Annotated in this window: 213 protein-coding genes, 5 tRNA genes, 5 pseudogenes and 1 riboswitch (1 of these 224 running past the window's edge); of the genes and pseudogenes, 104 read left to right on the top strand and 119 right to left on the bottom strand. The window is 61.7% G+C overall.

All coding sequences use genetic code 11. The features are described from left to right. Window positions 1–2,021: pseudogene (gene ligD, locus J2J98_RS03060) on the top strand (DNA ligase D); it begins 443 nt to the left of the window's first position. A 16-nt stretch (window positions 2,022–2,037) separates the two neighbouring features. On the opposite strand, the gene ku reads toward ligD, so the two are convergent. Both ku and J2J98_RS03050 read right to left on the bottom strand, forming a co-directional pair. Beyond that, window positions 2,038–2,841: a non-homologous end joining protein Ku gene (ku, locus tag J2J98_RS03055; RefSeq protein ID WP_207602313.1), complete on the bottom strand. Its 804-nt coding sequence runs from the start codon at window positions 2,839–2,841 to the stop codon at window positions 2,038–2,040. Between the two features lie 93 nt (window positions 2,842–2,934). Then, window positions 2,935–4,080: a right-handed parallel beta-helix repeat-containing protein gene (locus J2J98_RS03050; RefSeq protein WP_207602312.1), complete on the bottom strand. Its 1,146-nt coding sequence runs from the start codon at window positions 4,078–4,080 to the stop codon at window positions 2,935–2,937. Between the two features lie 390 nt (window positions 4,081–4,470). Here J2J98_RS03050 and J2J98_RS03045 point away from each other — a divergent pair, with 390 nt between their 5' ends. The 8 genes from J2J98_RS03045 to J2J98_RS03010 all read left to right on the top strand — a co-directional run bounded on the left by J2J98_RS03045 (window position 4,471) and on the right by J2J98_RS03010 (window position 12,560). Beyond that, window positions 4,471–5,202, top strand: coding sequence for a FadR/GntR family transcriptional regulator (locus tag J2J98_RS03045; protein WP_138395495.1), 732 nt, complete (start codon window positions 4,471–4,473; stop codon window positions 5,200–5,202). After that, window positions 5,199–6,785: an ABC transporter substrate-binding protein gene (locus tag J2J98_RS03040; RefSeq protein ID WP_207602311.1), complete on the top strand. Its 1,587-nt coding sequence runs from the start codon at window positions 5,199–5,201 to the stop codon at window positions 6,783–6,785. Before J2J98_RS03045 ends, J2J98_RS03040 begins: the two co-directional genes overlap by 4 nt. A 73-nt stretch (window positions 6,786–6,858) precedes the next feature. Beyond that, entirely contained in the window at window positions 6,859–7,818 is a 960-nt protein-coding gene (locus tag J2J98_RS03035; protein ID WP_207602310.1) for an ABC transporter permease, read from the top strand. A gap of 3 nt (window positions 7,819–7,821) precedes the next feature. After that, window positions 7,822–8,697, top strand: coding sequence for an ABC transporter permease (locus J2J98_RS03030; protein ID WP_207602309.1), 876 nt, complete (start codon window positions 7,822–7,824; stop codon window positions 8,695–8,697). Window positions 8,698–8,715: 18 nt separating this feature from the next. Then, entirely contained in the window at window positions 8,716–9,633 is a 918-nt protein-coding gene (locus tag J2J98_RS03025; RefSeq protein WP_207602308.1) for a dihydrodipicolinate synthase family protein, read from the top strand. Window positions 9,634–9,641: 8 nt separating this feature from the next. Next, complete coding sequence (locus tag J2J98_RS03020; RefSeq protein WP_207602307.1) at window positions 9,642–10,661, top strand: ABC transporter ATP-binding protein; 1,020 nt, start codon at window positions 9,642–9,644, stop codon at window positions 10,659–10,661. After that, window positions 10,658–11,611: an ABC transporter ATP-binding protein gene (locus J2J98_RS03015; RefSeq protein WP_207602306.1), complete on the top strand. Its 954-nt coding sequence runs from the start codon at window positions 10,658–10,660 to the stop codon at window positions 11,609–11,611. Before J2J98_RS03020 ends, J2J98_RS03015 begins: the two co-directional genes overlap by 4 nt. Before the next feature lie 10 nt (window positions 11,612–11,621). Further along, window positions 11,622–12,560, top strand: coding sequence for a dihydrodipicolinate synthase family protein (locus tag J2J98_RS03010; protein ID WP_207602305.1), 939 nt, complete (start codon window positions 11,622–11,624; stop codon window positions 12,558–12,560). Window positions 12,561–12,588: 28 nt separating this feature from the next. On the opposite strand, the gene J2J98_RS03005 is transcribed toward J2J98_RS03010, so the two are convergent. Then, window positions 12,589–12,987 (bottom strand): RidA family protein, encoded by a 399-nt coding sequence (locus tag J2J98_RS03005; RefSeq protein WP_207603071.1) that lies wholly within the window; start codon window positions 12,985–12,987, stop codon window positions 12,589–12,591. A gap of 159 nt (window positions 12,988–13,146) precedes the next feature. Here J2J98_RS03005 and J2J98_RS03000 point away from each other — a divergent pair, with 159 nt between their 5' ends. Next, complete coding sequence (locus tag J2J98_RS03000) at window positions 13,147–13,740, top strand: TetR/AcrR family transcriptional regulator (RefSeq protein WP_207602304.1); 594 nt, start codon at window positions 13,147–13,149, stop codon at window positions 13,738–13,740. 76 nt (window positions 13,741–13,816) lie between these two features. Here J2J98_RS03000 and J2J98_RS30235 read toward each other — a convergent pair whose 3' ends face one another. Next, window positions 13,817–14,044 (bottom strand): hypothetical protein, encoded by a 228-nt coding sequence (locus J2J98_RS30235; RefSeq protein ID WP_064709816.1) that lies wholly within the window; start codon window positions 14,042–14,044, stop codon window positions 13,817–13,819. Between the two features lie 141 nt (window positions 14,045–14,185). Between J2J98_RS30235 and J2J98_RS02995 the strand changes: the two genes are divergently transcribed. Then, the gene (locus J2J98_RS02995; protein ID WP_207602303.1) at window positions 14,186–14,563 is read left to right on the top strand and encodes a hypothetical protein; all 378 of its coding nucleotides are present in this window, start codon (window positions 14,186–14,188) and stop codon (window positions 14,561–14,563) included. 62 nt (window positions 14,564–14,625) lie between these two features. Here the strand turns inward: J2J98_RS02995 and J2J98_RS02990 are convergent, their stop codons facing one another. Further along, the gene (locus tag J2J98_RS02990; protein ID WP_246569387.1) at window positions 14,626–15,150 is read right to left on the bottom strand and encodes a hypothetical protein; all 525 of its coding nucleotides are present in this window, start codon (window positions 15,148–15,150) and stop codon (window positions 14,626–14,628) included. Next, the gene (locus J2J98_RS02985) at window positions 15,125–16,573 is read right to left on the bottom strand and encodes a S41 family peptidase (RefSeq protein ID WP_207602302.1); all 1,449 of its coding nucleotides are present in this window, start codon (window positions 16,571–16,573) and stop codon (window positions 15,125–15,127) included. The genes J2J98_RS02990 and J2J98_RS02985 overlap by 26 nt, the downstream gene beginning before the upstream one ends. A gap of 634 nt (window positions 16,574–17,207) precedes the next feature. On the opposite strand from J2J98_RS02985, the gene J2J98_RS02980 reads away from it, so the two are divergent. Further along, complete coding sequence (locus J2J98_RS02980; RefSeq protein ID WP_375337104.1) at window positions 17,208–18,278, top strand: efflux RND transporter periplasmic adaptor subunit; 1,071 nt, start codon at window positions 17,208–17,210, stop codon at window positions 18,276–18,278. Further along, window positions 18,275–21,412, top strand: coding sequence for an efflux RND transporter permease subunit (locus J2J98_RS02975; RefSeq protein ID WP_207602301.1), 3,138 nt, complete (start codon window positions 18,275–18,277; stop codon window positions 21,410–21,412). Before J2J98_RS02980 ends, J2J98_RS02975 begins: the two co-directional genes overlap by 4 nt. Before the next feature lie 343 nt (window positions 21,413–21,755). On the opposite strand, the gene J2J98_RS02970 is transcribed toward J2J98_RS02975, so the two are convergent. From J2J98_RS02970 to J2J98_RS02955, 5 genes are all read right to left on the bottom strand, one after another. Continuing rightward, complete coding sequence (locus tag J2J98_RS02970; protein WP_207602300.1) at window positions 21,756–22,637, bottom strand: DUF3313 domain-containing protein; 882 nt, start codon at window positions 22,635–22,637, stop codon at window positions 21,756–21,758. Window positions 22,638–22,675: 38 nt separating this feature from the next. Next, on the bottom strand, window positions 22,676–23,062 hold the full coding sequence (locus J2J98_RS30755) for a hypothetical protein (protein ID WP_311044212.1): 387 nt from the start codon (window positions 23,060–23,062) through the stop codon (window positions 22,676–22,678). A gap of 17 nt (window positions 23,063–23,079) precedes the next feature. After that, complete coding sequence (locus J2J98_RS02965; RefSeq protein ID WP_311044213.1) at window positions 23,080–23,832, bottom strand: patatin-like phospholipase family protein; 753 nt, start codon at window positions 23,830–23,832, stop codon at window positions 23,080–23,082. Window positions 23,833–24,320: 488 nt separating this feature from the next. Beyond that, the gene (locus J2J98_RS02960; protein ID WP_207602299.1) at window positions 24,321–25,067 is read right to left on the bottom strand and encodes a response regulator; all 747 of its coding nucleotides are present in this window, start codon (window positions 25,065–25,067) and stop codon (window positions 24,321–24,323) included. A gap of 219 nt (window positions 25,068–25,286) precedes the next feature. After that, window positions 25,287–26,120, bottom strand: coding sequence for a MipA/OmpV family protein (locus tag J2J98_RS02955; RefSeq protein WP_207602298.1), 834 nt, complete (start codon window positions 26,118–26,120; stop codon window positions 25,287–25,289). Between the two features lie 328 nt (window positions 26,121–26,448). On the opposite strand from J2J98_RS02955, the gene J2J98_RS02950 reads away from it, so the two are divergent. The 8 genes from J2J98_RS02950 (at window position 26,449) to J2J98_RS02915 (ending at window position 34,811) form a co-directional block, all read left to right on the top strand. Further along, window positions 26,449–26,784, top strand: a complete 336-nt coding sequence (locus tag J2J98_RS02950; RefSeq protein ID WP_064710746.1) for a hypothetical protein — start codon at window positions 26,449–26,451, stop codon at window positions 26,782–26,784. A gap of 167 nt (window positions 26,785–26,951) precedes the next feature. Then, the gene (locus tag J2J98_RS02945) at window positions 26,952–28,337 is read left to right on the top strand and encodes an ATP-binding protein (RefSeq protein ID WP_064710745.1); all 1,386 of its coding nucleotides are present in this window, start codon (window positions 26,952–26,954) and stop codon (window positions 28,335–28,337) included. Window positions 28,338–28,587: 250 nt separating this feature from the next. Next, window positions 28,588–29,844 carry an arsenic transporter gene (locus J2J98_RS02940; protein WP_207602297.1) on the top strand — a complete coding sequence of 419 codons (1,257 nt, stop codon included), beginning with the start codon at window positions 28,588–28,590 and terminating at the stop codon, window positions 29,842–29,844. A gap of 322 nt (window positions 29,845–30,166) precedes the next feature. Further along, window positions 30,167–30,343, top strand: coding sequence for a hypothetical protein (locus J2J98_RS02935; protein WP_171049272.1), 177 nt, complete (start codon window positions 30,167–30,169; stop codon window positions 30,341–30,343). A gap of 53 nt (window positions 30,344–30,396) precedes the next feature. After that, window positions 30,397–30,798, top strand: a complete 402-nt coding sequence (locus tag J2J98_RS02930) for a hypothetical protein (RefSeq protein ID WP_207602296.1) — start codon at window positions 30,397–30,399, stop codon at window positions 30,796–30,798. After that, on the top strand, window positions 30,773–31,093 hold the full coding sequence (locus tag J2J98_RS02925) for an ATPase inhibitor subunit zeta (RefSeq protein ID WP_138395474.1): 321 nt from the start codon (window positions 30,773–30,775) through the stop codon (window positions 31,091–31,093). Before J2J98_RS02930 ends, J2J98_RS02925 begins: the two co-directional genes overlap by 26 nt. Before the next feature lie 50 nt (window positions 31,094–31,143). Further along, the gene (locus J2J98_RS02920) at window positions 31,144–33,834 is read left to right on the top strand and encodes a cation-translocating P-type ATPase (protein ID WP_207602295.1); all 2,691 of its coding nucleotides are present in this window, start codon (window positions 31,144–31,146) and stop codon (window positions 33,832–33,834) included. 269 nt (window positions 33,835–34,103) lie between these two features. Beyond that, window positions 34,104–34,811 (top strand): CBS domain-containing protein, encoded by a 708-nt coding sequence (locus tag J2J98_RS02915; protein ID WP_207602294.1) that lies wholly within the window; start codon window positions 34,104–34,106, stop codon window positions 34,809–34,811. 146 nt (window positions 34,812–34,957) lie between these two features. Here the strand turns inward: J2J98_RS02915 and J2J98_RS02910 are convergent, their stop codons facing one another. The 3 genes from J2J98_RS02910 to J2J98_RS02900 form a co-directional block, all read right to left on the bottom strand. After that, the gene (locus J2J98_RS02910) at window positions 34,958–35,257 is read right to left on the bottom strand and encodes a hypothetical protein (RefSeq protein ID WP_138395471.1); all 300 of its coding nucleotides are present in this window, start codon (window positions 35,255–35,257) and stop codon (window positions 34,958–34,960) included. A gap of 370 nt (window positions 35,258–35,627) precedes the next feature. Then, the gene (locus J2J98_RS30230) at window positions 35,628–36,359 is read right to left on the bottom strand and encodes a hemerythrin domain-containing protein (RefSeq protein ID WP_246569415.1); all 732 of its coding nucleotides are present in this window, start codon (window positions 36,357–36,359) and stop codon (window positions 35,628–35,630) included. A gap of 83 nt (window positions 36,360–36,442) precedes the next feature. Beyond that, window positions 36,443–37,426, bottom strand: a complete 984-nt coding sequence (locus J2J98_RS02900) for a zinc-dependent alcohol dehydrogenase family protein (protein WP_207602293.1) — start codon at window positions 37,424–37,426, stop codon at window positions 36,443–36,445. Window positions 37,427–37,646: 220 nt separating this feature from the next. Here J2J98_RS02900 and adhP point away from each other — a divergent pair, with 220 nt between their 5' ends. Together adhP and J2J98_RS02890 are read left to right on the top strand one after the other, a co-directional pair. After that, window positions 37,647–38,720, top strand: coding sequence for an alcohol dehydrogenase AdhP (gene adhP, locus J2J98_RS02895; RefSeq protein ID WP_171049271.1), 1,074 nt, complete (start codon window positions 37,647–37,649; stop codon window positions 38,718–38,720). Between the two features lie 211 nt (window positions 38,721–38,931). After that, entirely contained in the window at window positions 38,932–39,654 is a 723-nt protein-coding gene (locus J2J98_RS02890) for a CBS domain-containing protein (RefSeq protein WP_064713812.1), read from the top strand. Window positions 39,655–39,769: 115 nt separating this feature from the next. On the opposite strand, the gene scpC is transcribed toward J2J98_RS02890, so the two are convergent. The 5 genes from scpC to J2J98_RS02865 all read right to left on the bottom strand — a co-directional run bounded on the left by scpC (window position 39,770) and on the right by J2J98_RS02865 (window position 44,263). Next, the gene (scpC, locus tag J2J98_RS02885; protein ID WP_207603068.1) at window positions 39,770–41,260 is read right to left on the bottom strand and encodes a succinyl-CoA:acetate CoA-transferase ScpC; all 1,491 of its coding nucleotides are present in this window, start codon (window positions 41,258–41,260) and stop codon (window positions 39,770–39,772) included. A gap of 491 nt (window positions 41,261–41,751) precedes the next feature. Then, window positions 41,752–42,249: a DoxX family protein gene (locus tag J2J98_RS02880; protein WP_064709804.1), complete on the bottom strand. Its 498-nt coding sequence runs from the start codon at window positions 42,247–42,249 to the stop codon at window positions 41,752–41,754. Next, complete coding sequence (locus J2J98_RS02875) at window positions 42,246–43,022, bottom strand: HvfC/BufC N-terminal domain-containing protein (protein WP_207602292.1); 777 nt, start codon at window positions 43,020–43,022, stop codon at window positions 42,246–42,248. Before J2J98_RS02875 ends, J2J98_RS02880 begins: the two co-directional genes overlap by 4 nt. Before the next feature lie 2 nt (window positions 43,023–43,024). After that, a complete protein-coding gene (bufB, locus tag J2J98_RS02870; protein WP_207602291.1) occupies window positions 43,025–43,912 on the bottom strand; it encodes an MNIO family bufferin maturase in 888 nt (295 codons plus the stop codon). A gap of 63 nt (window positions 43,913–43,975) precedes the next feature. Continuing rightward, window positions 43,976–44,263, bottom strand: a complete 288-nt coding sequence (locus J2J98_RS02865; RefSeq protein ID WP_064693769.1) for a BufA1 family periplasmic bufferin-type metallophore — start codon at window positions 44,261–44,263, stop codon at window positions 43,976–43,978. 330 nt (window positions 44,264–44,593) lie between these two features. Between J2J98_RS02865 and nhaA the strand changes: the two genes are divergently transcribed. Both nhaA and J2J98_RS02855 read left to right on the top strand, forming a co-directional pair. Beyond that, the gene (nhaA, locus tag J2J98_RS02860; RefSeq protein ID WP_138395461.1) at window positions 44,594–45,775 is read left to right on the top strand and encodes a Na+/H+ antiporter NhaA; all 1,182 of its coding nucleotides are present in this window, start codon (window positions 44,594–44,596) and stop codon (window positions 45,773–45,775) included. Between the two features lie 391 nt (window positions 45,776–46,166). Beyond that, the gene (locus J2J98_RS02855; protein ID WP_207602290.1) at window positions 46,167–46,988 is read left to right on the top strand and encodes a hypothetical protein; all 822 of its coding nucleotides are present in this window, start codon (window positions 46,167–46,169) and stop codon (window positions 46,986–46,988) included. A gap of 122 nt (window positions 46,989–47,110) precedes the next feature. Here the strand turns inward: J2J98_RS02855 and J2J98_RS02850 are convergent. The 10 genes from J2J98_RS02850 to J2J98_RS02805 form a co-directional block, all read right to left on the bottom strand. Further along, a tRNA-Phe gene (locus J2J98_RS02850) sits at window positions 47,111–47,186 on the bottom strand. 213 nt (window positions 47,187–47,399) lie between these two features. Further along, window positions 47,400–47,612 (bottom strand): DNA gyrase inhibitor YacG, encoded by a 213-nt coding sequence (gene yacG, locus J2J98_RS02845; RefSeq protein ID WP_064709799.1) that lies wholly within the window; start codon window positions 47,610–47,612, stop codon window positions 47,400–47,402. Between the two features lie 31 nt (window positions 47,613–47,643). After that, window positions 47,644–48,264, bottom strand: coding sequence for a Maf-like protein (locus J2J98_RS02840; protein WP_064709798.1), 621 nt, complete (start codon window positions 48,262–48,264; stop codon window positions 47,644–47,646). Between the two features lie 36 nt (window positions 48,265–48,300). Further along, window positions 48,301–48,519 (bottom strand): translation initiation factor IF-1, encoded by a 219-nt coding sequence (gene infA, locus J2J98_RS02835; RefSeq protein WP_003545338.1) that lies wholly within the window; start codon window positions 48,517–48,519, stop codon window positions 48,301–48,303. A 123-nt stretch (window positions 48,520–48,642) separates the two neighbouring features. After that, window positions 48,643–49,128 carry an arsenate-mycothiol transferase ArsC gene (locus J2J98_RS02830; RefSeq protein WP_138395459.1) on the bottom strand — a complete coding sequence of 162 codons (486 nt, stop codon included), beginning with the start codon at window positions 49,126–49,128 and terminating at the stop codon, window positions 48,643–48,645. Beyond that, window positions 49,125–49,598, bottom strand: coding sequence for a UPF0262 family protein (locus J2J98_RS02825; RefSeq protein ID WP_064709796.1), 474 nt, complete (start codon window positions 49,596–49,598; stop codon window positions 49,125–49,127). Before J2J98_RS02825 ends, J2J98_RS02830 begins: the two co-directional genes overlap by 4 nt. Window positions 49,599–49,606: 8 nt before the next feature. Then, complete coding sequence (gene hisD / locus J2J98_RS02820; RefSeq protein WP_207602289.1) at window positions 49,607–50,902, bottom strand: histidinol dehydrogenase; 1,296 nt, start codon at window positions 50,900–50,902, stop codon at window positions 49,607–49,609. Window positions 50,903–50,959: 57 nt separating this feature from the next. Continuing rightward, entirely contained in the window at window positions 50,960–51,391 is a 432-nt protein-coding gene (locus J2J98_RS02815) for a DUF2948 family protein (protein WP_064709794.1), read from the bottom strand. A gap of 153 nt (window positions 51,392–51,544) precedes the next feature. Then, complete coding sequence (murA, locus tag J2J98_RS02810; protein WP_138395457.1) at window positions 51,545–52,837, bottom strand: UDP-N-acetylglucosamine 1-carboxyvinyltransferase; 1,293 nt, start codon at window positions 52,835–52,837, stop codon at window positions 51,545–51,547. Between the two features lie 93 nt (window positions 52,838–52,930). Continuing rightward, the gene (locus J2J98_RS02805) at window positions 52,931–53,125 is read right to left on the bottom strand and encodes a hypothetical protein (protein WP_011423945.1); all 195 of its coding nucleotides are present in this window, start codon (window positions 53,123–53,125) and stop codon (window positions 52,931–52,933) included. Between the two features lie 156 nt (window positions 53,126–53,281). Here J2J98_RS02805 and J2J98_RS02800 point away from each other — a divergent pair. After that, window positions 53,282–53,356, top strand: a tRNA-Thr gene (locus tag J2J98_RS02800). 46 nt (window positions 53,357–53,402) lie between these two features. On the opposite strand, the gene J2J98_RS02795 is transcribed toward J2J98_RS02800, so the two are convergent. Then, complete coding sequence (locus J2J98_RS02795; protein WP_207602288.1) at window positions 53,403–53,795, bottom strand: hypothetical protein; 393 nt, start codon at window positions 53,793–53,795, stop codon at window positions 53,403–53,405. 254 nt (window positions 53,796–54,049) lie between these two features. Here J2J98_RS02795 and J2J98_RS02790 point away from each other — a divergent pair, with 254 nt between their 5' ends. Next, window positions 54,050–54,292 (top strand): DUF982 domain-containing protein, encoded by a 243-nt coding sequence (locus J2J98_RS02790; RefSeq protein WP_207602287.1) that lies wholly within the window; start codon window positions 54,050–54,052, stop codon window positions 54,290–54,292. Between the two features lie 221 nt (window positions 54,293–54,513). Here J2J98_RS02790 and J2J98_RS02785 read toward each other — a convergent pair whose 3' ends face one another. Further along, window positions 54,514–54,777 carry a hypothetical protein gene (locus J2J98_RS02785; RefSeq protein ID WP_064709791.1) on the bottom strand — a complete coding sequence of 88 codons (264 nt, stop codon included), beginning with the start codon at window positions 54,775–54,777 and terminating at the stop codon, window positions 54,514–54,516. A 242-nt stretch (window positions 54,778–55,019) separates the two neighbouring features. Here J2J98_RS02785 and J2J98_RS02780 point away from each other — a divergent pair, with 242 nt between their 5' ends. Both J2J98_RS02780 and J2J98_RS02775 read left to right on the top strand, forming a co-directional pair. Beyond that, on the top strand, window positions 55,020–55,286 hold the full coding sequence (locus tag J2J98_RS02780; RefSeq protein ID WP_064709933.1) for a hypothetical protein: 267 nt from the start codon (window positions 55,020–55,022) through the stop codon (window positions 55,284–55,286). Window positions 55,287–55,388: 102 nt separating this feature from the next. Then, window positions 55,389–57,449, top strand: coding sequence for an ATP-dependent helicase (locus J2J98_RS02775; protein ID WP_064709790.1), 2,061 nt, complete (start codon window positions 55,389–55,391; stop codon window positions 57,447–57,449). A gap of 41 nt (window positions 57,450–57,490) precedes the next feature. Here the strand turns inward: J2J98_RS02775 and J2J98_RS02770 are convergent, their stop codons facing one another. From J2J98_RS02770 to mscL, 5 genes are all read right to left on the bottom strand, one after another. Then, the gene (locus J2J98_RS02770) at window positions 57,491–58,429 is read right to left on the bottom strand and encodes an MBL fold metallo-hydrolase (protein WP_064709789.1); all 939 of its coding nucleotides are present in this window, start codon (window positions 58,427–58,429) and stop codon (window positions 57,491–57,493) included. A 237-nt stretch (window positions 58,430–58,666) separates the two neighbouring features. Further along, entirely contained in the window at window positions 58,667–59,719 is a 1,053-nt protein-coding gene (locus tag J2J98_RS02765; protein ID WP_207602286.1) for an enoyl-CoA hydratase/isomerase family protein, read from the bottom strand. 139 nt (window positions 59,720–59,858) lie between these two features. Beyond that, a complete protein-coding gene (galE, locus tag J2J98_RS02760; protein WP_207602285.1) occupies window positions 59,859–60,893 on the bottom strand; it encodes a UDP-glucose 4-epimerase GalE in 1,035 nt (344 codons plus the stop codon). A gap of 202 nt (window positions 60,894–61,095) precedes the next feature. Beyond that, window positions 61,096–62,262: a pyridoxal phosphate-dependent aminotransferase gene (locus J2J98_RS02755; RefSeq protein WP_207602284.1), complete on the bottom strand. Its 1,167-nt coding sequence runs from the start codon at window positions 62,260–62,262 to the stop codon at window positions 61,096–61,098. Window positions 62,263–62,384: 122 nt separating this feature from the next. Next, a complete protein-coding gene (gene mscL / locus J2J98_RS02750; RefSeq protein WP_207602283.1) occupies window positions 62,385–62,822 on the bottom strand; it encodes a large conductance mechanosensitive channel protein MscL in 438 nt (145 codons plus the stop codon). Window positions 62,823–63,043: 221 nt separating this feature from the next. Here mscL and J2J98_RS02745 point away from each other — a divergent pair, with 221 nt between their 5' ends. After that, a complete protein-coding gene (locus J2J98_RS02745; RefSeq protein ID WP_207602282.1) occupies window positions 63,044–66,547 on the top strand; it encodes a PAS domain-containing hybrid sensor histidine kinase/response regulator in 3,504 nt (1,167 codons plus the stop codon). 8 nt (window positions 66,548–66,555) lie between these two features. On the opposite strand, the gene J2J98_RS02740 is transcribed toward J2J98_RS02745, so the two are convergent. Further along, complete coding sequence (locus J2J98_RS02740; protein ID WP_207602281.1) at window positions 66,556–67,113, bottom strand: TetR/AcrR family transcriptional regulator; 558 nt, start codon at window positions 67,111–67,113, stop codon at window positions 66,556–66,558. Window positions 67,114–67,306: 193 nt separating this feature from the next. On the opposite strand from J2J98_RS02740, the gene J2J98_RS02735 reads away from it, so the two are divergent. Continuing rightward, window positions 67,307–68,509, top strand: a complete 1,203-nt coding sequence (locus J2J98_RS02735; RefSeq protein ID WP_207602280.1) for an MFS transporter — start codon at window positions 67,307–67,309, stop codon at window positions 68,507–68,509. Here the strand turns inward: J2J98_RS02735 and J2J98_RS02730 are convergent. Then, on the bottom strand, window positions 68,506–68,910 hold the full coding sequence (locus J2J98_RS02730; protein WP_207602279.1) for a GFA family protein: 405 nt from the start codon (window positions 68,908–68,910) through the stop codon (window positions 68,506–68,508). The genes J2J98_RS02735 and J2J98_RS02730 overlap by 4 nt on opposite strands. 57 nt (window positions 68,911–68,967) lie before the next feature. Here J2J98_RS02730 and J2J98_RS02725 point away from each other — a divergent pair, with 57 nt between their 5' ends. Then, window positions 68,968–69,468, top strand: coding sequence for a MarR family winged helix-turn-helix transcriptional regulator (locus J2J98_RS02725; RefSeq protein WP_207602278.1), 501 nt, complete (start codon window positions 68,968–68,970; stop codon window positions 69,466–69,468). A gap of 140 nt (window positions 69,469–69,608) precedes the next feature. Here the strand turns inward: J2J98_RS02725 and J2J98_RS02720 are convergent, their stop codons facing one another. The 4 genes from J2J98_RS02720 to J2J98_RS02705 form a co-directional block, all read right to left on the bottom strand. Next, entirely contained in the window at window positions 69,609–69,818 is a 210-nt protein-coding gene (locus J2J98_RS02720) for a cold-shock protein (RefSeq protein ID WP_011423929.1), read from the bottom strand. A gap of 293 nt (window positions 69,819–70,111) precedes the next feature. Then, a complete protein-coding gene (locus tag J2J98_RS02715; RefSeq protein WP_207602277.1) occupies window positions 70,112–72,328 on the bottom strand; it encodes a 3-hydroxyacyl-CoA dehydrogenase NAD-binding domain-containing protein in 2,217 nt (738 codons plus the stop codon). Window positions 72,329–72,394: 66 nt separating this feature from the next. After that, a complete protein-coding gene (locus J2J98_RS02710) occupies window positions 72,395–73,603 on the bottom strand; it encodes an acetyl-CoA C-acetyltransferase (RefSeq protein ID WP_064709778.1) in 1,209 nt (402 codons plus the stop codon). A 172-nt stretch (window positions 73,604–73,775) separates the two neighbouring features. After that, window positions 73,776–75,572, bottom strand: coding sequence for an acyl-CoA dehydrogenase C-terminal domain-containing protein (locus J2J98_RS02705; protein ID WP_207602276.1), 1,797 nt, complete (start codon window positions 75,570–75,572; stop codon window positions 73,776–73,778). Window positions 75,573–75,809: 237 nt separating this feature from the next. On the opposite strand from J2J98_RS02705, the gene J2J98_RS02700 reads away from it, so the two are divergent. The 6 genes and pseudogenes from J2J98_RS02700 (at window position 75,810) to J2J98_RS02675 (ending at window position 83,850) form a co-directional block, all read left to right on the top strand. Beyond that, the gene (locus J2J98_RS02700; protein WP_207602275.1) at window positions 75,810–76,493 is read left to right on the top strand and encodes a DNA-3-methyladenine glycosylase I; all 684 of its coding nucleotides are present in this window, start codon (window positions 75,810–75,812) and stop codon (window positions 76,491–76,493) included. 77 nt (window positions 76,494–76,570) lie between these two features. Then, complete coding sequence (locus tag J2J98_RS02695; RefSeq protein ID WP_207602274.1) at window positions 76,571–77,272, top strand: SDR family NAD(P)-dependent oxidoreductase; 702 nt, start codon at window positions 76,571–76,573, stop codon at window positions 77,270–77,272. A gap of 46 nt (window positions 77,273–77,318) precedes the next feature. Next, window positions 77,319–77,557, top strand: a pseudogene (locus tag J2J98_RS02690) (VOC family protein); the annotation flags it as partial. Between the two features lie 329 nt (window positions 77,558–77,886). After that, the gene (locus tag J2J98_RS02685; protein ID WP_207602273.1) at window positions 77,887–81,654 is read left to right on the top strand and encodes a peptidoglycan-binding protein; all 3,768 of its coding nucleotides are present in this window, start codon (window positions 77,887–77,889) and stop codon (window positions 81,652–81,654) included. 472 nt (window positions 81,655–82,126) lie between these two features. Then, window positions 82,127–83,050 carry a sulfite exporter TauE/SafE family protein gene (locus tag J2J98_RS02680; RefSeq protein WP_064709774.1) on the top strand — a complete coding sequence of 308 codons (924 nt, stop codon included), beginning with the start codon at window positions 82,127–82,129 and terminating at the stop codon, window positions 83,048–83,050. Next, window positions 83,050–83,850: a TIGR02186 family protein gene (locus J2J98_RS02675; protein ID WP_064709773.1), complete on the top strand. Its 801-nt coding sequence runs from the start codon at window positions 83,050–83,052 to the stop codon at window positions 83,848–83,850. Before J2J98_RS02680 ends, J2J98_RS02675 begins: the two co-directional genes overlap by 1 nt. 36 nt (window positions 83,851–83,886) lie before the next feature. Here J2J98_RS02675 and J2J98_RS02670 read toward each other — a convergent pair whose 3' ends face one another. Both J2J98_RS02670 and J2J98_RS02665 read right to left on the bottom strand, forming a co-directional pair. Continuing rightward, window positions 83,887–84,174, bottom strand: a complete 288-nt coding sequence (locus J2J98_RS02670) for a YciI family protein (protein ID WP_138395437.1) — start codon at window positions 84,172–84,174, stop codon at window positions 83,887–83,889. Between the two features lie 12 nt (window positions 84,175–84,186). Beyond that, window positions 84,187–84,795, bottom strand: a complete 609-nt coding sequence (locus J2J98_RS02665; protein WP_138395436.1) for a TetR/AcrR family transcriptional regulator — start codon at window positions 84,793–84,795, stop codon at window positions 84,187–84,189. 211 nt (window positions 84,796–85,006) lie between these two features. On the opposite strand from J2J98_RS02665, the gene J2J98_RS02660 reads away from it, so the two are divergent. Next, window positions 85,007–85,564, top strand: coding sequence for a dihydrofolate reductase family protein (locus J2J98_RS02660; protein ID WP_138395435.1), 558 nt, complete (start codon window positions 85,007–85,009; stop codon window positions 85,562–85,564). A 91-nt stretch (window positions 85,565–85,655) separates the two neighbouring features. Then, on the top strand, window positions 85,656–86,237 hold the full coding sequence (locus J2J98_RS02655) for a transglycosylase SLT domain-containing protein (RefSeq protein WP_138395434.1): 582 nt from the start codon (window positions 85,656–85,658) through the stop codon (window positions 86,235–86,237). Between the two features lie 42 nt (window positions 86,238–86,279). Here J2J98_RS02655 and pdeM read toward each other — a convergent pair whose 3' ends face one another. From pdeM to J2J98_RS02640, 3 genes are read right to left on the bottom strand one after another with little or no spacing between them, the layout of a single operon-like run. Continuing rightward, window positions 86,280–87,005 carry a ligase-associated DNA damage response endonuclease PdeM gene (gene pdeM / locus J2J98_RS02650; RefSeq protein ID WP_207603067.1) on the bottom strand — a complete coding sequence of 242 codons (726 nt, stop codon included), beginning with the start codon at window positions 87,003–87,005 and terminating at the stop codon, window positions 86,280–86,282. Window positions 87,006–87,047: 42 nt separating this feature from the next. Further along, window positions 87,048–89,552 (bottom strand): ligase-associated DNA damage response DEXH box helicase, encoded by a 2,505-nt coding sequence (locus J2J98_RS02645; protein WP_207602272.1) that lies wholly within the window; start codon window positions 89,550–89,552, stop codon window positions 87,048–87,050. 49 nt (window positions 89,553–89,601) lie between these two features. Next, window positions 89,602–90,234, bottom strand: coding sequence for a YitT family protein (locus tag J2J98_RS02640; RefSeq protein ID WP_207602271.1), 633 nt, complete (start codon window positions 90,232–90,234; stop codon window positions 89,602–89,604). A 130-nt stretch (window positions 90,235–90,364) separates the two neighbouring features. On the opposite strand from J2J98_RS02640, the gene J2J98_RS02635 reads away from it, so the two are divergent. Together J2J98_RS02635 and J2J98_RS02630 are read left to right on the top strand one after the other, a co-directional pair. Beyond that, window positions 90,365–90,865 (top strand): RrF2 family transcriptional regulator, encoded by a 501-nt coding sequence (locus J2J98_RS02635; protein ID WP_207602270.1) that lies wholly within the window; start codon window positions 90,365–90,367, stop codon window positions 90,863–90,865. Window positions 90,866–90,886: 21 nt separating this feature from the next. Beyond that, window positions 90,887–91,348, top strand: a complete 462-nt coding sequence (locus J2J98_RS02630; protein ID WP_207602269.1) for a carboxymuconolactone decarboxylase family protein — start codon at window positions 90,887–90,889, stop codon at window positions 91,346–91,348. A 51-nt stretch (window positions 91,349–91,399) separates the two neighbouring features. Here J2J98_RS02630 and J2J98_RS02625 read toward each other — a convergent pair whose 3' ends face one another. The 3 genes from J2J98_RS02625 to J2J98_RS02615 form a co-directional block, all read right to left on the bottom strand. Then, on the bottom strand, window positions 91,400–91,567 hold the full coding sequence (locus J2J98_RS02625) for a hypothetical protein (RefSeq protein ID WP_156665765.1): 168 nt from the start codon (window positions 91,565–91,567) through the stop codon (window positions 91,400–91,402). Window positions 91,568–91,772: 205 nt separating this feature from the next. After that, on the bottom strand, window positions 91,773–92,408 hold the full coding sequence (locus J2J98_RS02620) for a YitT family protein (protein WP_064709763.1): 636 nt from the start codon (window positions 92,406–92,408) through the stop codon (window positions 91,773–91,775). 209 nt (window positions 92,409–92,617) lie between these two features. Further along, window positions 92,618–93,550, bottom strand: coding sequence for a class I SAM-dependent DNA methyltransferase (locus J2J98_RS02615; protein ID WP_207602268.1), 933 nt, complete (start codon window positions 93,548–93,550; stop codon window positions 92,618–92,620). A gap of 141 nt (window positions 93,551–93,691) precedes the next feature. Between J2J98_RS02615 and J2J98_RS02610 the strand changes: the two genes are divergently transcribed. The 3 genes from J2J98_RS02610 to J2J98_RS02600 are packed head-to-tail and all read left to right on the top strand — an operon-like array spanning window position 93,692 to window position 95,832. Continuing rightward, window positions 93,692–93,958, top strand: coding sequence for a DUF6460 domain-containing protein (locus J2J98_RS02610; protein ID WP_064709762.1), 267 nt, complete (start codon window positions 93,692–93,694; stop codon window positions 93,956–93,958). A 1-nt stretch (window position 93,959) separates the two neighbouring features. Next, window positions 93,960–94,478, top strand: a complete 519-nt coding sequence (locus J2J98_RS02605; RefSeq protein WP_064709761.1) for a CAP domain-containing protein — start codon at window positions 93,960–93,962, stop codon at window positions 94,476–94,478. 7 nt (window positions 94,479–94,485) lie between these two features. Next, on the top strand, window positions 94,486–95,832 hold the full coding sequence (locus tag J2J98_RS02600) for an MATE family efflux transporter (protein ID WP_207602267.1): 1,347 nt from the start codon (window positions 94,486–94,488) through the stop codon (window positions 95,830–95,832). Here the strand turns inward: J2J98_RS02600 and J2J98_RS02595 are convergent. After that, the gene (locus J2J98_RS02595; protein ID WP_207602266.1) at window positions 95,808–96,896 is read right to left on the bottom strand and encodes a quinone-dependent dihydroorotate dehydrogenase; all 1,089 of its coding nucleotides are present in this window, start codon (window positions 96,894–96,896) and stop codon (window positions 95,808–95,810) included. The genes J2J98_RS02600 and J2J98_RS02595 overlap by 25 nt on opposite strands. Continuing rightward, window positions 96,893–97,246, bottom strand: a complete 354-nt coding sequence (locus J2J98_RS02590; protein ID WP_064709930.1) for a DUF952 domain-containing protein — start codon at window positions 97,244–97,246, stop codon at window positions 96,893–96,895. Before J2J98_RS02590 ends, J2J98_RS02595 begins: the two co-directional genes overlap by 4 nt. 121 nt (window positions 97,247–97,367) lie before the next feature. Here J2J98_RS02590 and J2J98_RS02585 point away from each other — a divergent pair, with 121 nt between their 5' ends. From J2J98_RS02585 to J2J98_RS02565, 5 genes are all read left to right on the top strand, one after another. Then, complete coding sequence (locus J2J98_RS02585) at window positions 97,368–97,766, top strand: hypothetical protein (RefSeq protein WP_064709929.1); 399 nt, start codon at window positions 97,368–97,370, stop codon at window positions 97,764–97,766. An 89-nt stretch (window positions 97,767–97,855) separates the two neighbouring features. Further along, window positions 97,856–98,503 carry a response regulator gene (locus tag J2J98_RS02580; protein ID WP_064709758.1) on the top strand — a complete coding sequence of 216 codons (648 nt, stop codon included), beginning with the start codon at window positions 97,856–97,858 and terminating at the stop codon, window positions 98,501–98,503. Window positions 98,504–98,628: 125 nt separating this feature from the next. Next, window positions 98,629–99,300 (top strand): S24 family peptidase, encoded by a 672-nt coding sequence (locus J2J98_RS02575; RefSeq protein ID WP_064711708.1) that lies wholly within the window; start codon window positions 98,629–98,631, stop codon window positions 99,298–99,300. 11 nt (window positions 99,301–99,311) lie between these two features. Beyond that, window positions 99,312–99,998 carry a thermonuclease family protein gene (locus J2J98_RS02570; protein ID WP_138395426.1) on the top strand — a complete coding sequence of 229 codons (687 nt, stop codon included), beginning with the start codon at window positions 99,312–99,314 and terminating at the stop codon, window positions 99,996–99,998. An 89-nt stretch (window positions 99,999–100,087) separates the two neighbouring features. Further along, window positions 100,088–100,501, top strand: coding sequence for a tellurite resistance TerB family protein (locus tag J2J98_RS02565; protein ID WP_064709755.1), 414 nt, complete (start codon window positions 100,088–100,090; stop codon window positions 100,499–100,501). A 231-nt stretch (window positions 100,502–100,732) separates the two neighbouring features. On the opposite strand, the gene J2J98_RS02560 is transcribed toward J2J98_RS02565, so the two are convergent. Next, complete coding sequence (locus tag J2J98_RS02560; protein ID WP_138395425.1) at window positions 100,733–101,608, bottom strand: transporter substrate-binding domain-containing protein; 876 nt, start codon at window positions 101,606–101,608, stop codon at window positions 100,733–100,735. Between the two features lie 478 nt (window positions 101,609–102,086). On the opposite strand from J2J98_RS02560, the gene J2J98_RS02555 reads away from it, so the two are divergent. Both J2J98_RS02555 and J2J98_RS02550 read left to right on the top strand, forming a co-directional pair. Then, window positions 102,087–104,096 (top strand): methyl-accepting chemotaxis protein, encoded by a 2,010-nt coding sequence (locus tag J2J98_RS02555; RefSeq protein ID WP_138395424.1) that lies wholly within the window; start codon window positions 102,087–102,089, stop codon window positions 104,094–104,096. A 134-nt stretch (window positions 104,097–104,230) separates the two neighbouring features. Then, on the top strand, window positions 104,231–104,509 hold the full coding sequence (locus J2J98_RS02550) for a hypothetical protein (protein WP_064711712.1): 279 nt from the start codon (window positions 104,231–104,233) through the stop codon (window positions 104,507–104,509). A 24-nt stretch (window positions 104,510–104,533) separates the two neighbouring features. Here J2J98_RS02550 and J2J98_RS02545 read toward each other — a convergent pair. Both J2J98_RS02545 and J2J98_RS02540 read right to left on the bottom strand, forming a co-directional pair. Beyond that, window positions 104,534–104,607, bottom strand: a tRNA-Gly gene (locus J2J98_RS02545). Window positions 104,608–104,667: 60 nt separating this feature from the next. Continuing rightward, the gene (locus tag J2J98_RS02540) at window positions 104,668–105,762 is read right to left on the bottom strand and encodes a 2'-deoxycytidine 5'-triphosphate deaminase (protein WP_064709752.1); all 1,095 of its coding nucleotides are present in this window, start codon (window positions 105,760–105,762) and stop codon (window positions 104,668–104,670) included. A 72-nt stretch (window positions 105,763–105,834) separates the two neighbouring features. Beyond that, window positions 105,835–105,913, top strand: a riboswitch (SAM riboswitch). Window positions 105,914–105,957: 44 nt separating this feature from the next. On the opposite strand from J2J98_RS02540, the gene J2J98_RS02535 reads away from it, so the two are divergent. Both J2J98_RS02535 and apaG read left to right on the top strand, forming a co-directional pair. Further along, window positions 105,958–107,142 (top strand): O-succinylhomoserine sulfhydrylase, encoded by a 1,185-nt coding sequence (locus J2J98_RS02535; RefSeq protein WP_138395423.1) that lies wholly within the window; start codon window positions 105,958–105,960, stop codon window positions 107,140–107,142. Between the two features lie 223 nt (window positions 107,143–107,365). Continuing rightward, the gene (gene apaG / locus J2J98_RS02530) at window positions 107,366–107,758 is read left to right on the top strand and encodes a Co2+/Mg2+ efflux protein ApaG (protein WP_011423893.1); all 393 of its coding nucleotides are present in this window, start codon (window positions 107,366–107,368) and stop codon (window positions 107,756–107,758) included. 182 nt (window positions 107,759–107,940) lie between these two features. On the opposite strand, the gene J2J98_RS02525 is transcribed toward apaG, so the two are convergent. The 4 genes from J2J98_RS02525 to J2J98_RS02510 all read right to left on the bottom strand — a co-directional run bounded on the left by J2J98_RS02525 (window position 107,941) and on the right by J2J98_RS02510 (window position 111,870). Continuing rightward, window positions 107,941–108,525 (bottom strand): hypothetical protein, encoded by a 585-nt coding sequence (locus J2J98_RS02525; RefSeq protein ID WP_138395422.1) that lies wholly within the window; start codon window positions 108,523–108,525, stop codon window positions 107,941–107,943. A 110-nt stretch (window positions 108,526–108,635) separates the two neighbouring features. Further along, window positions 108,636–109,628, bottom strand: a complete 993-nt coding sequence (locus J2J98_RS02520) for an Hsp33 family molecular chaperone (RefSeq protein ID WP_138395421.1) — start codon at window positions 109,626–109,628, stop codon at window positions 108,636–108,638. A 90-nt stretch (window positions 109,629–109,718) separates the two neighbouring features. Next, window positions 109,719–110,633 carry an ornithine carbamoyltransferase gene (gene argF, locus J2J98_RS02515; protein ID WP_064709749.1) on the bottom strand — a complete coding sequence of 305 codons (915 nt, stop codon included), beginning with the start codon at window positions 110,631–110,633 and terminating at the stop codon, window positions 109,719–109,721. A 37-nt stretch (window positions 110,634–110,670) separates the two neighbouring features. Next, window positions 110,671–111,870, bottom strand: a complete 1,200-nt coding sequence (locus tag J2J98_RS02510; protein ID WP_138395420.1) for an aspartate aminotransferase family protein — start codon at window positions 111,868–111,870, stop codon at window positions 110,671–110,673. A 420-nt stretch (window positions 111,871–112,290) separates the two neighbouring features. Here J2J98_RS02510 and J2J98_RS02505 point away from each other — a divergent pair, with 420 nt between their 5' ends. Then, window positions 112,291–112,824, top strand: coding sequence for a GcrA family cell cycle regulator (locus J2J98_RS02505; protein ID WP_064711717.1), 534 nt, complete (start codon window positions 112,291–112,293; stop codon window positions 112,822–112,824). A gap of 645 nt (window positions 112,825–113,469) precedes the next feature. On the opposite strand, the gene phoB is transcribed toward J2J98_RS02505, so the two are convergent. The 7 genes from phoB to phoR form a co-directional block, all read right to left on the bottom strand. Further along, the gene (gene phoB / locus J2J98_RS02500; protein WP_004672768.1) at window positions 113,470–114,153 is read right to left on the bottom strand and encodes a phosphate regulon transcriptional regulator PhoB; all 684 of its coding nucleotides are present in this window, start codon (window positions 114,151–114,153) and stop codon (window positions 113,470–113,472) included. 159 nt (window positions 114,154–114,312) lie between these two features. Next, a complete protein-coding gene (phoU, locus tag J2J98_RS02495) occupies window positions 114,313–115,026 on the bottom strand; it encodes a phosphate signaling complex protein PhoU (RefSeq protein ID WP_004672769.1) in 714 nt (237 codons plus the stop codon). Window positions 115,027–115,070: 44 nt separating this feature from the next. Beyond that, window positions 115,071–115,886 carry a phosphate ABC transporter ATP-binding protein PstB gene (gene pstB, locus J2J98_RS02490; RefSeq protein WP_064709746.1) on the bottom strand — a complete coding sequence of 272 codons (816 nt, stop codon included), beginning with the start codon at window positions 115,884–115,886 and terminating at the stop codon, window positions 115,071–115,073. A gap of 15 nt (window positions 115,887–115,901) precedes the next feature. Further along, complete coding sequence (gene pstA, locus J2J98_RS02485) at window positions 115,902–117,221, bottom strand: phosphate ABC transporter permease PstA (protein WP_064709745.1); 1,320 nt, start codon at window positions 117,219–117,221, stop codon at window positions 115,902–115,904. Beyond that, the gene (gene pstC / locus J2J98_RS02480; protein WP_207602265.1) at window positions 117,218–118,699 is read right to left on the bottom strand and encodes a phosphate ABC transporter permease subunit PstC; all 1,482 of its coding nucleotides are present in this window, start codon (window positions 118,697–118,699) and stop codon (window positions 117,218–117,220) included. Before pstC ends, pstA begins: the two co-directional genes overlap by 4 nt. A gap of 163 nt (window positions 118,700–118,862) precedes the next feature. Next, window positions 118,863–119,897, bottom strand: a complete 1,035-nt coding sequence (locus J2J98_RS02475) for a substrate-binding domain-containing protein (protein ID WP_138395419.1) — start codon at window positions 119,895–119,897, stop codon at window positions 118,863–118,865. Window positions 119,898–120,401: 504 nt separating this feature from the next. After that, the gene (gene phoR, locus J2J98_RS02470) at window positions 120,402–121,622 is read right to left on the bottom strand and encodes a phosphate regulon sensor histidine kinase PhoR (protein WP_207603066.1); all 1,221 of its coding nucleotides are present in this window, start codon (window positions 121,620–121,622) and stop codon (window positions 120,402–120,404) included. A 243-nt stretch (window positions 121,623–121,865) separates the two neighbouring features. Between phoR and ppk2 the strand changes: the two genes are divergently transcribed. Next, window positions 121,866–122,747 carry a polyphosphate kinase 2 gene (ppk2, locus tag J2J98_RS02465; protein WP_064709742.1) on the top strand — a complete coding sequence of 294 codons (882 nt, stop codon included), beginning with the start codon at window positions 121,866–121,868 and terminating at the stop codon, window positions 122,745–122,747. Window positions 122,748–122,771: 24 nt separating this feature from the next. Here the strand turns inward: ppk2 and J2J98_RS02460 are convergent, their stop codons facing one another. Further along, complete coding sequence (locus J2J98_RS02460; protein WP_138395418.1) at window positions 122,772–123,971, bottom strand: regulator; 1,200 nt, start codon at window positions 123,969–123,971, stop codon at window positions 122,772–122,774. A gap of 287 nt (window positions 123,972–124,258) precedes the next feature. Here J2J98_RS02460 and J2J98_RS02455 point away from each other — a divergent pair, with 287 nt between their 5' ends. The 4 genes from J2J98_RS02455 to J2J98_RS02440 all read left to right on the top strand — a co-directional run bounded on the left by J2J98_RS02455 (window position 124,259) and on the right by J2J98_RS02440 (window position 127,131). Then, on the top strand, window positions 124,259–125,218 hold the full coding sequence (locus J2J98_RS02455; protein WP_064709740.1) for an NAD(P)H-dependent flavin oxidoreductase: 960 nt from the start codon (window positions 124,259–124,261) through the stop codon (window positions 125,216–125,218). 118 nt (window positions 125,219–125,336) lie between these two features. Continuing rightward, a tRNA-Thr gene (locus J2J98_RS02450) sits at window positions 125,337–125,412 on the top strand. Between the two features lie 428 nt (window positions 125,413–125,840). Then, the gene (locus J2J98_RS02445; RefSeq protein ID WP_207602264.1) at window positions 125,841–126,362 is read left to right on the top strand and encodes an HNH endonuclease; all 522 of its coding nucleotides are present in this window, start codon (window positions 125,841–125,843) and stop codon (window positions 126,360–126,362) included. Between the two features lie 574 nt (window positions 126,363–126,936). Continuing rightward, a complete protein-coding gene (locus tag J2J98_RS02440) occupies window positions 126,937–127,131 on the top strand; it encodes a hypothetical protein (RefSeq protein WP_207602263.1) in 195 nt (64 codons plus the stop codon). Between the two features lie 102 nt (window positions 127,132–127,233). On the opposite strand, the gene J2J98_RS02435 is transcribed toward J2J98_RS02440, so the two are convergent. Next, entirely contained in the window at window positions 127,234–128,370 is a 1,137-nt protein-coding gene (locus J2J98_RS02435; protein WP_207602262.1) for an acyltransferase family protein, read from the bottom strand. Window positions 128,371–128,598: 228 nt separating this feature from the next. Between J2J98_RS02435 and J2J98_RS02430 the strand changes: the two genes are divergently transcribed. Both J2J98_RS02430 and J2J98_RS02425 read left to right on the top strand, forming a co-directional pair. Then, window positions 128,599–128,955: a hypothetical protein gene (locus J2J98_RS02430; protein WP_064707856.1), complete on the top strand. Its 357-nt coding sequence runs from the start codon at window positions 128,599–128,601 to the stop codon at window positions 128,953–128,955. A 239-nt stretch (window positions 128,956–129,194) separates the two neighbouring features. Then, a complete protein-coding gene (locus J2J98_RS02425) occupies window positions 129,195–130,685 on the top strand; it encodes an MDR family MFS transporter (protein WP_207602261.1) in 1,491 nt (496 codons plus the stop codon). A 36-nt stretch (window positions 130,686–130,721) separates the two neighbouring features. Here the strand turns inward: J2J98_RS02425 and J2J98_RS02420 are convergent, their stop codons facing one another. Beyond that, complete coding sequence (locus tag J2J98_RS02420) at window positions 130,722–132,671, bottom strand: ABC transporter ATP-binding protein/permease (protein ID WP_064711726.1); 1,950 nt, start codon at window positions 132,669–132,671, stop codon at window positions 130,722–130,724. Between the two features lie 179 nt (window positions 132,672–132,850). Beyond that, on the bottom strand, window positions 132,851–133,747 hold the full coding sequence (locus J2J98_RS02415) for a GntR family transcriptional regulator (protein ID WP_064707853.1): 897 nt from the start codon (window positions 133,745–133,747) through the stop codon (window positions 132,851–132,853). Between the two features lie 238 nt (window positions 133,748–133,985). Between J2J98_RS02415 and J2J98_RS02410 the strand changes: the two genes are divergently transcribed. From J2J98_RS02410 to J2J98_RS02380, 7 genes are all read left to right on the top strand, one after another. Beyond that, window positions 133,986–135,488: a UxaA family hydrolase gene (locus J2J98_RS02410; protein ID WP_207602260.1), complete on the top strand. Its 1,503-nt coding sequence runs from the start codon at window positions 133,986–133,988 to the stop codon at window positions 135,486–135,488. A 49-nt stretch (window positions 135,489–135,537) separates the two neighbouring features. After that, window positions 135,538–136,557: an aldo/keto reductase gene (locus tag J2J98_RS02405; protein WP_064707851.1), complete on the top strand. Its 1,020-nt coding sequence runs from the start codon at window positions 135,538–135,540 to the stop codon at window positions 136,555–136,557. A 9-nt stretch (window positions 136,558–136,566) separates the two neighbouring features. Next, a complete protein-coding gene (locus J2J98_RS02400; RefSeq protein WP_207602259.1) occupies window positions 136,567–137,016 on the top strand; it encodes an RbsD/FucU family protein in 450 nt (149 codons plus the stop codon). A gap of 206 nt (window positions 137,017–137,222) precedes the next feature. Further along, window positions 137,223–138,212 carry an ABC transporter substrate-binding protein gene (locus J2J98_RS02395; protein WP_064711730.1) on the top strand — a complete coding sequence of 330 codons (990 nt, stop codon included), beginning with the start codon at window positions 137,223–137,225 and terminating at the stop codon, window positions 138,210–138,212. A 103-nt stretch (window positions 138,213–138,315) separates the two neighbouring features. Beyond that, entirely contained in the window at window positions 138,316–139,869 is a 1,554-nt protein-coding gene (locus tag J2J98_RS02390; protein WP_064707848.1) for a sugar ABC transporter ATP-binding protein, read from the top strand. Window positions 139,870–139,896: 27 nt separating this feature from the next. Continuing rightward, complete coding sequence (locus J2J98_RS02385; protein WP_064707847.1) at window positions 139,897–140,871, top strand: ABC transporter permease; 975 nt, start codon at window positions 139,897–139,899, stop codon at window positions 140,869–140,871. 67 nt (window positions 140,872–140,938) lie between these two features. Beyond that, window positions 140,939–141,958 carry a zinc-binding alcohol dehydrogenase family protein gene (locus J2J98_RS02380; RefSeq protein WP_207602258.1) on the top strand — a complete coding sequence of 340 codons (1,020 nt, stop codon included), beginning with the start codon at window positions 140,939–140,941 and terminating at the stop codon, window positions 141,956–141,958. A gap of 295 nt (window positions 141,959–142,253) precedes the next feature. On the opposite strand, the gene J2J98_RS02375 is transcribed toward J2J98_RS02380, so the two are convergent. Together J2J98_RS02375 and J2J98_RS02370 are read right to left on the bottom strand one after the other, a co-directional pair. Then, a complete protein-coding gene (locus J2J98_RS02375; protein ID WP_207602257.1) occupies window positions 142,254–142,979 on the bottom strand; it encodes a copper homeostasis protein CutC in 726 nt (241 codons plus the stop codon). Then, a complete protein-coding gene (locus J2J98_RS02370) occupies window positions 142,976–144,223 on the bottom strand; it encodes a LysR family transcriptional regulator (RefSeq protein ID WP_207602256.1) in 1,248 nt (415 codons plus the stop codon). Before J2J98_RS02370 ends, J2J98_RS02375 begins: the two co-directional genes overlap by 4 nt. Window positions 144,224–144,637: 414 nt before the next feature. On the opposite strand from J2J98_RS02370, the gene osmF reads away from it, so the two are divergent. From osmF to J2J98_RS02340, 6 genes are all read left to right on the top strand, one after another. Beyond that, complete coding sequence (gene osmF / locus J2J98_RS02365) at window positions 144,638–145,546, top strand: glycine betaine ABC transporter substrate-binding protein OsmF (RefSeq protein WP_064707843.1); 909 nt, start codon at window positions 144,638–144,640, stop codon at window positions 145,544–145,546. Window positions 145,547–145,616: 70 nt separating this feature from the next. After that, window positions 145,617–146,783 carry an ABC transporter permease gene (locus J2J98_RS02360; protein ID WP_207602255.1) on the top strand — a complete coding sequence of 389 codons (1,167 nt, stop codon included), beginning with the start codon at window positions 145,617–145,619 and terminating at the stop codon, window positions 146,781–146,783. After that, window positions 146,780–147,724, top strand: coding sequence for an ABC transporter ATP-binding protein (locus J2J98_RS02355; RefSeq protein WP_138395403.1), 945 nt, complete (start codon window positions 146,780–146,782; stop codon window positions 147,722–147,724). The genes J2J98_RS02360 and J2J98_RS02355 overlap by 4 nt, the downstream gene beginning before the upstream one ends. Beyond that, the gene (locus tag J2J98_RS02350; protein ID WP_064707840.1) at window positions 147,721–148,470 is read left to right on the top strand and encodes an ABC transporter permease; all 750 of its coding nucleotides are present in this window, start codon (window positions 147,721–147,723) and stop codon (window positions 148,468–148,470) included. The genes J2J98_RS02355 and J2J98_RS02350 overlap by 4 nt, the downstream gene beginning before the upstream one ends. Window positions 148,471–148,517: 47 nt before the next feature. Then, the gene (locus tag J2J98_RS02345; protein ID WP_207602254.1) at window positions 148,518–148,913 is read left to right on the top strand and encodes a VOC family protein; all 396 of its coding nucleotides are present in this window, start codon (window positions 148,518–148,520) and stop codon (window positions 148,911–148,913) included. A gap of 9 nt (window positions 148,914–148,922) precedes the next feature. Beyond that, a complete protein-coding gene (locus tag J2J98_RS02340) occupies window positions 148,923–151,376 on the top strand; it encodes a glycoside hydrolase family 2 protein (RefSeq protein WP_207602253.1) in 2,454 nt (817 codons plus the stop codon). A 187-nt stretch (window positions 151,377–151,563) separates the two neighbouring features. On the opposite strand, the gene J2J98_RS02335 is transcribed toward J2J98_RS02340, so the two are convergent. Next, window positions 151,564–151,956, bottom strand: a complete 393-nt coding sequence (locus J2J98_RS02335) for a PRC-barrel domain-containing protein (RefSeq protein ID WP_064693645.1) — start codon at window positions 151,954–151,956, stop codon at window positions 151,564–151,566. Between the two features lie 261 nt (window positions 151,957–152,217). On the opposite strand from J2J98_RS02335, the gene J2J98_RS02330 reads away from it, so the two are divergent. The 3 genes from J2J98_RS02330 to otsA all read left to right on the top strand — a co-directional run bounded on the left by J2J98_RS02330 (window position 152,218) and on the right by otsA (window position 157,695). Next, window positions 152,218–153,918, top strand: coding sequence for a long-chain fatty acid--CoA ligase (locus J2J98_RS02330; RefSeq protein ID WP_207602252.1), 1,701 nt, complete (start codon window positions 152,218–152,220; stop codon window positions 153,916–153,918). Between the two features lie 136 nt (window positions 153,919–154,054). Next, entirely contained in the window at window positions 154,055–155,680 is a 1,626-nt protein-coding gene (pgi, locus tag J2J98_RS02325) for a glucose-6-phosphate isomerase (RefSeq protein ID WP_207602251.1), read from the top strand. Window positions 155,681–156,294: 614 nt separating this feature from the next. Next, window positions 156,295–157,695 (top strand): alpha,alpha-trehalose-phosphate synthase (UDP-forming), encoded by a 1,401-nt coding sequence (gene otsA / locus J2J98_RS02320; protein WP_207602250.1) that lies wholly within the window; start codon window positions 156,295–156,297, stop codon window positions 157,693–157,695. Between the two features lie 34 nt (window positions 157,696–157,729). Here otsA and J2J98_RS02315 read toward each other — a convergent pair whose 3' ends face one another. From J2J98_RS02315 to J2J98_RS02305, 3 genes are all read right to left on the bottom strand, one after another. Further along, window positions 157,730–158,662 carry a carbohydrate kinase family protein gene (locus J2J98_RS02315; protein WP_138395399.1) on the bottom strand — a complete coding sequence of 311 codons (933 nt, stop codon included), beginning with the start codon at window positions 158,660–158,662 and terminating at the stop codon, window positions 157,730–157,732. Window positions 158,663–158,724: 62 nt separating this feature from the next. Further along, complete coding sequence (locus tag J2J98_RS02310; RefSeq protein WP_207602249.1) at window positions 158,725–159,414, bottom strand: orotate phosphoribosyltransferase; 690 nt, start codon at window positions 159,412–159,414, stop codon at window positions 158,725–158,727. Window positions 159,415–159,490: 76 nt separating this feature from the next. After that, window positions 159,491–160,144 carry a TetR/AcrR family transcriptional regulator gene (locus J2J98_RS02305; protein ID WP_064711734.1) on the bottom strand — a complete coding sequence of 218 codons (654 nt, stop codon included), beginning with the start codon at window positions 160,142–160,144 and terminating at the stop codon, window positions 159,491–159,493. Between the two features lie 100 nt (window positions 160,145–160,244). On the opposite strand from J2J98_RS02305, the gene J2J98_RS02300 reads away from it, so the two are divergent. Together J2J98_RS02300 and J2J98_RS02295 are read left to right on the top strand one after the other, a co-directional pair. Further along, the gene (locus J2J98_RS02300; RefSeq protein WP_207602248.1) at window positions 160,245–161,069 is read left to right on the top strand and encodes an NmrA family NAD(P)-binding protein; all 825 of its coding nucleotides are present in this window, start codon (window positions 160,245–160,247) and stop codon (window positions 161,067–161,069) included. Beyond that, entirely contained in the window at window positions 161,057–161,554 is a 498-nt protein-coding gene (locus J2J98_RS02295) for an anthrone oxygenase family protein (RefSeq protein ID WP_207602247.1), read from the top strand. Before J2J98_RS02300 ends, J2J98_RS02295 begins: the two co-directional genes overlap by 13 nt. Before the next feature lie 433 nt (window positions 161,555–161,987). Here the strand turns inward: J2J98_RS02295 and J2J98_RS02290 are convergent, their stop codons facing one another. From J2J98_RS02290 to J2J98_RS02260, 7 genes are all read right to left on the bottom strand, one after another. Beyond that, window positions 161,988–162,524 carry a glyoxalase superfamily protein gene (locus J2J98_RS02290; protein ID WP_064707829.1) on the bottom strand — a complete coding sequence of 179 codons (537 nt, stop codon included), beginning with the start codon at window positions 162,522–162,524 and terminating at the stop codon, window positions 161,988–161,990. A 187-nt stretch (window positions 162,525–162,711) separates the two neighbouring features. Further along, a complete protein-coding gene (locus tag J2J98_RS02285) occupies window positions 162,712–163,890 on the bottom strand; it encodes a GGDEF domain-containing protein (RefSeq protein WP_207602246.1) in 1,179 nt (392 codons plus the stop codon). Window positions 163,891–164,077: 187 nt separating this feature from the next. After that, window positions 164,078–165,118, bottom strand: coding sequence for a dihydroorotase (gene pyrC, locus J2J98_RS02280; protein WP_207602245.1), 1,041 nt, complete (start codon window positions 165,116–165,118; stop codon window positions 164,078–164,080). 71 nt (window positions 165,119–165,189) lie between these two features. Then, complete coding sequence (locus J2J98_RS02275) at window positions 165,190–165,822, bottom strand: nucleoside triphosphate hydrolase (protein ID WP_064707826.1); 633 nt, start codon at window positions 165,820–165,822, stop codon at window positions 165,190–165,192. Continuing rightward, the gene (locus J2J98_RS02270; protein WP_064707825.1) at window positions 165,819–166,601 is read right to left on the bottom strand and encodes an ATP-binding cassette domain-containing protein; all 783 of its coding nucleotides are present in this window, start codon (window positions 166,599–166,601) and stop codon (window positions 165,819–165,821) included. Before J2J98_RS02270 ends, J2J98_RS02275 begins: the two co-directional genes overlap by 4 nt. A 2-nt stretch (window positions 166,602–166,603) precedes the next feature. After that, on the bottom strand, window positions 166,604–167,668 hold the full coding sequence (locus J2J98_RS02265; RefSeq protein WP_064707824.1) for an ABC transporter permease: 1,065 nt from the start codon (window positions 167,666–167,668) through the stop codon (window positions 166,604–166,606). Window positions 167,669–167,820: 152 nt separating this feature from the next. Further along, window positions 167,821–168,840 carry a sugar ABC transporter substrate-binding protein gene (locus J2J98_RS02260; protein ID WP_064707889.1) on the bottom strand — a complete coding sequence of 340 codons (1,020 nt, stop codon included), beginning with the start codon at window positions 168,838–168,840 and terminating at the stop codon, window positions 167,821–167,823. A gap of 314 nt (window positions 168,841–169,154) precedes the next feature. Here J2J98_RS02260 and J2J98_RS02255 point away from each other — a divergent pair, with 314 nt between their 5' ends. Further along, the gene (locus J2J98_RS02255) at window positions 169,155–170,402 is read left to right on the top strand and encodes an ROK family transcriptional regulator (RefSeq protein ID WP_138395394.1); all 1,248 of its coding nucleotides are present in this window, start codon (window positions 169,155–169,157) and stop codon (window positions 170,400–170,402) included. Further along, the gene (locus J2J98_RS02250; RefSeq protein ID WP_207602244.1) at window positions 170,386–170,856 is read left to right on the top strand and encodes an RbsD/FucU family protein; all 471 of its coding nucleotides are present in this window, start codon (window positions 170,386–170,388) and stop codon (window positions 170,854–170,856) included. Before J2J98_RS02255 ends, J2J98_RS02250 begins: the two co-directional genes overlap by 17 nt. Window positions 170,857–170,960: 104 nt before the next feature. Here the strand turns inward: J2J98_RS02250 and J2J98_RS02245 are convergent, their stop codons facing one another. Together J2J98_RS02245 and J2J98_RS02240 are read right to left on the bottom strand one after the other, a co-directional pair. Beyond that, window positions 170,961–171,443: a RidA family protein gene (locus J2J98_RS02245; RefSeq protein ID WP_207602243.1), complete on the bottom strand. Its 483-nt coding sequence runs from the start codon at window positions 171,441–171,443 to the stop codon at window positions 170,961–170,963. A gap of 99 nt (window positions 171,444–171,542) precedes the next feature. Then, window positions 171,543–171,977 carry a cupin domain-containing protein gene (locus J2J98_RS02240; RefSeq protein WP_207602242.1) on the bottom strand — a complete coding sequence of 145 codons (435 nt, stop codon included), beginning with the start codon at window positions 171,975–171,977 and terminating at the stop codon, window positions 171,543–171,545. Between the two features lie 118 nt (window positions 171,978–172,095). Here J2J98_RS02240 and J2J98_RS02235 point away from each other — a divergent pair, with 118 nt between their 5' ends. Then, on the top strand, window positions 172,096–173,646 hold the full coding sequence (locus J2J98_RS02235; RefSeq protein WP_207602241.1) for a winged helix-turn-helix domain-containing tetratricopeptide repeat protein: 1,551 nt from the start codon (window positions 172,096–172,098) through the stop codon (window positions 173,644–173,646). Window positions 173,647–174,023: 377 nt separating this feature from the next. Here J2J98_RS02235 and J2J98_RS02230 read toward each other — a convergent pair whose 3' ends face one another. From J2J98_RS02230 to J2J98_RS30655, 10 genes and pseudogenes are all read right to left on the bottom strand, one after another. Next, on the bottom strand, window positions 174,024–175,061 hold the full coding sequence (locus tag J2J98_RS02230) for a proline racemase family protein (protein WP_207602240.1): 1,038 nt from the start codon (window positions 175,059–175,061) through the stop codon (window positions 174,024–174,026). 52 nt (window positions 175,062–175,113) lie between these two features. Continuing rightward, entirely contained in the window at window positions 175,114–176,364 is a 1,251-nt protein-coding gene (locus tag J2J98_RS02225) for an NAD(P)/FAD-dependent oxidoreductase (protein ID WP_207602239.1), read from the bottom strand. A gap of 195 nt (window positions 176,365–176,559) precedes the next feature. Continuing rightward, window positions 176,560–177,837, bottom strand: a complete 1,278-nt coding sequence (locus J2J98_RS02220) for an alpha/beta hydrolase (protein ID WP_207602238.1) — start codon at window positions 177,835–177,837, stop codon at window positions 176,560–176,562. Window positions 177,838–178,468: 631 nt separating this feature from the next. After that, on the bottom strand, window positions 178,469–179,350 hold the full coding sequence (locus J2J98_RS02215; RefSeq protein ID WP_064707815.1) for an aldo/keto reductase: 882 nt from the start codon (window positions 179,348–179,350) through the stop codon (window positions 178,469–178,471). 329 nt (window positions 179,351–179,679) lie between these two features. Next, entirely contained in the window at window positions 179,680–180,342 is a 663-nt protein-coding gene (locus tag J2J98_RS02210) for a class I SAM-dependent methyltransferase (RefSeq protein WP_064707814.1), read from the bottom strand. Window positions 180,343–180,573: 231 nt separating this feature from the next. After that, a complete protein-coding gene (locus J2J98_RS02205; RefSeq protein ID WP_064707813.1) occupies window positions 180,574–180,873 on the bottom strand; it encodes a hypothetical protein in 300 nt (99 codons plus the stop codon). A 156-nt stretch (window positions 180,874–181,029) separates the two neighbouring features. Continuing rightward, window positions 181,030–181,385, bottom strand: a pseudogene (locus tag J2J98_RS30225) (cell surface protein). After that, window positions 181,381–181,701 (bottom strand): hypothetical protein, encoded by a 321-nt coding sequence (locus J2J98_RS02200; protein ID WP_064707812.1) that lies wholly within the window; start codon window positions 181,699–181,701, stop codon window positions 181,381–181,383. Before J2J98_RS02200 ends, J2J98_RS30225 begins: the two are co-directional and overlap by 5 nt. Before the next feature lie 218 nt (window positions 181,702–181,919). Next, on the bottom strand, window positions 181,920–182,507 hold the full coding sequence (locus tag J2J98_RS02195) for a hypothetical protein (RefSeq protein ID WP_207602237.1): 588 nt from the start codon (window positions 182,505–182,507) through the stop codon (window positions 181,920–181,922). Then, window positions 182,507–182,635, bottom strand: a complete 129-nt coding sequence (locus tag J2J98_RS30655) for a hypothetical protein (RefSeq protein WP_259664169.1) — start codon at window positions 182,633–182,635, stop codon at window positions 182,507–182,509. Before J2J98_RS30655 ends, J2J98_RS02195 begins: the two co-directional genes overlap by 1 nt. A 130-nt stretch (window positions 182,636–182,765) precedes the next feature. Between J2J98_RS30655 and J2J98_RS02190 the strand changes: the two genes are divergently transcribed. After that, window positions 182,766–183,191 carry a hypothetical protein gene (locus J2J98_RS02190; protein ID WP_064711736.1) on the top strand — a complete coding sequence of 142 codons (426 nt, stop codon included), beginning with the start codon at window positions 182,766–182,768 and terminating at the stop codon, window positions 183,189–183,191. Window positions 183,192–183,391: 200 nt separating this feature from the next. Further along, window positions 183,392–183,637: a DUF982 domain-containing protein gene (locus J2J98_RS02185; RefSeq protein ID WP_064707810.1), complete on the top strand. Its 246-nt coding sequence runs from the start codon at window positions 183,392–183,394 to the stop codon at window positions 183,635–183,637. A gap of 118 nt (window positions 183,638–183,755) precedes the next feature. Here the strand turns inward: J2J98_RS02185 and J2J98_RS02180 are convergent. The 3 genes from J2J98_RS02180 to J2J98_RS02170 all read right to left on the bottom strand — a co-directional run bounded on the left by J2J98_RS02180 (window position 183,756) and on the right by J2J98_RS02170 (window position 187,705). Next, a tRNA-Arg gene (locus J2J98_RS02180) sits at window positions 183,756–183,832 on the bottom strand. A 123-nt stretch (window positions 183,833–183,955) separates the two neighbouring features. Further along, a complete protein-coding gene (locus tag J2J98_RS02175; protein ID WP_064707809.1) occupies window positions 183,956–185,473 on the bottom strand; it encodes an ATP-binding protein in 1,518 nt (505 codons plus the stop codon). Between the two features lie 234 nt (window positions 185,474–185,707). Next, window positions 185,708–187,705 carry a methyl-accepting chemotaxis protein gene (locus J2J98_RS02170; RefSeq protein WP_207602236.1) on the bottom strand — a complete coding sequence of 666 codons (1,998 nt, stop codon included), beginning with the start codon at window positions 187,703–187,705 and terminating at the stop codon, window positions 185,708–185,710. 429 nt (window positions 187,706–188,134) lie between these two features. Between J2J98_RS02170 and rpmH the strand changes: the two genes are divergently transcribed. The 5 genes from rpmH (at window position 188,135) to J2J98_RS02145 (ending at window position 192,690) form a co-directional block, all read left to right on the top strand. Beyond that, complete coding sequence (gene rpmH / locus J2J98_RS02165) at window positions 188,135–188,269, top strand: 50S ribosomal protein L34 (RefSeq protein ID WP_008524438.1); 135 nt, start codon at window positions 188,135–188,137, stop codon at window positions 188,267–188,269. 21 nt (window positions 188,270–188,290) lie between these two features. Next, the gene (gene rnpA, locus J2J98_RS02160; protein WP_064707807.1) at window positions 188,291–188,692 is read left to right on the top strand and encodes a ribonuclease P protein component; all 402 of its coding nucleotides are present in this window, start codon (window positions 188,291–188,293) and stop codon (window positions 188,690–188,692) included. Then, window positions 188,692–190,485, top strand: a complete 1,794-nt coding sequence (yidC, locus tag J2J98_RS02155) for a membrane protein insertase YidC (protein WP_207603064.1) — start codon at window positions 188,692–188,694, stop codon at window positions 190,483–190,485. Before rnpA ends, yidC begins: the two co-directional genes overlap by 1 nt. A 154-nt stretch (window positions 190,486–190,639) precedes the next feature. Continuing rightward, window positions 190,640–191,293: a ribosome biogenesis GTP-binding protein YihA/YsxC gene (gene yihA, locus J2J98_RS02150; protein ID WP_138394256.1), complete on the top strand. Its 654-nt coding sequence runs from the start codon at window positions 190,640–190,642 to the stop codon at window positions 191,291–191,293. Between the two features lie 323 nt (window positions 191,294–191,616). Further along, the gene (locus J2J98_RS02145) at window positions 191,617–192,690 is read left to right on the top strand and encodes a sensor histidine kinase (RefSeq protein WP_207602235.1); all 1,074 of its coding nucleotides are present in this window, start codon (window positions 191,617–191,619) and stop codon (window positions 192,688–192,690) included. Window positions 192,691–192,816: 126 nt separating this feature from the next. Here J2J98_RS02145 and J2J98_RS02140 read toward each other — a convergent pair whose 3' ends face one another. The 3 genes from J2J98_RS02140 to J2J98_RS02130 all read right to left on the bottom strand — a co-directional run bounded on the left by J2J98_RS02140 (window position 192,817) and on the right by J2J98_RS02130 (window position 194,753). Then, window positions 192,817–193,371: a fasciclin domain-containing protein gene (locus J2J98_RS02140; protein WP_064707803.1), complete on the bottom strand. Its 555-nt coding sequence runs from the start codon at window positions 193,369–193,371 to the stop codon at window positions 192,817–192,819. Window positions 193,372–193,497: 126 nt separating this feature from the next. Beyond that, entirely contained in the window at window positions 193,498–194,217 is a 720-nt protein-coding gene (locus J2J98_RS02135; protein ID WP_207602234.1) for an anti-sigma factor, read from the bottom strand. After that, window positions 194,214–194,753 carry a sigma-70 family RNA polymerase sigma factor gene (locus tag J2J98_RS02130; protein ID WP_138394258.1) on the bottom strand — a complete coding sequence of 180 codons (540 nt, stop codon included), beginning with the start codon at window positions 194,751–194,753 and terminating at the stop codon, window positions 194,214–194,216. The genes J2J98_RS02135 and J2J98_RS02130 overlap by 4 nt, the downstream gene beginning before the upstream one ends. A gap of 145 nt (window positions 194,754–194,898) precedes the next feature. On the opposite strand from J2J98_RS02130, the gene argB reads away from it, so the two are divergent. Then, window positions 194,899–195,786, top strand: a complete 888-nt coding sequence (gene argB, locus J2J98_RS02125; protein WP_064707801.1) for an acetylglutamate kinase — start codon at window positions 194,899–194,901, stop codon at window positions 195,784–195,786. Window positions 195,787–195,919: 133 nt separating this feature from the next. On the opposite strand, the gene J2J98_RS02120 is transcribed toward argB, so the two are convergent. Beyond that, on the bottom strand, window positions 195,920–196,279 hold the full coding sequence (locus J2J98_RS02120; protein ID WP_138394259.1) for a metalloregulator ArsR/SmtB family transcription factor: 360 nt from the start codon (window positions 196,277–196,279) through the stop codon (window positions 195,920–195,922). Window positions 196,280–196,438: 159 nt separating this feature from the next. On the opposite strand from J2J98_RS02120, the pseudogene J2J98_RS02115 reads away from it, so the two are divergent. From J2J98_RS02115 to J2J98_RS02105, 3 genes and pseudogenes are all read left to right on the top strand, one after another. Next, a pseudogene (locus J2J98_RS02115) lies at window positions 196,439–197,376 on the top strand (acyl-CoA desaturase). A gap of 238 nt (window positions 197,377–197,614) precedes the next feature. Further along, window positions 197,615–198,619, top strand: coding sequence for a carbon-nitrogen hydrolase family protein (locus tag J2J98_RS02110; protein ID WP_207602233.1), 1,005 nt, complete (start codon window positions 197,615–197,617; stop codon window positions 198,617–198,619). Window positions 198,620–198,990: 371 nt separating this feature from the next. Then, window positions 198,991–200,139 carry an alpha-hydroxy acid oxidase gene (locus J2J98_RS02105; RefSeq protein ID WP_138394262.1) on the top strand — a complete coding sequence of 383 codons (1,149 nt, stop codon included), beginning with the start codon at window positions 198,991–198,993 and terminating at the stop codon, window positions 200,137–200,139. Window positions 200,140–200,201: 62 nt separating this feature from the next. On the opposite strand, the gene J2J98_RS02100 is transcribed toward J2J98_RS02105, so the two are convergent. The 3 genes from J2J98_RS02100 to bchE are packed head-to-tail and all read right to left on the bottom strand — an operon-like array spanning window position 200,202 to window position 203,626. Beyond that, window positions 200,202–200,972, bottom strand: coding sequence for an isocitrate lyase/PEP mutase family protein (locus J2J98_RS02100; protein WP_207602232.1), 771 nt, complete (start codon window positions 200,970–200,972; stop codon window positions 200,202–200,204). After that, window positions 200,969–202,042 carry a bifunctional transcriptional activator/DNA repair enzyme AdaA gene (locus J2J98_RS02095; RefSeq protein ID WP_207602231.1) on the bottom strand — a complete coding sequence of 358 codons (1,074 nt, stop codon included), beginning with the start codon at window positions 202,040–202,042 and terminating at the stop codon, window positions 200,969–200,971. Before J2J98_RS02095 ends, J2J98_RS02100 begins: the two co-directional genes overlap by 4 nt. A 54-nt stretch (window positions 202,043–202,096) precedes the next feature. Next, complete coding sequence (gene bchE / locus J2J98_RS02090; RefSeq protein WP_207602230.1) at window positions 202,097–203,626, bottom strand: magnesium-protoporphyrin IX monomethyl ester anaerobic oxidative cyclase; 1,530 nt, start codon at window positions 203,624–203,626, stop codon at window positions 202,097–202,099. Between the two features lie 188 nt (window positions 203,627–203,814). On the opposite strand from bchE, the gene J2J98_RS02085 reads away from it, so the two are divergent. Continuing rightward, window positions 203,815–204,531 carry a pyrimidine 5'-nucleotidase gene (locus J2J98_RS02085; RefSeq protein ID WP_064707887.1) on the top strand — a complete coding sequence of 239 codons (717 nt, stop codon included), beginning with the start codon at window positions 203,815–203,817 and terminating at the stop codon, window positions 204,529–204,531. A gap of 107 nt (window positions 204,532–204,638) precedes the next feature. Next, window positions 204,639–205,265 carry an EF-hand domain-containing protein gene (locus J2J98_RS02080; RefSeq protein ID WP_207602229.1) on the top strand — a complete coding sequence of 209 codons (627 nt, stop codon included), beginning with the start codon at window positions 204,639–204,641 and terminating at the stop codon, window positions 205,263–205,265. 79 nt (window positions 205,266–205,344) lie between these two features. Here the strand turns inward: J2J98_RS02080 and J2J98_RS02075 are convergent, their stop codons facing one another. Continuing rightward, window positions 205,345–206,211 (bottom strand): LOG family protein, encoded by an 867-nt coding sequence (locus J2J98_RS02075; RefSeq protein ID WP_064707795.1) that lies wholly within the window; start codon window positions 206,209–206,211, stop codon window positions 205,345–205,347. A 193-nt stretch (window positions 206,212–206,404) separates the two neighbouring features. Between J2J98_RS02075 and dapD the strand changes: the two genes are divergently transcribed. The 3 genes from dapD to J2J98_RS02060 all read left to right on the top strand — a co-directional run bounded on the left by dapD (window position 206,405) and on the right by J2J98_RS02060 (window position 209,143). Then, window positions 206,405–207,265, top strand: coding sequence for a 2,3,4,5-tetrahydropyridine-2,6-dicarboxylate N-succinyltransferase (gene dapD, locus J2J98_RS02070; protein ID WP_207602228.1), 861 nt, complete (start codon window positions 206,405–206,407; stop codon window positions 207,263–207,265). A 101-nt stretch (window positions 207,266–207,366) separates the two neighbouring features. Then, window positions 207,367–208,560, top strand: a complete 1,194-nt coding sequence (gene dapE / locus J2J98_RS02065; RefSeq protein WP_207602227.1) for a succinyl-diaminopimelate desuccinylase — start codon at window positions 207,367–207,369, stop codon at window positions 208,558–208,560. Then, window positions 208,547–209,143 carry a hypothetical protein gene (locus tag J2J98_RS02060; RefSeq protein WP_064707792.1) on the top strand — a complete coding sequence of 199 codons (597 nt, stop codon included), beginning with the start codon at window positions 208,547–208,549 and terminating at the stop codon, window positions 209,141–209,143. Before dapE ends, J2J98_RS02060 begins: the two co-directional genes overlap by 14 nt. Before the next feature lie 31 nt (window positions 209,144–209,174). Here J2J98_RS02060 and truA read toward each other — a convergent pair whose 3' ends face one another. The 6 genes from truA to J2J98_RS02030 form a co-directional block, all read right to left on the bottom strand. Continuing rightward, window positions 209,175–209,975 (bottom strand): tRNA pseudouridine(38-40) synthase TruA, encoded by an 801-nt coding sequence (gene truA, locus J2J98_RS02055; RefSeq protein WP_207602226.1) that lies wholly within the window; start codon window positions 209,973–209,975, stop codon window positions 209,175–209,177. Then, the gene (gene fmt / locus J2J98_RS02050) at window positions 209,975–210,910 is read right to left on the bottom strand and encodes a methionyl-tRNA formyltransferase (RefSeq protein ID WP_207602225.1); all 936 of its coding nucleotides are present in this window, start codon (window positions 210,908–210,910) and stop codon (window positions 209,975–209,977) included. The genes truA and fmt overlap by 1 nt, the downstream gene beginning before the upstream one ends. Before the next feature lie 20 nt (window positions 210,911–210,930). Further along, entirely contained in the window at window positions 210,931–211,350 is a 420-nt protein-coding gene (locus tag J2J98_RS02045; protein WP_207602224.1) for a type II toxin-antitoxin system VapC family toxin, read from the bottom strand. After that, entirely contained in the window at window positions 211,347–211,607 is a 261-nt protein-coding gene (locus tag J2J98_RS02040) for a FitA-like ribbon-helix-helix domain-containing protein (protein ID WP_064707788.1), read from the bottom strand. The genes J2J98_RS02045 and J2J98_RS02040 overlap by 4 nt, the downstream gene beginning before the upstream one ends. Window positions 211,608–211,670: 63 nt before the next feature. After that, window positions 211,671–212,186 (bottom strand): peptide deformylase, encoded by a 516-nt coding sequence (gene def, locus J2J98_RS02035; protein ID WP_138394272.1) that lies wholly within the window; start codon window positions 212,184–212,186, stop codon window positions 211,671–211,673. A gap of 97 nt (window positions 212,187–212,283) precedes the next feature. After that, window positions 212,284–213,777, bottom strand: coding sequence for a globin-coupled sensor protein (locus J2J98_RS02030; protein WP_207602223.1), 1,494 nt, complete (start codon window positions 213,775–213,777; stop codon window positions 212,284–212,286). Between the two features lie 199 nt (window positions 213,778–213,976). Between J2J98_RS02030 and J2J98_RS02025 the strand changes: the two genes are divergently transcribed. The 3 genes from J2J98_RS02025 to J2J98_RS02015 all read left to right on the top strand — a co-directional run bounded on the left by J2J98_RS02025 (window position 213,977) and on the right by J2J98_RS02015 (window position 218,784). After that, complete coding sequence (locus tag J2J98_RS02025) at window positions 213,977–215,200, top strand: DNA recombination protein RmuC (RefSeq protein WP_207602222.1); 1,224 nt, start codon at window positions 213,977–213,979, stop codon at window positions 215,198–215,200. 84 nt (window positions 215,201–215,284) lie between these two features. Continuing rightward, window positions 215,285–216,184 (top strand): ribokinase, encoded by a 900-nt coding sequence (locus tag J2J98_RS02020; protein ID WP_207602221.1) that lies wholly within the window; start codon window positions 215,285–215,287, stop codon window positions 216,182–216,184. Window positions 216,185–216,423: 239 nt separating this feature from the next. Further along, window positions 216,424–218,784, top strand: a complete 2,361-nt coding sequence (locus tag J2J98_RS02015; protein ID WP_207602220.1) for a methyl-accepting chemotaxis protein — start codon at window positions 216,424–216,426, stop codon at window positions 218,782–218,784. A 173-nt stretch (window positions 218,785–218,957) separates the two neighbouring features. On the opposite strand, the gene ptsN is transcribed toward J2J98_RS02015, so the two are convergent. The 7 genes and pseudogenes from ptsN to lptC all read right to left on the bottom strand — a co-directional run bounded on the left by ptsN (window position 218,958) and on the right by lptC (window position 225,190). Further along, window positions 218,958–219,422, bottom strand: coding sequence for a PTS IIA-like nitrogen regulatory protein PtsN (ptsN, locus tag J2J98_RS02010; protein ID WP_064707784.1), 465 nt, complete (start codon window positions 219,420–219,422; stop codon window positions 218,958–218,960). 73 nt (window positions 219,423–219,495) lie between these two features. Beyond that, window positions 219,496–220,071, bottom strand: a complete 576-nt coding sequence (gene hpf, locus J2J98_RS02005; protein ID WP_003570772.1) for a ribosome hibernation-promoting factor, HPF/YfiA family — start codon at window positions 220,069–220,071, stop codon at window positions 219,496–219,498. 293 nt (window positions 220,072–220,364) lie between these two features. Then, complete coding sequence (locus tag J2J98_RS02000; RefSeq protein ID WP_207602219.1) at window positions 220,365–221,270, bottom strand: DMT family transporter; 906 nt, start codon at window positions 221,268–221,270, stop codon at window positions 220,365–220,367. 88 nt (window positions 221,271–221,358) lie between these two features. Beyond that, a complete protein-coding gene (rpoN, locus tag J2J98_RS01995) occupies window positions 221,359–222,918 on the bottom strand; it encodes an RNA polymerase factor sigma-54 (protein ID WP_064707782.1) in 1,560 nt (519 codons plus the stop codon). Between the two features lie 144 nt (window positions 222,919–223,062). Then, window positions 223,063–223,800 (bottom strand): annotated as a pseudogene (lptB, locus tag J2J98_RS01990) (LPS export ABC transporter ATP-binding protein); the annotation flags it as partial. 76 nt (window positions 223,801–223,876) lie between these two features. Next, window positions 223,877–224,509, bottom strand: coding sequence for an LptA/OstA family protein (locus J2J98_RS01985; protein WP_064707780.1), 633 nt, complete (start codon window positions 224,507–224,509; stop codon window positions 223,877–223,879). Between the two features lie 15 nt (window positions 224,510–224,524). Then, the gene (gene lptC, locus J2J98_RS01980; RefSeq protein ID WP_064707779.1) at window positions 224,525–225,190 is read right to left on the bottom strand and encodes an LPS export ABC transporter periplasmic protein LptC; all 666 of its coding nucleotides are present in this window, start codon (window positions 225,188–225,190) and stop codon (window positions 224,525–224,527) included. Between the two features lie 224 nt (window positions 225,191–225,414). Here lptC and sppA point away from each other — a divergent pair, with 224 nt between their 5' ends. Both sppA and J2J98_RS01970 read left to right on the top strand, forming a co-directional pair. Next, window positions 225,415–226,365, top strand: a complete 951-nt coding sequence (gene sppA, locus J2J98_RS01975; RefSeq protein ID WP_064707778.1) for a signal peptide peptidase SppA — start codon at window positions 225,415–225,417, stop codon at window positions 226,363–226,365. A 29-nt stretch (window positions 226,366–226,394) separates the two neighbouring features. After that, window positions 226,395–226,694 (top strand): integration host factor subunit beta, encoded by a 300-nt coding sequence (locus tag J2J98_RS01970; RefSeq protein ID WP_003544934.1) that lies wholly within the window; start codon window positions 226,395–226,397, stop codon window positions 226,692–226,694. Window positions 226,695–226,807 lie beyond the last annotated feature (113 nt).

Here is a 226,807-nt window from a genome sequence, read left to right as displayed (position 1 = left end):
AGACATTCTCAAGGAGCGGCCAGAATCGGCAAAGACCGGCCGCCAGCTCGAAGATGTGTCGGAAAATCCGGATCCGACCTGGAAGTCCAAGTCGAAAGACGGCAAACCTACTGCCGCCAGAAAACCGAAGTCAACGACCAAATCTCCGGCGCCACAAGAACGCGACTGGCCGAAAGGTGCCCGCAAGGGCGCAATGCCCGACTTCATCGAGCCGGCGCTTGCCAGGTTGAAGCCGAAACCGCCGGCTGGTGATCGCTGGATCCACGAAATCAAGTTCGACGGCTACCGGCTGCAGGTCAGGATCGAGAACGGCGAGGTCAGGATGTTGACCCGCAGCGGACTCGACTGGACGGAGAAATTCGGCAGCGACGTACTCGAGGCCTTTGCCGCCCTGCCGGTACAATCGGCGGTGATCGACGGCGAAATCGTCGTCGAGCGCGATAGCGGCGCCTCAGACTTCTCGGCACTGCAGCACGATCTGAGTGAAGGCCGCGATGATCGCTTCGTCTTCTATGCCTTCGATCTTCTTCACCTCGACGGCTATAATCTGGTGAATGCGGCGCTCCTCGATCGCAAGCAACTGCTCGAAAGCCTGCTGCCCGGCGATAATGACAAGCTGCGCTACAGCGGGCATTTCAACGAAAGCGGCGGCCTGGTGCTCGACCATGCCTGCCGGCTCAGCCTCGAAGGGGTGATTTCCAAACTCCGCGACAGCAAATACACGTCGGGACGCAAAGGCGACTGGATCAAATCGAAATGCTCGCACCGGCAGGAATTCGTCATCGGCGGCTACGTGCCGTCGACATCGATGAAGAATGCGATCGGCTCGCTGGCGATGGGCTATTACCAGGGCGGCGAACTCAAAGCATGTCGGGCGCGTCGGGACCGGATATACGGCAGCAACCGCGCAAATGCTCTATGAGAAACTGTAGCGTCTGACGCAGAACGAGAATTCATTCGACGACAAGCTGACATCAGAGGAGCGGCGCGGATTGATTTATGTGAAGCCGCAGCTGGTCGGCGAGGTCGAGTTCCGCGCCTGGTCGGCCGACGGCAATCTGCGCCACGCGGCTTTCCGCGGCCTGCGAGAAGACAAGCCTGCGAAAGACGTGACGCGCGAGACGGAAAAGACCATGGCCCCTCCCCTGCCGAAATCAGCGGTGACGCTCACCCACCCCGACCGCATCTACTGGCCGGACGACGGCGTCACCAAGGAGGGGCTGGCAAATTATTATGCACAGGTCTGGCGCTTCATGGCGCCCTATGTCGTCAACCGGCCGCTGGCGCTCTTGCGCCTGCCTGACGGAATCAGCGGTCGGCAGCGGTTTTTCCAGAAACATGCCTGGAAGGGCATGAATCCGCATATTGAGGAGATCACCGATCCCAAGGACAAGCAGGGAGAGAAGCTGCTGCGCATTACCGATTTCGACGGCATCGTTGCGCTGGTGCAATCGGCAGCGCTGGAAATCCACCCCTGGGGTACGACGACCAACAATTGGGAAAGGCCAGATATGATCACGATGGACCTCGATCCCGATGACGAGGTGGAGTGGAAGGATGTGATCGCCGCTGCTTACCAATTGAAGGAGCGGTTCGAGGCCGAGGGCCTTGCCGCCTTCGTCAAGACCTCAGGCGGCAAGGGGCTGCATGTGGTGACGCCGCTCACGCCGAAGGCCGGCTGGGTCGAGGTGAAGGCTTTTGCCAAATGGCTCGCCGACAGCATGTCCGCCGACCATCCCGACCGCTACCTGGCGACGGCAACGAAGGCCAAGCGCAAGGGGAGGATCTTCATCGACTATCTCCGCAACGGCCGCGGCAATACGGCGGTCGCGCCTTATTCAACACGAGCACGGCCGGGCGCCGCGGTTTCGATGCCGTTGGAATGGAGCGAACTGACCCCCGACGTCGGACCGGCCTACTTCACCGTGGACAACACGCCGACCCGGCTCGACGCGCTGCCGCGAGATCCTTGGGACGGGTTTTTCGCCGCGGCTAAACCGTTGGAAAAGAAGAAGCGGTAGGCGAAACCTTCCAGCGCTAACGCGACTTCCGCCCGCCTTCCGCCGTCAGGCTCTTCTTCAGCGCATCCATGATGTTGATGACGTTGCCGGTCGATTTCACAGGCGCGGGTTTTTTGGCCGGCGCCGCCTTCTTAAGGCTCTTCTGTTTGCCTCGAATCATCAATTTCAGCTGCTTCTGGATCGGGTCCTGCACCATGGTCGGACTCCAATCCCTGGTCTCTTCCTTCACCAGCCGCTTCATCAGCGTCAGGAGCTTGCTGTCTATCTTTGCCTTGTCGTCGATTTCTGCCGAGGGTTCGCGCACCTCGTCGCCATAGCGCAGGGTCCAAAGCACGATTCCCTTGCCTAACGGCTCCAAGAGCACGGCACGCTCGCGGCGATAAAGTACAAGGCGGGCAATGCCGACGACGTCGTTGGCCTTCATCGCCTCGCGGATGACGCAGAAGGCTTCCACTCCGACCTTATCCTCCGGCGCCAGGAAATGCGGCTTGTCGTACCAGATCCAATCGATCGAGCCGCGTGGGACGAAGCTGTCGATATCGATGGTGCGGGTGCTTTCGAGCCCGACTTCCTCGATCTCGTCGTCTTCGAGAATGACATAGTCGTCCTCGCCGCGCGGATAGCCCTTAACCTGGTCCCGGTCAGCCACCGGTTTATGGGTAACGCTGTCGACATAGCGGCTTTCGACGCGGTTTTTCGTCTGGCGATTGAGGACGTGGAAACGCAACTTGTTGCTCTCGGTCGTCGCCGGCGTCAGCGAGACGGAGGCGGTGACGAGAGAGAGCTTGAGATAGCCTTTCCAGAATGTCTGGCGTGCCATGACTGTCCTGCCCTCCCGGACCGATGAAACATTGGCAATCAACGGGAAAACCCGCCTTCGGTTCCAGGCCGGGCATGACCGGCGGCACCCGACTCAAATCGACAGATACCGCTTCTGCCACGGCAGCTTCTTTTCCTGCCATGCGCGCGGCGTGAACTCGTCGTAGGCGGTTTCGGCGATCGCGAGCATCCAGTTGCGGCCCTTGCGGGCCAACAGCACGCAAGACAATTCCATGCCGGGCGCGAGGGCAATGGATGGCCGGTTGGCGCCGGGAATATCCACTCCCTTGTCACGCCACTGGATGACGATCTCGTCGGGCTCGGATGTCCATTCCCCCGAAGCAACAGATGCCTTGCCGCCGGGATTGAAACGGAGCGGCGGCGCCGCGACGTTCAAGAAGCTGCCGTCGTTGCGATAATTGCCGGTGATCCGACCGGCGGTGGCTTTGCCCTTTCCCGACAGAACCATGTCCTGCCCGCATCGCATGAATATGTTGCGCCGGAAGCTCCCCGACCATTGGCGATTGGCGAAGAAGGCAATGTCGCATCCGCTGATGACGTTGTCGTGGATGTCGATATCCTTGCGAAAGGCGAGTTCCTGGTCGGAAAAGCCGCTCAGACTGATGCCGCGATTATTGTTCTCGATCCAATTGTCGTAGACATGATGGCCGGCATGGTCTGCCTTGTCGCCGATGCCGTAGCCGAAGGAATAGTCGTTCATCCTGCCGTCGCGCATGACGTTGCTGCGCACCACGGCATCGTCGCCGATCGATGAAAACGAAAAGTTCTTGCCGCCGATAAAGTTGTATTCGACGAGATATTTCCGCGTTCTGTCGCAGACCAGCGCACCCTTGTTCGAGGCGCTCGTCGGCGACTGCAGGAACAGGTTGCCGCGGATCACCACGTCCGAGCTGATATTGTCGTCACTGTTCTGATAGGCGAACTGGCAGCAGTCCGCGCCTTCGCCCGGCGCCGCCCCCATGCGGTTATTTTCCAGAAGAACGTTTTTCGTCTTCGTCAGATAGATGCCGTCGCCCCTGACATTCTCCGTTTCGCAGCGCCTGACGACGAGGTTGCTGCCATTGTGAAACTTGAATCCGCGAGGCGAGTTCTTGACGATGACGTCTTCGACCACCGTATCGGAGAACACCTGATAGGCGACGCCGATATCCTCTGCGCCGTCGATAACCTCGCCCCGCGTGGACACGCCGTGAGCTTTTTTTCGCATAATTGCGGGCATCGGATCTCCATCGACGCGGTTGCTGCAGCGCCGGCGCATCTTACGAGACGCGCAAAGGCTGCGGCAATGCTTTGAGCTGCTGCATGTTTATCTAAATCGATTCCGATTTAAGAAATACGCAGTCGTCCAAATTAATGCAGGGCATGTGGCAGGAGTTTGACCGCCTGCCTTAACTTCGTACACCGCCACGAGACCTCCGATCGGTCAAACGCGCTTCCGGTCCGCATCACCATTCCGCTGACGCTGGCTGTTCCGAGCGGTTTCAACCCGCACACGATGTCGGCGACCGAACTCCCGTCCAGTCCGCGCGGCAGATGATTTCGTTTGACGGATATCCTACAAGTGGATATGTCTCTTGCATCTTCTCTTTGCAGACGGAAATGAGAACGCATGTCGCTGAAATCCATGAAGCCCCTCGCCCGTGCGCCTCTCCTTCACGTGTCCGTGCAGGAAAGTCTGCGGGCCTACATCAGCGACAACGGATTGAAGCCGGGCACATTGCTTCCGGCTGAATCCGAGCTGGCGAACCAGCTCGGCGTCAGCCGCAATTCCCTGCGTGAAGGCATCAAGGCGCTGGAATCGCTGGGCGTGCTGGAATCGCGCCGAGGCGTCGGCATCTTCGTAAAGGCATTCTCATTCGAGCCGCTGCTCGACAATCTCGCTTATGGGCTCGGCGGCGCGCTGCGCCAGATCGAAGAAGTGATCGAGATCCGCCGGACGCTCGAAGTCGGCCTGATCGGCAAGACGCTTGAAATGATCGGCGACGACGACATTGCAGAGCTACGCGCGACAGTCGACCGCATGCGGGTCCATGCCGAGCGGGGTCAATCCTTTGCCGACGAAGATCAGCTCTTTCATACCCTGCTCTTTCGCTGCCAGCACAACGAGACCCTTGCCCGACTGATCGATGTGTTCTGGCTTGCCTTCTACAAGGCGTCGGATTTCGTCAACCTCGACAATGTCGACCCCGTCGCCACCTGGAGGGATCACGCGGCGATCGTCGATGCCATCGAGGCGAAGGACGTCGCGGAAGCGCAGAAGCGCCTGGATCGCCATTATGACGGCATTTCCCGGGTGATCGCAGCCAACAAGAAAAGTGCAAATGTGGGAGGAGCACAATGAAACGACTGCAGAGACTATCATCCGCCATCGCGCTCAGTGCGATGATGGCGACGACCGTCGTCCCGGCCTTTGCCGGCCCCGTTCAGGCAGCAACGCTGTCGGGCGGGTTCGACGTCGGGCCCGGCGGTTTCCAGGGCAATTTCAATCCGCTCGCCGCGACAGGCGGCTTCACATGGCTCAGCGTCTATTTCGAGCCGCTGCTGACCTATGACGAGAAGCTCGAGAAGGTCGTCGGCCAGCTCGCCTCGTCCTACCAGGTCAGTTCCGACCAATTGGCCTACACCTTCACGCTCGCCGATGCGAAGTGGCATGACGGCAAGCCCTTCACGGCGAAGGATGCCAAGTTCACCATTGAGCTGGCCAAGAACGCCAAGACCGGCTCCGTTCTGGCGGCACGACTGAATGCCGTTTCCTCGGTCGAGGCCAAGGACGACAAGACCCTTGTCATCAAACTCTCGGCCCCATCCGCAAGCCTGATGGACACGCTGACGAAGGTGATGATGCTGCCGGAGCACGCGCTTTCGCAGATCCCTGCCGATCAGCTTGCGAAGAACACATGGTGGTCCACCGCGCCGATCGGCACCGGGCCATTCAAGTTCAGCAAATATGTGACCGATCAATATGTTGAACTTGTCGCCAACACCGACTACCGAGGCGGCAAGCCGGCGCTCGAGAAGATCATCAACCGCTATTTCGCCAATCCGGCTGCTGCGATTGCCGCGCTGCGCGCCGGCGAAATCCAGTTTACCTACGTCGATTCCAACGATCTGAAAGCCCTCAATGACAACAAGGATTTCCGCGTCATCGAAGGCAACTCTTTCGTCGTCAACTATCTCGGCTTCAACCACGACTCGCCGATCTGGAAGGATGTTCGGGTCCGTCAGGCGGTGATGTACGCAATCAATCGCGACGCGATCATCCAGAGCCTCTACGGCGGCGCTGCGAAACCTGCAAACTGCGCATATGTCGCCGATCAGGTGGTGCCGAAGGACATTGAGGCCTACGCCTATGATCCCGAAAAGGCCAAGCAACTGCTGAAGGAGGCCGGCTGGGACCAGATCAACGGTAACAAGCCGATAACCCTTCTGACCTATTACACGACGCCACTTGCCGCCAATGTCATGGCGGCGGTCCAGGCGATGCTCGCTCAGGTGGGCATCAACGTAACGCCGCGCGCCGTCGATACCCCGACCTATAACAGCATCGTGCTCAACCCGACGCCTGACGTCGCACAGTTTCAGATGGTCTATGCCGGCCTTCAGAACGGCCCGGATCCGGGCAGCATCAATGTCGGCCTCAACGAAAAGCAGATCCCGCCGGCCGGCCCGAACGTTGCGCGTGTGCGCATGCCGATGCTGACGGCCGCTCTCGACGCGGCGCTTGGCGAAACGGATGCCGCGAAGCGCGACGACCGCTATCAGGAGGTCTGCAAGGTGATGAACAAGGAACTGCCGTGGGGTCCGCTATGGGTGGCCAAACGCTATGGCGTCGCCTCCGCCAAGCTGAAGGACTTCATCTGGACGCCTGCCCCAGGGGGCGGCCCTTACCAAGCGCATCCTGAGAAATGGGCTATCGCCGAATAGGGCGAGGACATCCTGAGTAGCAAAGGGTGGCTAGGTTGGCGAACCTAGCCGCCCGCACAGGAACGGATTTTCCATGCTGAGATACAGTCTCCGGCGCCTGCTGATCGGAGTGGCCATGCTGCTTGCCTTGAGCGTGCTGATCTTCGCGATGCTGCGCCTCACACCCGGCGATCCGATCGACGCCTACATCGACCCCAATATTCCGATGTCATCGTCGGATCTTGCAGAGCTGCGCACCACGCTCGGGCTCGATCAGCCGCTGCCGATGCAGTATGTCGCCTGGCTGCGACAGGCGCTGACGGGTAATCTGGGCTATTCGATCAAGCGGCCGGACCAGCCCGTACTCGGCCTCGTGCTCTCGCGCGTCGGCCCGACAGTCCTGCTGATGGGATCGGCGATCGCGATCGCGATCGTTGCAGGCATCGCCACCGGCATCGTCGGTGCGGTCCGGCGCAATTCCATCGCCGATCTGTCATTATCGGTCTTCGCAGTCGCCGGTATTTCCAGCCCGCCGTTCCTCAGCGCTCTTGTCGGTCTCTACTTCTTTTCGGTGTATTTCAACTGGATGCCCTCCGGCGGCATGCTGACACCGGGCCAGGAATTTTCCGTCGCCGACCTTCTCCATCACCTCATTCTGCCCGCCACATTGCTGGCCGTTGCGCAAACGGCGCTGATCATGCGCTACATGCGCGCTTCCATGCTGGAGGTCCTGAACCAGGACTATGTGCGCACCGCGCGCGCCAAAGGCGTCTTCGAATTCTGGGTCATCACCAAGCACGCCCTGCGCAATGCGCTGCTTCCCGTCGTCACGCTGATCGGCTCGACCATCGGCCTTGCGATCGGTGGCGCGATCTTTATCGAAAGCGTGTTCAACTGGCCCGGCATGGGCCTGCTTATGGTCGATGCGGTGGAGGGCCGCGACTATCCTGTTATCATGGGCTCGACGCTCGTGATCGGCGCCTGCGTCATTCTCGTCAATCTTCTGACCGACCTTGCCTATGCGGTGGTCGATCCGCGGATCAAGGTGGGCTGAGCGATGCTGGCACGAAGCCCTGCCCGCAGCCCGGGCCCGATCATCCGCTCCCTGCATCGCTTCCTGCTCAACCGAACCGCCTTGTTCGGCCTGGGCATGATCGCGCTGATGATCATGGCGATCCTTTCCTATCCGCTGTGGTGGAGCTTCAAACCCAACGACATCGATCTGCTGGCAATGAATGCTGAGCCGGGGCCGGCACACTGGTTCGGCACCGATGGGGTCGGCCGCGACATTCTTGCCCGGGTCATGGACGGCGGCCGCATTTCGCTGCTTGTGGCCCTCACCTCGACCGTCATTTCCGCCATCATTGGCTTCCTGGTCGGCGCCGTCTCGGCGCTTGCAGGTCGCTTTGCCGATGCGGTGACGATGCGTTTGGTCGATCTTGTCATGACGCTGCCGCCGGTCATCTTCCTGCTGGTGCTCGCCTCAATCGCCGGCACCGGCATCTGGCCGACTGTCTTCGTCATCTCGCTGCTCTCCTGGCCTCTGCTGGCGCGAATGGTGCGCTCGCGGCTGCTCGAACTTCGCGAACGTGACTTCGTGATGGCGGCAAGAGGCATGGGAGCGGGTCTGCCGCACCTCCTCATCCGTCACGGCCTGCCGAACTCGATCGACATCCTGGTCGTCTTCGCGACGCTGCAGATTGCCAATGCCATCCTGCTCGAGGCCGGCCTTTCCTTCCTTGGGCTCGGCATTGCGCCGCCGGCGGCAAGCTGGGGCAACATGCTGAATGCCGCCCGCTCCACCGCAGTGCTCGAACAATACCCCTGGCAGTGGCTGTTTCCCGGCGGGTTCCTGGTGCTTACCGTCCTTGCAATCAATTTCATTGGCGATGGTCTTCGCGATGCCTTCGACCCTCGCACCGAATTAAACTGACGATCGAAAGAAGCGAAAATGAGCAAATTCAAGGGTGTCGTTCCTCCCGTCATAACCCCGCTGAACAAGGATTACACCGTCGATTACCCGTCCTACACGCGGGTGCTGGAAAACTTGATCGAGGCCGGATGCCACGGCCTCTTCGTACTCGGCTCGACCAGCGAGGTGATCTTCCACGACCAAAGGACCCGGCATCAAATCATCGAGCATTCGGCCAAGGTCATCAACGGTCGCGCACCACTGATCGTCGGCGTCATCGATCCCACCACCGACCGGGTCATCAACCACGCCAGGATCGCGAAATCGGCCGGCGCCGACGCGGTTGTCGTGACGGCGCCGTTCTACACGGTCACCAGCCAGGCGGAAATCATCGACCACTTCCGCTATGTCCGCGATGCCGTCGACATCCCGCTGATCGCCTATGACATTCCCGTCTGCGTGCATGTGAAACTGCAGCGCCAGACCAGCGTGACGCTTGCGCAGGAGGGAACGATCGTCGGCATCAAGGATTCGAGCGGCGACGACGGCAATTTCCGATATGTGCTGCTCGATCTCGCCGACAACAAGGACGTCTTCCTGATGACCGGCTCCGAAATCGTCGTCGACACGGCGCTGCAGATGGGCGCCCATGGCGTCGTGCCCGGCATCGCGAACGTCGATCCGCACGGTTACGTCAGGCTGTGGAATGCCGCCCAACGCGGCGACTGGGCCGCGGCCCGCAAAGAACAGGAGCGGCTCTGCCGGCTCTTCGAGATCGTCTGGGTCGGTACGGGCCGTGTCAGCGGCGGCGCCGCCGGCATCGGAGCCTTCAAGGCGGCGATGAAGAGCCTCGGCATCATCGACACAGCGCTGATGCCGCGTCCGCGGGCAGCCCTCAACGAGGCTGAGACGGCAAGGATCGACGACATCCTCCGCGCGACCGGCCTGCTTTCCTGATGGATGCCATGCAACAGACCGCCGACACCATTCTCGACGTCAAGGGGCTGCGGACCGTCTTCCGTATCCGCTCGGGCGAGGTGACGGCGGTCAACGGCATCGATCTGAGGGTGGCTGCCGGCGAGACGCTTGCTCTCGTCGGCGAGTCCGGTTCTGGCAAATCGGTTACCAGCCTTTCGGTCATGCGGCTTCTGACCCGCAATATCGGTGCGATCGCCGCCGGCAGCATCCATTTGAAGCGCAAGAACGGCAAGGTCAGCAATCTTGTCTCGCTCGCCGAACCGGACATGCGCGCCGTCCGCGGCAATGATATCGGCATGGTCTTTCAGGAGCCGATGTCGAGCCTCAACCCCGTCTACACGATCGGCGACCAGATTTCGGAGCCGATCCGCATTCATCGCGGGGCCGACCGGAAGGCCGCGATGGCTGCGGCCGTCTCGCTGCTCGACAGCGTCGGCATTCCCGATGCCAGGCGCCGCGCCGGTCAATATCCGCACGAGCTCTCCGGCGGCATGCGCCAGCGCGCCACGATAGCCATGGCCCTTGCCTGCGACCCGACGCTGCTGATCGCCGACGAGCCGACGACGGCGCTCGACGTCACCATCCAGGCGCAGATCCTGGCTCTCCTGCAGAAGCTGCAGCGCGAACGCGGCATGGCCATGCTCTTCGTTACCCATAATCTCGGCGTCGTCGCCGAAATCGCGCATCGGGTGGCGGTGATGTATGCCGGCCGGATCGTCGAGACCGGGCCTGTGGCCGAGGTCTTCCGCAATCCGAGACATCCCTATACGATCGGCCTGCTGGCCTCGATGCCGAAGCTCGGAGATGCCAGCCGGATGAAACAGGCGGGTGAGAGGCTCGCGGCCATTCCCGGCGTCGTGCCGGGCCTGTTGAACATGCCGGCAGGCTGCGCCTTCCAGCCGCGCTGCAAATTTGCCATCGACGCCTGCCGCGTGGCTGTGCCGCCGCTTGCCGACGTCAATCCGCGTCACAAGAGCCGCTGCATTCGCTGGCAGGAGATCAGATGAGCGAACTCCTTCTCTCCGTCCGCGGCCTGGGGAAGAATTATAAGTCCCGCGGGACCAGGCTGACCATCCTGCAGGACATATCCTTCGATATCGGCAAGGGCGAGGTGGTCGGGCTGGTCGGCGAATCAGGCAGCGGCAAGACCACGATCGGCCGATCGGTCCTGCGCCTGGTCGAGCCCTCCGCCGGCAGCGTCCGCTTCGACGGCACCGAACTCACCACGTTGTCCTCATCGACAATGCGGCGCGTGCGGCCGCGGATGCAATATATTTTTCAAGATCCGTTCGCGAGCCTATCGCCGCGCATGACGATCGGCGAAATCCTGACCGAGGGATTGAAGATCCAGGGACTGGGTACGGCAAGAGAAAGATTGGACCGTGCCCGTGAGGCTCTCGAACAGGTCGATCTTCCGCCGGAAGCAGTCAACCGGTACGCGCATGAGTTCTCGGGCGGCCAGCGGCAGCGGATCGGCATCGCCCGCGCGCTGACGCTCGCGCCGGAATTCATCGTCGCCGACGAGCCGGTCTCGGCGCTCGATGTCTCGATCCAAGCGCAGGTGATCAATCTTCTGCGCGACCTGCAGCAGCGTCTTGGCCTGACCATGCTGTTCATCAGTCACGACCTTGCCGTGGTCGAATATATATGCGACCGGGTGATCGTGCTCTATCTCGGCCGGATCATGGAAATCGCGCCAAGTGCCGCGCTTTATGCCAGGCCGCTGCATCCCTATACGCGGGCCCTTCTTTCTGCGATTCCCTCGCCCGATCCCGATGCGCCGCGCGACCGCCAGATCTTGAGGGGCGATATTCCCAGCCCCGCCAATCCGCCGAGCGGTTGCGTCTTCCGCACGCGCTGTCCGAATGCCCTGCCCGCCTGCGGCGAGACCGTACCGGAGCTGCGTGAAATGCAGCCCGGGCATTTCAAGGCCTGCATCCGGGATGACCTGAACTGAAGGACGTGCGATGACCACCACAACCCGGCGCCACCCGATCGCGGGCAACTGGGCAAGCCTGCTCCTACCGATCGCCGAAGACGACAGCATCGATTTCGTAAAGCTCGCCGAGGAAATCGACATACTGATCGCCGCCGGGGTCGACGGCATTTATTCAAACGGCACGGCCGGAGAATTCCACAATCAGAGCGAAGCTGAGTACGAGCGAATTCAGGACGTGCTGGCGTCGCGATGCCGCGCGGCCGGAATGCCGTTCGTCATCGGCGCCTGCCAGTCCGATCCGATCATCATGCTCGATCGGCTGCGCCGTGCAACGGTGCATAGGCCATTGGCGATTCAGGTGATCTTTCCCGACTGGTGGCCGCTCACCAATCTCGAAGCCATCGATTTTCTGAACCGCGCGTCGGAGACGGCCGAAGGGATCCCGCTTATCCTTTACAATCCGCCGCATGCGAAGCGTGTTTTGTCGCCAGCCGAGCTCAGTGACGTGTGCGGCGCCTGCCCATCGGTGGTCGGGATGAAGATCGCCGATGGAGACGATGCATGGTACGCGCAGGCGCGAACGCATCTTGCCGAATTTTCGTTGTTCATTCCCGGCCACCATCTCGCAACCGGCATGAAGCAGGGCGTTGCTGCGGGGGCTTTTTCGAATGTTGCCTGTCTTAATCCGCGCGGCGCCCAGGCCTGGACAGAGCTGATTCACAGGGATCTCGACGCCGCGCTGGATATCGAAAGCCGCATCTGCGCCTTCATGGACGATCACATCGTCCCGTTTCGCCGTGACCGCGGCTATTCAAATGCCGCGCTCGACAAACTGCTCGCTGCGATCGGCAACTGGGGTCCGGTCAGCACCAGGCTGAGATGGCCTTATCGCTTTATCGACGAGCAAGAAGCGGCAAGTCTGCGCGATCGTGCGCGCACCATCATCCCGGAGCTCTTCGCTCAGTAAGTGACACGACGCAGACCGACTTGTGGAATCAGGCCTTAGAAGGGATCCGGGCGATGACCTTGATCTCGAAATCGAAGCCTGCCAGCCAGTTCACGCCGACCGCGGTCCAGTTCGGATAGGGCGGCTCGGAGAAAATCTCCTGCTTGACGGCCATGATCGTTTCGAATTGATTCTGGGGATCGGTATGGAACGTCGTCACATCCACTATGTCGTCAAAGGTGCAGCCTGCAGCATTGAGCGTTGCCTTGAGGTTTTCGAAGGCCAGCCGAACCTGGCGTTCGAAGTCCGGTTCAGGTGTTCCATCGGAACGGCTGCCGACCTGGCCGGAGACGAAGAGAAGGTCGCCGGTTCGGATTGCGGCTGAATAACCATGGTCCTCGTAAAGGGCATGTCTGTTCGCCGGAAAGATTGCTTCGCGTCGGTTCATTGTCATCTCGCTTCCTATTGTTGATTGGATGAGCAGCAGGCGATGAAGGAGCTTCACAGGTCGCCATGCCATCTGATATACGGAGCGTATATGAAATACGCCGCATACGGGTCGTATGTCAAGCTTCATATACGATTCGTATGTGAAATTGGAGGTTAGATGGCAAAAAAACGCAGCCAGACGATGGAGGAAAATCGTGTGAAGCTGATCGCGGCCGCCCGAAAGGCCTTTGCCGAGAAGGGGTACGCGGCCGCCTCGATGGACGAGCTGACCGCCGAGGCAGGCCTGACGCGAGGAGCGCTTTATCACAACTTCGGAGACAAGCGCGGGCTGCTTGCGGCAGTTGTCGAGCAGATCGACACGGAAATGGCGTCGCGCGCCCAGGCGATTGGCGCCCGCGCGGGAGACGATTGGCAGGGCCTGCTCGTCGAGGGCGCGGCTTATATCGAAATGGCGCTTGATCCGGAGGTCCAGCGCATCGTTCTGCTCGACGGGCCTGCCGTATTGGGTGATCCTTCACAATGGCCGAGCCAGAGCAGCTGCCTTCAGGCAACCAGGCAGACAATCGAGCGCCTTATCGCGCAGGGCGCCCTCAAGGCGGTCGACGCGGAAGCAGCCGCCCGGCTGCTCAATGGTGCTGCGCTCAATGCCGCCCTCTGGATCGCTGCAAGTGACGAGCCGCAGCATGTGCTGCCGAAAGCTGTCGAGGCCTTCGGCGCTTTGGCTGCAGGCCTTCTCAAGTCCTCCGCGTAAGCTTGCGATATACTAGCGGCAAATGGGGAATCTTGATGGGAGAGATGTGGCGCTGATTGGTCAACACTATCGTCTGTCACCAGTAGCTGCCGAAAACCAAAAAAACCGCACCGACCGCGATGACAACCAGCGCCGGCCAGTTCCGCGCCAAGCTGAGAAACCTCAGGCCTTGACGCCGCGGTTCGAGCGTGGCGCCGCCTTGCGGCATCAGGTGCGGATCACTCGGCTTTCGACGAAGCGTCGGCCGGAAGAGAAAAACAAGGCCACCAATTATGAGAGCGGCACCAATCAGAACTGCCCACATCGTCGCCTCCGCCGAGGACACGGATTAGGATTAAACAAGACCCGATCGGGATTGTTCCGTTGTGCGCGCGATATCTCTTAACATTAATTGATCCATCTTTGCGATGGTTTGTGTCTAAGTCGCATCCGCTCAACAGGATGCATGATGATGACCCGGAGATTGCCTCGCGATATTCCGCCCGTGCGCCACAGGGTCAAGGTGCGCCAAACACCGGTAGTCCGGCCCTATTGGCTGATCGTTGCGACAGCGATCATCAATTTCGGCCTCTGCGCCCTTGCGCTGGTTCTCGTCGGCGGGACGCCAACACAATACGTCATTCTTTCCGCACTCGCTCTTTCGGCGTGTGCCGTCATGGCAGCGCGCCGGCGAAGAGCGCGCGAGAAGAGTCGCTACGCCGCCGACTATCTGCTGTCTAGCACAGCTACAGCACTGACAATGCTGCAGTGGTGCTATACTGCCATCGTCACCCTCGGCAGCCTTTCCGGCTCGCAGTCGATTATCCTGCGGAGCATCGATTAGGCGTAACGCCTGTTGCGAGCGCGAATGCTCAGCATCGCGAGGGTTTTAGCCTGGCGCCACCATCATCGCTTCAGCACCCAAACCGTCCTGCCATTCTGCGAGGCCGCTATACCATCTTTCGTCCGGGCCAAGTCCAGGCACCTCTCAGCATCGCCAGGCTTCGGCCTGACACAAATCCCACCCAGGACAGCCCTCCAGGTCGGATGGATGCTCGCCAAGCCATCGCTGATCGCGCCGCCGCCATCTGGCCGGAATACGAGAATATTGGAAGCGCGCCGTTTCACGACGAACATTTCCCAGGGCTTGCCGTCAGCGATGACCTTGGCCAGCGGCTCGTCGGCTCCGGCGGGTTCGGCGGACAGAGCGGCCAGCATGGCGAACGGGATAAGCGGCGCTCGAATGAAACAAGTTCGTAGCAGGCGCGCGACGGACATGGAGATTTCCTTTCCCTTGATGGGTTTGTTCCAGGCATGCCGGATAGGTTGTTTTCGTGACGTCGTCCTGCTGACCATTCGCCGGAGGCGTTTACCAGCTGGGAAATCCGGCATATCAGCGAAGCCGCTATTCCGGGTGTCGAGCCTGACCATTTCCGGGATCGGCCGGGTAGGCCGCGTGGTGAACCTGCCCCAATACGAGCTTTACCGCATATTGAAGCTGTTCATCATCAGCGCGAACGGAAGGGACATAGATCGAGGAGGTGAAGGTCGCCTCCCCCTGCTCACCCGGTAAATGCCGCGCAAGTCCAGCTTCACCGGCAATGGTGTGGCTTCCGGCAAAGTCCTGGGGAACCGTCTGCATCACCTCGATATCGGGCGCGATCCCCAATGCCTGGATAGACCGGTTGGACGGCGTATAGACGCGGGCCGTGGTGATGCTTATTCCGGCATGCTGGCCGAGCGGAACGACCGTCTGAACGACGCCCTTGCCGAATGTCCGGGTGCCGACGAGAGTTGCCCGACGGTGATCCTGAAGGGCGCCTGCAACGATCTCTGCGGCAGAGGCCGTGCCGCCATTGACGAGGACGATCACAGGCACCGCGGCAATGAGCGCGTCGACCGCATCGGGACGTGCGGCATAGCGGCTGATCCGTCGATCTCGTCCGCAGGAATAGAAGATAGCTCCTCGGGCGAGAAATGCGTCGGCAACCCGCCGAGCCTGATCGAGGGGACCGCCGCCATTGTTGCGCAAGTCGAGGATGATGCCTGCAGGCGGCCGCCCGGCGGTCGAAACGGCCGCGCGGATCACTCGCTCCATACCGTCAGAGGTTTGTTCGGAAAAGGACGCCAGCCTGATGACAGCGACGGCCTGCTCGTAACTCAGGCGTGGCGTCCCCAGAGTTATGATCGCGCGCGTGAGCGTCAATCTGATCGGGCTGGCGACGCCTTCGCGAAGGATCGCCAACTCGATGACGCTGCCCACCTCGCCGACAAACAACGCCGCCATCTGTTCCAGAGTCTTTCCTGATGTCGGCTGACCGTCAACCTCAACTATCCGGTCGTTCGCCCGGATCCCTGCTCGCTCGGCCGGGCTGTCTTCGATCAGCGCGGTCACCTCGACCACGCCGTCTTCTACCGCCGCTTCGATCCCCAGACCGCCAAAACTGCCACCATCCTGCCGACGCATCTCGTCGAAACGTTCCGGTGGGAGGTACGAGGAATGCGCGTCAAGCGCCGTGAACATGCCGTCAATGGCGGCGCGAATGAGTTGCGGATCCTTGGGCGCGTCGACATGCCAGTTTCGCACCTGCTCGAGGACTTCTCCGAAGAGTGCGAGCTCGCGGTAGGTCGCCCCTCCTTCGGCCGATCCGGCGCGGTGACGTTCGTCTGGCGCGCCGCTCTCGAGGGGCAGGAACGCGAGAGCGGCGACTGCAGAGCTTGCGACAATGCTCATCGCAACGGCCAATCGCGCGACAGCATTGTTGTACAGTGACGCAACACCGCTCTCCCATGACCGATTGTCCCGCGGCGGGGTCGGCGCCGGACGCTGGCCGGCAATGGGCTTGATTTTCATCGACGCGCTTCCCGGATATTGCGTTCGTCGAGCAAGCGAAAGAACCATGTGTCTATCCGTGATCTTTACGGCCGGCGCACCGGCGGCTGATGTCGCATGCGGGCAGGCTTCGGCTTGCCGCAAAGCAACGGCACGCCTTTGCCCGCGAGCGGCAGCTCATAGGCCCACATCAAAGGTGCATTTGATCGTCCTAATCGCCCGCTTTGTTACAAAGCCGGCTATGCTGACCGGCATGCGCGGAGTCGATGCCCGCTTTTGGGTATTGCGCTGTGACTTCCATCTGACGTCGTTCACCTCGAAACTGTGGATCGCAAACCAAGGCGATGTGGCCGGATCATCTTCAATGCAGCCTGTCTTGTCATCACGAGTTATGTTTTGATTTGTTAAGGCCGGGCGGCATGACGGGCGTCTCATCGCGCTGCGCGGCATACAGAAGTCAGCCGGCCGGCTTAATCTAACTTAACCGAACTTTGCCGATCTTTGACCGCACAGAGCGGTCGATCCGCTACATCCGGGCTGACAAAGGCGGCACCAACAGCCGTGCGACCGGCGACGACAACTCGTCGCGCCCGCCATCGGCCTTGCGGGCACAATTTTCGTATCCGCTGCGACCACAGCATGAAAGGAGTCCGTGTTGACGCAACGTCTTCCCTTGGCCATTGGCCTTGTTCTCTACGGGTTGTTTGCCGGCCAGGGAGCCACATTGGCGCAAGAGCGCGGCGCGGCACTTACCGTTGCCGTAGAAGCGCTCGCGGAACGAGACTGGCCAGAAACGGTTCTCGCCGGCGGCTGGCTGAAGCCCTGGCACGAGGCGATCAGCGCCGCCGAAATCAGCGGCGTGCGCATCACCGATGTATTCGTCGATGTCGGGTCTGTCGTGACGAAGGGACAGGCGCTCGCTCAGCTGGCCGACGATACCGTGCGCGCCGATCTGCGAAAGGAGGAAGCCCTTTTGGCGACTGCCAAAGCCGATCTTGCGAAAGCCGAGGCCAACGCCAAGCGCGCCCGGAAAATGATAGGCAGCGGCGTTCTCTCCGATGAGAAGATCATCGAATATCTCAGCGCCGAGCAAACGGCGATGGCGAGTGTCCAATCCGCGCAGGCTCTGGTTGACAGCCAGAAGATCAAGCTTTCGCAAACAACCATCGTGGCGGTCGACGATGGCCTCATCACCTCTCGTACCGCCCAGCTCGGCGCCGTCGTCACGTCAGGCATGGAGCTGTTTCGCCTCGTGCGCCAACAGCGCATCGAGTGGCAGGCCGAGGTGTCGGCGCGGTACGGCCCTCTTATCAAGGAAGGCATGACGGCAACTATCGAGGGGCCCCGCGGCCAGCAGCTGAAGGGAACGGTTCGCCTCGTCGCGCCGACCGTCAGCACCGATACAGGCAGAACGCTCGTCTATGTCTCGCTATCGGCGGACTCTCGTGCTCCGATCGGCTTCTATGCGACCGGGCGGATTAAGCTCAGGCTCGTACTCGCCCTGGCCGTGCCGGAGACAGCACTGGTTACTCGCGACGGCATCGATTACGTCTTTACCATAGACTCCGAAGAGCGCGCCAGGCGCATCCGCGTCAAAACTGGCCGCCGCAACGACGGCGAAGTGGAGATAATCTCCGGCCTCACGCGCTCGGCAATGGTCGTGAAGACCGGGGGCGCCTTCCTTTCCGACGGCGCCCTCGTGCACGTGGAAGGAGAAGCGCGTTGAATATCTCCGCGTGGTCCATTCGAAACCCTGTTCCGGCCGTCCTCCTATTCATCCTGCTGACTGGGGGCGGGCTTATCGCCTTCGAGCGGCTCTCGGTTCAAAACTTTCCGGATATGGATCTTCCGACGGTTCAGATCCACGCCACACTTGAGGGTGCTGCACCGGCCCAACTGGAAACGGAAGTCGCCCGCAAGATCGAGGACAAGCTCGCCTCGCTCAGCCTCCTCGACCACATTACGACAAGGATCACAGGGGGAACGGTCGTCATTAGCGTGTCCTTCCAGATCGGCAAGGACGGCGAGCAAGCACTGAACGAGGTGCGTAACGCCGTCGACAGTGCCAGCAGCGACCTTCCACCCGCGATGCAGTCTCCGAGCGTGACGAGAACGCTGATTCAGGGATCGGCGCTGATCGCATTTGCCGTGCGCTCCACGCGGCTCGACCAGACCGAGCTTTCCTGGTTCGTGGACAATGACATGACGAAAGCCCTGCTTGCCGTGCCAGGCGTCGGGCAAGTCAGCCGCGTCGGCGGCGTGGATCGCGAAGTTCATATCGATCTCGACCCGCATCTGATGAGTTCGCTCAATGTCGGCGCGGCGACCATTTCCTCGACCCTGCGATCCATGCAAATCGACACGTCGGGTGGACGAGGCGATGTCGGAGGAACCAAGCAGACGATCCGAACAACCGGGGCGGTTTCCTCAATCGATGAGCTGAAGGCACTCGCAATCCCGCTCCCGAGCGGAGCACTGGTGCGGCTCGATGAAATCGGCACGGTAACGGACAGCTTTGCCGACCGCTCGTCGATCGCCTATCTCGACGGAAAACCGGTGATCGCCGTTGAGATCAAGCGCTCGAACGGGTTTTCCGACACGGCTGTCGCCGCAGCAATCGAAACCGCGGTAAAGGAGTTCGCCAGGGCCAATCCGGATGTCGAGATCGTCACGGCCTACAGTACGGTCGGCCCGATCATCGAGAATTATGACGGCTCCAAGCAGATGCTCTATGAAGGGGCTATCCTGGCCGTGGTCGTGGTCTGGCTCTTCCTGCGGGACTGGCGCGCAACATTCCTGTCAGCGATTGCGCTGCCGCTATCCGTCATTCCGACCTTCGTCGTCATGTATCTTGCCGATTTCAGCCTCAATACAGTGACGCTGCTGGCGCTATCGCTGGTGGTCGGTATCCTCGTCGACGACGCGATCGTCGAAATCGAAAACATCGCGCGTCACCTGCAGACGGGAAAGTCGCCGAAGAGCTCGGCGCTTGAGGCCGCTGACGAAATCGGTCTTGCTGTCATTGCCACCACATTGACGCTCGTGGCGGTCTTCCTGCCGACGGCCTTCATGAGCGGCATTCCGGGCCTCATCTTCCGGCAGTTCGGCGTGACGGCGTCGGTGGCGGTTCTTGCCTCCCTGCTGGTTGCACGGCTTTTGACGCCGATGATGGCCGCATACATGATGAAAGTTCATCCCGTGGAGGCGAAGGATGGGCGGATCATGCGGGGCTACATCGCGCTCGTGAAAGCCTGCCTGCAGCATCGCCTCCTGACGGCATTCTGCGTGCTTGTTTTCCTCGGTCTGTCGCTGGCGGCGATCCCACTCCTCAGTTCGGGTTTCCTGCCGGCGTCGGACGATGCACAGACGCAGGTTACCATTACGCTGCAACCCGGAACACCGATCGAAGAAACGGATGAGACCAGCCGCAGGGCCGCCAAACTCATCTCCGATCTGCCAGAGGTAACACATGTCTTCTCGACCGTCGGGACGATTTCATCAGGTGATCTCCTGGATTCCACGACGACAGCCGATACGGCGAGCGCATCTCTGATCGTGGACTTGAAAAAGGTCGGCCTACGAAAACGTTCCCAGCTCGACATAGAGAGCGATATCCGGCGGGCGCTCGCGCTTCTTCCGGGGGCCCGCATTCAGGTAGGTTCGGGCGGCAATGGCACCAGACTGGATATTACCCTTGCGAGCGACGACGCCGGCGCGCTCGACAAGGCGGCCGGTGCACTCGAAGAACAGCTTCGGACGCTGCGGGGCATCGGGGCGGTGACCTCAAGCGCTTCGCTTCAGGCCCCCGAAATCCAGATCATTCCAGATCTCGATCGGGCCGCCGCTCTCGGTGTCACTGCTGAATCGATCTCCGAGGCTGTTCGCGTCGCAACCGGCGGCGATCATTCCTCCGCGCTGGCGAAACTCAATCTGCCACAGCGCCAGCTCGATATTCGCGCGCGCTTCGATCCGAGCAACCGCAGGACGCTCGAAGACATCTCTAACCTGCGAGTTCCCGGCAGCAGAGGCAGCGTCGACTTGGGCTCGGTCGCGGCCATCACTATGGGCAGCAGTCCGTCAGAGATCAGCCGGATTGACCGGTCGCGCAACGTGACGATCTCAGTCGAGCTCAATGGTCGCGTCCTCGGCGATGTATACCGCGAGGCCCAGGCCCTGCCTGCACTCCGAAGCCTTCCCCAAGGCGTGAGGCTTGTCGAACAGGGCGAACTCGAGCGCCGATCAGACCTCTTCGACAGCTTCGGCCTCGCCATGGCGGTCGGCGTCTTCTGCATCTACGCCGTGTTGGTCCTGCTCTTTCACGACTTCCTCCAGCCGCTGACGATTCTCATGGCGCTTCCCCTCTCGCTCGGCGGCGCCCTTCTGCCCCTGGTGCTGACAGGAACAAGTTTCTCCATGCCTGTCGTCATCGGTCTGCTGATGCTGATGGGAGTGGTGTCGAAGAACTCCATCCTGCTGGTCGAATATGCGATCATGGCGCGACGCACGGGCGTCTCGCGCTTCGACGCGCTGGTGGACGCCTGCCACAAGCGAGCCCGTCCCATCGTCATGACGACGATGGCGATGGGAGGCGGCATGCTCCCTGTTGCCCTCAGTCTCAGCGGTGGCGATGCGAGCTTCCGGCAGCCGATGGCAATCGTCGTGATCGGCGGCCTGATGACCTCGACCGTACTTAGCCTCCTTGTCATCCCTGTCATCTTCACCTTGGTCGACGATTTCCTCCTGTTCCTCAGGCGAATTATCAATGGAAAGCTCGCCGAGCACCGGCCAGGAGCTGACAAAGAAGACCGCATCTCGCACGACCAGAGGCCCCGCAGTGGAAAAATCAGCCTAGCAAAATGAAGCAGAGCCCCCCAATTGCTCGAATCCACGAGCCTTCGCGGCAGCCAGGGCTTTTCGGTCACTCCTGGCGCGGGGAGCCTGACGAGGCTTCCAACCGGAGCCGCTACCAGAGCACCATTCCGCATGCGGCGAGTCCCGTTGAAGCCCTTCTTCCGGGTCGTGAGAGGACGCACCCGCGCAGAAGGCGACGGCGTTTCGAGCGCCCGCCAGCTGAGTAGCCCAAAAACGCATCCGCCGACATCCAGGATGTCGGCGGTGCAGGCTCACAAGGGTGTAGATGTCGCTCGTTCCACATATCGAGCGGTGGACGAGGCTGGCTCTGCAAAGGTCACTCGTCGACCTCTCACGGTGACCACTGGCCGAGGACTGCGGGCTGCTTGTCTGTCCAAGATGGTGGCAGGCCAATTTGCGAAGCAGCGAAATCCTTGACGCCAGGCGACCGGCCGAAGCGCTCGCAGGCGGGGTATTTCGGTCTTCCGCCGAGGCTCGACTTGATCTTCTGAGCGGACGGGAATTTGGGCAGCCCCTTGTACGGAGTCTTGCCAGTGACAAGCATCTTTGAGAAATCGCTGCCGAAGCCCGAGGCGAGCGAATAGGCATCCCCGACCTGCGAGACGCGTGCGCTCGTGGTGATGGCGTTGGCGCCTTTTGCCCAGACCATCGCGGCCACCTGCCTACCGTCTCTCGCCGTCGCCTCGGCCTCGACCGCAAGGCCTCCGAGACCCAACGGCAGCCTAGGCACGGGAACCGGAACAACCAACGAGGCACCGAGCGAAGTCGCGGTCGACACGCCAGCCATCCCGGCGTTTGTGGGCACAATGCGGGTGATGGTGGCATGAACGACGACGTCGGCGTTCTCTCTGCGGTCGACGACCTGAAATCGATCGCTGACGCCGACGCAAAGAGCCCGACTGATCACATTGGCGACAAGGGCGGATTCTGAAGGCTTCTTGATAGAAGATCCCGCCTTTGGCGAAACCGCTGTCGGCTGGATGTAGATGGTCTTGGCCGCCGCAAGGTCCTTCTGATCGACTTTGAGCTTCGCCTTGGTGATCTTGCCGTTGTTGGACGTCAGCCCGTCATAGGATACCAACGTATGCGCCTCTTCCAGCGGCACCGCGGCGCAGCCTGCGGCAGCCGAGGCGATTAGGCAGGACAGGAGTGCCGAGGTTGCGGGACTACAAAGCCGTCGGCCGGAGGCATGGGCAGGATGCGGAAGTGACATTTGTTCTCCTTTGGTTGAAAATTTCTGAGGTCGGGCGGCTATTGCGAGGATTGAGGCGGATCCGCCGCGGCCAGATCGGCAAAGACCGGCTGGTCTTTCCACAGGCGGCCGCTTGCCATTTCGGCGTAGCCGAGGTGGTAGACGGCGCGCATATAGTTGGTGTTGAAGGGATCGGTGATTTTGTAGGGGATTTGTCTATCGATCGAGGCGACCCGAAAGCGGATGCCGTTCTTCTGGGCATAGACGTAAGTTGCGACCAAAGCGCTACGCGTCTGGGACTTGATGAGGGCAGCGCTCGCTCTGGCCATGACAGCCAGCGTATTGTTGGTCGTCGTCGAGAACTCCGGCACAAGCGCGTTGTTGACGATGACATACATGTTCAGTTTCAGGCCCTTCGGCCACCGCACCTGGCGCGGGCTCGCCATCCAACCTTCGGGGATTGTCAGGATCTGGGATGATGAACCGCCGTCGGAGTGCATCTCCTCGAACTCCTCGCCGTTTGCCTTGACCCTGATGAGCACGGCCGGAACACCCCAGGGATGCTCGCCGAGGCGATGATGACGTCCCGAAAAAGCTTCAGTGCATCAGGCCGACCGCTGTCGGCGATGGCGCTCATGTTCCATACTACCGGTCTCTGTGAATCGAGATTGGAGGTCAGGACGAGCAGGCGCCTTCCTTTGCGGTGCTCGGCGGCGATTTTTTCCAGGATCTCCTGTGTAAGATGGCGTTCGACCATCCGGCGCAGCGGTGCCTGCTTCAGCAGGCTTGGACCAAGCAAGGCCTTTGGCAGAAAATCTGCGTCCATCAACTCCTTTGCGGCGCCACTCGTATAGAGATCGACGAGCGTGTCGTCATAGGCCGGACCGAGGAAAGCCAAAGGTGCAATGAGGGCGCCAGTGCTGACGCCGCTGACGATGTCGAACTCTGGCCGCTCTTTGCTGTCCGACCAAGCCTTGAGCACTCCGACGCTGAAGGCACCCCCGGCCCCGCCTCCGGACAGGACGAGATAATTGACATCCTTATGTCTCGGCATCGCCAGCCATGATGGCGCATCGGGCAGCTGCCGGCCGGTGTCCGCATAGGTGCGGATATCGCCAAATCCTTCAACATTGGCGTTGGCCGCCGCTGTCGGGCTGTAGCTAACCCGGTCCGGCGCCATGCAGCCAGCCAGAAACGCGAGAGTCAGGATGGCCATTAGTCGAATCAAGTTGTCGCCCTGTCTTCGGCCACGGTTACGAGCGGCAAGATCACCGCCGGCCGTGGGGCCTTGCTCCGTGCACTTCCTTTCGGATGGCGCCTGATCGCATTAACGCGGATTCGCGATTGCCTTGGATTTTGAATTGTTAAGATTCGTTATCGCCGCCGCTGCGGCAGGGGCAGCTCGTAGGTGAGTTTTGAACCGCCTTGGAAACGTTTCTTTACCAGGCGCCTCGGTTTGGTCACGCTTCTGACATCGCCCGGCTTCCCACGTCGATTAATCAAGTCGGAGAGAAAGGGAGATAACAATGCGCCATCAGGAGATGACGGCCGCCGAGGTCTTGCGAGATCCGTTGATCAGACAGGTGATGCGGGCCGACGTGGTCCGTGTGGAACAGCTGGAAGAGCTGCTTTTGGACGCCGCGAGGAGACTATCTCATCTAAAGCCTTGGCGGCAGCGTTGCCGACAAGCTCCGATTCGGCTGATCAGTCCCGCGCCAGCGAAACTTCAGGGGTGAAAATATAACCGCCCAGCCGTACCGTCTTGATGAACGTCGGCTCCTTGTAATCGGGCTCGATCTTTTGCCGGACACGACTGACATGGACGTCGATACTGCGCTCGACTGGGCCGGCCGAGCCTGCATGCGTGCGGGCAAGGATTTCCTGGCGATTCATGACCTGCCGCGGGTTTTGGCAGAATACCAGCAGGACATCGAATTCTGCCGTTGTCAGCGACACATGAACGCCTTCGCTATCGGTCAGCTCGCGCGTGACGGGGTCGATTCGCCAGCCGGCGAAGGTCATCGCCTCCTGAACGGGCCTGACTTGCATGGAGTAGGACGAGCGCCGCAGCAAGGCCCTGATCCTTGCCAGCAGCTCCCTGGAATTGAAGGGTTTCGTGACGTAGTCGTCGGCACCAAGCTCCAGGCCGATCACTCGGTCGACCTCCTTCGTCAGCGCCGTCAGCATGAGGATAGGAACCGTGTTGGTCGATCGGATCCGGCGGCAAATGCTGAAGCCGTCCTCGCCTGGAAGCATGCCGTCGAGAACGATGAGCTGGAACTCCTTCTTCTTCAGAAGGCGGTCCATTTCCATGGCGGAGCCGACCGCTTCGGCGGCGTAGCCGGCATCCTTCATCAGGTCGATCAACATGCTGGCAATATCGCGGTCGTCCTCGACGATCAGGATGCGCACGGAAGTCTGCATGGGTGAATTGAATGCGATATTGCTCATATCCGGCGCCTGAATCTGAAAAAGCATCCGCTTCGGTTCCTGTTTAACAGAAAAATGTTTGCGCATCGTCTTATTGTCTTACCGTGACTGGCGACCGGCAACTTCGCAGGAGGTGTGCAGCCACGCCGATCTGCACGAGGTGCAGCCCACCGGAAACCATGACGTGACATCCAGGAGGCAGCCGGCGGTTCAGCTCGGAATTCGAACGAGCTAATGAGGTCAGAACTTGTAGCCGACGAACATCATGACGGAAGGCTGGGTGTCCTTCTGAACCACCGGGCTATTGCGCGCGTCGCCGGTCAGGATCCCCAGTTCGGCCTGACCGCGCACGAACCAGTGCTCGGATGCCAGATAAGTCACGGATGCGGTGAGATCGATGCGTTTGAAGCCCGCGCCTGCATCGTAGACGTCAAGGCCAGACCTTGCCGACTGCAAGGGAGTGACGCCGAAATAGGACTTCATGTAATTCTTGTCCGCCCAGGTAGCCGATGCCCCGGCGGAGAAGATGAACTGGCCGACCAGGTGGGAATATTCAGCACCGAATGTCCCGGTGACACCGTCGCTGCCGCCGATGATCTTGTCGACACCTGCACTAAGCTCGATGGGTCCAAGCTCGTAGGATATCACGCCGCCGACCTTTGCACCGGAATCGATATCCCCTAATCCCTCCAGATGATCGGCGTCGTCTTCGTCGCGACCGAATTCCATGCCGCCCCTGGCGCTGATCTTGAAATTCTCGACCTTGTAGATATCGATCAGCAAGCCAGTCGGTCCGACATGTACGCGATCGTTGAAGAAGCTTGCGGAAACAAAAGGAACCGGCATGACCTCGAAATCCTTCGACCCCTCGAATTTCGGGCCATACACGGCACCAGCTCCCACAACGACATTCCAGTCGTGAAGCTTGCCGCGGAAACCAGTGGGACGTTCGCCGGATGGCGCAGGCGGTTCACCGGCGCCAAGTTCGCCGGGATCCGCCGCCCATGCCCTATTGCCTGCTGAAAGGGGCATGACCAGCGCCGGCAAAATCATCAAACCAATATTCTTCTTCATAAAAGACAAAGTTCGCTCCTGGGTGTTTTCCGAGGCTTACTGCCCTCGACCGGCGGCACCCTGCAGGCAAACCGTTTTGGGATGGATTTTGTCTTGTTAAGAAATGTTTCCGAGCGTCATTGCCGAGCCCCGAGTTGACGCCCCTGAACAGGCGGGCGCGCAGATGACGCGAGGCAGATAAAAATAATCGCCTGGTGACTTCCCGCCGGCACGAGCGTCGGGATGGACATATCGGCACGCGAAGACACAACACTTAACGTAATGAAACACATCTTTGAAACGAAATTCCTACTTTGCCAGGTGCGGCCGAAGAAAGAGGAATTGAATAATGATCGGCGAGAACCCCGCACCTCCTGTTCTTGTCTACATCCCCGACCAGCGCGGATTACACCTTGCCGGCGAAGTCCTGCGGAGCCGGGGCTTCGACGTGAGGAGCGCAAGCACCATACCGGAACTTCAGCTCGTGCTGGAGCTCCTCCTCTGCAAAGTGATCGTCACCATCACTTCGAAGATCCGCGAGGTGCGATTTTTCTCCAATCTCCCCGTGGTGAACATCCAGGCCTTTGTGCTGCCCAACATCGACGCGGCGTCATCCGAACAGCCTGTGCTTTTCGACAGGGCCGCCTTTCTTGAGCGCGTTCGAACACTCGCGGACCCACGTTAGCGGTTCCTTGCCACAGCGGGTTAACAAATTAAAACACCATTGCCGCTGGCATATTGATAACATCTCATCGGCACACGCTTTGTGCTATTCCGACAGTCGAAAAGCGGCCTGCGGCGAAATGAGGCCGGCAGCATCCGGCTGTTGCGTGCCGATTTGGAGGGCTGACGATGCTGGTGCGATTTCTTGCAGGTTCCATCCACCGGCAGATCGCCCTGCTTGCCGTCGCGCCCGTCGTCCTCTTTGCAATCCTCGGCATCATCAGCGAAAACCTGACAATCAAGGAGCCTGAAAGCGTCTCTCAGGCGCGCGCGGTTGCCATGCGCATCGAGTTCGTTACCGAGATGATCCGCTCTGCCGAGACCGCTGATCAGGAGACCGCCATTCTTGACGCTGCGAGAAGGACAGGACTTCAAGTCGCCGAGGTCTCAGCGGCAGAACTGCAAGGCCCCGAGCTGGAGGTGGAGGAAGGTGACTTTCGTTCCGAAATCCAGAAAAATCTTTCGCCGGATGTCGACGCCAAGCTACGGGCGGCGACCGAGACAGGCCACCTTAAGCCGTCGCTGGTCGTTAGCATCGATCAGCGCCGCGCCCTTGCTTTCTTACCGCCGCCTGCCGTGCCCGACTCCCGCATCACAGATCGCGAAATCAGCGACTTCCTCGCGACCATGGCAATGTTCGTGCCCGTCGTCCTGCTGTCCCTCTACGGCAGCCGCATGATCGCTTCGCCGCTTCAACGCTTTTCTCAGGCCGCACGCGATCTCGATCCGGATAAGGGCCCGGAGCGCCCCTTCGACGAAATCGGGCCACCTGAAGTCCGTACACTTGCGAAGTCGCTAAACGACATGCGGAGCCGCGTCCGGGGGATGATCGAGGCGCGCACGCGCATGTTGCGCGCCATCAGCCATGATCTGAGAACGCCGCTGACGCGTTTGCGCCTCAGGGCGGAGCGTTCAACCGAACCGTCCCTGCGCGCCGCATTGCTGGCGGACATCGACGCCTTGGCGCTGATGGTCGATGAGACCTTGGTCTACCTCAGGAAGGACGCTTCGAAGGAAACCCAGCTGAGAGCCGACCTGCCGAGCCTTATAAACACCGTCTGCAACGATTTTGCCGATATGGGCTATTCGGTTTCCTATGACGGGCCTGATCGCTTCGCCTATCCGTGCCGACCTCACGCGCTCAAACGCGCTATCGCCAATCTCATCGACAACGGCACCAAATTTGCCCGGCACGTGAATGTCGAGCTTCATGTCAAGCCAGATCGGGCAATCAGCATCAGCGTCACCGACGACGGCCCCGGCATTCCTCTGGAATTCCACGCCCATGTCCTGGAGCCGTTCTATAAACTGGATTCTGCGCGTAACGATCGCGGATTCGGTTTGGGGCTTTCCATCGTGAGGGATATCGTCGAAAGCCATTTTGGAACGCTGAGGTTAGAAAATGCCACGCCGCGTGGCTTGATCGCCGAACTCAATCTGCCATCGCCCGATTCGATCAATACGCAGGCAAATACGACTGCGGCCGAATCCACAGTGACGATGACGCCACCATAGTGGGCAGTATAGCTCTGCGGAGGCGGAGCCCGCGAGGACGCAATTGCGCGGACATCAGTTCTGCCAGTATGAAGCTCGTTTGGCTGTAATCTGCTATGCACGACCTTTTGAGCGAATGTTCTTTCGGCATTGCACTTAGCGAAACATAAACAGATTTGTCACTGCCCGAGCAAACATGTATTCGATCGCAGAAAAACTCTTACCAACCTAGGCGGCTGATCCGCCGCGAGCCAACCGAACGCGATTCCGAATGACCGAACATGCCATGACCTGGGGTATCGCCGGCCTCACTGCGATGGGCGTCGTCGTCCGTCCCTTTCGATGGCCGGAGGCGATCTGGGCCGTATTCGGCGCCCTGCTCCTGCTCGCCTTCCGCCTGGTCGGACCCGAAGATGCCCTGGCCGGCGTCGCCAAGGGCGGCGACGTGTATCTGTTTCTGATCGGCATGATGCTGCTGTCCGAGCTTGCCCGGCGCGAAGGCCTGTTCGACTGGATCGCCGCCATTGCCACAGCCTGTGCCAAAGGTTCACCTCGACGTCTTTTCGTGCTGGTCTATCTTGTTGGCGTGGTTGTCACCGTCTTTCTTTCCAACGATGCGACGGCCGTGGTGCTGACGCCGGCCGTCTATGCCGCCTGCCGGACGGCGCGGGTGAAGGACCCGATGCCTTATCTCCTGATCTGCGCCTTCATCGCCAATGCCGCAAGCTTCGTTCTGCCGATTTCCAATCCGGCCAATCTGGTGATCTTTGCCGGCGGCGACATGCCGTCGCTGTCCCGCTGGCTGTCAACATTCATGCTGCCGTCGATCATTTCGATCCTCGCCACGTTCATCTGCCTCTATTGGACGCAGCGCCGCGCCCTTGCAGACGATACGCTTGCCGCGGATACGCAACGACGGCCCCTCTCGGGCAGCGCCCGCCTGGCCGGATGGGGAATCCTGCTGACAGCGATCGTTCTGATCGCGGCGTCGGCCATGCATGTCGATCTCGGGGTGCCGACCTTTGCTGCAGGCACGATCACCACCGCGATTGTTCTGCTGCTGACGCGGCAAAGCCCGGCCGAGACGCTGAAAGGCATAAGCTGGAGCGTTCTGCCGCTGGTCGCGGGCCTGTTCGTAATCGTGGAATCTCTCGACCACACCGGCTTGACGAAGCTTCTCTCCGATCAATTGGCTTCACTAGCCTCGGCTTCGCAATCGCAGGCGATCGCCGTTGCGGGCCTGCTCGTCGGTGTGATCTGCAACCTCGTGAACAATCTTCCGGCGGGCCTGCTTGCCGGAAGCGTAGTGCAGGCAGCCGGTGTCTCCGACAAGATCGCGGGGGCCGTACTGATCGGCGTCGATCTCGGACCCAACCTGTCGGTGACGGGGTCGCTGGCGACGATCCTGTGGCTGTCTGCGCTCCGGCGCGAAGGCCTGCATATCGGCGCCTGGACGTTTCTAAAGCTCGGAACCGTCGTCATGTTCCCCGCGCTCATTCTGTCTCTGGGGTCGCTCCTCCTGTTTTGAGGTGCTGCCGGCGCTACGACCGCTCAATCACCGGATCCGGATAGAGCCGCAGCAGCAAGTTCGCCGCTATCAGCGCCGATCTAGGTGTCCCATTCGTCTGCTTCCCAGAAGAAAGACATCTTTCAGCTAATCTTGGAACGCCGACATGCGGCGGTCGCCGATTATGTCCACGAGACGGTGTCGGATCCGTCAAATATCCTGCAATGCTGCCGCCTTGTTCGACAATAAATTACTTCGTTTCGAGAGCTCATTGATCGAGCGCAATGCGCCGGGGGCAAGATCGCTCGAAGATGGCCATCTCACGGAGCGAAAGGAATGCGCTATGCCGAAGATAGTGACCGTAACAGCCGTGATCCTACTTGCCGTCCTGGCCGGCTACGGCAGTGCGGCGTGGTGGCCGCAGCCGGATCAGTCGGATGATGCGCCGCAGACGAAGACGGCACCCAAGGAAGGCTATCCGGATCCATTCATCCCGCCGACCAAGGGTAACGGATTTTGATCGTGCCGAGGTCGGCGGAATCGGCGCCTGCGACTGTGAGGGTTCTTAGCCGCATGCAGCAGACCTGGCGTGACTTCTTGAAATTGGTCCACCTTGCCGCGAGCAGAGAAACGATGATCTTTAAGCAAAGGACGAATGCGGACTGCGATGAGCCGGTCTATGTTCAAGGTGGCAATGCGGGCGCCGGATACGATCCGCAGTACAGGCGAGGCTCGAATTCCTTGCCACGAATGGAAAGGTTCGAAGAAGCAGTGCAGATTTGCGAAAGAAATCTGTTCTGCGCATTGCGCGGACAATTGTCTGATCAAACGCAGGCGGTTTCCGAAGCAAGAATGATTACGTGCCGCCGTATGCACCGCTCCGAGCTGATCCCGGCGACACGTCGACGAGCAGCCATCAAGCGGCTGATGACTATTCGCTGGAGGACCGATGATGGGCATCATCGACGAGCGTGAAGAAGCACTCGAGAAAGAGTACATCATGAAGCTCGAGCGTACGTTCCATATCCGGGCGAGGCGCGACCGGATGCTGGCACGCTGGGCGGCCGAGCTCATCGGACGAAATGACTTTGACGTCTATTTCGACGAAGTCATTTCCGCCGGGTTGCTGGAGTCAGGAGACGAGAAAGTCTTCAAAAAGGTCCTGAGCGACCTGCAATATGCGGATCTCGCGATCAACGCTCAGACGGTTCGCGAGAAAATGGAGCAGCTTCTGCTTGAAGCGGCAAGGTCTCTCGACGAGGCCGGGTAGATCCGGGTGATGTGGCCAGGCTGCCGGCAATTTCGTGCAGGAGAAATCTCGTGACCATTCCCATTCCCCACCCATTCGCCGCCGGTCTCGGCAGTCGTAGCGGCCTCGTCACTGAAGAGGCCGAGAGCCGGCTGGTGCGTTACGGTCCAAATATTCTGCCCGAGCCTGAGACCCCCTCTTTCGCGTTTGTCTTCTTGCGGCAGTTCCGCAGCCCCCTGATTTATATCCTGGTTCTGGCAGCCGCCATCTCCCTGGTGGTCAGTGATACCAAGGATGCAGTCTTTATCGGCGTCGTCTTGCTGCTGAACGGCTTGATCGGCAGTCTGCAGGAATATTCGGCAGGCCGAGCTGCGCTGGCGCTTCGAAAGCTCGAACAACCGCGTGCCGCCGTCATTCGCGACGGAGAGGTGCGGGAGATTGAAGCACGCCTGCTGGTGCCGGGAGATCTCGTGCTTCTGGAAGCCGGCGGAAGAGTTCCGGCTGACCTCGCACTGGTCGAGGCGACCGACCTTCTGTGCGACGAATCCCTCCTTACCGGAGAATCGCTGGCGACGCGCAAAGCGGCACGGCCCGCTGGCGTGCCGGTTGAGGAGGGCAAGACGGCAACCGCATTCGCCGGCACGCTGGTCACGCGTGGACGGGGCACGGGCGTCGTGACAGGGACAGGACTTAGAACCGAGATCGGCAAGATTGCCGCCGAAATCGGCAGGGCATCCGCATCGCAACCGCCACTGATGATCCGGCTTGCTCGTTTCTCCAATGCGATCGCCTGGGCGGTGGGAGTGACGTCGCTGGTCTTGATCGGCATCGGCCTGATGCGAGGGCTCGCGTGGAGCGATCTTTTCCTCATGTCGGTCGGTCTTGCCGTGAGCGCAATTCCAGAAGGCCTGCCCATCGCAATCTCGATTGCGCTCGCGATCAGCATGCGTCGCATGGCGAAGCGCGACGTCATTGTGCGGCGAATGCCGGCGGTCGAATCGCTGGGCTCCTGCACCATGATCGCCACCGACAAGACAGGGACTCTGACGCTCAACGAGCTCACGGTTACCGATATCCGGCTCCCGGACGGCACCGATCTTGCCCTTGATGCGGGTACTGACCTGGACACCTGCGAGATCAAGGCGGCCAATATGAGCGTGGCGGAGGCACGCGTGCGCGCCGGCCGACTGCTCAGAGCGGCCGCGCTTCCCAACGAGGGTTCGCTCATGCAGGACGAGAACGGCTGGAAAGGCGTCGGCGACACGGTCGACGTCGCCCTATTGGCCGCCGCGCGTAAGGCGGGATTGGCGCAAGAGAAGATGGCAGCGGATTATCCCTTGCTCGCCCGCATCCCTTATGAGCCCGATCTGAAATATGCTGCCTCCTTCCATCGCGGGAGCGAACGCGTGCGCATCTTCGCGAAGGGCTCGACTGAGACACTGCTCAGCATGGCCGACCGGATGGATATCGGCGACCGGGTGGTGGAAATCGACAGAGACAGGCTTCTCGCCCAGAAGGAGGAGATGGCGGCCCGCGGGCTTCGGGTTCTCGCTTTCGCAGAGGGCGAAATCCGCAGTGATGCCGACGCCACCTTCGGCCACCATCATCTTATCGACCTCGTATTCCTTGGTATTGCGGGCATGCAGGATCCGATCCGCCAGGAAGTTCCGCAGGCGATCCGAGAATGCCGCGCCGCCGGCGTCGAGGTAGCGATGGTGACGGGCGACGACCCCAAAACAGCAGCGGCCATCGCCGCTCAGGCGGGTTTGCACTTCGGCCCGAGCCAAATCACCACCGGCGACGCGGTGCGCGAGGCCGAAGCCGCAGGCCCGGAGCGGCTGGATGAGCTTACGAAAAGCGCGCGCATCTATGCCCGCGTCGTTCCCAATCAGAAGCTTGCGATTGTGCTCTCCATGGCGCGCAACGGCCATTTCGTGGCGGTGACCGGAGACGGCGTCAATGACGCTCCAGCCCTGAAACACGCTCATGTCGGTGTCGCCATGGGCGTGAAGGGTACGGAGGTCGCCAAGGAGAGCGCGGACATCGTCGTTGCCGACGACAATTTCGCCTCCATCGTCAGCGGCATTCGCGAGGGTAGAACCGCCTATTCCAACATTCGCAAAGTCATCCTCATGTTGACGGCGACAGGAGCTGCGGAAATGCTGCTGTTCCTGCTGGCGATTCCGCTCGGTCTTCCAATGCCACTGCTTCCCGTGCAGCTTCTCTGGCTGAATCTCGTCACGAATGGCATTCAGGACGTGACGCTCGCGGGAGAGCGACCTGAGGGCGACGAACTGGCCAGGCCACCTCGCCTCCCCAAGGAGCCGATCTTCGACGGGCTAATGGTTCGCCGGATCGTCCAATCCGCGCTCGTCATAGGCGGCGGTGGCTTTGCAGTCTTCTATTGGCTGCTGTCACAGGGCTACCAGGTCTCCGAGGCGCGCAATCTACTGCTTCTGCTTTTCGTCATGTTTGAGAATGTACAAACTCTCAGCTGCCGTTCCGAGCGTCGCTCGCTCTTCTCGCGATCCTTTTTCCAAAACCCGCTGCTGCTCGCCAGTATCGTAGCGGCCCAAGCCATCCATATCGGCGCCATGCATGTCCCGTGGTTCCGTGAGGTGCTTGGCCTGGCGCCGATCTCGCTGGCGGAATGGGCGCTGACGCTTCTGGCCGCCGCCTCGCTTCTGCTTGTAATAGAGATGGACAAATTGCGTGGACGTACCTCTTCAAACACGCACCTGCACGAGATCGAGGCTGAATGAACTCTCGGCAGAGGCAGCGTTGCTCGCGGCACCAACACGCATTTCATTACGATGGCACAAGCGGTAATCTATCGCGGCGCCGGCTTTTCATCGTCTGGCAATTCCGTTCGCTTGCAGTGACTGCCGCGGTCCTGTTCGCTTTTGCACTACGCGGATTCGCAGGTCGCTGAAGTGACCCCGGAAGTGCTGCTCTCGACGTCCATTGACGGCGATCATGGAAATGACGTTGCAGAGGCTTTATCCTGCCTTCAGTTTCAGGAGCTTGGAAGATGCTACAAATTCGATCAATCATGACTCCCAACCCGACGACGATCGGGCCGAACGTGAAGATATGGGAGGCTGCCAATGCTATGGTCGATCGCCACATCAGCGGGTTACCGGTCGTCGATCAATCCGGCGACCTGCTTGGCATCATCAGCGAAAGCGACTTCCTGCGGCGCGGCGAAATCCACACGCAAGCTCCCCACAGCCTCTGGCGTGATTTCTTCGCTTCCCGCGGCGGGTTGGCCGAAGAGTACGCGAAAAGCTTCGGAAACGACGTTGGAGAAGTAATGTCTTCCCCGGCAGTGACCGTGCAGCCGGATGCATCCATCGAAACCGCCGCCAAGCTGATGGCGGAAAAGAACGTGAAGCGTCTTCCGGTGGTCGAAGGCAACCAGCTCATCGGTATCGTCACCCGCTTCGACGTCATGGCCGCACTCGTCCGCGAGCTTACCAGGCATTGCGCCGCACGAACGGACAGCGATATCCAAAGTGCGCTGGAGGCGGAACTCGCTCGGCAAAAATGGGGAGATTCCGTGACTCTGCACGTCGCCGATGGCGTGGTCACGCTGGAAGGCCGAGTGCTGGACTCGCGGGAAAAGACGGCCCTGCACGTGGCTGCAGAAAACACCATCGGCGTAAAGCGGGTGGATGATCGAGTCCAGGTCGTGGCGCCTCCGGACATGCCGGTGCCGCCACCCGGCTTCTATCTTTGAGCCTCTGAACTGTCTCCTCTTCCCAGAGGCCGTAGTGGCCAGGAAACGCCGCGGCATGGCGGGAGGAAAGATGCCAGTTCATTTCGATGACAAGGGGACCACTTTACCGGGGCTAGGCCGTCGATGCGCATCTGCAGGTCCGCACGCTAGAAGACGTCCTTGCCGTTTCGTCCAACGAACTCAGTCCGGAAACCTTTTTCATGCGCTTCCTTCACAAAGGAATTCGCGCTGAGTGCATCTGCGTGTATGACGTCGTTGAAGCATTGTGCAAAGGGACAGCAGAGTTCATCACGCACCCAGGCGCGCGCCTGGGGCGACACCGCCGAAATCTGCCAATCATGATTGCTCATTCGCTCGAGACGAAAATCGATGCTGCAGGACGGTTGGTCGGAGCTGCCTGCACCAATCAGCGCCGCCTCAGCGGGCCGAGAGAGAATGTGGTTCATATCGTCTCCTTTCCTTCAAAGGCAACCACCTCATGATGACACCGGCGCACCACCTGTTATCAATGTTACACCCGGAAGCTGTTTCTGCCGCCCGGGCAAAACGCGAACGTCGGAGACGCCGTAGCAAAATCCAATCCGGTAAATCTCAATAAGACAACCTTCGGCGTCTTCCGCCATTGATGCCGGTCAAATGTGAGTGGAAATCACCTTAGCTCGCTGCAGCTGGCCGATGCGCGCTAATCAACACTGATGGTAGCGCTGGTGACGCCGCTCCTTCGTTCCCGATATCGTGTGATGACTTTGACCAGCGTCAAAAGCAGCCGCCAGCAGATCGCGCGGCGGCAATTTGATCCTCCGCAATGCCTGTTCATCAACGCGCTTCAGACTGCGGTTCCCTGATAGATCGGAGAAGTGCCATGAAGACCATGGTTGCCATTGACTCGCCGCGTGCGATCGGAGGAATGCCGTGAATCATTTCCCCGTTGGACGATGGCTGCGATGGCTTATCATCGATCACCTTCTGTTGATCGTACTCATTCTCATGCTGGCCACTGTCTTCAGCGTCCCGCTGATCAAATCGGTGATCCAGCACGATCAGAGAAACGCACCATTGCTGCGCTCGACACCCCAGTAGCAGATGCGGGCAAGGGAGGAGACACTCATTCGATCTCCAGCGAACGGTAAATCTCTTCCTCCTGGCAAAATGAAGGCGCGTAATCGCCTCCAGGCCGTGGAGCAGTCGCTGGACCTCATAAAGCTGCGCCTGTGTCGGTGTGCCGCTTTCGAACGTCTTGCGCATGACGGTGAGATTGTGAATTTGCCGTTGCATTTCCATGTGCGTCCGGCTCATTCCGGCCAGTATATCCGGCGCTGCATATTTTCGGCGAAGGCGCTCGTAAACTTGTTCGTCTCTCCTCTCGTGGGGAAGGAGCCGGTCACGCAGGCAACAATCCAGCCTTTCCAGCTCGTCTTTTGCCCTTTCCCAAGGCAAGCGTGCAATCCGATCGGCCATCGTGCCGATGTCATCCACCACGTCAGCCAACGCCCTATGCTCAGCCTCCAGTGCCAGCAGCTCCTCGTTGCTCAGCCGAGGCGAGGCCATGCCGAACACGATCGGCGCCCCAAGGCACGCAGGACGTTGACGGCACAGCCTCGATTCTCAGGCCGAGGCAGTCAACACGCTGCCTACGGCGTCAGCACGGCTGCGCCGCTCAAGCGGCCGGCCCTGAGATCGTCGAGCGCCCTATTCGCGTCCATCAATGGATAGGTGGTCGTGTGGGTCCTGACTCCTGCCTGACGAGCGACGGGAAAGAACTCTTCGGCATCCCGCCGGGTGAGATTTGCAACAGATACAAGACTTCGTTCGCCCCAGATGAGCGCATAGGCCATTGCCGGAAGATCGCTCATATGGATGCCACCGCAGACCACCCTACCTCCTTTCCGCACTGCCTGCAAAGCCGCAGGCACGAGTTGGCCAACCGGAGCGAAGATGATCGCCGCGTCTAGCATGACGGGCGGGCGTTGATCCGAACCTCCCGCCCACGCGGCGCCGAGGTCAAGCGCGAAACGCTGTGCCGCATCGTCGCCTGGGCGTGAAAAAGCATAGACTTCGCGGCCCTGCCAACGGCAGACCTGCGCGATGATATGGGCGGCCGCACCGAAGCCGTATAACCCGATCCTGGCGCCGCCGCCGGCCTGCTTCAATGAACGCCACCCTATGAGACCAGCACACAGCAACGGCGCAAGCGCTACCGGATCGGCCTGCTCATCCAGCACAAAGGCGTAATCAGCATCGGCAACGACATGAGTGGCAAAACCGCCATCACGCGTATAGCCGGTGAACTGCGGCTGATCGCAAAGGTTTTCCTCATTGTTCAAGCAGAAAGAACAGCAGCCACAGGTGTGGCCAAGCCAGGGAACGCCGACCCTCTGTCCGACCCGCTGTGAAGGCACACCCTCTCCCACCGCCTCGACGCGGCCGACGATCTCATGGCCGGGAATGAGCGGAAGCTTCGGCGCGGAAAGATCGCCGTCACAAACGTGAAGATCGGTCCTGCAAACGGCGCAAGCTTCCACTCTCAACATCAGTTGCCCGCTTTGCGGGACGGGATCGGGCCACTCGACCGGACGCAGAGGGGATCCGACCGCTTCGAGAACCATTGCTTTCATCAGGCCTGCCTCCGAACGCCTCCCGCAGATGCGGCAGGGTACCCTCTTCTTCCGACGGGATGAAGCCAAGACTGCACCTGCATGGGCATCGTGCGTCGATGGCCGTAAAATCCAAGCTCGATCCGGTCAACGGAACTGCTCTTTGCGATGGGTCAATGTGCGGAGTGTGCGATGCCAGCACTATCCGCGCCGGACAATCATCGTGAAGGGGATGAAGATCATGACGAGCAAGATGATGAAGGCGGCGGTGGTTCGGGAGTTCGGCAAGCCTCTCGCAATCGAATGCGTGCCGGTGCCTGTTCCGGGTCCAGGTGAAATCCTGGTGAAGGTCGTTGCCTGCGGAGTATGCCACACTGATCTGCATGCCGCTGAGGGCGATTGGCCCGTCAAGCCGTTGCTGCCCTTCATTCCCGGCCACGAGGCGGCCGGGGTCGTCGCGGCTCTCGGTCCAGGCGTCACCGAATTCAAGGAAGGCGATGCCGTCGGCGTCGCCTGGCTGCACGACGCCTGCTTGCGCTGCGAATATTGCGAAACAGGTTGGGAAACCCTCTGTGAACACCAGCACAATACCGGCTACAGCTGCAATGGCGGCTTTGCCGAATATGTCATTGCCTCGGCCGCTTTCGCCGCCCGCCTTCCTGCCGGTGTCGATTTCGCGGAGATCGCGCCAATCCTCTGCGCCGGTGTCACGACCTATAAGGGACTGAAGGAAACCGAAGCTCGGCCCGGCGAATGGGTGGCGATATCGGGCGTCGGCGGCCTCGGCCATGTTGCGATCCAATATGCCAAAGCGATGGGTTTCAAGGTGATCGCTCTCGACGTCGCTGCCGCCAAACTTGACCTTGCCCGCCACGTCGGCGCCGATCTAGCGCTCAACGCGCGCTCCGAAGACACCGTCGAAAAGGTGCTGAAGGCGACGGGCGGCGGAGCGCATGGCGTTCTCGTCACCGCCGTCTCGCCGCCTGCCTTCTCGCAGGCACTTGGCATGGTGCGTCGCAAAGGCACCGTTAGCCTCGTCGGCCTGCCTCCGGGCAACTTCCCGATGCCGATTTTCGACGTCGTGCTGAAGCGCATCACCGTGCGCGGCTCGATCGTCGGTACGCGCCGCGATCTCGACGAAGCGCTCTCTTTCGCTTGCGAGGGCCGAGTCCGAGCTGAGATCGCCAAGGCGCCGCTCGATGACGTCAATGATATTTTCGCCGGCCTCAAGGCGGGAACCATCGAGGGCCGCACGGTGCTCGATATTGCAGGAGAGGCGAGCATCTTCGCAGCGCAGGATCAGTCCGCAGCATAGCTGACAGCGTTGCGCGTCTCCGCCGCCCGGGGAAGCGGCGGAGACACCTTTACTTCTACAAACAGAGCGCCTGGGCCCGCCGAACGGGTAATCAGACAAGGCGCCAACTGGTCGACTGAGATCGAGACGCCGGGTCCCCGGCGGATGCTGCCTACTGGAAGACTCCCGCGCACCATCCTGGCCGACGGGATCCCAAACATCAGGAGTCGAAATGCTCGTTCAAGACATCATGACATCGCCGGCGATCACTGCGACGACATCCTGTTCCGTCGCCGAAGCCGCCAAGCTGATGCTCGACAACAGGATCAGCGGTCTACCGGTCGTCGATGCCAACGGAGCGCTCGTCGGCATCGTCAGCGAAGGGGACTTCCTGCGCCGCAGCGAATTGAACACCGAACGCAAGCGGCCGTGGCTGCTCGAATGGCTGACGAGCTCCGGAAAGATCGCCGCAGAATATGTCCGAACCCATGGGCGGCGGATCCAGGAGGTGATGACCGCGCAGGTCAGCACGATCGCGCCGACCGCTGCCATTTCGGACGCCGTCAGATTGATGGAACGTCAGGATATCAAGCGTCTGCCCGTGGTGGAGAACGGCAGGCTCGTCGGCATCGTTGCGCGCTCAGACCTCTTGCGAGCCCTGTCTCGGGCGCTCCCGGCGGCACCGCTTTCGCCCGAGGACGCTCAGATCCAGGCGGCAATCGAAGCAGAACTTGCAAAGCAGAGCTGGAGCCGCAACGGCTTCATCCATTGCCACGTCGCCAGTGGTGTCGCCGAGCTGACGGGAACGATTTTCGACGAACGCGAGCGTTTGGCCGCAAAAGTCGCGGCCGAGAACATTGCAGGCGTGACGTCGGTCAGGGACCTGCTCGTCTGGGTCGACCCCTATTACGGCATCGCCCTGCCGCCGCCGGATGCTGAGGTGAGGCAGGCTTGAAGCTCCAAGGATCGGTCAGGTCCGTCGGTGCTGCTGAGCAGAGGCGCGGCGGAAATATCTTAGCTCCTGACCGGCCTCGCGCCGTTGATGTGATCGGGGATCAACAGGGCCGGTTCTACGGTAGCATCTTTCCCGTCCGGCGTAGGGCGTCATGCCAACCGAGCGCCTCCTCGAGGAGATGAGGCGTGTGACCGCCGCGCAGCAGCGCGCGCCGATAATAATCTGCCAGCGCCTGACGATAGGTCGGATGCACGCAGTTGGCGATGATGACCTCCGCCCGCTCCCTAGGGGCCAGGCCGCGAAGATCCGCAAGGCCGATTTCCGTCACGACAATATCGACGTCATGCTCGCAATGGTCGACATGGCTGACCATCGGTACGACGCGCGAGATCGTTCCCTTCTTGGCAAGCGACTTGGTCACGAAGATCGACATGTGGGCATTGCGAGCGAACTCGCCGGAGCCGCCAATGCCGTTCATGATTTGGGTGCCGCCGACATGGGTCGAGTTGACGTTGCCGTAAATGTCGAATTCCAGCGCCGTGTTGATGGCGATGATGCCGAGCCGCCGAATGACTTCGGGATGATTGCTGATTTCCTGTGGGCGCAGGATGAGCCGCCGTCTGTAGCGTTCGATCTCCGAAAGCACACGCCGGTGTTTCTGCGTTGAAAGCGTCATGGACGACGCTGATGCGAATCCGAGCTTGCCGGCGTCGATGAGATCGAAGGCCGAATCCTGCAGCACCTCCGAATACATGGTCAGATCGTGGAACGGTGTTTCCGCGAACCTCTGGAGCACCGCGTTGGCGATCGTTCCGATGCCCGCCTGGAGCGGCAGCAATCTCTCCGTCAGGCGACCGCGCCGCACCTCACGCAGCAGGAACTCAGTAAGATGACAGGCGATCGCATCGGTTTCGACATCCGGCGCCTCCACCGCTGAATCGCTGTCGCTGCTCTGGGTGACGACAATCGCGGCGATCTTTTCCATCGGGATCGGAATGAAGGGTAGGCCGATGCGGCTTTCGGGCACAACGATGGGGATCGCCTGCCGGCTCGGCCGCGCCGCCGGGACATAGATATCATGTAGACCTTCCAATGCTTCCGGCTGCGACAGGTTGATCTCGACGATCACCTTCGGTGCGAGAAGGGCGAAACTTGCCGAATTGCCGACGGAGGTTGTGGGCACAATGCCGCCATCCTCGGTAATCGCGGTCGCCTCGACGACGGCCACATCCACCGGCGCAAGCTGGCCGCTTCGCAGGAATTCCGCCGTCTCCGACAGGTGCTGGTCGATGAACATCACTTCGCCGGCATTGATCGCCCGGCGTAAGACGGGATCGGATTGGAACGGCATGCGGCGCGCGATGACGTGGGCCTCGGTGAGCGTGCTGTCGAGATTGTGGCCGAGCGAGGCGCCGGTCATCAGCGTGATCTTCAGCGGATCGCGTCTTGCCCGCTCCGCCAGCGCCAGCGGCACGGCCTTAGCCTCACCGGCTCTGGTGAACCCACTCATGCCGACGGTCATGCCATCGGTGATCAGCCGCGCGGCCTCTGCGGCATCGACGATACGATCCCACAGCCGAGTGCTCCGAAACCGGTCCTTGAACATCTCAGGCAAGCCTCGATGCGACAGCAGTACCGGCCGCAGCACGAATTCGGGGAGGTGAGGATGGCCGCCGCCGATGACGATAAGATCCGCCCGCACTTCCACCTCGGCGTCGCGCGCCCATCTCCGCCGCATCCATGATCAGCGACGACAGGGCAGTAGGGACTTCGGCAGTGGTCATCTCCACCGCACAGATGGCAAGCGTCGCCTGCAGGTGGTGCGCGCGTGCGACGCCATTGGCGATCACAGTTTTGGAAGTGGCGTCCGGATAGGTAACGGGCGGAAAGGAGATATGCGGTTTCATGATTTGCTCCGAACGCGCGGGGACCTGACCCCGCCATTCTGACGCACGCGCCGAACTGCGCTTTGACATGCCTCAACCAAACCAGCCGAGGTGACCAGCGGAAGCCGCGGGATGTTGGCAACCGTCACTTCACCGGGCTACGCTGAAACGCAATGGATGTATGGCGCCCCGACAAGTTGCTATCCTAGCGTCATTTGCGGCGCGGCATCACAAACGGATCAACCGCGATCCTGCCCCCACCGAACACGACCAATGCCAGCGCTATTGCCGCCCAGGGCAAGTGAAAATTCGCCCAGCCCTCCGGGATGGTGAGCTGGATAATCGCCGTCATCAATAGCAGGCCGAGAGCGGCGAAGCGTGTGGCCAAGCCGAGGATCAACAGAATTGGCAGGATCAATTCTCCGATTCCGGCTGCGACCGCCATCGTCAGAGGAAACGGATAGGCAATTGCGCTGCCGAAGATATGAAGCTTGAACTCCTGCTCGAAAAGATATTTTGCGCCTGACGAAAGCGTCAGGAACCCGTCCCATTTTGTCAGCCCCGATCTAAAGAAGGGAACAGCAAGAGCAAAACGCAGCCCCAGCAGCGGCAGCGACTGGGGAACAGAGGCGAGCAGGCTTTCGGCGCGGGTGATGAGGGAGGCAGCGGCGGCACCAAAGCCGTGCGAAGGGGCCACTTCGGTTTTCATTTGGAGTTTCCTTTACAGTGTTGAAGGGTGCTGAACGCCCCGAGACCGGCAAGACCGACCAGCGCCGTTCCGAAATCGAATCCCTTGGCAGCTGTAAATGCCGCCTCTGCCGCCTCGCCAAGGGTGGCGGCATTGAACAACGAGGCCGCAAAGACGGCGTCCTGAGGCGGCAGGACATGAACTTTGACCGATATCTCCGGTCGTACGACCAGGACAGCTTGCCCGCCCCAGTCGGAGACCGGCGAAACCATCTCCTCTTGATGTGCGCTCCAGATCGAACCAACCGGAAATCTCGACTGGATCAGGTGCGCCGAGGGGTGTGGGACGAGCCGCAGGTTGGAAAGCATCTCGGGCGCCACGGCTTTGAGCGCCGCAAGATCGAGAGGGGCGCTGTCTGCAGCGTGGTAAGCGTCCGTCCAAGCCGCCTCGAGCCGGGCGACATCGGGCAGATAGGCAAGCGACCTAGCAGGCTCAAAGCCTGTTATGAAGTCGGGGAAATCGTCGCCATATTCCATGATCAGCGGTGAGGACGGCTTGTGATCCTGGGCGTAGGCCCGCGCCATGGCCACGAAGAATTCCGCGCCAACGAGCCGCTCGGTCACCGGAAAACGTTGCGCCAACGCCTTTGTCAGCCCGACGAACACATTGTTGCGGTATACGGCAAAGCGCGCAGCGTCGGGTTTGCCGCGTGCGTTGATGATGCCTCCCGGCACCGGCCGGTCAGCATGCAGCAAGGCATCGGCAAAGGCGGTTTGGCTGGTTGCGAAATCCATCGTCACGCCGCCCGGATCCCGCGCCCGCCGCGGCGAAACCTTTCGGAAGCGAGCATCGCATCCACACTTTTCGCCTCTGAATACAGCGTAGCGAAATCCGGAATATTGTTGTCCCATTCGATCAGCGTCGGGAGCGCCCCGGTGCGCGCGAGGGTATGTTTGTAGAGGGCCAAGACGTCGCTCTTCACCGCCGTCGCGTGCGCGTCAATCAGCAGCCGATCGCCGGCAGGGTCGATGGTTTCGTCGTAACCGGCGAGGTGAATCTCGCCGACGAGTTCGACCGGAAAACGATCTATGTAGGTGGCGGCATCGAGCCGATGGTTCACCGCCGAGACCATCACATTGTTGACGTCGAGCAGAAGGCCACAGCCCGTGCGCTCAGCGATCGTCGCCAGAAAATCCACTTCATCGATCGTACTGTCGGCGAACAGTATATAGGTAGAAGGGTTTTCCAGCAGCAATTGCCGCCCTAGCGCCTGTTGCGTTTCATCGACATGGTCGATGACGCGCAGCAGCGTTTCCTCCGTATAGGGCAGCGGCAACAAGTCGTTGAGAAATCCCGTGTCATGCGTCGACCAGGCCAGATGTTCGGAAAAACTCTGCGGGCGGTAGCGGTCGAGCAAGCTGCGAAGCCGCTTCAGATGTGCCTTGTCGAGCCCACGCGCCGCGCCGATCGACAAGCCGACGCCGTGCAGCGAAAGCGGATAGTGTTCCGTGATGGCTTGGAGATAGCGATGCGGCGGCCCACCTGCGCCCATGTAGTTCTCGGCGTGCACCTCAAAGAAGCCGACATCCGGCAGATCGGCCAGAATAGTCCCGTAATGCTCGGGTTTAAGGCCGAGGCCGGCCCGCGGCGGCAGGAGGACGGGCTGGTTTGCTGAAGCGGTCATCGCAGTTCTCCCGGTTTAGCCAGAAAGAACGGAGGCCCGGGCACCGGGCCTCCGCTTTCGTGGTCAGCCTTTGGTCGGCTCGAGCTTACCCATGTGCCCGTTGACGTTCATGCTGGTGCAAGTGCCGGCCGGGACAGCCTTCCAGGCGTTGCCCTGATAATCCATCGTCGATGTGCCCGCGCAGGTCGTGCCGGCACCGGCGGCGCAATCATTTTGACCCTTGAGCGCGATGCCATAGCATTTCTCGTTGCCCACCATTTTCTCCGCCGGCAGCGGCGCGGCGAAGGCAGCGGATGAAAGCGCGGTGGCGAGCGAGCCTGCGAGGGCAAGGGTCAGAGTGGAACGGTTCATGAATGGTCTCCTCTTGAAAGGTCCGCGTACCGGTCATCGGCCGCGTAGTCCTTCCTTCGAGCTAGCAATCCCGTTTGTTACAGACCCCGCGAACACGAATTGGTGATCGGCGTTCGGTGGCGCCTGCGGCGTCATTGCCCTCACGCCATCTGCTAGCAGGCCGGAAGAAATTGTTGATATCCCCCTCCGGGGGGTAGGTCGATTTCGCTGGAAATGGCGATGCGACCCCTTTATCTTGTGCGCGATGGCGTGTGCTGCGTGCGCCGCGGGCTTTCCCGAAATCGACGGAGACTGAAGATCAACCTTCCAAAACACAGGGAGCGCTGACCGGTGTCGTCGCCCATCTCTCCAGGCCTCATCCGATCCACGCTTCGCCAATTCCTCGACAGCGAAGCTTCAGGCGGTCTCGTCCTGATGGCGGTGGCCTTCGCTGCCATCGTGACGGCGAACTCACCGCTTGCAGAAGGCTACTTCCACGCCCTTCACGTCTATCTGGGGCCGCTCAGCCTGCTGCACTGGATCAATGACGCGCTGATGGCGCTGTTCTTTCTCCTCGTTGGGCTCGAGATCAAACGCGAAATGCTGGACGGCCAGCTCTCCAGCTGGAGCCGCCGTATTCTTCCGGGCGCGGCGGCACTGGGAGGCATGGTCTTCCCTGCCCTCTTCTACATCTTGTTCAACTGGGAAAACCCGGCCGCGCTGCGTGGCTGGGCGATTCCGACCGCGACGGACATCGCGTTCGCCCTGGGCGTCATCTCGCTGTTCGGTCCGCGCGTGCCTGCGTCGTTGAAGATCTTCCTGGCGGCACTGGCGATCATCGATGACCTGGGGGCCGTCGTGGTGATTGCGCTGTTCTACACGAATGATCTCAACCTCCTGGCGCTTGCAGGGGCCGCGGCGGTGCTCGCGGCGCTCTATGGCATGAATCGCAATAAGATTTTGAAGCTCTGGCCATATCTGATGCTCGGCGCCGTTCTCTGGGTGCTCGTCTTCGCATCCGGTATCCACGCGACGCTGGCCGGCGTTCTTCTTGCTCTTACCATTCCGCTGAAGGTGACGCCGGGAACACGCGAGGCAAGCCACGACCAGTCGCCGTTGCACCATCTCGAGCACATCCTGCACAAGCCCGTCGCATTCGTCGTCGTTCCGGTCTTCGGCTTCGCCAATGCCGGCGTCTCCTTCTCCGGCGTCTCCGCCGCGACGCTGACGGAACCACTGACACTCGGCGTGGCGGCAGGTCTGCTGCTTGGAAAACTGGTCGGCGTCCTCGGCACGGTCTTCCTGCTCGTCAAACTCGGCCTCGCCGACCTCCCCGCAAAGGCGAACTGGGGGCAGATGACCGGTGTTGCCGTCCTCTGCGGCATAGGCTTCACCATGAGCCTTTTCATCGGGTTGCTTGCATTTGACGATCCCACCATCCAAGACCATGTGAAGATGGGCATCCTGCTGGGGTCTCTGCTGTCCGGCATGGTCGGCGCGGCGCTCCTCGCAACGTTCAAGCGGCGATTGTGAGGCAGCGGGGGCTGAAGGCGCCCATCCCTTGCAACAGAGAGCGACACCGGCAGGTTCCGTCGACGGTCCCGCGCCCAGCGACGAGCCAAGTCATCTGCAAGGCTCGGCTGCCCTGAAGAACCCGGCCGATAGCGCTTGTTTGAGAAGAACAGGATGCTCGATCAAAGCCTGGCAGCAACCATCTGACGATAACAAATAAAAGTCTGTTCGAATTCTGCGCAAGTTTGGGTAAAATCGACCGATCACTGGCTCCTGCAGTGACTTTTCGTCCATTCGCTGTTTCTTCATTATCCCGAGTTAACATCGCTTACACTTCGGTTTCAGAATGTCGATACCTTTACGTTCAGTCTCATTGCAGAACAGCTGCCGTAGCTACCGTGTTGAAGATCTCATGGCGGACGCTTCTTTTGCCGCAGCTCTGCGCGATTCCGCGCTCGAGTTGCTGGCAATCCATCGCAGAGCGCCGAGAATAGTGCGTTATGTTGCTGATCTGCAGAAGTGGCTGCTTAGCCAAGCGGCATTGGCATTGCATTTTGAGCGGAAGCTTGATCCATCCCGCCCTCCCTTGACCGCTTCCAACCTCGCGAAGTTTCTGGTTGAGAACCGCATCGCCAGCCAAAACACCGCAGTCTCACATCTGAAGGAGATGGCGCACTACAAACTACTAGAGCCGGTGGAGACGACGGATCGGCGTACAAACCCGTTACAAGCAAGCGGCTATGCTGAAACGCTAATTCGGCAATGGTTCGAAGGGCACCTTCGTTCGCTGGACGGTATGGACGCGGGAGACCGGTATCGACGGTCGCAAGCGGATGAGACAATTCTGTATCGCGCTCAGCCGCGCATCGCCCGGCGGCTGTTTAATGACCCTGATTGGTATAACCCGCCCGAAAGCATTGCACTGTTCGCGAGGTCCGAATCTGGGAGCAATATATTGCATGACCTTATGTCGCGTGTGCCACTGGCACCGGTGCTCGGTGAGCGAACCTGGATCGGCGATGTCTCTGCAAGGCTTACGGCGGCCGAATATGTCATTTCCCGCAGTCATGCCGGCAGATTGCTTGCGGCCGCGCAAAATCAAGGCTTGCTGGGATGGGAGACTTCCCAAAAAAGCGGCGATTGTTGGATTTCCGTGAAACTCGTACTCGACTACGGACGGTGGCAGGCCTCGAAATTCTCCGTTATCTCTGAGGCTGTGGCTGAGATCGAGTAGATGCCTGGCTGGCTTTCTCGGGGAAGCCGACCGATGCTAATTCGACAAACGCACTCATGGGCCAAGCCTCGAAGTAACTAAGACAATTTCGCGAAGTGCACCTGAGACTGGTTTTGGGAGTGTGGTGCCCAGGGGCGGAATCGAACCACCGACACGCGGATTTTCAATCCGCTGCTCTACCAACTGAGCTACCTGGGCCAACCTGCTTCGCGATGGTGCTCTTGACGAAAAGAACCGTGGGCCTTGGTTCGCCCCGGAAGCGAGCGGGGTTATAGCATCTTGTTCGCCCATGGCAAGCGTCAAATGACTCTTTTTTGACGGTCTCGTGGATTTTGCCGATTCATGAGGAAATATAATAGCTTCGCCGGCTGGGTTTTCCTGTTCCCCAGCCGGGAAACCGGAACATAGGGATCAATTTTCCTCGTCGGAATAATCCGCCTTCGTCTCGTCGTCGGCCACCGGAATGGCATAGGAGCCGGTCAGCCAGCGAGAGAGATCGACCTCACGGCAGCGGTTGGAGCAGAAGGGATAATGTTCGCGGTTCGATGGTTTGCCGCATTCCGGGCAAGGGTGCGTCTTGCGCAGCGGTTCGACCTTGGCGGCGGTCTTCTTGTCTTCGGGCATTGCTCGGTCCGTCCTATGGCATGGCCGTCGGTCAGGCCTCGGGCCACCGGCTATGCACATCGAAGCCCTCGCCGGTCAGAAGCAGAATGGTTTCATAAAGCGGCAGGCCGACGACATTGGTGTAGGAGCCCACCATCTTCTGCACGAAGGTGCCGGCAAGGCCCTGGATGCCGTAAGCGCCCGCCTTGCCGCGCCACTGGCCGGAGGCCAGGTAGTTCTCGATCTCGAAACCGGACAGCCGCTTGAAGCGCACCTTGGTCTCGACGATCTTCTGGCGGATCTTGCGATCCGGCGTCACCAGGCAAACGCCGGTATAGACGAGATGGTTGCGTCCCGACAGGAGATGCAGCGCGCTCAACGCCTCATCGGCGAACTCGGCCTTGCCGAGAATGCGCCGGCCGACGGCGACCACGGTATCGGCAGACAGGATATAGCTGCCCTTCCAGGTGATATCGCCCTTGATCGCTGCAAGTGCTGCCTCGGCCTTCTCGGCCGAAAGCCTTCGGGCGAGCGAACGCGGATGCTCCGATTTCTTCGGCGTCTCGTCGATATCCATCGGCATCAGGCGCGAAGGCTCGATGCCGGCCTGGTTGAGCAGGTCGACGCGGCGGGGCGAGCCCGAGGCCAGAATGAGCTTGTATTTCAGCGCCATGAAACCTCGACCATCGGCGGACGGGAGCGGGCAGACTTACTTGAAACGATAGGTGATGCGGCCCTTGGTCAGATCGTAGGGCGTCATTTCCACCAGCACCTTGTCGCCGGCGAGAACGCGGATGCGGTTCTTGCGCATGCGGCCGGCGGTGTGGGCGATGATCTCGTGTTCGTTTTCAAGCTTCACGCGAAACGTCGCATTCGGCAGAAGTTCGGTGACGATTCCCGGGAATTCGAGGACTTCTTCTTTCGGCATATAGTGGTTTTCTTCCTGTGGGTTGAAGAGGCAGCGCAACGCGCGCCTTTAAAATTTGGGCGGAAACTACACAATCAAGGCGGGTTTGTGAACCTTGTTGATCGGGCTTTCCTTTATTTGTTTTCACGCCGATTGCGCGGCGATGCCATTTCGTTTGAGCAGCCGGCTTTCGATGAGGCCGGCGAGGTGATCGCGAACCTCGCGATAGCTTTCCAGTATCTGCTCGCGCGTTCCGCTGACGACCGTCGGATCCATGGTCGGCCAGTAGACGACGTCGATCGCATTCGACCGCGTCAGTTCCAGTGCCGCGTGATGGGCCTGCGGCGACAGGGTGATGATCAGATCGAAATAATCGTCCTCGAGCTCTTCCAGCGTCTGCGGCTGGCGGCGCCCGAGGGAAAGCCCGATTTCCTCGAGCACGACATCGACGAAGGGATCGCGCTCGCCGGCGCGAACGCCGGCGGACCTTATATAGGTATTGCCAGGCAGAATACTACGGGCGATCGCTTCGGCCATCGGGGAGCGGATGGCGTTCAGCCCGCACATGAAGAGGATGGCGCCTGGCCTTTTTGCGTCCTCGACATCGGCGGCAAGCTCCATCGCCGTCATCCGCGCCAGTAGAGCACGCAGACCAGCGTAAAAAGACGCCGGGCGGTGTCGAAATCGACCTCTATCTTGCCGGCCAGCCTGTCTTTCAGCGTCTGCGAGCCTTCGTTGTGGATGCCGCGCCGGCCCATGTCGATCGCCTCGATGCGGCTTGGCGTCGCCGATCGGATCGCTTCGTAATAGCTTTCGCAGATCATGAAGTAATCCTTGACGATCCGCCGGAAAGGGGTGAGCGACAGGATATGGGTGGCGACATCGCCCCCTTCTTCCGTCTTGATGGCGAAGACCAGCTTCGAATCGACCAGCGAGATGTTCAACCGGTAGGGACCGCCGGAATGGCCGAGCGGCTCGAACCTGTTCTCCTCGATCAGATCGAAGATGGCGACGGCGCGTTCATGCTCGACATCGGGCGTCGAGCGGCCGATCGTGTCGTCGAGGACGACGTCACAAAGCCGGAAATCGCCCGCCGCCATCCCCTCACCTAATCAAGGTTGAGGCGGATCGCGACCGACCGCGCATGGGCATCGAGGCCTTCGGAGACCGCAAGCGCGATCGCCGCCGGGCCGAGGCTGCGCAACTGCTGCGGCCCAAGGCGCAGGATCGAGGTACGCTTGACGAAATCGAGCACCGAAAGGCCGGAGGAGAAGCGCGCCGAACGCGCCGTCGGCAGCACGTGGTTAGAACCGCCGACGTAATCGCCGATGACCTCGGGCGTATGAGCGCCGATGAAGATCGCGCCGGCGTTGCGGATGCCATTGAGCAGCCGATCGGGATCGGCGACGGCGAGCTCGAGGTGCTCGGCTGCGATGCGGTTGGCGAGCGGGATGGCCCGTGCCAGATCGGCAACGAGGATGACGGCGCCGAAATCGCGCCAGCTTGCCGCTGCAGTCTCGGCGCGGTTCAGCGTCCTCAGCTGGCGCTCGACCGCCTGCTCCACGGCCTTGCCGAATTCGGCATCATCGGTGATGAGGATCGCCTGGGCGCTGGCATCGTGCTCGGCCTGCGCCAAAAGGTCAGCGGCGATCCAATCCGGGTTGTTATCCCTGTCGGCGATCACCAGCACCTCGGAGGGGCCGGCGATCATATCGATGCCCACAGTGCCGAAGACGTGGCGCTTGGCGGCGGCGACATAGGCATTGCCGGGGCCGGTGATCTTGGCGACCGGTGCAATGGTCTCGGTTCCATAGGCGAGAGCGGCGATCGCCTGAGCGCCCCCGACACGGTAGATCTCTGTGACACCGGCAAGCCGGGCGGCGGCGAGCACCGCCGGATTGACGGCGCCGCCGGTGGCGGGAACGACGATGACGACGCGCTCGACGCCGGCGACCTTGGCCGGCACCGCATTCATCAGCACCGAGCTCGGATAGCTCGCGGTGCCGCCTGGAACATAAAGCCCGACCGCGTCGATCGCCGTCCAGCGCGAGCCGAGACCGACGCCCATGTCGTCCTCATAGATATCGTCCTTCGGCAGCTGACGGCGATGGTGGCTCTCGATGCGCAATGCCGCGAGCTTCAGGGCGCCCAGCACTTCGGCAGGCACCGCCTCGATCGCGGCGTCGATCTCATCCGCCGTCACGCGCATCGGCACGGCGGCGAAATCGATGCCGTCGAACTTCAACGAATATTCAGCCAGCGCCACATCGCCCCGCGCCCTGACATCATCGATGATGGCGCGTGCGACTGAATTCACATCCTCGGAAACTTCGCGCTTCGTCGTCAGAAAGGCGGCAAAATGCTGCTCGAAACCTTCCGATGCCTGATCCAGCCAGATTGCCAAGACCGATATTCCTTTTCCACTCGAACCGCGATGTTCAAACTTCAGGCGTCAAGCCATTCAGGGATGGCGAGGTTTGGCAGCCGCCTGCCATGCGCCGCCAATATCGGCCATCTGGACCTCGATGCATTCGACGTCGAGCGCAATCGAGGCCGTGCCCGACAGCGCCAGTTCGATCGTGCCATCCGGTCCCTCGCCCTTCTTCTCGAAACGCAGCGCCAGCAGCGACAGCACCTCATCGCGATTGCCGCGATCGATGCCGAGCGAGCGAACGGCAAGCACGCGCTTGAAGACCAGAGCAGCGCGGCGGCGCTCGAACCCTCTGCGCTTGCGCGCCGCACTTTCCCAGACGAAGCGATTGGCGGCAAGCGCGAACTGGGCGCCGCGCGGCGACCAGTCGATATCACCGACCTTGAAGACGCTATCCTGCATATGCGCGGATATGATCGCGAGATCCTCGTCATCAAGCGCAACAAGCTTCAGATCGGTCATTCAGGCTCAATCCCCAAAGCAGGATGCCGAAAAGTGTGAGCGGTTTTCGACATCATGCTCTTGCTATCAAACAGGCATCGCCGGAATGGCGATGCGTCAGACAAGGGAAATAAGATGCTGCGACCGATTACGCAACCGGAATGAAGCTCTGAATTACTCGCTGATGCGCTCGACGACGGCGCCGCATCGGGTCAGCTTCTCTTCGAGCCGCTCGAAACCGCGGTCGAGGTGGTAGACGCGGGAGACCGTGGTTTCGCCCTCGGCGGCAAGCCCGGCGATGACGAGCGAGACGGAGGCGCGCAGATCGGTCGCCATGACGGGCGCGCCGCGCAGGCGCTCGACACCCTCGATCTTCGCCGTCTGGCCGGAGAGCGAGATCCTGGCGCCAAGCCGGGCAAGCTCCTGCACGTGCATGAAGCGGTTTTCGAAGATGGTCTCGGTGACATGCGAGATGCCGGAGGAGCGGGTCATCAGCGCCATGAACTGCGCCTGCAGATCCGTGGGGAAGCCCGGGAAAGGATCGGTGACGATATCGACCGGCTTGATGCCGGCGCCATTGCGCCTGACGCGCATGCCGTTATTGGTCGCGGAGATATCAGCGCCAGCACGGCGGAGCGTTTCCAGTGCGGTTTCGAGCAGCGCGACATCGGTATTTTCGAGCACGACATCGCCGCCGGCCATGGCGACGGCCATGGCATAGGTGCCGGTCTCGATGCGGTCCGGCAGCACGCGATGACGGGCGCCGGAGAGCGAGGTGACGCCTTCGACGGTGATGGTCGAGGTGCCGGCGCCGGAGATCTTGGCGCCCATGGCGTTCAGGCAGTTGGCGAGATCGACGACTTCGGGTTCGCGGGCGGCGTTACCGATGACAGTCGTGCCGCGGGCAAGCGTTGCCGCCATCATCATCACATGGGTGGCGCCGACGGAGACCTTCGGGAAAGTGTAGCGCGCGCCGATCAGGCCGCCATCCGGCGCCCTGGCATTGATATAGCCAGCATCGATCTCCATGGTCGCGCCAAGCGCCGTCAGGCCGTCGATGAAGAGATCGACGGGGCGCGTGCCAATGGCGCAACCGCCCGGCAGCGACACGCGGCAATGGCCCTCGCGCGCCAAGAGCGGTCCGATGACCCAGAAGGAGGCGCGCATCTTCGAGACCAGTTCGTAAGAAGCGGTGGTATCGACAATGGTGCGGCAGGTGAAATGGATCGTGCGGGCGTAGGAGTCCTCCTGGCGCTCGCGGCGGCCGTTAACGGCGACGTCGACGCCGTGATTGCCGAGGATGCGCATCAGAAGTTCGACATCGGCCAGATGCGGCACGTTTTCCAGCGTCAGCGTGTCACTGGTCAGAAGCGAGGCGATCATCAGCGGCAGTGCGGCATTCTTGGCGCCGGAAATCGGAATGATGCCATTCAGCTCATTACCGCCGACAATTCTGATACGATCCATGTGCGCTTACTTCCTGAAAGTTCTGCCTTGAAAGAAGGGAGTGAGGTGTTTAGGGGATTTATGAAGAGGCTTCAATTCGTCCGGGACGGAACATTACGATTCGTCCATTTTTGCGGCGGGCAACCCATTTGTTTCGTCGGCCTGGCCGGAACGGCGGGCGCGCACCTGTTGCTTGCGTCTCGAGAGATTTTCCCTGAGCTTTTCGGCGGCGCGCTCGCGGCGCAGTTTCGCCTGTGCCTCGATCGCCTCTTTACGGCTCTTCTGGCCGGTTTCGGTCTTGTCGTTCATGTCAACAGAATTAGCCGAATTCGCGCTGATCCAAAAGTCCCTTGCACCTCTATCCACGCGAAGTTGGATTTTGCGGCTTGCGCTTGTCGTCAAGCTGTGGCAATAGCCGCCCCGTTCCCGCAATTGAGCCGCCCGGCTCGCACGGGTCCTGGTCCTGCTGCCGTAGCTCAGTGGTAGAGCACACCCTTGGTAAGGGTGAGGTCGGTGGTTCAATCCCACTCGGCAGCACCAGTTTTCTTCCAGCGATCGACTTTATTTCGTCTGCGCCCGGGAAACCCTAACGGCAAGTGGGAAGCAGTACCCTGCCATGAACGCAATCGGGAATGTCAGTCGCTTCGAGATAGTAGGGCAGGGATGGCGACTCCGCCCAACGCTCAAGCTGCTCAGCGGTTAACTTCGTTGGTACCGCGTTATATATACCCTCGATATACCATTGTTCTAATGTCTGCTCTCTCATCACGCGTGCGCGCAATGCGGCGATATCGATTGCGTGCACAAACTTGCCGACGGCAGTCTGCATATATTCCCGCTGCATTTCAGGGATGACCTCAGTAGAGACGTGCGAGAGCAGCGCCTCGTCAGCAGCCCCCTCTGCGCTGTGGGCGAAAACCGGCATTGCAAGCGCCGCACAGAGAAAAACAGCCTGGATCAATTTTCGATCTAAACCCATCTGACCCCCCTCGGCGTTCCCGGCATGGTAGCGGCAGTAGCGCCCAGCGCCATACAGCTTCTCTGCGACTGCTCAAAATCCCCTGGCGTGCCCCGGACGATCCGCCTCACTCAAGCTGGCATTTCGCCTCATCAACAGCAAACGATTCACCATTGTTGGCGCGAAAAATCGCGCTAGAATGCCTATCATGGCGGCGTCTGTCTAACCGAAGGCGTCGCACCCGTGTTTCTGTCGACAATCGTGGAGGAGTATCGATGGCAACGGAAAAATGGAACGACCCAGTCAAGGTCGGCTTCGAAGGCACCGACCTCAGAACCGTCAATGGGCCGTTCGATGCGTTGAAATGTCTGGCAGATTTCTGGCCGAGTTCGCGCGGGCTTCATTATATCAAAGCCCGTAGCACCTGCCGGGCGGCGCTGGACGGCCGCAAAAGCATGGACGAGGCAAGAGCCGAGTTTCTGGCGGCGGCCGAAGAGGCGAAGCTGAAGCTGCATTGATGCAGCAGGGACGCCTGCGGTTTACAGTTGGTCAGCGAACTGTGCCGCGACGATACATTGTTTAATTTTCGCTTAACCTTGCATCGAGCAGGTGCCGGGTTTTGGAGCAAAGGGCGTTGCGCCTGAGCCAGCTGTTTCGATAGAAAACACGCAGCCATCATGATGATGGTCAGAGGCTCGTCACCGGAAACGCAGGCGAGCCTCGTTCGAGCTGATCGGTTTCAGCAATCCGCGCCGGTCTCATTCTCCATCTCGATATATCCCACACCGATGATCGTGCCGTCGGCCGCGCGGATGAAGGACGGGAGATAGTGCGGCTCCGCCGGCTCGCAGGCGGTCGTCTCGGTATATTCGTTAAGGGCGATCTGATCCTTCGGCAAAGCGGAATAATCCATGCCGGTCTCAAGTGAAGCATTGGCTGAGCCGGCAAAGACGCCGCAGCCGATGATCAGGGTGGACGCCCAGAGGCGAGAAAGCGTCTGCATGATGGTCTCCAGCGTTTCAGATCCGGCATTTCAACCCGTGGGAGGACACTTGGTTCCCTCAGCGCCGCAGCAGGCGACTGCGCACATAGCCTCGGCCGACGATGCGCGCCACTATCTCGGTCGCCCGGTCGACACCGCCGCGCCGGCGCACGAAACCTTCGAGAAGGTGACTGGCAAGCAGCCCTTGGCGAAAGAGGCTGCCCGTTCCATATCTGATGGCAGTCTGAGAAGGGATGACGATGATGAAAGCGTTTCTGCCCGCCTTGTTTGCAGCGGCATTGCTGGCCGGCTGCTCCTCGGCCGATACGGCCGCGCTCGAACCCATTCCCGGCAGCATCACCTATGGCGGCCAACCGCGAACCAAGCTCAGCAAATCGCCGGTCGGCAGCGTCGTCTACAACCAGTTCTACAATGAGACGGGCCAGCGTGTGGAGGAAACCTATATTCTCCAGCCCGACCGCAGCCTGAAGCTAGTGCGGCGCGAGGTGGGACCGGATTTCCCCGATTGAGGATCGCCGCGCTGCAGACTTGACAGCGGCTGAAATCGCGAACATTCAAGGAACATCTAATCTTCTCGCACTGATTCTGCGGGAGCCCGACCGGACGGCTGGATGTATCTCGAAAAGCTCAATCCGCAGCAGCGCATGGCCGTGGAGCATGGCACGCTCACCGACGGCAGCCATATTGCCGGACCGCTGCTGGTCATTGCCGGCGCCGGCTCCGGCAAGACGAACACGCTGGCGCATCGGGTCGCCCACCTGATCGTCAAGGGCGCCGACCCCCGCCGCATCCTGCTGATGACCTTCTCGCGGAGGGCTGCCGCCGAGATGGCGCGGCGCGTCGAGCGCATCTGCCGCGACGTGTTGGGTTCGAATGCCGGCGTTATGGCCGATGCGCTGTCCTGGTCCGGCACCTTCCACGGCATCGGCGCGCGGCTGCTGCGCGATTATGCGCAGCAGATCGGCCTCGATGCTGATTTCACCATTCACGACCGGGAAGACAGCGCCGATCTGATGAACCTCATCCGGCACGATCTCGGCTTCTCGAAGACGGAAAGCCGCTTTCCCGCCAAGGGCACATGCCTTGCCATCTATTCCCGGGCGGTGAATTCGGAGACCGCGCTCGACCAGGTGCTGCGCGACGCCTTTCCCTGGTGCGCGGCGTGGGAGAAACAGCTGCGCGAGCTTTTCGCCTGTTATGTCGAGGCGAAGCAGGCTCAGAACGTGCTCGATTACGACGACCTGCTGCTCTACTGGGCGCAGATGGTGGGCGAGAGCGTGATCGCCGAGGATATCGGCAGCCGCTTCGACCATGTGCTCGTCGACGAATATCAGGACACGAACCGGCTGCAGGCCTCGATCCTCCTGGCGCTGAAGCCCCAGGGACAGGGGCTGACCGTCGTCGGCGACGATGCGCAGTCGATCTATTCCTTCCGGGCGGCGACGGTGCGCAATATCCTTGATTTTCCCGCCGCCTTCAGCCCGGCCGCCAATATCGTCACCCTCGATCGCAACTACCGCTCGACGCAGCCGATCCTGGCGGCGGCCAATGCGGTGATTGATCTCGCCTCGGAGCGCTTCACCAAGAATCTCTGGACGGAGCGGCAGTCGGCGGAGCGGCCGCGCCTCGTTTCGGTGCGCGACGAGGCCGAGCAGGCTCGTTATGTCGCCGACAAGGTGCTCGACAATCGCGAGGAAGGCCTCAAGCTCAAGCAGCAGGCTGTGCTCTTCCGCACCGCCCATCACAGCGGGCCGCTGGAGGTGGAACTGACCCGGCGCAACATTCCCTTCGTCAAGTTCGGCGGCTTGAAGTTTCTCGACAGCGCTCATGTGAAGGACATGCTGGCCGCCCTGCGCTTTGCGCAGAATCCGCGCGACCGGGTGGCGGGCTTCCGGCTGATGCAGATCCTGCCGGGCGTCGGCCCGTCGACGGCGCAGAAGGCGCTCGATCTGATGGCGGAGGTTGCGAGCCCGTTGTCTGCTCTGGCATCTATGCCGGCGCCGCCGCGCTCCGGCGAGGACTGGACGGCCTTCGTTTCGATGCTGCAGGAGCTGAAATCCGGCAAGGCCGGTTGGCCGGCGGAAATCGGGCTGGCGCGGCAATGGTATGCGCCGCATCTGGAACGGCTGCATGAAGATGCGGCCACGCGGCAGGCCGATCTGCTGCAGCTCGAACAGATCGCCGGGGGTTATGCCTCACGCGAGCGTTTCCTCACCGAGCTCACCCTCGATCCGCCGGATGCGACCAGCGACCAGGCGGGCGTACCGCTTCTTGACGAGGACTATCTCATTCTGTCGACCATTCATTCCGCCAAGGGCCAGGAATGGACACGGGTCTTCATGCTGAACGTCGTCGACGGCTGCATTCCAAACGATCTCGCCGTCGGCACCACCGCCGAGATCGAGGAGGAGCGTCGCCTGCTCTATGTGGCGATGACGCGCGCCCGCGACGGTCTCGATCTCATCGTGCCGCAACGCTTCTTCACTTACGGACAGAATGCGCAGGGCGACCGGCACGTCTATGCCGCGCGCAGCCGTTTCATTCCGGCGACGCTGCTGCAGTTCTTCGAGGCCTGCAGCTGGCCGCAGGTGAAATCGGAAGCCGCCGCTCAAGCGCAAGCGCGCCAGGTGCGCATCGACGTCGGCGCCCGCATGCGCGGCATGTGGCGATAGAGCGTTGCATAGAGCCGATCTACGCAACGCGCTTTCGGCGCTCAATAGTCCCAGAAGACCGGCACCCAGCGGAAGACTTCGCCGTCCACCGCCACCCGGCCGACGGACGGGAACGGCAGGTGGGTGGCCACCAGCTGTTCGCCGGTCGCCGCCAGCTCCCGCAAAAGATCGAGGCGGACACGAGCCGCTTCCTCGGGATAGTGCTCGAAGCCATTGTACCAGTCGGGGTGCTCGAACCCGACCGCAAAGATGGCGTCGCCGGCGAATGTCAACCTGTCGCCGCCGGAAGCCAGTCGAACGACGCTATGCCCCGGAGTATGGCCGCCGGTACGTTGGGCGACCACCCCTGGCGCCACCTCGGACTGCTCGTCGAACAGCCTGAGGTAGTTGCCGTACTCGCTCAGGAACCGCTTTGCAGTTGCCCGCAGCGCGTCCGGGAAGCCCGGCGGCATCGACACATGGCTGAAATCGGGCGCTTCCCAGAACTTCGCCTCGGCGGCCGCCACATGGATCCTGAGGTCCGGACGCAGCCGGTCCTTTACCCCATCGATCAACAGCCCGCCGATATGATCCATGTGCAAGTGGGTCAGCACCACGTCGGTCACAGCAGCAAGATCGATACCAGCAGCCTCCAGCCGCCTGATCAGCTGCCCGGCCCGCGGCAAGTTCAGGTCCGGGTCCAATCCCAGCCCGGCGTCGATAAGGATGGTCTGCCCGCCGCTGCGGACCAGGACGACGTTCAGCGCCCAGTCGAAAGCGTCCATCGGCAGGAACATATCGCCCAGCCACGCTGCCCGGTCAGCCGTACCGACATTATGCCCCAGCATCGCGGTGGGGAGCGGCAGCACCCCGTCGCTGATGATCAGAACCTCGATATCGCCGATCCGCACGGCGTAGCGCGACGGAACCAATTCTTCATGCTTCGGCCTGCCAGGCTCCTGCTGACCGGTCGTACGGGTTCTTGCTTCTGCCTGCGACATGATGCACTCCTGTTTTGATCGAGAGGTCGGTTATGGGTCACATCGCGGACACTATGCCGAAGCATATCTGGCGGTCGATCAGGTCAAGGGAGAGGGAAAGCTAGGCTTTAGAACAGGGCGGCCTATAGTTTCGGCGCATCGCGCCGGAGATTTGGTGTCGAAAAGGCTGGCATCAGGAAGCAAGGGCTCTTGCCCGCCGCAGGGTGCCGCGCATTCAGCATTCAGAGGATGACAGCGTCAGAGTGAAAGCGGCGGTTCGGCCGGTTTCAAGAAACGCTCGACAGTTGCCGGCTCCACGCCCTCGACTGATGCCGGCGACCACTTGGGGTTGCGGTCCTTGTCGATGACGGCGGCGCGGATGCCTTCGAAGAAATCCGGATTATCCAGCATCTGCAGGCAGGCGCCAAGTTCGCGGCCAAGGCATTCGGCGAGGGAGGCGCTGCGGCGGCCTGATCTCAGCAGCCGCAGAGCGAGTTTCAGGCTGGTCGGCGAACGGGTCAACAGCACCCGGCGGGTCTCGGCGGCGAACTCACCCTCTTGCTCGGCGAGAGCCGCGAGGATTTGCTCGACGCTGTCGAAGGAAAATGCGCGATCGATGATCGCTGCGTTCTGCTGCAACCGGCTTTCTCCCCGAGGCTCGCAAAATGCCTGCAACACGGCATTGACGTCGCTCGATGAACTCCCGCGCGGCAGGTCCGAAAGAGCATCGATCACCGCGTCGAGCCGCGACGAAGCGACCTGAAGATCGGCCAGACTGGCATAGATCGCGTCCGCAGCACCAATATCGAGCCCGGTCAGGCCGAGCCATGTTCCGGCTTCGCCGGGTGCCTTCGGCAGCAGCCATGTGGCGCCGACATCAGGGACATAACCGATGCCGGTTTCCGGCATGGCAAGGCGTGTGCGCTCGGTGACGACGCGGTGGCGGCCGTGCGACGACAGGCCGACGCCGCCTCCCATGGTGATGCCGTCCATCAACGCGACATAAGGTTTGGGATAGAAGGCGATCATATGGTTGAGGCGGAATTCCTCGCGCCAGAAGGTTCCGGCGAGACCGTCGCCGGCGCGGGCGCTTTCGTGCAGGGCACGGATATCACCCCCGGCACAGAAGCCGCGCTCACCCTCGCCCGTTATCACAAGGCTGCTCACGTCAGATTCGGATGCAAAACCATGAAGTGCTTCGGCAAGCGTGCGGATCATCGGCAGCGTCAAACTGTTCAGCGCCCGCGGTCGGTTGAGCCGGATGATGCCGGCAGTGCCCCGCCGTTCGATGATCACTTCGCCCTGCTGCATGGTTCACCTCGTCTGTTGAACCATGCATAGACGAGGATGCGGAATCGCTCCAGAGTATTTCCGGCCAGCATCCACCGATTGCTCAGGCTGACAGCCGCGGGTGCGGGAGACGTCAACGGCAGTTGCCGCTGAGCACCGCTCAGAAGGATGCGGCGGCGAGTGCCCGGTGGATGCTGTGCAGGTCGTCGACGTTTCTGTCCGAGAGGAAGAGCTCCCAATCGAGCGAGCTCTGGACGATCGTCTCAAGCGAATCGTATCGCGGCTTCCAATCGAGCACCTGCCGCGCGAGCGAAGCGTCGGCGACAACGCTTGCCGAATCGCCGGCGCGCCGCGGCGCCATGTGGATCTTGAAGGAATGCCCGTGCAGGCGGGTGACCATGTTCAGGACGTCGAGCACGGAATAGCCGCTGCCATAACCGCAATTGGCAACGAGCGACCCCTTATCCCTGCGCAGGTGCTGCAGCGCTTTCAGATGCGCATCGGCGAGGTCAGTGACATGGATGTAGTCGCGCACGCCGGTGCCGTCATGCGTGGGATAGTCGATGCCGTAGACATGGACGCTGTCGCGCTTGCCTAGTGCTGCCTCGCAGGCGACCTTGATGAGATGCGTGGCGCCCGAAGTCGACTGGCCGGTGCGGTGGTGCGGGTCGGCGCCGGCGACGTTGAAGTAACGAAGTGCGACATAGCTGAAATCATAGGCGGCGGCCGCGTCGCGCAGCATCAGCTCTGTCATCAGCTTCGACTGGCCGTAAGGATTTTCCGGATTGAGGGGAGCAGTCTCCTTCACCGGCAGGTCCGCCTGTTGCTGGCCGTAGACGGCGGCCGTCGAGGAAAAGACGAAGTGGCGGATGCCGGCATCGATCGAGGCCGACAGAAGCGCCCGGGTCTTGCCGGAATTGTTGTCGTAATAAGAGAGCGGATCGGAAACCGAAACCGGCACGACGGCGGAGCCCGCAAAATGGATGATCGCCTCGATGTCGTTTTCGATGAAGATCTTCTTCAGGATATCGGCATCGGCGATGTCGCCGAGGTAAAAACGCGCCGCCGGCGCCACCGCCCAGCGGAAGCCGGTGGAAAGGCGGTCGAGCACGACCACATCCTCGCCGGCATCGATGAGCGCCCAAACCATGTGGCTGCCGATATACCCGGCGCCGCCCGTCACCAAAACCGCCATGCCCCATACCCCGCTTCAACTAATAAGCAGGGGCATCAGGCGCCGGTTTTCTTTCCAATTTTCTTATCAAAGCGCCGCTGGAAGGCTTTTGAACGGGTATGTTTGGAGTCGTGGTTAGAGGCCGATTTCGGTCTTTGCTACAGTTTTATCGATCGGGCAATTCCGACACGAAATCGCCCGAGGCAAACGTGCCCGCGCCCTCTCAAAGGCTGAGGATATAGTCGCAGAGACGATCGGCCGCGATCGCCACCTGGGCGGGGTCGCGCAGGAAACAGGCGCGCAGGAAGAGCTCGCCGCCGGCGCCGAAGGCAGCCCCCGGGGCAAGGCCGACGCCTGTCTTGTCGACGATATCTATGGCGGCGCTCCGGCTGTCGGTGACGCCGTCGATCTTCAGGAAAGCATAGAGTGCGCCGTCCGGCTTGAGAGTCTCGACGCGGTTGGTGGCGATCAGCGCATCGCAGAGGATATCGCGGGCGCGGGCGGCCTTTGCGATGTTGGCGGCGACGAAATCATCGCCGAGATCAAGGGCGGCGACGGCGCCCTTCTGCATGAACTGCGCCACACCCGATGTTGAATATTGGATGAGGTTTTCCAGCACCTGCCCCATATCGGGCGGCGCAACGATCCAGCCGACGCGCCAGCCCGTCATGGACCAGTTCTTCGAGAAGGAATTGACGAAGACGATCTTGTCGTCCGGCTCCATTACGTCGAGGAAAGAGGCGGCTCGGCCGCCGGCGAAGTAATATCGCGCATAGATCTCATCGGCCATGATCCAGACATCATGTTTGCGGGCGAGCGCCAGGATATCGCCGAGATCCTTTTGCGTCGCCGTCCAACCCGTGGGGTTCGACGGCGTGTTGATGAAGATACCTCTGGTCTTCGGCGTAATGGCGGATTCGACACGATCGAGATCGACAGTCCATCTACCGCCCTCGAACTGCAGCTCGACGCCGACGGAGCGCGCACCCGCTATTTCGAGGGCCGCGGCGATATTGGGCCAAGCCGGGGTGAGGTAAACGAACTCGTCACCCGGCGAGGTCAGCGCGTGAATGCAGATCTGGATCGCCTGCATGCCGGAGCCGGTAACATAGAATTGCTCGACCGGGAGCCGGGCGGAAAAATGCCTGGCATAATAATCCGACAGCGCCCGGCGAAGCTCGGGAATGCCGCGCTGCCATGTGTAGAAGGTTTCGCCGGCGGCCAGCGCCTCCATCGCCGCCCTGCTGATGAAATCGGGCGTCGGCAGATCGCCTTCACCCACCCAGAGCGGCAGCAGGCCTTCGCGGCCGCGGGCATAGTTGACGACTTCGACGATCCCGCTTTCGGGCGCCGCCATGGCGCGCGGGCTGAGGCTCTTCATGATCGACATGCGTATCTCCGGTTTTCACCTTCATAGAAGATTTGTGTCGGCAAATCCCATGATAACAAGTGATGGCATATCGATTTTCGTGATGAGTGACGTCCTTGCCCAATGGCAAGGCCAAAAGCCCGTCAGACGCCCGAGCGGGTTGCCAGCAGGTCGCGGATCTCCGTCAGCAGCTGAACATCAGCCGGCGGTGCGGGCAGTTCTTCCGGTGCGGTCTTTTCCTGGCGCTCGACCTGCAGACGCAGATAGTTCACTGCCTTGACCATCAGGAAGATGATCCAGGCGAGGATCAAGAAATTGATAAGAACGGTCAGGAAGCTGCCATAGGCGAAAACCGCTCCCTGCGCGCGGGCGGCGGCAAGCGTCGGCGCGTTGACGGCCGACGAAAGCGGGAGGAAGTAATTGGAAAAATCAAAGCCGCCGAAGACGGCGCCAACAACAGGCATGATGATATCGTCGACCAGCGATTTGACGATGCCGCCGAAGGCGCCGCCGATGATGACGCCGACTGCAAGATCCATGACATTGCCGCGGGCGATAAAGGCCTTGAACTCGTTGAGCATCGGATCCGTCTCCCTTTGATCCCATTTCGGAGATATGCAGTTGTTTCGATTAGCTACATCTTCATTGCAATTAATCAATCGGCAATCGCAATTATCTGGCGAACTCGCCATATGGTCTTTGACTTAAGGCGTAGACGGGCGGGAATTTTCAAGGCAGCTGAAATGACTTAAGCTGACGTCATTGCGGGAGGTGCCGGCGGCTTTTCGCCGGCGGAGGGTCAATGCTTCCAGGCTGGGTCATATTCGCGTCTGCCTTAGGCTATCTGCTCCTGCTTTTCGCCGTGGCAAGCTACGGCGACCGCAAGAACCGCGGCCCGGGGGCACTCGAAGGCGGATGGCCCGTCGTGTATGCGCTGAGCCTTGCGATCTATTGCACCTCCTGGACCTATTTCGGCAGTGTCGGGCTTGCCGCGCAACGCGGCCTGGAATTTGCCGGCATCTATATCGGCCCCATCCTCGTCTTCACGCTCGGCATGCCGCTGCTCCGCCGCATCATCGAGCTCGCCAAGACAGAGAAGCTCACCTCGGTCGCCGATTTCGTCGCCGCGCGCTATGGCAAGAATCCCACGGTCGCAACGATCGTGGCGCTGATCTCGCTGATCGGCACCGTTCCCTATATCGCTCTGCAGCTGAAGGCGATCTCGAGCACCGTCGGCGCCATGGTCAACCCGTCCGATTACGGCATCGGCAGCGGCAATCTGTATTTCCTCGACCTGCCGCTCATAGCGACCCTGGTGCTTGCCTGCTTCGCCATCATGTTCGGCACCCGGCATACGGATGCGACGGAACATCAGGACGGCCTGATCCTCGCCGTTTCGATGGAATCGGTGGTCAAGCTGGTCGCCTTCCTGACGGCCGGCGTCTGCGTCATCTGGTTTCTTTTCGACGGTCCGACCGATCTCTGGCATAAGACTGTCAACAACAAGCTGGTCATGTCGGCGCTGAACTACCATACGCCGATCAGCCGCTGGATCACCCTGATCCTGTTGTCGGCCTTCGCAATCATCATGCTGCCGCGGCAATTCCACGTGACGGTCGTCGAAAACCGGACGGCGAAGCAGCTGAAACTCGCAGGCTTCCTGTTCCCCGGTTACCTCATCGCCATCAATCTCTTTGTGCTGCCGGTGGCGATCGGCGGACTGCTGACCTTCGGCGGCGGCGGTAACGCCGACTTCTACATGCTGTCGCTGCCGCTTGCCGGTGAGATGCCGGTGGTGACACTGATCACCTTCATCGGCGGCTTCTCCGCCGCAACCGCGATGGTCATCGTCGATTCCGTGGCGCTGTCGATCATGGTGTCGAACGACATAATCATGCCGATCTTCCTCCGGCGCAAACTTGCCGGCCGCGCCGGCCAGCGCGACGATTTCGCCAAGACGCTGCTCAACATCCGCCGCAGCGCCATCTTCGCCGTGCTGCTGTTCGGTTATGCCTATTACCGCTCGACCGACAGCACCGCCGGGCTCGCCTCGATCGGACTTCTTTCCTTTGCGGCGATCGCGCAGATCGCCCCAGCACTCTTCGGTGGGCTGATCTGGCGGCGGGCGAACGCGCGCGGCGCCATCCTCGGGCTGACCTCCGGCTTCGTCATCTGGGTTTATCTGCTGTTCCTGCCCTCGCTCGGCGGGCCTGATTATTCCTATGTGGCGAGCGCCGTGCTCGGCTTCATCTTTCCCGGCGCAACCTTGTTTACCGCGCCCGACGCCGATCCGCTGGTTAATGCCACGGCGATGAGCCTGCTCGTCAACACTGCCTTCTTCATCGTCGGCTCGCTCACCCGCAATGCCAGGCCGCTGGAACGCATCCAGGCCGGCATCTTCGTCAAACGGCATTCGCGCTCGCAATTTGCCACACGCGGCTGGAAGACGCGCGTCAGCGTCGGCGACCTCAAGGCGGCGATCTCGCGCTATCTCGGCGAAGAGCGGATGCAGCGCTCCTTTACCACCTACGAACAGAGCTCCGGCCGAAAGCTGGAGGACGAGCAGCAGGCCGACATGGCGCTCATCCATTTCAGCGAACAGCTGCTTGGCAGCGCCATCGGCTCGTCCTCGGCCAGGCTGGTGCTGTCATTGATCCTGCAAAAGACCGAGGATGCCTCTTCCGACACCGCCTGGCTGCTCGATCAGGCGAGCGAGGCGCTGCAATATAACCAGGACATGCTGCAGACTGCCCTGTCGCAGATGGATCAGGGCATTGCCGTCTTCGACAGTTCCAACCGGCTGACGATCTGGAACCGGCGTTTCCGGCAATTGCTGGATCTGCCCGAGAATGCCGGCCAGGTCGGCTTTCCCCTCTCCGAGATCGTCACCATCCTCAGCCAGCGTGGCGACATAGCCCCCGGCGATCTGCAGCAGACGGTGCGGCATTTCCTGACGCTCGACAAGCCCTTCTCGCTGGTGCTCGGCGGCGGCGAGCGGATCATCGAGGTGCGCTCCAACGCCATGCCCGACAAGGGCATCGTCGCCACCTTCACCGATATCACCCAGCGCGTCAACGCCGACCAGGCTCTGAAACAGGCGAACGAGACGCTGGAGCAGCGCGTCGCCGAGCGCACTGCCGAGCTTACCCGCGTCAACCGGGAACTTGCCGAAGCGCGGGCCGCCGCCGACGAGGCGAATATCGGCAAGACTCGCTTCTTCGCGGCCGCCGGCCACGACATCCTGCAGCCGCTCAACGCCGCCAGGCTCTATTCCTCGGCGCTGGTCGAGCGCATGGCCCAATCCGACAACAGCCCGATCGTGCGCAACATCGATTCAGCGCTGGAATCGGTGGAGACCATTCTGGGTGCGGTGCTCGACATCTCGCGGCTCGATACCGGCGCCATGCGGCCGCGGCTTGCCTCCGTCGCGCTTTCCGACCTGTTGGAGCGGATCGAGACCGACTTTGCGCCGATCGCCCGCGAAAAACAGCTGAAGCTGGTGGTCATGCCGACATCGCTGCGCGTTCGCTCCGACCCCAATCTTCTGCGCCGACTGGTGCAGAACCTCGTTTCCAACGCCATCAAATACACGATCACTGGCAAGGTGCTGGTCGGCGCCCGGCGGCGCGGCAACGAGGTGATCATCCAGGTGATCGATTCCGGCATCGGCATTCCGCCATCGAAATTCCGCACGGTTTTCAAGGAATTCGCGCGGCTGGACGAAGGGGCAAAGACCGCCGCGGGCCTTGGGCTCGGCCTTTCGATCGTTGATCGCATCGCCCACGTGCTCAACCATCCGGTCGAACTGTACTCGACGCATGGCAAGGGCACAGAATTCCGGATCGCCATGCCACTCGACGTCTCGCGGCCGGCGGAGGCCGCAACGGCAATCACCCCGCCAGAGCGTTCCGGGCAGCCGCTCAAGGGGTTGAACATCCTCTGTATCGACAATGAGCCGAAGATCCACGAAGGCATGCGGCTCTTGATCAGCGGCTGGGGCTGCGAGGTCGAGGCGCTGGCCTGCCTTGCCGAGGTGATCGCTCTCGATGGCCGCCACGGTCCGCCCGACATCATTATCGCCGACTATCATCTCGGCGACGGCACCGGCATTGCCGCAATCCTGCATCTGCGCCGGCAGTTCGGCGCGGGTATTCCCGCCTTGCTGATCACCGCCGACCGCACGCCCGAAGTGCGCAGCGAGGCCGAGCGGCACAATATCGCCGTTCAGCACAAACCGGTGCGGCCGGCGGCGCTACGCGCCTATATCACCCAGATCTCCGGCCTCAAACGTGCGGCTGCGGAGTAGAAGGCAGCTCAGTCGGTCGCACTCACGGCGCGCTCGACGAGAGCGCGCACGCGCTCGATATCCGGCATGTCGCCGAACAGGATGCGGTACATGATCGGCGCCACGACCTGATCCATGACGAAGTCGACATCCGGGAAGGTTTCGCCGCGCGACTTTGCCCTTTCGGCGATGACGACGATCTGCTGGCGGGTATATTCGCAGCATTTGCAGGCATTGGCGCCGGTCTGCGCCGCCAGCACGTCGCGGATCATCTCGCGGCCCGGCCCCGAGGACATTTCCTCGGCATATTGCTCGGCCCATGCCTGGAGATCGGCCTCGCCGCTGCCAGCATCGATCGGCTGCATATCCGGGCGTAACCGCTCGACGGCGACATCGGCAAGCAACTCCTGCAGCTCGCCCCAGCGGCGATAGATGGTCGAGGGCGTCACCCCCGCCTTGGCTGCAATCAGTGGGATCGTTACCTCGGTTCGGCCCGTCTCGGCCAATAATTCGCGAACCGCCTTATGCACCGAGGCCTGAACCCTGGCGCTTCGGCCGCCCGGACGAAGATTCTCTTTTACTGCCATGCCTGCAACCCGAATTTCGCTCCCAGTGCTCTTTGCATACCCTCGTCCCAACACCGCTGCACATGGGTAACATGGATGAGAACTCATGGTTCAAAATCTTTGACAGAACAATAAACGCAAAGAATTTGCCTTTGCGACCCATCCGCCCTACATGTCGCTAACGCAACGACTTAGCTTTAAGAGGGCTTAATATATGTTCGCCGCAGTCAAATCTACAGAGAATGCGCCGCGCCCCTCGATCGGCTTTCACGCGCTGACGCTTGCCACCTTCTTCGGCGCCTCCTCGGTGCCGACACCGCTCTACCGGATCTATCAGGAGAACTTCTCCATCTCGCCGGTGCTGATCACCGTCATCTTCGCCGTCTACGCCTTTGCGCTCTTGGCGGCGCTGCTGATTGCCGGTTCGATCTCCGATCATCTCGGCCGCAGGCCGGTGATCTTTTCCGCCCTGCTGCTCGAAATCATCGCCATGGGGTTCTTCGTCGTCGCCAGCGGTCCCGGCTGGCTGATCGCGGCGCGGATCGTCCAGGGCATTGCCACCGGCATCGCCGGCGCCTCGCTCGGAGCAGCCCTTGTCGATGTCGACCGGGCGAAGGGACAGATCGTCAATTCGATTGCGCCGCTTTGCGGCATGGCGCTCGGCGCGGTCGGCACCAGCGCCTTGATCCAGTATGGCCCCTTCCCGATGCATCTGGTCTACGCGCTGCTGCTCATCGTCTTCACGCTGCAGGCAGCGGCCGTCTGGCTGGTGCGCGAGACCGGCAGCACGCGGCCGGGCGCGCTCGGCTCGCTGGTTCCGCGGGTTTCCGTTCCGCCACAGGCAAAGGGACCGCTCTCCCTGGTGACGCCGATCAATATCGCCAATTGGACGCTCGGCGGATTCTACCTATCGCTGGTCCCCTCATTGGTCGCCAGCACGACGGGCAGCACCGAGCCGCTGACAGGCGGGGCAGTCGTCGCTGCCTTGACCGCGAGCGGTGCGATCGCCGTCTATCTCAGGCGCGGCAGGACGGCCGCGGCCAATCTCTTCTTCGGCGTGTCTGCCAAGGCGCTCGGCATACTGACGGTCGTTGCCGGCGTGCATCTCGCCAATGTTCCGCTGCTGCTGATCGGAACGGTCCTCACCGGCGCCGGTTTCGGCACCAATTTCCTCGGTTCGATCGGCACCATCATGCCGCTCGCCAAGGCGGATGAGCGGGCGGGGCTGCTGTCGGCCTTCTACGTCCAGAGCTACCTTGCCTTCAGCCTGCCTGCAATCCTTGCCGGGTTCCTGGCGAAATCCGCCGGCTACCAGGTGACGACGGATATTTATGCGAGCGTCATCCTGTTGTTGCTGGCCGTCGGGATCGTCGCCCTTCGCACCCGCCGGTGGAGAGCCACGGAAGGCGCGGCTTAGAGATAACTCGTCACTTCAGGCTCGTTCCACCAGGCATCGTGCCTGCCGTCATAATAATGGACCGGCAGTGCCGCTAGTTCCTTCGGTGCGATATCGTCCAGGCAGGCGATGTTGATCGAGACATAGGCGCCGCCGATCGCTTCGATATAACCGTCGCCGAAGGCCGGCACGCCGCAGGTGCGGCAGAAGCGGTGATGGCCGCTCATCGTGTTGAACTGGTAATCCGATGTCTCCGCCTCGCCGCATATCAGCCGGAAATCCTCCGGCTTAACGTTGGCGCCCCAATAGCGGCGCTTGGCGCAGATCGAGCAATTGCAGCGGCCGGTCCCGGCCTCAAGGTCCATATCCACCTCGTAGCGCACTTTACCGCAATGGCAGCTTCCCCTGTAAGTTTTCTTCATGGCAGTCTCCTCCTTCGCGTTGCCTTCGGGGTCGTCATGTGACAATATGTTGTCATTATGAATGAGATACAAAATAGACAACATGTTGTCAAACGGAATCGACCGGAGCGGACGATGGAGGGGGACGCCTTTTCATTTTTCGCGATCACGGCGCTGCGGCTCGCCGGCCACCTGACAGCCGCCGGAGACCGGCTGGCAAAGCCTTCCGGGCAGACCAGCGCCCGCTGGCAGGTGCTGGCGGCGGCAAGGCACGGCGACCTTTCGGTGGCGCAGATTGCCCGCGCACTCGGCCTCACACGCCAAGGCGTGCAGCGGCTTGCCGATGTGCTGGAGGGTGAAGGGCTGATCGCCTATGCCGGCAACCCACAGCACCAGCGCGCCAAGCTGGTGCTGCTGACGACTGAAGGGGCGGCGCGGTTAGGAGCGATCGAGATCGCGCAGGCCCGGTGGGCAAACGAGTTGGGTGCGGCGCTCAAGCCGGCCGAACTCGATGCCGCGCGTGCTGTCATGGGTACGGTCATGCAGATGTTGGAGGCCGACGAAGCCTCTCAAGGCTGAGATGGCACTGGCGGGAAAACGAAAAAAGGCCGGGCGAACCCGACCTTCCCTGCCATCTCGACGAACCGTGCCAGTACATCCGTGGTCACGATCCGGAGATGATATTCAAAACTCCACGCGTCCAACCGGACGCGCTAAGTTCAGGCCGCCTGAAGGCGGTCTGCCGACATCTTGCCGGACTTGTTGTCGCGGACGAGATCGTAGGAGAGCTTCTGGCCATCCTTGAGGTCACGCATGCCGGCGCGCTCGACGGCGGAGATGTGGACGAAAACGTCGGCAGCGCCGTCATCCGGCTGAATGAAGCCAAAACCCTTGGTTGCGTTGAACCACTTAACGGTACCTGTGTTCATGACGATATCCTTTCGAATCGCTCATAGAAGATTGCAGCCCGGAGAAATGCCGAGCGGCGATGAAAACCGATTTTGGAGGAAGTTCGCCAGGAACGACGCACACGCCGTTTCAAAGTTCATCTAGCAAGATCGATGTAGGGAGGTGTAATTGGAAATTGTGTCCGGGGCAAGGCGTCGGCGAGGAAAAGTTGGATTAGCCGGCTTGGACCAAACGCAAGATCCTTTTGCGCCCGTGCCGTGGCGCGCCACGGCACGGTGTCAAGATAGTCTCCTCAAAACCAACCCACAAAAGCTTAGGCCGCCGCTTTCGCCCCCGCATAGGGATCGAACCGCCCATAAAACGTCTCGCCCTTGTCAGCCAGATCCTTCAGCAACGGCGTCGGCCTGAAATGCTCTCCGTAAGCTTGCGCTAACCTTTCCGCCAGTTCCACGAAGGCCTTGGCGCCCATTCCGTCGATATAGGAGAGTGCGCCGCCGGTATAGGGGGCGAAGCCGAAGCCGAGGATCGAGCCGACATCGGCTTCGCGCGGATCGGTAACGATGCCTTCTTCCACGGTGCGGGCGGCTTCGAGCGCGATGGTGACGAGGAAGCGTTGTTTGAGCACGGTGATATCTACCTCGCCGGCCTTCTTCTGCGGATAGAAGGTCTTGAGATCCGGCCAGAGCGACTTCTTCGCCGGTTTCGGCGGGTAATCGTAGAAGCCCTTGGAATTCTTGCGGCCGAAGCGGCCCTCCTTTTCGACCATACGAGAGATGAGCTCCATGTGCCTGGGGTCGATCGCTTTTTCGCCGAGATCGGCAACGGTCGCCTTGAGGATCTTCAGCGAAAGGTCGATCGCCACCTCGTCATTCAAAGCCAGCGGTCCCACAGGCATGCCGGCCATCTTGGCGGCATTCTCGATCATGGCGGGCGGCACACCTTCGATCAGCATGTCATAGCTTTCCGACATGTATCGCAGCACGCAGCGATTGACGAAAAAGCCGCGGGTGTCGTTGACGACGATCGGCGTCTTCTTGATCGCCGCGACATAATCGAGAGCGACGGCGAGCGCCTTGTCGCCGGTTTCGCCTCCGAGGATCACCTCGGTCAGCATCATCTTTTCGACAGGCGAGAAGAAGTGGATGCCGATGAAATCGGCGGGACGTTTGGAATTCTTCGCAAGGCCCGTGATCGGCAGGGTCGAGGTGTTGGAGGCGAAGATCGCGCCCTCGGGCAGCACCGCTTCGACCGCCTCGATAACAGCCTTCTTCACTTCGCGATCCTCGAACACGGCCTCGATAACGAGGTCGGCATTGGCGAGATCGGCATAATCGGCCGAAGGCGTGATGCGGGAGAGCAGGGCCGCCGCCTCAACCTGCGTAAATCGTCCCTTACCAACGGAATCCTTGACCAGGCCTTCGGAGACGGCCTTTCCCTTGGCAGCCGCTTCCATATCGCGGTCGATCAGGGTCACCGGAATGCCAGCAGCGGCAGTGACATAGGCGATCGAGGCGCCCATGAAGCCGGCGCCGACGACGCCGACATGCTTGAGCTCCGTCTTCGGAATGCCGGCGGGGCGGCGGGCGCCCTTACCGAGCTCCTGCATGGAGATGAACAGCGAACGGATCATCGAGAAGGCTTCGCGGGTCTGCAAAACCTCGGTGAAATAACGCTGCTCGATCTTGAGAGCCGTGTCGAACGGAACCTGCAGGCCTTCATAAACACATTTCAAGATGGCGAGTGCTGCTGGATAATTGCCCGACGTCTCGCGACGCAGGATCGCCGGCGCGGCCGGCCAGAGTTGGGCTGACGCCGGCGTCCAGATGCCGCCGCCTGGCAGCTTGAAGCCTTTCTCGTCCCAGGGGGCGACCGGCTTCAGGCCGTCCTTGATCATCTGCTTGGCGGCGGGCATCAGCTGGTCCGGCTCGACCACCTGATGCACGAGGTTCATCGCCTTGGCGCGCGAGCCGCTCAGCGACTGGCCCGTCGTCATCATCTGCAGCGCGTCCTGGGCGTTGGCGAGTCGCGGCACACGCTGGGTGCCGCCGGCGCCGGGGAAGATGCCGACCTTGACCTCGGGCAGCGCGATCTTGACGCTCTTGGCATTGGAGGCGACGCGGCCGTGGCAGGCAAGCGACAGTTCGAAAGCGCCGCCCATGCAGGTGCCGTTGATCGCCGATACCCATGGCTTGCCCGAGGTTTCGAGCTTGCGGAAGAGGCCGCTCATCCGGCCGACCAGACCAAACAGCGTCTGCACCGCCGTCTCCGGGCTCTTTGCCTTCTCCTGCTGATAGGAGCTGAACATCGACTTGATCATCGAAAGATCGGCGCCGCCGGAGAAGGAGGATTTGCCTGACGTGAAGACGACACCCTTGACGGCGGCGTCAGCGGTGGTCGCGTCGATGATCGCGTTGAGCTCTTCCATCACCTCGGAAGTGAAGACGTTCATCGATTTGCCGGGCATGTCCCAGGTGACGAGAGCGATGCCATCGGCGTCGGTTTCGAGCGTGAAGTTGGTGTAGTTGCTCATTGGGAATTCCTCTCCCTGAATTCTCTTGCGGTGAAGCCCCTCCCCTTGTGGAGGGGCGCCGTCCCATCAAACTCGTTCGATAACGGTTGCCGTGCCCATGCCGGCGCCGATGCAGAGCGTTACCAGCGCGGTGTTGAGGTCGCGGCGTTCCAGCTCGTCGAGCACGGTCCCGAGGATCATGGCGCCGGTGGCGCCGAGCGGATGGCCCATGGCGATGGCGCCGCCATTGACGTTGATCCTGCCATGGTCGATGTCGAAGGCTTGCATGTAGCGCAGCACGACGGCGGCGAAGGCCTCGTTCAGCTCGAAGAGGTCGATATCGGCAAGGCTCATGCCGGTCCGTTTCAACAGCTTCTCGGTGACGTCGACCGGCCCTGTCAGCATCAAAGCCGGATCGGAACCGATATTGGCGAAAGCCTTGATGCGGGCGCGCGGCTTCAGCCCCATGCTTTCACCGCCGGGTTTCGAGCCGAGCAGCACGGCGCCGGCGCCGTCGACGATGCCGGAGGAATTGCCGGCATGGTGGACATAGTTGATGCGCTCGATCTCGGGATGGGCCTGGATGCCGACGGCTTCGAAGCCGCCCATCTCGCCGGGCATCTGGAAGGACGGGTTGAGGGAGGCGAGCGCCTGCATGTCGGTGCCGGGGCGCATATGCTCGTCCTTATCAAGGATCGTCAGGCCGTTCTGGTCCTTGACAGGGATAACCGACTTGTCGAACCAGCCCTGTTGCCAGGCGTGGGCGGCGCGCTTCTGGCTCTCGACGGCATAAGCGTCGACATCGGTTCTGCTGAAGCCGTATTTGGTGGCGATGAGATCGGCCGAGACGCCCTGCGGCATGAAAAAAGCCGGGAAATTTACCGAAGGATCCATGAACCAGGCGCCGCCGGACATGCCGAGGCCGACGCGGGACATGCTTTCCACGCCGCCTGCGATGACGATGTCATCGGCGCCCTGGGCGATCTTGCCGGCGGCGAAATTGACGGCGTCGAGGCCGGAGGCGCAGAAGCGGGAAATCTGCATCCCGGGCGCTCTTGTGGAATAACCGGCTTCGAAGGCGGCAGCCTTCGGGATGACCGCGCCGGCATCCATGACCGGATCGACGCAGCCCATGATGATGTCGTCGACGGTCGTGGTGTCGAGCCCGTTGCGGTCGCGGATCGCTTCCAGCGTCTTGGCCGCGAGGCGCACGGAGGGCACCTCATGCAGGGCGCCGTCCTTCTTGCCGCGGCCGCGCGGCGTGCGGACGTGATCGTAAATGAAAACCTCGGTCATTGTCTCGTCTCCCTGGCGGCGGCAACGCGCCTTCAAAATCTGCGAAGACCAAATAGCCCTTCGTTTTAAACTCAGGGCGTTCGGCGCTCGAAACGATTCACCGGATCGTTTCGTCGGCTGCGCCGACCGCTTCTCACCCCCAACCCTCCCCACGAGGCGAGGGAGAACCGGCTCAAAACGCTTCCGCGGCCAGTTCCATCATCGTGTCGGCGCCGGCTTCGATGCGGGCCTTGCGAAGTGCCGTTTCCGGCATGATCCGCTCCATGAAGAATTTCGCCGTGATCAGCTTGTTCTTCAGATAATCCTCGCGGCTTGCGTCACCGGAGGCAAGGCCCTCCTCGGCGGCCTTCGCCATCTTCGCCCACATATAGCCGAGAACGACGAGGCCGAAGAGGTGCATGTAATCGGTCGAGCCGGCGCCGGCATTGTCGGGCTTGGCCATGGCGTTCTGCATGAACCACATGGTCGCGCCCTGGACGTCGTTCAAGCCCTTCTTCAGGTGCTTGGTGAAGAAGGAGAGCTTCTCGTTGCTGCGGTTCTCCTCGCAGAAGTCGCCGATCTCCTTGAACAGGGCCATGGCGGCGCGGCCGCCGTTCAGGGCGAGCTTACGGCCGACGAGGTCGAGCGCCTGGATGCCGTTGGCGCCCTCATAGATCATGGCGATGCGGGCATCGCGCACATACTGGCTCATGCCGTGCTCTTCGATATAGCCGTGGCCGCCGAAGACCTGCTGGGCCATGACGGCGTGATCGAAGCCCCTGTCGGTCATTACGCCCTTGAGGATCGGGGTGACGAGGCCGAGTATATCGTCGGCGGTCTGGCGCTCCTTCCCGTCGGTGGCGCGATGGGCGATATCGGACTTGAGCGCCGTCCAGAGCAGGAAGGCGCGGCCGGCCTCGTTGAAGGCGCGGATGGTCATCAGCGACCGGCGGATATCCGGATGGACGATGATCGGATCGGCCTTCCTGTCAGGCGCCTTGGGGCCGGAGAGCGAACGGCCCTGGATGCGGTCGCGGGCGTAATTCGCGGCATTCTGATAGGCGATCTCGGAAATGGCGATGCCCTGCAGGCCGACCATCAGGCGAGCCTCGTTCATCATCACGAACATGGCGTTGAGGCCGCGGTTTTCGGCGCCGATCAGGAAGCCCGTCGCCTCGTCGTAATTCATGACGCAGGTGGCGTTGCCGTGGATGCCCATCTTGTGCTCGATCGCGCCGCAGGAAACGGCGTTGCGGGCGCGAAGCGTTCCGTCCTCGCCGACGAGGAACTTCGGAACGATGAAGAGCGAGATACCCTTGGTGCCCTCGGGCGCACCTTCGATACGGGCCAGGACCAGATGGACGATGTTGTCGGTCAGGTCGTGTTCACCAGCGGAGATGAAAATCTTCTGGCCTGATATCTTATAGCTGCCATCGGCCTGCGGCACCGCCTTGGTGCGCAGCATGCCGAGATCGGTGCCGCAATGCGGCTCGGTCAGGTTCATGGTGCCGGACCAAGAGCCGTCCACCATCTTCGGCAGATAGGTGTCTTTCTGCTCCTGCGTGCCGTGGACGAGGATCGCGGCGATCGCGCCCTGCGTCAGGCCCGGATACATCATCAGCGACATATTGGCGGCGGAGGTATATTCGCCGACGGCGGCATGCAGCGTATAGGGAAGCCCCTGGCCGCCGAACTCCTCCGGCACCGCAAGGCCGATCCAGCCGCCTTCGCGATAGGACCTGTACGCCTCCTTGAAGCCGCTCGGCGTCGAGACGCTCGCATCGTCATGGCGAACGCAGCCTTCCTGGTCGCCAGAATAATTCACCGGGAAAAGGACTTCTTCGGCAACCTTCGCCGCCTCGCCGAGGATCGCCTCGATCATATCGGGCGTTGCGTCGGCAAAACCGGGAAGATTGTTGTAGCGTTCGAGGCCCAGCACATCGTTCAGAACGAAAAGCGTGTCGGTCACCGGGGCCTTGTAGACTGGCATCTTCAGAATTCCTCCATTCGACTGACCGGATCGCTCCGGCCTCGGGCACTGTCTTACAAAATATTGACGTTTGCGTAAACGTCAAATTCTGCAGCTTCGCTCCCTTTTCTGAAAAAAATCTTGGCCCGGCGAATCTGGGCGGATGGAGGAGACGTCATCTCCCCTTCCTTGTCCATCTGGGAACGGCATATAAGCGGAAGCGTCTTTCAATCCGCAATGCTTCAGGGGACCGCTGGGATGATCAGATTCGAGGCGATAAGGCAGCGTGCAGAGGAGCGGAAGGGCGGAGCAGCCGCGTTGCAGGCCATGCTGGAGAAGCACCGGCCGGATCACGACCGGCTGCGCGCCACGTCAGACGATCGCATCCTGGCGGATATGACCCGGCGTATCTTCTACAGCGGCTTCGTGCAGAAGGTGATCGATGCGAAATGGCCGGGCTTCGAGGAGGCCTTTTCAGGCTTCGACCCGGCGGCGCTGAATATCGCGCCCGACGATTATTGGCACGAGCTGACATCGGACGAGCGGATCATCCGCAACGGCGCGAAGATCATGTCGGTTCGCGCCAATGCCGCCTTCGTCCGAGAACTGGCAAGGGAACACGGCAGCGCCGGCGCCTTCTTCGCCGGCTGGCCGCGGGAAGATCAGATCGGCCTTCTCGAGCTGTTGACCAAACGCGGCAGCCGGCTCGGCGGCATGACCGGGCAATATTTCCTGCGCGGCCTCGGCCGCGACAGCTTCGTCGCCACGCTCGACGTGCTCGCATGCCTGAGATCGGCCGGTGTGCCGCTCTCCTCCTCCGGCACAACGAAGAAAGATCAGCAGCTGATCCAGCAGGCCTTCAACGAATGGGCCGACGAAACCGGCCTTTCCTACATCCACCTCTCGCGCATCAGCGCCTATTCGATTGACGCGCCGCACTGAAATTCGGCTGGGCGGTGGGGTGGCGCGGCCTCGTCGGGCTTCCTACGTCTTTCCGACGATCCATCGAGGACGATATCATGACCGACTTTCCTTATCAGAGCGCCCTCATCGTCGGCGCCGGCTCCGGCATCAGCGCATCGCTCGCCCGGCAACTGTCGGGGCTGGGCGTCAAGGTCGGGCTCGCCGCCCGCAATATCGAAAAGCTGCAGACGCTCTCAGAGGAGACCGGCGCCAGGGCATTTACTGCGGACGTCTCGCAGCCTGCCAGCGTCGGGTCGCTATTCGACGAGGTTGCCGCGGCAATCGGTGGGCCCGAAGTGGTGATCTTTAACGCCAGCGCCCGCCTGCGCGGGCCGCTCGCCGAACTCGACCCCGCCGAAGTCGGGAAGGCGATTGCGACGACGGCGATGGGCGGCTTTCTGGTGGTGCAGCAGGCGGCGCAACGGATGATACCACAGCGCCACGGCGCCATTCTCATCACCGGCGCGTCGGCGAGCGTGAAGGGCTTCGCGCAATCGGCGCCCTTCGCGATGGGAAAATTCGCGCTGCGCGGCCTTGCCCAGAGTGCCGCCCGCGAACTCGGTCCGATGGGCATTCATGTCGCGCATTTCGTCATCGACGGCGCGGTGCGCTCGCAAACCCGGCCGGACCGGGCAGAAAAACCGGATGCGACGCTCTTGCCGGACGCAATCGCCCACACCTATCTCGACGTGCTTCGCCAGCACCGCAGCGCGTGGTCGCTGGAGGTGGAAGTCCGGCCGTGGACGGAAAATTTCTAATTGGGCTCGCGCGGCGTATGGCCGACGGAGAAGACAACTTTCACGGCATCTGGACGAACGACCCGTCATCGATCTCCTGCTGACCTCGCGCAGCACCGATTTTCCGCCCGGCATTTTCAATCATGTCGCCTTCAGGCTTTACGAATTCGAGCCGGCTCTGGAGCGCATCAAGGCGAGCGGCTATCGTTACGAATATGACGATATTCCCGACACCGACCTCGGCCAGGTCTTCGTCTATGGCCCGACGGCGTGAAGATCGAGCTGAAATATCCGAGGCCGGCCTGATCGGGTATGGCCGTCCGACCTGACCAATTCTATGGCAACTGGCGGGCAAATTGGCGTCTGGAATGCAAACGTTAAAAAATTCTCATCGATATTAACGGCTTGTTTACCACGTTTCGTGAAAGGTGCGGATTGAGCCGTAGTGATCCGCATTCCTTCTCCCCGTCTCGCGTTTCCCAAGGATGCCGCTACATCGTCCAGCGTGAGGAAAGTCTGATGGCTGTTTTCTCGTGGATGAGGCGCTCCGGTCCGCGTCACAAGCGCGGGCCACAGACGGAAAAGCCACGGATCGGGCTCTAACGAGAGGTCGAGCAGTCGAAGCGAGCAAGAAGATGAACGGATCGCGATCAAATCCTTCCCGACAGTCCGACCGGACCTCGCTCGATGCGCTGAACCGCACGATCGAAGGGCTGGAGGCGCGCATCGAAGGTCTGATGGGCAGCGGACGCGATCAGCGGCCGCGCACGCCGACGGCCGAGCGCGATTCTTATACGGCCCCCATTGCGCCACGCCCGGCAAGAGCGCCGCTCGAGCAGCGACCGGATCCGCTGGCGGAAATCCGCCAGCGCCAGCGGGCATTGGAAGCAGGGCGCGAACGTTCCTACGGGCGCGAGCACGCCACGCCGCGCGAACCCGCGCCGCGCGCCATGCCGGCCGCCGCCCCCGCCTTCCGCGCCGGCGACGATACGATGACGGAGATCGCCCAAGCACTCGTCAACCTGCGCCAGGACCTGAAGCGCGACATATCCGAAGGCGTGACCCGAGAAATGAACGCGCTACGCGCCGAACTTCGCGAGATCAAGGCTACCGCCGGAGACAGCCGCTTCGCCGACGAGATTCGCACCGACATGAACCGCCTTGCCCAGAGCATCAGTCAGCTGACCGGCCGCTCGAGCGGGCCGGAGGCTGCCGGCCTGCGCGAGGATTTCGAGGAGCTGCGATCGCTGATGGACGGGCTGGCGCGCGAGGAATCGCTGCGCCACATGGAAAACCGCTGGGACGGCGTCGAGAACCGGCTGGCGGCACTCGATACCGAGGGGCTGCAGGAAGAGCTCGTTTCGCTTGCCTACCGGCTCGACGACATCAAGCGCCATATCGGCGGCATGGGCGAAAGCCCAGCGGTCAGGGCCCTGGAAGACAAGCTCATCGCCATCGCCACGGCGATGGAGCAATTCGGCAACATGATCCAGCCACATGACCGGGTCATGTCGGAACAGTTCGCCGCCATGGACATGCGGCTCGACGAGATCAGCCGGGCGATCGCGGCCAGCGGACGCGCGGCCGCCGGCAACGATCCGACGCTGCTGCAGCGGCTGGAAAGCCGCCTCTCGTCGCTCGCCGATCAGATCGACCTGATGAGCCACGATGCGGCCAGCCGCGCAAACCCGGCCGACGAGCTGGCGATGCGGCTGGAAGCGCTGACGGAGCGCGTCGAGGAGTTGACCAAGGCGGAAGCGACGTCGCGGCTCGACGAGCGGCTGGAACAGCTTTCCTATCTGTTGGAGCGCACGCAGAAGGCGGCGCAACCCGACCTCACCGGACCGCTTTCCGACATCTCCCGCAAGATCGACGCGCTCGAGAACGGCGCCGTCAACGACGTGCTGGCACAGCGGCTCGATTATCTCGCCCGGCGCATCGACGAGATGGCCTATCAGCAGCCCGCACCTGCCGCAGTGATCGATGACGGCACTTTTCAGCGTCTCGAAGGCCGGCTGAGCGACATTGCCGCCCGGCTGGAAGAGACCACAGCGGCGGCGCCCGCCGATCCGCGGGCGCTGAAGAATCTGGAAGACCAGATCGCCAATCTTTCGGCTCTGATGAGCCAGCCTCGCGAAAGCGCTGCGATCCCGGCCGACCTCGACCGGCGCATGGGCGCGATCGAAGACTATATGGCGACAAGCGACGAATATATCATCGAGGCGGCACGGCAGGCGGCTGAAGCCGTCGTCGAGGCCTATTCGCGCAACGGTGGCCTGCAGGGAGCCGTGCCCGCCGCCGACATGTCGGCGCTGACGGCGCTGGCCGAGGATCTGCGCCATCTCGAGGACATCAGCCGCGACAGCGAAGAGCGCACGCACAAGACCTTCAAGGCGCTGCACGAGACGCTGGTCCATATCGCCGACCGCCTAGACGGCATGGAAGAGCGCGGGCGGCCCTCCGTCCAGATGCCGATGGCCGACGTCGATTTCGATGTCGACCCCTACGCGCTGATGGTGGCCGAAGCCGCCCGAACGCCGGACGTGGCTACGGCAACGAACGCCTCACCGGTCATCCGCACGGCAGAGGTCGCAGCGGAACCCGCCGCCCCGGCCCCGGCCCCAGCCGCGGCCAGGAGCGCAACGAGCGCAATCGCAATCGAAGCCGCAGCCGGGACGCCGGAGTCCGCGACACCGGTACCGGCGAAAGCGGGTCTGCTCGCCAACCTCGGCAAGCGGTTGCGCCCAGGCAAGAAAGCCGAGACCAAGGCCCCCGAACGCGCGATGATCGACCCCGCACCGTCGATCGACCCTGCCGACGTGGTGCCGACGGATGCGGCGAACGAACTGCTCGAACCGGGGTCGGGTGCGCCTGACGTCAAGAAAATCCTCGAGCGGGTGCGCGCCAGCCAGAGTGCTCAACGCGGCAAACCTGCCGTCGAGACCGGTCGGGCCGACTACATTGCCGCTGCCCGCCGAGCGGCGCAGGCGGCCGCAATGGAAGTCGACGCCAATCCGAAGCAGGCGAACGCCAGGAGCGAGAAGAAGGGCGCGAAGGCCGACAAGGCCAACAGCAACGATAAGGCGGGCAAGACCAGTGCCTTTTCGCGCTATCGCCGGCCGATCCTTCTCGCCGTCGGCGCTGTGCTGCTCGCCATCATGGCCTTTCCGCTCGCCCGGACGCTGACGAGCGGCGAGCCGGCGCCGCAGCCGCCGGCGGAATTGTCGGCACTGACGGGGGCGACGGACAACGCGCAGCAGACCTTGCCTGAGGCGACACCCGCCCAGCCGGACACCGGTGCTGCCGATACGGACGCCCCGGCAACGGCGAGCGCGCCCCCGGCCGCCGAACAGAGGCAACCGGAAGCAACCCCGCCCGGCGCCGGCGATCATCTGACCGATACGGCGCCGCTCGACGGCGAAGGGGCTGCAACCTTTGCTCCCGCCGGTTCGTCCGGCGCAACGCAGGAAACATCCAGCTTCACTCCGAACAGCCCGACCGCTGCGGCACCCGCGCCGCAGGCAGCGATCACCATTCCCGAGACCGTGCAGCCGAAATCGCTTGCGGATGCGGCGCAGGGCGGCGACGCCCTGGCGCTGTTCGAGATCGGCGCACGCTATTCGGATGGCCGCAACGGCATGACCGTCGATCAGAAACAGGCGGCGAGCTGGTACCAGCTTTCGGCCGAAAAGGGTTTTGCACCGGCGCAATACCGTCTCGGCAGCATGTACGAGAAGGGCAACGGCGTCGAACGCGATGTCAACAAGGCGAAGGGCTTCTACGAGCAGGCGGCGAACCAGGGCAATGCCAGCGCCATGCACAATCTCGCCGTCCTCTACGCCTCCGGCGCGCTCGGCCAGCAGGATTATGCGACGGCCGCCTCGTGGTTCACCAAGGCCGCCAACCTCGGCATCACCGACAGCCAGTTCAACCTGGCAATCCTCTGTGCCCGCGGCAACGGCGTTCCGGCGGATCTCGAAGAATCCTACAAGTGGTTTGCGATCGCGGCGAAGGCCGGCGACAAGGATGCGGCGCAGAAGCGCGACGAAGTGGCCAACGCCATGAAGCCCGCGCAACTCGAATCGGCGCGCGCCAAGGCCGACCTCTGGAAGCCGCAGCCGCTGGACCATCGCGCCAACGGCATCGACATCCCCGACGAATGGGCGGGCACGGGCGTGAAGACGGCAACCGTCGACATGAAGAAAGCGATCCGCAACATCCAGGCGATCCTCAACAATAACGGCTTCGACGCAGGTGTGCCCGACGGCGAAATGGGCGCAAAGACCGTCACCGCGATCAAGAACTTCCAGAAGTCGATCGGCCAGGAGCCGGACGGCAAGGTGACGGACGCGACCGTGAAGGCATTGCTCGAGCGCAACAAGCAAGGCGCCAAGGCGATCTGAGGCGCATCGACGCGGGAAGGCGCTGTCCGTCCGCTGCCGGCACCGTGCCTTGATCGAGCAAGCACAGGCTTCTCCCGTCCTTGGGGGCCCCTTAACAGAGCAAAGGGAAATGCCGCAGCGTTTCGACTCCCTCTTCTCTCCTCGGGGAGAAGGGGACGTGCCGCGACCTCTCCCTTCACCCGCCAAGTCTCTCAAAATTTAAGCCGGGTTAGGCAAGGAGCAGCCATCGGCGCTGGCCTGGCAGCGCTCTGCCGCAAGCTTTTCCGAATTTTTCCAACCCTCGTCACAAAACCTGAAAAAAGCCGAATTATGCCGGACATATCGATCCGCGCATTGCCGAATCTCCTGCCGTCGATCTCCATCAATCGGGGCCGATCGAAAGCCTCTGGCAACGATTTCACAGTATGGTGCGCATTCGAACGGGGACGTGCCAGAACCGCCCGGCAGGAGCGGTCATCATTCGGGGTCGGTTGTGACAATCTATCTGCCTATCGCAGAATTGTCGGTGAATATATTCATCATTCTCGGCATGGGGGCGGCCGTCGGCTTCCTGTCCGGAATGTTCGGCGTCGGGGGCGGCTTTCTCATCACCCCGCTGTTGATCTTCTACAATATCCCGCCTGTCGTCGCAGTCGCCACCGGCGCAAACCAGGTTGTGGCGTCGTCGATATCGGGTGCGATCACCCATTTCCGGCGCGGCACGCTCGACGTGAAGCTCGGCACGGTGCTTTTGGCCGGCGGTCTTTCAGGCGCCACGGTCGGCATCTGGATCTTTTCGCTTTTGCGGAGGGTGGGTCAGCTCGATCTCATGATCTCGCTGATGTACGTCATCTTCCTCGGCACTGTCGGTGGGCTGATGCTGCTCGAAAGCATCAATGCCATGCGGCGGGCTGCCCGCAACGAACCGCCGGCGCCACGCAAGCCCGGGCACCAGCACTGGGTGCACAAGCTGCCGCTCAAGGTGCGCTTCAAGAAATCGAAGATCTATCTCAGCGTCATTCCGATCATCGCGCTCGGCTTTGCGATCGGCATCCTCACCTCGATCATGGGCGTCGGCGGCGGCTTCATCATGGTGCCTGCGATGATCTATCTCCTGCGTATTCCGACCAATGTCGTGGTCGGCACCTCGCTCTACCAGATCATCTTCGTGACCGCCTATACGACGATCGTGCAGGCGGCGACGAACTATTCCGTCGATATCGTACTCGCCTTCATCCTGATGGTGGCAGGCGTCATCGGCGCGCAATACGGCGTGCGCGTTGGCCAGAAGCTGCGCGGCGAGCAGCTGCGCGCCCTGCTGGGCCTGCTGGTTCTTGCCGTCGGCCTCCGTCTGGCGATTGCGCTGGTGGTGACACCTGCCGACGTCTATTCGGTCGTGATGGGAGCAGGCAACTGATGCGCCTGCTTGCCTCGATCCTCCTGTTCCTTTGCCTGCTGCCGGCCGTTGCCGGGGCGCAATGGCTGCCCGGGCAGGCGACGGAAGCGGTGCGCGAAGGTCTTGAGATCGGCACGTCGACCAGCGAAATCGCCATCACTTCGGATTTCCACGGCGCGGATCTCACTATCTTCGGAGCGCTTTCGAACACCGACCAGCTGCTGCTCGCCATCGGCCAGTATGACGTGGTCGTGGTGCTGGAAGGCCCACGCGAGGATGCGACGGTGCGCAAGAAGGAGCGCGTCTTCGGCATCTGGGTGAACAGGCGCTCGATGACCTTCGAGGCGGTGCCGCATTCCTACTCGATGTCGAGCTCGCGCATGATCGACGACCTGACGACGCCGCTCGAACTGACCGATCAAGGGATCGGCATCGACCACATTCCGCTGACACCGGTGGGCTTCGTCGGCGACGGCAGCAATCTCGGCGAGTTCCGTCAGGCTTTCCTGCGGCTGCAGCAGGGAGGCGCCCTTTACGACCGGAACCCGAGCGGCGTGCGGTTCGTTTCATCGAACCTCTTCAAGGCGAGTCTGCGCCTGCCTGCAAATATTCCGAACGGGGTGCATACGGTGCGCGCCTATCTCTTCAAGAGCGGCAGTCTCATCACCGAAAAATCGCTGCCGCTGCGCGTCATCAAGACGGGCATCGAGCAGACGATCACCGATGCGGCCCATGAGCAGCCGATCCTCTACGGCTTTGCAGCCGTATTGCTCGCGATCGTCACCGGCTGGAGTGCCAGCCTGATCTTCCGCAAGGACTGATCCGGCGCCACATGGCAAAAACGTCGCGCCTGCATCTCATGCCTTCAGAAAGGCGAGCCGCTCATCGACGCGGGCCGGGGCAATTTCCAGAATATCGGCGCTGACGACGCCTTCGGCTACAAAAGGATCCTGCTGAATCCGGGTTTCAAGTTCGGAGCGTGAGGTGTTGTGCGCGACGACCGCTCCACCTGCGCTCGGCTGAAGGCCGCCGGCGAGAAGAAAAATTCCGTCGTCGAAGCCGCGTTTGAGCCAGGCATTGTGCGCCTCCATCAGAACGGGCGCTTTCGCCTTGCCATCAGAAAACTTCAGTGTGATGAAAAACATGCAAGGGCTCCTTTAGGAAAGCTGTCGGGAAAGAGTTTCGGGAAAAACGGGTATTCCGGGCCGCTGCGCCGCCAGCCATCCGCGCATGTTTTCCACCTCGTTTCGAACAAAGATTTCGTCGCGGTAGGCGGCTGCGAGCGTCGCAACGCCCTGGCTTCGCATCAGAATGTGCATGGCAAGCGCATCGGCCTCATTCTCGCGGCCGAACGCAATGAACTGACGTGAGAGCCAATGGCGAAAGAGATCGAAAAGCTCGGTTGCCCGGCCCTTGGCAAGGTGATCCAGCTTGGCGAGTTCGTTGCAAAGCGTACCGACCGGGCAACCGTGGGCCATGATCTTGGTCCGGTTCACGACGAGGAGATCGACGAAACTGAGAATGCGCTCCTCAGGTGTTTCGCCGTTCGCCTCCCACACATTGAGCATTGACCTCGTTTTGACGAGGCGATGGGTGATCACCGCATCGAGAAGCTCGTCCTTCGTCTTGAAATGATAGTAAAAATTGCCTCGGGAGAGTCCGACTATCCCCGCAATGTCGGCAAAGGACGTTGCCTCGAAGCCTCTCTCGTAGAAAAGCCCGTCGGCGGCCTCCACTATCTGCTGTCGTGTGGCCGCGGCAACCATTCTCATCCTCCCGCTGTTTCCAAAGGCGCCAGTACAACTCGTAGGTCAATTGACCTAGAAGGTGTTAGGACAATCGACCTAGGGAAGTCAAGCGCCGAAACTGGCCTCAATGTCAGCCGCCCGCATTAAAACCGCTTGCAAATTGATATCGGTCTCTCTATGCTGAACCAGTTGCCTATTGAAAGCAGTTCGTGCCGCGAAGGAGGATAAAATGCGGAAGCTTGTCGTCTGGAATCTGATGACGCTCGATGGCTATTTCGAGGGAGCTAAGCCGTGGGATATCGACTTCCACAATCTCGCCTGGGGGCCGGAGCTCAAGCGCTATGCCGAGCAGTTCGGCGAGGAAGGCGATCTCCTGGTCTTCGGCCGCAAGACCTATGAGGGCATGGCCGCCTATTGGCCAACCGCCGAGGACGACGACAAGATCAAGGCCTATATGAATGGCATTGCCAAGATCGCCGTCTCTCGAACGATGACCGAGCCCGGCTGGAACAATGCCCGTATCGTCAGCGATCCTATCCCCGAACTGACCAGGCTGAAGCAGGAGGACGGCAAGACAATCTTCATCTTCGGTAGCGCCGCGCTCGCCGACAGTCTGCTGAAGGCCGGTCTTATCGATGAGATCAGGATATGTGTGGTGCCGGTCATTCTCGGTGGCGGCAATCCGCTCTTCAAACCAGGACAGGATCAGGTGCCGCTGAAATTGCTCGAATCGTCGACTACGGCAAGCGGCGCGTTGATCCTGCGCTACGAGCCGGTCAAGGCGTAGGCAAGGGTTGCCTGGAGAAGTTCGTATTCGACTAAAAACCGCTCCTTAACATTTACGAGTTAGTAATCTCTCGGAAGCGAGAGGTTTTGTCATGCGTACTCGTATCATTCTGACCGCCCTGGGTCTCGCGCTGCTTGCCGGCTGCGCGACTGCGCCCAGGCAGACGAGGAACATCTGCGCCGTCTTCGACCAGCGTGAAGGTCTTTTCTCCAGCTGGCAGAGGGCAGCGGAGCGGACGGAGAAGAAGTACGGCGTGCCCGTACCGATCCTGATGGCAACGATGTACACAGAATCCGGCTTCCAGCCTTATGCGCGGCCACCGCGCACCAAGCTCTTCGGCTTCATTCCCTGGACCCGGCCGTCGACCGCCTACGGCTATTCGCAAGCGCTCGACGGGACATGGGATCACTACCAGTCGCAGACGGGGAACTGGGCGGCGCGGCGGACGAATTTCACCGACGCAATCGATTTCATCGGCTGGTATCATTACCAGAACAGCGCCGAGACCGGCATTCCGCTCAACGATGCCTATAACCTCTATCTCGCCTATTATTCCGGTCCGACCGGATATAAGCGCGGCGACTGGCGCTCGAACGGCCAATTGCAGCAGACGGCGCAGAAGTTTGCGCGGATGGCGGCGACGTATCAGCAGCAGTTGCGGGGGTGCGATTGAATTGAAAAGCGCGCCATCGGCACGCTTGATTCAGGACAGGCATTACCCCCGCAAATTCCCGTACCGGACCGAATAGATCCGGTCCCGCCCCAGCAGATGCGCCACCAACGACGGTTTGTCGAATAGGCCCCTCATCGCCTGATGGCCAAGGTCGAGACCGCCGCTCATCACCCCGAATGCCGGCATGAGGAGCCGGGCGCCGTCGGTGGCGAAACAGGGGCGGCGGATGGATCTTTCGCGCCGGCGCACCGTCGCCGAAGGATGGAGATGGCCGGCGATTTCGCCGCTCTGCAAGCCATTCCTGGGCTCGTGGCGGAAGGTCAGGCCGGCATAATGCATCTCGTCGACCGAGGCGCCCGGCAGATCGACAACACCATCTGGATCGTGATTCCCATTGACCCAGATCCATTCGCGGCCGCGCGACATCGTCACGATCAATGCGCGGAAATTTTCCGGCAGATGCGCGGAACCGACGCGATCGTGGAAATTATCGCCGAGCGAGACGACGAGCTTGGGATTATAGCGGGAAATGACGGCGGCGAGCACGGTCAGCGTCGCCAGCGTATCATAGGGCGGCAGCATCATGCCGCGGCGAGCGAAGGCTGCCCCTTTTTCGAGATGCAGATCCGAGACGACGAGCAGGCCGGTATCCGGCAGATAGAGTGCGCCGAGCGGATCGCAGACGGCAGCAACGCCGTGGACCGACGTCTCGACGGCCGCTGTCGCGGCCAGTCCCGATGTGTCGCGCGCCAGCGCCAGGCGGTTCATCACTTCCCAATCCTCGTCAGGCCAATTCGGTCAGGCCCCATATTACGCCAAGGCCTCGGCGATCAGATCGTCCGCCGCCTCGGCCAAAAGCGCGTCATGGGCCTCGCCAGGTACGGCCTCTCGTCCGATCTCCAGCATCACCGGCACGGCGAGCGGGGAAATATGGTCGAGAGGGCGATGGGTGATGTGGCCCCTGATTCGCATCAGCATATCGCCAAGACGGCTTATATCCAAAAGCCCCGTCGCCGCATCCTGGCGCGTCGCCTGCAGCAGGATGTGATCCGGCTCATGGCTGCGCAGCACATCATAGATCAGGTCGGCCGAGACGGTGATCTGGCGGCCGCTCTTCTCCTTGCCCGGATGGCGACGCTCGATCAAGCCTGCAATCACGGCGCAATTGCGGAAGGTGCGCTTCAACAGGAAGGATTCGTCAAGCCAGGCTTCGAGGTCGTCGCCGAGCATGTCTTCGTCGAAGAGGTCGGAGAGGCTGAGGCGACCATTGGCGATCATCAGCCCCATATCCTCGAGGCCCCAGACGGCGAGCGAATAGTCGGTGGCGACGAAGCCAAGCGGCTTGGCACCGGCCCGCTCCAGCCGGCGGGTCAGCAGCATGCCGAGCGTCTGGTGGGCGAGACGCCCTTCGAAGGGATAGGCGACCATATAGCCGCGGCTGCCGCGAGGAAACGTTTCGATCAGGAACTCGTCACGCTTCGGCAGCATCGACTTGTCGTTCTGCAGCGACAGCCAGTCGCGCACCTGATCCGGCAGATGGCACCAGCGGTCGGGATCGGCAATTATCGCCCGCACTTGCTCGGCAAGATAGGTCGACAGCGGAAACTTGCCGCCATTGTAGGACGGGATCTTCGGATCGAGCGAAAAGGCCTGCGAAGCCAGGCATTCATTTTCCCGAATGCCTTCGAAGCGCAACACCTTGCCGGAGAAGACGAAAGTATCGCCCGGCGACAATTGTTCGAGGAAATATTCCTCGACCTTCCCCAGCGTGGCGCCGCCACGGCCGATCCGTCCACCCTCGCCGCGCTTGACCATGCGGATGTTCAGCATCGGGCTTTCGACGATGGTGCCGAGGTTGAGGCGGTATTGCTGGGCGACGGCAGGATTGGAGACGCGCCAGCGGCCCTCCTTGGTCTTTCGGATGCGGGCGTAACGCTCGTAGGTCCGGAGCGCATAGCCGCCGGTCGCGACGAAATCGACGACACGCTCGAAGGTCTCCCAGCTGAGATCGGCATAGGGCGAGGCGCTGGTGATTTCATCATAGAGTTCCAGCATGTCGAAGGGTTCGGCGCAGGCCATGCCGAGCACGTGCTGGGCGAGCACGTCGAGCGCGCCGCGGCCGACGGGCGGCGTGTCCTGGGCGCCGATATAATTGGCGTCAAGCGCTGCCCGACACTCCATCACCTCGAAGCGGTTGGCCGGCACGAGGATTGCCTTCGAAGGCTCGTCCATGCGGTGATTGGCGCGGCCGATGCGCTGGGCAAGACGCGAGGCCCCCTTCGGCGCGCCGACATGGATGACGAGATCGACATCGCCCCAGTCGATGCCGAGATCGAGCGTGGAGGTGGCGACGACGGCACGCAGCCGGTTTTCAGCCATGGCTGCCTCAACCTTGCGGCGCTGGGCGACATCGAGGGAGCCGTGGTGGAGCGCGATCGGCAGATTGTCGTCATTGATCGTCCAGAGTTCCTGGAACAACATCTCCGCTTGGCTGCGGGTATTGACGAAAAGCAGCGTCGTCTTGTGATCAAGAAGTTGGCGGTAGACGTCGGGGATGGCATATTTGGCGGAATGGCCGGCCCAAGGAATGCGCTCCTCGGTCGGCAGGATCGAAATATCGGGTTTGGCGCCGCCTTCCACGACGACAAGCCCCGCATGATGCTCCCTCCCCTCCTCCTGGGCGACCAGCCATTTCTGCAGGTCCATCGGCTCAGCGACGGTCGCCGACAGACCGATGGTCTTGAGATGGGGAGCAAGGCGGCGCAGACGGGCAAGGCCGAGCGAAAGCATGTGGCCGCGCTTGGAAGTGACGAGCGAATGCAGCTCGTCGAGGACGACATATTTCAGGTCCTTGAAGAAGCGCTCTGCCTCCCTGTTCGCCAGAAGCAAGGCGACCTGCTCCGGCGTTGTCAGCAGAATATCCGGCGGGTTGAGCTTCTGGCGCTGGCGCTTGGCGTTCGGCGTATCGCCGGTGCGGTTTTCTATCGTGACGGGCAGGCCCATTTCCAGAACGGGCTTCATCAGGTTGCGCTCGATATCGATCGCCAGCGCCTTCAGCGGCGAGACATAGAGCGTATGGATGCCGGTGAAGGCGGAGCCGGGCGGGATCCTGCCGCGGCGGGTGAGATCGGTGAGCGAGGGCAGGAAACCGGCAAGCGTCTTGCCGGCGCCGGTCGGCGCGATCAGCAGCGTGCTTTGGCCGGCCTCGGCGCGCGCGAGCAGCTCCAGCTGATGGGCGCGCGGGCGCCAGCCCTTTTCCGCAAACCAGCGGGTAAAGGCGGCAGGAAGCAAGGCGTCGGAATCGATCTGGTCCACGCCCTGAAGGTAGTGAAAAGCGGGCGAAAAAGAAGAGCAGGGCCGCCGCTCACATCGCGATATAGCGGTCCTTGCGGTGATTGATGGCGAGCGTCAGGTTGAGCACGACGGCGCCAAGCACCGAACATGCGATGATGAAGGGGCTGGCGACGAAGAAGGAGAGCGCCAGCACGATGGCGTCGAAACCGAGCTGGACGAGGCCGGCCCGCCAGCCGAAGCGATCCTCGATATAGAGGGCGAGAATGCCGATACCGCCTAGACTGGCGCGGTGGCGGAAAAGCGCCAGCATGCCGGCGGCGATGACCAGGCCTCCGAATAGCGCACCGGCAACCGGGTGGACCTGCGTCACGCCGATGAAGTCAGGCACGAATTCGGACAGGAGCGAGGTCAGCCCGATCGCAAGGAAGGTCTTGATGGTGAAGGCTGGGCCTAAACGGCGGAAGGCAAGATAATAGAAGGGCAGGTTTACGGCAAAGAAGCAGAGCCCGAAACTGATCCCGGTCGCGTAATGCGCAAGGAAGGCAAGGCCCGCAGTGCCGCCGGCAAGCATTCCGGCGCCGGACAGCAGCGAGACGCCGAGGACGGCCAGCATGCTGCCGGCGACGATACCCTGCGCGTCGTCCAACAGCGAGTGGCGTTCTGCGCTGGAGTTCAGAAGGCCTGCGGAGGCGTTGGATGCCATGAAATTCCCCTATCTGCTTTTGCCGTTTTCTAGCCGGCGCAGGGATAAACACAAGGGCCAGCGAGACGCCGGTTGACAATGCACATAATCATGGATATTTTTTATCCACGAATTGAGGAGGCAGTTTGGGATGAAAATGAGCGATGGAGTCGAGCAGGCCATTCACAGCGTGGCCATGCTCTCCGGCCTTTCCGAAGGCGGCGTGCTTTCCGCCGCCGCGCTGGCGGAATTCCATGGCGTGTCGACAAGTTACCTTTTGAAACATCTGCAGGCACTCTCGGGCGCCGGCATTCTCGATACCGTGCCGGGGCCGAAGGGCGGCTATCGCCTGGCGAAGGCGCCGAAAGACATTTCGCTGCTCGACATACTGCTTGCCGTGGAGGGATCGGCGCCAGCCTTCCGCTGCGCCGAAATCCGCCAGCGCGGACCAAACCCGGTCTCCGACCGCTTCTTTGCCAAGCCCTGCAACATCAGCGCGGCGATGCTGCGGGCCGAACGGGTCTACCGGGCCGAACTCGCCAAGACCAGCATTGCCGACATCGGTATCGAACTCGCCGCCCTCGACGACGGATCGATCGCAGCCCGAGGCTGCGCCTTCCTTCAAATCCATGAACGCAAGACGGCTCGTTGAGCCACAACACAGGAGAAAGACATGCAACCCCGTTTCAACTTCGCCAAAGCCGCTCCCGATGCCTACAAGGCAGTCGCCGCGCTCGAGCAATATGTCCAGTCTTCCGGGCTGGAGCGCCGCTTCATTCACCTGATCAAGCTGCGCGCCTCGCAGATCAACGGCTGCGCCTATTGCGTCGACATGCATGTGAAGGAGGCCCGCCACGACGGGCTCAGCGATCAATGGATCAATCTGATGTGCGTCTGGCGGGAGTCGCCGATCTATGACGCGCGCGAAAGGGCGCTGCTCGGCTGGGTCGACGCCGTGACCAATATCGCCAAGACAGGCGCGCCGGATGCCGATTACGAGGCGCTGAATGCCCATTTCTCCGAGGAGGAGATGACAAAAATTACCGTGGCGATCGGCGCGATCAATATCTGGAACCGGCTTGCCGTCGGCTTCCGCTCGCAGCACCCCATCGATCAAGTGACGAAAGCCGCGTAATCGCTATTGACGGGAACCGACCCGAAAATCTCGGGTCGGTCGAATATCAGGTCAATCGTGATCCGCAGCGGCCCGGGCGGCAATGGCGTCAGACCCATTGTCCGAGAGGTCGATGCTGTTGAATATGTCGCGGACGACCTTGGTAATTTCCTCTGCGGAAGCGCCCTTGGCGTATTCTTCCTGCATGCGGCGTCTTACGAGTTTTTCCAAATCTGACATAGTTCACCTCATCAAATCCGGCGCAGGAGGAGTGTTGCGCCGGAGCCGATCACAGGCAAGTTACGTTTTGTTTAGAATGGCTTACCGATTTGTAAGGTTCGATCGTTGCTCGCAATGTCGATTGGAGCAAAGTCCTCTTTCCCCGTAAGACGAGCAGGGGACGCGCCAAACGCGGCGTCGCAGGCCCACGGAGAGAGCGGGTCACCTACAGCGCGATGTAGCGGTCGGCGCGGTGATTGATGGCAACGAAGAGGTTGAGGACGACGGCGCCGAGAACCGAATAGAAGACGACCGGCGGCGTGGTGACGAAGAAGGCGGCGGCGAGCACGCACATGTCAATGGCGAGCTGGACGAGGCCGGCGCGGACGCCGAAACGCTCCTGCAGATAAATGCCGAGAATGCCGACACCGCCGAGGCTGGCGCGGTGACGATAGAGCGCCAGCAGGCCGAAGCCGAGCAGCAGGCCGCCGAGAAGAGCCGCCCAGGCAGGATGGATGCTCGAAATCGAAAAGAAGCGCGATTGCACGTCTGATAGCACCGCGGTCAGGCCGATGGCGACGAAGGTCTTGAGGGTGAAGACCATGCCGAGGCGCTTCCAGGAGAGATAGAAGAACGGCAGGTTGAGCAGGAAAAAGGCGAGGCCGAAATTGACGCCGAAGGCATAGTGCAGGAGGAAGGCGACGCCGGCGGTGCTGCCGGTGAGAAGGCCTGCACTGGCAAGCACATAGAGGCCGAGAGCGGCAATGAGGCTGCCGGAGAAGATACCCTGCACATCTTCGATCGGCGTATGGCGCGTCGCGCTGGTATTCCAGACGCCAAGGGCATTGATGAGCTGTGTCATATCGCCAGACTCCACGGCAGACGAGTTCGCGGACGCCCCCCAAAAAATCCTGAGGCGGTGAGGTTTTCCGATGTGAAAAGAGCCGGAGAGCGCGGCCTATATTGCCCCGCTCTTTACGGATATCAGAGCAATATCAGGCTTCTGGCCTTGCGATCAAGCACAATAGGTAAGCAATATTGACCTATTTGAAAATAGCAAGAATTGTTCGCTCACGCAGTCTTGCGCGTAAGGAACAGAATGCCGGAAACCGGTTTTCCGCCATCTTTGCGAATGACCGTCTTGACGATCTTGAGGATTTCGAAGCCGTGGCAGGAAAGCAGCTGCGTCACATAGGCTTCCGAATGGGCATACCGCAGCGACGGGGCGAGATGGAAAGCCTCTCCATCGCCCGCATCCTCGACGGAAAAGGCGAAATCTGCACCGGCGGCGGCGAGTTCACCGACGATCGAAAACACGCTCTCGAGATTGCCGAGGTACATCAGCACGTCGGCTGCGGTCACGAGGTCGGCGCGCCGGTACGCCGCAGCGTCAAACAGGCCGGAGCGATCGGGCGCAAGCGACAGATCGGCCTGGGCGAGGTGATCATAGACCCGTTTCTCGGAAGCCTTTGCCAGCATGTTCTGCGACAGATCGAAGCCTTCAAGACGGCCGGCGAGAGCACGGATCTCGGGGCCAAGCAGGCCGGTGCCGCAACCGAGATCGACGGCACATTCGTAACGCCTGTCGGTGGAAGCGACGAGGGCTGCAAGCTTCTGCGGGACACTATAATCGAGTTTGTCGACGAGGGCGGTTTCGAAACGGTGGGCATAGTCGTCGAACAGGCGCTCGACATAGCGGCTCGGCGGCCGGTCGGGGATCGCAGCGTCGCCGAGAAGGGCAAGCTTGAGGGTGGCGCCGAATATATCCTCGGAATCGAGGGTGAGCGTCCGGCGATAGGCCTCGATCGCGGCTTCCCCCCTTCCCGCCTTTTCCAGATAGGTGGCGAGCCGATACCAGCCGGCGGCCCAGGCGGGCGCGAGTTCGAGCGCCTGTTCCATCAGTTCCGCCGCCGCCTCCGGCTCTCCGCCTTCTTCGAGCATCCGGGCATAATCTGCGCGGCGGTCGGCGATGACATCGCCTGAGGAAAGCTGGTGGGACTGCATGGCGGACCTATCGTTTCGCTGCATTTGGCGGCGGCCACAAAAAAACTCAAGTCCTATTTCACAGGCGAAGCGGCCAATCCCGGAAAGGGCTTGCGGGCGGCGCACCGCGACCTTATTCCAAGGGCAAACAGGAGATGGCGCATGTCCGATCAGGTGAACAGGTTCCTTGGCGATTCGCTCGGCCGCACATTGATTAAACTCGTCGTGGTGTCGCTGATTGTCGGTTTCGTGATGACCGTATTCGGCCTGACGCCATGGAACATCATCTATGGGTTCCGCGACTTCATCCTGGAACTCTGGTACCGCGGCTTCGCCGCACTCGGGCGGGTCGGCGACTATCTTCTCCTTGGGGCGACGATCGTCATCCCGCTCTTCGTCATCCTTCGCCTTTTCAGCTATCGCCGGTAACATGACACCCATCGATTTTTCCAGACGCAGCTTGCTGCGCTTCTCCGGACTTGCGCTCGCCGCCGGCATCGCCGGCTGCAGCACGACCCCGCGTCTTTCCGGCACGCCTTCGAACGGCGAGGACGAGACGACGAGCGTTCTGCCGCTCGTCAACCAGCTGAGGGCGAAGAACGGCCTGCCGCCGCTAGAGGCCGATCCGGCGGCGCAGACGGCCGCTCTCTTCCAGGCCAAACGCATGGCCAGCGCCGGCAAGATGGCGCATCTGATCGGCATCACCGACAGTTTCGGCGCACGTGTCAAGGCAAGCGGCGTCAGGCTGCCAGCGGCGGAAAATATCGCGTCCGGCCAGCAGAGCGTCGATGCCGTGGTGACCGCCTGGATCAATTCGCCGCATCACCTGGAAAACATGCTCGGCCGTTATGGCGGCCTCGGCGTCGCCGTCGCCCATAATACGTCTTCCAGGAACCTGCCCTATTGGGCCATGGTGCTTTCCAGCCGAGGCGATTCTGCCTCAATATGAGGCCGGTATGGATACGCGCAGCAAGCACAACGCACTCGCTTTCGATGTGACGCACCGGCTGGTGCTGTCGCTTGCCATTCCGATGACGCTCGGCTTCCTGACGACGCCCATGCTCGGGCTGACGAACACTGCCGTCGTCGGCCATATGGGCGATGCGGAAGCGCTGGCGGGGCTGGCGATCGGCGCCATGCTCTTCGATCTCATCCTCGGCAGTTTCAATTTCCTGCGCGCCTCGACGACGGGGCTGACCGCCCAGGCCTATGGGCGGCGAGACCAGCACGAGCAGCAGGCGGTTTTCTCGAGGGCGATGATCTCCGCGCTTGCCTGCGGGCTGGCGCTCCTCTGTTTGTCGCCGCTGCTGAAGGTGGCGGGGCTGAAGCTGATGGGGGCGGAAGGAGCAATCGCCGAGGCCACCGGCACCTATTTCTCGATCCGCATCCTTGCTGCACCGGCCGCACTCGCCAACTACGCCATTCTCGGCTTCGTGCTCGGGCGCGGACAGGGCACTGCCGGGCTGCTGCTGCAGGGGCTGATCAACGGCATCAACATCCTGCTCTCCATCTATCTCGGCCTGTCGCTCGGCTGGGGCGTGGCGGGTGTCGCCTGGGGAACGATGGCCGGCGAGACGGCGGGCGCGCTTGCCGGGCTGTTCATCGTGCTCACCGGCTTTGCCAAGGCGGAGCGGCCGGCATGGCCGGAAGTGTTTTCCCGGCACCGGCTGGCGGAGCTCTTCGCACTCAACCGCGATATCCTGATCCGGACCTTCGTGCTGATCGGCGCTTTTACCATCATGACGCGGATCGGCACCAGCTTCGGGGCGGTGACACTTGCCGCCAATGCCGTGTTGATGAATTTCTTCCTTCTATCAGGCTATTATCTCGACGGGCTTGCCAATGCCGCCGAGCAGATCACCGGCCGGGCGGTCGGCGCCCGCTACCGACCGGCCTTCGATCGCGGGCTAAAGTTGACGACCTTCTGGTCCTTCGGGCTGGCGGCAATCATTTCCGCTTTCTTCTTCCTCGCCGGACCCTGGCTTATCTCGGTGCTGACCACTTCGCCGGAGGTGCGGGAGGCGGCCGAAACCTATCTGCCCTGGGCGGCGGTAACGGGGCTGACGGGGGCGCTCGCCTTCCTCATGGACGGCGTCTTCATCGGCGCGACCTGGTCGGCCGACATGCGCAACCGGATGCTGATGTCCTTTGCCGGTTATCTCTTAATGCTCGCCATCTTCGTGCCGCTCTTCGGCAATCACGGCCTGTGGCTCGGCATGAACGCCTTCCTGCTCTTCCGCGGCTTCTTCCTCGCAATGCTGGTCAGACCGCGGGCCGATCAGATCTTCCGCACCGCCCAGTAGTCCATCCTGCTGTCGCGCAGCTCGCGGATCGAACCGACTTTCTCGCGGTCCATCAGCGCCGACAGGCCGCGAACGATATCGCCGGGCAGGCCGGGGCCTTCATAGACCATGCAGGAATAGAGCTGCACGAGATCGGCGCCCGCCCGGATCTTCTCCAGCGCGGTTTCGGCCGAGGAGACGCCGCCGACGCCGATGATAGGCAAAGCCGGGCCGACACGCTTGCGCATCCTGGCGAGCACCGCCGTCGATTTTTCGAAAAGCGGCACGCCGGAGAGGCCGCCCGCCTCCTTGGCCTGGCGCTGATCCCTGAGGCCCTCGCGCGACAGCGTCGTGTTGGAGACGATCAATCCATCCAACGCATGCGAAAGCGCTTCCGCGGCGATGTCGTCCATGCCTTCCTCGGTCAGGTCGGGGGCAATCTTCAAAAAAACGGGGATTTTCCGGCCGGATGTTTCGGCCATCTCGTCACGCGCCGCAAGCACGGCCGAAAGCAGCGCCGCGAGGCTTTCGCGCGCCTGCAGGTCGCGCAGGCCGGGCGTGTTCGGCGAGGAGATGTTGGCGGTGAAATAGCGCGCAACGGAATAGAAGCGGCGGATCCCGGCGACATAATCGGCAATGCGGTCGTCGCTGTCCTTGTTGGCGCCGATATTGACGCCGACGATGCCGCCGCTCTTCAGCGCGGCGAGGCGCCGATAAGCAGCGTCATGGCCTTCATTGTTGAAGCCGAGGCGGTTGATGACTCCTTCATCCTCGACCAGTCGGAAGATGCGCGGGCGCGGGTTGCCGGGTTGCGGCTTCGGCGTCACCGTGCCGATCTCGGTAAAGCCGAAGCCGAGCTTCAGCAGCGCCTCCGGCACCTCGGCATTCTTGTCGTAGCCCGCCGCCATTCCGAGCGGATTTTCGAAGGAGAGACCGGCGACGGTCTGGCGAAGGCGCGGATCGGGAGTCATCCGGCAGGCAGGCACGAGGCCTGATTTCAGCGCGGCGAGCGACATGCCGTGCGCGGTTTCCGGATCGAACAGGAAGAGACCTTTACGGGCGACGCGCTTGAAAGGATCGATCATGGCTGCAGCTCCGGGAAAATATGAACGCCCTTCTCATCGAGCGGCAGCGCCGCGTCCCAGAGCACGGCCGCAAGCGGCAGATCGGCGTAGAGATGAGGGAAGAGATCGCCGCCACGGGAGGGCTCGAACAGGAGCTTGTCACCGAAGCCGCTGCCGTCGACGGCGACCAGCACGAGGCCGGGCTGGCCGGCAAAATGAAGGGCGGCTGTCTGTTTCACCTGGTCCGCTGTCGAGAAATGAATGAATCCGTCCTTGAGATCGATGCCGGCGCCATGAAAAATGCCGCTTTGTCTGGCTTGCTGCCAGAGGGTCTCCGTCACGATCTTGTAAAGGGTCGGTGTCACGGTCATCATGGCCTCGCGATTGCTGATCCATTGGGTCATGAGCGCTTTGCCGGAAAGAGGCGGCGATGTCCACGCCCTGGCACTCAAAAAGCGGGACCAGCTCAGGCAAAATCCGGAGGATGAGACGATGAAGATTTTGGTTCTCGCACTTGGCGCTGTTCTCCTGCCACTCGCGGCCGCGGCGGCCGAGACTGATGTGGCCCGGTTCCAGTTGGAGAAAAGCGGCGACCATTTCGTCCGGCTCGATCGCCAGACCGGCGCCATGTCGATCTGCCAGGACAAGGACGGCGCCCTGGTCTGCCGGATGGCGGCCGACGAGCGGGCAGCCTATGAGGACGAGCTCGACCGGCTTTCAGAGCGGGTGACCAAGCTGGAACAAGGTGGCCTTATCCAGCGCGCGCTGCCGAGCGACGCCGAGATCGACCGCTCGATCAGCATCATGGAGCGGATGATGAAGAGTTTCATGGGGATGGTGAAGGAGTTCCAGGCTGACGAAAACGCCAATCCCCTTCCGCAGAAGACATGATCTGATATAGTCTATCAGAAAGCATGCATGCAACGCTGAGGGGATAGCGCGCATGCCGGCACGATCGGACTCTTGGGAGGGAGTTTTCGATGCAGGAACAGACCATCATCATTGCGGATGATCATCCGCTGTTTCGCGATGCGCTGCGCCAGGCGGTCATTGGCATGGAGGGCCGCCAGTCGATCGTCGAAGCCGGCGATTTCGCGGCCGTACGCACCGCCGCCAGCACCCATCCTGATGCCGACCTGATGCTGCTGGATCTAGCCATGCCCGGCGTCAGCGGCTTTTCCGGCCTGATGGCGCTGCGCGCCGAATTCGCCAGCCTGCCGATCATCATCGTCTCGGCGACCGACGATGCAACGACGATCCGCCGGGCACTTGAACTCGGCGCTTCCGGCTTCATTTCAAAATCCTCGGGCATCGAAGACATCCGTCGCAGCATCCAGACGGTGCTTGCCGGCGATATCGCGACGCCGGAAAGCTATCGCGACGGCCAGGAGCAGGATCCCGACGTTGCCGATCTGATCCATCGCCTGCACACGCTGACGCCGCAGCAGAGCCGTGTGCTGACCATGCTCGGCGAAGGCCTGTTGAACAAGCAGATCGCCTATGAACTCGGAGTCTCCGAGGCGACGATCAAGGCGCATGTCTCGGCGATCCTGCTGAAACTCAATGTCGACAGCCGCACACAGGCTGTCATCCAGCTCGGCAAGATCAACATGGCGATGGTGGCCTGAGGGTGGCTGAAACCCGCGATAGCAGGATTTTATTCCTTCTTACCTTTACGGGCGTGGTACGGTCGGTTATTATTTCGTCCGGCTGAAAGCGCGGCCTGAGACAGGCTGCACGGAACCGGGCGCATATGCTGTCACACAAGCAGATCTGGGAGGCGATCGACAGGCTTGCCGAACGGCACGAGCTGACGCCATCCGGTCTTGCGCGCCGCGCCGGCCTCGATCCCACCTCCTTCAACAAGTCGAAACGGCTTTCCGCCGATGGGCGGCTGCGCTGGCCGTCGACGGAATCGATCGCCAAGGTGCTCGATGCCACAGGGGCAAGCATGGAGCAGTTTCTCGCCTTCATGCAACCGAGCGCCAATTCTTCCGGAGAGCGGGCCGGCGAGCGCGCCGGGCGCCCGCCAGGCAGCTCCATTCCGCTGCTCGGCTTCGCGCAGGCTGGCGCCGGCGGCTTCTTCGACGATGGCGGCTTTCCGGCCGGTCAGGGCTGGGACGTGGTGGAGTTCCCGGCCAATCCGTCGCAGAGATCCGGCGTCTATGCGCTGGAGGTGCAGGGCGAGAGCATGATGCCGCTCTATCGCGACGGGGATGTGCTGATTGTGGAGCCTGGGGCGCACGTGCGCCGCAACGACCGCGTCGTCGTACGCACATGCGGGGGCGAGGTGATGGCCAAGGTGCTGCTGCGCCAGAGCCCTCGGTCGATCGAGCTGATGTCGCTCAACCCCGAACATCCCAATCGCACTCTTGATCTTTCCGACGTCGATTGGATCGCCCGCATCATCTGGGCCAGCCAGTAGGAAGATATTCCATGCGTCCTGCCGCCATCTTTACAGGTATCACGGGGATGGCGGTGGTAGTCGGCCTGCTGATGGCAGGCGAAGCGAGGCTTCGCGGCGGCACAGCAGGGGAAGAGACCGCACCCGCAGGGGAGACAGCGGCTGCGCCGGATGCTGCCCCCGAGCCCACCGAACGGGCGGCGACGATATCCGATGAACGCGCCGAAATGATCGCACGCTCAGTGGTACCGGCGGGCTCGCCCCCTCCGGAACCGCCTGATCGCGCGGCGCCCAAACCCGAGACCATCACGCAACAAGCCGCGCCGGTCGAGAAAAAGGCGATGGAGCTGCCGAGGCCGCTGGTCGAAAATGCCGGCAGCCTTTCCTTCGGCGAGCGCCGGCTCCATCTTGCCGGCATTGTCCCAACGCCGGCCGACAGGATATGCGGGCCGGCAGGCCGGCAATGGCCTTGCGGCATGATGGCGAAGACGGCGCTGCGCCAGCTCTTGCGCAACCGCAGTATCACCTGCGACCTCGACGCGGTCGAATGGAAGGGAACGGCGATCGCCACCTGCCGGCTCGGCACGCAAGATCTCGGTACGTGGCTTGCGGAAAACGGCTGGGCGGAAGCTGAGGCGGGTTCGCCGCTTGCACCAATCGCCGAGAAGACGAGGCAAGCGCAGAAAGGCATTTACGGCGGAGACCCGCGCCGCAAATGACAGGCCGCCCGCCGGTGCGAGATGCTGCCGATCCCTTGTAATGGCCGTCGCCAATTCCTAATCTCGGCTGATTGAAAAAGGAATCACCAATGAATAAGCCGCTTTCCGCCCATGACGCCCTGATCTACGTGATGGTGATGGCATCCGCCGTCGACAGCACGATGAACGACCGGGAGATGACGAGAATCGGCCAACTGATCGGTTTCCTGCCGGTTTTCAAGGATTTCGACGACGACAAGCTGATTTCGATAGCGCGCGACTGTGCCTCGCTGCTTGCCGGGCCTGAGGGCCTCGACGTCGTTCTCGAAACCGTACGCGACACGCTGCCGACAAAACTCTACGACACGGCCTATGCACTTGCCGTCGAAGTGGCCTCCGCCGATCTCTCGGTCAAGGCTGAGGAACTGCGGCTGCTCAGCCTGCTGCGTGACCGGCTCGGGCTCGACAAGCTCACCTGCGCGGCGATCGAACGCAGCGCGATTGCCCGCTTCCGCAAGGGATAAGCGGAGAGCCTTTCCTGGTCAGATTGAAGCATTCTGCCGGAGCAAGTTTTCGTCAGGGCAGAGATGCCCGGCCCACCGACCGCATCGCTTCGCCATGCGAAGCGATAAGTGCGTCCGGCGATTCCAAAGTCTTGCAGATTTGCCAGGCAAATCTGCGGGAGGGTTGGCTGAAACGGGCCAGGCTGATGAGCCAACAGAACGCTTCAATCTGACCAGGAAAGGCTCTAAGGCTCAGTAGAGGCCGTAGGGAAAATACCGCAGATAAATTTCCTGAAGACGGCCGTTGCGCGACAGTGCGGCAAGCGCATGGTCGATGGCGGAAGTGAGCACGGTGTCCTTCTGCCGCAGCATGATCGTCATTCCCTCGCCGAGGAAATGTTCGGAGAGGTAAGGGCCGTCGAACAGCGCGCAGCATCTGCCAGAGGCCGGCGAAGAGACCCAGAAAGAAAGCTGCAGCGCATCGGCGAATGCGGCATCGACCTTGCGCTCCTTCAACGCCGCAAGCAGGGCGTCCTTGGTGTCGAAGGTTTGTGCCTTCAAGGCCGGGAAAAAGGTGGCAAGCATCGCCTCATGTACCGTGCCTTTGACGACGCCGACCGAATGGTTCGACAGTGCGGCAGCGGTCTTTCCATCGAACGGAGCGCCAAGATTGCGCACGAAACGCGCCGGCAGCATCAGATATGGCCTGGAGAATAGAAATTGCCGACGCAACTCCGGGGTCACCGCAAGGCCGGCGATGACGGCATCGCCCTGCGAGGCGGCGAGCGCATCCTTGAGATCGGCGAAAGGCATCGCCTGGATCTGGCACTTGTCTGAAATCTCGAGCTCGCCGCAAATTTCGCGGGCGAGATCGACGTTGAAACCGGAAAGCTTGCCATTCTGATCGGTGAAATTAAATGGCGGGAAATCAACCGACGTCAGAAAGCGCAAGCGGACCAGCGAGGAGAGATCAGGCCTGGCGAGACGCTCGCGGGCATCGAAGAGCAGCGGCAGCGAGGGGGCAGCCTGCTGGGCGGATGCGGCAAAGCTTGAAAACAGCGCTACCAGAAACAGGCCGGCCGCCAGAAAGGCCCTGAGAGTCGGGGATGCCTGCTGGGTTTCAATCATGGTGATCCAGTCTCGGGGTTCAGCGTCGAAACGTTGCGGGGTCGATGAGATGTAACAGAGTCATGCTCGGCGGGGAATATGTATGGGATTGGGCGAACGCATGAGGCTCAGGAACTGATTGGCCGCGGCATCCTCCCACGCCTCGAAGGCAGGAGCCTCGAGGAACACGCTCCAGCATCGCCCCTTGCATTCCGCAACCACGCCGCACCCGTCTCGCCCTTCGAGGCCCCTCTCGAGCGGATGGCGCAAACCTCCTGCTCCCCTCAAAATTAAGGGCGGGCCAGCGCCTCCACGTTAGCGCGGAATTAAAGAATATCGCCTCTATTTGTCGCGACGACACGAGGCGCCCGCTGGCCGATGGCATGATGCACGCGTCACTCCACTTCCGGCGCCGCGACAGCCAGGCAGCGCTCTTTACGACTATAATCTCCAAACACCGGACGCGCGGCGAGCCGGGCAAAATCGGGTGACATTTCCCATGTTGAAGCATCTGAAGATCCGCACCAAAATCATTTCGGTCGTGGCGCTCATCGGGCTGATCACGATGGCGGGGCTGGTCTATATCATCTCCGAGTTCCGCCGGGCGGACGCCGCCTATAGCGTCTTTATCGATCATGAGGCACAGGCCTCGATGCTGAGCGCGCGCGCCAGCGCCTCTGTCGTAGCTTCGGTGCTGCAGGTCACGTTGGTTGCCGAAATGCAGCCCGACACGCCGACGTACCAGACAGCGCTTGCCACCCCGAGCAAGCTGCCGCAGGCTCGCGACCGGATGAGACAGGCCCTCGCACTCCTTCCGAGCCGCAAGGCGGCGATCGACGAAATTCAGGCGGGCATCGATGAAATCGAAGCCCTGGCCAATAAGATCATCGAGCAGAGCAAGGGCGAGGATCGGGCCGGCGCACTCGCCAATGTTGCGCTGATCAATGCCAGGCTCGATGCGCTGACGCCGAAGATGATCGCCAACAATGATGCGATGATGGCGATGCTCAACGACGGCGGCGACGCGCTTTCGGCGTCCGTCAGCGGCCGGATCACCTTCTGTTTCGTCCTGATCGGCATTGCCGTTCTCGCCGCGATCGGCTTCTCCGTTGCCGTGGCGCAAAAAGGCATCGCCGGCCCGATGACGAAGCTCAGCCTGCGCATGAAGCGGCTTGCCGAAGGCGACACCGATAGCGATATCAGCGGTCTCGATCGCCGCGACGAAGTCGGCCAGATGGCAAAGGCGGTTTCGATCTTCCGCGACAATGCGATCGAGCGTCGTCAAATCGAGGCGCGCGCCGATGCGGACCGCAGTGTCAGCGAGCGCGAGCGACGCGAACGCGAGGCGCAGAAAGCTCGCGAGGCGGCCGAGCTCGAACGCGCCGTCGCAGCCCTTGGCGACGGCCTGCGCCGCCTTGCCGCCGGCGATCTCGCCTCATCCATCGGCGAGCCCTTCGTCGCCCATCTCGATGCGTTGCGCCAGGATTTCAACCACTCGCTCGAGAAGCTCAACGAGACCATGCAGGCGGTCGGCGCCAATGCGCGGGCCATCGGCGCCGGCGCCAACGAGATCCGTTCTTCCGCAGATGAGCTTTCCCGGCGAACGGAACAGCAGTCGGCCTCCGTCGAAGAAACCGCAGCGGCGCTGGAAGAGATTACCACGACGGTGCGCGACGCGGCCAAGCGCGCCGCGGAGGCGAGCCAGCTCGTCACCCGCACACGCCTCGGCGCCGAAAAATCCGGCGAGATCGTCCGCAAGGCCGTATCCGCCATGCAGGAGATCGAAAGGTCCTCCGGCGAAATTTCCAATATCATCGGCGTCATCGACGATATTGCCTTCCAGACCAACCTGCTGGCCTTGAATGCCGGTGTGGAAGCCGCGCGCGCCGGCGAGGCCGGCAAAGGTTTTGCGGTCGTAGCCCAGGAAGTGCGCGAACTCGCCCAGCGCTCGGCCAATGCCGCCAAGGAGATCAAGTCGCTGATCACCAATTCCGGCTCGCATGTGCAAACCGGCGTCACGCTGGTCGGCGAGACCGGCAAGGCGCTCGATGCGATCGTCACCGAGGTGCAGGAGATCAACCAGCACGTCCACGCGATCGCCGAAGCCTCCCGGGAGCAGTCGATCGGGCTGCAGGAGATCAACACCGCCGTCAACACCATGGACCAGGGCACGCAGCAGAATGCGGCGATGGTCGAGCAATCCACCGCCGCCAGCCACAGCCTCGCCAGCGAAGCGGCAGCGCTCAACACGCTGCTCGGCCAATTCCGGCTGACCGGCACAGGCGGTTTTGCCGCCGCTGCACCGATCGCGTCCGTCCGGCCGCCGGCCGCGGCACCTCGCGCGGCAGCGCGCCCGGCAGTCAGGGCAGCCCCGATCCGCATCGCCAAGGAAGGAACGGTGCGCCCCGCCGCCTCCCCGGCCCGCGCGCTCGGTCAACAGCTCGTCAGCGCCTTCGGCCCCAACAGCAGCACGCCGATAAGCAAGGATGGCGACTGGACGGAATTCTGAGCCGGTTGAAAGTATCGCGCGACGTTCCAGGCGCCACTTCCCGAAGGAGTGATGGCCGAGGCGCCGTTTCATCTGCTGCGCCTGTTCCGATCGGGAGTAAGATCGCGGCGTTCGGCGCACCGGAAGGGATAGACATGAAACCGGCAATCATCGGCCTCATCGGCACTCTTGTTCTCGCGGGATGCAACACCGTCAGCTACAGTGGACCGGGTCTTGAACCGATCCCGGGCAGCATCACCTATAATGGCCAGCCGCGCAGCAAGCTCACCAAATCCCCGCCCGGCTCCAGCTTCCCGCATAATTTCATCGACCAGTATGGCCGGGAGGTGGAGGAAACCTACATCATCCAGCCCGACCGGAGCCTGATCATCGCGCATCGGCAATACAAACCGATACGGTTTTTCGGGGATTAGGTTTTAATCGCATCACTGGGAAATTGGAGCGGGTGAAGGGAATCGAACCCTCGTATTCAGCTTGGGAAGCTGCTGCTCTACCATTGAGCTACACCCGCGATGCGCTGAGATTTCCAACAGATGGGGGCCGCTGTCAAGTCGCGACCCTCCGGCAGGCGTCAGATGCGGAAGTGCTTCGAGAGCTTGAGGCCCTGGGCCTGGTAGTTGGAGCCGAGACCGGAGCCGTAGAGGCTGGTGGGTTTTTCCTGCATGTGCTCGTAGACGAGGCGGCCGACGATCTGGCCGTCTTCGAGGATGAAGGGCACTTCGTGGCTGCGCACTTCCAGGACGGCGCGGCTGCCGCGACCGCCGGCCGGCGCGTGGCCGAAGCCCGGATCGAAGAAGCCGGCATAATGGACGCGGAATTCGCCGACCAGCGGATCGAAGGGGGTCATCTCGGCGGCATAATCCGGCGGCACATGCACGGCCTCACGCGAGACGAGGATATAGAATTCGTCGGGATCGAGGATCAGTTCGTTGCGACCGCGGCTGTAAAGCGGCTCCCAGAAATCGAAGATGTCGTGCTGGTCCTTTTCGTCGACATCGACGACGGCGGTGTGGTGTTTGCCGCGATAGCCGATCAGGCCGTCCTTGTCGCCGGAGAGATCGATCGAAAGCGCGATGCCGCCGCCGGAGACGTTCGGCTGCTTGCTAGCGACGAGCGTCTCGCTTTCATGCAGCTTCAGAAGTTCCGGCTCCCCGAGCACGGACTGGCCGACGCGGAATCGGATCTGCGAGAGGCGCGAGCCGCGGCGCACGACGATCGGGAAGGTGCGCGGGCTGATTTCCAGATAGAGCGGCCCGGAATAACCTGACGGTATCTTGTCGAATTCCTGGGCGTAGTCGGTGATGACGCGGGTGAAGATGTCGAGCCTTCCGGTCGAGCTCTTCGGATTCGCCGAGGCCGACATGTCGGCCGGCAGCGCCAGGCTCTCCATCAATGGCACGATATAGACACAGCCGGTTTCGAGCACCGCGCCCTGGGAAAGGTCGATCACGTGCAGGCTCAGCCGGTCGAGCTTGTCCGACACCAGATGCGAGGGGCCGGGCATGAACGAGGCGCGCACTCGAAAGGCCTTTGCGCCCAAGCGAAGGTCGAGGCTTGCCGGCTGGATCTGATCGCGGTCCAGCTCCCGCTCGGAGATAAGACGCCCCGTTTCAAACAGCGCCGAAATCGCGCGGTCCGCCAGAATTCCAGTGTCGCGAGCCATCATGCCCCATCCATCTTTTGCGCCGACAAAACCAAACTCGGGGAATTGACGCAAGCAGCTAACAGCAGTATTGCAGAATTATCCCGTGGTGATTTGGCCGGTCGGCTTGCAGCCACGTTAAACAAGTGGCTAAAAAGACCGGGTTATGAAACCGGTCTGCTTTTGCGGCCGGTTTTTTTGTTATGTGAAGGTGATGGCATGAGCAAGACCTGGCGCCCGGCAACCCAACTCGTCCATGGCGGCACGCTGCGTTCGCAATATGGCGAAACGTCCGAGGCAATCTATCTCACGCAGGGTTTCGTCTATGAGACGTCGGAAGCGGCCGAAGCCCGCTTCAAGGGCGAAACGGACGGCTTCATCTACGCCCGCTACGGCAGCCCGACCAACGACATGTTCGAAAAGCGCATGTGCGCATTGGAAGGCGCCGAAGACGCCCGCGCCACCGCTTCCGGCATGGCGGCCGTCACCGCCGCCGTCCTCTGCCAGGTCAAGGCGGGCGACCATATCGTCGCCGCCCGCGCTCTGTTCGGCTCCTGCCGCTGGGTGGTGGAAACGCTGGCACCGAAATACGGGATCGAATGCACGCTGGTCGACGGCCGCGATCTCGCCAACTGGGAGAAGGCCATCCGGCCGAACACCAAGGTGTTCTTCCTGGAAAGCCCGACCAACCCGACGCTCGAGGTGATCGACATATCAGGCGTCGCCAGACTCGCCAATCAGATCGGCGCCAAGGTGGTGGTCGACAACGTCTTCGCAACGCCGCTCTTCCAAAAGCCGCTCGAACTCGGCGCCCATATCGTCGTCTATTCCGCCACCAAGCATATCGACGGCCAGGGCCGGTGCCTGGGCGGCGTGGTGCTCGCCGACAAGGCGTGGATCGACGAGAACCTGCACGACTACTTCCGCCACACAGGCCCGGCCATGTCGCCATTCAATGCCTGGACACTTCTGAAGGGCATCGAGACGCTGCCGCTGCGGGTGAAACAGCAGACTGAGAATGCAGCAAGGATCGCCGACTTCCTGGCCGACCAAAACAAGATTGCCAAGGTGATCTATCCCGGGCGCGAGGATCACCCGCAGGCCGACATCATCGCCAGTCAGATGACCGGCGGCTCGACGCTTGTTGCCTTCGAGCTGAAAGGCGGCAAGGAAGCTGCCTTCGCCCTGCAGAATGCGCTCGAGATCATCAAGATTTCCAACAATCTCGGCGACAGCAAGAGCCTGATCACCCATCCGGCGACGACGACGCACAAGAACCTGACGGAAGAAGCGCGTGCCGAACTCGGCATTTCTCCGGGCACAGTGCGCCTTTCGGCCGGCATCGAGGACACGGAAGACCTGATCGAGGATTTCGCGCGGGCACTCGCCAAGGTCTCGGGCTGACCGACGACAATGGCGGCCGGGCTTCATGCAAATCCGGCCGCCCATCTGCGGGAACAAGTTCACCCGCGCCGGCGTTGCGAAGTAAAATTAACGCTGGCAATTAGGCTTAACGATCGAAAACCATTCGATCATGAGCATTTGACCGCTGATCAACGTTCCGTTTCTTGACGGGCAGGCCCTTCTTATAAGATACGGGTAACATATCTTGACTAAGGTGCAAGGCATGTATCGCGCCCTCACAAGAGATATCGAAGTCGTGGTCGAACCGTTCTATCTGGAGGAGCAATCCGATCCGGAAGACGATCGCTATGTCTGGGGTTACCGGATTGTTATCAGCAACAATTCCGGCGTCGCTGTCCGCCTGGTCAACCGCTACTGGAACATCACCGACCAGAACGGACAGGTGGACGAGGTGACCGGTCCGGGGGTCGTCGGCGAACAGCCGCGGCTCAGCCCGGGCGACACCTATGAATATTCTTCCGGCTGCCCGCTCGACACGCCGTCAGGGCTGATGTTCGGCCATTACCAGATGGAAACGGATGAAGGCGAGCTGTTCGACGTCGACATCCCCGCCTTCTCGCTGGATTCGCCGGGTCTGCTACGCGTGCTTAATTGAACGCGTAGCGTAGAAAATGCTACTCATCACTGCAAAGTAGCAGAACGTTCTGGTGGACGTGCGACCCAGATTGCGGAGCCTTGCCCCTTCATCCGCGTGCCGGCGCCGACCAATACCTGGGGGATGCAAGATCGATCTGGTCGCACAGCCGTGGATCCCAGGCTTGCCCAATTATCAATCTACTAAAGATCGAAAGGATCCGAGGCCTGAGTACCTGGCTTTGCTTCGAACGGATCTTTAGATTGCGGCGGTGCTGGCTGTTTTGCGACCGCATCGTTTACCGCCTTTTGGCAGGCGAGCAACTCATCCGCTGCCCTGGCGGAATCTTTCAGACCGAGGGCTACAATCTGCTTTCCTCTAAAGCTGGCGCGGAAACTCAGTTTACCCGCAAACTCCGCAATCAAGTCAGGATCCTTGGAATCAATCCATAATGATTTGAAGCCAGGGAGATCCAGACCTGTCGCATCAGCCGTCCATTTATACTCGCCTAACGAGAGTTCGAGGGGATAGCGCTTCCCTTTCTCCAGGGATTTCCAGTTTGGATTTCCGAGCATGATGTAAAAAGGGTTGTCCTTTTTCCGGAGATTGAAACCAAGACGAAAAATGGTGTCGTCATCAAAGGAAGTCAGAACAAAACAGCCATTGTCTAAGGTCGGATCGACAGCCACGCTCCAATCGCCGATCTCTTTCCATTGGTTTGTCTCGTCAGCCAAGCCAATTCGTGGCATCGCAGCCGTTAATGCGAGTACGAAATATAAAAAGCGCATAAGGCCCACCCCAAAGTACCAGTTGGGGAATAGGTGCACAGTAACTACCGAAAGTCGAGCCACGGTGCCGCTGCAATGCCATTTTTTTCGCGCGCTGCGCGCGACCGATGTTATTCCGCCGGCTGAAGCTCGGCCGCCTGGAAGCGATAGGTGGTCGAGCAGAATTCGCAGGTCACGGCGATTTCGCCATTTTCCTGGCTGGCCTCGATCTCCTCGGCGGTGAAGCCCTTCAGCACGTTACCGATCTTTTCCCGCGAACAGCTGCAGCGGTCGAAGACGGCGCGCGGTTCGTAGACGCGCACGCCGCGCTCGTGGAACAGGCGGAACAAGAGCCGTTCTGTGCCGACCTGCGGATCCGTCAACTCATCGGCGTCGATGGTCTCGACAAGCGAACGCGCTTCGACCCAGGCGTCGTCCTCGCCATGGGGGCGGTCGCCGTTGTCGCCGTCACCGCCGTGGAGATCGGGGTGGCGCATGCGCTCCGGCGCCTCCGGCAGGAACTGGGCGACGAGACCGCCGGCGCGCCAGCGATGGCGCGGCTTGCCGGCGTCGTCACGGTCCAAGAGTTCGGCCGCAGCCAGGCGCACGCGCGTCGGGATCTGCTCCGACTGGCGGAAATAGACACCGGCAATCTCTTCGAGCGAGGTGCCATCGAGCGCGACGATGCCCTGATAGGGTTGAGCGAACTTGCCTTGATCGATGGTGAAGGCGAGCACGCCCTTGCCGAGCAACTGCTCCGGCTCGGTCTCGCCTGATGCGACGGCCTTGTCGAGCAGCGACCGGTCAAAACGGGCATAAGCACGGACGTTGTCAGGCGTCGAGAAATCGGCGACGAGGAGATCGACCGGGCCGTCGCCCTTGGTCTGCACAGTGAACTTGCCGTCGAACTTCAGCGAGGTGCCGAGCAGCACCGTCAGCACGACCACTTCGGCAAGCAGCCGGGCGACGGGCGCGGGATAGTGATGGCGCTCGAGAATGGCATCGAGCATGGGCCCGAGCTGGACGGCGCGACCGCGCACATCCAGACCCTCCACCTGAAAGGGGACGACATGATCATCGCCGGCGAAATCGAACTGGCCGAGGGCGGCTGCAGCTTCTGCCATGGCATTCACTCCTAGTTCTCAAGCAAAGGGTCAGCGTGCCCTTCGCTCGCGCGGCCGCAAGTCCGTGACTTACAGGCTTCCGATTATGGTTCAGATCGCGCCCAGGCACCAAGCAAGAATCGACTTCTGCGCATGAAGACGGTTTTCCGCCTCATCGAAGACCACGGATTGCGGGCCGTCGATCACCTCGTCCGTCACTTCCTCACCGCGATGAGCGGGCAGGCAATGCATGAACAATGCATCATTGCCGGCCTTGGCCATCAAGGCCGCATTGACCTGATAAGGCTGGAAGACGTTGTGACCCCGGGCCCGATGTTCCTGATTCATGGAGACCCAGGTATCGGTCACCACGCAATCGGCGCCGGCGACCGCACGGTCGGCATCATGGCAGAGCATGATTTCGGCGCCCTCATTGCGGGCCCAGTTCAGATAGTGATCCTTGGGCTCCGAACCAAGGGGCACGGCCATGTTCATGCGGTAGCCGAAGCGCGCGGCGCCTTCGACCAGCGAATGCAGCACATTGTTGCCGTCGCCGGTCCAGGCGATGGTCTTGCCCTTGATCGGGCCGCGGTGCTCCTCGTAGGTCATGATATCGGCCATGATCTGGCAAGGATGGGTATCATCCGTCAGCGCATTGATGACAGGCACGGTCGCGTGCTCGGCAAGCTCCAGCAGGCGCGAATGCTCGGTCGTGCGGATCATGATTGCATCGACATAACGCGACAGCACCTTGGCGGTGTCCCCGATCGTCTCGGCGCGGCCGAGCTGCATTTCGGTGCCCGAAAGGAAGAGTGTTTCGCCGCCGAGCTGACGCATGCCGACGTCGAAGGAGACGCGGGTGCGCGTCGACGGTTTCTCGAAGATCATCGCCAGCATCTTGCCGGCGAGCGGCTTGTCGTCTTTGCCGGCCTTGAAGGCCTGCTTGCGGGCGAGCGCGTCGTTCATGATGGTTCTGAGGTCGGCTGATGTGACCGCCGAAAGATCTAGGAAATGTTTGGGAGCCATGTTCTTACCTGTCGTGCGCCCGAAGGCGGCGATCCTTTCAAGCCGTCTTCTTGACCTTGGAGGCGCGGATGCTCTCGGCGGCGCGCTCGAGGCGCGCGAGCCCTTCGCGGGCTTCCTCGGCAGTGACGACGAGCGGAGGAAGAAGGCGGATGACGTTGTCGCCCGCCGGCACGCCGAGCAGGTGCGCGGCGCGGATCGCCTGCAGCAGTTCGGCGGAGGAAACCGCAGCCTTGACGCCGAGCAGAAGCCCCTCGCCTCTGATATCCTCGATCACGTCGGGATAACGATCCTTGAGCGAGGCAAGCCCCTGACGGAAGACGAGCGCCACGTCGCGCACATGCTCAAGGAAACCATCCGCGAGAATGATATCGAGCACGGCGCTGCCAACGGCCATGGCAAGCGGATTGCCGCCATAGGTCGAACCATGCGTGCCGGCCTTCATTCCGGAAGCGGCCTCCGCGGTGGCAAGGCAGGCTCCGAGCGGGAAACCGCCGCCGATGCCCTTGGCAACGGCCATGATGTCGGGTGTGATGCCGGACCATTCATGGGCGAAGAGCTTGCCGGTGCGGCCGACGCCCGTCTGCACCTCGTCGAGGATCAACAGCAGGCCCTTTTCGTCGCAGATCTGGCGAAGCGCCTTCATGAACTCGTTGGTTGCAGGACGCACACCGCCCTCGCCCTGCACCGGTTCGATCAGGATTGCTGCCGTCGCATCGGTAACGGCGGCGCGGACGGCATCGATGTCGCCAAAGGGCACCTGATCGAAACCCGGCGCCTTAGGGCCGAAGCCTTCGAGATATTTCTCCTGGCCGCCGGCGGCGATCGTCGCGAGCGTGCGGCCGTGGAAGGCGCCTTCGAAGGTGATGATATGGAAGCGCTCGGGGTGGCCCTTGGAGAACTGATAGCGGCGCGCCGTCTTGACGGCGCATTCGAGCGCCTCCGCGCCCGAATTGGTGAAGAACACCTTGTCGGCAAAGGTTGCGTCGGTCAGGCGCTTGGCGAGGCGCTCCTGGCCGGGGATCTCATAGATATTGGAGAGGTGCCAGACCTTATCGGCCTGCTCCTTCAGCGCTGCGACAACGTGCGGATTGCTGTGGCCGACCGATGTCACGGCGACGCCGGCGCCGAAATCGAGATAACGCTCGCCGCCTTCGGTGATCAGCCATACGCCCTCGCCTCGCTCGAACCGCAGCGGGGCGCGAGAATAGGTGTCATAAAGCGGCGCGGCTTCAGCCATGGCGCGGGTCTCCCAATGTTGTCATGCCCGGACTCCGGCTAAAGACACCAAGCCCGACAAATTAAAAATGCCGCCTTTCGGCGGCAAGCGGTACTATTTCCTTTTCGCGCTGCAATGTCAACAAAACTGCGGCCTTAGCGCATGCAGCAAGCTAGTACAGGGGCGTTTCCGGCCTTCAACAGGCATTATTGCAGAAATGACACGCGGAGGCAGCAAGTTGGGGAAAACTTGAAATTCGATTCATCCGGATTCCCGCGACTCTTGTCACGGAGTCAGCCTCACACTAGGTTAAAGTTCAATTACTAGACTGCATGCGGCGGAACTAGTCACCAAAATTGATCAGGCGTTTCTTGTTTCGGAGGCTTCCGGGACAACGGTGAGGGATTCTGCCATCACCAACGCAAAAGGTGGAGACAGGGCATGAACTGGACAGACGAGCGGGTCGAGAAACTCAAGAAGCTTTGGTCGGAAGGACTGAGTGCCAGCCAGATCGCGGCGCAGCTTGGCGGGGTCAGCCGAAATGCCGTCATCGGCAAGGTGCACCGGCTGAGCCTTCCCGGCCGTGCCAAGGCCGGCGGCACAGCCACAGCGGCGCGCACGCCGAAGCGCCAGACTTCAGCGCCGCGTGCGCCGAACTACGCCTCCCGGATCACCACCCGCACCGTTACCCGCCAGCAGGGCGCAACGATGCTGAAGGAAGAGATCGAGGTCGATGCGGTCGAGGAGATGGAATATGTGCCGGCCGGCAACGTAGTCGTGCCGATTTCCCGCCGCCTTGGCCTGACGGAGCTGACTGAACGCACCTGCAAGTGGCCGGTCGGCGATCCGCTGAAGGAAGACTTCCATTTCTGCGGCTGCGAGTCCCCGGACAACTCACCCTATTGCGGCTATCATCAGAAGCTTGCCTACCAGCCGGTCAACGAACGGCGCCGGGCGGCTGCACGGGCAAGTTGAGCGGGCTGCATCCACGGACAAAAAAACGGGCCGAGTGGCCCGTTTTTTATGATCGGAGTGGGGAAGCGACCTTTGTGTTTGGCAGCAAAGCCGACCACACTTTCCGTCATCCCAGGGCTTGACCCTGGGATCCGCAACCAAGCACACCACTTCAATTGTTTCCCTGCAGTTCGATGCTATCGCGCTTCTCACAGTGCCAGCCGCATGGATCCCAGGGTCAAGCCCTGGGATGACGGAGGGGAGATGGTGCCTGGACAGGTTGGCTCTGCAGGCGCGATGGAGAGGTGGCGCCGAGACGCACAGCCCTCGCAGGCGCGATGAATTTGCGGCAAAAGCGCCGCTTCACAAGCTGCATCAGCGGGCGTTAGGCTAGAACGCCAACCCACACTCCGTCATCTCAGGGCTTGACCCTGGGATCCACAACAGGCACTCGGCTTCGATAACTTCCCTGCAGCTGAATGCCATCGTTCCTCCCGCAGCGCCAGCCGCATGGATCCCAGGGTCAAGCCCTGGGATGACGGAGGAGAGGTGGTGCCTGGATGACCGAGGTGAGGCCGTGCTGGCTCATACCCAGCGCCGGTGCGATGAAGGGCCTGGGAACCGCTGCACGGGCGGGAGCGCCGGCCACATGCACTCTCCTCAACCTCAGGCCTCCATCGAGTAACCGGCGCCGCGGACGGTGCGGATGACGTCCTGCATGTTGGAGAAATTCAGCGCCTTGCGCAGGCGGCCGACATGGACGTCGACGGTGCGTTCGTCGACATAGATGTCGTGGCCCCAGACGCCGTCGAGCAGCTGCGAGCGGGAAAAGACCCGGCCTGGCGACGACATCAGGAATTCCAGCAGGCGGAATTCGGTCGGTCCGAGGCGGACCTCGCGGCTCTTGCGGTGGACGCGATGGGTTTCGCGATCGAGCTCGATATCGCCGCATTTCAGCACCGACGACAGCACTTCAGGGCGGGCACGGCGCAGCATCGCCTTGACGCGGGCGACGAGTTCGGGGGTCGAGAACGGCTTCACGACGTAATCGTCGGCGCCGGTGGACAGCCCGCGCACGCGCTCGCTCTCCTCGCCGCGCGCCGTCAGCATGATGATCGGCAGCCGCTCGGTTTCCGGCCGCATGCGCAGGCGCCGGCAGAGTTCGATGCCGGAGACGCCGGGCAGCATCCAGTCGAGGATCAGAAGGTCGGGCGTGCGCTCCTGAAGCCTGATTTCGGCCTCGTCGCCGCGCAGGATGGTATCGACCTCGAAGCCTTCCGCTTCCAGGTTATAGCGAAGAAGTACGCTCAGGGCTTCCTCGTCTTCAACAACTGCGACTCTCGGGATCATGCGTGTCCGTCTCCTCGCGCAAAAGCCTTAAACCGGGGCGATTAAGCAGGCGTCCTGCGCATCTTCAGAAATTGGCTGCGACCTCTTTGCGCGCCCCGAACGGGCGCGCACGCAAGTGGTTGGTCCGGGCGGCTGGCCCGGTCCGCTGGTTCGTGACGATTATTCCGTCGCGGCGCCGACAGTGTTGGCGCTGTCATCCTTGGGGCGATCGCCTTCCGGCTGGGCGCCCGTTGCCATGTAGTAGATAGTCTCGGCGATGTTGGTGGCGTGGTCGCCGATGCGCTCGATGTTCTTGGCGCAGAAGAGCAGATGCGTGCAGCTCGTGATGTTGCGCGGATCTTCCATCATGTAGGTCAGCAGCTCGCGGAACAGCGACGTGTACATCGCGTCGATCTCGTTATCGCGTTCGCGGATGGCGGTCGCCTTGTCGGCGGCGCGCGTCGTATAGACGTCGAGCACTTCCTTGAGCTGGACCAGCGCCAGCTCGGACAGGTGCTCGAGACCGCGGGCGAGCTTGCGGGGAACGCCGGTGCTCTGCACGGCGATGACGCGCTTGGCTGTGTTCTTGCCGAGGTCGCCGACGCGTTCGAGATCGGCGGCGATGCGGATCGAACCCATGATTTCGCGCAGGTCTGCGGCCATCGGCTGGCGGCGGGCGATGGTGACGATCGCCTTGTCGCCGATTTCGCGCTCGGTGTGATCAAGGATCACATCGTCGGAGATGACCTTCTGCGCCAGCGCCGTGTCGCCGTTGACCAGCGCCCGGACGGATTCCGCGACCATCTGTTCGGCCAGGCCGCCCATTTCGGAAATCCGCCTGGACAGGAACTTCAGATCATCATCATAGGCAGAATAAATATGTGTCGATGCCATTGGGCTTTGTCCTCGAATAACGGGAAGGCTTCGGATCGCCGCAATCAGCCGAAGCGACCCATGATGTAGTCCTGGGTACGTGGATCGTCCGGATTGGTGAACATCTTGTCGGTGTCGTTCTCCTCGACGAGGTTGCCGAGGTGGAACATGGCGGTGCGCTGCGAAACGCGCGCGGCCTGCTGCATGGAGTGGGTGACGATGACGATCGTGTAATTCTCGCGCAGCTCGTGGATCAGTTCCTCGACCTTGGCGGTGGCGATCGGGTCAAGCGCCGAGCAGGGCTCATCCATCAGGATGACTTCCGGGCTGACGGCAACGGCGCGGGCGATGCACAAGCGCTGCTGCTGGCCGCCCGAGAGGCCGGTGCCGGACTCGTGCACGCGGTCCTTGACCTCGTTCCAGAGGCCGGCGCGCTGCAGGCTGGTCTCGACGATCTGGTCGAGATCGGCCTTCGACTTTGCGAGACCATGGATGCGCGGGCCGTAGGAGACGTTTTCGTAGATCGACTTCGGGAACGGGTTCGGCTTCTGGAAAACCATGCCGACGCGGGCGCGAAGTTCGACGACGTCGATATCCGGATCATAGACGTCGTCGCCGTCCAGCGTGATCTTGCCGGTGACGCGGCAACCCTCGATCGTGTCGTTCATGCGGTTGAGGCTTCGCAGGAAGGTCGACTTGCCGCAGCCGGAAGGACCGATCAGGGCGGTTACGGTGTTTTCGCGGATGTTCAGGTTGACATCGAAAAGCGCGCGCTTCTCGCCGTAGTATACGGAGACATCCTGTCCGATCATCTTATACGGGACGTTGCTCATCTTCTGATCCAGCGCCTTTTCAACTGCAGCTTCCGTCAACATGTTCATGATGTTTAACTCCGTTTACCAGCGGCGCTCGAAGCGACGACGCAAGAGAATGGCACCCATGTTCATGGCAACCAGGAACAGGAGCAGGACGATGATGGCACCCGAAGTACGCTCCACGAAGGCGCGTTCCGCCTCGTTCGCCCACATATAGACCTGCACGGGCAGCGCCGTCGAGGGATCGAGCGGCGTGGTCGGTGCATTGGCGACGAAAGCGACCATGCCGATCAACAGCAGCGGCGCGGTTTCACCGAGCGCGTGCGCCAGACCGATGATCGTGCCGGTGAGGATGCCGGGCATGGCAAGCGGCAGGACATGGTGGAACACCATCTGCATCTTCGAAGCGCCGAGGCCCAGGGCTGCAGCGCGGATCGAGGGCGGCACGGCGCGCAGTGCGGCGCGGGTGGCGATGATGATCGTCGGCAGGGTCATCAGCGTCAGCACCAGGCCGCCGACCAGTGAAGCCGAGCGCGGCAGACCGATGAAGTTGATGAAGACGGAGAGGCCGAGCAGACCATAGACGATCGACGGAACCGCGGCGAGGTTGTTGATGTTGACCTCGATCAGGTCCGTCAGCTTGTTCTTCGGCGCAAACTCCTCGAGGTAGATCGAGGCTGCCACGCCGATCGGCAGAGACAGAACCAGCACGATCAGCATCAGATACAGCGAGCCGATGAGGGCGACGCCGAGGCCGGCAGCCTCCGGGCGGCTGGAGTTGCCATTGACGAAGAGACCGGTGTTGAACTCCTTGGTCAGCGCACCGCTCGCCTTCAGCTCGTTCATCCAGCCGACCTGCTTGTCGCTGACCTTGCGGTTCTTCTCCTCGACCGAAAGGTCGATCTGGCCCTTGTTGGCGCTGTCGATATTAGCATCAGCGAGCAGCGTGACGTTGACGGTCTTGCCGATGATCGAAGGATCGGCGACCACCATGTCACGCAGCTGGATCGGCGCGCCCTTGGAAAGCATGGCCGTGGCCTCACGCACATCGGGACGGCTGGATGCATTGATGTTCAGCTGCTTGACGATCGCATCGCGCAGCAGAACCGGATAGTTGGCGGCGATCAGCACCGAAGGGTCGGTCGCGCGCTTGTTGTTCGGGTCGATCGTCTTCTCGGCGAATTCGATCGGCAGGGTGATCGACGTCTGCTGGAAGGCCGTGTAGCCCTTGCCGATCACCGTCCACAGCAGGATGAAGAGGAAGATGAGGCCGAAAGCGATGGCGGCGATGCCATAGGCCTGGAACCGGCGCTCGGCGGCATAGCGGCGTTTGATGCCGATATCGCGGCGCGGCGGCGCCTTGGAAATGGTTCCGGCGACGGGAGAAACAATATTCGTCATTCGTACTGCTCCCGATATTTGCGCACGATGTAGAGCGCATAGATGTTGAGGCAAAGCGTGATGCAGAACAGCGTGATGCCAAGGGCGAAGGCAACCAGTGTCTGCGGCGAGGTGAACTCAAGGTCGCCGGTGAGCTGGTTGACGATCTTCACGGTCACCGTCGTCATCGGCTCGAAGGGATTGATCTGGATGCGGGCGGCGACACCGGCGGCCAGCACGACGATCATGGTTTCGCCGATGGCGCGCGAGGCGGTCATCAGCAACGCCCCGACGATACCGGGGAGAGCCGCCGGCAGGACAACCTTCTTGATGGTTTCGGAGCGCGTGGCGCCGAGACCGAGCGAACCGTCACGCAGGGCCCGCGGCACGGCGGTGATGATGTCGTCCGACAGCGAGGAAACGTAGGGGATCAGCATGATGCCCATGACGATACCGGCTGTCAGCACGCTCTGCGCCTGGATGAAACTCGCATAATTGCCGGAGAGCAGGCCGCTGATCTGAGCGGAGAAATCGCGCAGGAACGGGCCGACGGTGACGAGGGCGAAGAAGCCGTAGACGATCGTCGGAATGCCGGCGAGCACTTCGAGAAGCGGCTTGGCGATGCCCCGCAGCTTCGGCGAGGCATATTCGGCCATATAGATGGCGGCGAAAAGGCCGACCGGCACGGCAACGAGCATGGCGACAAGGCCGATATAAAGCGTGCCCAGCAAGAGCGGGATCAGGCCGAACTGGCCGAAGGACGAGCTGCCAGCGCCGGCAAAGCGCGGATCCCAGACGGTACCGAAGAAGAATTCGTTGGCGGGAACGACCGCAAAGAAGCGCGCGGCTTCGGACAGCATGGACAGCACGATGCCCACCGTCGTCAGGATGGCGATCGACGAGGCCAGCAGCAGCCCCCATAGCATGACGCGCTCGACGCGGTTGCGGGCGCGGAAACGGGGCGCGATGGCGCGCAGCGCATAGAAAGCGCCGGCAACGGCGAGAGCGAAGACCACCGCTGTCATGGCAAGCCGGCTCGTCATGCTCATCGAATTGAGCGTCTTTGCGGCTTCGACCATGTAAGGCTGCGGCTGGCCGGCGAGCGGCACGCCCTTTTCGCTGAGCTTGGCCTGCAGCGCCGCCGGGTCGGTGGACACTGCCGCTACCTCGTCGGGAGTGAGCATCGTCAGCCCGCGCGCAACCGTCGCTACCATCGAGTAGCTCAGATCCTGCTCGACCGCGGCCTGCGCCTTGACGTCGGCAGGGAAGGCGTCGCGAACCGAGGACTGGACAATTCCAGGGCTGACGGAGAGCCAGACGCAGAGGACGATGAGGGCAGGAAGAACAGCCCAGATCGCGGCATAGGCGCCGTAATAGGCCGGCCGTGAATGCAATGCGGAGGACCTGCCTCCGGCAAGTGCTGCGGCACGGCTGCGCGCCACCAGATAGGCGGCGGCGCCGATCACCACAAGGCACAAAAGTATGACGGATGTGCTCATTCGTTACGTCCCCAGGCCCGAAGCCCCAATAAGCCCGGCGGCTGCATCAGCCTGCCTTCAGCTTCCAATCATTGGAGAAGGAAAACCCTGCAGCGAAAAAGCCGGCACGCAGGGGCATAAAGCAATGCCGGCGCGGGCTTGAAGCACCGCGCCGGCAAAGTCATTACATGGCCTTACCAGCTTCGACGTCCTTGCGGATCGCTTCGCGCTCGGCATCCGGAGCGGCAACGAGGCCGTATTCGGCGAGCGGGCCGTCAGGGCCGATCATCTGGTCGGATACGAAGAAGTTGACGTATTCCTTCAGGCCCGGAACAGCGCCGAGATGTGCCTTCTTGACGTAGAAGAACAGCGGGCGGGAAACCGGATAGGTGCCGTTGGCGATCGTTTCGGTGGACGGAACGATACCGTTCACGGTGGCGACCTTCAGCTTGTCGGCATTGTTTTCGTAGAAGGAAAGGCCAAATACTCCGACCGCGGTCTTGTTGGCAGCGATGCGAGACAGCGTTTCGGTGTAGTCACCGTCGATGTCGACTGCAGCGCCGTCCTTACGGACTGCGATGCAGGCCTTGCCCTGAGCGGCCTTGTCCGAAACGGCGGCTTTGATGACTTCTGCAGCGCCCGATGCTTCGCAGCCAGCTGCCAAGACCTTTTCCTCGAAGACTTCGCGAGTCCCGTGCTTTTCGCCCGGGATATAAGCGGCGATATCAACAGCCGGAAGCTTCGGGTTGACTTCCGACCACTTCTTGTAGGGGTTTGCGACGAGCTTGCCGTCGACGACGACCTGGGCGGCGAGGGCCTTGTAGATGTCGGCCGGAACGTAAGCGACATCGGGGTTGCCGGCATCGGTCGCGAAAACGATGCCGTCATAACCGATCTTGACTTCCTGGATATCCGTCACGCCGGCTGCCTTGCAGGCTTCGATCTCGCTTTTCTTAATAGCGCGAGATGAGTTAGCGATGTCGATGGTGTTTTCGCCGACGCCCTTGCAGAATTCCTTGAGGCCGGCGCTGGAGCCGCCGGATTCGACGATTGGCGTCTTGAAGTTGGTGAAGGTCTCGCCGAAGGACTCGGCAACGATCTTTGCGTAAGGCAGGACGGTGGACGAACCGGCAACCTGAATCTGGTCACGGGCGACGGCTGTGCCAGCGAACGCAGCAGTTGCAGCGAGCGCGGCAACGGTGAGCTTGAAGGTGTTCATTTGAATCTCCCGGGCATTGGGCTTGTGTGATGCGGCCTGTAGAGAGGCCCTCGCATTGCCTTTTTTCATCGGCGGGACTCTCTTAGCGCTGTAAGCACCGTCCTTTTATGTCAAATCGGTGAAACATTTATGACAGGTTATGTTTTTGATATCACACCTAAATTTTCAGTGATGCTGTCCGATTTCTTCCAAAAGACAGCGACGTTCGATCACCAGCCCACCTCACGTTGCAGAAACGTGCAAAGATGGGTGGTCGGTTGTAGCGCGCGTGGCTTCATTGAAGTCGTGACGTGTGATCTGCCCCTCATCCGCCTGCCGGCACCTTCTCCCCATAAACGGGGCGAATGGGATATGCCGCACCCTGTCCGTCCACCGCGAGCCTCTCGCGGGGCACGTCCCCTCTCCCCGTCAGAACGGGGAGAGGGTTAGGGTGAGGGGCAAATCACATGGCACGCCATCGCTGCCCCGGAAAGAACCCTCGCCGCCTTAACATCCATCCCCGCCTCAGAAGCGCACCGTGAAATCGGTGCCCTTGCCGACTTCGGACTTCACGATCAGCCGGGCGCGGTGGCGGGTCAGGATATGTTTGACGATGGCAAGGCCGAGGCCGGTGCCCTTCTTCGAGCGGCTGTCCTCGATGCTGACGCGATAGAAGCGTTCGGTCAGACGCGGCACGTGCTCGGCCGGGATGCCCGGCCCCTTGTCTATTATGCTGACCTCCACGGGCTGACCGGCGTCGTTCTTCAGCCAGACATCGACGATCTTGCCTTCCTGGCCATATTTGCAGGCATTCTCCATCAGGTTCTCGAAGACCTGGACAAGTTCGTCGCGGTCTCCCAGCACCTCGACCTTGCCGTCGGGCAGATGCAGGTTAATGTCGACGCCGACATCCTTGGCGAGCGGTACGAGCGAGTCGCGGACATGGCCGAGCAGCGGCACCAGATCGACCTTCTCATCCGGCGCGATGTGCGATTTCAGCTCTAGGCGGGAGAGCGACAGCAGGTCATCGACCAACCTGCTCATGCGGGTGGTCTGATCGAACATGATGCCCAGAAACTGCGCCTGGGCCTTCTGATCGTTCTTCGCCGGGCCCTGGATTGTCTCGATGAAGCCGCGCAATGAGGCAAGCGGCGTGCGCAGCTCATGGCTGGCGTTGGCGACGAAGTCCGATCGCATACGGTCGATGCGGCGGACCTCCGATATATCGCGGAAGGACAGGATGAAAAACCGCTCATGCTGCCCCTCGGCCTGGAATTCGACAGGTGCGCTTCGGACGATATAGACACGCTCGGACGGCAGCCGCTCAGAGTGCTCGATCTGGTTCGGCGCATTGGTGGCGATGGTTTCGCGCACCATGTCGAGCACGCCGGGCGAGCGAAGCCGGGCCGATATGTGGGCGCCAAGTGCCACCTCGCCGAAAGCCTTTTCGGCGGCACGGTTCTGGAAGAGCACGGAAGCGTCGTCCGACAGCACCATGACGGGAATATCGAGGCCGGCAAGCGTAGCGGAAACCTCGGGCAGGCGGCTCGGCGGCGCTTCCGGCTCCGTCTCCACCGGCTCGACGGGCTCGGCCGTAAGGACGGGCGCCTCATTGAACAGCGCGGTGAAGATCATGACGAGCAGGAGGACGAGCACGACCCACTTGTTCATCCCGGCGGCAAGAGCGGCAAGCGCGCTGAGGATGGCCGCAAGCAGCACCGGCCGTTCACGCCGGATGCGCGCCAGCAGGCTCTTTCTCCAAGGGATCTCGTCTTGCAAGTGGGCCTCGCGGCGTCGATTCGTTTTTCTTTATATTGAACTCTGCCTGATAGCGGCAATTCATGACAGAAGTTTTCGGCTGGCATGTTCCGGTGGCAAAAGCAGCAGCCGAAAACCGCGAGAAATGACCTGACGAAGGCGAAAGATTTGATTTCCAATGGCAAATATGTTCGCCTGCTACAAGGAAACGATCGACCGCAGGAGGAGCATATGGACGAGGACGTGAAAAACAGGGCGGTGGAGCTGAATATCCGGGGAACGAAACGCATCTTCGATGTCGACGATCCCGTTCTGCCTGACTGGGTCGAGGAACACGCGCTTGAATCCGGCGAATTTCCCTACAAGAAAAAGCTCAAGGAAGAGGATTATTCGGAGCAGCTGGAAAAGCTGCAGGTGGAACTCGTCAAGGTGCAATTCTGGCTGCAGGCGACCGGCAAGCGGGTGATGGCGCTGTTCGAGGGACGCGATGCGGCCGGCAAGGGCGGTGCAATCTCGGCCTCTTCCGAGAATATGAACCCACGTCTTGCGCGGGTCGTAGCCTTGACCAAACCGACAGAGCGCGAACAGGGACAATGGTATTTCCAGCGTTATGTCGCGCAGTTCCCGACCGCAGGCGAATTCGTGCTGTTCGACCGCTCGTGGTACAACCGCGCTGGCGTCGAGCCCGTCATGGGTTTCTGCACTCCGCAACAATATGAGGACTTTCTCAAGCAGGCGCCGCAGCTCGAAAAGATCATCGCCCATGAGGGCATCTTCTTCTTCAAATTTTATCTCGATATCGGTCGCGAGATGCAGCTCAAGCGTTTCCACGACCGCCGCCACGATCCGCTGAAGGTCTGGAAACTGTCTTCAATGGATATCGCGGCGCTGACGAAATGGGACGACTACAGCGACAAGCGCGACCGGATGCTGAAGGAAACCCATACGGATTTCGCGCCCTGGACGGTGATCCGCGCCAATGACAAGCGGCGGGGGCGTCTGGAATTGATCCGCCACATGCTGAACAGGATCGACTACGATGGCAAGGACAAGAAGGCGCTCGGCGAAGTCGATAACGAGATCATCGGCTCCGGCCCCGGCTTTCTGAAGTAAGCCGCCGCCCCGAGTAAAGCCGAGTCACTGCCCTGGCAGGATGCGAATGGCGAAGAGGTTGATGCCGCGCGACTTGCCGTCCAGATCGCTGTTGATCGTCAAGGTACCGGGCGAATTCGGCGCGAGCGAACGGTCGAACTTCACCTGCAGCAGCGCATCCGACTTTTCGCGGGTAACACTGAAGCGATGGCGGGCGCAGTTGCCGAGCGACTGGAAATTGCACTCGACCGTAACCTGCGTCGGCTCATCGGTGGTCGATTGCAGCGTCAGTGCGATGGTCGAGGATTTGCCGGCAAGCTGCTGCAGCACGGAGGCCGGTACGCTGACCGAAATATTGCCGTCAGCCGCACCGCTTTCGGAAATCAGGCGCAGGGCGGGGCCATCGTTCTCGGTGATGCTTTCGGTGCGCGCCCGCGGGCCGGATTTGATCTTGTCGGCCTCGTCGGGCTTGAACACCGGAATCCAATCGGCCGAAAAACTGTTTTGAGGATCGATGGTCACCGGCTGCTCGGTGTTGGTGGCCGCATTTCCGCCGCTGTCGTCGTTGCCGGTGAAGTCCTCCGGCTGGGTGCTGGCCGGCGGATTGGCGACGCTGGTGTCGCGCTCGGCCGCCGTGAGCAGCAGGCCCGACGTATAGGCCCACCAGGCGCCGATGCCGATGAAGGCCAGCAGGACGCACCAGACGAGAAGCCTCGAAAAGAACTTGCGGGGCTTGCGACGGCCTGCCGCCCGCTCCGGACGAAAATCCATATCGGCTGCGCGCTGGCCGCGCTGAAGCCGCTCATCGCCGGCCGGGGCGGCTGCGAGATGATCGGCATTGCTCGCATGCACGTCGTCGAGGCTCGACTCGTCGCTGCGGCTCATGATCACCTCGGGGGCGCGGGTCTCGCCTGCCGCCACCGGGCTATCGATCAGGCTGTCGATATCGGCCACGTCCCCCCGATGAACCGGCGGCGCCGGCATTTCGACGACCGGCGGCACCGGCACTTCAGGCGGCCTCTGGCGAGGGTGAAGACGGTCGCGCTCTTCGCTTTCGATGGCGTGGATGGTGCTTTCCAGGCGATGGCGGTGATGGGCGACAGCATCGGCATCAGTGATATCCTGCTTGCGCAGGCCGGCTTCCAGCGCCTGGCGGGCCGACTGGTAGATCCTCGCTCGAACCTCCGGATTGTCGCGATCGGCATTTTCGAGCGCTGTTCTTATGGCCGTTTCTAATCCGCTCACGTCAAGTCCTTCACTTCGAACCCGGCATCGGACCGCAATCCCCCGCCGTTCTCCATCAAAATTCGGTAGCGGCAAGTGCGGCAAACCGCAAGCCTTGCAGTCCCGCCCACCGCACATCGGCGGCAAGAATCGCCAGCTTTCTAGGCTCGCGGGCCTTACCTTGTTCTTCATGCGCGCCTGATATATCGGCCTGAAATAGACGAAGGCGTGGCGCATGCTCTTTTATCGGCTTTTCTTCTCTGTTATGAGATTGACGTTTTCGTAAACGTCAATGCGAATGGTGAGCCATGGCCCTGCCCCCGATCCTCAAGGACAAACTCAGACTGCCGGTGATCGGCTCGCCGCTCTTCATCATCTCGCATCCCGCGCTGACCTTGGCGCAATGCAAGGCTGGCGTCGTCGGCGCCTTTCCGGCGCTGAACGCCCGGCCCGAAAGCCAGCTCGACGAATGGCTGGCCGAGATCACCGAGGAGCTTGCCCGTCACGACGCCGCCCATCCGGAAAAGCCGGCCGCACCCTTCGCCGTCAACCAGATCGTCCACATGTCGAACAAGCGGCTGGAGCATGACCTGTCGCTCTGCGTCAAATACAAGGTGCCGATCGTCATCTCCTCGCTCGGCGCTGTGCCGGAGGTCAATGCCGCTGTGCATTCCTATGGCGGCATCGTGCTCCACGACATTATCAACAACCGCCACGCCCATTCGGCGATCCGCAAGGGTGCGGACGGGCTGATTGCGGTGGCATCGGGTGCCGGCGGCCATGCCGGCACGCTGTCGCCTTTCGCGCTCGTCCAGGAAATCCGCGAATGGTTCGACGGGCCGCTGCTGCTTGCCGGCGCGATCGCGACCGGGGGCGCCATTCTGGCCGCAGAAGCGATGGGCGCCGACATGGCCTATATCGGCTCGCCCTTCATCGCGACAGAAGAGGCGCGCGCTGCGCCCGCCTACAAGCAGGCGATCGTCGACGGGGCAGCCAACGACATCGTCTACTCCAACTATTTCACCGGCGTGCACGGCAACTATCTCAAGCCTTCCATCGTTGCCGCCGGCATGGACCCCGACAACCTGCCCGTCGCCGACCCTTCCAAGATGGATTTCGAGCAGGCCACCGGCGGCGCCAAGGCCTGGAAGGACATATGGGGCAGCGGCCAGGGCATCGGCGCCGTCAAGGCGGTGGAGCCGGTGGCAAATCTCGTCGACCGGCTGGAGGCCGAATATAGGGCCGCCCGCGCCAGGCTGGCGCTCTGAGGGTCTTCCACACCCTCCCCTCTTTTTTGCCGAAGGCATGACAGGGTGCTTGAAATCTTCAGACAATGCCTGTATCAGCGCCATGCAAATCGCAGGCCGCACGCTTCGGCCGCCAGATGCCGCTTTAGCTCAGTCGGTAGAGCACATCATTCGTAATGATGGGGTCACGTGTTCGAGTCACGTAAGCGGCACCATTTTTCTCCTTACGCCATTGAAATAGTGTCCAGTTTTCCTCTTGGTCTATGCACAATCCACCTTTCAGCCCACCTTGCGAGGCGCGGTAGGAACAAACACATGATTTCGTGAGGCTACCAAAACTGGACTGCGTGCGCGTCGTGCGCGCGCCAGCTAGATTGGTTTCGATCACCAGTGGGAAAGCGCTTCTGTCATTGCCTCGCGATCATGCGCGATATGCCGCACCCAAGCAACGGCACTATCGCTCGAGCAAGCGACAGTCCCTCCCGTTGCCTGCTCCGGCAGATCCGTACGAATTTCTTAGCAGGAGACCTTCACGACGCACACTGCCGAACCTCATGCGGCGATTCTACTTACCGATCACCGCACTATAGAAGCTTAAGACTTCACGGGTCGACTATTTCACTTTCTATGCTTAGATCGTACCATGAAGGGATCAATCAAGGCGGCCGCTTTACTACAAAGAGAACTCGGGGATTGGTGGCAGGATGATCGTCGCCACTGGTGCGCCTATTGCGGCATTCCCATGCGGCAGAAGTTCGGGTTAGGTCGCCCCATTCCCGACACTAGGGCGACGCGTGATCATCTTGTGCCGAAGGCGCACGGAAGCGGCGGCCTCACGATTCCAGCCTGCCATGGGTGCAACCGCTCCAAAGGTGCTTTGTCGCTCGCAGAGTTTCTGTGCAGCCAGCACTTCGCCGAAGTGAGGCGGCGAAAACACCGCAATAAATGGCCTATCCATGACCTGTTGTTGGCGTCTGCTCTGGCGTCTCTCCAGCAGGCCGAAAAGCTGCTGAACCCGCCTGTGGCCAACGAAACAGCAAACTACAGTCGGTTGCCGGTCGACCGGGTGAAGCGGTCCCGCTCGAAAAACCTCATCAAGCAACCGAAGACAATGGTCAGTAGCCTACGCATTCCGGGGCAGTACGAAGAACGCCGGTCAAGATAGCGAAGAAGTCGCAACATTGGTTGCGCCGCCTGTTCGAAGCATATCCCGCGCACCGGCTTCTCTTTGGCCGCACTTGAACGCAGCTTTGCATTCGCCCTTTCCGCCGATGCCTCTGTAGGTTTGGCTCTGGGCTTTTTTCGCACAACGATAAGATCTCTGTACGCTACGGTACCGGAACTGCTGGGACCGGAGCGAAGTTGTTTCGTCTGGATCGCGCAGCGGGAGTCTCCTGTCTCCGCGCGCACCCCTTTGTAGTCTGCGCGATCCAATCTTTTTTCTCAGCTTCAGGCAACTCGGTAGATGATCTTTCCCCCTAGCCCCCAGGACACGCTCTTATTGTTGGACTTCTGGATTCCAACTTTACCGGGAACTTTCGGCCTACGCTGTTGTTTTCCTGGCGGGCCGCACGCGGCAGTCTTCTGCCCTGCTACACCCCCATTTGGCAGTCGTCGTGCGGTCCCACCTTCACGCTTTCGGGCGAAGGCACGGCAAGCGTGACAAATGCAACGGGCGCTGTGAAACCAACGGCGCGTTTCCTCGTTCACTGGCGGAATGGCTGTCGGGAGAATACTGGATGAAGCTGGTGTCGTTCCACTATGCGGGGCCGAACGAACCCCTCATCTTCATCAATCCTGAGCATGTTGTTGCCGTTCGACCGTTCCCGAACACCACACACATCTATGTTTCCGCGCTCCAGAATCATGGAGGCCCCAGTTATTATCCCGTCAGAGAGACGATCGATGACGTCGTCAAGCGACTGAGCGGTTAGGCGAGCGCTATTGCCGGTGTTGTTGGGGTGACGCAGTAAAGGAACAATCGGCGGGCTTTCCTTCAACCCGCCGTCGCGTTTGCAAGCAAGGTGTCGCGGGATTTAGGTCGCGACCTGCCTCTGTTGTGTCAGGCGCTTGCCGACGGTTTGGCCAGGCAGCTCGATGAACTTGTAGCCCATGAAGGACAGGACATAGACGACAGGGACCGTCACGATGAGCGTCGCCAGCCAGCGAGCAGGATTGCTGAGGTCGGTATTGCCGATCAGCCAGGCGATGACCGGCTGCATGATGAGCAGGTGAATCAAATAGGCTCCGAACGAAAGTTCCCCGAGATTTCGGAAGAATGTGTTGCCGAGAACCGAATTGACCGAGCGGGAATAATGGCCGGCGGAACCCGGAAACCGATCCGCATGCACCAGGGCAAAGAACAGCACAACGATCCCGACGCGGACGCTTTCGTGCAGCACGGTCACGTCGCCGCCGAGAGGGATGAGGACCAGCAGAGCCGAAATAGCAAAAGCCAGGTAGGCTCTGCCGCGTGGCATCCACAATGCACCCGCAAGCAGCATGCCGGCGGCGAAGATGTGCATCTTCAGCGGGAGGAACGACGGCATCGGGAAGCGGAAGCCGAGGCGATGGACCACCAAGGCGGCAGCGGCGGCCAAGCCGACGGTGACGAGCATGCCCTTGAGCCAACCCAGACGCCCGAGAACGATCATGATGAAAGGCAAGGCCACATAGAATTGCATTTCGAGGCCGATGCTCCAGTCCGGCAGCGCCGTGCGGAAGGCGTGGGCTGGGGACAAGCCGAACAGGAAGGATAGATGCATCAGGTAGTTGCCCAGGCTGTCGTCCAGATAGCGAGATGCGGCTTGCGGCGGATTGCCATTGAAAGCGTCAATGACCATCCTTGCCTGATAGATCTCGGATCCGGCGATGAGAGCAATCACCAGCATGACGTAATAAAGCGGTGCGATGCGGAAGAACCGGCGCGTCCAGAAGATCCCCCATGTTTGCGGGCTCTCCCACGGCTCCCTGGCTTTTCGCCTCTGATAATGGAACACCATCAGGAAGCCGGAGAGCATGATAAAGAGGTCGACCCCCAGCTCCGGGTCTCCGATAATCGGCACCTTGAACCCTGTCAGGATGTGCGCATGTCCGATCAGCACCCATAGCGCTGCCAAACCACGCAAACCATCCAGGCATTCAATGCGTTTGCCGCCCTTCATCGCATCCATGAGATACCTCTATCCATTCGTATCCGCGGGCAGGGTTAGCATCTTCGACGGCAACCGGATAGTGTTAAGCAGAATTTAATGGGCCGCCGCACAACTTGCACGGGTTAACAGTCGATAACGGGCGGCTGGAGTCATGCTGCCAGCTTTGTCCTTCCGATTGCGAGAACGGAAAGGAACATGCCGCTCCCCAACAGGTTTCCCCTCGAGACAACGAGGATGGAGAAGACCATGTCCTGCAAACTCATCGCGATATCCCTCCTTTCCATCGGCCTTGCCGGTTCGGCCCTGGCCCAGACGGCCGGTGGGGCGAATTCCAGCGGGCGGCTTTCGGTGGCGCCCGTCATCGGCGGGTCGGGCAGTTCCGGCGCTGGCTCGGCTGGTACCGGCTCCGCCGGTACAGGGTCAGTGGGCTCGGGGTCCATCGGCACCGATCCGGGCACGACCGGCAGCACCACCGGCTCTGGCGGTGTCGATCTCAACAGCGGCCGCAGCACCATCAATCCCGGCGGCGTCAATCCGGATCTCCAGCAGACACCTGGCTGCACCGACGGTAGCGGTTCGATGAGCGAGGCATGCCAGCAGTAGGGAGGGGGCGAGCGCCCAGCTCCTGACAAATCAAGGCCCGGCAATGACGACGCCGGGCCCTCATCGTTGCAGCCGCCGCCCCTGACGTCGCGCAAAAACGGCGCCCCCCCACGAGAATTGCTTTACCGGCCGGCACCGAGGTCGTACAAGAACAGCATCCCTCCGCACATGGCGATCGCCACACCCAGCCAGCCTGCCGATATTTTCCGGCGTCCGCGGAGCACCCGAAGAGGATCGTCATGTCGAATGCAGCGCATCGCTCGAACCGCGTGCTCGTCGTCGCCACAATCATGCTCGCGACATTCATGGTTGCCATCGAGGCGACGATCGTGGCGACCGCGATGCCTCGCATCGTTGGACAGCTCGGCGGCTTTTCCTATTACAGCTGGGTGTTTTCGGCCTTCCTGCTGGCGCAGTCGACGACCACGGTCATCTACGGCAAGCTTTCCGATATTTTCGGGCGCAAGCCGGTGCTGATCGGCGGCATCCTGATCTTTCTCGCCGGCTCTCTGCTCTGCGGCCTCGCCTGGTCGATGATGTCGCTGGTGTTCTTCCGGCTCTTGCAGGGGCTCGGCGCCGGCGCGATCCAGCCGGTGACGATGACCATTATCGGCGATCTCTTCAAGCTCGAGGAACGCGGCCGCGTGCAGGGCGCGATGGCAACCATCTGGGCGACGTCGGCCGTCGTCGGACCGCTTGCCGGCGGCATTATCGTCGACAGCTTTTCCTGGGCCTGGATCTTCTGGATCAACCTGCCGATCGGCATCGTCTCGATCGTCGCTTTCATGGTCTTCCTGAAGGAGGACATCGCGCACAAGCAGGCAAGGATCGATTACCTCGGATCGGTGCTGTTCTCGATCTCGATCGTCGCACTGCTCATCATGCTGACGGAAACAAAAGCGAGCGCCTGGATCCTGCTGTCGCTTTTCGCCCTCTTCATCGTCTCAGGCATTTTCTTCCTCGCCCAGGAGAAAAGGGCGCCGGAGCCGATCATTTCGATCGCACTCTGGAGCCGCCGGCTGATCGCGACCAGCAATGCGGCCACCCTGCTTGCCGGCATGGCGCTGATCGGACTTTCCACCATCCTGCCGATCTATGTGCAGGGCGTGCTCGGCCGCTCCCCTGTTGTCGCCGGCTTTACGCTCACCATGCTGATCGTCGGCTGGCCTTTGGCGGTGATTCTCTCCAGCCGCTTCTACAGGGCCTTTGGCATCCGCCGCACCTTGCGCGTCGGGAGCCTGATGTTTCCGTTCGGCGCCTGCTTCCTTCTGTTCCTGACGCCCGAAAGCTCGCCTGTTCTGGCCGGCGCCGGCTCCTTCTTCATGGGTTTCGGCATGGGCCTCATCAGCCTGACGAGCATCGTACTGGTGCAGGACAGTGTCGAATGGTCGATGCGCGGCAGCGCCACGGCCTCAATCATCTTTGCCCGCAGCCTCGGCAACACTCTCGGCGCCACCGTGCTCGGCGCCATCCTGAACGCCGGCATCAGCCACCATGCCAGTGGCGAAACGGCTGCCGCCCTGCACAATGCGCTGAACCAGCCGACCGGGCTCGCGGCGCTCGCCGCCGATCCTGCGATCCGAACCATCTTCGACGCCGCCCTGCACTGGAGCTTCTGGGGCGTGGTCGTCGTCGCGGTGCTGACCTTCTTCACCACCTGGCTGATACCCGTCGGTCACCGCCAGACGCGCGAAGAGCCGGCGGCGGCAAGCGAGGCGGCCTCGCACTAGCGGACTTCCAGTTCATCACGGGTGCCTGGATGTGAGCTAGCGGCGGTTGTCCAAAACGCGCAGGATCAGGTTCCGTCTTCCCTTGCGCTGGACAAGATCGATATCGCTGACGAGCTTGGCGCCGCCCTTGCGCCGCTCGAGGGTGATCTTGCGGCTATGGAAGGCTTCCAGCTCGGCGCGATGCGCCACGCTGATGATGGTGACCGTCGGCATTTCATTGATCACCGTCTCCATCATCTTGTCCTGGCTCTTCTCATCGAGCGCCGAGGTTGCTTCGTCGAGCACGATAATATCGGGATGGTGCAATAGCAGCCGCGCAAAGGCGAGCCGCTGCTTTTCGCCGCCCGAGAGAATCTGGTCCCATGGCGCGTCCTCCTCGATCTTTTCCCTCAGATAATCCAGTCCCACCTTGGCAAGGGCGGCCCTGATTTCCTCGGGCGTCCAGCTGTCGGCGGCGCGGGGGTAGGCCACGGCGCGGCGAAGCGTCCCGGACGGAATATAGGGCCGCTGCGGCAACATGAACAGGCGGCGGTCGCCGTGGAAATCGACGCTGCCGTGACCCCAGGGCCAAAGACCGGCGATGGCACGCACCAGCGTGCTCTTGCCCGAGCCGGATTCGCCTGCCACGAGCACCCGCTCGCCCGGCGCGATCTCGACCTGGGTTTCCTTGACCACCGCGGTGCCGTCATCGAGAGATACCGAGAGATCATTCAAGTTCAGGATCGCATTGCCCTCAGTTTCACCGTGCTTGATGCGTCCGAGAGTGTCGCTCTGTTCGGCGCGCTCGAGACCGTCGAGCGACATCATCAGCGAGGCGACGCGCCGCGCGCAGGCGTTCCAGTCGGCAAGACGCGGGTAGTTGTCGACCAGCCATCCGAACGCAGTCTGAACGATGGCGAAGGCGGAGGCAGCCTGCATGACCTCGCCAAGCGTCATACCGCCTGCCAGAAACTTCGGCGCGCATAGCAGGAGCGGCACGACAGGCGCAATCAGCATCGATCCGTGCGAGACGAAGGTCGTGCGCATGTGCTGGCGCGCAAGCAGCGCCCATTGCCTGAGCACATTGGAAAATGTCTTGTCGAGGTCGCTACGCTCCTCTTCCTCTCCGCCAAGCAAGGCGATGCTCTCGCCGTTTTCCCGCACACGGGTCAGCGTGTAACGGAGCTCAGCTTCCACCTGGTTCTTGACCTCGGAAACCCTGACGAAGTGGCGGCCGATGACGGCGATCACGGTTGAGGTGATCACGGCATAGAGAACCGCAGTGACGACGAGAAAGCCGGGAATGGTGATAGTCGACCCTGCGACCGGAAGGGTGAGCGCTCCGCCGATCGTCCAAAGCACCACGATGAAGGTCGAGGCCGACAGAAATGCCGAAATGACGCCGGCGATGAAATCGACCGGCGCTTCGGTGGCAATCCGCAAATCCTCCGAGATGCGCGCCTCGGGATTTTTGTGATCGCCGCCGATCAGGTTCAGCTGATAATAGCGGCCGTTGGCGAGCCAGCGAGCGATCACCGCCGCCGTTAGCCAGGACCGCCAGCGGCGCTGAATCATCATACGGACATAGACTTGTGCGGTGACAAGGGCGACGCTTCCGAGCACCAGCGGCACGAATACGGCGCTCAGGTAATAGACGGTGGCGGCGTCGTGTCGCTCGATGGCATCGAAGATCCCGCGGTTCCAGCGATTGATCCCATATTGAAAGCCGACATTCATGCAGATCATCACCAACAGGCCGATGGAGCACGGCCATGCAAGCCTGTCGCCACTGCTGCCCCAGTAGCGGCGGGCGCTGATCCAGAAACGCCTCAGCAAATATCGCTTGCGTGCCTGCTCGGCCTCCTCAGGCGTGAGCTCCGGACTGGGTTCGATGACATCCGGCGGCGGCGCGATCTCGACAGTCGAAGCCCTCTCCTGGCGCGACTTCTCGGCACCGTCCTGCTCGGTGCCTTCGACCGATTTCGGGTTGAGTTTAACGTCGGTCATAAGCACGATAACGGCTTGCAAATCAGAAGGTTTCATGGCGCGGCGCCGGTCATTGAATGCGCGAGAAGGGAGGCGTCGCCGCAAGGCCGGCGGAGAGCCGTCACTCTTATGCCCCGAAGGGGTCATCCAATGTCGCAATGCTCCACAAGGTCGCAGTCGAGCGGGTTGCCTGCCTTGCCTCAGCCGTTGTCGCTCACATTCGGCAGAGATTGCAGGAGGGTCTGGCGGGCTGAGCGCAGGTGGACGCGGCAGGCCTTCTCGATTGCTGCCTGGTCGCCGGATTCCAGCGCCGCGATATAATCCAGATGTTCGTGGATGGCGCGCTCGTTGCGCTCGCGGGCAGCGGTCTTGTTCCACTGGTAATGATAGTGGAAGATGATGGCGATCGCATCGTAGAAATCGGCAATGAAGCGGTTCTTCGAAGCGCGGTGGATCAAAAGGTGGAAGCGCTCGTCGAGGACGGAGAAATCCTTGAAACGCTGGTTGATGTCGGCAAGCATGGCGAGATGTTCCTCACGCATGGCGGCAAGATCGGCCCAGGCCTGATTGTCTCGGGGAAGCCTGCCGAATTCGGCGGCAGAATGCAGCTCGAACATCTCTCGGACATCGGCAAGTTCGAGCGCGAATTCGCGGGTGAAGCCCTTCAGCGTCCAATGGCTGTTCGGCCGCTTTTCGATCAGGCCGAATCGGGAGAAGCGGATCAGGAATTCGCGCACGCTCGTCGTGCCGGTGCCGATCTCGCGGGCAAGCTCCAGCTCGTTGATCTGCATGCCCGGGGCAGCGTCATCAGCGAGGATGCGCCGCATGAAGCTGCGCTCGATGATGTCATGCAGCGAATCCGTCTCTTCGGAGGGAAAGAGGTCGCGGTCGGTCGGATCGCGCAGCACGATCTTCTGACGCTTGTTCCAGCGGATGATGCCTTCATCGCTGAGGCGGGTGAGGATGGCGCGCGCGGTGGAACGGCTGACGCCGAGCTGCGCCGCGATCTCCGGTTCCGACGGCAGCGCCGTATCCGTGCGCAGGGCAGCGGCATACCTGTTGTATGCTTCCTTGAAGACCGTGTTCTGCCTTGCCATCAGATCCCCCGCTTTCCGCCCGCGTGCCGGGATTTCCGTTTCGCTTCAAAAAGCGAAAAAGGCGCCCGACCGGAGCTTGTTCAAAAATCCATTAGCGTATTTCCGATCGTCTGCGGCGCATTGCCTCCCTCGTCCACAGGATCAATATACCCGTTGACTCCAAAATGTTTATTGTAGATAAAAAACAAAATCAATCGCATTCGCCGATGCAGCGAGCGTTTCCTTCAGGGAGAAGAGATTGGACAAGCAGCCATGGATCATCCTGTCGGCCGGCGACAATGTCGCGGTCGCAACGTCCGCCATCGCTGAGGGCTCGACGGTAGCCGGCGTCGAGGCCCGCCAGAAGATCGAACCGGGCCATAAGGTGGCGATCGCCGATATTCCGCTTGGGTCCGCCGTGGTGAAGTATGGGCAGGCGATCGGTCGCACCACCTCCGAAGTCAAGGCCGGCGACCATGTGCACAGCCATAATCTGCACTTTGAAAACGACCGGCTCGCCGTCACCGCCAATTCGGCGCCGGAAGAAGCAAGCGCCGAGGACAAGGCGCGCACCTTCATGGGCTATCGCCGCGCCGACGGGCGGGCGGCGACGCGCAACTATATCGGCATCATCGCCAGCGTGAACTGTTCCACCACCGTCTGCCGGGCGATCGCCGACGAGGCGAACCGGTCGATCCTGCCGCATTACGACGGCATCGACGGTTTTGTGCCGATCGTCCATGACCAGGGCTGCGGCATGAGCTCGACCGGCGACGGCATGAACGTGCTGCACCGGACGCTTGCCGGCTATACGAGGCATGTCAATTTCGGCGGCGTGCTGATGATCGGCCTCGGCTGCGAGGTCAACCAGCTGACGCTCTACGGCCAGAGCGGTGCTGGCGCCTCCAAGCGGCATTTCAACATCCAGGATGCCGGTGGTTCGCGCCGCGCGGTCGAGCGCGCCATGGGCGTGCTGCGCGAGATCGCCGCCGATGTCGGCAGGGAAAAGCGCGTGCCGATCTCGATCGGCGAGATCATCATCGGCCTGCAATGCGGCGGCTCGGACGGTTTTTCCGGCATCACCGCCAATCCGGCGCTCGGTGTCGCTGCCGATCTCCTGGCGGCGGCCGGCGGCACGGCGATCCTGTCGGAGACTTCGGAAATCTACGGCGCCGAGCATCTGCTGCGCAGCCGCGCTGTCAGCGACGAGGTGGCGAGGAAACTCGACGAGAAAATTGCCTGGTGGGAAGATTATGTCGCCCTGCACGGCGCCTCGCTCGACAACAATCCCTCGCCCGGCAACAAGCGCGGCGGGCTCACCACCATCCTCGAAAAATCGCTCGGTGCCGTCGCCAAGGGCGGCCGCTCGCCGCTGACGGCGGTCTATGGCTATGCCGAACGGGTGACCGCTCCCGGCCTCGTGTTCATGGACACGCCCGGCTATGATCCGGTTTCGGCAACCGGCCAGGTAGCGGGCGGCGCCAACATGATCGCCTTTACCACCGGCCGCGGCAGCTGCTTCGGCTGCCGGCCGGCGCCGTCGCTGAAGCTATCGAGCAATTCGGCGCTCTATGCCTCGATGGAAGAGGACATGGACATCGATTGCGGCACGATCGCCACCGGCGACGCGACGATCAGTGGCAAGGGCCGCGAGATCTTCGATCTGATCGTCGACACGGCCTCGGGCAAGAAGACCAAGAGCGAAATCTTCGGTTACGGCGATAATGAGTTCGTGCCTTGGCATCTCGGTGCGACGCTCTAGATTGCGGTAACCTAACAGTTTGATTTTACGCAGTTCCTGAGGATGCATGATGGAAACGAGACGGATCGGCAAGACCGGGCTTGAGGTGACGGAGATCAGCTACGGCGCGGCGCCGCTCGGCGGCCTCTACCGCGCATGCCCGCGCGATCAGGCGATGGAAACGCTGCAGGCCGCCTGGGACAGCGGCATCCGCTATTTCGACGTCGCCCCCTGGTACGGCCTCGGCCTTGCCGAACGGCGCGTCGGCGATTTCCTGCGCGACCAGGCGGACGGCGCTTACGTGCTTTCCACCAAGGTCGGCCGGCTGCTTCGGCCGGTGCCGACGGGAATGGTACCGGATTACAGCTATGTCGATCCGCTCTCCTTCGACGCCGATTACGACTATTCCTATGATGGCATCATGCGCTCGGTCGAGTTCAGCTATGCGCGCCTTGGCCTCAACCGCATCGACATTCTCTATGTGCACGATATCGGCGTCTATACGCATGGCGCAGCCAAGAATGCGGTCTACCAGAAGCAATTGCTCGATTCCGGCGTGAAGGCGCTGGAGGAGCTGAAGTCTTCCGGCGCGATCTCCGCCTTCGGCCTCGGCGTCAACGAAGTGCCGGTCTGCCTCGAAGTCATGCGCCATGCCGACCTCGACTGCATTCTGCTTGCCGGCCGCTATACGCTGCTCGACCGCTCTGCGGTGGAGGAACTCCTGCCGCTCTGCCGGCAGAAGGGCACGTCGCTCGTCGTCGGCGGCGTCTTCAACTCCGGCATCCTCGCCACCGGCCCGGTGCCGGGCTCGCATTTCGATTATATGCCGGCCAGCGAGGATGTGCTTGCCAAGGTCGGCGCGATGGAGGCGATCGCCAAGCGCCACGGCGTGCCGCTCGCGGCCGCCGCCATGCAGTTTCCGCTGCGCGATCCGATCGTCGCCTCGGTGCTGATCGGCACGGCGAAGCCTTCGAGCCTGACGCGCAACATGGAAATCGTCGCGCCGCCGCTTGCCGATGGCATCTTTGCCGAATTCGAGCCCTATACGCTCACCGCACCGCCGCTCGGCACCGAAGCGGTCCGGGTCTGAGGAGACACCATGCTCAAGGGTATTCATCCGCTGCTCGGTCCTGACCTGCTCCATGCGCTGAAAACGATGGGGCATGGCGACGACATCGTCATCGCCGACGCCAATTTCCCTGCAGGCTCGATGGGACCGCCTGTCATCCGCGCCGACGGCGTCAGCGCTACCGACATGGCCGCAGCGATCCTGTCGCATATGCCGCTCGACACCTTCGTGCCGGAAACGGCATGGCGGATGGAGGTGGTGGGTGACCCCGGCGCCGTGCCCGAAGTGTGCGCGGAGTTCCAGCAGATCGTCTCGAAGCGCGCTGGCGATTTCCGTATCGTCCCGGTGGAGCGTTTTGCCTTCTACGCCATGGCCCGCAAGGCTGCCTATATTGTCGCGACGACGGAATTCCGGCTGTACGGGAATTTGATTTTAAAAAAGGGCGTCGTGCACCCGCACGAGGTCGAACCGAGCCGGTAGCTATTTTAGGCTATCGTTGTAATGAAATAAAATCAGGTGCTTGGAGGGAGTTTTCCGGAGTAAAAAAGCGCGTTCGACGCCCTTGCAATTTGAATGCGCGTCGGCTAGCTTCTGCCTGCAAATGTTTTTTATCGATAAAAACCTTCCGCCAGCGTTCAGCGGTCCGGTTTATTTGGAGGAGAACGCATCCTGAGAGGAGAACCTTTATGAGCATCGTGAAATCCATTCTGTCGCGCCGCGCCTTTACCGCGCTCGCGGGTGCCGCCGTCATCGCCACGGCGATGCCGGTCACGTCCTTTGCCGCCGATGTGACGATCCCGATCATCGTCAAGGACACCACGTCCTTCTACTGGCAGATCGTTCTGGCGGGCGCCCGCAAGGCCGGCAAGGATCTCGGCGTCAACGTGCCGGAGCTTGGCGCCCAGGCGGAATCCGATATCAACGGCCAGATCAGCATTCTTGAGAATGCCGTCGCCGGCAAGCCGGCCGCAATCGTCATCTCGCCGACCGAGTTCAAGGCACTCGGCAAGCCGATCGACGAAGCTGCCAAGTCAGTCCCGATCATCGGTATCGACTCGGGCGCCGACTCCAAGGCGTTCAAGTCGTTCCTGACGACCGACAACGTCCAGGGCGGACGCATCGCCGCCGACGGTCTTGCCGCCGCCATCAAGGAGATGACGGGCAAGGAAGAAGGCGACATCGTGATCCTGACCAACCTGCCGGGCGTTGGTTCGCTGGAGCAGCGCCGCGAAGGCTTCCTGGATCAGATCAAGACCAAATATCCGGGTCTGAAGGTCATCGCCGACAAGTATGGCGACGGCCAGGCGACGACCGGTCTCAACATGATGACCGACCTGATTACGGCAAACCCGAACCTCGTCGGCGTCTTCGCCTCCAACCTGATCCTGGCGCAGGGCGTCGGCCAGGCGATCGCCGAAAACAAGCTCGGCGACAAGATCAAGGTGATCGGCTTCGACAGTGACGACAAGACGGTCGGCTTCCTCAAGGACGGCGCGATCGCCGGCCTCGTCGTCCAGGACCCCTATCGCATGGGCTATGACGGCATCAAGACCGCACTTGCCGTCTCCAAGGGCGAGAAGGTTCCGGAAAATGTCGATACCGGCGCCAACCTCGTCACCAAGGCGAACATGGCCGATCCGAAGATCGACGCGCTCTTGAACCCGAAGATCAAGTAAAACGACAGGCGGCCGCGCCGGCTTCAAAAACCGGCGCGGCCTTTTCCATCCATGGTATGGTTCACCAGGGGATGGAACAGACGCGACAAGAGGAGGAGAGTCCATGATCGGACTGGAAGAGGTCAGTCATCGCCATGATGACAGCGCCACGCTGAAAGAAGCCAATCGTGTTCCCGCCGGATCGCCCATCCTCGAACTGAAAGGTCTGCAGAAGAATTACGGTCATGTGCAGGCGCTGAAGCCGGCGACGATGACCTTCCTCGCGGGCGAAATCCATGCGATCGTCGGCGAAAACGGCGCGGGCAAATCCACCCTCATCAAATTGCTTACCGGCGTCATCACCCGCACGGCCGGCGAGGTGCTGTGGTGCGGCCATCCGGTGGGGCTGTCGACGCCGAACGAGGCGATCGCCCGCGGCATCAATGCCGTCCATCAGGAAGTGGTGCTCTGCCCGCATCTGACGGTCGCCGCCAACCTTTTCCTTGGCGACGAAGTCAATCGCTATGGCCTCATGCGCAAGAAGCAGATGGAGAAGATGGCGCAGGCCGTGCTCGACGATCTCGGCTTCGGCCTGCCGGCAGGCGCGCTTTTAAGTTCGCTGACGATCGGCCAGCAGCAGCTGGTGGCAACAGCGCGCGCGGCCATGCGCGGCACGCAGTTCCTGATCTTCGACGAACCCACCGCCTATCTCACCCGCCAGGAATCGGCGCAGCTGTTCAAGCTGATCCGCCGCCTGCAGGGCGAAGGCGTCACCATCGTCTACATCAGCCACCGCATGGAGGAGGTCTTCGAACTGGCCGATCGTGTCTCGGTGCTGCGCGACGGCACGCATGTCGGCACGCGGCTGATTGGCGAGACCAACGATGCCGAGCTGATCGCACTGATGATCAACCGCTCAATCGAACAGATCTACCACAAGGAAGAGATCGCCTTCGGCGAAACGATCGTCGAGGTCAACGGTCTTTCGGGCCCGGGCTTCGAGGACGTGTCGCTCAGCGTCAAGGCGGGACAGATCGTCGGCCTCTACGGCCTGATCGGCGCCGGCCGCAGCGAGTTCGCGCTCGGCCTCTACGGGCGCCAGCCGATTAGCGCCGGCGACATCCGGTGGATGGGCAAGCCCGTCGACATCAGGAACGAACGCACGGCAATGGAACTCGGCATTGCGCTCGCGCCCGAAAGCCGACGCGACCAGGGGCTTTGTCTCAACCTGCCGATCGGCCTCAACATCAACCTGCCGGTGTTCGGGCGCCTCAGCCACGGGCCTGTCATCAATCACGCGCGCGAATCTGCCAATGCCGACAAGCAGATCCGTGATCTCAGCATCAAGACGCCGAGCCGGCGCGTTCCGGCCTCAAGCATGTCTGGCGGCAACCAGCAGAAGATCGTCATCGGCAAATGGCTGAGCCACGGCGCCCGGCTGTTCATTTTCGATGAACCCACCGTCGGCGTCGACGTCGGCACCAAGGCGGAAATCTACCGGCTGTTCGCCAAGCTTTTGAAGGAGGGGGCCGGCATCATCCTGATCTCGTCCTATCTGCCCGAGGTCTACGAACTGGCCGACCGGCTGCACGTCTTCCGCGGCGGCAGGCTGGTCGCGAGCCATGATTTCCACACGGCGACGCATGAACAAGTGCTCAGCGAAGCGATCGGCGTCTGAGCCAGAAGAATAAGAGGGAGAAAATTCATGACTGTCACCCCCACTGAAATCGTCGCGCCGCCGCCGCGCCGGAAAATGAACATCCTGTTCGGTCTGACGCTGATCGGGCTCTTGATCTTCCTCTGGATCGTGCTCGGCTTCGTCACCGCGAGCTTCTGGACGCCGCTCAACATTTCCAACCTGCTGCGCCAAGGCGCGATGACGGCGATCCTGGCGCTCGGCCAGACCTTCGTCATCATCACCGCGGGGATCGATCTGTCGGTCGGAGCAATCGTCGGCTTCTGCACCGTCATCATCGCCTGGCTTTTACAAGCGGGCGTACCGCTCTGGGGAGCGATCGTGCTGACCCTCGCCATCGGTGTCGCAATCGGCGCTTTCCACGGCTTCGGCATCGTGCATATGGGCCTGCCCCCTTTCATCATCACGCTGGCAACGCTGACATCGCTGCGCGGCATCGGCCTCCTGATCACCAACGGCTCGACGATCAGCATCACCAACGAGAGCTTCAGCAATTTTGCCCGGGCCGACTTCCTCGGCATTCCGAGCCTGTTCTGGATGGTCATCCTGGTGGCGGTCCCCTCCTTCGTCTTCTTGCATCTGAGCCGCTGGGGCCGCTATCTCTTTGCGGTCGGTTCGAATGCGGAGGCCGCTCGTCTTTCCGGCGTCAATGTCAAGGGCATGATCTATCTTGCCTATATCCTCTCGGCCTCCTTCGCCGCCTTCGTCGGCGTGTTGCTCGCCTCACGCATCGCGATCGGCAATGCAACGCAGGCCGACGGCTGGGAACTGCAGGCGATCGCGTCGTCCGTCATCGGCGGCACCAGCCTGTTCGGCGCGGTCGGTTCCGTGCACGGCCCGCTGATCGGCGCCTTCATTCTCGCAACGATCAACAACGGCGCGAACCTTCTGAACGTCAACTCCTTCTGGCAGCGCATCATCACCGGTCTCTTGATCATCGTAATCGTCTTCTTCGACCAGCTGCGCCGCCGCCGGAGCAATTGAACGACATAAAGACAGAGCCGGTCCAAAAGGCCGGCTTCTTCACATTCAAGGAATGCGAGACCCGCCCATGAAAGCAGTTGTTTGCCGGGAGCCCGGCGTACTCGACATTATCGACCGCCCATCACCTGCCGCCCCGGCCCCCGGCTGGGTGCGGCTGGCGGTCAGCCATGTCGGCATCTGCGGCACGGATTATCATATTTTCGAGGGCAAGCACCCTTTCCTCGAATATCCCCGGGTGATGGGGCATGAAATCTCGGCGACGGTGCTTGAGACGGGCGACGGCGTTGCGCTTGCGGTCGGCACGCCTGTCATCGTCAACCCCTATCTCTCCTGCGGTCAATGTGTCGCCTGCCGCCAGGGTAAACCGAACTGCTGCACCAATATCAGAGTACTCGGCGTCCATACCGACGGCGCCTTCTGCGAGGAGATTTCGGTTCCTGCTGACAATCTCTATCCCGCCAGGGGTCTCAGCCTCGAGGCGGCGGCGACGACGGAATTTCTGGCGATCGGCGCCCATGCGGTACGCCGCTCGCTGGCCGGCGCCGGTGCACGGTCGCTCGTCATCGGCGCAGGGCCGATCGGCCTGGGAGCGGCGATCTTCTCGCGCATCGCGGGCCATGACGTGACGCTGCTCGATACCAGCGCCGAGCGGCTGCAGATGGCGGCCGAACGCTTCGGCTTCACCTCGAGCATCGTCGCCGATGAGGCAACGGCGGATGCCGTCAAGGAAAAGACCGACGGCGACGGCTTCGACGTCGTCTTCGACGCGACGGGGTACGGCCCGTCGATGGAAAAAGCCTTCTCCTTCGTCGCCCATGGCGGCGCACTGGTGCTGGTCAGCGTCGTCAAGGACGATATCCGCTTCTCCGATCCCGAGTTCCACAAGCGCGAGATGATGCTAATCGGCAGCCGCAACGCAACCCGCGCCGATTTCGAGCATGTGGCGGATTCGATCGCGAAGGGGCTGGTGCCGGTGGAGAAGCTCATCACCCATCGCACGAGGCTTGCCGATGCGCCACGTGATCTGGCGCGCTGGGCGCATGAGAAGAGCGGCCTGATCAAGGCGGTGATCCGGGTTGGTGGGTAGGTACGGCGCGGACCATGCGCGCGGAGTGCTGCCCGTGGATGCTCGGGTCAGGCCCAAGTATGTGCAATGGGCAAGAGGCGGGACGTCCGGATGAATTCCGGCAAGGTGCGGGGCTGTCTTGCGTGGGAAGCGCCTAGGCAAAGGCGATATCTGCAAAAAACCGCTGCGCCTGCGGTACTGCCGCACAGGCTCCCCCACTCTCCGTCGTCCTCGGGCTTGACCTGAGGACCCATGGCCGCAAACGCTTCATTCGCGTTCCAGACTGCAACCGTTTTGCGTCACGAGTGCAGAACGCCTAACCCACCGCCTCGATCGCCCTGCGCATCTCCCTGACCACCTCGATATCCGTCTTGTTCGTATTCTTCCCCTCGAACCCGAAAGCCACCGCGCGCCGGTCGCGGCTTTCCACCGGCGAACTGCAGGATCCGTGCACCTCGCGGGCACCGGTCGCGCGGAGAATTTCGCCGACATTGGCGGGGCGGACGCCGCTGCCGGGCATGATCGATATACGGCCGACCGCCTTCGCCGAAAGGCGTTTCAACATATCGAGGCCGTCGGCGGCCTTCAGCGCGCAGCCGGAGGTGAGGATGCGTTCGCAGCCGAGCTCGATGGCCTGTTCGAGCGCCTGATCGGCGTCCGGCACCAGGTCGAAAGCGCGGTGCAGCGTCGATCCCAGGCCGGCCGCATGCGCCTTCAGACGGTGGATGAGCGCCATGTCGAGCGTACCGTCCTGGCGGTTGGCTCCGATGACGACGCCGGCAAGACCTGCGGCGCGCACCGCCTCGATATCGAGCATCATCGCCTCCGCGTCGACGCTGTCGAAAATGAAGGGGCCGGCATGCGGGCGGATCATCGCGTAAACGGGAATGGGTGCCCGGGCGGCGATCCGCATCAGGCTCGGCAGCGGCGTCAGGCCGCCAAGCTCCAGCGCCGAGCAGAGCTCGATGCGGCCGGCGCCGCCTTCGATCGCGGCGGCAAGGCTCTCGGCGCTGTCGACGCAGACTTCCAGCAGGATCGTCATGCGGCACTCTCCCTGTCTCCGTCGGCCGGCTGCCTGAAAGTCTGCGCGGCCGGCTCCGACGTCATTCTGGCCGCTGCGTCGATGATCATCATAGAGGCATCGGCGGCGGCTTTCCGGTGGTTGAAGGCGACGTGATAGGACATCGGCAGATGCTCGTCGAGATCGACGATGCGCACCTTGTCGGCGATCGGCATGGCGCTGACGCGGCCGAGGAAGGAGACGTAGCCGTGGTTGGCGACGAGGTCGACGATCACGGGGAGTGAATCCGCCGCGGTGATATCCCGGCTGCGGAAGCGCCGGTTGGATGCGCGCTCATCGCTGAAGGCCATTGCGGCATGGCCGAGGCCGGTGCGCGGGCTCGGCATGCAGATCGCATGGCCGGCGACGAGATCGGCGACTGTGGTTTCCGTACTTTGAGGCGGCGCGATCACCACCATGTCGGTCTGGAGAAGTTCGCGATGCCGGAAGCTTTCAAGGCCGAAGACCGAATCCAGGATGGCGACATCGATGCGGCCGCTCTTCAGCGCCTCGCGCAGATCGTCGGCGGTCATCGAGACCAGCGAAATCGCATTGTTGCTGCGGCGCGCATTCCACTCTGAAACAAGCAGGCCGAGGCAGCGCGCCACCCAGCTTTCCGATCCTGTCGGGATGATCGAGCCGATGCGCAGCGACCGGGCGGCGCGCCGGTAGCGCTCGTCAGCGGCCGATTTCAGATCGTTCCATGCCTGACTGATCGTCATGAAGATCTGGTAGGCGCGCCTGCCCTCCTCGGTCAGAACCGAGCCTTGGGCCTGCCGCTCGAACAGGCGCCGGCCGAGAAATTTCTCAAGATTGGCAAGCTGGAGCGAAAGCTGCGGCTGACCGAGACGAAGGCGCCGGGCAGCGCGGTTGATGCTGCCCTGATCGGCCACTTCCAGAAAACGCTCGATCGCGACGATCTTGATAGGAATGCGTGCGGCCCAGGTTTCGAAGATCTCGCCGGTAGCGCCCTCGTGGCCCGCCAGTTGTCCGAGTTCACCGACCGCAGTCCTGATCGGAGTCAGCCCTTCCAGCACCCTGCCGCTGGCGATCAGCGTCGCCAGTTCACCGGAGGAGCGCTCGGTCAGCTTCATCGCCAATTCGATCTCGAGTTGGCGGGTCGCCGTCGAGACGGTGGAGGGCGACAGCCTGAAATGGCGCGCGATCTCGCGGACCGAACCGGAAGCCAGGACGTGGCTGGCGATGAAAAGGGCACCGAGATGCAAAGGAGCTCGCTCCGAAAGCGCTGAAAAACCGGACGATATGATGTGTTCGCCAAAAAAGATATCCCCGCCTGGGGATCGGCGCTCTATCGTTTGCAGCATAAAAAACGGGGCGGCGGAGTTTCCGCAGGCGAGCACCGGAACATCGTGGAAACACGCAAGGGGACAAAAACAAATCGCGCCGGCTTCAGAAAAGGGAATGCGTTTCCGCGCGCGGAGCCGTGTTCACCGTCATAATCGTCGGCGCGACCGCAAATACTGGAGGGGGCTTGCATCGATTTTTCGAGTGGGCACACTATTTCCATGACGCACGCAATTCCGGCATGATGGCGGCCCGATCGCCTGCGCCGGCAGATTTCCTGCGCGCAAGCCTTGCCGGCTTGGGCCTCATCACGGTGTTTAAAAAGGGGATATTCAATGCTGAAGAAACTCGCACTTGCCGTTTCGCTTTCGGCCTTCGCAGCGGGCGCGGTTCAGGCCGCCGACGTCGTCGTCTCGTCGAAGATCGACACCGAAGGCACGCTGCTCGGCAACGTCATCGCACTGGCGCTCGAAGCAAACGGCATCAAGACGCAGGACCGCATCGCGCTTGGCGCCACACCCGTGGTGCGCAAGGCGATCACCGCAGGCGAAATCGATATCTACCCCGAATATACCGGCAATGCCGGCTTCTTCTTCAACAAAGCCGATGATGCCGCCTGGAAGAACAACGACCAGGGTTATGAGCTGGCGAAGAAGCTCGATTACGACGCCAACAAGATCGTGTGGCTGACGCCGTCGCCCGCCAACAACACCTGGGCGCTTGCCGTGCGCAACGACGTCGCCGAGCCGAACAAGCTCACGACCATGTCGGACTTCGGCAAGTGGGTGGCAGGCGGCGGTACCGCCAAGCTTGCCGCTTCCTCCGAATTCGTCAATTCGGCCGGTGCGCTTCCCGCCTTCCAGACAACCTACGGCTTCCAGCTGAAGCCTGACCAGATGGTCGTTCTCTCCGGCGGCGACACGGCGGCGACGATCAAGGCGGCCGCCGACCAGACGAATGGCGTCAACACCGCCATGGTCTACGGCACTGACGGCGCCATCGAAGCGGCCGAACTGACCGTTCTCGAGGACGACAAGGGCGTGCAGCAGGTCTATGCGCCGACCCCGATCATCCGCGAAGAGGTGCTGAAGGCCAATCCGAAGATCGAGGAAATCCTCTCGCCGATCTTCAAAAGCCTGAGCGCCGACGAATTGCGCAAGCTCAACGCCAAGATTCAGGTCGACGGCGAGCCGGCAAAGTCCGTCGCCGAGGCCTACCTCAAGGAAAAGGGCTTCCTGAAGTAATCATTGCCGCTCCGCCCCGTCGCGGGCGGAGCCTCCCTGACGACTGGGGCGGCCATACAGGGTTGGATTGATGGAAGAAAGCTCAACGGTCCGCAGGCTGGATCGGCTCGGCGTGGTTCTGGTGGCGGGCGGCATTGCGGCGACGGCTCTGATGCCCTTCATCTATGTCAAGGCGAACCGCATCGCTGCCGGCAAGCCGATGCTGCTGACACAGCTTCTCCCCCAGCCCTCCGTCATTGTCCTGACCGTTCTTCTTCTTCTCACCGCCATCGCCACGCTGTTCCTCGCCAATGCCCTGGCACGGCTTGCGATCGCAACCCTCAGCCTTGCCGCACTGATCGCTGCGATCGGCCTGGTCTCGACGGCGGCGACGCCGCCGGGCAGCACGGTGGCCCGGATGACGCCTGGCGGCGGTTTCTGGGTGCTGTTCGCGGTGATCGGGCTCATCATATCGGATGCGCTCGTCAAGATCCGGCTGACGCCCTGGTTGCGGGTGGCAGCGCTTGCCGCCTATACGGCGCTGCTCTTTGCTTTTCTTTCCTCCGGCCTGCTCGACAGCCTCTCGATCATGAAGGAATTCTCGACGCGGGCCGCACAGTTTGAGACCGAGGCATTTTCACACCTGCTGCTGGCGCTCGGCTCGCTTGCCATCGCCATCATTCTCGGCCTGCCGCTCGGCATCCTCTGCTTCTGGGTGCCGAAGCTGCGCGCCGTCGTGCTGCAGGGTTTGAGCCTCATCCAGACGATACCGAGCCTGGCGCTCTTCGGCCTGTTGATGCTGCCGCTCGGATATCTCGCCACGCATGTGCCGCTGGCGGCCGCTATCGGCATTCGCGGCATCGGCACGGCGCCGGCACTGATCGCGCTCGTGCTCTATTCCCTCCTGCCGATCGTGGCCAATACCGTCGTCGGCCTGCAGGGTGTCGATCCCTCCGTGCGCGATGCCGCGGCCGGCATGGGGCTGACGCGCCGGCAGATCCTCACCGGCATCGACATGCCGCTCGCCTTTCCGGTCATCCTCACCGGCATCCGCATCGTGCTGGTGCAGGCGATCGGCATGGTGACGATCGCCGCGCTGATCGGCGGCGGCGGCTTCGGCATCTTCATCTTCCAGGGGCTCGGCCAGACGGCGATGGACCTCGTCCTGCTCGGCGCCGTGCCGACCGTCTTCCTCGCCTTCTCATCGGCCGTCATCCTCGATGCGGTCATCGACAGCATTCGGGGACCCGCCGCATGAGCATGATCGAAATCAGCAACGTCACCAAGCGTTATGGTGCAGCCACCGTCGTCGACAATGTCTCGATGCGCGTCGAGAAGGGCGAGATCACCGTCATCGTCGGCACATCGGGCTCCGGCAAATCGACGCTGATGCGAATGATCAACCGGCTGGTGCCGATCACCGAAGGCGAGATCTTCGTCGACGGGAAGAATGTGATGGACGTCGAGGTGACCGAGCTTCGCCGCCGGATCGGCTACGCCATCCAGGGACACGGCCTCTTCCCGCATCGGACCGTGGCGCAGAATATCGCCACCGTGCCGCAGCTGCTCGAATGGGATTCGGCACGCATCGCCGCCCGCGTCGAGGAGCTGCTCGGGCTTTTCAATCTCGATCCGGCTGATTTCGCCGACAAATATCCACATCAGCTTTCCGGCGGCCAGCAGCAGCGCGTCGGGGTCGCCCGGGCGCTTGCAGCCGAGCCGGAACTGCTCTTGATGGACGAGCCTTTCGGCGCGCTCGATCCCGTCATCCGCGGCAAGGCGCAGGACGACCTCCTTGCGATCCAGAAGCAGTTCGGCACGACCATCATCCTCGTCACTCACGACATGGACGAGGCCTTCCATCTCGGCAACCAGATCGCGGTGATGAGCCAGGGCAAATTGCTGCAATGTTCGACGCCGGAAAAGATCCTTACCGAACCCGCCGATCCCTTCGTGCAGCAACTGACCGGCACCTCCGACCGGGCGCTGAAGCTGATGTCGCTGCTGCCGCTGAAGGAGAGCATGGAGCCGGCCAAGAGCGGTCTCGCCTATGCCCTGCCGCAGTCGCTCAGCCTGCGCGACGCGCTGGCCGAAATGATCTGGCAGGGAGTCGACGAAGCGGCCGTCCAGGATAACGACAAGGCCGCCGTCGGATCGATTTCGATGACGCGGCTGCTCGAGCTGGGCCGCAAGGCATGAAACTCGTCGTCGCCAATTTCTTCCGTCTGGCGGCACTCGCCCTGCTCTTGATCCTGCTGTTCAGGACGGAGTGGCTTTCCTTCCTGCTTGCGCCGCTGACGAGCAACAACGCGCCTGCCGTCTATACCCAGAACAGCCTTGCCTCGCTTGCGCTCGGGCATCTGCAGCTCGTCATCGGCTCGATCGCCTGCAGTGCCGTGCTCGCCGTTCTCGGCGGCATCTTCGTGACGCGGCAAAGCGGTGCCGACTTTCTGCCGCTGTCGCGCGCCATCGCCAATGCCGGCCAGACCTTTCCGCCGGTCGCGGTGTTGGCGCTCGCCGTGCCAGCCACCGGCTTCGGTGCCATGCCGACGCTGATCGCGCTCTTTCTCTACGGGCTGCTGCCGATCTTCGAAAACACCGTCGCCGGCTTGAAGCAGGTGTCGCCACAGGTTCTCGACGCTGCCGACGGCATGGGCATGAATGCGACGCAGCGGCTGGTGCGCGTCGAGCTGCCGCTTGCCCTGCCGCTGATCCTCGAGGGCCTGAAGGTTGCGACCGTCATCAATATCGGCACGGCGACGATCGGCTCGACGGTCGCGGCAAAGGGCCTCGGCGAAGTGATCATCGCCGGATTGATATCGGACAATACCGCCTTCATCCTGCAGGGCGGGCTGATCGTCGGGCTGATGGCGGTGCTGATCTACGACGCGATGGGCGTCATGGAAGCGGCGATCACGCGAAGAATCGGCTTGCGCGCGGCGTAAGAGGACCGCTACCAAGGCGGCGTTGATCGTTTGAATGGGAGGCTGCCTTGGCGAAGATGATCCACTCCATGATCCGCGTTCTCGACGAGGCGCGCTCGGTCGACTTCTACAGCAAGGCTTTCGGCCTCTCGGTCGCCGACCGTGTCGATTTCGACACTTTCACGCTGATCTATCTCAGCAATGCCGAGACCGGCTTCGAGCTGGAGCTGACCGTCAACAAGGGCCGCATCGAACCCTATGATCTCGGCAAAGGCTATGGCCATCTCGCCGTCTCGGTCGAAGAAGTCGCCATCGAGCGCGAGCGCATGGTTAGACTCGGGCTCAAACCAAGCGAGCTGGTGGAGCTCAACCGCGACGGCAAGTTGTTCGGCCTGTTCTTCTTCATCAGCGATCCCGACGATTACAAGATCGAAGTGCTGCAGCGACACGGCCGGTTTCTCTAAGGCTATTCGATGATCGAAAAGACCGAGCTCAATTCCGGCTGGACGCTTAGCTGTAACGATACAGGAAGATCAGGCCTGCCCGCCGCCATTCCCGCAACGGTGCCGGGATGCGTGCATCTCGACCTTCTCGCCAACCGGCTGATCCCCGATCCCTATATCGACGTCAACGAGATCACAAACGACTGGATCGGCAGGACCGACTGGACCTATCGCTGCAGATTCGAGGCCGCGCCGGATGAGGGCAAAGTGCAGGAGCTCGTCTTCGACGGGATCGATACTGTCGCGGTGATCACGTTGAACGGCGAGGAGATCGACGGTAGCTTCAATATGCACCGCACCTATCGCTTCGACGTTTCGGCCCTGCTGAAGTCAGGCGCAAACGACCTTGCCGTCACCTTCCGCTCCGCCTACGCCTATGGCGCGGAGATGGAGAAGCATTACGGCTATCGGCCAAACAACTATCCGGGGCCGGGCAATCTGATGCGCAAGATGGCCTGCAATTTCGGCTGGGACTGGGGGCCGACGCTGGTGACAGCGGGCCTTTGGAAGCCTGTCCGGCTGGAGAGCTGGGACCGGGCGCGGTTCGCCGAGACACGTGTGTCTGCAAGCCTTGCCGGCGGCGACGGACTGGTGAAGGTGCATGCGAAGCTGGCGCGCCACGGCGATGCCGGGACGTGCCGGCTGGTCGCAGAGATCGGCGGAATGACCACCAAAATAGCGATCGGCGCTGGGCAAGACCAGATTTCCTGCGAACTTCGTCTCCCCTCGCCACAGCTCTGGTGGCCACACCATCTCGGCGCGCAGCCGCTCTATCGGATGACGCTGAGGCTGATCGACGAGGCCAGCGGCGATCTGCTCGACAGTTTTGAGCGCGAGCTCGGCTTCCGTTCGCTCCGACTCGACACCTCAGCCGACGAGCACGGCTCGGCCTTCACCTTCGTCATCAACGACGTGCCGCTCTTCATCGCAGGGGCGAACTGGATCCCCGACGATTGTTTCCCGTCCCGCGTCACGGGCGAACGTTATGCCGCCAGGATAGAAGAGGCAAAGGCCGCCAATATCCACATGTTGCGCGTCTGGGGCGGCGGCATTTTCGAGAGCGAGGAATTCTACGCGGCCTGCGACCGCTTGGGCATGCTGGTCTGGCAGGATTTCCTCTTTGCCTGCGCCGCCTATCCGGAGGAGGAACCGCTTCGAAGCGAGGTCGAGGCGGAGGTGCGCGACAATGTCGTGCGTCTGATGCCGCATGTCTCATTGATCCTCTGGAACGGCAATAACGAGAATATCTGGGGTTTCGACGAATGGGGGTGGCGACCGGTCATCAAGCAAGGCGAGAGCTGGGGGCTCGGCTATTATCTCGACCTGCTGCCAAAACTCTGCAGTGAGCTCGATCCCGACCGGCCCTATTATCCCGGCAGCCCCTATTCCGGCTGGATGGAGATCGAGCCCAATGCCGACGGACATGGCTGCAAACATATCTGGGACGTGTGGAACGATGTCGGCTACGAGGTCTACCGCAACTATGTCCCGCGCTTCTGCTCCGAATTCGGCTGGCAGGCGCCGCCCGCCTGGGCAACGATCGAAGAAAGCGTGCATGACCAGCCGCTAACCCCGCGATCGAATGGCGTCTTCCACCATCAGAAGGCGACGCAGGGCAATGAGAAGCTGATCCGCGGTCTTGCCGGGCACCTGCCGGAACCGAGGACGATGGACGATTGGCACTTCGCCACCCAGCTCAACCAGGCGCGCGCCATCCGCTTCGGCATCGAGCACATGCGCTCGCATCGGAATATCTGCAAGGGTGCGGTGGTCTGGCAGTTCAACGACTGCTGGCCGGTGACCTCCTGGGCGGCACTCGATTCGGCCGGGCGCCGCAAGCCGCTCTGGTATGCGCTAAAGGCAGCCTATGATCCGCGCCTGCTGACGATTCAGCCCCGCGGCGGCGGACTGGCCGCGGTTGCCGTCAACGAGAGGACGCTGTTCTGGCGGGCGAAGATCAGCGGCAGACGTTTGAAACTCGGCGGCGCCGTGCTTGCCGAATTCGAATTTTGGCGCCTGCTCTGCGACCGCTTCGAAGCCAAGGAATTTCCGCTGCCGGACGACATCGTCAGGCCGGACTTACCGAAGGACGAGGTCGTTGTCGTCGACATGCTCGACCGGCGGGCGTTTCACTATTTCGTCGAGGATATTGACCTTAACCTGCCGCCGCCGCGAGTGAGCGTCGATGTGACTGCGATAGAGGATGGCTACGCGGTCAAGGTGACAGCCGAGAAATTTCTCAAGGACCTCTGCCTGATGGCCGACCGGCTAGATCCGGATGCGGTCGTCGATTCGATGCTCGTGACGCTGCTGCCGGGAGAGAGCCACATGTTTTTCGTGAGGACGGCGAAGACGATCGTCGTCCAAGACATCGTCATCGGGACGGTGCTGCGTTCGGCCAATGATCTTGTCGCGGGTCGCTGAAAAGCCCCTCATCCGCCTGCCGGCACCTTCGCCTTAAACGGGGCGAGGGGGACACGCCCCAACCTTTCGGCTCGCCAGTCACCTCTGGCAGGGCACACCCCCCTCTCCCCGCTTACGGCGAGATGGCCAGACACCAAAAAGGCCCCGCCTCCAACGGGGCCCTTCCAGCTCGGTCCATCGGACGAGATTACATCCAGTAGGGCGGCACGCCGTAATAATCATACACCCGGCGGCCATTGTCGTTGTACCAGGTGTCGTCATCATCCGAATAGCTGGGTGCGCCTTCGATCTGCTCCTTGGTCAGGTCGATGCGATAGCCGTCCAGCTGGGTATCGTAGTTCAGCTTTTCCCAAGGCAGCGGATAGTGGTCGTGACCAATGCCAAGGAAGCCGCCGAAGCTCAGCACGGCATAGGCGACGCGGCCGTCGCGCTTGCCGATGATCAGGCGTTCGATCGAGCCGATATGGCGGCCATCGGCGCCATATACCCTGGTACCTTCGACGCGGTCGCTGGCGATCAGAGAATGCGTTTCCGTGGTGTTCGGGTCACGGCGGCTGGCATCAGTATCCTGATTCAGCATTGAAACCTCCTTTTTGGTGTTCCTCGTGGCTGGTATGCAGGGTCAACGCCATGGCGGACTCAAAGTTCCCTTCCTTTTCGATGACCGCGCGGCCAAATGTTGACGTTTACGTCAAGGTTAGTGTAGCTTCATTCAGCTTGAACCGTTCAGGCAATGGCATAAGCTGCCGGACTGGAAGATGGAGGATGCTTCCGGTCAATTGGAGCCAGTCGACCATCGGCTCGGCACCGGCGCGGCGGCTGCAAGGGAGAGAGAGACACGATGAGCAGCATTTCCGTCCATCCGAACGGAGCAAAACCGGATAAGCCCTGGCTTGCCACTTATCCCGATGTGGTTCCGGCCGAACTCCCGCCGCTGGAACATGCCTCGCTTGCCGAACTCCTCGAAAAATCCTGCGCCCGCTACGCCGACCGGACGGTTTTTTCGAGCATGGGCAAGGCAATGAGTTATCGCGAGCTGGAGAGCCAGACGCGCAAAGTCGCCGCCTGGCTGCAGAGCATCGGCCTCGAGAAAGGCGACCGCGTGGCGGTGATGATGCCGAACGTCCTGCAGAATCCGGTCGCAACCTATGCCATCCTGCGGGCCGGTCTGGTGGTCGTCAACGTCAACCCGCTCTATACGGCGCGCGAACTCGAACACCAGTTGCGCGATTCCGGCGCCAAGGCGATTTTCGTGCTGGAGAATTTCGCCCGCACGGTCGAGCAGGTCCTCAACAAAACCGACCTGCGCCATGTCGTCGTCACATCGCTTGGCGAAATGCTGGGACCAAAGGGACTGATCGTCAATTTCGTCGTGCGCAAGGTGAAGAAGCTCGTTCCCTCCTGGTCGATCCCGCAGCATAAGAGCTTCGGTCAGGTGCTCAGCGAAGGCGCAAAGAAAAGTCTTCAGCCGGTCACGCTTACGAGGGACGATATCGCCTTCCTGCAATATACCGGCGGCACGACAGGCGTTGCCAAGGGCGCCGTGCTGACACATCAGAACCTGCTTGCCAACAAGCTGCAGCTGTCGCTTTGGCTGAGATCGGCTTTCCAGCTGAAGAAACAGCCTGAGGTGCTGAACTTTCTCTGCGCGCTGCCGCTTTACCATATCTTCGCGCTGACGGTGAATTCGCTGATGGGCATGTCGCTTGGCGCCCACAATATCCTCGTCGCCAATCCGCGCGACATTCCCGGTCTCGTCAAGGAATTCGGAAAGTCGAACATTCATATCTTCCCCGGTCTCAACACGCTGTTCAACGCGCTGATGAACAATGCCGACTTCGCCAAACTCGATTTCTCCTCTCTCATCATGTCGCTTGGCGGCGGCATGGCCGTTCAGCGCCCGGTCGCCGAACGCTGGCTTGCTATGACCGGCACGGCTATAACCGAAGGCTACGGCCTTTCCGAGACATCGCCGGTTGCCACCGCCAACCGCTTCGATTCTCCCGAGTTCACCGGATCGATCGGCCTGCCCATTCCCTCCACCGAACTCGATATCCGCGACGAGGAGGGCCGTTCGCTGCCGCTTGGCGAGATCGGCGAGATTTGCATCCGCGGACCGCAGGTGATGGCCGGCTACTGGCAGAAACCGGAGGAAACGGCGCGGGTGATGACGGCAGACGGCTATTTCCGCTCGGGCGACATGGGCTTCATGGACGAGCGCGGTTACACCAAGATCGTCGACCGCAAGAAGGACATGATCCTCGTCTCCGGCTTCAACGTCTATCCGAACGAGATCGAGGAGGTCGCCGCCATGCATGCCGGCATCCTCGAAGCCGCGGCGGTCGGCGTGCCGGACGGGCATTCCGGCGAGGCGGTAAAACTCTTCGTGGTCAGGAAGGATCCGAACCTGACGGAGGCGGAGGTGAAAGCCCATTGCATCGCCAATCTCACCAACTACAAGCGCCCGCGCTTCATCGAATTCCGCACCGAACTGCCGAAATCACCTGTCGGCAAGATCCTGCGCAAGGACCTGCGCGTCTGAATTTGAGAGTGTGATGAAATTAGAGCCATCCGCTCGCCGCGGGTGGCTTTTTCATGTTTGGAGCGGTGGCTGAACTTGATTTGCGCCCGATAAAGCGAATAGTTTCCGCAACCCTTTCCCCTTCAAGGAGCCTCCCATGAACGCCATCGTCGAACAGCTGAAAAGCACTGCTGAAGCCACCAAGGCAACCGATCTCCGTGCCGCCTTCGCGGCCGATCCGCAGCGCTTTTCGCGCCTTTCCGTCTCTCTCGACGATCTGCTGATGGACTATTCCAAGACGGCGGTGAACGAGGAGATCCTCAAGCTCTTGGTCAAGCTTGCTGAAGAGGGCGGCGTCGAAAAGAAGCGCGAGGAGATGTTCTCCGGAAAGGCGATCAATTTCACCGAGGACCGCGCCGTTCTGCACACGGCGCTGCGCAACCGCTCCAATACGCCTGTCTTGGTCGACGGCAAGGACGTCATGCCTGACGTCAACGCCGTGCTTGCCGCTATGGGCAAGTTCGCCGACGAGATCCGCTCCGGCACGTTGAAAGGCGCGACCGGCAAGGCGATCACCGACGTCATCAATATCGGCATCGGCGGCTCCGATCTCGGCCCGGTTATGGCGACGCTGGCGCTTGCCCCTTTCCATGACGGCCCGCGCGCCCATTTCGTCTCCAATATCGACGGCGCCCATATCGCCGATATCCTGAAACTCGTGCAGCCGGAGACGACGCTCTTCATCGTCGCCTCGAAGACCTTCACGACAGTCGAGACGATGACCAACGCGCAGACGGCGCGTAATTTCATCGCCAAGGCGCTCGGCGAAGCGGCCGTGCAGCATCACTTCGCCGCCGTCTCGACGGCGCTCGATAAAGTTGCCGCCTTCGGCATCGACAGCGCCCGCGTCTTCGGCTTCTGGGACTGGGTCGGCGGCCGTTATTCGATCTGGTCGGCGATCGGCCTGCCGCTGATGATCGCCATCGGCCCGGAGAATTTCGGCAAGTTCCTGGATGGCGCGCATGCGGTCGACAACCACTTCCGTAAGGCACCTATTACCGAAAACCTGCCGATGCTGCTCGGCTTGATCGGCTTCTACCACCGCAATGTGCTTGGCTATCCAACCCGCGCCATCCTTCCCTACGACCAGCGCCTGTCGCGCTTCCCGGCCTATCTGCAGCAGCTCGACATGGAATCGAACGGCAAGGGCGTCACCATCGACGGCACGCCGGTCGAGGGCAATTCCGGCCCGGTCGTCTGGGGCGAACCCGGCACCAACGGCCAGCACGCCTTCTACCAGCTCATCCATCAGGGCACGAGCATCATCCCGGCCGAGTTCATGATCGCCGCCAACGCCTTCGAGCCGGAGCTGCGCCACCAGCATCAGCTGCTGATCTCCAACGTGCTCGCCCAGTCGGAAGCGCTGATGAAGGGGCGCACCTTCGATGAAGCAAAGAAGCAGCTGACCGATAAGGGCATGGACGACAAGAAGGCCAATTTCATCGCGCCGCATCGCGTCTTCACCGGAAACCGTCCGTCGATCACCTTCGTCTACGACAAGCTGACGCCCTATGCGCTCGGCCGCCTGATCGCGCTTTACGAACATCGCGTCTTCGTCGAAGGCGTGCTCTTCCGCATCAACTCCTTCGACCAATGGGGTGTCGAGCTCGGCAAGGAATTGGCGACGGGCCTGCTGCCCGTCGTCGAAGGCAAGCAGAGCGCCGCGAGCCATGATTCCTCCACGCAGGGCCTGGTTGCGGCGCTGGCAAAGCTGGCGAAATAAGCGATCGAGATTGCCCTCACCTTAACCCTCGCCGGGGTCGAGCCACGGGTCTCGACCCTTCCTTCGGACACCCATGACCGGAGCGAGGGGACGTGCCCTGCGAGAGGAGTGAGGAACGGAGAGGTTGTGGCATATTCCCTTCTCCCCGTCAGAACGGGGAGAAGGTGCCGGCAGCTGGATCAGGGGCGCACGCCGGCTCCAACTCAAAGCCCAAGTTCATCCCGCCCGGAGCGGACCGGCGCAACGGCGTCATCGCGGCCGCAAATGATGAACTGATATTCGGCCGGCTCAGCGCATCGCTGTTAATGGGTCTTGGCGCGAAATCGGATTGAATGTTCTACTAATGGAAAATTGTAGAAAGAATTCTTTCAATTCGCTGCAAACGCCCTAGATTCAAGCAAAATCTGTGCGCAGGGTACTTCCGACGATATGGCCCATCAAACCGGGGACGACGCCCCGTTCCATTGTTTCCGCTGGCGTATATACCGGGCCATGTTCGAATCTGCCCTTTCGATGGCGTCGCCTGCACTGCATCGCCCCTGCCCCGTCCAGGAGGCTTCCCAGGGCGCCCGGCACAGAGCGCTTTCACATTCCACCGTCACTAAAGGAAGCTCATGAGCCGTCTTGTCGTCGTTTCCAATCGTGTCCCCATGCCGGCCAAGGATGGCAGCGCCGCTGCCGGCGGCCTCGCCGTAGCCTTGCAGGCAGCCCTGCAGGCCCGCGGCGGCATCTGGATGGGATGGTCGGGAGAGTCAAGCGGAGACAGGGAGCCTGGCGCGCTGTCGCTACTGCAGAAGGGCAACATCACCTATGCCCTGACCGATCTCACCGACACTGATGTCGAGGAATATTATCGCGGCTTTGCAAACCGCGTTCTTTGGCCGATCTGTCATTACCGCCTCGACCTCGCCGAATATGGCCGGAAGGAAATGGCCGGCTATTTCCGTGTCAACCGTTTCTTCGCGCATCGGCTGGCGCCGATGATCGAGCCTGATGACATCATCTGGGTTCATGATTACCACCTGATTCCGCTGGCGGCCGAACTGCGGCAAATGGGGCTGAAGAACCGGATCGGCTTCTTCCTGCACATTCCCTGGCCGCCGGCCGACATTCTCGTCACCATGCCAGTCCATGAAGAAATCATGCGCGGCCTCTCCCATTACGACCTCGTCGGCTTCCAGACCGATTACGACCTCCAGAACTTCGCCGGTTATTTGAGAAGGGAGGGCATCGGCGACGACCTCGGAAACGGTCTGTTCGATTCCCATGGGCGGACCTTCAAGGCCGGCGCCTATCCAATCGGGATCGAGACCGCTGCTTTCGCCGAATTCGCCGAGAGCGCGGCAAACAATGTCATGGTGCAAAAAACCCGGCGCAGCATCGAAGGGCGCGATATGATCATCGGCGTCGATCGCCTCGATTATTCCAAGGGCATCATTCAGCGGCTGGAAGCCTTCGAACGCTTCCTCACCAGCAATCCTGCCTACCAGAACAAGGTGACCTATCTGCAGGTCACGCCGAAATCGCGATCGGAAGTCCCCGAATACGAGCATATGCAGAAGATGGTCGCCGAACAGGCAGGCCGCGTGAACGGCGCCATCGGAACGGTCGACTGGGTGCCGATCCGCTATGTCAACCGATCGATCAGCCGAAATGTGCTCGCCGGCCTCTACCGCTTGGCGACGATCGGACTGGTCACGCCGTTGCGCGACGGCATGAATCTCGTTGCCAAGGAATATGTCGCCGCCCAGGATCCGGACCGGCCGGGCGTCCTGGTGCTATCACGCTTCGCCGGCGCAGCACGGGAGTTGAAGGGTGCGCTGCTGGTCAATCCCTACGATGTCGAAGGCACGGCCAATGCGCTTGCCCGCGGCCTTGCCATGTCGCTCGAGGAGCGCCGAGACCGCTGGAGCATGATGATGGAACATCTGCTCTCTCACGATGTCTCGCTGTGGTGCGAAAACTTCTTGGGGGACCTGGTGACCGCTCCCGAGCTTCCCCGGACGGTCGCCTGACCGGTCGGCGTCCGCCTGTTATCGCATGCAGGTTCTAAGCGGTAAGCCCGATCTCATGGGCCCACGGCGGATTGGCGCCGGCGCGGGAGACGGTGACGGCGGCCGCCTTGGCGCCGAGCGTCAGGGCGTTGCGCACCGCCTGTTCGTCGAGCGAGGCGACCTGCCCTTTGGTCAGCAGATTGTCCATCTTTAGCGAGGCCAGCACGCCGGCGTCGAAGGTATCGCCGGCGCCGACCGTGTCGACCACGGCAACGCGCTCGCTCGGCACCGTCACCTTGCGGTCCCTGGTATAGCCGGAGGCGCCTTCCGCGCCCTTGGTGATGACGACGAGCTTGGCGCCATGGGCGAGCCAATGGGCGGCAAGCGCGTCATGGTCGCCTGAGAGACCAAACCATTCGAGGTCCTCGTCGGAGAATTTCACGATGTCGGATTTTGCCGCCATGCGCCGGATGCGCGCCATATGCGCCTGCTTGTCCTTGATGAAACCCGGGCGGATGTTGGGGTCGAGCGAAATGACGCGCCGGGCGGCTTCCCGGTCGAGCAGTGCTTCGTAGGTTTCGCCGCAGGGGCTCGGGATCAGACTGATCGCGCCGAAATGCAAGGCTTCGCAATCATCGCCAAGCGTCGGCAGGTCGGCCTCGGTGATCATGCGGCCGGCCGTACCCTCATCGTAGAAGGCATAGGTCGCCTGACCGTTGACGAGTTTGACGAAGGCGATCGTCGAGGGCCGCGGGGTGATAGCGCATGGGCTGTAATCGACGTTGGCGGCCTTCAGCGTCGCCAGCAGGATTTCGCCCATCATGTCGTCGGCGATCCCGGTGAAGAAGGCGGTGGGAATGCCGAGCCGGCCAAGCGCGATGGCGGTATTGAAGATCGCGCCGCCGGCATAGGGCGCGAAGCCCTTTTCACCAAGTGTCGTGTCCCTCGGCAGCATGTCGATCAGGGCTTCGCCGCAGCACAAAATCATCGGAATCCTCCCAACAGCATTTCTATCTTCATCAACCGCTTAAGTGAGCTTTTGTCAACTGGTCAGAGCGAAAGCTCACTAACTCCACCGTTCCGTCCCGACCAGGCGAGCGGCGCATCGAGGAAGGCCTCGACCTCTTTAAGGGTCTTGTCGTCGAAAAGCTTCTGCTCCCTGGCGACAGCCAGAACATTGCGCCAGGTGGCAATGTGATGCAGCCGGACCTTGCCGTCGGCGAAACGCTGATTGCCGAAAATACTGTAGAAGAACAGCGCCATGCCGTGATCGACGATGCCGCCGGCGGCCCGGATGGCGTCGATGAATTTGAACATGCTGCCGCCGGCCGTCGTCAGATCCTCGATGACGAGCACACGCGAGCCTTCCGGCATATTGCCTTCGATCTGGGCATTGCGGCCATGACCCTTCGGCTGCTTGCGGACATAGATCATCGGCAGGCCGAGGCGGTCGGCGAGCAGGGCGGCGAACGGGATACCGGCAGTCTCGCCGCCGGCGATGCAATCGAACTGCTCGAAGCCGGCGTCGCGCAAGAGCGTGCTGGCGGCGAAATCCATGACCGTCGAACGGATGCGCGGGTAGGACAGCAGCTTGCGGCAATCGATATAGACCGGGCTCGCCATGCCGGAGGAGAGCTTATAGGGCTGAGCCGCATTGAAATGGACCGCCTTGATCTCCCAGAGCATCTTGGCCACCAGTTCGGCCATCAGGGCGCGGTCGGGAAATGCGGTCTGGATCATCGGGCTCTCCTTCGGCTTTGTATCCCTGCGGCAATAGCAGCAAGAGCCGGCGGTTTCCAGACACGGGCGAAGCTATTCACTTCAGCAGGCGGCCGATATCGGCAATCTGCATCTTCTTGAACAGAGCGATCGCCTGGGCGCCCTCCTGCTCGTCCAGCGAAACGGCATAACGAACGGCGGCGGCGAGAAGCTGCATCGTCAGCCGCGCGATCGCCAAGAGCTCCCGGCGTTCACGCTGCGGCCACAGGCGGACGAGCACGGCGAGGAAGGCCTGGGCATGAAATTCCATGTCCTCGGCATCGACCTGCTGCAGCAGCTTGTCGGTGTGGGTCGCATGCCAGATGTCGCGCATCACCGGCTCGCGGCGGAAGAAGGCGTAGTATTGGTCGACGATGTTGGCGAGCGCGCCCTGTACGGCTGAAGCATCCTCTACCTTCGCCAGCTCCCCTTTCACACACCGCCTGCCCTCTTCGTTGAAGCGCTCGGCCAATGTCCGGATGATCGAGCTCTTGTCGGGGAAATACTGGTAGAGGGCGCCGAAGGAGAGACCGGCCTTTTCGACGATCTCGCTCATCTTCAGGCCGTCGCTGCCATGGCTTTCGATCAATTCGGCGGCGACAGCGAGGATCTTTTCGAAGCGGTCGCGGCCACGCTGCTGACGCGGGATACGGCGAGGCTGGCCAGTCGACTCCTGCTGGCGCCTGCGCGTTGCGACCGGATGCTCGGACATTCTCTCTCCTTTTCGAAGTTGACAAACAAAATAAGAGAGATTATCTCATTTTGCAAATGAGAGAGTTTCTCTCGTTTTCAAAGCTTGGGAGGAGTTCTAAATGCAACCTTCCGAAATCGTCCTCGTCGGCGGGTCCGGAAAGACGGGCGGGCGCATCATCAAGCGGCTGGAAGGACGGGGCATCACCATCCGCCCGGCATCGCGCTCCAGCGCACGGCCCTTCGACTGGGAGGACAGGTCGACTTGGCGCGGCGCGCTTGAGGGCGCATCGAGCGCCTATGTCGCGTTCCAGCCGGACCTTGCCGTCGCCTGGGCGGCGGAAGCGGTCGCAGCGCTCGCCAAGGTCGCTGTGGAATGCGGCCTTGAGCATATTGTCCTCCTGTCCGGCCGCGGCGAAGAGGGCGCACAGCGGAGCGAAGCGGCGCTGATAGCTTCCGGGATAGACACCACCATCCTGCGCGCCTCGTGGTTCTGCCAGAATTTCAGCGAAGGCGCCTTTGTGGAGCAGATCCGCGCTGGCCGCCTGCAATTGCCGGCGGGCGATATCGGCGAACCTTTCATCGATGCCGATGACATCGCCGATGCCGCCGTCGCCGCGCTGACCGATCCTGGCCATCGCAACAAGACCTACGAACTGACCGGCCCGCGGGCGCTGAGCTTCCCGGAGGCAGTCGGCGAGATCGCCGCGGCCGCCGGACGGCCGATCGAATATGAGCAAGTGTCGATGGCAGATTTCACCAGCGGGCTTGCGGATGCCGGCCTGCCACAGGGCCTGATCGATCTTCTGGAGGAGCTTTTCGGCCAGGTGCTCGACGGGCGCAACTCCGGCACCACGGGGGGCGTCGCTGAAATTCTTGGCCGTCCCGCCACCGATTTCAGCGAATATGCTCGCCGGACCGCCGCAACCGGTACATGGAAGGCCTGACCATGCAGATCATCCTGATCCTCTCCCTCGGGGCCGCGGCGATCGGCAGCGGCTTGGTCGCCGGCATCTTCTTCGCCTTTTCGACCTTCATCATGACCGCCTTCTCGCGGATCCCGGCCGAGCAAGGCATTGCGGCGATGAACTCGGTCAATGTGACGATCCTCCGTTCGCCCTTCATGGGCCTCTTCGTGCCGACGGCGATCCTCTGCCTCGTCATCGCCGTTCTCGCCCTGATCGACTGGCGCGGTGGGGCATCCGCGCTGATGCTGACCGGCGCCGCCCTCTATCTCCTCGCTTCCTTCGTCTCGACCATCATCTTCAATGTGCCGATGAATGATGCGCTGGCGAAGGTCGCGGGCAACGGCCCTGAAGCGGTTCAGCTCTGGAACACCTATGTCAGGGACTGGACGTGGTGGAACCATGTGCGCACCATCGCCTCGCTGCTCGCCTCCGTCGCCTTCGTGCGGGCGCTGATGATCGTCTGAAGAAAGGCGGAGGCATTCAAGGAACAGCGTGGCGGCGTATCTTTCGAGGCGATCCTACGGATCGCACCTCTATGAGGCAGATTGGAGCGGGTGCAGCTTCACTCCCGCTCCCCCTTCGGTCACCGGCTCCGGAAAGCGCGCCAGGCGGAGATCACGGCGAGCAGCAAGAACAAGCCTGCCAAACCAGCCCGCAGAGAACCGCTCGTCGTTGTATAAAGGGGCTCCGCGGCCTCTCAGGCGCAGCCAAAATGGTTTTCCTGCCCTGATCGTGCCTCACTTGAAGCCGTCAGCCGAAATGTGGCATCGTGCGCGATACCTCGACGGGCCCCGCCTGCTGGGGGCCGGCGAGCTCGGCCCGGCATTGACGCTCTTTAGCGGCGGGTCTGCACACGATGGCGGCGTCCAAGCTTCGAGAGCCAAGTTGCGCTGACGACTACGTCTGCTCGCAAAAGACGATGCGATTGCTGAAGGGATCGATGACGGTCATCTCCAATCCCCAAGGTGCTTCGTCGACGCCGGGCTTCATGTAACGGTAGTCTTTGCCGGAGAGTTCGGCGTGATAGGCGCGGACATTGGCGACGCGGACGAAGGCCTTGGCGCCGGGGCTGGCGTCGCCGGAATGTTCGCTCAAGTGCAGCGTCATACCCTCGCGCGAGACCTGGCAATAGAGCGGGAAGTTTTCGCCGAAACGATGTTCCCAGTCGAGAGTGAAGCCGAGGAAGCCGCAATAGAACTCCATCGCTTTTTCGACCGAGAAGATGCGGAAGATCGGCATCGGCGGCTCGATGCCGATGGCGGAGCGGCCGGCACCCGCAGCATCAATCCTGGCCGAGAGGATATTCCATTGCTCGAGCCCGAATTGCCGGGCGACGATTTCGAGCGTCTCGCTGTGGGTGAGAGCAATATTGCGGTCGGCCAGGGCCTGCCGCAATGTCTTTGCCATGAGCTTGGCATCGCGAAAATCGCGCATAGTGGATCCTTCCGTCGGCGGCAAACAGGACGATCAGTGCCCGCGTCTGCTGACCCGTTCGCCATCAATCGCCAAACGGCAAGGGATGTGAAGGTATCTCTGAATGCATTCACCATAACGCCGGAGCGTCGCGGGGCGGCTGGCCGCATCCGGCCAGAAGCGAGGTTATGAGAGGATCCACACGGAATCAAGACGCCGTGCGCGATGCCTCGAGGGGCACCGCCTGCAGGTGGCCGGCAAGCTCGACGCGGTTGCGGCCGGCGCGCTTGGCGGCGTAAAGCGCCTTATCGGCTGCACTCAGCATAGTGTCGAAATCCAGTAGCTGCGAGCGGCCGGGCGCAACGCCGACGCTTACTGTGCATCTCAACACCTCACCGTCGATCGGAATCTCTCGCGCCTCGAAGGCCCTGCGGATCCGCTCAGCCGTCTGTTCGGCCCGGCCTGGCATGACTTCCTTCAGCACCAGCGCAAATTCTTCGCCCCCGAGCCTCGCGGCGGTATCGCCGGGGCGGCAATTGGCGGCGAGTTCCTCGGCGAAGACGGTGATCACGCGGTCGCCGCTCGCATGGCCATAGCGGTCGTTGACGGATTTGAAATGGTCGATATCGAAGACGATGATGGCGGTGGTCGATCCCATCGGCCGCGTGCCATATTGGTCGAAGACGGCACGACGGTTGAGCAGGCCGGTCAACGGATCGGTGATTGCCTCGAGACGATGGCGGGCGGCAAGCCGCCATTGGTGCAGGGCCAGCGACAGTGCGCCGATCCCGGTCATGCCGGCGATGCAGACGGCAAGGCTCAGATCTTCCGCCCAGTTGCTGGGCGCCTTGCCAAGCACCAGCTTGCCATCGGCAATCAGCACGGCGGCGCAGAGAACGAAGGAAATTGCAGTCAGCGTGTAGAGCGCCGCAATGCCGAGAAGCGGCGCCGGCGCTTCGGCGCGGGCAAGCCAATATTGCCGGGCGGTGGCAAAGAGCAGCAGGGCGATGGCGAGATTGTCGGCGATGAAGGCGAGGCCGTCATAACCCGCGATCATCGGCACAATGGAAGAGACCATTGCCGCCAGCGCTCGGAGCGCGACCGACGAAACAGCCAGGCGGCCGGTGAGGAACTGTTTGCCCGCACCCCAGATGGTGGCGAAACCGGCATGGAACAGCACGAAACTGCCAATGGCAAAGATTATCTCCGGCCGGTTGACATAGGCGCTGTAGACAAAAATGCCGCTGACGACGAGGACGAGGCCGATGGTGGCGGTGAGCAGCACGGTTTCGGCCCGGCGCACCAGCCAACCGCCCATCAAGGTCACGGCAAGGCAGGCCGCGGAGACGCCGAGCGCCAGCAATAGGGAGTTGTAGTCAAGCATCATGCTTCTTCAGTCTCCGCAGCGGTCGTCGCGCCAGATGATCGGCAGCTCAGGGGTTCCCGCGAGGAGGAATGTCTTATGCATCCGTTAACAAATGATGCATTGCACAATGAAAATGTTACGCGACTAACGGCTCGCCGCAACTTAAAATGAATATTCTATTTAAAATAGAAAAATATGCAGGAGCATCCTACGCCACCACCTGCCAATGCAGGGGGAACATCGGATCAAAGACCGTCACCGGGCCGGCGCCGGTTTCTATTTTGGCGGGAAAGATGACCGGCTCGGCCTGCCTAATCAGCGTGATCCGTTCCTCATTCGGCGACAGCCTGTACCAGGCCGGCCCGTTCAGCGAGGCGAAGGCTTCGAGCCTATCGAGAGCGCCCTCCTGCTCGAAGACATGGGCAAGGCAGCTCATCGTGTTGATCGAGGTGTAAATGCCGGCGCAGCCGCAGGCGCATTCCTTCAGCGGATCGACATGCGGGGCGGAATCGGTGCCGAGGAAGAAGCGGGCGTCGCCACTGGTGGCGGCCGCACGCAGCGCCAGCCGGTGGTTCTCGCGCTTGGCGACCGGCAGGCAGTAATAATGCGGGCGGATGCCGCCGACCAGGATGGCGTTGCGGTTGATGATCAGGTGGTGGGTGGTGATCGAGCCGGCGAGATTTGATTTGGCCGCCTTGATGTAGTCGATGCCGTCTGCGGTTGTCACATGCTCCATCGTCACCTTCAGCTCCGGCAGGCGCCGGCGCAAGGGATCGAGCACGGTATCGATGAAGACCGCCTCGCGGTCGAAGATATCGACGTCAGGCGTCGTCACCTCGCCATGGACGCAGAGCGGCAGGCCGATCTCAGCCATGCGCTCCAGCACCGGCATCGCCTTTTCCATGTCACGCACACCGCCATGCGAATTGGTGGTGGCGCCGGCGGGATAAAGCTTGACGGCGGTGATGAGCCCGCTCTTCGCACCCTCCTCGACATCGTCGGGGCTGGTGTGTTCGGTCAGATAAAGCGTCATCAGCGGCTGGAAGCGGTGACCGTCCGGCAGCGCCTTGAGGATGCGTTCGCGATAGGCCTTCGCATCCGCCGTGGTGACGACCGGCGGCACGAGGTTGGGCATGATGATGGCACGGGCGAAGGTGCGGCTCGTATCGGCGATCACGCCTTCCAGCATGGCGCCGTCGCGCAGATGCAGGTGCCAGTCGTCGGGACGGCGGATGGTGATCGATTGCATGGCAGGCCTCCGAAGCGATGCGTCTGCGGCCTGATAGCACTATACCCCTGAAGAAAACAATTGTCGCGGCATCACGCCAGCGCGATCTCCAGCGTCACGTCGGCCGGGCGACGGTTTTCGAGGATCAGCCGGCCGTTCGGCAGGTCGTTGCCGTAGACTTTGGCGCTGGCGGCCTCCTCGCTCAGATTGTAGCCGCGCCAGCGCGCCCAGAGCCGCTCCTCGAGGACCTCGATCGGCGGCGCCAGCATGATCGAAAAATCGAAGATGCCGTCGAGTTCGGCCCATTTGCCCTGCGTAAAGAGCAGATAATTGCCCTCGACGATGATGAAACGGTCCTTGGGATCGATCGGCCGGGCGGAAGCGATGGCGAGCTCGCGCGAACGGTCGAATACCGGCGCCAGAACCTCCTGGTCGGCCGCCCTGACCGCACGGATGATATCGAGGAAGCCCCTGACATCGAAAGTTTCAGGGATGCCCTTGCGCGCCAGCAGACCGCGTTCGATCAGGATGGCGTTGTCCATGTGGAAGCCGTCCATCGGCAGGACTGCGGCGCTTTCGCCTTTGGCTTTCAGCGCCGCCGCTAGATTGTCGGCCATGGTGGACTTGCCCGCCCCCGGCGGCCCGGCGACGGCGATCAGGAACCGTCTGGCATCGCCGGCGCGGGAGAGCACCTCGCCGGCGATGTCGTCGATGCGTACGCTCATGCCGCAACGGGCTCCGTCGGAACCGCCTTGGCGCCGGTCATGAAGGCGACGGCATCCGACATGGTGTATTCCTTCGGGTTGATCACCGTCAGGCGCCGGCCGAGACGGTGGATATGGATCCGGTCGGCGACCTCGAAGACATGCGGCATGTTGTGGGAGATCAGCACGATCGGCAGGCCGCGGGCGCGCACGTCGAGGATCAGTTCCAGCACGCGGCGGCTTTCCTTGACACCGAGAGCGGCCGTCGGTTCGTCCATGATGATGACCTTCGAACCGAAAGCTGCGGCGCGGGCGACGGCGACACCCTGGCGCTGACCGCCGGACAGCGTCTCCACCGCCTGGTTGATGTTCTGAATGGTCATCAGCCCGAGTTCCGAGAGCTTGTTGCGCGCCAGCTTTTCCATGGCGGGCCGGTCGAGCATGCGGAATAGCGAGCCGAGCGGCCCTTTTTTGCGGATCTCGCGGCCGAGGAACATGTTGTCGGCGATCGACAGCGCCGGCGACAGAGCGAGGTTCTGGTAGACGGTCTCGATGCCGGCTTCGCGCGCTTCCATCGGCGAGCGGAAATGCACCTGCCGGCCCTCGAGCGTGATCACGCCCTCGTCGGGGGTGACGGCGCCTGAAATCGCCTTGATCAGCGACGACTTGCCGGCGCCGTTATCGCCGATGACGGCAAGGATTTCACCCGGATAGAGGTCGAAATCGGCATTGTCGAGCGCGGTTACGCGTCCATAACGCTTGACGAGGCCGCGGGCGGTGAGAATGGGTTCGACAGCCATGGTCACACCGAAACCTTTCTGATCCACTGATCGATGGCGACGGCGGCGATGATCAGCACGCCGGTCAAGAGGACTTTCCATTGCGGATCGGCGCCGAGCATGTTGAGACCCATCGACACGACGCCGACGATCATGGCGCCGAACAGCGTGCCGAGAATGGAACCGCGGCCGCCGAAGAGCGAGATGCCGCCGATCACGGTCGCGGTGATCGCCTGAAGGTTATAATCGGTGACCGCCGAGGACGGCGAGATCGAGCCATTGCGGCCGATCGACACCCAGGCTGCGAAGGCGGCGATGACGCCCGACAGCGTGTAGACGGTCAGCAGCACCCGCTTCGTCTGGATACCGGAAAGCTTCGCCGCCTCCGGATCGTCGCCGACCGCATAGACATGCCTTCCCCAGGCAGTGTGATTGAGTACATACCAGAGCAGCAGGACGAGCAGGACCATGGCGATGACGCCGAGGGTGAGCACGGCGGTGCCGAGCCTGAAGCTAGCCGCGAAAAGATGCAGCAGCGGTGCCTGTGCGTCGACATCGGCGTCGCGGATCGTCTCATTGGCGGAATAGATGAAATTCGTCGCCATCACGATGTTCCAGGTGCCGAGCGTGACGATGAAGGGCGGCAGCTTCATGAAGGCGACCAGGAAGCCGTTCAGCAGGCCGCAGAGGCCGCCGACCAGAAGGCCCGAAATCACCGCGATCGGCGTCGGTATGCCGTAGGTGATGGCGACATTGCCCATAATGACGGCCGAGATCACCATGATGACGCCGATCGAAAGATCGATGCCGGCCGTCAGGATGACCAGTGTCTGGGCCGCGCCGAGAATGCCGACGATGGCGATCTGCTGCAGGATCAGTGTCAAGGTGTAGGACGAGAAGAACCGTCCGCCGATCGTTGCCCCGAAGATGGCGATCGCCAGCACCAGCACGATCAGCGGCACGGCGGCCGGCGTCGAGTGCAGAAAATGCTGCGCGCGCTTGATCAGCGGGACGTCCTGGTGCTCGAAGGAGGCGACGTTCTTGTCGCTGCCGTCGAGGACGCGTTCGAATTCCTGTGCTCCGGTCATGGTTCCTCCTCCGCATCCGCGCGCCGAACCCGCGCGGAGGCCGTCACTCCTGTTCATCCGTTCGTTGCTTAGCCGGTGGAGCGACGGCACATCGTCCGTCCAAAACGGCCGAGGATCAAGCCCCGGCCGTCTTCTGTTTCAAGAGATCGGGCTCAGCCCCAGCACTTGTCCGTGCCTTCCTTGGTGTCGATCGATTTGACGCCGGAGACCGGCTTGTCGGTCACGAGCGAGACGCCGGTGTCGAAGAAGGACTTGCCTTCGGTCGGCTTCGGCTTTTCACCGGAGTCGGCGAACTTCTTGATCGCCTCGATACCGAGCGACGCCATCAGCAGCGGATATTGCTGCGAGGTGGCGCCGATGACACCTTCCTTGACCGACTTCACACCCGGGCAACCGCCATCAACCGAAACGATCAGAACATTCTTTTCCATGCCGACGGCCTTCAGCGCCTGGTAGGCGCCGACAGCGGCCGGCTCGTTGATCGTGTGGATGACGTTGATGCTCGGATCCTTCTGCAGAAGGTTTTCCATGGCCTTGCGGCCGCCTTCCTCGTTGCCGTTGGTCACGTCATGGCCGACGATGCGGCTGTCGTCTTCGTCGCCGATCTTGTCCGGGTTCTTCGGGTCGATGCCGAAGCCCATCATGAAGCCCTGGTCGCGCAGAACGTCGACCGTCGGCTGCGACGGCGTCAGGTCGAGGAAGCCGACTTTGGCGTCCTTGGCCTTGTCGCCGAGGGTTTCCTTGGCCCACTGGCCGATCAGCTTGCCGGCGAGCAGGTTGTCGGTGGCGAAGGTGGCGTCGGCGGCATCGGCCGGCTCGAGCGGCGTGTCGAGCGCGATGACCAGCAGACCGGCGTCGCGGGCCTTCTTGACCGCAGGCACGATGCCCTTGGTGTCCGAAGCCGTCAGCAGGATGCCCTTTGCGCCGTCGGCGATGCAGCTTTCGATCGCTGCGACCTGGCTTTCGCTGTCACCGTCGATCTTGCCGGCATAGGACTTCAGCGAAACGCCGAGTTCCTTGGCCTTGGCCGTCGCACCTTCCTTCATCTTGACGAAGAAGGGGTTGGTGTCGGTCTTGGTGATCAGGCAGGCGGAAACTTCAGCCGCCATCGCCGGAGCGGAAAAAGCGACACCGAGCGCGAGCGCGCCAAATGCGAGAACTGATTTCTTCATGAACTCCTCCCAGAGTTTGCCGGCGCCGCCCCTGCGGGCCGGAATTTTCAGAATATGACACTTCGCTTCAGTCGCGATAGCTCCAAAGCTGCCGGTGCCCTTGACGACGGCAATTAAGAGCGAAAGAAATCCGCTTGTCAATAAATAAATCCAATTGAATTATTAATTCGATGTGGCATGCTCGATAGAGTTACAGTGTACAGCGCCGCGCGTCTCAGACGCGACGAACGCGGTACCGCTTTGAGCTGCTGCATGTTTTTCACATCGCCTCCGATGAGGAGAATGCAGGAGGCGAACGCTCGGGAGGAGCGGCCATGTCGTCTTTGGATGGACCGGAACACACACCGGTTCCGCCGCCAATTCTAAATCCGGCCGGTGGTGCGAATCAGGTCCGGGTGCGCGCCTATAACGAACGGCTCGTGCTGTCGCTGGTGCGCCTTTACGGCGCACTGTCGAAGGCCGATATCGCCCGCCGCAGCGGGCTTTCGGCGCAGACCGTCTCGGTCATCATGCGGGTTCTGGAAAAGGAAGGGCTGCTGTCGCGCGGGGCGCCGGTGCGCGGCCGTGTCGGTCAGCCGTCGATCCCGATGCATCTCAATCCCGACGCCGTCTATTCCTTCGGCCTGAAGATGGGCCGGCGCAGCGCCGATCTGGTGCTGATGGATTTCGTCGGCCGAATCCGCATGCAGTTGCACCAGACCTATGCCTACCCGCTGCCGCAAGACATCCTCGCCTTCGTCACCGCAGGCATTCAGGAGATCGAAAGCCGGCTCGACGACAAGCAGCGCAGCCGCATCGCCGGCCTCGGCATCGCCGCCCCGTTCGAGCTGTGGAACTGGGCAGAAGAGGTGGGGGCGCCGCCCGGCGCCATGGAGGTCTGGCGGGATGTCGACCTGCAGGCAGATATCGCCGCGCGCGTCTCCCACCCCGTCTTCCTGCAGAACGATGCGACCAGCGCCTGCGGGGCCGAACTCGTCTTCGGCGTCGGCCCCTCCTATCCCGACTTCGTCTATTTCTTCATAGGCTCCTTCATCGGCGGCGGCATCGTCCTGAATTCGGCGATCTTTTCCGGCCGCACCGGCACGGCGGGCGCGATCGGGCCGTTGCCCGTGCGCGACAGGAATGGCAAAACCAAGCAGCTGCTCGAAATCGCCTCGATCTTCGTGCTGGAAAACATGCTGCGCGAGCGCGGCATCGATCCTGAGCCGCTCTGGTATTCCGCCGACGACTGGGTGGATTTCGGGGAACCGATGGAGGCCTGGATCCAGGATACCGCCAAGGCGCTGGCCCAGGCGATCGTCGCCGCCGCCTCGATCGTCGATTTCAGCGCCGCCGTCATCGACGGCGGCTTTCCCCATTGGGTGCGCAGCCGCGTCGTGCAAGCAACGATCGACGAAGCCGCCAAGCTCGACCTGCAGGGCGTCCTCATGCCCGAAATCATCGAGGGCGCAGTCGGCGCGCAGGCACGCGCGATCGGCGGCGCCAGCCTGCCGATCTTTGCGCGCTATCTCACCGACCAGAACGTACTCTTCAAGGAGGTAGACCATGCTGAAGGGACTTGATCCGCTCTTGAGCCCTGAATTGCTTTTTACGCTTCGGGCAATGGGCCACGGCGACGAGATCGCAATCGTCGACGGCAACTATCCCGGAGTCGAACATGCCCGCCGGCTGATCCGGCTCGACGGCCACCACCTCATCCCGGTTCTCAACGCCGTGCTCAGCGTGCTGCCGATCGACGATTTCGTGCCGGAAGCGATCTTCCGCTCGACCGTCAAGGCCGAGCGCGACAAGCTCGATCCGGTGCATGAGGAAATGATCGACTGCTGCGCCCGCCACGACCCCCATCGCCAGGTGGTGCCGCTGGTCGGCCAGGATTTCTACGGCAGGGTGCGGGCGGCCCATGCGCTGATCCAGACCAGCGAGCCCAGGCTCTATGCCAACATCATCCTGCGCAAGGGCGTGATCTATCCGAAGGAGGCGGGTGCGCAGGCCGAGGTGGACCCCTTTGTGTATTAGGGCGGCGAACGCAGAAAGGGCGCTCAAGACGCTTTCAACGAATGCATAGAGCCATTGTCTTCATGCCCGCCGCGCGGAACCGCGGCGGTGACAGGCACGAGCGCTCACCCGTCGATTTCGACTTCCGCTTCGCAATTCACCGGCGCATTCAATGGAATCGCCATGCCGATGGACGAGCGGGCGTGGGCGCCGACATCAGGTCCGTACAGCGCCAGGATCAGATCGGAATAACCGTTGGTGACCAGCGGCGTCTCATTGAACCCCGGCGCAACGTTGACCATGGCAAAGACGCGCAGCCAAGCCGTGACCCGATCGAGATCGCCGACAGCCCGCTTGAGGCTCGCGAGATGAGCGAGCGCCACGAGCCGCGCCGACGCGTAGCCCTGCTCCGGCGAAACCTCGGACCCGACCTTGCCGAGCGGCTGCGCCAAGGTCCCGTCGCGGTTGCAGGCGACGTGGCCGGAAATGTAAGCTCGATTGCCGCGCAGGCGAACCCAGGCGAAGGGCAAGCGCAGCCCCTCGTGAACCTTCAAAGGCTCGGGCAGTTCCAGACCCATTTCGGCCAAACGCTGTTCGATGATCGCCATAATGCACCTCCCGTTGTGATCGGTGTGATCAGAGCACGACGCGCCAAAGTGGCGGGGCTTCGCGACCCGGAACCTCTGCACGGTCCCGGGCGATATGCCTCAGGGTACGATCGCGTCGAGCTCCGGCATCAGAACGACGCTCTCATTGGCCGCGGGGTCGTTGCGAGCGCCGAGGAACTCGGCATCTTCGCTGCTGCGATTGACGGCGACATGAGGAACGCCAGCCGGAATGAACAGGTAATCGCCGGGGCAGACCGTTTCGCAGCGTTCGAGCGCTGCTCCCGACCAGATCTCGATCTCTTTGCCCGCGGTCATCAGCAGGGCCGTCTCGTGACCCTGGTGGCAGTGGGCGCTGGTTCGTCTGCCGGCCGGCAGCGAAATCGTTCCGAGCCACAGCATGCTTGATCCGACGCTTTCAGCCGAGACGCCGGAGCGATAGACCGATCCCTGCCTGGCGACATGGCTGCCGCCGGTGCGAACGACTCTCGCAACGAATGTTTCGGATTGCTTCGGTTGCGTTGCTTTGTTCGTCATCGCTCTCACCACTTCGATCGCTGCAATGGCACCAACCCTGCGCGCTCAGCCGGCGCAAGTCCTGAAGCGCAGCCGAAAAATTCCGAAAAGGTACGAAATTGGCGTATTATTTGCGGCCATGAACACGCCGCCCCTTGCATTCGGTCACTTCAAGTTCATTGCCGAGAACGGATGTCTGCTCCGCGACAAGAGGCCTGTCGCCATCGGCGCCCGCGGCGCCTCGCTGCTCGCCACACTGCTCTCGGCACAGGGAGGTGTGGTCTCGAAGTCCGCCCTGATGGACGCCGTTTGGCCGGGATTGGCCGTCCAGGAAAGCAATCTTTCCGTTCAGATTGCCGCCCTTCGCAAGCTGCTCGGGCCCGCATCGGACGGCAGCGAATGGATCGTCACCGTCCCACGGGTCGGATATAGATTTTCCGGTGTGGTGGAGAGCCGCACCGACGGAGCCGATAGCGTATGGCACGCCGAGACCAGGCCGATCCCCGGGATTGCAGTCCTGCCCTTCGAAAATCTCGCCGGCGATGCTGAAAGACAGTATCTCGCCGACGGTGTCGCCGACGATCTGATCATGGCGCTTGCCCGGTTCAGATGGTTCCGCGTCGCCTCACGTGGGGCGAGTTTCTGCAGGAGGAATGGCTCGAAGGATCCGCAGGCGATCGCGCGCGAACTTGGCGTCGATTTCCTTGTGGATGGGGCTATCCGCCAGAGCGGCGATCGAATCCGAATATCGGTGCACCTCGCCGACACTGCGGAAGGCGCCACCGTCTGGTCCGAACATTACGATCTCCAGATGGCCGATCTATTTGCGGTGCAAGACGCCATCGCCGAGCGGATCGCAGCGGCGATCGAGCCTGAGCTGCTGCTGCGCCATGGGCTTCTGGTTGCTCCCCACACCGGCAACATCACGGCCTGGGATCTCGTACGGCAAGGCACGTTCAACTTCCACAAGGTCACACAGCCGACCCACCTTCTCGCACGCCGTTTCTTCCGCGACGCGGCGCAGCTCGATCCCATGCTTCCAGAAGCGCAGATCTGGCGGGCACGGGTGAATGCCGGGCTGATAGCCTACGGCTGGACCGACAACCCTGCGGAGGACGGCAAGGAAGGATTGGATGCGGCGCTGCGGGCAATCTATCTCGACGCGCGAAATCCGTACGCGCATTATGCGCTGGCGATCGTATCGGCTTACTCAGGCCGGCCCGAGCAGGCGATCCTGGCGGCAGAACGGTCGATCGAGCTCGGTTCGAGCTTCGCCCTGGGGCATCTCGTCCTCGGCATGGCGGACCTGTTTTCAGGCGATGCGGCCGGTGCGCGCAAGCCCCTGGCGCACGGCCTCGAACTCAACCCCCATGATCCGCAGAACGGCGTCTGGTTCAGCCTGCTGATGCTCGCACTGTTTTTTTCCGGCGACGTCGGAGGCGCGCTCGAGACCGGGCGTACTGCGCTAAAGGCGCGGCCTGACTGGCCGGCGCTGCTGCGCATTCAGGCGTGCTGCCACGCGGCCGTTGGAGATCGCCAGCAGGCTCGCCGCTTTGCCGCCGCGGCAAGCGATTTTCCCGAAGCTGCCGGCGATGCGCTTGGCCCGTTCAGAGATGGCAACAAGGAATGGGCGCGGCGCCTGGAGGAACTGCTACGCGAGGTGGATCTTCAAACCCGGCAAACTGACTGACCTTCGCTGACGGCGTAGCCTTATGGCCGACGTCGCCGCGCCGGCGCAGCGCTGATCGATCCCCCCGTTTTTCGTCCACGGCCCTCCAGCGTCACTCGTGTCGATCCCATGCGGCCCCATCCGATTTGCGGCGAAGATATCCTTACGCGCAGCGAAACGTCCATGGCTTGGCCCCGGAACGCGCGGTAACCTTCGAAGACTACACTGATATTCGGACTTTGGATCCCGCGCAGCCTCGTCTGGCAGATCGAATTTTCGATGCTTTCACTCCGCCCCAACGAGTTGTGGCGGAGACCCGCCACCTATGTCGCTGGTGCGGGTAGACATCGGCCCAAACCGCCGGGAAATCACCACGCATTCAGCACTGCTCGAACCGCTCAAATCTCCCCCGCCGACGGCCCCCAGACATCCGTCAGGGCGAAGCCGCCGGGATGCGGGTCGAAGGGATCGAGCGCGACCTGGGTGAGGCCGAAGGTGAAGCCGCGGCCGGTGATGGTGGGGATGACCGCCGGGCGGCCGGCGACCTCGGTCACCGCCTGCAGGCCGACCTCGAATTCCGAGCCGATGATCGATTTCGAGGTGAAGACGTCGCCGACCTTGGCCTTGCCGCGGGCATAAAGGGTGGCGAGATTGGCGGAATTGCCGGTGCCGCAGGGCGAGCGGTCGGCCCGGCCAGGCCACATGGTGGTGCAGGTGCGCACCGTCCCGTCCGCCTCGATATCGCGGAACATTACGTAGGCGACGCCCGATATCGCCGGGATCTCAGGGTGAACGACCTTGATATCGCGATTGATCAGCTCTTTCAAGATCATGCCGGCCTGCACGAGGCCAGCGGCATTGGCTTTCTCGATCTTGAGATTGATCTGGCCGACATCGACCAGCGCATAGAAGATGCCGCCGTAGCAGAGATCGGCTTTGATCTTTCCCCAATGCGGCGTGTCGATCTCGACGTCGAGCTCATGGACGAAGGAGGGCACCATGGTGAGCCTGACCTTTTCGCATCGGCCGTCGCGGCAGGTCGCCACCGCCTTGACGAGGCCGGCGGCTGTTTCCAGCGTCACGATCGTCTCCGGCTCCTTCATCTCGACGATGCCGGATTCGAGCAAGGCCGTGGTCACGCAGATCGAATTCGAACCGGAGCTGGCATGTGCCTGGTCGGGCTGCAGGATGATGAAGGCGGCGTCGGCGTCGGGGTGCCTTGCCGGCAGCAGCAGGTTGACCGAGCCGATCGGGGCACCGCGCGGTTCCAGGCACAGGAAGCGGCGGAGCTCGTCGCCTTTCGGATCGGTGTTCAGCCAGTGCAGCTGCGCAGCGATGGTTTCGCCGGGGATCTTCGGAACGCCGCCGATCGCGACGCGGCCGATCTCGCCCTCCGCATGAACGTCCAGCAGTTGGATGGTGCGCTTCCATCTCATGTCGAAACTCCAGTTCGGACGCGACGGCGGACGCCGTCGACGCGATTCCCAATCAGTATCGGTCTATGCGGAACGGGGTCATATCGACCGACGGTTTTGCTCCGCTCACCATATCGCCGATCAACCGCGCTGTCGTCGCGGCATATGTCAGGCCGAGATGGCCATGACCGGTGGCATAGAAAACACCCGGCAGTTTTGAGGACGGCGAAATGATCGGGATCGTATCGGGCAAGGCGGGGCGATGGCCCATCCATTCCGTCGCCTCCTCGACCTTCAGACCCGGCAGCACCCGCTGGGCGTGGCGCACAAGCACCCTCGGCCGGCGGAAATCGGGCGCGGCGTCGAGCCCGGCCAGTTCGACATTGCCGCCGACACGGATGCCGCCGGCCGTCGGCGTCACCATGAAGGCGCGATGCGGCCAGATCACCGAATAGCGCATGGAGATGCCCGGCTTCATGATCTGCGTGTGATAGCCGCGCTCGGTTTCGAGCGGAATTGGTTCGCCGAGCTTTGCCGCGAGGAAACGGGTGTGGACGCCGGCGGCGAGCACCACCGACCCGGCCTCGATCCGACGTCCGTCATCAAGCAGGACGACGAGGGTGCCGTCGCCCTTGCGCTCGATGTTCCTCACAGCGCAGGAGACGAAGGCTGCGCCAGCGGCGATGGCGGCGTCAGCCAGTTTGACCACCAGCCCATAGGGATCGCGGATCGACTTGTTGTCCGGCAGCAGCACGGCTTTGGCGATGGCAGACGAAAGGGCCGGTTCATAATATTGGATGGCGCCGTTGCTCAAGACCTCGAATTCAAGGCCGTAGCGCTGCATCATGGCGAGGTGGCCGCGGTCGGCGGCAAATTCCGCCTCGGTCTCGTAAACGGCGAGACAGCCCTCCTCCGTCATCAGCTCGGACGCGCCGATCGCCTGCAGCATCTCCCTCGAATCGCCGAGCGCCCGCAGCGACAGGCTCATGCCGGCATCCTCGATTTCTCGGAGCCGCGACGGGCGGCCGGCCGCAAGGAAGCGCAGGAACCAGGGCAGCATCCGCGCGGCATAGGAAGGCCGCAACCAGACCGGGCCTTCGGGGTCGAGCAACCAGCCGGGGATCTTCTTCCAAGTCGACGGGCCGGAACCGGCGGCGAAATCGAGCGCGATGCTCGCCATATTGCCGAAAGAGGTGCCGCGTCCGGGTTCACCCTTGTCGATCAGCGTGACCTCCAGGCCGCGCCGCTGCAATTCGAAGGCGATCGAGGCGCCGATCACGCCCGCGCCGACGACGACCACCCTCTTCTTCGTCTCTTCCGCCATGCCATCAACCCATCGCCTAACGGCAGACAGGATCGCCGTTTGTCAATCTGATATATCAGATTGACGGTGCTGCCTAGAGATTTCGGTTTCTCCGAATTACGGAAAATCTTTTCGCGCAATTCCCTTGGAAAGCCGCTTTGCGCTTTTCCCGGCAAAGCCGCTCACGCACTTCTGCTGGAATCACTCTGTGGAATCTTACTGGCTTTCCGGCAGGCCGGCGCCGACGCTGTCCCCTACCGATCCGACGGTATTGTCCATCGACTGCCCGAGGCGCTTCAGCTGGGCATCGTAGTTGCGCCGGGTGCGCGGATCGAAGATCGCGATCGGCGTGCTGACGGCGACGCTGACGGCACTTCCGGCGGTCTGGGCCGCCCCCATCGCCACCGCGCCGACCGCCTCGCCGAGACCGACATTGGAATCGGTGATCGCCTGGCCGGCAATCAGCCGGTCGCCGATCAGCTTCACCACTTCCGGGCTTTCGGCGAATTTGCCGTGGTTCAGCCGGTCGCCGCCCTTGAGCTTGGTGAGATCGAGCACGGTGATGCCGGCGGCTTCAAGCTTGCTGCGGTAAGGTTCGGCGGAAGGATCGATCTGGCCGAGACGATCGATATTGCCCGAGATGCGCCGCGACAACGCCAAGGCGCGATCATCCCGGGAGACGAAGATGGTGAAATGCGGCCGGTCCTTGCCGAGGCTCATGAACTGCCGGCCGAAGACATCGACATCGAGATCCGGCGAGGCAAGGATGACATTGTTGATCTTCGACGCGACCTGACCGTTGCGGATCGCCATCTGCCGGAGTGCTTCGACGGTCAGCCAGGTGCCCATCGAATGAGCCATGACCGTGACGTCGCCGACGGCGGGATTGGCGGCGGTGCGCGTGAGCAGCTCTTCCAGCGCATCGCGGGAATAGTTGGTGCTTTCCTTATCGTAGTTGTAATCGAAGATGCTGGCGCGCGAAGGCCAGGTGAAGACGACCGGCGCGACGTCGGCATGCGAATCATGGACGATCTGCGCGAAGCGGTAGACGGCATCCTCATAGCGATTGTTGAAACCGTGCACGAAGACGAGCACGCGGCGGCTCTTCGGCATATGGCTCTTCAGCCAGCTCTCGCCCGCCCGCTCGCCCTCGAGCGGATCGACGGAGACGGTTACGAAATCCCGGAGAGGATCGGCCGGCAGCCGTTTCGGCCATTGCACCTGGCCGATTTTGCGATTTGCATCCGGAGGGATCGAGACATCGACCGCGTTGACGGCAAGCCCCGTGCCGCGTTCGCCGGAGAAAAGCACGGCGGGATTGTCGTCGGCAGCGCGCGTCGTCGCCACCAGGAGATCGACCTTCGACGTGCCCGGCGGCACTGTGCCGGCCGCCTGCATGACGCCGACCGGCCTGCCGCCGCAGCCGGCGAGCATCATGGTTGCCACCAGAAGTCCTGCCAAAGCCGCACGCGAGTCGCGCCATTTGCCGATCATGACTAAACTCCAATCGGTTCACGCGCCGGACGGGCGGCACAAGTTCAAATAGTCCGACCAAGCCTGTCGAGTCAAACCGCGCACGCTGAGCAATGCCGGCGCAGTGGCATAAGCAGTATCGGCAATCAATCAATTGGATGGGAAAAAGAAAAGAGCCTGGCGCGGGAGGAGGTGCGCCAGGCTCTTGATCCTAACCGACAACTGGGAGGAGGAGTGTTGTCGGTCCGATGTAAGAGCGCTTGGGAGGAGGAGTGCGCTGCTTACGAAGATAGTGATACCCCATTCATTCGATCAGGAATAGCGAAATTACCGCAATGCAGCAATGCAGTGGATGCAATGCTTGCCACTTCAAGCGGCGGTGTGCGCCACATTTTGCGGCATCTTTGACCGGTTGGTCAAAATTATGCTGAAAGTTATGGCGGCTGCTGCCCCTCATCCGGCTGCCGCCACCTCTGCCTGGGTCGAGCCGCGGGTCTCGCCCCGTCCTTCGGACCCCCGTAAACGGGGCGAAGCGACACGCCGCACCCTCTCAGTTCCCCCTCGCTCTCGCAGGGCACGTCCCCTCTCCTCGTCAAAACGGGGAGAGGGTTAGGATGAGGGCAATCCACGGCGCTCGTTTCCAGCTTCCGCCTCAAGCCGCCTTGAAGAGCTTCCGGCCTTCGGCATCGAGGCCCGAAAATTCCTCATCCGACAGCGTGATGTCCACCGCTGCGACGTTTTCCTCGAGATGCTTGACCTTCGAGGTGCCGGGGATCGGCAGCATCACCGGGCTGCGCTTCAGCACCCAGGCGAGCGCGATCTGGCTGGGGGCGGCATTGTGCTTCCTGGCGATCGTATCGAGCAGCGAGCCCGGCTTGGCAAGGTCGCCGGCGGCGAGCGGATACCACGGAATGAAGCCGATATTGTGCTTGGCGCAATAATCGAGCACGTCTTCACTGGTGCGATCGACGAGATTGTAGCGGTTCTGGACGGTCGCGACCTTGAAGTGCTTCGAGGCCGCCTCGATCTCCGCGACGGAGACTTCGCTCAGGCCCGCATGGCGGATGAGGCCGGCATCGAGCAGCGATCTGATCGCGTCGAACTGCTCCCTGGCCGGCACCTTCGGATCGATGCGGTGAAGCTGCCAAAGATCAATCTGCTCGACGCCGAGATTGCGCAGGCTCTTATGCGCCTGCTGGATCAGATATTCCGGACGGCCGACGGGCAGCCAGATGTCGGGACCGTGGCGGGTCAGGCCGCCCTTGGTGGCGATGACGGAACCCTCGCCATAGGGATGCAGCGCCTCCTTGATCAGCCATTCGGAGACATCGGGCCCGTAGGAATCGGCCGTATCAATGAAATTGACGCCAAGCTCCGGCAGACGTTTCAGCGTCCGGATGGATTCGGCGTGATCATCGGGCTCGCCCCAGATCCCCTTGCCGGTAACGCGCATGGCGCCGAAACCGAGACGGTTGACCTCGATCTCGCCGCCGATCCTGAAGGTGCCTGACTTGGCTGCGTTGTAACTGGACATGATCTTTTCCTCTCTTGGTCAATAAAATTGTTCAATGTCGGTGAAATGGCCGAAGCCGCTCCCTTCGCCAGCGCGGGGATGCCGGGGCTGGCGAGGATGGCTTCTGTTCTGAATGTCTGCCGTGTCTGGTGATGCCCGGCATAGTGATGACCCGGCCGCCGCGGCGATATCGGAAATGGGGCCGCTGCGACGCTTGCACATATAGGACGACCCTGCAGTGATAACAGGGAGGGGCCGAAAACTCTCCCTCGACCGGCGCCGCAGCGGTGCGCCGGGATATCGGCCGGGCTGCGTTGAAGCCTGTCGCTTCCGATCAGGCGTTGCCGCGTTCAGCCGGCCGATTCGCCGGAAAAGGCGGCGACATCGATGTCGGCGTCACGGTATCTCAGGCGCTCGCGTGAGAGTTCCAGCGGCTTGCGCCGCGAGATCCGGTAAACGGACGCCGGCGGCAGGTTGCGAACCGTGCCCCCTATGCGCACGGCCTTGAGGCCGAGGCGGTCGAGGATCGGCCGCGGCACAGGGCAGCGCGGGCCATAGGTAAATTGATAGACTGCCCCGCCCGGGCGCATGTAGGTGAAGACGCCGGCAAGGATTGAGGCGATCTTGCGCGGCGACATGGACAGAAGCGGCAGGCCGCTGATGACGGCCCCGACCGGCTCGCCCTCGAAGATATCGGCCTGCGCAAGGTGGGCTGCGTCCATCTGCAATATGCGCGCCGCCGGGAACCGCGCCTGCAGCGCGTCGATGAATTCCGGGCCATACTCGATCAGCGTCAGATCGGCTTCGCTGATGCCGCGGGCGAGCAGCGCCCGGGTGAACACGCCCGTGCCCGGGCCGAGCTCGATGATCGGCCCATCGAGTGCCGCAATTTCGCTGGTCATGATTCTGGCAAGTGAATCACCCGACGGCGCGATGGCGGCCACCCGAAGCGGATTGCTGATCCAGGAGCGGAAAAAATGCAGGAAATCGGAGCATGCAGCCTTTGCGGTCATGACTGTCCCACCTGTCTGAAATTCAATTGAGTATTGATGCGACCATCGCGGCCAGCATGGCAATTCCAAGGCAGACACGTCAATCGCCCTTGTGACCCGGGCATTTACCAACTTTTTCCCACCGGCGCCCGGCGTGATTTTGCATCTGTGGCACCTTTTCCCTCCCAGGCGCCGTTGTCTGCAGCGAAAGGGAGCGGCCTACAGGCCGCCCCCAAACAAGGCGCCGAGGCGTCAATAGTTGCAGCCGGAACTGCTGGTCGGGTTGAAGCCGAGCTTGCAACCCATGTTCAGCGGCTTCTTCGGGTTCATCATATAGGGCGAAGCCATGCCCTTCGGGCCGCGTTCACCGATCGAACCGGTCGTGCTCCTGTCATGCTGGACCCGGGTCTCACCCCGGGCAACCGGCTGCTCGACCGAGCCCTGCTCCGTTGCGCTCGACTGGAGCGGGGCCGCTTGCGCCGCGAAGGTGGAAAGACCGAGCATCGCGCCGATGGCCGCGGCCGCCAGGCCGCTCTTGAAGGTCGTGATCATTGTCGTCTCCTTGGGAGGATCAGGTGAATTTACGCCGAGGAGTTAGGAAGCGGATCTGTCACAATCTACCGCGACGCAAGAGAGGTCACGAACATGTGAGCTGCGCCCGACGCAAGAAAAAGGCGGCTCGCGCCACCTCATTTATTTGCCGGCTCATTAGCCATTGTCACAGGGCATGCTGCCGGGGCCGATCGACCGCGAAAATGTAGGGTTGCACATGATCGGAGCCGCCGGCCTGTTCACCGGCTGGCGGACAATGGAGCCGGTGGAGCCCCGTCCGCCCCCCCAAAACGGCAAGCGGATACCATTAACGATCGGAATGACGGCTGGTGCCGGGATGCTCCGTTCCGAAACCTGAAGCCATGCTAGAGACCCTGATGTGCCTCATATTGCGCGATTTTTGCTTCGGAAATTTCGGGCGGATGAAGCATTTGAACGGGAACTGCCTCGGCTTGACCGATCGGCGCGAGGGCGAGGGTGCTGGCTAAGAATGCGAATTCTCTATTCTCAATTCGCGTATAATGCCCGGTAACCCTGGGCGGAGAGGCAGGCGACATATTGGCGATGCGCGGCGGCACGCGCCGTTGTTTCCGCTTCCAGCGCATCAGCCTCGGCATAGCCGGTCAGCTGCGCGCGCAGATGATACTGCTTCTTCGCCTCGTCATACATGGCATTGCCGTCGGTTACGCAGATGCCTTGGGCGACGACAGGCGGGTTGACCGGCACGCCGATGGGCAAAAGCACGGGCGCGTTCGCATGGTCGACACAGCCGGCAAGAGCCGCCATCATCGCCGCCGCTCCCAAAGCGCGAAAAATTCCCATCACCATGCATTCCCCCGGCTGAAGCGCGTCAACATCGTCAAGCCCGCGGATACACGAGCAAGGTTGCGCGAAACTAGGCATGCCGGCAGAGGCACCGCGCCGCTAGCTCCTGGTTTGAACTTGCGGACTCATGAGGTTCTCCCCACCAAAATCTATATAGCACTGCGGAATCCCGAAATTGGTTGAGGCATTGAAATCATTGGCTGTTCCCACGCCCCGACTTCTCACGAGGCGCGCCGAATTTCGGGATCCCGAAGCGGGGGAATTTCGGAATCCCGAAGTGGCGTTTTCTTCTTCCTGCCGACCCGCCCACGTTTGTCAGCGGCAAGCTTGCGGTCTATCTCCGACCACTTCCGGCACCTCTCCGGCGTGCATCGCCGCCAATCATCCGTAGGCGGCGCGCCTTCATGGTTACCGACAAAAGTCAGCGTGAAGAGGTTCGGGTGCGCAACACCGCTGCCCGCCCGGCCGCGGCGAACCTTGATGAGGCCCTTATATTCCAACTCGTCGAGGGCATCGGCCACATATTCGCCGGTGACGCCGTAGGAGACGAACTGCGCGTGAGTCACGAGAAGCCTGCCATTTTCTAGGGCGGCGTGCGAGGTATGCTCGATGATGATGCGGAAAAAGGCTCGGCTGGCATTCGCGCTCAGTGAGGTGAATGCGGGGGACTCCAGCAGCTGGATCGTCAACCATTGCCAGCGAAGGCTGCCGTCATCGCTCCCGCGTGGCGGCTTTGTATATTTGCGCACCAGCGATAGGGTCTTGCCGGCACTGGTGCGGCTCTTATCACGAGAGTTGAATTCCGCCATCAGCCCCTCACCCCGGTTGTCGGCAAGTCCTTCCTGGCAACGTCGGAGGACCTCATTTTATCGCGGGTGTAGCCGGCTGAGACCGGTCCAGGCGTCACGTCGACGATCGTCACACTGTTATACGACATTCAACATTCCATGGTTGCAATACCATGCAATCTAGCGTAAGAACGTTTCGTGAACTAGGAAAATAATCTTAGTCGTTTCGGATTTCACTGATCCGGAGAGATGGTCATGGTAACTTGCGCGGAGGCAAGGATGAGGAAAGTCGGCATGAGGAAGAAGGGCGCGATGGTCTATGGCCAGCGGTTGCTGGCATTGCTTTCGATCTCCCTGGGGAGCGCAGTCCAGGCTCTTGCCTGCGATCAGCCGGTCGTGATTTCCAATTGGTCGTTCTGTGCGACCGGCAATGTGAGCGCTGAAGGCGGCAACGCTGATTGGAAAATCGTTCCTGCGTGGACTCGCCAGGACGGCATCAGGGCTTATTTCGGAAACGATCCGCGGCTCTTGGCAAATCACGGGCTTTGCAACGCCAAATTCCGTCGCGTCGTCCTCTGCCAGCCGGGATGGCAAACTGGCAACCCGGATCAGTGCTCGTATCTGGTCTGCAGCGGCTTTTACTCGGCCCTGTTCGGGGAGAAAGAACGGCAAGAGTATCTGAGAGACTATCCGAACGCTCAATAGCTTATGCTTTGCTGTTTCGGGGCCGAGACGGCAGCGGCCGATGAGAAGCGGCCGGAAACGAGCGATCGAAATATGCTCGCGTTTCACCAAGCAGTTCACTGCGCCAGGAGACATCTCGTTCAGACGGCATCTCGACACGCCGGATCAATTGCCTTAGGCGAGCAGACGGCGGAGAATACGGGAGTGGAGATCCTGCAATCATGCAAACGCTATGGAAAAAGCCGGTGACGCTTGCCCTTGAAGGGCCGGATCAATGGGTCGTCATCCAGACGACCCAAGCTGCAACATGGGCGCTGATTGAAGACTGGCCGACCGAAGAGGGCCCGGCGCTCGACAGAGCGTGTGCGGTTTGCGCCGATGTCATATCGGGGAAAAGAAGCCGGGAAGAAGCGCGGCAGGCGTTCATCGAAGCGGCAATCGAAGCCGGAATCCCCATCAAGGAATGAGGCGACTGCCCCGGTTTTTTGTTCATGCCTCCAGGAGGCAAGCCGAAGAGCGAAGCGCTGATCAGAGCGTCCGCGAAAGGTCTGGCGCCTATAACTTTGCTGAGGTATTTGGGAAGAATGGCGCACCCGAAGAGATTCGAACTCCTGACCCCCAGATTCGTAGTCTGGTGCTCTATCCAGCTGAGCTACGGGTGCGTGCAAATTGCGGCGGTGCCGCTTGCGTGGGCGATCCTCTAAAGGGTCCTTTCGGACATTGCAAGAGCATTTCTGAAAAAATCACGCGTTTGCCCGTAAGGAGCCGAGCCGGCCGACGCCTTGTCACTTCTCACCCTGTGTCCGGTTACGGTAATCGTCCAGCGAAACGGGGCGATCGGGGATCTCGATGCGGAACTGGGTGCCGACAGTCGGCTTTTCCACGAGCGCAATCGTGCCGCCATGGGCGAGCACAAGCTCGCGGGCGATGGTGAGGCCGAGGCCGGTGCCGCCGGAACGTGCCGAGCCGCGGAAGGCGGCAAAGAGGTTCTGGCGCGCCTTCAGCGGCATGCCGGGGCCGGTATCGTCCACCGTAATGCTGACGACGCTGCCGACACGCTGGGCGGAAACGGTGATGCGCCTGACGACGCCGGGGCCGCCCTCGCCCGGTGACGTCAGCGCCTGCAGGGCGTTACGGCAGAGATTGTGAATGACCCGGAAAAGCTGCTCGCTGTCGGCATCGACCTCGAGATCGCTAGCGAACTGCTCGACAAACTCGATTCCGCTTTGCGGATCGATCGCCAGCATGTCCTTGACGTCGTGCGTCAGCTCCAGCAGCCGGACATGGCGGCGGCGCGGCGCCGATTCGCTCGCCTTGCCGTAGGACAGCACCTCCGTTGTGTAACCGACGGCGCGGTCGATGGTGCGCAGCAGCTTCGGCGCGAAGCTCTTGACCATCGGATCGTCGACATCGACGAGCCGGTCCGACATCAGCTGCGCGGACGCCAGGATATTGCGCATATCGTGGTTGATCTTGGAAACGGCCAGCCCGAGAGCGGCAAGATTCTTCTGCTGCTTCAGCGTCTTCTGCAGCTCCATCTGCATCGAGGTCAGGTTCCGGCCGGCCACCGCCAGCTCGTCACGGCCGCCGTCACCGATGTAGATATGGGCCGGATTCTCGGGATCGGAGGAGAATTGCTGCATGCTGCCGGTCAGCCGGCGAATCGGGCCGATGAGAATGCGGTTGATTGCAAAGAAGATCAGCGTCGCCGTGAACAGTGAGATCAGCACCGAAAGCAGCAGGACGTTGCGGGAATAAGCGAACATCGCCGTGCGCAGCGGCCGGTCCTTCATCACCACCTCGACCCCGACGTTGTTTTCGCCGACAGGGCCGTAGACGCGGATGATCCGGCTGCCGCCGAAGATCAAGGTGTCGAGCGCATCGCGTATCGCCGTCAGCGGCGGCACGTCCGTCAGGTCGTATGATTCGTCGACGGAAGCCGGCATGCTGGTCGTTGCCAGCAGTCGCGAAGTGCCTTCCTTGCGCAGCACGATCGCCTTGGTCCCGGTCGCCTCCAGCGTTTCCTTCTGCAGGGCGCGCGGCAGCTCGATCGGCTGCAGCCCGTCAATGACGATGGCGGCGGCGGCGGCCGTGTTCAGCCTGTCCTGCAGCCAGCGCATCCGCATGCTGGCGACCGAGGGAAAGAAAATAAGGATCTCGGCGAGCATGATGAAGACGACAGTGAGCCAGAGCAGCTTGCCCGAAAGCCCGCCGAACAAGCCGGACGGGCACCGCCCCCTGGCAGCCTCGGCGGCCGCGGGGATATCAGCCGAAGGATCTTTGCCCTGATCTAGAACCGGCATTCTCGTCTCGCCCGATCGGCAGCGTCTCGGGCCGCCCTCACAGTTGGGTTTTTATATTAGACCAAGATGCTCCGCTTTCAAATCTTTGCGAGCAGCGTCACCTGGTCACAACAAAACGCCGCCCGGAGGCGGCGTTTCAAGGTGTTGATCAGCAAGAAAAGCGCGTCACCCTCTTGCATTTATTTGATGCAAGTCGTGATCCCGGAACCGCGGCCCAGTTCCGGGCGACAGAGATCAGAACTCTTCCCAGCTCTGTTCGGCGGGGGCGGCACTGCCGCCGAAGGCGCGGGCGACCTTCGCAATCGCCCGCCGGGCGGGCGAAGCGACCGGCTGCCTGTGCGGCTCGCTGCGCACAAGCGCAACGGGTGCCACCGCATCCGAAAGCTTAAAGCGGGCAATGAGGTGCACCAGCCCGTTAGCTTCGGCCGAAAGCCTGTGGGTGGCGGCGGAGGTTTCCTCCACCATTGCCGCATTCTGCTGGGTCACCTGGTCCATCTGATTGACGGCGGTATTGACCTCCTTGAGACCGGTCGACTGCTCGCGCGCGGCTGTCGCGATCGAATGGATATGGTCGTTAATGGCGATGACGCGGGTGCCGATTTCGGAGAGCGCCTCACCGGTTGCCTGAACCAGCTTGACGCCAACCTGGACTTCGTCACCCGATTTGGTGATCAGCGCCTTGATATCCTTGGCGGCCGTCGCCGAACGCTGGGCAAGTTCACGCACCTCCTGCGCGACCACAGCGAAGCCTTTGCCGGCCTCGCCGGCGCGCGCCGCCTCGACACCGGCATTCAGCGCCAGAAGATTGGTCTGGAAGGCGATCTCGTCGATAACATTGATGATCTGACTGATTTCGCGCGACGCCTGCTCGATACGGCCCATGGCCTCGACGGCGTTGCGGACGACGACGCCGGAGCGTCCGGCATTTTCCTTGGCTTCGGACACCATAATCGTTGCTTCATGTGCCCGCTCGGTAGAATTTTGCACAACAGCGGTGATTTCATCGAGCGCCGCCGAGGTCTGCTCGAGGGCAGCCGCCTGCTGTTCGGTACGCTTCGACAGATCGTCACTGGCATTGCGCAACTCGGCGGTATTGCCGTTCATCGCTTCGGTCGTTTCGCGCACTTCGCGCATGGTCGACTGCAGCGTTACGAAGCTGTTGTTGACATTCTGCTGCAGCTCGGCGAAGGCGCCCTGGAAATTGCCGTTCATCGTCTGGGTCAGGTCACCTTCGGCAAGGCTGGCGATGACGCGGCGCGTCTCCCCAATGCCGGCATCGACGCTCGATAGCAGCGTGTTGATATTGCTGGCGAACTGGTTCAGGTTCTCGTCCTGATAGTCCTTGTCGATGCGATGGCTGAAATCGCCGGCCGCAGCCGCGGCCACGACGACGGACATGCTCGACTGCAGATCGTCGCTCTTGGCGCGCATCGCCGCTTCCTGAGCGTTCAGGCGCTTGACGGCGAGGCCGTTCTCTTTGAAGACAGCGACCGCTGCGGCCATCTCGCCAATTTCGTCCTTGCGGCCAGCAAAGGGAACCTCTGCATCAAAATTGCCGTTTGCGACCTCCTTGATCGCGTGGGTGACACGCTTGATCGGGCGGCTCAGATGGCTGGTGCCGATATAGAAGCCCATGCCGATGCCGACCGCGATACCAATGCCGGTAATGCTGAGGACCAGCATCAGGACCCAGGAACGAAAACTTTCGATTTCGGCGACGACGGCCTCGAGCGCTGCCTTGTCGGTGGCGACGACCGCGTCGATTTCCGCCTGAAAAGCCTTGCGGTTGGCACGATTTGCCTCGTTGTTGCCCTGCTGGCTGGCGGCCTCCGGCCCGACCTCCGTGCCGAGGCGCGCCGTCTCGGTGCGGAAGGTGCGGAATTCGGCAGCGCGGGCGACGAGTTTGGCGAAATCGGCCTTCTGGCTTTCGGGAACGAGTGGCGCCCAGCCGGCGATCACCCTGTCGATCTCATCCAGGGCTGCCGTCAGGCCTTTGGCGAAATTCGGCGTATCCTTGATCGTCTTGGCCGCATATATGCCGCGCGACTCCATGACGACGGCGGTGACGAAACGGTTGAGGCGTTCGCCGGCATAGGCGCGGGCGGCGGCGCGCTCGTAGGCCGTGAGGTTACGGCTGTATTCACGCATGGCGGACAAGGCCGTTGCGCCAATCAGAAGCGCCACCGCGCCCATTACGCAAACCAGCAGATTAATTTTCCCGCGGATCTTCAATGCTATGCCCCCTAGCTGCACCCTGCCTGGAAAGCAAATTTCCCAGCTGACCGTCAGACTATCGCCCAACTTCCTTAAAGTTAGATTTCCAATATTTACGATTATGAATATGCGGGATTAGCCATTGCCAGCTGATCACGTCCCGCAAGTCATTGAAAATTCGAATAATTCGGCTGCACGCAGGCTCGGCGCAACCCTACGGAGTAAATATAAATCCTTAACACCATAATGCGAAACCTGAAGTCGGCTCAGCAACGCAATTGAGATGATCGGTATAGATGATGGGTATAATTGACTTTGCGAGGCTTCGTCCGTATAAGCCGCCGCACGTCCGGTCGTTCAAAGCCTAATGGCTCGCCCGTTCGAAAAAACAACGCTCCTTGCATCATGCAAATTCAAGAAGGGCCGCACTCCGCGGTGTTTAAATAAATGAAGCGTACCTACCAACCATCCAAGCTTGTTCGCAAGCGTCGCCACGGCTTCCGTGCGCGCATGTCCACGAAGGGTGGCCGCAAGGTCATCGCTGCCCGCCGCGCGCAGGGCCGCAAGCGTCTTTCGGCCTAAGGCCGGGTTGCCCGAGAAGAGATGGCGGGCGAATTGACGACCAGTGAGAAAAAACACACTGTCGGGCGGCTGAAGAGCCGCCCGCAGTTTCTTGCCGCGCGCGAGGGCGAAAAACGCCGGGGAGGCCTCTTCCTTCTCGAAATCCTCGACCGGAAGGAGCCCGACAGCCAGGCCCGCGTCGGTTTTACAGTCACCAAAAAACATGGCAACGCGGTCGAACGGAACCGCATGCGCCGCCGCCTGAAAGAGGCGGTGCGGCTTCATGCAGGGTTTGCAATGCAGGCCGGACACGACTATGTGGTTGTCGCGCGAAGGGACGTGCTTAAGGCGTCCTTCAAAGAATTGGCTGCGGAATTGAAATCCCGCGTGGAAACCAGGCCGAAACACCGGCGCTCCGGAGACGGGCGCCCCAGGAACGTATGATGGAAAACAACCGCAATTACTTCATTGCGATCGCTCTTTCGGTGCTGATCGTCCTCGGCTGGCAGTTTCTCTATATGAATCCGCGCATCGAGGCACAGCGGAAGGCACAGGAAGCCCAAAAGGCACAGCAGCAGACCGAGCAGGCGCAGCAGCCCGCGGCAGGCGGCCAGGCGCCTGCCCAGACGAGCGGTGCGGCGCCTTCCGGCCAAGCGGCCGCAACGGCGACGCTCGAGCAGGCGCTCGCAAAAACGCCGCGCGTTGCCATCGACACTCCCGCGCTTTCCGGCTCGATCAACCTTGCCGGCGCCCGGCTCGACGACCTGAAGCTCAAGGGCTATCACGAGACGGTCGACGACTCGAGCCCGATCATCACCCTGTTCAGCCCGGCGGAAACCAAGGATGGCTACTTCACCGAGCTCGGCTATATCGGCAGCGACGCCACCGGCGCCGTCCCCGGTCCCGGGACGCTCTGGACGGCACCGGAGGGGGCCAAGCTCACCGAAAAAACGCCGGTGACGCTCTCCTACACCAACGACAAGGGGCTGACCTTCACGCGCACGATTTCCGTCGACGACCGCTACATGTTTACCGTCGCCGACAAGATCGAGAACACCGGCCAAGCGGCCGCCTCGCTCTCCTCCTACGGCCGCGTGACGCGCTACAACAAGCCGACGACGCCTTCGATCTACGTTCTGCATGAAGGCTTCATCGGCGTTATCGGCGACGACGGCCTCATCGAAACCAAATATAGCGCCGTCGAGGAAGAAGCCGTGCAGCCGGCGAAGTCTACCGGCGGCTGGCTCGGCATTACCGACAAGTACTGGGCAGCGACAATCATTCCACCGCAGACTTCGGCCTATGAAGCGCGCTTCTCGCATTTTGCCGACGGCCAGCCTCGCTATCAGGCCGACTACAAGGACGACGCCTTCAGCGTTGCGCCGGGTCAATCGATCGAACTCAAGAACCTGGTCTTCGCCGGCGCCAAGGAAGTGCCCGTCATCGATGGCTACGAAGCCAGCTATTCGATTCCGAAGTTCGACCGGCTGATCGACTGGGGCTGGTTCTACTTCATCACAAAGCCGATGTTCAAGTTGATGGACTTCTTCTATCGCTTCTTCGGCAATTTCGGCGTGGCGATCCTGTGCACGACCATCGTCGTCAAGCTGTTGTTCTTCCCGCTCGCCAGCAAGCAATATGCCTCGATGGCGAACATGAAGCGCGTGCAGCCGAAGATGGAGGAGCTGAAGACGAAATTCGGCGACGACCGCATGGGGCTGCAGCAGGCGATGATGCAGCTCTATAAGGAAGAGAAGATCAACCCGATCGCCGGCTGCTGGCCGGTAGCGCTGCAGATCCCGATCTTCTTCTCGCTTTACAAGGTGATCTACATCACCATCGAGATGCGGCATGCGCCGTTCTTCGGCTGGATCCAGGACCTTTCGGCGCCCGATCCGACGACGATCGTCAACCTGTTCGGTCTGCTGCCCTTCGAAGCGCCGGCCATCTTGCATCTCGGCGTCTGGCCGCTGATCATGGGCATCACCATGTTCGTGCAGATGCGCATGAACCCGACACCGCCCGATCCGACGCAAGCTATGATCTTCAACTGGATGCCGCTGGTGTTCACTTTCATGCTGGCAAGCTTCCCGGCCGGCCTCGTCATCTACTGGGCTTGGAACAACACGCTCTCGGTGCTGCAGCAGTCGCTGATCATGAAGCGTCACGGCGTCAAGATCGAGCTCTTCGACAATATGAAGGGTCTCTTCCGACGAAAAGCGGCGCCCTCGAAATGATGCTGGTCAAGCCCCGCCCCGGCGGGGCTTTTCGTTTCCGGCCGGCGCGCGAAGAAGCGAGGCGTGCCGGCAAACTGGCCCTGACGCTTGACATCTGCCTGCAAAACCACGAAGCCCGACAGAAGACCCAACCTCGGAGGTTGCTTAGGCCCGCATGCCCGAAACCGAAAAGCCCCTCTTCGGCCACCCTTGGATTTTCATCCGCGGCGTCCCGTCCCTGAATTTCCTGCCTCCGGAAGGGCCGTCCGAAGTGGCCTTTGCCGGACGCTCGAATGTCGGCAAGTCGTCATTGATCAATGCGCTGGTCGGACAGAAGGGCCTGGCGCGCACGTCGAATACGCCGGGACGCACTCAGGAGCTCAACTATTTCGTGCCGGACGGTTATTCCGGCGAAGGCAGCGATCTGCCGCCGATGGCGATCGTCGACATGCCGGGCTATGGCTATGCGCAGGCTCCGAAGGAGCAGGTCGACAAATGGACGAAGCTCGTCTTTGACTACCTGCGCGGTCGTGCGACGCTGAAGCGCGTTTACGTGCTGATCGACAGCCGCCACGGCATTAAGAAGAACGACGAGGAGGTGCTAACCCTGCTCGACAAGGCGGCTGTCTCCTACCAGCTGGTGCTGACCAAAACCGACAAGATCAAGGCGCCCGCCGTGCCGAAGCTCTTGGCCGACACGGCGGACAAAATCCGAAAACGGCCGGCCGCCTACCCCGTCGTGCTGTCCACTTCGTCCGAAAAGGGCGACGGGCTGGACGACCTGCGCAAGGCGATCGCCGAAACCATTGGTATTGCGCACTGGCAATAAGAGAGGCCGGCTGGAGAATTTGCGCCTGGGCCCGAAGCCAGACGTCTTCTGGCGGAAATCGCCTTCGGCAACGTCCAGTCGCAGTTCTTCGCCAAGAGCAAAGCAGCCGAAGAGCTCGAATCTCACGCTCGTTCCCAGCGGGCAAAGGCGTTGCGGCTTCGGGAAGCGCGGCTTGCCAAGGAAAGCAGCGATCGAGCGTCGGCAACGTCTGCTCTGCTTGAGACAGCAGGTGCGACAACGATTGAGCTTGCTTCCCCGCAGTTTTCAAGCAACGCTGCATTCTCATGCCGTAAAAGAACAGCGGCGTCCGCGAGTAACAGTTCATGACCGATACCAACGACGATGCCCTTTCGCCGGAAGGCGTTGGCAACCTGCCTCATCTTGCCGAAGCCCTCGACGACGACAGGTTTCGACACTTTCTCGATCATGTCCCCTTTGCCGTGGCTGTCTCCGAACTCGGCAGCTGCGAGAAGCTGGTTTACGTCAACCTGGAATTTGAACGGCTGACAGCGCTCGCGGCGACGCAAGTCGAAGGAAAGCGCTGGTCGGATATCGAGTTGAATTGTACCGAAGTCTCTGGGGAGGCAACGCTCACAGCCGCTGTGACGACGGCAGAGGAATATATTGGCGCCTTCGCGCTTGTGGCGGAACCCGAAAACAATTTCATTGTTGACGTGTGGTCAAACACGATCGTCAATGATGATGACATTCCGCTTTTCCGTCTGGTGGCCTTTGCCGCTCGCAATGAGGTGACAATTGGCCAGAGCTTCAGCCAACTGCTGGCCGAGAAAGACGTCCTTCTGCGAGAACTTCAGCATCGCGTGAAAAACAATCTGCAGATGATAACGGCGCTCATCCGCATGGAAGCGCGCAATGCCCAAAAGAACGAAGAAAGCGAGAGATTCGCACGCCTTGCGGGGCGGATCGAAGCATTGGCCCTCCTCTATCGTTCATTGTCGGAAGAAGAAAAGGGCGCCACCATCGATCTCGGCAGCTATGTGAGCCAGATTGCGGCCTCGGTGATGGCGGCTCACGCCGTGGAAGGCATCCGACTCGACATGAAAGTCGATACCTGGCCGGTTTCCATCAACGTAGCCATGCCCGCCGGGCTCGTCATCAACGAGCTCCTGACGAATACGCTCAAGCATGCCTTCGTAGGGCGTGATAGCGGTGAGATCACGCTGCGCTGTGTCGTCAGCGACAGCGGCTGCAGGATCACCGTTGCCGACAACGGGGTCGGCCTTCCTCAGGATGTGCAGTGGCCGAACCCCGGAAAACTGAGCGCGATGATCATACAGTCGCTGAAGCAGAACGCCCGCGCCGAGATCGAAGTAACCTCGTCCCCGGGCACTGGCATGAGTGTCTCCCTCGTCTTCCCGACGGCGGCAGCCACATAATAGGGCTGTTCCAAATGATTGACGGCCCCGACCATGCGCAAAGGCAACCCGAAGCCGTCGGCAGTGGCTCATTGGATAGCTGGAGCGCCCAAACGAGCGCCCCATGCCGCGGCCGATGCGTTAATTTCACATTCTCGGCAGCAGCACTTTATCGACGACATGAATGACGCCGTTCGACTGTTTGACGTCGGCGATCGTTACATGCGCGACATCGCCGTTTTCATCAGTCAGGGTGATCTTGCCCATATTTTCCCGGGCTTTGATCACGCAGCCGCCGACGGTCTTGATATCATGCTCGCCGCCATCATCTCTTATCATCTTGGCAACGGTCTTCGCCATCGCGTCCGCCGCCACGACATGGCAGGTCAGAACCTTGGTGAGCGTCGCCTTGTTTTCCGGCTTCAGCAATGTCTCGACGGTGCCTTTCGGCAGGGCGGAGAAAGCTTTGTTGGTCGGGGCGAACACTGTAAAGGGGCCTTCGCCCTCGAGCGTACCGACGAGGCCGGCCGCCTTGACGGCGGCGACCAGCGTCGTGTGATCCTTGGAGTTTACGGCATTTTCGACGATGTTCTTGGTTTCGAACATCGCAGCGCCGCCGACTTTTGGGTTCTTCCCATAAGCGGCGAAGGCAATGGCTGACATGGCGGCCGTGAGCGTAAGGCCGCGCAACAGATAGGTCATGATTTTCTCCTCTGACCGGTCACCGTCCGCCGGCATCATGCCTGAGCGTCGTCCGGACGTTTCGAACTACGGAAGGCCGCGTCGAAGAGTTTCAGACAGGAGAAATTGATTTACGTCGGCATTGCGTTACGGCCGGCGCACCGCGCCGCTGGCGACGACCGGGCCTGTCGCCTGCCCAGTCGGCGAACCGCCGAAGGGTTCGAGGCTGACGGCAAGGGTTGCGCCGTCCGTGATATTGCTGCGCATTTCGGCGGGAATGACGAGCTCGCCGCTTTCGCCCGGCTGGAAGACACCCAGGGATTTCGGCGTGCCGCCGCCCTGCACCAGCCAGAGTTCGAGCGACTTCTCCTCGGGCTTGCCGGCGGCGACCGGGACGATCTTCAGCCGGCCGCTCTGGATTTCGTAGGAGGCCCGGAGATCGATCGCGTTGTTCTGCCCCGAAAGATCAGCCACCAGCGGTGTCGGCCCCTGCGGCTGCGGCACAACGCCGGAGGCGAAGATGACGGCGCTGACGGCGACGACGATGCAGGCGAATGCCAGTGAGCGCCAGAAAACCGCAGAATTCCAAAGCCCCTGTGAGAAGGACGCAGGCTTCCCGGCATCGCCGAACAGTCGAGACTCGATCTGCTTGAAGGTTTCCCGGCTCGGCGCGACGCCGTCATATTCATCGTTGAACGCGGAGAGGTTGGTTTCCCACCGGCTGACGATCGCCGCAAACGTCCGATCGTGGCGCATGCGCTCTTCCACCACCCGGCGGTCCTGCAGCGACAGGACGCCCAACACATATTCACCGGCGAGGACCTCGTCGCGGGAGCGGTTTCCCTTGCTTTTGTCGGGCGATGTCATCGTTCCATGCACTCTCTCAGTTTCAAGAGGCTGCGCCTGAGCCAGGTCCGCATCGTGTTCAGCGGAACGCCGAACTGATCCGCCAGTTCCTGATAGCTCAGCCCTTCGACATAAGCCCGTTTCACGGCGACCGCACGATCAGCTTCCAACTCTTCCATGCAGGTGTCAATCCGCCTTCCTTCATCCTTCGTCGCCGCCTTGCTTTCCGGGTCGGATTCGGAATCGGCGAGATCGTAAGCACTGTCGAGTTCGTCGGCGACGGGCTTGCGCGCACGCAGCAGATCGATCGACCGGTTGCGTGCAATTGCGGCCAGCCATGCCGAGGACGATCCCGAGGTTGCCTGGAAGCTGCGAGCGCGCTGCCAGATGCTGATATAGACTTCCTGCAGGGCCTCCTCGGCCTCCGCGCGGTCCCTCAGGATACGCAGGCAGATCGCGAAAAGTTTCGGTGCGGTCTGGTTGTAGAGGGCAGCGAAGGCCAGGCGATCGCCGAGCGCGATGCGGCCGATCAGGTCCTTGGTCTCATCGCCTTGCATGCCGTTCCTCATTTCGTGCCTGCTCAACCGGCGGGTCCAACTCCTCCGCCTCCGTGCCACATACGCAAAACTATTGCGGCCTGGATTATTCCCTCGGTCAGAAACTTGCGATAAAAGGCCCGCGATCAACTCCTGCGGGGTCCCCATGAACGAGTCCGAAAGCGAAATCCAGGCACGTCTTCTCGCCCAGGCGCTGCCTTTCATGCAGCGCTACGAGAACAAGACGATCGTGGTGAAATATGGCGGCCACGCCATGGGCAATCCCGAGCTCGGCAAGGCCTTTGCCAGCGACATCGCGCTTTTGAAGCAATCGGGCGTCAACCCGATCGTGGTTCACGGCGGCGGCCCTCAGATCGGCGCCATGCTGAACAAGATGGGCATCGAATCGAAATTCGAAGGCGGGCTTCGCGTCACCGACCAGAAGACGGTCGAGATCGTCGAGATGGTGCTCGCCGGCTCGATCAACAAAGAGATCGTCGCGCTGATCAACCAGACGGGCGAATGGGCAATCGGCCTTTGCGGAAAGGACGGCAACATGGTCTTCGCCGAAAAGGCGCGCAAGACCATCAAAGATCCGGATTCGAACATTGAGCGGGTGCTTGATCTTGGCTTCGTCGGTGAAGTGGTCGAGGTCGACCGCACGCTGCTCGATCTGCTCGCCCGCTCCGAGATGATCCCGGTCATCGCGCCCGTCGCCCCGGGCCGCGACGGCGCCACCTACAATATCAACGCCGACACTTTTGCCGGCGCCATCGCCGGCGCGCTGAACGCCACCCGTCTTCTGTTCCTGACCGACGTGCCTGGCGTGCTCGACAAGAAGGGTCAGCTGATCAAGGAGCTTTCCGTCGCCGAAGCGCATGCGCTGATCGCCGACGGCACGATCTCAGGCGGCATGATCCCAAAGGTCGAGACCTGCATCGATGCGATCAAGGCGGGCGTACAGGGCGTCGTCATCCTGAACGGCAAGACCGCCCATTCCGTCCTGCTCGAAATCTTCACCGAGCACGGCATCGGAACGTTGATCGTTCCCTGATCAAGGCTGCGCCCATTCACTCCAGGAGGGGCGCATCTCCTCACGCTGGCGCAGGCCGGTCCGCACTCATCCCTCTTCTCGCCATCCGTCATCCGGCGATCACACCGGCATCGCATTCGCCCGCCGTTCAAGGCTATTCCTTCGCGCGAGCGCGCGCCTGACTTTCCTTCTTGATCGGCCGGCCGATCGGGCAGACTTCCTGCACGAAACCGTTGAGCGTATTGACGAGATTGTTCTCGATCAGAGAATAGTGAACGAACTGGCCCTGTTTCTCCCGTCGGATCAGCCCCGCTGTTTCAAGAACGGAAAGATGCTGCGAAACGGCTGGCTTGGACATGCTGAAGCGGTCGGCGATCTCTCCAGCGGTCAGACCCGAGGCCGAGAGATAGGCAAGAATCTTTCGCCGTGGAGCGCTGGAAAGCGCGTGGAATACCCGTTGCGCGGCGCCGACAGAGCTGCCTTCTGTAGTGTCGTCGAAAGTCTCGTTTTCCAAATCCGGGCTCCGGCATCATTGCACCGATCCGTCGAAAATTAAGCAATTAGTGTATTGCTTAATTAACGGTCTTGACGCAAGATAATTAGGTAATTGCTTAATTAATGAATAAACTGGCGGCGTTCAAGTGGAGAATGCGCCCGATTGGAAGGAGTTGCCATGAGCAGTATTTCCACCGGACGCATGATCGACGACAGCAGCGATCCGGTGAAGGGCAGAGTGGTCTGGATGCCAGCAAAGTCGATCTGGATCACCGCCATGAGCCTGATTGCCATCATTGGTGGGCCGGCGACCTTCACCTGGAGCGCCTTTGCCGTCTTTACCCTCTCGACAGCCATCACGATCTGCCTCGGCCATTCAGTCGGCATGCACCGGCTGCTGATCCACCGCTCCTTCCGCACCCCTCTCTGGATCGAGCATTTTCTCGTCTATCTCGGTACGCTGGTCGGCATGGCCGGCCCTTTCGGCATGATTTACGCGCATGATATTCGCGACTGGGCGCAGCGGCAGCGAAACTGCCATGACCTTTATGCCCACCGACAGTCTTTCCTGGTCGACGCGTTCTGGCAGATGCATTGCGCCGTGACGCTGGCTCATCCGCCGCGTTTCGAGATCGAAGAGCGGGTGCGGCACGACCGCTTCTATCGCCTCCTGGAGGCGACATGGATGGCGCAGCAACTTCCCCCGGCGCTCGCGCTCTTCGCGTTCGGCGGGCTGTCGTGGCTGGTCTGGGGGAGTGCGGTGCGAATATCGGTATCGCTGATCGGACACTGGCTGGTCGGCCATTTCGCCCATCGCGGCGGCCATCAGGGCTGGAGCGTCGATCATGTCGCAGTGCAGGGCTATAATTTGCCGCGTTTCGGGCTCATTACCTTCGGCGAAAGCTTCCACGGCAATCACCACGCCTTTCCGGAATCGGCCAGGCTCGGCATCGAGCAGGGTCAGCTAGACCTCGGTTGGCATTCATCCGCCTGCTGGAAAGGCTCGGCCTGGCATCGGCAATCAAGCTCCCGCACATGATCATGCCGCGGAAAGGGCTGCGGCGTGTCGGCCTCCCCCGCGATGTTGGCAACCGCCGCCCTGTGGGACAGCGCTGAACATGGCATCAGGGGACCGGAGACAGTCAGGTCGACCCTCTAACGGAATTGACGAATCGCGGCCGGGGCGGCATGTTTTTGCTTGGCGTGACCTTCCGCCGAACCTCCTTCGATCCTCCCCGGCAGGGTCTTTCTTCAGGAGGCAAAGGGACTTTCCGTCTCGGGTCGTCAAACCTCAGCCCTGATGTTTCGGGTGCGCTTGCCGGGGAATGCCGTCCGAGACTGGAAAGGCCGAGATATGACCGAAAACGGAAACCTCAAACGCCGCGTGCGCGCACGCGCCGCCAAGACGGGTGAATCCTACACGACCGCTCTCATGCATATCCGCCGCGCGCCGACGCAGGAACGAAAGCCTGATGTCAGGCGGCTGCGCATGGCGGTAGCGCAGACCATCTACATGGACGATCCACGCGATATCGACAGGCTTCGCCAAGGCGGGCAGGAGATACGGAGGCAGATGCGCCAGGCGCGGGAGTCGGGTGCGCGGCTCGTGCACTTCCCAGAAGGCACCATCTGCGCGCCGAACAAACGCATCATGTCGGAGGTCGGGCCGAGGGAAATCGGCGCTTCCGATTGGCGGCGGTTCGAATGGGGCGTGCTGCGCGAGGAGCTGGATGCGACGCGCAGCCTCGCTCGCGAACTCGGGTTATGGGCGGTGATCGGCTCGGCGCATCAGCTGACGGCGCCGCACCGGCCGCATAGCAGCCTCTATGTCGTCTCCGACCGCGGCGAACTGGTGACGCGCTATGATGAGCGCCTGCTCTCCAACACCAAGATCTCCTTCATGTACACGCCGGGCTCGATCCCCGTCACCTTCGAGGTGGACGGCATCCGCTTCGGTTGCTCGCTGGGAATGGAGTGCCACTTTCCTGAGATTTTTAGCGAGTATGAGCGGCTCGATGCGCATTGCGTGCTGTTTTCGACCACCGGCGGGGTGCCCGCCAACGATGCGGCCTTCGCCGCCGAGGCGCAGGGGCATGCATCGACCAACAGATACTGGGTGAGTTTTTCTCTCTCAACACATCCGGGACTGGCTGATCCGGCCGTATCAGGGATCGTCGCCCCCGGCGGCCGGTGGGCGGCGCAATGCCAGGCTGATGGAATGCCCGCAATCGCCCTTGCCGACATCGACGACAGTCCCGGCGATCTTTCTCGACCGTGGCGCCGCAAGGCTCGATCAGGGCTCTATGAGCCGCACCGGGTGGAGGGCGACCCGCGTAGCGACGCCCGGGATATGTTTTAGGTGTGCAATGCCGCCAGCGGCCGGTGATGCCAGGAGTAGCACTGCGGCGTGTCCTTTCGAGGATTCGCCTGCGAGGTGAGGCTCTCTCGAGTGCGAGATACTTCGTACTTTTTTACGGGCGTGCCGCAGGGTACTCCTTCAAGCTTATCCTGAAACGCGTGTCCCCGCCGCACAACCGCATTGTACGGAAACGGCAACGTACAAGGATGAGGCGTCTCGGCGGATGCCGCGGCTGACAATCATCGCGACCTGCACCCATGCAAGCAGTAATATCCCGTTCGAGAGGTCGCAAATCGTACAATGAAGCCTTGGCAAGATTTCGAATCGTGCATTAGGTTGCGGCCCGAACACGAAACGGGTCGAGCACAGAGATGCGCCTTACAGACTGCTATAATTTCCACGATTTCCGGCGCATGGCCAAGCAGCGTCTTCCCGGGCCGATTTTCGACTATATAGATGGTGCTGCCGATGATGAGGTGACCTATCGGCGCAATACGGCGGCCTTCGAAAATTGTGATCTCGTGCCCGATGTTCTCAGGGGGGTGGCCGATGTCGATATGTCGGTGACGGTCATGGGGCAGAAGCTCGCCATGCCGGTCTATTGCTCGCCGACCGCGCTGCAACGGCTTTTCCATCATCAAGGCGAGCGGGCAGTGGCGGCGGCGGCCGCAAAATACGGCACGATGTTCGGCGTCTCCTCGCTCGGCACGATCAGCCTGGAGGAGGCGCGGCAGATCAGCGACGGGCCCCAGGTCTATCAGTTCTATTTCCACAAGGACCGCGGGCTGAACCGCGAGATGATGGTGCGGGCGAAGACGGCCGGCGTGCAGGCGATGATGCTGACGGTCGACAGCATCACCGGCGGCAACCGCGAGCGCGACAAGCGCACCGGCTTCGCCATTCCCTTCAAGCTCAATCTCACCGGCATGATGCAGTTTGCGATCAAGCCCTCCTGGGCGATCGACTGGATGACGCATGAGGCTTTCCGGCTGCCGCAGCTCGAAAACCACGTCAAGATGGACGGCGGCGCATTGTCGATCAGCCGCTACTTCACCGAAATGCTTGACCCCTCCATGTCGTGGAACGACGTGGCGGAGATGGTGCAGGCCTGGGGCGGGCAATTCTGCCTGAAAGGCATCATGTCTGTCGAGGACGCCAAGCGGGCGGTCGAGATCGGCTGCACCGGCATCGTGCTTTCCAATCACGGCGGGCGTCAGCTCGACGGCTCGCGCAGCGCTTTCGACCAGCTGGCTGAGATCGTCGATGCGGTCGGCGACCGGATCGACGTGATGATGGATGGCGGCGTGCAACGGGGCACCCATGTACTGAAGGCCCTGTCGCTGGGAGCGAAGGCCGTGGGTCTCGGGCGCTACTATCTCTTTCCGCTTGCCGCCGCCGGGCAGCCCGGCGTCGAACGGGCGCTGGAGACAATGCGCACCGAGATCGAGCGCGACATGAAGCTGATGGGGTGCACCTCGGTCGACCAGCTGACGCGGCGCAATCTGCGCTTCCGTTCCTGAGCGGGGCGGGATGTCATTGCGGCCGCATCTTTTGCGCGGATGCGGCCCTCGCACCTATCGGCTCAGAGCAGGCTATAGATCGCCGCGGCCTCCTGCCTCAGCCTTTCCATCATCAACCGGTAAGGCCCCGGGCCATAGCTGATGCGGCCGACCCCGAGCTCTGCCAAAGTTTTCACGTCAGGCGCGCCTGCCCGCATCATGACATTGACCGGCAGCGATGAGGCCGCGCAGATTTTTTCGATCAAGGCGGGATCGATCAGGCCGGGAACGAAGAAGCCGCTGCCGCCGGCCGCGGCATAGGCCCTGCCCCGCTCGATCGCCTCGTCCACCAGACCGGCATGTTTTGAAAGGTCGCTCTCGGCCAGGAAGAGGTCGGTGCGGGCGTTGATGAAGAAGGGCATGCCTTTGCGGTCGGCCATCGCGCGAATGGCACGGATGCGGGCCGCCTGGCTCTCGATGGGATAAAGCCCCTCGCCGCTGACCACCCGATCCTCGAAATTGATGCCGACGGCGCCCACTTCCATCAGCTTGGCGACATTGGCGGCCGCCCCCTGAGGATCGGCCGAATAAGCGCCTTCGAAATCGACCGAGAGCGGCAGATCGACGGCATCGGTGATGGATTTCGCCGTCTCCACAAGCACCGACATCGGCAGCTTTTCGCCGTCGGCAAAGCCGTGAGCTGCGGCGACAGACCAGCTTCCGGTGGCAAGCGCCTTGGCGCCGGCATCGGCAACGGCCTTCGCCGTACCCGCATCCCAGATATTGTAGAGCACGATCGGATCGCCCTTGCGGTGAAGTGCGGCGAATGCCTTGGCCTTTTCAGTCTGGTTCATGATGTCTCCTCCACTATTGCCTGGGTACTGATTTTCTCTTCATGGCGCAGCAGCCATTGCTTGCGCCAGAGCCCGCCGCCGTACCCGGTCAAAGAACCATCGGCCCCGAGGATACGGTGGCAGGGCACGATGATCGCAAGCTGGTTGGCGCCATTGGCGCGGCCGACGGCACGCACCACTTCCGGCCTTTTCATCTCCCTGGCGAGATCGCCATAGGCGCGCGTCTGACCGACCGGGATCTCCATCAGCTTTGCCCAGACATGTTTTTCGAAGGGTGTGCCGCCCAGCGCCACCGGCGTACGGAAGACGGTGAGCCGGCCGTCGAAATAATCGCGCATCTCCGCCTCGATCCGATCGATCGCCGGGGTGCGGCCGATCGCGACGGAGGAGCGGACGCGCTTCTGCAGCGCTTCGAGCTCGGTCGGCAGCGCCTTGCGATCATGAAATTCGAGAAGATGCAAATGCGTCTTGTCGGCGACCGCGATCATCGGTCCGAGCGGCGTATCGAACCAGTCGGCAAAGAGCAGTTCGCGGTTCTGCGAGAGCGCCGGCGCCTTGCCGACAAGCCGCTGGAAGGCTGTCCGGAAGCCGCTCGGAGAGTCGTATCCGGCGTCGACCTGGGCGTCGATGACGCGCGCCCCATCCGCCAGCTGCCGGGCCGCTTCGCCGAGCCGGCGGTAGCGGACGATGTCATGGAAGGTCATGCCGAGCGCTCGCTTGAAGGCGCGCCGCACGGTCGAGGGATGATGGCCACGCCGCACGAGCTCATCCTCGGTCCAGCGAACCTCCGGCTCGCCGTCGAGCGCGGCAAGCAGTGCGTCGACGACAGGCTCCCGGCCAGGCTGCTCCAGCGGTCTGCAGCGCTGGCACGGGCGAAAACCTGAATGCATGCAGGCGGCGATTGTCTCGAAGAACAGCGTATTTTCCCGCTTCGGCTTACGCGCCGGGCAAGTCAGACGGCAGAAGATGCCTGTCGTTTTCACGCAGACATAGGCCTGGCCCTCATAATCGGCGCTGCGCGCGATCAGGGCATCATAGAGCGTATCATCGTCGGGGCGTTCGAAAAGCATGTGCGCTTTCTAACATCCAACGCCGGCCGCGTCCGCCGAAAATCGGGCGTCTATTTATTCCGCTGCGTCAGAGCTTTTTAAGTGCCGCCGCGGACGCAGCATCGATTCCTCCTCGGCGTCCTGCGGCGCGCCCCAGAAATCCTCGAGCGTCGGACCATTCTTGAGATGCCGGCGGCGGAACAGAAATTCGAGGATTTCATGAAACCAGACGCGGCGGCCCATTTGCGTGTACCAGCGCATGGAGTGGCGCTGTTCGCGGTCGCGATGGAAGAGGATGCGCATCAGCGCCTTCGGCCGCGCCTGGACAGCAACTTCGATGAGCTTGACGCAAGCGACCAGCACGAAGGAGTTCAGGTAGCGCATCTTCAAGACCTGGTGCTTGTAATCCCATTTGCGAATATCGGTCTCGATCACCTGCCGGTCGCGGGCGATACGGAAGAAAGGCGTCCAGCGATGTGGGGTGACATAAAGTGCCTGTATCTGGTCGGGATCGTAGGAGAGCAATTGCCGGAAGCCGCGCCAGAGATCACTCAATTTTTCCTCTTCGAAACCAACGACCCAGGTCGCCATGGAGAGAATATCGTGCTGGCGCAAAAGGCGGATCGCTTCGCGGTCGGTTGCTTTGGCTCCGCCCTTCTTGATCAGCGTCAAGGTTGCCTCGTCGGTGTTTTCCATACCGAGGAGCCAGCGCACGACACCGGCCTTGCGGTAAAGATGCAGGATGTCGGCATCGCGGACAATATCGTCCGCCCGCGTCGAGCCGACGATCTGGACCGGCACATTCTCGGCGATCATCGCTTCGAGAAACGCCAGCCAGGCCTTTCTTGAGGAGGTCGGATTCTCGTCGGCAAGATTGACGAGTTCGACACCCTCTTCGCGGTAAAGCCTGGCGATCTCGCGGGCGAACAGTTCCGGCGAGCGATGACGCCAGCGGGTCCAGAAACCTCGCTGGCCACAATAATTACAAAGATGCGGACAGCCTCGGGAGAACTGCATGACGACGGCGCGCTTGCCGCCCCAATAGCTGTAGTTGTCATGGTCGATTAATTCCCAGCCGACGCGATAGGCATCGAGATCGGCGATTGCATGTGCCGGCGGCGTAGCCAGAACTTCACCGCTGGCGCTCCGAAAGGCAATGCCGGAAACAGTCGCTAGCGGACGGCTGGTTGCAAAAGCTTCGGCAAGGCGACGCATCGTCTCCTCGCCTTCGCCACGCACCAGGATATCGAATGCCGTTGTCTCGGCCAGGACCTCCCGCCAGTGATAGGTCGGGAATACGCCGCCGTAGATGATCGAGATTTTCGCGTGGCCGCGCTTGATTGCTTCCGCGATCGCGCGGGCAGTGGGATGAGCCGAAGTCGAGCCGGAATGGCCGATCAGCACCAGATCCGGACTTTGGGCCGTGACCCGGCCGACGATTTCCGCAATCGTCATTGGCCCGAACTCGGCATCGATAAGCTCGACATGATGACCGTCGTCGATCAGCGGACCGCCGACGGAAAGAAGGCCAAGCGGTGGGAGGTGATCATCGGGAATACGGCTGCCGATCGCCGTATGCGGCGGATTTATCAGAACGATCTTCATGCGACTTTACCCTGCCGGGTCCCCCTGTCTGACGCAGGCAAAGGTCACCAGCGGTCAATGGCGATATTCAGCCGGAATCTCCTTCAAGTTGTGAAAATCTGGCGGCATTTTTGAGGAAGGCCGAGCCAAACGGTATGGCCAAGCAAAAGCCTTTGGTTTCACACAGCCGCCGTGCCATAAGGGCGGCCATGACCAAGATCGACCGCACGCCTGAAAAAGCCGATTTCGAACACGTGACAGACTGGGTGTTCGATCTCGACAACACGCTCTATCCCCATCACGTCAATCTCTTCGCGCAGATCGACAAGAACATGACTGCCTATGTCGCAGCGCTGTTACAGATGGAGCGGGAAGAAGCACGCAAACTGCAGAAGCAGTATTATCTCGACCACGGCACGACGCTGCAGGGCCTGATGATCCATCACGGCATCGATCCGAACGACTTCCTCGAAAAGGCGCATGCGATCGACTATTCGGCACTGACGCCGCAGCCGGAACTCGGCGAAGCGATCAAGGCGCTGCCGGGGCGCAAGTTCATCTTCACCAACGGCAGCGTCAAACATGCCGAAATGACCGCCGGCGCGCTCGGCATTCTTGAGCATTTCGACGATATCTTCGACATCGTCGCCGCCGATTACGTGCCCAAGCCGGCGCAGGCGACCTATGACAAGTTCGCGGCGCTGAAGCGCGTCGACACCGGCAAGGCGGCGATGTTTGAGGATCTGCCGCGCAATCTGACGGTGCCGAAGGCTCTCGGCATGCAGACCGTGCTGCTGGTGCCGCGCAACCTCGAAGAGACCGTCGTCGAATGGTGGGAAAAGACCAGCGGCGACGAGGATCACATCGATTTCGTCACCGACGACCTCGCCGCCTTTCTCGGCAAAGTGACCAGATCGGGCGGCTGACGGCCACGTTACGAAAGTTTCACCCAGCTTACCGATGTTTAACTGGGTCTTGCAGCCCGGTTGCCATAGCTTCTTACGCGAGGGGACACCTCACGAAAGGAGTTACGATGTACTGCAACAAGCTGATACTGGCGGCGCTTTCCTCCGCCCTGATCTTCGGCGCAGCCGCCGGAGCAAGCTTTGCCGCGCCCGGCGACGGTCCGCGCCCGCATGCAGGCATGGGCCGTGCGGGTCCGGCTGCCTTCCGCGAAGTCACCTATGTCAGAATGCTCAAGCAGTTCGACACCAACAGGGACGGCCAGATCTCCAAGGAAGAGGCGACCGCCGGCCTCGACAAGACCTTCGCTGCGATCGACACCAATAAGGACGGCTCGCTGACGCCGGGCGAAATCCGCCAGTACCGGCAGACGCGGTTGCAGGCGATGCGAGATCAGCACAAGCAGGATGCCGGCGACCAAGAGGACGCCAACGCCGCAGCCGACATGTTGGACACAAACGACCAGGGACGGCCTCCGCGCGAGGGGCATGAAGGTCGCGACGGAAATCGCTGGATGCGCCATGGCGGCAACTTCATGCGCGCCTCGATGATGATGCGCCGGGTCGATACCGACGAGAACGGCCAGATTTCCAAACAGGAAGCCGCTGCCGCCTTCGACAAGCTGTTTGCGCGGATGGACCGAAACAAGGACGGCGTCATCTCGATCGACGACATGCCGGACCGGCCGCTGCTGTAAGGCCGGACGAACCTTTGCCCATTGCCCCTACTCCTTCCCCGGCTCCACGGGGAAAGAGACCTGCCTCACGATCGAAACGCTATTCGCGGTGTTCGTAGAAATCCTGGACGATCTTCCACGCGGCGTCGGCCGTGTCGACGAAGCTGATCAGCTTGACATCGTCGGGCGCGATCGTGCCGAATTCCGCCAAGGCCTCGAAATTGATGATGCTCCTCCAGAAGGCCTCGCCGAAAAGGATCAGCGGCAGACGTTCCATGCGGCCGGTCTGGATCAATGTCAGGCATTCGAAGAATTCGTCGAGCGTCCCAAATCCCCCCGGAAAGACCGCAATAGCCTTGGCGCGCACCATGAAATGCATCTTGCGAATGGCGAAATAGTGGAAGTTGAAGCTGAGCTCCGGCGTCACATAGGCGTTGGGGGCCTGCTCGTGCGGCAGCACGATGTTGAGGCCGATTGACGGCGCGCCCTCGTCGGCCGCGCCTCTATTGCCCGCCTCCATGACGCCGGGACCGCCACCGGTGACGATGACATATTCCTGGAAGTCGAAGCTCGCCGAATATTTCGAGCAGAGACGGGCAAATTTGCGCGCCTCGTCATAATAGACGGATGCCGCCTCCAGATTGGCGCGCTGGATCTCGTTGCGCGCCGCCCAGGCACTCTGGCCGGGGGCTGGAATACGGGCGCCGCCGAACATGACGACGGTCGAGCGGATACCGCGCTCGGTCAGCATCATCTCAGTCTTCAGCAGTTCCAATTGCAGCCGGATGGGCCGCAGTTCTTCACGGCAGAGGAAATCCTCGTCGACGTAGGCGAGACGATAGGCCGGCGACAGCGTCTGCGGCGTCTTCGGCACAGCCTCGGCGCGCTGCCTGTCAGTCGAGCTGCTCTTTAGTGGGTCCCATACACCATCCTTGCGCCGCGAACCGCCGTTTCGTCCCTTCGCCATATCGAAATGCCTTTCAGTATTGCCAGCATCAACTGCCGGATATGTCGCTACAACGCCTTGAATCCAGATATGATCTTGTCGGAAAAATCATTCCGTTCTACGGCTTCATGCTATAGAGCAGGATACAGCAAGCCGCCGCAATTCCGGAGACTGCGCCGTCTCCACGATAAAGATCGAAGTTTAAGGAATTCTCATGAGCGCCACCGACCTCGCCTCCCTGGAAAAGACCATCGAAGCCGCCTTCGACAATCGCGATAATGTGAACACGTCGACGAAGGGCGAGGTTCGAGATGCGGTCGAAGCGGCGCTCGATCTGCTAGACGCAGGCAAGGCTCGCGTCGCCGAGCGAGGCGCCGACGGCACCTGGAAGGTCAATCAGTGGCTGAAGAAGGCTGTGCTGCTGTCCTTCCGCCTCAACGACATGGAAGTGGTCAAAGGCGGCTCGGGCAACTCCACCTGGTGGGACAAAGTCCCCTCCAAGTTTGAGAACTGGGGCGAAAGCCAGTTCCGCGCCGCAGGCTTCCGCGCCGTTCCGAACTGCGTCGTGCGCCGCTCGGCCTATATCGCCCCGAATGCAATCCTGATGCCCTCCTTCGTCAATCTCGGCGCCTATGTCGGCGAAGGCACGATGGTCGACACCTGGGCGACCGTCGGCTCCTGCGCGCAGATCGGCAAACACGTGCATCTCTCCGGCGGCGTCGGCATTGGCGGCGTGCTCGAACCGATGCAGGCGGGACCGACGATCATCGAAGACAATTGCTTCATCGGCGCCCGGTCCGAGGTGGTCGAAGGCTGCATCATCCGCGAAGGCTCCGTTCTCGGCATGGGCGTCTATATCGGCAAGTCGACCAAGATCGTCGACCGCGCCACTGGCGAGGTGATGTACGGCGAAGTGCCGCCATATTCCGTCGTCGTCGCGGGCTCGATGGCCTCGGCCAATGCGACGATGACAAACGGCCAGCCGGCGCCGCATCTCTACTGCGCCGTCATCGTCAAGCGCGTCGACGAACAGACCCGCTCCAAAACCGGCATCAACGAGCTGCTCAGAGATTGATGACACCGGGGCATTGATCCGGTAAACAGACGGCGTCTTTTTACGCGAGGCGGCCCCGTCTTGCCATGTCTTTGCCATTCCCGCCGGATAGTTCGACCGCCATGACCGCTACCGATCCCGTCGCCAATCTGCAGACGCTGATTCGCTGCCCGTCCGTCACACCCGCCGAAGGCGGTGCGCTCACGGCGCTGGAAGCAATGCTTGCGCCGCTCGGCTTCACGGTCGACAAGGTGACGGCACGCGAAGAGGGAACGGCCGACATCGAAAACCTCTATGCCCGTCTCGGCAAGGATGGCCCGCATCTGATGTTTGCCGGCCATACCGATGTCGTGCCGGTCGGCGACGAAGCCGCCTGGACGCATCCGCCTTTTGCCGCGGAGATATCAAAGGGCGAACTCTTCGGCCGCGGCGCCGTCGACATGAAGGGCGGCATTGCCTGCTTCGTCGCCGCCGTCGCCCGCCATATCGAAAAGAACGGGCCGCCTGCCGGCTCGATTTCCTTCCTGATTACGGGCGACGAAGAAGGCCCGGCAATCAACGGTACGGTCAAACTCCTGCAATGGGCGACCGAACGCGGCGAGCGCTGGGACGCCTGCCTCGTGGGAGAACCGACCAATCCGGACAGGCTCGGCGACATGATCAAGATCGGCCGGCGCGGCTCGCTGTCGGGCAGGATCACCGTGCATGGCGTTCAGGGCCATGCCGCCTATCCGCACCTTGCCGACAATCCGGTGCGCGGCATGCTGCAGCTGACGCAGGCGCTGATGGATCCACCCTTCGACGGCGGCACCGACGATTTCCAGCCGTCGAACCTCGAGGTGACGACGGTCGATGTCGGCAATCCCGCCACCAACGTCATTCCGGCGAAGGCATCGGCAAGCTTCAACATCCGCTTCAACGACAGCTGGAGCGTCGAAACGCTACGCGCCGAAATCCTGCGACGGCTCGAAGCCGCCGCCGGCAATGGCCAGCTGCGTCCGGGCAGGAAGCCGGTGAAATACGATATCGTCTGGGCCGACCGGCCGAGCCACGTCTTCCTGACGCGCAACAACGCCTTGATCGCCTCACTGTCATCAGCCATCGAAAATGTGGCCGGCCGGTCGCCGGCGCTTTCGACCACCGGCGGCACGTCGGATGCGCGGTTCATCAAGGACTATTGCCCAGTCGTCGAATTCGGCCTGGTCGGTCAGACGATGCACATGGTCAACGAGCGAGTCGCCGTATCTGATCTGGAGACGCTGACGGCGATCTACGAGACTTTCATCGACCGCTGGTTCGCCCATGCCGGGTCTTAAGGAAGTCCAGTATTATCTGGCCGGCCTCTGGCTGCTGATCCGGATGGATCCGCGCGGCTTCCGCTTCCTCGATCTGTCGGAGCGCGGCGTCAACCGCTCGTTCTGGGCGATCGCCTGGTGCCTGCCGCCGATGGGCATTTCCTGGCTCTGGTGGCGGCAGGCCTTCCTGCGGTCGATGCCGCCCCATGCCGATGTCAACCTTGTCTTTTATATCAGGCTCGGCCTTGTCGAAGTCGCCAACTGGTTCGTGCCGCTGGTCTTTGCCGGGCTGCTGCTGCTCGCCTTCCGCATGGGCGAGCGCTTCGCACCCGTGGTCGTCAGCGTCAACTGGCTCGGCGTGCCGCTCTCCTATATCAACGGTCTGCTGCTGGCGCTGGTGTTCTTCCTGCCCGGCTCAATCGGCCTCGTCTCGCTGCTGCTGCTTGCCTTCATGCTGGCGCAGGTCTTCGCTTTGGCGCGCATTCTCAGGATGATCTGCCACGATCACGCGCTGATGGTGGGGGCGCTGACGCTGGTGCTGCTGGTGCCGTCGATGATCCTTTCGGAATATCTGCAGCACTTCCTCGGCATCTATCCCGCCTGAACTGCGCTATCGCATGAATCCAGCGAGACAATCATGAGAGATCGTCGTCGTTTTCGTCAGCCGGCCTGCGGCGGTCGGTGATGACATCGGGATAATCCACCTGCATGAAGTAGAGCCCTTCGGGCGGTGCCACCGGGCCGCAGGCCTTGCGGTCCTGCGCCTCGAGCGCTGCCTGCACATCTTCGGGCGTCCACTTGCCCTCGCCGGCGAGCTTCAGCGTGCCGGCGAAGGAGCGGATCTGATTGTGCAGGAAGCTCTGCGCCGTGGCGCGGATTTCGATCAGCTCGCCGTTGCGTGTCACGTCAAGTCGGTCGAGCGTGCGCACTGGGCTGTTCGCCTGACAATGGGCGGAGCGGAAGGTGGAGAAATCGTGCCGGCCGACCAGCCTTTGGGCGGCGGCGTGCATCACCTCATGATCGAGCGTCTTGGGCACCCACCAGGCCTTGCCGGCTTCGAGCGCCAGTGGCGCTCGGCGGCTGACGATGCGATAGAGATAGTGGCGCCGCAGTGCCGAAAAGCGGGCATCGAAGAAGTCGGGGACCGCCTCGACGTCGAGAATGGCGACACGCTCGCCGGCAAGTCTCAGATGGGCATTCAAGGCGTTCTGCAGCTTGTAGGGCGACCACGGCTTGGAAAGATCGGCGTGGATCACCTGTCCCATGGCGTGGACGCCGGAATCGGTGCGGCCGGCGCCGCGGATCGACACGGTCTCGCCGGTCAGCGACAGCACCGCGGCCTCGATCGCGCCCTGCACCGATGGGCCGTTCTCCTGCCGCTGCCAGCCGACGTAGGGTCCGCCGTCATATTCGACGGCCATGCGGAAACGTGGCATCAGGAAAGCCTCGTGCCTGCAGCGAGAGGCGTGCCTCGGAGGAAATCGGCCACGGCCAGCGGCTTGCCGCCGGCCTTCTGCAGCCGCGTCAGCCGCACGGCGCCGGAAGCGCAGGCGACGACGAGATCGTCGGTCAGCAATTGCCCGGGAGCGCCCTCCCCTTCAGCCAGCTCGGACGCCAGCACCTTCACACGCTCCGGCCTGCCGCCGATCTCGAGCTCGAACCAGGCGCCAGGAAACGGCGCCAGGCCGCGGATATGGTTGTGCACATCATGCGCTTGCCCGGCGAAATCGATGCGCGTCTCGGCCTTGTCGATCTTGGCGGCGTACAGAACGCCCTCCTCCGGCTGCGGCGTCAACGGCAGGTCGTTCATCTCCAGCTTCACCATGGCTTCCGCCATCGCCTTGGCGCCGACCTGCATCAGGCGGTCGTGCAATTCGCCTGCCGTCATGTTCGGACCGATCTCGACTTCACGGGTGAGCGCGACGGCGCCGGTATCGAGGCCCTTGTCCATCTTCATCACCATCATGCCGGTCTTTGCGTCGCCCGCCATGATCGCCCGCTGGATGGGCGCGGCACCCCGCCAGCGCGGCAGCAGCGAGGCATGGCCGTTATAGCAGCCCTCGCGGGTGCCGTTTAAAATCGCCTCCGGCAGCAACAGCCCATAGGCAACGACGACGCCAACATCGGCATTAAAGGCGGCAAACCGCTCACGCTCGGCCGGGTCCTTGAAATTGACCGGCGTGAAGACCGGCAGACCAAGCAATTCGGCCGCTTGGTGAACAGGCGACTTCTGCAGATCGAGCCCGCGCCGTCCACCCGGGCGCGGCGGCTGGGTGTAGACGGCGACGATGCTGTGGCCGGCATCGACGAGCAGGCGCAGGGTCGGAACCGAGAACTCCGGCGTTCCCATGAAGATGATGCGAAGGGACATTCTATCTCGCCAGTTGAGGATCAGCCGTCTTCAAACGGGTTTACGAGCTTGAGATCAAGCCCTTCGAAATCTCTGGTGTTGCGGGTGGCGAGCGTTGCGCCGTTCGCAAGGCAGATGGCGGCGATCATCGCATCCTTCGTTTCCACCGGCCGTCCCGCCTTTCTGCGCGCCGCAGCGAGCAGGCCGTAACGATTCGCCGCACTAAGCGAAAAACCGAGTATGCGACCGGAAAATTCGGATTCGATCCGGTTGAAGTCGGAAATCAATGCCGTCTTTCGCCTGCCGTCATCAAGGAGTTCAAGCCCATAGCGCATTTCCCCGACGGAGATCGTTGTCAGAAAAAGCGTCTCGACGTCGTAAGCGTCTAGCCAGTTCAATACCCGCTCGCTATGGGTTCTTCCCTGCAATTCGGAAATTACGTTCGTATCAAGGACGATCATTTGTCGAAGCTTGGCGGTTCCCGATCACGTTCGTGGCGAGACGCGGCGATAGCCTCTACTTCGTCATCGCTCAATCTTTCCTCTCCCATCAGCGATCTCAAGCGCCGCCCCGCGGGTGCTCCCGAGCGTTCCGCCGCGATCTGACGGCGGATGATTTCGATCGCCTCTTCTGAAAGGCTGCGGCCATTGCGCTGGGCACTTTCCTGAAGCTGCCGCTTCATCGCTTCCGGAACATCTCGAATAAGCAGGTCGCCCATCCGCACCTCCACTATGATATCAGTGATATCATAGTGCTTCACTGGCGCATATTCAAGGCTTCCTCAGAGCGCCTTCGCCTTCGCCGCCTTGGTGAACCTCTTGATCACCATCTCCCGCTTCAGCCGCGAAATATGGTCGATGAAGAGCACACCATTCAGATGGTCGATCTCGTGCTGCAGGCAGGTGGCGAGCAGGCCGTCGGCTTCCACCATCTGTTCCTTGCCCTCGCGATCGAGATATTTGACCGAGACGACAGCCGGGCGCTCGACCTCCGCATAATAGTCCGGAATGGACAAGCAGCCTTCCTCATAGACCGAGCGCTCGTCGGACGATTTGACGATCTCCGGATTGATGAAGACTTGCGGCTGCTTCTCCTCGCCCTCACGAGAGACGTCGATGACCAGCATGCGGCGCGGCACGCCGATCTGGATTGCGGCAAGGCCGATGCCCGGCGCGTCGTACATGGTTTCCAGCATGTCGTCGGCAAGGCGCTGCAGATCGGCATCCACGCGTTCGATCGGCTTGGAGAGCTGACGGAGAAGGGGATCGGGAAGAATGATGAGTGGCTTGATGGTCATGGGCGTTCCCATAACCCATCTTTTCCCGCTATGGAATTATCCGGTGGGCGGGGAAGACGCTTTTTTGTCTCCCCGCCCCGAATTTCGCCATAAAGTCTCAGGCCGCCTGGCGCGCAGCGACGACGGCATGGCCTTCCGGCCGGGCGCGGAAGCGGCGCAGCAGCTCGATCAGCTCATCCACCTCATCCTTGAGGCGGCGGGTTTCCGCCGAAGTGCGCTCGACCATGCCGGAATTCTGCTGGGTGATTTCGCCCATGCTGCGGATCGCCACGCTGACCTCGTTGACGCCGGTCGCCTGATCGCGGGCGGCGGCGGCGATATCGGCGACGAAGCGGTTGATGATGTCGATGCGGCTGATCATGTCGTTCAGCGCTTCGCCGGTGCTGGAGACGATGCCCACGCCCTCATTGACCTGGCTCGAGCTTTGCGAGATCAGATTCTTGATCTCCTTGGCAGCTTCGGCCGTGCGCTGCGCGAGCTGGCGGACTTCCTGGGCAACGACGGCAAAACCCTTGCCCGCATCGCCGGCGCGCGCCGCCTCGACGCCGGCGTTCAGCGCCAGAAGATTGGTCTGGAAGGCGATTTCGTCGATGACGCCAATAATTTTGGATATTTCGGTGGAAGACTTCTCGATGCCGGCCATTGCCGAGACGGCGCTGGTGACGAGCTCACCTGAATTCTTCGCCTTCTGCTGCGTTTCGCGAACGGCGTCCGAAGCCTTCTCGGCATTGGCGGCGGTCTGGCCGACGCTGACGGAAAGCTGCTGCAGGGCGGCCGAACTCTCCTCGACGCCCGCTGCCTGCTGGGCGGTGCGCAGCGCCAGATCGTTGGTCGCATTGGCGATGACGTCAGCGCCGCTCATGATATGGCCGGACGTATCGCGCACGGATGCAAAGGACTGGCGAAGGGCGCTGACGGCGCGGTTGTAATCCTCGGCCATCTGCCGGAAATTGCCCGGCAGGTCGGACGGCAGGGTGGCTTCGAGGTCGCCGTTCGACAGCGCTTCGAGACCGCGACGCAGCTGCTCCAGCGCCATTGCCTGATCGGACTCGGCTTTCGCCCGCTGCTCTTCCAGGTCCTGACGTTTGGCCTCAAGCGTCTCGAGGTAGACCGAGATGGAATAATCCATGTCCAGCATGCCGGCCTTGATGACTGCCGACAGCTTCTCGGCGAGCAGCTTGCCCTGCTGGCGTGCGAAGACCGACGGCCACTGCTTCTCCATGATGCCCTTGACGAGTTCGGACATGACAAGGGCATAGCCACCGACGTACCAGCGCGGCTCCAGCCCGATGCGGGCATGGGTGCGGCCGACCGCCGTCACGCCGTTAACATAGGTCTCGTCGAAAGCGCCGCTGGCAAGATTGGCCCAATGATCCTGCTGGCGCTTCTTGGCATGGCCGACATGGTTCTTGTCGGCGAAAAAGCTGGAGACGGCGGGGGTCCTGGCGACCTTGGCGTAAAATTTATCGAGAGCGCCGCCGATGAGCTCGGTGATGACAGGCCTGAGATCTCGTATCGACTTTCGCGACGCGTCGTCGAGTTCGATGAAATCCAGGCGCTGCCTGAGGCTGTCGGTCTGTCGGGATGGCATTGGGATCTCTGTATTTGTCGCAAAGGCGCGGGAGGGAGTTTCTGTGCCGCAGGTTTGGCGAATATGGTTGAACAATCGTTAAAGCTGGCCGGATTTCTTCTGCCGAGACCGAAGCGCGACATGTTCAAGATGTTGGGGACCGGCGATTTCGTTCACGTTTTGATCTTCATCGCGTCGTTTCTTCTGTTATGGTTGCGGCATGACCGTCAATTCCGATTCGCTCGCCTTTTCCGTCGCCTCGATCAGTCCGGCCATGCTGGCGCTTGCCGGCGGCGTTCTCGTCGCCCTCGTGCTTCTGGTGATAATCCTTCTCTTGCGCGGCGCCAGCCTTCGCCGCGAGCAGGCGGAGGAGGCGAGCCTGCGGGCTGGCGAAAGCGAGGCACGCATGGCCGAGCTTTTGAAGATCCAGGCGGAGATGCAGGGCCGCATCACGGCCATGGCCGAGGTTTTCGGCGCGCGGCAGAGCGAGCTCAACCAGGCAATCAGCCAACGCCTCGACGGCATGTCGCAACGCGTCAGCTCGACGATCACAGAGCAGACGAAGTCTACGCACGAGAACCTGCAGCGACTGCAGGAGCGGCTGGCGGTCATCGATGCGGCGCAGAACAATATCCAGACGCTCGCTAAGGACGTTGTCGGACTGCAGGCCATTCTCTCGAACAAGCAGACGCGCGGCGCCTTCGGCCAGTCGCGAATGGAGACGATCGTCGCCGACGGCCTGCCGATGGGTGCCTACGCCTTCCAGCAGACGCTCTCGAATGGCTCGCGGCCGGACTGTACGATCCGCATGCCGAACGGCGCGCCGCCGCTTGTCATCGACGCGAAATTCCCGCTCGAAGCCTGGAACGCGATCCGCGACGCCGGCAGCCCAGAGGCCACCAAGATCGCCAGCCAGCAGTTCCGGCGCGACATGGAGATCCATATCCGGGATATTTCCGAGAAATATCTGATTCAGGGAGAAACCCAGGATACCGCCTTTCTCTTCGTGCCGTCGGAATCGATCTTCGCGGAGATCCACGAGAACTTCGAAGCCCTCGTGCAGAAGGCGCACCGGGCGCGCATCGTCATCGTCTCGCCATCGCTGCTGATGCTTTCGATCCAGGTCATCCAGGCGGTGCTGAAAGACCAGCGCATGCGGGCGCAGGCGCATCTGATCCAAGGCGAGGTGGCGCTACTGATGGACGATCTCGGCCGCCTCGACGAGCGGGTGCGCAAGCTGCAGGGCCATTTCGCCATGGCGCAGAAGGATATCGACATGGTGGTCACGTCGGCCGACAAGCTCACCAAGCGCGGCGCCAAGATCGAGGCGCTGGAATTCGAGGCGGGCGGCGACGCCAAGCCTGCCCGCGAGGGCGAGGCGCCGGCCAAATCCGTGGAAAGCCGCACCGGCCTTCTCAAGCTTCGGGTGGTTGACGAGGAATGACCGCTTCGGGCAGTGTCTGCCCGCATTCTATCAAAGAATTGGAGCATGATGTCGCCCGCATGCTCCAAAGGACGGGACATCCTCATGATTACAGTTTTCGGGTCCATCAACATGGACCTCATCGCCACGACGGAGCGCCTGCCGAAGCCCGGTGAGACGGTCGCCGGCAACGGTTTTGCAACGGCTGCCGGCGGCAAGGGCGCCAACCAGGCGCTGGCAGCGCGCCGCGCCGGCCGCTATGTGCATATGGCCGGCGCCGTCGGTAAGGATGCTTTTGCCGCCGATGCGCTCGCCCTGCTCGACGAGGCGGGAACCGACCTCTCTCTCGTCAAGCATGTCGACGGTCCCACAGGCACGGCGCTGATCCTCGTCGGCGGCGACGGCGAGAACATGATCGCCGTGGTTCCTGGGGCCAACGGCCTGGTCACGCCCGGGGATGCGGAAATCGCGATCGGCCGCATGAACGAAGGCGACATACTGATGCTGCAGCTCGAGGTGCCCGTCGCCGCCGTCGAGCGCGCGCTCTCGGCTGCGCGCGCCAAGGGCATCACCAGCATCCTCAACCTCGCTCCCCTGATCCCCGATGCACCGCGTCTCGGTCGCCTGGCCGATATCGTCATTGCCAACGAGACCGAGTTCGAGCGGCTTGCCGGACAGAGCGACATGGGCGCAGAGGCGCGTGAGGCAGCACTTGTCCGCCTACACCAGGAAACGGGCCAGACGCTGATCGTGACGCTCGGCGGCGACGGGGTCATCGCCATCCGCGAGGGGGCAATATCACGGGCGCACGGGCTGGCGATCGATCCTGTCGATACGGTCGGGGCGGGAGATACCTTCTGCGGCTATTTCGCCGCCAGCCTCGACGAAGGACTCGACTTTCCCACGTCGCTGCGCCGCGCGGCGGTCGCCGGTTCACTCGCATGCCTCAAACCAGGCGCGCAACCGTCGATTCCCTTGAGTGAGGAAGTCGCAGACAGGATATAGCCTGGCCTCCTTGCGAAAAGCTGCCGGATCTCCTGCAATTTCAAGGGGATTTTTGCGGCTTTCCTCACATATACCATTAAAGTTTCACTCAAATTTAAGAGGTCTCCGGCGATCTTCCCGGTGATCGCCGGATCTTCGCGCTTGCGGATCGCGGCTCATGCGGCTGCTCCATGACGGAGCGATGCCATCGCTCCTGTGCCGAAGAATGCCCGTTCGGCGCATCCTTGCCCGAGGAACCCATGTTCATTTTTCGCATGAAATCGCTTGCGGCGAAACTAATCGTCATCACCGGCATAGCCATCGCGCTTGTTCTCATCGTTTCGAACTTTTTCCTCATCGGCCAGACCCGGGATCGCGTCCAGACGCTGACGATGGATCAGGCCAATCTCGAGGCAAAGTCGATCGCCAATGAAATCGCCGCCAATGTCGGCGAACTCGCCAGCGCCGCGCGCAGCATGTCGGGCGTCATCGGCCGCGCCCATGAAGGCAAGTCGCTCGATCGCAAGGGCATGATCAACGTGCTGAAAGCCAATCTGGAACAGAATGCCTTCGCCTTCGGCAGCTGGTTCTGTGAGCAGCTCGGTGCGCTCGACGGCAAGACCACGGAGATCGCCAATAATAACGATGAAGGCACCAACAAGAACGGCGCCTTCACGCCCTACTGGTCGAAGACCAGGGATGGCGGGATCCAGTATTCGACGTTTGACAATGATTATGCTGCCGAATGGTGGAAGCTGGCTGCGGACAGCGGCAAGGGCGCGATCACGACGCCCTACCTCGCCGAAGGAACTGAAGTACCGACGCTGCTGACTTCCATTGCCTATCCCGTCATGTCGGGCGGCAAGATGATCGGTGTCGGTGGCGTCGACATCTCGCTGAAGTCGCTGACCGACAAGCTGCAGGCGCTGCACCCCTTCGGCTCCGGCCGCGTGACGCTGCTGTCGCAGGCCGGCAACTGGATCGTTGCGCCGATCCCCGACCTGATGACGAAACAATACGACGGCGAGGGCGCTGACGTCGTTAAGTCAGCCCTGTCGAATAAGCAACCCGGTCTTGTCAGGAACCTCACCTATGACGGCCTCGACCCCTTCGACCGCGTCGTCTATCCGTTCGAGGTCCCCGGCGTCAACGCCACCTGGGTCGTGCTCGTCGACGTCCCGCATGCGGTGATCAACGCGCCGGTTGAAGACCAGACCTACATGATGATCGCCACCGGCCTGATCGTGCTCGGTGCGGTGATGCTCGCACTCTATTTTGCCGTCCGCTCGCTCGTGCAGCGCCCCCTCGGCAGCCTTGTCGCCAGTGTCAAGTCGCTCAGCGATGGCGAATATGCCGAACCCGTCGCTGCCCAAGACCGTACCGACGAGATCGGCTCGGTTGCAAAGGCGCTCGAGGGATTCCGCTTCAAGCTCGCAGACTCCAAGCGCCTCGAAGAAGAGGCCACCCACCAGCGGCAGGCTGCCGAGACCGAGCGCAGCCGCTCGGAATCGGAACGGCAGCAATCGGTGTCGCTGCAGCGTCATATCGTTGCGACCGTTGGCGCCGGCCTTTCCGAGTTGTCTCAGGGTAATCTGGGTTACCGCATCACCGAAGAGTTTCCGGGTGAATACGGCAAGCTGAAGCAGGACTTCAACGCAGCGCTTGCGAGCCTTGAAGAGACCATCAACACGATGAATCTCAGCGTCATCAACATTGGTGCCGGCACCGGCGAGATTAGCAACAGCGCTTCCGACCTCGCCAAGCGCACCGAGCAGCAGGCGGCAAGCCTGGAAGAGACGGCCGCGGCGCTCAATGAGCTTACCGCGCAGGTCGATTCCAGCGCCGAGAACGCGCGTACGGCAGCCGACAACGTCAGTCTCGCCTGCCAAGATGCTGAGAAATCGGGCGAAGTGGTGCAAAAGGCAATCGCCTCAATGCAGGGGATCGAGCAGTCTTCGACTGAGGTTTCGCGGATCATCGGCGTCATTGACGAAATCGCCTTCCAGACGAACCTCCTGGCGCTGAACGCCGGCGTAGAGGCGGCACGCGCCGGCGAAGCCGGCAAGGGTTTTGCCGTCGTCGCTCAGGAAGTTCGGGAGCTCGCACAGCGTTCGGCCAATGCGGCCAAGGAGATCAAGACGCTGATCAACACTTCGGCCGTCCAGGTCAAGGAAGGCGTCGATCTCGTCGGGCGCGCCGGCGGCACTTTGCACAAGATCGCCGAACAGGTGATGGGCATCAACAGCCTCATCCGGCAGATTTCGGCCTCGGCCAGCGAACAGGCCGTCGGGCTGAAGGAAATCAATCAGGCCATGAACCAGATGGACCAGGTGACGCAGCAGAACGCGGCGATGGTGGAAGAAGCGACCGCCGCCAGCGTGGCGCTCAACGACGAGGCGCAGACGCTGAAGGCGCTCGCCACTCGCTTCAGGGTCTCGGGCTCGGCCAACGCGGCTGCGCTCGCCTCCATGGCGAGGCAGATGCGCGCGCCGGCTGCGGCCACCTCGCATTTCACGGCAGCTCCTGCGGTCCGCCATGCGGCCGCCCCGGCGACCCGCCGAACCACACCTCAATCGCATGCCTCGGCTGCCGTGGCCCAGGACAACTGGGAAGAGTTCTGACCGTTCAGCCCTGCATAAATAAAAAGGCGCCTGCGAAATCAGGCGCCTTTTTTCGTTCACGGATCGATGCGGTTAGAGCGGTTCAGCTTTTCACGGAAGCGCAGAACCGCTCTAACCTTTTGGATTTACGCAATTCCGGACGGAAAACCGCTTCACACTTTCCTGGAATTGCTCTAGGCGGCGTTCGACGTCTGCTCCTCGTTGAGGAAGGCATAGATCGCCGAGGCGGAATCGGTGGCCCGCAGCTTTGCAACAAGGTCCTGATCGCGCAGGACGCGGGCGATGCGCGACAAGGCTTTGAGATGATCGGCGCCGGCGCCCTCCGGCGCAAGCAGCAGGAAGACCAGGTCGACGGGCTGATCGTCCAGCGCTTCGAAATCGACCGGCTGCTCCAGCCGGGCGAAGATGCCGACGATTGAATGAATGTTCACCAGCTTGCCGTGGGGAATGGCGATACCGTTGCCGACACCGGTCGAACCCAGGCGTTCGCGCTGCAGAATGACGTCGAAGATCTCCCGTTCGGAGAGCCCGGTGATCCTCCCGGCTCTTGCCGCCAATTCCTGAAGCAACTGTTTCTTGGAATTTACTCTGAGGGCGGGAATGATCGCATCCTGATGGAGCAAATCTGCCAATGCCATTTCTTTTTCCTTCTGTCGCCGGGATCAGTCGATGCGAGGAGCGGCGGCGATACCGCCGCTCACCACCCTGATCTCAGCCTTTGATATTGGCCGAATCGATCCAGCCAATATTTCCGTCATGCCGACGGTAAACGATATTCAAATGTTCCTTGCCGGGGCTGCGGAACAGGAGAAGCGGCTCGTCGGTCATATCAAGCGCCATCACGGCGGTGGCGACGGACATGGTCTTCAGCTGCTTCGTGCTTTCAGCGACGATTGCCGGGGCGAAATCGTCAGGAATTTCATCCTCGTGATCAGGAACGGAGTCCATGACCGTGTAGGAGACTTCTGCAAAACCATTCAGGTGGTTTCCGGCATGATGGTCCTTCAGCTTGCGCTTGTAGCGGCGCAGGCGCTTCTCGATGCGCTCGGAAGCGGCGTCAAAAGCGAGCTGCGGATCCGTCGCTTCGCCGGCGGCATGAAGCACCACCCCGCTGTCGAGATGAAGCTTGCAGTCTGCCGAGAAACGAGAACTCGCCTTTTCGACGGTGACCTGGCCGGAATACCCCCCATCGAAGTATTTCGTGATGGCCATACCAATTTGGTCCTCGATCTTTTGACGGAAGGATTCACCAATTTCCATATGTTTCCCGGATACACGCACACTCATGGAGTTTCCCTTCTTATGGTCGTTTGCGGGTATCAGTTTACGCCAAGCCTCGGGTTCATCCAAGCACTTCGCGCAATCTCAAGCAAGATCGGCGTAGGCCTACGGGTCCTCGGTGCCCTTGGGATGATGGGGATAACTTCAAAACGCCGTTCACGGCGCCGATTGCGGCGGGCTTCTAGCCAGAGGTTACCAAAAAGTCAATAGGGCGTCGATTCGGCATCGGGCGCGCTCGCAGAAAGTGCAGCAAACCCCTTATGAAAAGCGCATTTCAGCGAATATGATTACGCATGCCCTCACGCGCTTCGCGTCTGCGTTGTGCGCGGCACTGTCATGGCGATGACACCGAGAATAACGCAGATCAGTCCGATCCAGGCCGTCGGGCTCAGCCTTTCGCCGAGAAAGGCGATACCGATCGCAACGCCGATCGGCACCCGGAGATAGGCTTGCGATGTGGTCCCGACCGAACCCAGCGTCTGAACGAGGCGGAAATAGATCGTAAAGGCAAGCGCCGTCGAAAAGGCGGACAGGGCAAGCAGCACCAGCACCGATGCGGCCGAGGGATCGAGCGCCCAGGGCCGGTCGACGACGAGGCTGATGGGCATCAGAATGACCGCGCCCGAGATCAACGACCCGGCCGCCGGCACGCCAGGATCGAGGCCTCTGAAGTTCTTGCTGAAAATCGCGGCACCTGCATAACAGATGGTCGCCAGGATGATGGCAAGCTGCGCCATAAGGCTTTCGCCAAGACCGCCGAGCGCTTCGACGCCGACGACGAGGCAGATGCCGGCAAGCCCGGCCACGACGCCGAAGAGCTTTCGTACCGCCACCTGCTCATGGCGGGTCATCGATACTGTCAGCAGGAAGGTGAAGATCGGCGTCGCCGAATTCAGGATTACAGCCAGTCCGGCATCGACGGACTGCTCCGCCCAGGCGATCAGCGTAAAAGGAATGACGCTGTTCAAGCAGGCCTGAACGACAAACAGGCGCCATGTCGCGCGATCGCTCGGGAGGCGGACATGCCGATGGCGAAGCACGGCGAGCAGAATCGCGCCGGCGATCAATGTGCGCACCGCAATCAACGTCACCGGCGGGATCGTTTCGACCCCGATCTTGATAAAGGTGTAGGAAGAACCCCAGAGGGTCGCCAGCACCAGAAGCAGGACAAGTTCTCTGGCAAGGTTCGGATTTTCAGGCGTCATGGGCACATCGATATTCGTTCAAGACACCCGAGAAATAGCCGAATTTGCCGAGCGGATGCTTCGATAAGGGTCGAAGCATCCTGCCGCGTCAGAAGCCTGCGACCTTGGCGAGCGCCCGCTTCTCACGGCGGCGCTGGACCGAGGAAGCGATGTTCATCGCCTCCCGGTATTTGGCCACCGTGCGGCGGGCGAGATCGATGCCGCCCTTCTTCAGCATGTCGACGATATCGTCATCGGAGAGCACAGCGTCCGGGCTCTCCTGCATGATCAGCGTGCGGATCTTGTGACGCACGGCCTCGGCGGAATGGCTGTCGCCGCCCTCGACTGCGCCGATCGATACGGTGAAAAAATATTTGAGCTCGAAGAGGCCGCGCGGCGTCAGCATATATTTGTTCGAGGTGACGCGGCTGACGGTGGATTCATGCATCTTGATCGCCTCGGCCACTGTCTTCAAGTTCAGAGGCCGCAGGTGGTCGACGCCGTGCAGCAGGAAGGCGTCCTGCTGGCGGACGATTTCGCTTGCCACCTTCATGATGGTCTTTGCCCGCTGATCGAGGCTGCGGGTGAGCCAGTTGGCGCTCTGCAGGCATTCGGAAAGGAAGGCATGATCCTCGCCGTTCCTGGTCACCCGGGAAAAATAGGACTGGTTGACCAGCACCCGCGGCAGCGTATCGGGATTGAGCTCGACCAGCCAGCCACCGTCCGAGGAGGGCCTGACGACGACATCGGGCATGATCGCTTCGGAAACACCCGTCTCGAAACCGCTGCCGGGCTTCGGGTTGAGCTGGCGGATCTCGCCGAGCATGTCGAGAAGATCTTCCTCATCAACGCCGCAGAGGCGCTTCAGCGTGGCGAAGTCACGCCGCGCCAGCAGTTCGAGATTTTCGACCAGCGCCTGCATGGCAGGGTCGTAGCGGTCCTTCTGCCTGAGCTGGATCGCCAGGCATTCGGCGAGGCTGCGCGCGAAAACGCCCGGCGGATCGAGCGTCTGGAGGGCGGCAAGCACGTGTTCGACCTGGGTGAGGCTTGTGCCGAGCCGCTCGCCGGTCTCGCCAAGATCGACCTGGATGTAACCGGCATCATCGAGCTGATCGACAAAATTCTGGGCGATCAGCCGGTCGCTCATATCGGGCAGGACGAAGGGGATCTGCTGAGCGAGATGATCGCGCAGCGACACCTGGCCGGCGACAAAATCGTCGAGGTCGTAATCGACGCCGTCGGCGCTGCCCGGCATCGACTTCCACTGACCGACGAGTTCCGGTGCGTCGAGGCGCTGCGGGCCACCGTCATCGGGAAAGACATTGGTGTAATTGGCATCGAGCTCGTCGTTCAGCCTGCTGGTGCTTTCGCTGCCGCCGGTGTCGTACCAGTCGCTCGACAGCGCCTCGGCGCGATTGTCGGCGCCGTCGTCCGAGCCCGCGTCCTCCGGCGAATGACCGAACTGCTCGTCCTCGATAGCCGCCCGTTCGTCGCTCGCCTCTCCGTCATTCGACGGAAATTCGAGCAGCGGGTTCTTCTCCACTTCCTGCGCGATGAACTGGGTGAGCTCGAAATGCGTCATCTGCAGCAACTGGATGGACTGCATCAGTTGCGGTGTCATGACCAGGGACTGGCTCTGGCGCAGGAATAGATTGGCGGACAGTGCCATGACGGACGCGAAACTCCCCTCGATTCCTCCGGGAAACCGCGTCCGATAAACGCTTCAGGCCACGGAAATCCAGTTGGCCCAAAAATTGCTTTTTTATCTCATTTGGTCAAGCGGAACTACGCGGCAAGGTGAATATGTGAGGGATCAGAGGCTGAAATTGTCGCCGAGATAGAGCCGGCGCACTTCCGGATTGTTGACGATATCGTTCGCTCGGCCGTGGGTGAGCACCTCACCGGCATGGATGATATAGGCGCGGTCGATGAGACCGAGCGTCTCACGCACATTGTGGTCGGTAATGAGAACACCGATGCCGCGCGCCGTCAGATGGTGCACGAGGTTCTGGATATCGGCGACCGAAATCGGGTCGACACCGGCGAAGGGCTCGTCGAGCAGCATGAAGGTCGGGTCGGTTGCAAGCGCTCGCGCAATTTCGAGGCGGCGGCGTTCGCCGCCGGAAAGGGCGACGGCCGCGCTCTTGCGCAGCTTCTGGATATGAAACTCTTCCAGCAGCTCGTTCAGCTTCTGCTCGCGCTCGGCCTTGTCCTTGACATGCACCTCGAGGACGGCGCGGATATTTTCTTCCACCGTCAGCCCGCGAAAGATCGAGGCCTCCTGCGGCAGATAACCGACGCCGAGGCGCGAGCGGCGGTACATCGGCATGGTCGTGACATCGTTTCCATCGATCTCGATCGTGCCTTCATCCACCGGCACCAGACCGGTGATCATGTAGAAGCAGGTCGTCTTGCCGGCACCGTTCGGGCCGAGCAGGCCGACGGCTTCGCCGCGACGCACCACCAGGGAGACGCCGTTGACGACGCGGCGCGTCGCATAGGTCTTCGTCAGACCACGGGCGATCAACGTTCCCTGATAGCGGCTCTTGTCGGCGGCACCCATAGCTTGTGGCTCAGGCCTGCCGAACATGGTTGATAGCGATGATAATTTCACGTGGGAGGCCGGTTCAGTTCTGCTTCTGCGCGTTCGGCTGCGATTTCGGATCGAGCTGAATCTGGACACGCCCGCCGCAGCTTTCAAGCTGCGCCCGCCCGGTTTGCATATGAACGGTCAGCTTGCAGCCAGTGAAGACATTCGGCCCGTCCGACAAAATCACCTTGTTTCCCTGATCGGCTGTGAGGACGAATGTCTGCGAGGCCATGTCGAAACTGCCGTCGTCGGCAGTCGCCGTCTGCGTGCCCGATACCAGATAGACCTTGTCGGTCACCAGGATCCTGTCGATATCGGCGCTTCCCGATGCCAGCGAGGCCGACTGCTCCGGCTTTGCTTCGGGTTGCGCCGCCGCGCCGCCGCCGGGCTTTGCCGCCTTGTCCTTGTAGTAGACCGTCATCTTGCCGGACTGCAGCGTGGTCGTGCCCTGGACGACCTTAACATTGCCGGTGAAAAGAGCCGTGTGCTCCTGGTCGTGGATCTCCAGCTTGTCGCTTTCGATCTGGATCGGCTGGTCGTTGGAAAGCTTCATTCCCGACATGGTCGTCGACTGCGCGCCCGCGCCCGAGGCCGTCAGAATAAGGGCAAATGCGCCGGCAACGAATGCTATGCCAGTCTTGCAAGCTGAAATGCGACAATCTTTTGTCATGGGTGACCCGGCTGGTTAAGTGCCCTGTTTATGGATGGTGGATGGATCGACATTCATGCGAACATTCCCCTCGAATGTGATCACCCGCCCCTTATCGGTTATCTCCAGCCTCTTCGCAACAATGGAAGCATTGTCCTTTGTGATGGTCACGGGGTCGTCGCTGCGCATGTTGCCGCCCTTGATGTCGAGCCGGGCGGACTGGAACTGCGCGTTCAGGCCGCTGCTCAGCACCAAGGTGAAGGGAGCCGTCATATGCAGATTGTCGGTGGCGCGATTGTAATCGGCGGTCGAAGCGACGACGCGGGCAATCAGCCCGTCATTCATCGGCACGGCGGCCTTGATGGTCTCGAGGGTAATGAGATCGGGATTGCGGATGTCTTGCAGCGCCCTTTCGGCAAGCATAGAATAATTGACGCCGTCGGAGTTGCGACCGGCAATTGCCGGCTTTTCCATCACGACCTTACCGTTCTCGATCTTGGCGCCTTCGAACTTGACGTTTTCGGGCAGGTACAGGCTCACCAAAGCCACCGTCGCGAGGGCGCCGGCGACGATGAGGGCGGCCAATGGCAGCAAAATCTTCAGTCTCCGCACGCGGGCGGAATGGAACAACGCGTCGCCATAGGGGCTCCTGCCGGAGCCCGCATAAGCGGCATGTCCGTTGTTCTTCAGGGTATCGAGCATAGGTCTCGTTCCATGTACGGTGATTTGCCTCGGCTACGCAACAAAGCGGCCAGCAATCACAGTTCGTTTCGCATTATTACATTGGCTTGCCAATATGGAATTTTTTCTGCAACAAGCAACAAAACGGAAAAACATCAAAAAGTGGCTTTCGTACGCGCCGCTGCCATCAATTTTACCGGATCCATCGGCGTCACGCCGACGCCGGGCCAGCGCTGGAGGTTTCTATGGACAGTTCGATCATCGCGGATCGCCGGCGGCTGCGCCGCAAGCTCGGCTTCTGGCGCATCGTCGCGGCCGCCCTCATCGTGGCGCTCGGTGTTGCCTTTTACCGCTTCGCCCTCGGCGAAGCCGGCACGGCAAGCCCGCATATCGCCCATGTGACGATATCGGGGCTGATCGTCGATGACGACGAGCTTCTGGAGCGGCTGAAGAAGGTCGAGACCAGCGATCACGTGAAGGCTGCGGTGATTTCGATCTCCTCGCCCGGCGGCACGACCTACGGCGGCGAAAAAGTCTTCAAGGCGATCCGTGCGATATCAGCCAAGAAGCCCGTCGTCTCCGACGTGCGCACGCTGGCCGCCTCCGCCGGCTACATGGTCGCCACCGCCGGCGATACCATAATTGCCGGTGACAGCTCGATCACCGGCTCGATCGGCGTCATCTTCCAGTATCCGCAGATCCAGCCGCTGCTCGACAAGATCGGCGTATCTCTGCAGGAGATCAAATCCTCGCCGCTCAAGGCCGAGCCCTCGCCCTTCCACGAGGCAAGCGAGGAAGCCAAGGCAATGATCCGCAACATGGTGATCGACAGCTATAACTGGTTCGTCGACCTCGTCGCTGACCGGCGCAAGCTGCCCCGCGAGGAGGTGCTGAAGCTCGCCGACGGCACGATCTATACCGGCCGGCAGGCGCTCACGGCAAAGCTCGTCGATACGATCGGCGGCGAGGCAGAAATCCGCTCCTATCTCAAATCGCGCGGCGTCGACGCCGATCTGCCGATGGTGGATTGGGACAAGAAGGACAATACGCCCTTTCTGCTCGCCGGGGCTGTTTCGCGGTTGATTACGATCCTCGGTTATGACGATCTCGTCAAAGGCCAGGATATCAATGGAATCCTGCCCCCAAAGTTGCTTCTTGACGGGCTGCTTTCAGTTTGGCAGGTTGGCCGCGATTGATAAGAAATCAATAATTTAAGGGGGCGACTGTGATCAAGTCCGAATTGGTGCAGATTGTTGCGGCACGCAACCCGCATCTCTATCATCGCGACGTCGAAAATATCGTCAACGCGGTTCTCGACGAGATCACCGATGCACTGGCTGCGGGCAACCGCGTCGAATTACGCGGCTTCGGCGCGTTTTCGGTCAAGAACCGCCCCTCCCGCTCCGGCCGCAACCCGCGTACCGGCGATACCGTCTTCGTCGAGGAGAAATGGGTGCCCTTTTTCAAAACCGGCAAGGAACTGCGCGAGCGGCTCAATCCCGGCCAAGCCGACGAAGAGGATTGAGCGGCGCAAGCTGCCTGCGGCGAAACCGCACTTGAACTTAAGGGCTGTTTTTCTATTCTGCTGGCGTGTCGAGCCGAGATGATCATCCATTTTGTCTCGATGCGTGGATTCAA

This window comes from Rhizobium bangladeshense, from assembly GCF_017357245.1.
Classification (GTDB): Bacteria; Pseudomonadota; Alphaproteobacteria; order Rhizobiales; family Rhizobiaceae; genus Rhizobium; species Rhizobium bangladeshense.
This window is presented reverse-complemented; position numbering and strand designations above follow the sequence as displayed.

Coding starts and splice junctions, on each gene's coding strand:
- ku (WP_207602313.1), bottom strand. CDS start 2,841: ATGGCACGCCAGACATTCTGGAAAGGCTATCTCAAGCTCTCTCTCGTC.
- J2J98_RS03050 (WP_207602312.1), bottom strand. CDS start 4,080: ATGCCCGCAATTATGCGAAAAAAAGCTCACGGCGTGTCCACGCGGGGC.
- J2J98_RS03045 (WP_138395495.1), top strand. CDS start 4,471: ATGTCGCTGAAATCCATGAAGCCCCTCGCCCGTGCGCCTCTCCTTCAC.
- J2J98_RS03040 (WP_207602311.1), top strand. CDS start 5,199: ATGAAACGACTGCAGAGACTATCATCCGCCATCGCGCTCAGTGCGATG.
- J2J98_RS03035 (WP_207602310.1), top strand. CDS start 6,859: ATGCTGAGATACAGTCTCCGGCGCCTGCTGATCGGAGTGGCCATGCTG.
- J2J98_RS03030 (WP_207602309.1), top strand. CDS start 7,822: ATGCTGGCACGAAGCCCTGCCCGCAGCCCGGGCCCGATCATCCGCTCC.
- J2J98_RS03025 (WP_207602308.1), top strand. CDS start 8,716: ATGAGCAAATTCAAGGGTGTCGTTCCTCCCGTCATAACCCCGCTGAAC.
- J2J98_RS03020 (WP_207602307.1), top strand. CDS start 9,642: ATGCAACAGACCGCCGACACCATTCTCGACGTCAAGGGGCTGCGGACC.
- J2J98_RS03015 (WP_207602306.1), top strand. CDS start 10,658: ATGAGCGAACTCCTTCTCTCCGTCCGCGGCCTGGGGAAGAATTATAAG.
- J2J98_RS03010 (WP_207602305.1), top strand. CDS start 11,622: ATGACCACCACAACCCGGCGCCACCCGATCGCGGGCAACTGGGCAAGC.
- J2J98_RS03005 (WP_207603071.1), bottom strand. CDS start 12,987: ATGAACCGACGCGAAGCAATCTTTCCGGCGAACAGACATGCCCTTTAC.
- J2J98_RS03000 (WP_207602304.1), top strand. CDS start 13,147: ATGGCAAAAAAACGCAGCCAGACGATGGAGGAAAATCGTGTGAAGCTG.
- J2J98_RS30235 (WP_064709816.1), bottom strand. CDS start 14,044: ATGTGGGCAGTTCTGATTGGTGCCGCTCTCATAATTGGTGGCCTTGTT.
- J2J98_RS02995 (WP_207602303.1), top strand. CDS start 14,186: ATGATGATGACCCGGAGATTGCCTCGCGATATTCCGCCCGTGCGCCAC.
- J2J98_RS02990 (WP_246569387.1), bottom strand. CDS start 15,150: ATGGTCAGGCTCGACACCCGGAATAGCGGCTTCGCTGATATGCCGGAT.
- J2J98_RS02985 (WP_207602302.1), bottom strand. CDS start 16,573: ATGAAAATCAAGCCCATTGCCGGCCAGCGTCCGGCGCCGACCCCGCCG.
- J2J98_RS02970 (WP_207602300.1), bottom strand. CDS start 22,637: ATGTCACTTCCGCATCCTGCCCATGCCTCCGGCCGACGGCTTTGTAGT.
- J2J98_RS30755 (WP_311044212.1), bottom strand. CDS start 23,062: ATGGCGAGCCCGCGCCAGGTGCGGTGGCCGAAGGGCCTGAAACTGAAC.
- J2J98_RS02965 (WP_311044213.1), bottom strand. CDS start 23,832: ATGGCCATCCTGACTCTCGCGTTTCTGGCTGGCTGCATGGCGCCGGAC.
- J2J98_RS02960 (WP_207602299.1), bottom strand. CDS start 25,067: ATGAGCAATATCGCATTCAATTCACCCATGCAGACTTCCGTGCGCATC.
- J2J98_RS02955 (WP_207602298.1), bottom strand. CDS start 26,120: ATGAAGAAGAATATTGGTTTGATGATTTTGCCGGCGCTGGTCATGCCC.
- J2J98_RS02950 (WP_064710746.1), top strand. CDS start 26,449: ATGATCGGCGAGAACCCCGCACCTCCTGTTCTTGTCTACATCCCCGAC.
- J2J98_RS02945 (WP_064710745.1), top strand. CDS start 26,952: ATGCTGGTGCGATTTCTTGCAGGTTCCATCCACCGGCAGATCGCCCTG.
- J2J98_RS02940 (WP_207602297.1), top strand. CDS start 28,588: ATGACCGAACATGCCATGACCTGGGGTATCGCCGGCCTCACTGCGATG.
- J2J98_RS02935 (WP_171049272.1), top strand. CDS start 30,167: ATGCCGAAGATAGTGACCGTAACAGCCGTGATCCTACTTGCCGTCCTG.
- J2J98_RS02930 (WP_207602296.1), top strand. CDS start 30,397: ATGCAGCAGACCTGGCGTGACTTCTTGAAATTGGTCCACCTTGCCGCG.
- J2J98_RS02925 (WP_138395474.1), top strand. CDS start 30,773: ATGATGGGCATCATCGACGAGCGTGAAGAAGCACTCGAGAAAGAGTAC.
- J2J98_RS02915 (WP_207602294.1), top strand. CDS start 34,104: ATGCTACAAATTCGATCAATCATGACTCCCAACCCGACGACGATCGGG.
- J2J98_RS02910 (WP_138395471.1), bottom strand. CDS start 35,257: ATGAACCACATTCTCTCTCGGCCCGCTGAGGCGGCGCTGATTGGTGCA.
- J2J98_RS30230 (WP_246569415.1), bottom strand. CDS start 36,359: ATGGCCTCGCCTCGGCTGAGCAACGAGGAGCTGCTGGCACTGGAGGCT.
- J2J98_RS02900 (WP_207602293.1), bottom strand. CDS start 37,426: ATGAAAGCAATGGTTCTCGAAGCGGTCGGATCCCCTCTGCGTCCGGTC.
- adhP (WP_171049271.1), top strand. CDS start 37,647: ATGACGAGCAAGATGATGAAGGCGGCGGTGGTTCGGGAGTTCGGCAAG.
- J2J98_RS02890 (WP_064713812.1), top strand. CDS start 38,932: ATGCTCGTTCAAGACATCATGACATCGCCGGCGATCACTGCGACGACA.
- scpC (WP_207603068.1), bottom strand. CDS start 41,260: ATGTTCAAGGACCGGTTTCGGAGCACTCGGCTGTGGGATCGTATCGTC.
- J2J98_RS02880 (WP_064709804.1), bottom strand. CDS start 42,249: ATGAAAACCGAAGTGGCCCCTTCGCACGGCTTTGGTGCCGCCGCTGCC.
- J2J98_RS02875 (WP_207602292.1), bottom strand. CDS start 43,022: ATGGATTTCGCAACCAGCCAAACCGCCTTTGCCGATGCCTTGCTGCAT.
- bufB (WP_207602291.1), bottom strand. CDS start 43,912: ATGACCGCTTCAGCAAACCAGCCCGTCCTCCTGCCGCCGCGGGCCGGC.
- J2J98_RS02865 (WP_064693769.1), bottom strand. CDS start 44,263: ATGAACCGTTCCACTCTGACCCTTGCCCTCGCAGGCTCGCTCGCCACC.
- J2J98_RS02855 (WP_207602290.1), top strand. CDS start 46,167: ATGGCGGACGCTTCTTTTGCCGCAGCTCTGCGCGATTCCGCGCTCGAG.
- yacG (WP_064709799.1), bottom strand. CDS start 47,612: ATGCCCGAAGACAAGAAGACCGCCGCCAAGGTCGAACCGCTGCGCAAG.
- J2J98_RS02840 (WP_064709798.1), bottom strand. CDS start 48,264: ATGGCGCTGAAATACAAGCTCATTCTGGCCTCGGGCTCGCCCCGCCGC.
- infA (WP_003545338.1), bottom strand. CDS start 48,519: ATGCCGAAAGAAGAAGTCCTCGAATTCCCGGGAATCGTCACCGAACTT.
- J2J98_RS02830 (WP_138395459.1), bottom strand. CDS start 49,128: ATGACGGCGATGGAGCTTGCCGCCGATGTCGAGGACGCAAAAAGGCCA.
- J2J98_RS02825 (WP_064709796.1), bottom strand. CDS start 49,598: ATGGCGGCGGGCGATTTCCGGCTTTGTGACGTCGTCCTCGACGACACG.
- J2J98_RS02815 (WP_064709794.1), bottom strand. CDS start 51,391: ATGACCGATCTGAAGCTTGTTGCGCTTGATGACGAGGATCTCGCGATC.
- murA (WP_138395457.1), bottom strand. CDS start 52,837: ATGGATCGTATCAGAATTGTCGGCGGTAATGAGCTGAATGGCATCATT.
- J2J98_RS02805 (WP_011423945.1), bottom strand. CDS start 53,125: ATGAACGACAAGACCGAAACCGGCCAGAAGAGCCGTAAAGAGGCGATC.
- J2J98_RS02795 (WP_207602288.1), bottom strand. CDS start 53,795: ATGGGTTTAGATCGAAAATTGATCCAGGCTGTTTTTCTCTGTGCGGCG.
- J2J98_RS02790 (WP_207602287.1), top strand. CDS start 54,050: ATGGCAACGGAAAAATGGAACGACCCAGTCAAGGTCGGCTTCGAAGGC.
- J2J98_RS02785 (WP_064709791.1), bottom strand. CDS start 54,777: ATGCAGACGCTTTCTCGCCTCTGGGCGTCCACCCTGATCATCGGCTGC.
- J2J98_RS02780 (WP_064709933.1), top strand. CDS start 55,020: ATGAAAGCGTTTCTGCCCGCCTTGTTTGCAGCGGCATTGCTGGCCGGC.
- J2J98_RS02775 (WP_064709790.1), top strand. CDS start 55,389: ATGTATCTCGAAAAGCTCAATCCGCAGCAGCGCATGGCCGTGGAGCAT.
- J2J98_RS02770 (WP_064709789.1), bottom strand. CDS start 58,429: ATGTCGCAGGCAGAAGCAAGAACCCGTACGACCGGTCAGCAGGAGCCT.
- J2J98_RS02765 (WP_207602286.1), bottom strand. CDS start 59,719: ATGCAGCAGGGCGAAGTGATCATCGAACGGCGGGGCACTGCCGGCATC.
- galE (WP_207602285.1), bottom strand. CDS start 60,893: ATGGCGGTTTTGGTGACGGGCGGCGCCGGGTATATCGGCAGCCACATG.
- J2J98_RS02755 (WP_207602284.1), bottom strand. CDS start 62,262: ATGTCGATCATGAAGAGCCTCAGCCCGCGCGCCATGGCGGCGCCCGAA.
- mscL (WP_207602283.1), bottom strand. CDS start 62,822: ATGCTCAACGAGTTCAAGGCCTTTATCGCCCGCGGCAATGTCATGGAT.
- J2J98_RS02745 (WP_207602282.1), top strand. CDS start 63,044: ATGCTTCCAGGCTGGGTCATATTCGCGTCTGCCTTAGGCTATCTGCTC.
- J2J98_RS02740 (WP_207602281.1), bottom strand. CDS start 67,113: ATGGCAGTAAAAGAGAATCTTCGTCCGGGCGGCCGAAGCGCCAGGGTT.
- J2J98_RS02735 (WP_207602280.1), top strand. CDS start 67,307: ATGTTCGCCGCAGTCAAATCTACAGAGAATGCGCCGCGCCCCTCGATC.
- J2J98_RS02730 (WP_207602279.1), bottom strand. CDS start 68,910: ATGAAGAAAACTTACAGGGGAAGCTGCCATTGCGGTAAAGTGCGCTAC.
- J2J98_RS02725 (WP_207602278.1), top strand. CDS start 68,968: ATGAATGAGATACAAAATAGACAACATGTTGTCAAACGGAATCGACCG.
- J2J98_RS02720 (WP_011423929.1), bottom strand. CDS start 69,818: ATGAACACAGGTACCGTTAAGTGGTTCAACGCAACCAAGGGTTTTGGC.
- J2J98_RS02715 (WP_207602277.1), bottom strand. CDS start 72,328: ATGAGCAACTACACCAACTTCACGCTCGAAACCGACGCCGATGGCATC.
- J2J98_RS02710 (WP_064709778.1), bottom strand. CDS start 73,603: ATGACCGAGGTTTTCATTTACGATCACGTCCGCACGCCGCGCGGCCGC.
- J2J98_RS02705 (WP_207602276.1), bottom strand. CDS start 75,572: ATGCCAGTCTACAAGGCCCCGGTGACCGACACGCTTTTCGTTCTGAAC.
- J2J98_RS02700 (WP_207602275.1), top strand. CDS start 75,810: ATGATCAGATTCGAGGCGATAAGGCAGCGTGCAGAGGAGCGGAAGGGC.
- J2J98_RS02695 (WP_207602274.1), top strand. CDS start 76,571: ATGACCGACTTTCCTTATCAGAGCGCCCTCATCGTCGGCGCCGGCTCC.
- J2J98_RS02685 (WP_207602273.1), top strand. CDS start 77,887: ATGAACGGATCGCGATCAAATCCTTCCCGACAGTCCGACCGGACCTCG.
- J2J98_RS02675 (WP_064709773.1), top strand. CDS start 83,050: ATGCGCCTGCTTGCCTCGATCCTCCTGTTCCTTTGCCTGCTGCCGGCC.
- J2J98_RS02670 (WP_138395437.1), bottom strand. CDS start 84,174: ATGTTTTTCATCACACTGAAGTTTTCTGATGGCAAGGCGAAAGCGCCC.
- J2J98_RS02665 (WP_138395436.1), bottom strand. CDS start 84,795: ATGGTTGCCGCGGCCACACGACAGCAGATAGTGGAGGCCGCCGACGGG.
- J2J98_RS02660 (WP_138395435.1), top strand. CDS start 85,007: ATGCGGAAGCTTGTCGTCTGGAATCTGATGACGCTCGATGGCTATTTC.
- J2J98_RS02655 (WP_138395434.1), top strand. CDS start 85,656: ATGCGTACTCGTATCATTCTGACCGCCCTGGGTCTCGCGCTGCTTGCC.
- pdeM (WP_207603067.1), bottom strand. CDS start 87,005: ATGAACCGCCTGGCGCTGGCGCGCGACACATCGGGACTGGCCGCGACA.
- J2J98_RS02640 (WP_207602271.1), bottom strand. CDS start 90,234: ATGGCATCCAACGCCTCCGCAGGCCTTCTGAACTCCAGCGCAGAACGC.
- J2J98_RS02635 (WP_207602270.1), top strand. CDS start 90,365: ATGAAAATGAGCGATGGAGTCGAGCAGGCCATTCACAGCGTGGCCATG.
- J2J98_RS02630 (WP_207602269.1), top strand. CDS start 90,887: ATGCAACCCCGTTTCAACTTCGCCAAAGCCGCTCCCGATGCCTACAAG.
- J2J98_RS02625 (WP_156665765.1), bottom strand. CDS start 91,567: ATGTCAGATTTGGAAAAACTCGTAAGACGCCGCATGCAGGAAGAATAC.
- J2J98_RS02620 (WP_064709763.1), bottom strand. CDS start 92,408: ATGACACAGCTCATCAATGCCCTTGGCGTCTGGAATACCAGCGCGACG.
- J2J98_RS02615 (WP_207602268.1), bottom strand. CDS start 93,550: ATGCAGTCCCACCAGCTTTCCTCAGGCGATGTCATCGCCGACCGCCGC.
- J2J98_RS02610 (WP_064709762.1), top strand. CDS start 93,692: ATGTCCGATCAGGTGAACAGGTTCCTTGGCGATTCGCTCGGCCGCACA.
- J2J98_RS02605 (WP_064709761.1), top strand. CDS start 93,960: ATGACACCCATCGATTTTTCCAGACGCAGCTTGCTGCGCTTCTCCGGA.
- J2J98_RS02600 (WP_207602267.1), top strand. CDS start 94,486: ATGGATACGCGCAGCAAGCACAACGCACTCGCTTTCGATGTGACGCAC.
- J2J98_RS02595 (WP_207602266.1), bottom strand. CDS start 96,896: ATGATCGATCCTTTCAAGCGCGTCGCCCGTAAAGGTCTCTTCCTGTTC.
- J2J98_RS02590 (WP_064709930.1), bottom strand. CDS start 97,246: ATGACCGTGACACCGACCCTTTACAAGATCGTGACGGAGACCCTCTGG.
- J2J98_RS02585 (WP_064709929.1), top strand. CDS start 97,368: ATGAAGATTTTGGTTCTCGCACTTGGCGCTGTTCTCCTGCCACTCGCG.
- J2J98_RS02580 (WP_064709758.1), top strand. CDS start 97,856: ATGCAGGAACAGACCATCATCATTGCGGATGATCATCCGCTGTTTCGC.
- J2J98_RS02575 (WP_064711708.1), top strand. CDS start 98,629: ATGCTGTCACACAAGCAGATCTGGGAGGCGATCGACAGGCTTGCCGAA.
- J2J98_RS02570 (WP_138395426.1), top strand. CDS start 99,312: ATGCGTCCTGCCGCCATCTTTACAGGTATCACGGGGATGGCGGTGGTA.
- J2J98_RS02565 (WP_064709755.1), top strand. CDS start 100,088: ATGAATAAGCCGCTTTCCGCCCATGACGCCCTGATCTACGTGATGGTG.
- J2J98_RS02560 (WP_138395425.1), bottom strand. CDS start 101,608: ATGATTGAAACCCAGCAGGCATCCCCGACTCTCAGGGCCTTTCTGGCG.
- J2J98_RS02555 (WP_138395424.1), top strand. CDS start 102,087: ATGTTGAAGCATCTGAAGATCCGCACCAAAATCATTTCGGTCGTGGCG.
- J2J98_RS02550 (WP_064711712.1), top strand. CDS start 104,231: ATGAAACCGGCAATCATCGGCCTCATCGGCACTCTTGTTCTCGCGGGA.
- J2J98_RS02540 (WP_064709752.1), bottom strand. CDS start 105,762: ATGATGGCTCGCGACACTGGAATTCTGGCGGACCGCGCGATTTCGGCG.
- J2J98_RS02535 (WP_138395423.1), top strand. CDS start 105,958: ATGAGCAAGACCTGGCGCCCGGCAACCCAACTCGTCCATGGCGGCACG.
- apaG (WP_011423893.1), top strand. CDS start 107,366: ATGTATCGCGCCCTCACAAGAGATATCGAAGTCGTGGTCGAACCGTTC.
- J2J98_RS02525 (WP_138395422.1), bottom strand. CDS start 108,525: ATGCGCTTTTTATATTTCGTACTCGCATTAACGGCTGCGATGCCACGA.
- J2J98_RS02520 (WP_138395421.1), bottom strand. CDS start 109,628: ATGGCAGAAGCTGCAGCCGCCCTCGGCCAGTTCGATTTCGCCGGCGAT.
- argF (WP_064709749.1), bottom strand. CDS start 110,633: ATGGCTCCCAAACATTTCCTAGATCTTTCGGCGGTCACATCAGCCGAC.
- J2J98_RS02510 (WP_138395420.1), bottom strand. CDS start 111,870: ATGGCTGAAGCCGCGCCGCTTTATGACACCTATTCTCGCGCCCCGCTG.
- J2J98_RS02505 (WP_064711717.1), top strand. CDS start 112,291: ATGAACTGGACAGACGAGCGGGTCGAGAAACTCAAGAAGCTTTGGTCG.
- phoB (WP_004672768.1), bottom strand. CDS start 114,153: ATGATCCCGAGAGTCGCAGTTGTTGAAGACGAGGAAGCCCTGAGCGTA.
- phoU (WP_004672769.1), bottom strand. CDS start 115,026: ATGGCATCGACACATATTTATTCTGCCTATGATGATGATCTGAAGTTC.
- pstB (WP_064709746.1), bottom strand. CDS start 115,886: ATGAACATGTTGACGGAAGCTGCAGTTGAAAAGGCGCTGGATCAGAAG.
- pstA (WP_064709745.1), bottom strand. CDS start 117,221: ATGACGAATATTGTTTCTCCCGTCGCCGGAACCATTTCCAAGGCGCCG.
- pstC (WP_207602265.1), bottom strand. CDS start 118,699: ATGAGCACATCCGTCATACTTTTGTGCCTTGTGGTGATCGGCGCCGCC.
- J2J98_RS02475 (WP_138395419.1), bottom strand. CDS start 119,897: ATGAACACCTTCAAGCTCACCGTTGCCGCGCTCGCTGCAACTGCTGCG.
- ppk2 (WP_064709742.1), top strand. CDS start 121,866: ATGGACGAGGACGTGAAAAACAGGGCGGTGGAGCTGAATATCCGGGGA.
- J2J98_RS02455 (WP_064709740.1), top strand. CDS start 124,259: ATGGCCCTGCCCCCGATCCTCAAGGACAAACTCAGACTGCCGGTGATC.
- J2J98_RS02445 (WP_207602264.1), top strand. CDS start 125,841: ATGAAGGGATCAATCAAGGCGGCCGCTTTACTACAAAGAGAACTCGGG.
- J2J98_RS02440 (WP_207602263.1), top strand. CDS start 126,937: ATGAAGCTGGTGTCGTTCCACTATGCGGGGCCGAACGAACCCCTCATC.
- J2J98_RS02435 (WP_207602262.1), bottom strand. CDS start 128,370: ATGGATGCGATGAAGGGCGGCAAACGCATTGAATGCCTGGATGGTTTG.
- J2J98_RS02430 (WP_064707856.1), top strand. CDS start 128,599: ATGTCCTGCAAACTCATCGCGATATCCCTCCTTTCCATCGGCCTTGCC.
- J2J98_RS02425 (WP_207602261.1), top strand. CDS start 129,195: ATGTCGAATGCAGCGCATCGCTCGAACCGCGTGCTCGTCGTCGCCACA.
- J2J98_RS02420 (WP_064711726.1), bottom strand. CDS start 132,671: ATGACCGACGTTAAACTCAACCCGAAATCGGTCGAAGGCACCGAGCAG.
- J2J98_RS02415 (WP_064707853.1), bottom strand. CDS start 133,747: ATGGCAAGGCAGAACACGGTCTTCAAGGAAGCATACAACAGGTATGCC.
- J2J98_RS02405 (WP_064707851.1), top strand. CDS start 135,538: ATGGAAACGAGACGGATCGGCAAGACCGGGCTTGAGGTGACGGAGATC.
- J2J98_RS02400 (WP_207602259.1), top strand. CDS start 136,567: ATGCTCAAGGGTATTCATCCGCTGCTCGGTCCTGACCTGCTCCATGCG.
- J2J98_RS02395 (WP_064711730.1), top strand. CDS start 137,223: ATGAGCATCGTGAAATCCATTCTGTCGCGCCGCGCCTTTACCGCGCTC.
- J2J98_RS02390 (WP_064707848.1), top strand. CDS start 138,316: ATGATCGGACTGGAAGAGGTCAGTCATCGCCATGATGACAGCGCCACG.
- J2J98_RS02385 (WP_064707847.1), top strand. CDS start 139,897: ATGACTGTCACCCCCACTGAAATCGTCGCGCCGCCGCCGCGCCGGAAA.
- J2J98_RS02380 (WP_207602258.1), top strand. CDS start 140,939: ATGAAAGCAGTTGTTTGCCGGGAGCCCGGCGTACTCGACATTATCGAC.
- J2J98_RS02375 (WP_207602257.1), bottom strand. CDS start 142,979: ATGACGATCCTGCTGGAAGTCTGCGTCGACAGCGCCGAGAGCCTTGCC.
- osmF (WP_064707843.1), top strand. CDS start 144,638: ATGCTGAAGAAACTCGCACTTGCCGTTTCGCTTTCGGCCTTCGCAGCG.
- J2J98_RS02360 (WP_207602255.1), top strand. CDS start 145,617: ATGGAAGAAAGCTCAACGGTCCGCAGGCTGGATCGGCTCGGCGTGGTT.
- J2J98_RS02355 (WP_138395403.1), top strand. CDS start 146,780: ATGAGCATGATCGAAATCAGCAACGTCACCAAGCGTTATGGTGCAGCC.
- J2J98_RS02350 (WP_064707840.1), top strand. CDS start 147,721: ATGAAACTCGTCGTCGCCAATTTCTTCCGTCTGGCGGCACTCGCCCTG.
- J2J98_RS02340 (WP_207602253.1), top strand. CDS start 148,923: ATGATCGAAAAGACCGAGCTCAATTCCGGCTGGACGCTTAGCTGTAAC.
- J2J98_RS02335 (WP_064693645.1), bottom strand. CDS start 151,956: ATGCTGAATCAGGATACTGATGCCAGCCGCCGTGACCCGAACACCACG.
- J2J98_RS02330 (WP_207602252.1), top strand. CDS start 152,218: ATGAGCAGCATTTCCGTCCATCCGAACGGAGCAAAACCGGATAAGCCC.
- pgi (WP_207602251.1), top strand. CDS start 154,055: ATGAACGCCATCGTCGAACAGCTGAAAAGCACTGCTGAAGCCACCAAG.
- otsA (WP_207602250.1), top strand. CDS start 156,295: ATGAGCCGTCTTGTCGTCGTTTCCAATCGTGTCCCCATGCCGGCCAAG.
- J2J98_RS02315 (WP_138395399.1), bottom strand. CDS start 158,662: ATGATTTTGTGCTGCGGCGAAGCCCTGATCGACATGCTGCCGAGGGAC.
- J2J98_RS02310 (WP_207602249.1), bottom strand. CDS start 159,414: ATGATCCAGACCGCATTTCCCGACCGCGCCCTGATGGCCGAACTGGTG.
- J2J98_RS02305 (WP_064711734.1), bottom strand. CDS start 160,144: ATGTCCGAGCATCCGGTCGCAACGCGCAGGCGCCAGCAGGAGTCGACT.
- J2J98_RS02300 (WP_207602248.1), top strand. CDS start 160,245: ATGCAACCTTCCGAAATCGTCCTCGTCGGCGGGTCCGGAAAGACGGGC.
- J2J98_RS02295 (WP_207602247.1), top strand. CDS start 161,057: ATGGAAGGCCTGACCATGCAGATCATCCTGATCCTCTCCCTCGGGGCC.
- J2J98_RS02290 (WP_064707829.1), bottom strand. CDS start 162,524: ATGCGCGATTTTCGCGATGCCAAGCTCATGGCAAAGACATTGCGGCAG.
- J2J98_RS02285 (WP_207602246.1), bottom strand. CDS start 163,890: ATGATGCTTGACTACAACTCCCTATTGCTGGCGCTCGGCGTCTCCGCG.
- pyrC (WP_207602245.1), bottom strand. CDS start 165,118: ATGCAATCGATCACCATCCGCCGTCCCGACGACTGGCACCTGCATCTG.
- J2J98_RS02275 (WP_064707826.1), bottom strand. CDS start 165,822: ATGAGCGTACGCATCGACGACATCGCCGGCGAGGTGCTCTCCCGCGCC.
- J2J98_RS02270 (WP_064707825.1), bottom strand. CDS start 166,601: ATGGCTGTCGAACCCATTCTCACCGCCCGCGGCCTCGTCAAGCGTTAT.
- J2J98_RS02265 (WP_064707824.1), bottom strand. CDS start 167,668: ATGACCGGAGCACAGGAATTCGAACGCGTCCTCGACGGCAGCGACAAG.
- J2J98_RS02260 (WP_064707889.1), bottom strand. CDS start 168,840: ATGAAGAAATCAGTTCTCGCATTTGGCGCGCTCGCGCTCGGTGTCGCT.
- J2J98_RS02255 (WP_138395394.1), top strand. CDS start 169,155: ATGTCGTCTTTGGATGGACCGGAACACACACCGGTTCCGCCGCCAATT.
- J2J98_RS02250 (WP_207602244.1), top strand. CDS start 170,386: ATGCTGAAGGGACTTGATCCGCTCTTGAGCCCTGAATTGCTTTTTACG.
- J2J98_RS02245 (WP_207602243.1), bottom strand. CDS start 171,443: ATGGCGATCATCGAACAGCGTTTGGCCGAAATGGGTCTGGAACTGCCC.
- J2J98_RS02240 (WP_207602242.1), bottom strand. CDS start 171,977: ATGACGAACAAAGCAACGCAACCGAAGCAATCCGAAACATTCGTTGCG.
- J2J98_RS02235 (WP_207602241.1), top strand. CDS start 172,096: ATGAACACGCCGCCCCTTGCATTCGGTCACTTCAAGTTCATTGCCGAG.
- J2J98_RS02230 (WP_207602240.1), bottom strand. CDS start 175,061: ATGAGATGGAAGCGCACCATCCAACTGCTGGACGTTCATGCGGAGGGC.
- J2J98_RS02225 (WP_207602239.1), bottom strand. CDS start 176,364: ATGGCGGAAGAGACGAAGAAGAGGGTGGTCGTCGTCGGCGCGGGCGTG.
- J2J98_RS02220 (WP_207602238.1), bottom strand. CDS start 177,837: ATGATCGGCAAATGGCGCGACTCGCGTGCGGCTTTGGCAGGACTTCTG.
- J2J98_RS02215 (WP_064707815.1), bottom strand. CDS start 179,350: ATGTCCAGTTACAACGCAGCCAAGTCAGGCACCTTCAGGATCGGCGGC.
- J2J98_RS02210 (WP_064707814.1), bottom strand. CDS start 180,342: ATGACCGCAAAGGCTGCATGCTCCGATTTCCTGCATTTTTTCCGCTCC.
- J2J98_RS02205 (WP_064707813.1), bottom strand. CDS start 180,873: ATGATCACGACCTTCAAGAGCGGCCTGGCGGCCGCGGCCATCGGCGCG.
- J2J98_RS02200 (WP_064707812.1), bottom strand. CDS start 181,701: ATGGTGATGGGAATTTTTCGCGCTTTGGGAGCGGCGGCGATGATGGCG.
- J2J98_RS02195 (WP_207602237.1), bottom strand. CDS start 182,507: ATGGCGGAATTCAACTCTCGTGATAAGAGCCGCACCAGTGCCGGCAAG.
- J2J98_RS30655 (WP_259664169.1), bottom strand. CDS start 182,635: ATGTCGTATAACAGTGTGACGATCGTCGACGTGACGCCTGGACCGGTC.
- J2J98_RS02190 (WP_064711736.1), top strand. CDS start 182,766: ATGAGGAAAGTCGGCATGAGGAAGAAGGGCGCGATGGTCTATGGCCAG.
- J2J98_RS02185 (WP_064707810.1), top strand. CDS start 183,392: ATGCAAACGCTATGGAAAAAGCCGGTGACGCTTGCCCTTGAAGGGCCG.
- J2J98_RS02175 (WP_064707809.1), bottom strand. CDS start 185,473: ATGCCGGTTCTAGATCAGGGCAAAGATCCTTCGGCTGATATCCCCGCG.
- rpmH (WP_008524438.1), top strand. CDS start 188,135: ATGAAGCGTACCTACCAACCATCCAAGCTTGTTCGCAAGCGTCGCCAC.
- rnpA (WP_064707807.1), top strand. CDS start 188,291: ATGGCGGGCGAATTGACGACCAGTGAGAAAAAACACACTGTCGGGCGG.
- yidC (WP_207603064.1), top strand. CDS start 188,692: ATGGAAAACAACCGCAATTACTTCATTGCGATCGCTCTTTCGGTGCTG.
- yihA (WP_138394256.1), top strand. CDS start 190,640: ATGCCCGAAACCGAAAAGCCCCTCTTCGGCCACCCTTGGATTTTCATC.
- J2J98_RS02145 (WP_207602235.1), top strand. CDS start 191,617: ATGACCGATACCAACGACGATGCCCTTTCGCCGGAAGGCGTTGGCAAC.
- J2J98_RS02140 (WP_064707803.1), bottom strand. CDS start 193,371: ATGACCTATCTGTTGCGCGGCCTTACGCTCACGGCCGCCATGTCAGCC.
- J2J98_RS02135 (WP_207602234.1), bottom strand. CDS start 194,217: ATGACATCGCCCGACAAAAGCAAGGGAAACCGCTCCCGCGACGAGGTC.
- J2J98_RS02130 (WP_138394258.1), bottom strand. CDS start 194,753: ATGCAAGGCGATGAGACCAAGGACCTGATCGGCCGCATCGCGCTCGGC.
- argB (WP_064707801.1), top strand. CDS start 194,899: ATGAACGAGTCCGAAAGCGAAATCCAGGCACGTCTTCTCGCCCAGGCG.
- J2J98_RS02110 (WP_207602233.1), top strand. CDS start 197,615: ATGACCGAAAACGGAAACCTCAAACGCCGCGTGCGCGCACGCGCCGCC.
- J2J98_RS02105 (WP_138394262.1), top strand. CDS start 198,991: ATGCGCCTTACAGACTGCTATAATTTCCACGATTTCCGGCGCATGGCC.
- J2J98_RS02100 (WP_207602232.1), bottom strand. CDS start 200,972: ATGAACCAGACTGAAAAGGCCAAGGCATTCGCCGCACTTCACCGCAAG.
- J2J98_RS02095 (WP_207602231.1), bottom strand. CDS start 202,042: ATGCTTTTCGAACGCCCCGACGATGATACGCTCTATGATGCCCTGATC.
- bchE (WP_207602230.1), bottom strand. CDS start 203,626: ATGAAGATCGTTCTGATAAATCCGCCGCATACGGCGATCGGCAGCCGT.
- J2J98_RS02085 (WP_064707887.1), top strand. CDS start 203,815: ATGACCAAGATCGACCGCACGCCTGAAAAAGCCGATTTCGAACACGTG.
- J2J98_RS02080 (WP_207602229.1), top strand. CDS start 204,639: ATGTACTGCAACAAGCTGATACTGGCGGCGCTTTCCTCCGCCCTGATC.
- J2J98_RS02075 (WP_064707795.1), bottom strand. CDS start 206,211: ATGGCGAAGGGACGAAACGGCGGTTCGCGGCGCAAGGATGGTGTATGG.
- dapD (WP_207602228.1), top strand. CDS start 206,405: ATGAGCGCCACCGACCTCGCCTCCCTGGAAAAGACCATCGAAGCCGCC.
- dapE (WP_207602227.1), top strand. CDS start 207,367: ATGACCGCTACCGATCCCGTCGCCAATCTGCAGACGCTGATTCGCTGC.
- J2J98_RS02060 (WP_064707792.1), top strand. CDS start 208,547: ATGCCGGGTCTTAAGGAAGTCCAGTATTATCTGGCCGGCCTCTGGCTG.
- truA (WP_207602226.1), bottom strand. CDS start 209,975: ATGCCACGTTTCCGCATGGCCGTCGAATATGACGGCGGACCCTACGTC.
- fmt (WP_207602225.1), bottom strand. CDS start 210,910: ATGTCCCTTCGCATCATCTTCATGGGAACGCCGGAGTTCTCGGTTCCG.
- J2J98_RS02045 (WP_207602224.1), bottom strand. CDS start 211,350: ATGATCGTCCTTGATACGAACGTAATTTCCGAATTGCAGGGAAGAACC.
- J2J98_RS02040 (WP_064707788.1), bottom strand. CDS start 211,607: ATGGGCGACCTGCTTATTCGAGATGTTCCGGAAGCGATGAAGCGGCAG.
- def (WP_138394272.1), bottom strand. CDS start 212,186: ATGACCATCAAGCCACTCATCATTCTTCCCGATCCCCTTCTCCGTCAG.
- J2J98_RS02030 (WP_207602223.1), bottom strand. CDS start 213,777: ATGCCATCCCGACAGACCGACAGCCTCAGGCAGCGCCTGGATTTCATC.
- J2J98_RS02025 (WP_207602222.1), top strand. CDS start 213,977: ATGACCGTCAATTCCGATTCGCTCGCCTTTTCCGTCGCCTCGATCAGT.
- J2J98_RS02020 (WP_207602221.1), top strand. CDS start 215,285: ATGATTACAGTTTTCGGGTCCATCAACATGGACCTCATCGCCACGACG.
- J2J98_RS02015 (WP_207602220.1), top strand. CDS start 216,424: ATGTTCATTTTTCGCATGAAATCGCTTGCGGCGAAACTAATCGTCATC.
- ptsN (WP_064707784.1), bottom strand. CDS start 219,422: ATGGCATTGGCAGATTTGCTCCATCAGGATGCGATCATTCCCGCCCTC.
- hpf (WP_003570772.1), bottom strand. CDS start 220,071: ATGAGTGTGCGTGTATCCGGGAAACATATGGAAATTGGTGAATCCTTC.
- J2J98_RS02000 (WP_207602219.1), bottom strand. CDS start 221,270: ATGACGCCTGAAAATCCGAACCTTGCCAGAGAACTTGTCCTGCTTCTG.
- rpoN (WP_064707782.1), bottom strand. CDS start 222,918: ATGGCACTGTCCGCCAATCTATTCCTGCGCCAGAGCCAGTCCCTGGTC.
- J2J98_RS01985 (WP_064707780.1), bottom strand. CDS start 224,509: ATGACAAAAGATTGTCGCATTTCAGCTTGCAAGACTGGCATAGCATTC.
- lptC (WP_064707779.1), bottom strand. CDS start 225,190: ATGCTCGATACCCTGAAGAACAACGGACATGCCGCTTATGCGGGCTCC.
- sppA (WP_064707778.1), top strand. CDS start 225,415: ATGGACAGTTCGATCATCGCGGATCGCCGGCGGCTGCGCCGCAAGCTC.